General features: G+C 69.0%; 206 protein-coding genes, 6 tRNA genes, 1 other RNA gene and 7 pseudogenes (2 of these 220 running past the window's edge). 90 read left to right on the top strand and 130 right to left on the bottom strand.

The features are described from left to right. Both QE397_RS06275 and QE397_RS06270 read left to right on the top strand, forming a co-directional pair. Nucleotides 1–87, top strand: the 3' end of a protein-coding gene (locus QE397_RS06275; protein WP_027505792.1) for an ABC transporter permease. 726 nt of this gene lie to the left of the window's left edge; the window shows 87 of its 813 coding nt (coding positions 727–813); its start codon lies beyond the left edge, outside the window; it ends in the stop codon at nucleotides 85–87. Beyond that, nucleotides 87–1,061 (top strand): glycine betaine ABC transporter substrate-binding protein, encoded by a 975-nt coding sequence (locus QE397_RS06270; RefSeq protein ID WP_027505791.1) that lies wholly within the window; start codon nucleotides 87–89, stop codon nucleotides 1,059–1,061. The genes QE397_RS06275 and QE397_RS06270 overlap by 1 nt, the downstream gene beginning before the upstream one ends. A gap of 87 nt (nucleotides 1,062–1,148) precedes the next feature. Here QE397_RS06270 and QE397_RS06265 read toward each other — a convergent pair whose 3' ends face one another. From QE397_RS06265 to QE397_RS06255, 4 genes are all read right to left on the bottom strand, one after another. Continuing rightward, the gene (locus QE397_RS06265) at nucleotides 1,149–3,911 is read right to left on the bottom strand and encodes a bifunctional [glutamine synthetase] adenylyltransferase/[glutamine synthetase]-adenylyl-L-tyrosine phosphorylase (RefSeq protein WP_373425213.1); all 2,763 of its coding nucleotides are present in this window, start codon (nucleotides 3,909–3,911) and stop codon (nucleotides 1,149–1,151) included. Beyond that, nucleotides 3,874–4,137: a hypothetical protein gene (locus QE397_RS21780; protein ID WP_373425212.1), complete on the bottom strand. Its 264-nt coding sequence runs from the start codon at nucleotides 4,135–4,137 to the stop codon at nucleotides 3,874–3,876. Before QE397_RS21780 ends, QE397_RS06265 begins: the two co-directional genes overlap by 38 nt. A gap of 194 nt (nucleotides 4,138–4,331) precedes the next feature. Next, nucleotides 4,332–5,672: a type I glutamate--ammonia ligase gene (glnA, locus tag QE397_RS06260; protein ID WP_027505789.1), complete on the bottom strand. Its 1,341-nt coding sequence runs from the start codon at nucleotides 5,670–5,672 to the stop codon at nucleotides 4,332–4,334. A 103-nt stretch (nucleotides 5,673–5,775) separates the two neighbouring features. Continuing rightward, a complete protein-coding gene (locus tag QE397_RS06255; RefSeq protein ID WP_307092378.1) occupies nucleotides 5,776–7,365 on the bottom strand; it encodes an alpha/beta hydrolase in 1,590 nt (529 codons plus the stop codon). 134 nt (nucleotides 7,366–7,499) lie between these two features. Between QE397_RS06255 and panB the strand changes: the two genes are divergently transcribed. The 4 genes and pseudogenes from panB to QE397_RS06235 all read left to right on the top strand — a co-directional run bounded on the left by panB (nucleotide 7,500) and on the right by QE397_RS06235 (nucleotide 11,366). Continuing rightward, nucleotides 7,500–8,336, top strand: coding sequence for a 3-methyl-2-oxobutanoate hydroxymethyltransferase (gene panB / locus QE397_RS06250; RefSeq protein WP_307092377.1), 837 nt, complete (start codon nucleotides 7,500–7,502; stop codon nucleotides 8,334–8,336). 69 nt (nucleotides 8,337–8,405) lie between these two features. Next, a complete protein-coding gene (locus tag QE397_RS06245; protein ID WP_307092374.1) occupies nucleotides 8,406–8,822 on the top strand; it encodes a hypothetical protein in 417 nt (138 codons plus the stop codon). 2 nt (nucleotides 8,823–8,824) lie between these two features. Then, the gene (gene pip, locus QE397_RS06240) at nucleotides 8,825–9,790 is read left to right on the top strand and encodes a prolyl aminopeptidase (protein ID WP_027505785.1); all 966 of its coding nucleotides are present in this window, start codon (nucleotides 8,825–8,827) and stop codon (nucleotides 9,788–9,790) included. A 39-nt stretch (nucleotides 9,791–9,829) separates the two neighbouring features. Further along, nucleotides 9,830–11,366, top strand: a pseudogene (locus tag QE397_RS06235) (CHAD domain-containing protein). A gap of 66 nt (nucleotides 11,367–11,432) precedes the next feature. Here QE397_RS06235 and QE397_RS06230 read toward each other — a convergent pair. From QE397_RS06230 to rnpB, 3 genes are all read right to left on the bottom strand, one after another. Further along, on the bottom strand, nucleotides 11,433–12,848 hold the full coding sequence (locus QE397_RS06230) for an RNB domain-containing ribonuclease (protein ID WP_307092370.1): 1,416 nt from the start codon (nucleotides 12,846–12,848) through the stop codon (nucleotides 11,433–11,435). Nucleotides 12,849–12,864: 16 nt separating this feature from the next. Then, a complete protein-coding gene (locus QE397_RS06225) occupies nucleotides 12,865–13,050 on the bottom strand; it encodes a hypothetical protein (RefSeq protein WP_056445692.1) in 186 nt (61 codons plus the stop codon). Nucleotides 13,051–13,520: 470 nt separating this feature from the next. Further along, an RNA gene (gene rnpB / locus QE397_RS06220) (RNase P RNA component class A) lies at nucleotides 13,521–13,944 on the bottom strand. Nucleotides 13,945–14,118: 174 nt separating this feature from the next. Here rnpB and QE397_RS06215 point away from each other — a divergent pair. Together QE397_RS06215 and QE397_RS06210 are read left to right on the top strand one after the other, a co-directional pair. Beyond that, on the top strand, nucleotides 14,119–14,646 hold the full coding sequence (locus tag QE397_RS06215) for a DUF1697 domain-containing protein (protein ID WP_222638389.1): 528 nt from the start codon (nucleotides 14,119–14,121) through the stop codon (nucleotides 14,644–14,646). Next, nucleotides 14,646–15,911, top strand: a complete 1,266-nt coding sequence (locus tag QE397_RS06210; RefSeq protein ID WP_373425278.1) for an SLC13 family permease — start codon at nucleotides 14,646–14,648, stop codon at nucleotides 15,909–15,911. The genes QE397_RS06215 and QE397_RS06210 overlap by 1 nt, the downstream gene beginning before the upstream one ends. A 37-nt stretch (nucleotides 15,912–15,948) precedes the next feature. On the opposite strand, the gene QE397_RS06205 is transcribed toward QE397_RS06210, so the two are convergent. The 4 genes from QE397_RS06205 to cobC are packed head-to-tail and all read right to left on the bottom strand — an operon-like array spanning nucleotide 15,949 to nucleotide 20,030. Further along, nucleotides 15,949–17,061 carry a bifunctional RNase H/acid phosphatase gene (locus QE397_RS06205; RefSeq protein ID WP_056445698.1) on the bottom strand — a complete coding sequence of 371 codons (1,113 nt, stop codon included), beginning with the start codon at nucleotides 17,059–17,061 and terminating at the stop codon, nucleotides 15,949–15,951. Then, a complete protein-coding gene (locus QE397_RS06200; protein ID WP_027505779.1) occupies nucleotides 17,058–17,795 on the bottom strand; it encodes a zinc ribbon domain-containing protein in 738 nt (245 codons plus the stop codon). The genes QE397_RS06205 and QE397_RS06200 overlap by 4 nt, the downstream gene beginning before the upstream one ends. Nucleotides 17,796–17,808: 13 nt before the next feature. Then, on the bottom strand, nucleotides 17,809–18,969 hold the full coding sequence (locus tag QE397_RS06195) for a Nif3-like dinuclear metal center hexameric protein (RefSeq protein ID WP_307092364.1): 1,161 nt from the start codon (nucleotides 18,967–18,969) through the stop codon (nucleotides 17,809–17,811). Continuing rightward, nucleotides 18,969–20,030, bottom strand: a complete 1,062-nt coding sequence (cobC, locus tag QE397_RS06190) for an Rv2231c family pyridoxal phosphate-dependent protein CobC (RefSeq protein WP_307092362.1) — start codon at nucleotides 20,028–20,030, stop codon at nucleotides 18,969–18,971. The genes QE397_RS06195 and cobC overlap by 1 nt, the downstream gene beginning before the upstream one ends. A 35-nt stretch (nucleotides 20,031–20,065) precedes the next feature. On the opposite strand from cobC, the gene QE397_RS06185 reads away from it, so the two are divergent. Genes QE397_RS06185 through QE397_RS06175 form a run of 3 tightly spaced genes read left to right on the top strand, consistent with a single transcriptional unit; the run spans nucleotide 20,066 to nucleotide 22,162 of the window. Then, the gene (locus QE397_RS06185; RefSeq protein WP_307092360.1) at nucleotides 20,066–20,755 is read left to right on the top strand and encodes an HAD-IA family hydrolase; all 690 of its coding nucleotides are present in this window, start codon (nucleotides 20,066–20,068) and stop codon (nucleotides 20,753–20,755) included. Continuing rightward, nucleotides 20,752–21,210 (top strand): low molecular weight protein-tyrosine-phosphatase, encoded by a 459-nt coding sequence (locus tag QE397_RS06180; protein WP_027505775.1) that lies wholly within the window; start codon nucleotides 20,752–20,754, stop codon nucleotides 21,208–21,210. Before QE397_RS06185 ends, QE397_RS06180 begins: the two co-directional genes overlap by 4 nt. Nucleotides 21,211–21,247: 37 nt before the next feature. Next, nucleotides 21,248–22,162 carry an SURF1 family protein gene (locus tag QE397_RS06175; RefSeq protein ID WP_307092358.1) on the top strand — a complete coding sequence of 305 codons (915 nt, stop codon included), beginning with the start codon at nucleotides 21,248–21,250 and terminating at the stop codon, nucleotides 22,160–22,162. Here QE397_RS06175 and QE397_RS06170 read toward each other — a convergent pair. Next, nucleotides 22,091–23,065, bottom strand: a complete 975-nt coding sequence (locus QE397_RS06170) for a cobalamin biosynthesis protein (RefSeq protein ID WP_222647302.1) — start codon at nucleotides 23,063–23,065, stop codon at nucleotides 22,091–22,093. The two genes, QE397_RS06175 and QE397_RS06170, sit on opposite strands and share 72 nt — an antisense overlap. 70 nt (nucleotides 23,066–23,135) lie before the next feature. Here QE397_RS06170 and QE397_RS06165 point away from each other — a divergent pair, with 70 nt between their 5' ends. Both QE397_RS06165 and QE397_RS06160 read left to right on the top strand, forming a co-directional pair. Next, entirely contained in the window at nucleotides 23,136–23,831 is a 696-nt protein-coding gene (locus QE397_RS06165) for an acetoacetate decarboxylase family protein (RefSeq protein ID WP_307092356.1), read from the top strand. Between the two features lie 43 nt (nucleotides 23,832–23,874). Beyond that, nucleotides 23,875–24,282 (top strand): PaaI family thioesterase, encoded by a 408-nt coding sequence (locus QE397_RS06160; protein WP_056445720.1) that lies wholly within the window; start codon nucleotides 23,875–23,877, stop codon nucleotides 24,280–24,282. A gap of 183 nt (nucleotides 24,283–24,465) precedes the next feature. Here QE397_RS06160 and QE397_RS06155 read toward each other — a convergent pair whose 3' ends face one another. Then, the gene (locus QE397_RS06155; protein ID WP_307092354.1) at nucleotides 24,466–25,845 is read right to left on the bottom strand and encodes an amidase; all 1,380 of its coding nucleotides are present in this window, start codon (nucleotides 25,843–25,845) and stop codon (nucleotides 24,466–24,468) included. Between the two features lie 189 nt (nucleotides 25,846–26,034). Between QE397_RS06155 and QE397_RS06150 the strand changes: the two genes are divergently transcribed. After that, nucleotides 26,035–27,504 carry an MFS transporter gene (locus QE397_RS06150; RefSeq protein ID WP_307092352.1) on the top strand — a complete coding sequence of 490 codons (1,470 nt, stop codon included), beginning with the start codon at nucleotides 26,035–26,037 and terminating at the stop codon, nucleotides 27,502–27,504. On the opposite strand, the gene QE397_RS06145 is transcribed toward QE397_RS06150, so the two are convergent. Beyond that, nucleotides 27,498–28,403: a LysR family transcriptional regulator gene (locus QE397_RS06145; protein WP_027505768.1), complete on the bottom strand. Its 906-nt coding sequence runs from the start codon at nucleotides 28,401–28,403 to the stop codon at nucleotides 27,498–27,500. The genes QE397_RS06150 and QE397_RS06145 overlap by 7 nt on opposite strands. 120 nt (nucleotides 28,404–28,523) lie before the next feature. On the opposite strand from QE397_RS06145, the gene QE397_RS06140 reads away from it, so the two are divergent. After that, nucleotides 28,524–30,014, top strand: a complete 1,491-nt coding sequence (locus QE397_RS06140; RefSeq protein WP_042575241.1) for a CoA-acylating methylmalonate-semialdehyde dehydrogenase — start codon at nucleotides 28,524–28,526, stop codon at nucleotides 30,012–30,014. Between the two features lie 106 nt (nucleotides 30,015–30,120). After that, on the top strand, nucleotides 30,121–31,278 hold the full coding sequence (locus QE397_RS06135) for an iron-containing alcohol dehydrogenase (protein ID WP_307092350.1): 1,158 nt from the start codon (nucleotides 30,121–30,123) through the stop codon (nucleotides 31,276–31,278). A 69-nt stretch (nucleotides 31,279–31,347) separates the two neighbouring features. Here QE397_RS06135 and QE397_RS21775 read toward each other — a convergent pair whose 3' ends face one another. The 4 genes from QE397_RS21775 to QE397_RS06120 all read right to left on the bottom strand — a co-directional run bounded on the left by QE397_RS21775 (nucleotide 31,348) and on the right by QE397_RS06120 (nucleotide 32,644). Then, nucleotides 31,348–31,644 (bottom strand): DUF1272 domain-containing protein, encoded by a 297-nt coding sequence (locus QE397_RS21775; RefSeq protein ID WP_373425277.1) that lies wholly within the window; start codon nucleotides 31,642–31,644, stop codon nucleotides 31,348–31,350. A gap of 10 nt (nucleotides 31,645–31,654) precedes the next feature. Continuing rightward, a tRNA-Val gene (locus QE397_RS06130) sits at nucleotides 31,655–31,726 on the bottom strand. Nucleotides 31,727–31,757: 31 nt separating this feature from the next. Beyond that, entirely contained in the window at nucleotides 31,758–32,222 is a 465-nt protein-coding gene (locus QE397_RS06125; RefSeq protein ID WP_204868236.1) for a peroxiredoxin, read from the bottom strand. Next, the gene (locus QE397_RS06120) at nucleotides 32,222–32,644 is read right to left on the bottom strand and encodes a DUF3052 domain-containing protein (protein ID WP_027505760.1); all 423 of its coding nucleotides are present in this window, start codon (nucleotides 32,642–32,644) and stop codon (nucleotides 32,222–32,224) included. The genes QE397_RS06125 and QE397_RS06120 overlap by 1 nt, the downstream gene beginning before the upstream one ends. 370 nt (nucleotides 32,645–33,014) lie before the next feature. Here QE397_RS06120 and aceE point away from each other — a divergent pair, with 370 nt between their 5' ends. The 6 genes from aceE (at nucleotide 33,015) to QE397_RS06090 (ending at nucleotide 41,573) form a co-directional block, all read left to right on the top strand. Continuing rightward, nucleotides 33,015–35,801, top strand: coding sequence for a pyruvate dehydrogenase (acetyl-transferring), homodimeric type (gene aceE, locus QE397_RS06115; protein WP_307097380.1), 2,787 nt, complete (start codon nucleotides 33,015–33,017; stop codon nucleotides 35,799–35,801). Between the two features lie 35 nt (nucleotides 35,802–35,836). Beyond that, a complete protein-coding gene (locus QE397_RS06110; RefSeq protein ID WP_081821256.1) occupies nucleotides 35,837–37,201 on the top strand; it encodes a CdaR family transcriptional regulator in 1,365 nt (454 codons plus the stop codon). A gap of 128 nt (nucleotides 37,202–37,329) precedes the next feature. Next, the gene (locus tag QE397_RS06105; RefSeq protein ID WP_027505757.1) at nucleotides 37,330–38,247 is read left to right on the top strand and encodes an ACP S-malonyltransferase; all 918 of its coding nucleotides are present in this window, start codon (nucleotides 37,330–37,332) and stop codon (nucleotides 38,245–38,247) included. A 191-nt stretch (nucleotides 38,248–38,438) separates the two neighbouring features. Then, nucleotides 38,439–38,750: a meromycolate extension acyl carrier protein AcpM gene (acpM, locus tag QE397_RS06100; RefSeq protein ID WP_027505756.1), complete on the top strand. Its 312-nt coding sequence runs from the start codon at nucleotides 38,439–38,441 to the stop codon at nucleotides 38,748–38,750. An 8-nt stretch (nucleotides 38,751–38,758) separates the two neighbouring features. Next, nucleotides 38,759–40,009, top strand: coding sequence for a KasA/KasB family beta-ketoacyl-ACP synthase (locus QE397_RS06095; protein WP_027505755.1), 1,251 nt, complete (start codon nucleotides 38,759–38,761; stop codon nucleotides 40,007–40,009). A 130-nt stretch (nucleotides 40,010–40,139) separates the two neighbouring features. Then, on the top strand, nucleotides 40,140–41,573 hold the full coding sequence (locus tag QE397_RS06090) for an acyl-CoA carboxylase subunit beta (protein ID WP_307092346.1): 1,434 nt from the start codon (nucleotides 40,140–40,142) through the stop codon (nucleotides 41,571–41,573). Between the two features lie 69 nt (nucleotides 41,574–41,642). On the opposite strand, the gene QE397_RS06085 is transcribed toward QE397_RS06090, so the two are convergent. After that, nucleotides 41,643–42,146 carry a DUF3145 domain-containing protein gene (locus tag QE397_RS06085; protein WP_307092343.1) on the bottom strand — a complete coding sequence of 168 codons (504 nt, stop codon included), beginning with the start codon at nucleotides 42,144–42,146 and terminating at the stop codon, nucleotides 41,643–41,645. Nucleotides 42,147–42,293: 147 nt separating this feature from the next. Continuing rightward, entirely contained in the window at nucleotides 42,294–43,121 is an 828-nt protein-coding gene (locus QE397_RS06080; RefSeq protein WP_307092341.1) for a serine hydrolase, read from the bottom strand. A gap of 71 nt (nucleotides 43,122–43,192) precedes the next feature. On the opposite strand from QE397_RS06080, the pseudogene QE397_RS06075 reads away from it, so the two are divergent. Both QE397_RS06075 and QE397_RS06070 read left to right on the top strand, forming a co-directional pair. Beyond that, a pseudogene (locus tag QE397_RS06075) lies at nucleotides 43,193–44,575 on the top strand (molybdopterin-dependent oxidoreductase); the annotation flags it as partial. Nucleotides 44,576–45,005: 430 nt separating this feature from the next. Then, nucleotides 45,006–45,434: a molybdopterin dinucleotide binding domain-containing protein gene (locus QE397_RS06070; protein WP_307092340.1), complete on the top strand. Its 429-nt coding sequence runs from the start codon at nucleotides 45,006–45,008 to the stop codon at nucleotides 45,432–45,434. On the opposite strand, the gene QE397_RS06065 is transcribed toward QE397_RS06070, so the two are convergent. Continuing rightward, entirely contained in the window at nucleotides 45,353–47,197 is a 1,845-nt protein-coding gene (locus tag QE397_RS06065) for a bifunctional diguanylate cyclase/phosphodiesterase (protein ID WP_307092338.1), read from the bottom strand. The two genes, QE397_RS06070 and QE397_RS06065, sit on opposite strands and share 82 nt — an antisense overlap. Before the next feature lie 241 nt (nucleotides 47,198–47,438). On the opposite strand from QE397_RS06065, the gene QE397_RS06060 reads away from it, so the two are divergent. The 4 genes from QE397_RS06060 (at nucleotide 47,439) to QE397_RS06045 (ending at nucleotide 52,669) form a co-directional block, all read left to right on the top strand. Then, entirely contained in the window at nucleotides 47,439–47,846 is a 408-nt protein-coding gene (locus QE397_RS06060) for a PAS domain-containing protein (RefSeq protein ID WP_307092336.1), read from the top strand. Nucleotides 47,847–47,915: 69 nt separating this feature from the next. Further along, on the top strand, nucleotides 47,916–48,638 hold the full coding sequence (locus QE397_RS06055) for a hypothetical protein (RefSeq protein WP_051613357.1): 723 nt from the start codon (nucleotides 47,916–47,918) through the stop codon (nucleotides 48,636–48,638). Nucleotides 48,639–48,660: 22 nt separating this feature from the next. Next, on the top strand, nucleotides 48,661–50,766 hold the full coding sequence (locus tag QE397_RS06050) for an Rv1355c family protein (RefSeq protein WP_307092335.1): 2,106 nt from the start codon (nucleotides 48,661–48,663) through the stop codon (nucleotides 50,764–50,766). Between the two features lie 73 nt (nucleotides 50,767–50,839). Beyond that, nucleotides 50,840–52,669 (top strand): bifunctional diguanylate cyclase/phosphodiesterase, encoded by a 1,830-nt coding sequence (locus QE397_RS06045; RefSeq protein WP_027505748.1) that lies wholly within the window; start codon nucleotides 50,840–50,842, stop codon nucleotides 52,667–52,669. 3 nt (nucleotides 52,670–52,672) lie between these two features. Here the strand turns inward: QE397_RS06045 and QE397_RS06040 are convergent, their stop codons facing one another. After that, the gene (locus QE397_RS06040; protein ID WP_197027787.1) at nucleotides 52,673–52,819 is read right to left on the bottom strand and encodes a hypothetical protein; all 147 of its coding nucleotides are present in this window, start codon (nucleotides 52,817–52,819) and stop codon (nucleotides 52,673–52,675) included. Nucleotides 52,820–52,886: 67 nt separating this feature from the next. Between QE397_RS06040 and QE397_RS06035 the strand changes: the two genes are divergently transcribed. Both QE397_RS06035 and QE397_RS06030 read left to right on the top strand, forming a co-directional pair. Beyond that, a tRNA-Ile gene (locus QE397_RS06035) sits at nucleotides 52,887–52,960 on the top strand. 223 nt (nucleotides 52,961–53,183) lie between these two features. Continuing rightward, entirely contained in the window at nucleotides 53,184–55,502 is a 2,319-nt protein-coding gene (locus QE397_RS06030; protein ID WP_222649312.1) for an EAL domain-containing protein, read from the top strand. Nucleotides 55,503–55,505: 3 nt separating this feature from the next. Here QE397_RS06030 and QE397_RS06025 read toward each other — a convergent pair whose 3' ends face one another. Next, nucleotides 55,506–56,246 (bottom strand): GAF and ANTAR domain-containing protein, encoded by a 741-nt coding sequence (locus QE397_RS06025; RefSeq protein WP_056445747.1) that lies wholly within the window; start codon nucleotides 56,244–56,246, stop codon nucleotides 55,506–55,508. A gap of 197 nt (nucleotides 56,247–56,443) precedes the next feature. Here QE397_RS06025 and treS point away from each other — a divergent pair, with 197 nt between their 5' ends. From treS to QE397_RS05985, 8 genes are all read left to right on the top strand, one after another. Continuing rightward, nucleotides 56,444–58,627 (top strand): maltose alpha-D-glucosyltransferase, encoded by a 2,184-nt coding sequence (treS, locus tag QE397_RS06020; protein WP_027505747.1) that lies wholly within the window; start codon nucleotides 56,444–56,446, stop codon nucleotides 58,625–58,627. A gap of 37 nt (nucleotides 58,628–58,664) precedes the next feature. Then, nucleotides 58,665–59,612: a methionyl-tRNA formyltransferase gene (locus QE397_RS06015; RefSeq protein WP_056445750.1), complete on the top strand. Its 948-nt coding sequence runs from the start codon at nucleotides 58,665–58,667 to the stop codon at nucleotides 59,610–59,612. Between the two features lie 103 nt (nucleotides 59,613–59,715). Further along, nucleotides 59,716–60,816, top strand: a complete 1,101-nt coding sequence (locus QE397_RS06010; RefSeq protein ID WP_307092322.1) for a diguanylate cyclase — start codon at nucleotides 59,716–59,718, stop codon at nucleotides 60,814–60,816. 59 nt (nucleotides 60,817–60,875) lie between these two features. After that, complete coding sequence (locus tag QE397_RS06005; protein WP_307092321.1) at nucleotides 60,876–61,910, top strand: NAD-dependent epimerase/dehydratase family protein; 1,035 nt, start codon at nucleotides 60,876–60,878, stop codon at nucleotides 61,908–61,910. Between the two features lie 45 nt (nucleotides 61,911–61,955). After that, nucleotides 61,956–63,020 carry a YihY/virulence factor BrkB family protein gene (locus QE397_RS06000; protein ID WP_307092319.1) on the top strand — a complete coding sequence of 355 codons (1,065 nt, stop codon included), beginning with the start codon at nucleotides 61,956–61,958 and terminating at the stop codon, nucleotides 63,018–63,020. A gap of 51 nt (nucleotides 63,021–63,071) precedes the next feature. Then, nucleotides 63,072–64,178 (top strand): diguanylate cyclase, encoded by a 1,107-nt coding sequence (locus QE397_RS05995; protein ID WP_222649315.1) that lies wholly within the window; start codon nucleotides 63,072–63,074, stop codon nucleotides 64,176–64,178. A gap of 170 nt (nucleotides 64,179–64,348) precedes the next feature. Beyond that, nucleotides 64,349–65,281: an SDR family oxidoreductase gene (locus QE397_RS05990; RefSeq protein ID WP_051613353.1), complete on the top strand. Its 933-nt coding sequence runs from the start codon at nucleotides 64,349–64,351 to the stop codon at nucleotides 65,279–65,281. Nucleotides 65,282–65,285: 4 nt separating this feature from the next. Then, nucleotides 65,286–65,840 carry a hypothetical protein gene (locus QE397_RS05985; RefSeq protein ID WP_307092314.1) on the top strand — a complete coding sequence of 185 codons (555 nt, stop codon included), beginning with the start codon at nucleotides 65,286–65,288 and terminating at the stop codon, nucleotides 65,838–65,840. On the opposite strand, the gene QE397_RS05980 is transcribed toward QE397_RS05985, so the two are convergent. Further along, complete coding sequence (locus QE397_RS05980; protein WP_056445764.1) at nucleotides 65,807–66,700, bottom strand: siderophore-interacting protein; 894 nt, start codon at nucleotides 66,698–66,700, stop codon at nucleotides 65,807–65,809. The two genes, QE397_RS05985 and QE397_RS05980, sit on opposite strands and share 34 nt — an antisense overlap. Before the next feature lie 167 nt (nucleotides 66,701–66,867). On the opposite strand from QE397_RS05980, the gene QE397_RS05975 reads away from it, so the two are divergent. Further along, nucleotides 66,868–66,940: transfer RNA gene (locus tag QE397_RS05975), tRNA-Asn, on the top strand. 129 nt (nucleotides 66,941–67,069) lie between these two features. After that, nucleotides 67,070–67,306, top strand: coding sequence for a hypothetical protein (locus QE397_RS05970; protein WP_027505741.1), 237 nt, complete (start codon nucleotides 67,070–67,072; stop codon nucleotides 67,304–67,306). On the opposite strand, the gene dnaG is transcribed toward QE397_RS05970, so the two are convergent. The 7 genes from dnaG to QE397_RS05935 are packed head-to-tail and all read right to left on the bottom strand — an operon-like array spanning nucleotide 67,303 to nucleotide 74,832. Then, the gene (dnaG, locus tag QE397_RS05965) at nucleotides 67,303–69,228 is read right to left on the bottom strand and encodes a DNA primase (RefSeq protein WP_056445766.1); all 1,926 of its coding nucleotides are present in this window, start codon (nucleotides 69,226–69,228) and stop codon (nucleotides 67,303–67,305) included. The two genes, QE397_RS05970 and dnaG, sit on opposite strands and share 4 nt — an antisense overlap. 57 nt (nucleotides 69,229–69,285) lie before the next feature. Beyond that, nucleotides 69,286–70,557, bottom strand: a complete 1,272-nt coding sequence (locus QE397_RS05960; protein WP_222630427.1) for a deoxyguanosinetriphosphate triphosphohydrolase — start codon at nucleotides 70,555–70,557, stop codon at nucleotides 69,286–69,288. Next, nucleotides 70,554–71,243, bottom strand: a complete 690-nt coding sequence (locus QE397_RS05955; RefSeq protein ID WP_027505738.1) for a YdcF family protein — start codon at nucleotides 71,241–71,243, stop codon at nucleotides 70,554–70,556. Before QE397_RS05955 ends, QE397_RS05960 begins: the two co-directional genes overlap by 4 nt. Nucleotides 71,244–71,289: 46 nt before the next feature. Then, the gene (locus tag QE397_RS05950) at nucleotides 71,290–71,898 is read right to left on the bottom strand and encodes a response regulator transcription factor (protein ID WP_027505737.1); all 609 of its coding nucleotides are present in this window, start codon (nucleotides 71,896–71,898) and stop codon (nucleotides 71,290–71,292) included. Continuing rightward, nucleotides 71,895–73,094 carry a sensor histidine kinase gene (locus QE397_RS05945; RefSeq protein WP_307092309.1) on the bottom strand — a complete coding sequence of 400 codons (1,200 nt, stop codon included), beginning with the start codon at nucleotides 73,092–73,094 and terminating at the stop codon, nucleotides 71,895–71,897. The genes QE397_RS05950 and QE397_RS05945 overlap by 4 nt, the downstream gene beginning before the upstream one ends. A 35-nt stretch (nucleotides 73,095–73,129) precedes the next feature. Beyond that, nucleotides 73,130–73,921, bottom strand: a complete 792-nt coding sequence (locus QE397_RS05940) for an ABC transporter permease (protein ID WP_056445772.1) — start codon at nucleotides 73,919–73,921, stop codon at nucleotides 73,130–73,132. Further along, nucleotides 73,918–74,832: an ABC transporter ATP-binding protein gene (locus QE397_RS05935; RefSeq protein ID WP_056445775.1), complete on the bottom strand. Its 915-nt coding sequence runs from the start codon at nucleotides 74,830–74,832 to the stop codon at nucleotides 73,918–73,920. Before QE397_RS05935 ends, QE397_RS05940 begins: the two co-directional genes overlap by 4 nt. A gap of 127 nt (nucleotides 74,833–74,959) precedes the next feature. Here QE397_RS05935 and QE397_RS05930 point away from each other — a divergent pair, with 127 nt between their 5' ends. From QE397_RS05930 to QE397_RS05920, 3 genes are all read left to right on the top strand, one after another. Then, entirely contained in the window at nucleotides 74,960–76,981 is a 2,022-nt protein-coding gene (locus tag QE397_RS05930; protein WP_307092306.1) for a TPM domain-containing protein, read from the top strand. Nucleotides 76,982–77,069: 88 nt separating this feature from the next. Then, complete coding sequence (locus QE397_RS05925; protein ID WP_307092304.1) at nucleotides 77,070–77,792, top strand: hypothetical protein; 723 nt, start codon at nucleotides 77,070–77,072, stop codon at nucleotides 77,790–77,792. Nucleotides 77,793–77,862: 70 nt separating this feature from the next. Next, nucleotides 77,863–78,294 carry an SRPBCC family protein gene (locus tag QE397_RS05920; protein WP_027505731.1) on the top strand — a complete coding sequence of 144 codons (432 nt, stop codon included), beginning with the start codon at nucleotides 77,863–77,865 and terminating at the stop codon, nucleotides 78,292–78,294. Nucleotides 78,295–78,297: 3 nt separating this feature from the next. Here the strand turns inward: QE397_RS05920 and QE397_RS05915 are convergent, their stop codons facing one another. Then, nucleotides 78,298–79,683: a glycine--tRNA ligase gene (locus QE397_RS05915; protein WP_027505730.1), complete on the bottom strand. Its 1,386-nt coding sequence runs from the start codon at nucleotides 79,681–79,683 to the stop codon at nucleotides 78,298–78,300. Between the two features lie 202 nt (nucleotides 79,684–79,885). Here QE397_RS05915 and QE397_RS05910 point away from each other — a divergent pair, with 202 nt between their 5' ends. Next, nucleotides 79,886–80,233, top strand: a complete 348-nt coding sequence (locus tag QE397_RS05910) for a metalloregulator ArsR/SmtB family transcription factor (protein WP_027505729.1) — start codon at nucleotides 79,886–79,888, stop codon at nucleotides 80,231–80,233. Further along, nucleotides 80,230–80,634 (top strand): Fur family transcriptional regulator, encoded by a 405-nt coding sequence (locus QE397_RS05905; protein ID WP_027505728.1) that lies wholly within the window; start codon nucleotides 80,230–80,232, stop codon nucleotides 80,632–80,634. Before QE397_RS05910 ends, QE397_RS05905 begins: the two co-directional genes overlap by 4 nt. A 1-nt stretch (nucleotide 80,635) precedes the next feature. On the opposite strand, the gene QE397_RS05900 is transcribed toward QE397_RS05905, so the two are convergent. The 4 genes from QE397_RS05900 to QE397_RS05885 are packed head-to-tail and all read right to left on the bottom strand — an operon-like array spanning nucleotide 80,636 to nucleotide 83,186. Beyond that, nucleotides 80,636–81,040, bottom strand: coding sequence for a hypothetical protein (locus QE397_RS05900; protein WP_307092301.1), 405 nt, complete (start codon nucleotides 81,038–81,040; stop codon nucleotides 80,636–80,638). Next, entirely contained in the window at nucleotides 81,037–81,843 is an 807-nt protein-coding gene (locus QE397_RS05895) for an isoprenyl transferase (RefSeq protein ID WP_307092300.1), read from the bottom strand. Before QE397_RS05895 ends, QE397_RS05900 begins: the two co-directional genes overlap by 4 nt. Continuing rightward, nucleotides 81,794–82,627: a DNA repair protein RecO gene (recO, locus tag QE397_RS05890; protein WP_027505725.1), complete on the bottom strand. Its 834-nt coding sequence runs from the start codon at nucleotides 82,625–82,627 to the stop codon at nucleotides 81,794–81,796. Before recO ends, QE397_RS05895 begins: the two co-directional genes overlap by 50 nt. A gap of 58 nt (nucleotides 82,628–82,685) precedes the next feature. Continuing rightward, on the bottom strand, nucleotides 82,686–83,186 hold the full coding sequence (locus tag QE397_RS05885) for an SRPBCC family protein (protein ID WP_222630408.1): 501 nt from the start codon (nucleotides 83,184–83,186) through the stop codon (nucleotides 82,686–82,688). A gap of 139 nt (nucleotides 83,187–83,325) precedes the next feature. Between QE397_RS05885 and QE397_RS05880 the strand changes: the two genes are divergently transcribed. Then, on the top strand, nucleotides 83,326–85,695 hold the full coding sequence (locus tag QE397_RS05880; RefSeq protein ID WP_027505723.1) for an FdhF/YdeP family oxidoreductase: 2,370 nt from the start codon (nucleotides 83,326–83,328) through the stop codon (nucleotides 85,693–85,695). Nucleotides 85,696–85,750: 55 nt separating this feature from the next. On the opposite strand, the pseudogene era reads toward QE397_RS05880, so the two are convergent. The 7 genes and pseudogenes from era to hrcA all read right to left on the bottom strand — a co-directional run bounded on the left by era (nucleotide 85,751) and on the right by hrcA (nucleotide 93,005). After that, a pseudogene (era, locus tag QE397_RS05875) lies at nucleotides 85,751–86,660 on the bottom strand (GTPase Era). Beyond that, on the bottom strand, nucleotides 86,647–87,984 hold the full coding sequence (locus tag QE397_RS05870) for a hemolysin family protein (protein ID WP_307092295.1): 1,338 nt from the start codon (nucleotides 87,982–87,984) through the stop codon (nucleotides 86,647–86,649). The pseudogene era and the gene QE397_RS05870 overlap by 14 nt, the downstream one beginning before the upstream one ends. Further along, nucleotides 87,981–88,544, bottom strand: coding sequence for an rRNA maturation RNase YbeY (gene ybeY / locus QE397_RS05865; RefSeq protein WP_027505720.1), 564 nt, complete (start codon nucleotides 88,542–88,544; stop codon nucleotides 87,981–87,983). Before ybeY ends, QE397_RS05870 begins: the two co-directional genes overlap by 4 nt. Nucleotides 88,545–88,596: 52 nt before the next feature. Further along, nucleotides 88,597–89,616 carry a PhoH family protein gene (locus tag QE397_RS05860; RefSeq protein ID WP_056446329.1) on the bottom strand — a complete coding sequence of 340 codons (1,020 nt, stop codon included), beginning with the start codon at nucleotides 89,614–89,616 and terminating at the stop codon, nucleotides 88,597–88,599. 340 nt (nucleotides 89,617–89,956) lie between these two features. Further along, on the bottom strand, nucleotides 89,957–90,718 hold the full coding sequence (locus QE397_RS05855; protein WP_307092292.1) for a 16S rRNA (uracil(1498)-N(3))-methyltransferase: 762 nt from the start codon (nucleotides 90,716–90,718) through the stop codon (nucleotides 89,957–89,959). Nucleotides 90,719–90,736: 18 nt separating this feature from the next. Beyond that, on the bottom strand, nucleotides 90,737–91,888 hold the full coding sequence (dnaJ, locus tag QE397_RS05850) for a molecular chaperone DnaJ (protein WP_027505717.1): 1,152 nt from the start codon (nucleotides 91,886–91,888) through the stop codon (nucleotides 90,737–90,739). A 73-nt stretch (nucleotides 91,889–91,961) separates the two neighbouring features. After that, on the bottom strand, nucleotides 91,962–93,005 hold the full coding sequence (hrcA, locus tag QE397_RS05845; protein WP_027505716.1) for a heat-inducible transcriptional repressor HrcA: 1,044 nt from the start codon (nucleotides 93,003–93,005) through the stop codon (nucleotides 91,962–91,964). 107 nt (nucleotides 93,006–93,112) lie between these two features. Here hrcA and QE397_RS05840 point away from each other — a divergent pair, with 107 nt between their 5' ends. After that, a complete protein-coding gene (locus QE397_RS05840; protein ID WP_027505715.1) occupies nucleotides 93,113–93,418 on the top strand; it encodes a type II toxin-antitoxin system VapB family antitoxin in 306 nt (101 codons plus the stop codon). A 127-nt stretch (nucleotides 93,419–93,545) separates the two neighbouring features. On the opposite strand, the gene hemW is transcribed toward QE397_RS05840, so the two are convergent. Further along, entirely contained in the window at nucleotides 93,546–94,721 is a 1,176-nt protein-coding gene (hemW, locus tag QE397_RS05835; RefSeq protein ID WP_307097377.1) for a radical SAM family heme chaperone HemW, read from the bottom strand. A 298-nt stretch (nucleotides 94,722–95,019) separates the two neighbouring features. On the opposite strand from hemW, the gene QE397_RS05830 reads away from it, so the two are divergent. The 5 genes from QE397_RS05830 (at nucleotide 95,020) to QE397_RS05810 (ending at nucleotide 100,758) form a co-directional block, all read left to right on the top strand. Beyond that, nucleotides 95,020–96,720: a nitrite/sulfite reductase gene (locus QE397_RS05830; protein ID WP_056445789.1), complete on the top strand. Its 1,701-nt coding sequence runs from the start codon at nucleotides 95,020–95,022 to the stop codon at nucleotides 96,718–96,720. Nucleotides 96,721–96,790: 70 nt separating this feature from the next. Further along, entirely contained in the window at nucleotides 96,791–97,522 is a 732-nt protein-coding gene (locus QE397_RS05825; RefSeq protein WP_307092288.1) for a phosphoadenylyl-sulfate reductase, read from the top strand. Then, nucleotides 97,519–98,445, top strand: a complete 927-nt coding sequence (cysD, locus tag QE397_RS05820; RefSeq protein ID WP_222630395.1) for a sulfate adenylyltransferase subunit CysD — start codon at nucleotides 97,519–97,521, stop codon at nucleotides 98,443–98,445. The genes QE397_RS05825 and cysD overlap by 4 nt, the downstream gene beginning before the upstream one ends. Continuing rightward, complete coding sequence (locus QE397_RS05815; protein ID WP_307092285.1) at nucleotides 98,445–100,202, top strand: GTP-binding protein; 1,758 nt, start codon at nucleotides 98,445–98,447, stop codon at nucleotides 100,200–100,202. Before cysD ends, QE397_RS05815 begins: the two co-directional genes overlap by 1 nt. Nucleotides 100,203–100,275: 73 nt before the next feature. Then, nucleotides 100,276–100,758, top strand: coding sequence for a hypothetical protein (locus QE397_RS05810; protein WP_222630391.1), 483 nt, complete (start codon nucleotides 100,276–100,278; stop codon nucleotides 100,756–100,758). Between the two features lies 1 nt (nucleotide 100,759). Here QE397_RS05810 and QE397_RS05805 read toward each other — a convergent pair whose 3' ends face one another. The 6 genes from QE397_RS05805 to QE397_RS05785 form a co-directional block, all read right to left on the bottom strand. Next, entirely contained in the window at nucleotides 100,760–101,797 is a 1,038-nt protein-coding gene (locus QE397_RS05805) for a sulfate/molybdate ABC transporter ATP-binding protein (RefSeq protein ID WP_235578974.1), read from the bottom strand. Between the two features lie 5 nt (nucleotides 101,798–101,802). Further along, nucleotides 101,803–102,606 carry a sulfate ABC transporter permease subunit CysW gene (cysW, locus tag QE397_RS05800; protein ID WP_027505710.1) on the bottom strand — a complete coding sequence of 268 codons (804 nt, stop codon included), beginning with the start codon at nucleotides 102,604–102,606 and terminating at the stop codon, nucleotides 101,803–101,805. Next, complete coding sequence (gene cysT, locus QE397_RS05795; protein WP_307092281.1) at nucleotides 102,603–103,505, bottom strand: sulfate ABC transporter permease subunit CysT; 903 nt, start codon at nucleotides 103,503–103,505, stop codon at nucleotides 102,603–102,605. Before cysT ends, cysW begins: the two co-directional genes overlap by 4 nt. A gap of 2 nt (nucleotides 103,506–103,507) precedes the next feature. Then, complete coding sequence (locus QE397_RS05790; RefSeq protein WP_307092278.1) at nucleotides 103,508–104,533, bottom strand: sulfate ABC transporter substrate-binding protein; 1,026 nt, start codon at nucleotides 104,531–104,533, stop codon at nucleotides 103,508–103,510. Nucleotides 104,534–104,653: 120 nt separating this feature from the next. Continuing rightward, nucleotides 104,654–104,743 carry an Ms4533A family Cys-rich leader peptide gene (locus QE397_RS21770; protein ID WP_321163718.1) on the bottom strand — a complete coding sequence of 30 codons (90 nt, stop codon included), beginning with the start codon at nucleotides 104,741–104,743 and terminating at the stop codon, nucleotides 104,654–104,656. 117 nt (nucleotides 104,744–104,860) lie between these two features. Further along, nucleotides 104,861–105,100, bottom strand: coding sequence for a hypothetical protein (locus tag QE397_RS05785; RefSeq protein ID WP_037185709.1), 240 nt, complete (start codon nucleotides 105,098–105,100; stop codon nucleotides 104,861–104,863). 67 nt (nucleotides 105,101–105,167) lie between these two features. On the opposite strand from QE397_RS05785, the gene QE397_RS05780 reads away from it, so the two are divergent. Further along, nucleotides 105,168–107,216 (top strand): glycoside hydrolase family 15 protein, encoded by a 2,049-nt coding sequence (locus QE397_RS05780; protein ID WP_027505707.1) that lies wholly within the window; start codon nucleotides 105,168–105,170, stop codon nucleotides 107,214–107,216. A 3-nt stretch (nucleotides 107,217–107,219) separates the two neighbouring features. On the opposite strand, the gene QE397_RS05775 is transcribed toward QE397_RS05780, so the two are convergent. The 4 genes and pseudogenes from QE397_RS05775 to QE397_RS05760 all read right to left on the bottom strand — a co-directional run. Next, the gene (locus tag QE397_RS05775) at nucleotides 107,220–107,912 is read right to left on the bottom strand and encodes a TetR/AcrR family transcriptional regulator (protein ID WP_307092277.1); all 693 of its coding nucleotides are present in this window, start codon (nucleotides 107,910–107,912) and stop codon (nucleotides 107,220–107,222) included. 28 nt (nucleotides 107,913–107,940) lie between these two features. Beyond that, complete coding sequence (lepA, locus tag QE397_RS05770; protein WP_269320095.1) at nucleotides 107,941–109,827, bottom strand: translation elongation factor 4; 1,887 nt, start codon at nucleotides 109,825–109,827, stop codon at nucleotides 107,941–107,943. Between the two features lie 36 nt (nucleotides 109,828–109,863). Continuing rightward, complete coding sequence (locus QE397_RS05765; protein ID WP_307097372.1) at nucleotides 109,864–110,391, bottom strand: ABC transporter substrate-binding protein; 528 nt, start codon at nucleotides 110,389–110,391, stop codon at nucleotides 109,864–109,866. 127 nt (nucleotides 110,392–110,518) lie between these two features. Further along, a pseudogene (locus QE397_RS05760) lies at nucleotides 110,519–110,719 on the bottom strand (ABC transporter substrate-binding protein); the annotation flags it as partial. 280 nt (nucleotides 110,720–110,999) lie between these two features. Here QE397_RS05760 and QE397_RS05755 point away from each other — a divergent pair. Then, nucleotides 111,000–111,581, top strand: coding sequence for a type II toxin-antitoxin system PemK/MazF family toxin (locus QE397_RS05755; RefSeq protein WP_222638425.1), 582 nt, complete (start codon nucleotides 111,000–111,002; stop codon nucleotides 111,579–111,581). A 7-nt stretch (nucleotides 111,582–111,588) separates the two neighbouring features. Here QE397_RS05755 and QE397_RS05750 read toward each other — a convergent pair whose 3' ends face one another. Continuing rightward, a complete protein-coding gene (locus QE397_RS05750) occupies nucleotides 111,589–112,008 on the bottom strand; it encodes a hypothetical protein (protein WP_307092275.1) in 420 nt (139 codons plus the stop codon). Nucleotides 112,009–112,200: 192 nt separating this feature from the next. Between QE397_RS05750 and QE397_RS05745 the strand changes: the two genes are divergently transcribed. Next, nucleotides 112,201–113,634, top strand: coding sequence for an ATP-binding protein (locus tag QE397_RS05745; protein ID WP_307092273.1), 1,434 nt, complete (start codon nucleotides 112,201–112,203; stop codon nucleotides 113,632–113,634). On the opposite strand, the gene QE397_RS05740 is transcribed toward QE397_RS05745, so the two are convergent. From QE397_RS05740 to QE397_RS05730, 3 genes are read right to left on the bottom strand one after another with little or no spacing between them, the layout of a single operon-like run. Continuing rightward, nucleotides 113,618–114,448 (bottom strand): transglutaminase family protein, encoded by an 831-nt coding sequence (locus QE397_RS05740; protein WP_082544533.1) that lies wholly within the window; start codon nucleotides 114,446–114,448, stop codon nucleotides 113,618–113,620. The two genes, QE397_RS05745 and QE397_RS05740, sit on opposite strands and share 17 nt — an antisense overlap. 8 nt (nucleotides 114,449–114,456) lie before the next feature. Then, complete coding sequence (locus QE397_RS05735; RefSeq protein ID WP_027505702.1) at nucleotides 114,457–115,428, bottom strand: alpha-E domain-containing protein; 972 nt, start codon at nucleotides 115,426–115,428, stop codon at nucleotides 114,457–114,459. Beyond that, on the bottom strand, nucleotides 115,428–117,092 hold the full coding sequence (locus QE397_RS05730) for a circularly permuted type 2 ATP-grasp protein (RefSeq protein ID WP_197027785.1): 1,665 nt from the start codon (nucleotides 117,090–117,092) through the stop codon (nucleotides 115,428–115,430). Before QE397_RS05730 ends, QE397_RS05735 begins: the two co-directional genes overlap by 1 nt. A gap of 266 nt (nucleotides 117,093–117,358) precedes the next feature. On the opposite strand from QE397_RS05730, the gene rpsT reads away from it, so the two are divergent. Next, a complete protein-coding gene (rpsT, locus tag QE397_RS05725) occupies nucleotides 117,359–117,619 on the top strand; it encodes a 30S ribosomal protein S20 (protein WP_027505700.1) in 261 nt (86 codons plus the stop codon). 137 nt (nucleotides 117,620–117,756) lie between these two features. Here rpsT and holA read toward each other — a convergent pair whose 3' ends face one another. The 10 genes from holA to QE397_RS05675 all read right to left on the bottom strand — a co-directional run bounded on the left by holA (nucleotide 117,757) and on the right by QE397_RS05675 (nucleotide 127,326). Further along, nucleotides 117,757–118,746, bottom strand: a complete 990-nt coding sequence (gene holA / locus QE397_RS05720; protein WP_307092268.1) for a DNA polymerase III subunit delta — start codon at nucleotides 118,744–118,746, stop codon at nucleotides 117,757–117,759. Then, nucleotides 118,743–120,269, bottom strand: coding sequence for a ComEC/Rec2 family competence protein (locus tag QE397_RS05715; RefSeq protein WP_307092267.1), 1,527 nt, complete (start codon nucleotides 120,267–120,269; stop codon nucleotides 118,743–118,745). The genes holA and QE397_RS05715 overlap by 4 nt, the downstream gene beginning before the upstream one ends. Then, complete coding sequence (locus QE397_RS05710) at nucleotides 120,266–120,985, bottom strand: helix-hairpin-helix domain-containing protein (protein ID WP_307092264.1); 720 nt, start codon at nucleotides 120,983–120,985, stop codon at nucleotides 120,266–120,268. The genes QE397_RS05715 and QE397_RS05710 overlap by 4 nt, the downstream gene beginning before the upstream one ends. Before the next feature lie 77 nt (nucleotides 120,986–121,062). Next, nucleotides 121,063–121,785 carry a diglucosylglycerate octanoyltransferase gene (octT, locus tag QE397_RS05705; protein WP_307092262.1) on the bottom strand — a complete coding sequence of 241 codons (723 nt, stop codon included), beginning with the start codon at nucleotides 121,783–121,785 and terminating at the stop codon, nucleotides 121,063–121,065. Continuing rightward, nucleotides 121,785–122,426, bottom strand: coding sequence for a histidine phosphatase family protein (locus tag QE397_RS05700; protein ID WP_056445828.1), 642 nt, complete (start codon nucleotides 122,424–122,426; stop codon nucleotides 121,785–121,787). The genes octT and QE397_RS05700 overlap by 1 nt, the downstream gene beginning before the upstream one ends. Then, on the bottom strand, nucleotides 122,423–122,878 hold the full coding sequence (gene rsfS, locus QE397_RS05695) for a ribosome silencing factor (RefSeq protein WP_051613344.1): 456 nt from the start codon (nucleotides 122,876–122,878) through the stop codon (nucleotides 122,423–122,425). Before rsfS ends, QE397_RS05700 begins: the two co-directional genes overlap by 4 nt. Then, nucleotides 122,875–123,621: a nicotinate-nucleotide adenylyltransferase gene (gene nadD, locus QE397_RS05690; protein WP_268788579.1), complete on the bottom strand. Its 747-nt coding sequence runs from the start codon at nucleotides 123,619–123,621 to the stop codon at nucleotides 122,875–122,877. The genes rsfS and nadD overlap by 4 nt, the downstream gene beginning before the upstream one ends. Nucleotides 123,622–123,679: 58 nt before the next feature. Beyond that, complete coding sequence (locus QE397_RS05685; RefSeq protein ID WP_307092258.1) at nucleotides 123,680–125,122, bottom strand: VWA domain-containing protein; 1,443 nt, start codon at nucleotides 125,120–125,122, stop codon at nucleotides 123,680–123,682. 3 nt (nucleotides 125,123–125,125) lie between these two features. After that, nucleotides 125,126–126,007 carry a MoxR family ATPase gene (locus QE397_RS05680; protein WP_056445834.1) on the bottom strand — a complete coding sequence of 294 codons (882 nt, stop codon included), beginning with the start codon at nucleotides 126,005–126,007 and terminating at the stop codon, nucleotides 125,126–125,128. Between the two features lie 41 nt (nucleotides 126,008–126,048). Next, a complete protein-coding gene (locus QE397_RS05675; RefSeq protein ID WP_307092256.1) occupies nucleotides 126,049–127,326 on the bottom strand; it encodes a glutamate-5-semialdehyde dehydrogenase in 1,278 nt (425 codons plus the stop codon). Nucleotides 127,327–127,482: 156 nt separating this feature from the next. On the opposite strand from QE397_RS05675, the gene QE397_RS05670 reads away from it, so the two are divergent. Further along, nucleotides 127,483–128,586, top strand: a complete 1,104-nt coding sequence (locus QE397_RS05670) for an NADH:flavin oxidoreductase/NADH oxidase (protein ID WP_307092254.1) — start codon at nucleotides 127,483–127,485, stop codon at nucleotides 128,584–128,586. Nucleotide 128,587: 1 nt separating this feature from the next. Here QE397_RS05670 and QE397_RS05665 read toward each other — a convergent pair whose 3' ends face one another. Continuing rightward, nucleotides 128,588–129,238 carry a TetR/AcrR family transcriptional regulator gene (locus QE397_RS05665; RefSeq protein WP_082544536.1) on the bottom strand — a complete coding sequence of 217 codons (651 nt, stop codon included), beginning with the start codon at nucleotides 129,236–129,238 and terminating at the stop codon, nucleotides 128,588–128,590. A 74-nt stretch (nucleotides 129,239–129,312) separates the two neighbouring features. On the opposite strand from QE397_RS05665, the gene QE397_RS05660 reads away from it, so the two are divergent. Further along, nucleotides 129,313–130,659: a DUF3533 domain-containing protein gene (locus QE397_RS05660; RefSeq protein WP_307092252.1), complete on the top strand. Its 1,347-nt coding sequence runs from the start codon at nucleotides 129,313–129,315 to the stop codon at nucleotides 130,657–130,659. Here the strand turns inward: QE397_RS05660 and QE397_RS21765 are convergent. From QE397_RS21765 to QE397_RS05605, 10 genes and pseudogenes are all read right to left on the bottom strand, one after another. Next, nucleotides 130,594–131,581 (bottom strand): annotated as a pseudogene (locus QE397_RS21765) (D-2-hydroxyacid dehydrogenase). The gene QE397_RS05660 and the pseudogene QE397_RS21765 sit on opposite strands and share 66 nt — an antisense overlap. Beyond that, nucleotides 131,578–132,780: a M20 family metallopeptidase gene (locus QE397_RS05645; RefSeq protein ID WP_307092248.1), complete on the bottom strand. Its 1,203-nt coding sequence runs from the start codon at nucleotides 132,778–132,780 to the stop codon at nucleotides 131,578–131,580. The pseudogene QE397_RS21765 and the gene QE397_RS05645 overlap by 4 nt, the downstream one beginning before the upstream one ends. Beyond that, a complete protein-coding gene (locus QE397_RS05640; RefSeq protein ID WP_307097370.1) occupies nucleotides 132,777–134,003 on the bottom strand; it encodes a PLP-dependent aminotransferase family protein in 1,227 nt (408 codons plus the stop codon). Before QE397_RS05640 ends, QE397_RS05645 begins: the two co-directional genes overlap by 4 nt. A gap of 5 nt (nucleotides 134,004–134,008) precedes the next feature. Further along, on the bottom strand, nucleotides 134,009–135,193 hold the full coding sequence (locus tag QE397_RS05635; protein ID WP_027505686.1) for a Xaa-Pro peptidase family protein: 1,185 nt from the start codon (nucleotides 135,191–135,193) through the stop codon (nucleotides 134,009–134,011). An 82-nt stretch (nucleotides 135,194–135,275) separates the two neighbouring features. Beyond that, on the bottom strand, nucleotides 135,276–135,962 hold the full coding sequence (locus tag QE397_RS05630; protein ID WP_307092245.1) for a GntR family transcriptional regulator: 687 nt from the start codon (nucleotides 135,960–135,962) through the stop codon (nucleotides 135,276–135,278). Further along, on the bottom strand, nucleotides 135,959–137,437 hold the full coding sequence (locus QE397_RS05625; RefSeq protein WP_307092243.1) for an NAD-dependent succinate-semialdehyde dehydrogenase: 1,479 nt from the start codon (nucleotides 137,435–137,437) through the stop codon (nucleotides 135,959–135,961). Before QE397_RS05625 ends, QE397_RS05630 begins: the two co-directional genes overlap by 4 nt. After that, a complete protein-coding gene (locus QE397_RS05620; protein ID WP_307092241.1) occupies nucleotides 137,434–138,750 on the bottom strand; it encodes an aspartate aminotransferase family protein in 1,317 nt (438 codons plus the stop codon). The genes QE397_RS05625 and QE397_RS05620 overlap by 4 nt, the downstream gene beginning before the upstream one ends. A gap of 45 nt (nucleotides 138,751–138,795) precedes the next feature. Next, the gene (gene allB, locus QE397_RS05615; RefSeq protein WP_027505682.1) at nucleotides 138,796–140,145 is read right to left on the bottom strand and encodes an allantoinase AllB; all 1,350 of its coding nucleotides are present in this window, start codon (nucleotides 140,143–140,145) and stop codon (nucleotides 138,796–138,798) included. Continuing rightward, entirely contained in the window at nucleotides 140,142–141,203 is a 1,062-nt protein-coding gene (alc, locus tag QE397_RS05610) for an allantoicase (protein WP_056445855.1), read from the bottom strand. Before alc ends, allB begins: the two co-directional genes overlap by 4 nt. Before the next feature lie 3 nt (nucleotides 141,204–141,206). Then, nucleotides 141,207–141,620, bottom strand: a complete 414-nt coding sequence (locus QE397_RS05605) for a gamma-glutamylcyclotransferase (RefSeq protein ID WP_027505680.1) — start codon at nucleotides 141,618–141,620, stop codon at nucleotides 141,207–141,209. A gap of 139 nt (nucleotides 141,621–141,759) precedes the next feature. Here QE397_RS05605 and QE397_RS05600 point away from each other — a divergent pair, with 139 nt between their 5' ends. The 4 genes from QE397_RS05600 to QE397_RS05585 all read left to right on the top strand — a co-directional run bounded on the left by QE397_RS05600 (nucleotide 141,760) and on the right by QE397_RS05585 (nucleotide 147,369). Next, a complete protein-coding gene (locus QE397_RS05600) occupies nucleotides 141,760–142,512 on the top strand; it encodes an aspartate/glutamate racemase family protein (protein WP_027505679.1) in 753 nt (250 codons plus the stop codon). Between the two features lie 11 nt (nucleotides 142,513–142,523). After that, nucleotides 142,524–143,417 carry a PfkB family carbohydrate kinase gene (locus tag QE397_RS05595; protein WP_222649347.1) on the top strand — a complete coding sequence of 298 codons (894 nt, stop codon included), beginning with the start codon at nucleotides 142,524–142,526 and terminating at the stop codon, nucleotides 143,415–143,417. Then, nucleotides 143,414–145,501 carry a RecQ family ATP-dependent DNA helicase gene (locus QE397_RS05590; protein WP_307092238.1) on the top strand — a complete coding sequence of 696 codons (2,088 nt, stop codon included), beginning with the start codon at nucleotides 143,414–143,416 and terminating at the stop codon, nucleotides 145,499–145,501. Before QE397_RS05595 ends, QE397_RS05590 begins: the two co-directional genes overlap by 4 nt. A 119-nt stretch (nucleotides 145,502–145,620) precedes the next feature. Next, nucleotides 145,621–147,369 (top strand): ABC transporter ATP-binding protein, encoded by a 1,749-nt coding sequence (locus tag QE397_RS05585; protein WP_307092237.1) that lies wholly within the window; start codon nucleotides 145,621–145,623, stop codon nucleotides 147,367–147,369. On the opposite strand, the gene QE397_RS05580 is transcribed toward QE397_RS05585, so the two are convergent. Both QE397_RS05580 and QE397_RS05575 read right to left on the bottom strand, forming a co-directional pair. Next, nucleotides 147,352–147,996: an SDR family oxidoreductase gene (locus QE397_RS05580; RefSeq protein ID WP_051613342.1), complete on the bottom strand. Its 645-nt coding sequence runs from the start codon at nucleotides 147,994–147,996 to the stop codon at nucleotides 147,352–147,354. The genes QE397_RS05585 and QE397_RS05580 overlap by 18 nt on opposite strands. Before the next feature lie 66 nt (nucleotides 147,997–148,062). Next, on the bottom strand, nucleotides 148,063–149,604 hold the full coding sequence (locus tag QE397_RS05575; RefSeq protein WP_307092236.1) for a hypothetical protein: 1,542 nt from the start codon (nucleotides 149,602–149,604) through the stop codon (nucleotides 148,063–148,065). 320 nt (nucleotides 149,605–149,924) lie between these two features. On the opposite strand from QE397_RS05575, the pseudogene ectA reads away from it, so the two are divergent. The 5 genes and pseudogenes from ectA to QE397_RS05550 form a co-directional block, all read left to right on the top strand. Next, a pseudogene (gene ectA, locus QE397_RS05570) lies at nucleotides 149,925–150,428 on the top strand (diaminobutyrate acetyltransferase); the annotation flags it as partial. Nucleotides 150,429–150,488: 60 nt separating this feature from the next. After that, nucleotides 150,489–151,766, top strand: coding sequence for a diaminobutyrate--2-oxoglutarate transaminase (gene ectB / locus QE397_RS05565; RefSeq protein ID WP_307097367.1), 1,278 nt, complete (start codon nucleotides 150,489–150,491; stop codon nucleotides 151,764–151,766). Between the two features lie 43 nt (nucleotides 151,767–151,809). Next, nucleotides 151,810–152,208, top strand: a complete 399-nt coding sequence (locus QE397_RS05560; protein WP_027505674.1) for an ectoine synthase — start codon at nucleotides 151,810–151,812, stop codon at nucleotides 152,206–152,208. Between the two features lie 206 nt (nucleotides 152,209–152,414). Then, nucleotides 152,415–153,194 (top strand): Sir2 family NAD-dependent protein deacetylase, encoded by a 780-nt coding sequence (locus QE397_RS05555; RefSeq protein WP_307097365.1) that lies wholly within the window; start codon nucleotides 152,415–152,417, stop codon nucleotides 153,192–153,194. Beyond that, nucleotides 153,191–154,369, top strand: a complete 1,179-nt coding sequence (locus QE397_RS05550; RefSeq protein ID WP_307092235.1) for an MFS transporter — start codon at nucleotides 153,191–153,193, stop codon at nucleotides 154,367–154,369. The genes QE397_RS05555 and QE397_RS05550 overlap by 4 nt, the downstream gene beginning before the upstream one ends. An 8-nt stretch (nucleotides 154,370–154,377) precedes the next feature. Here the strand turns inward: QE397_RS05550 and proB are convergent, their stop codons facing one another. The 14 genes and pseudogenes from proB to QE397_RS05480 all read right to left on the bottom strand — a co-directional run bounded on the left by proB (nucleotide 154,378) and on the right by QE397_RS05480 (nucleotide 172,198). Beyond that, nucleotides 154,378–155,499: a glutamate 5-kinase gene (proB, locus tag QE397_RS05545; protein WP_307092233.1), complete on the bottom strand. Its 1,122-nt coding sequence runs from the start codon at nucleotides 155,497–155,499 to the stop codon at nucleotides 154,378–154,380. Continuing rightward, nucleotides 155,496–156,947 (bottom strand): GTPase ObgE, encoded by a 1,452-nt coding sequence (gene obgE / locus QE397_RS05540; RefSeq protein WP_027505671.1) that lies wholly within the window; start codon nucleotides 156,945–156,947, stop codon nucleotides 155,496–155,498. Before obgE ends, proB begins: the two co-directional genes overlap by 4 nt. Nucleotides 156,948–157,135: 188 nt before the next feature. After that, the gene (gene rpmA / locus QE397_RS05535; protein WP_027505670.1) at nucleotides 157,136–157,399 is read right to left on the bottom strand and encodes a 50S ribosomal protein L27; all 264 of its coding nucleotides are present in this window, start codon (nucleotides 157,397–157,399) and stop codon (nucleotides 157,136–157,138) included. A gap of 104 nt (nucleotides 157,400–157,503) precedes the next feature. Continuing rightward, nucleotides 157,504–157,815 (bottom strand): 50S ribosomal protein L21, encoded by a 312-nt coding sequence (gene rplU / locus QE397_RS05530; RefSeq protein ID WP_027505669.1) that lies wholly within the window; start codon nucleotides 157,813–157,815, stop codon nucleotides 157,504–157,506. Between the two features lie 247 nt (nucleotides 157,816–158,062). Beyond that, nucleotides 158,063–161,446, bottom strand: coding sequence for a translation initiation factor IF-2 N-terminal domain-containing protein (locus QE397_RS05525; RefSeq protein ID WP_307092229.1), 3,384 nt, complete (start codon nucleotides 161,444–161,446; stop codon nucleotides 158,063–158,065). Between the two features lie 433 nt (nucleotides 161,447–161,879). Then, nucleotides 161,880–162,293: a nucleoside-diphosphate kinase gene (gene ndk, locus QE397_RS05520; protein WP_307092227.1), complete on the bottom strand. Its 414-nt coding sequence runs from the start codon at nucleotides 162,291–162,293 to the stop codon at nucleotides 161,880–161,882. A 46-nt stretch (nucleotides 162,294–162,339) separates the two neighbouring features. Further along, on the bottom strand, nucleotides 162,340–162,738 hold the full coding sequence (locus tag QE397_RS05515; RefSeq protein WP_027505665.1) for a DUF4233 domain-containing protein: 399 nt from the start codon (nucleotides 162,736–162,738) through the stop codon (nucleotides 162,340–162,342). Further along, on the bottom strand, nucleotides 162,735–164,171 hold the full coding sequence (locus tag QE397_RS05510; protein ID WP_051613338.1) for a folylpolyglutamate synthase/dihydrofolate synthase family protein: 1,437 nt from the start codon (nucleotides 164,169–164,171) through the stop codon (nucleotides 162,735–162,737). The genes QE397_RS05515 and QE397_RS05510 overlap by 4 nt, the downstream gene beginning before the upstream one ends. Continuing rightward, nucleotides 164,168–166,819: a valine--tRNA ligase gene (locus tag QE397_RS05505; protein WP_307092223.1), complete on the bottom strand. Its 2,652-nt coding sequence runs from the start codon at nucleotides 166,817–166,819 to the stop codon at nucleotides 164,168–164,170. Before QE397_RS05505 ends, QE397_RS05510 begins: the two co-directional genes overlap by 4 nt. Nucleotides 166,820–166,828: 9 nt before the next feature. Further along, nucleotides 166,829–168,884, bottom strand: a pseudogene (locus tag QE397_RS05500) (alpha/beta fold hydrolase). Between the two features lie 18 nt (nucleotides 168,885–168,902). After that, nucleotides 168,903–169,874 carry a DUF3445 domain-containing protein gene (locus tag QE397_RS05495; protein ID WP_307092221.1) on the bottom strand — a complete coding sequence of 324 codons (972 nt, stop codon included), beginning with the start codon at nucleotides 169,872–169,874 and terminating at the stop codon, nucleotides 168,903–168,905. Continuing rightward, nucleotides 169,871–170,791 (bottom strand): PDR/VanB family oxidoreductase, encoded by a 921-nt coding sequence (locus QE397_RS05490; RefSeq protein WP_307092219.1) that lies wholly within the window; start codon nucleotides 170,789–170,791, stop codon nucleotides 169,871–169,873. The genes QE397_RS05495 and QE397_RS05490 overlap by 4 nt, the downstream gene beginning before the upstream one ends. Then, complete coding sequence (locus tag QE397_RS05485; protein ID WP_285185693.1) at nucleotides 170,788–171,168, bottom strand: dimethylamine monooxygenase subunit DmmA family protein; 381 nt, start codon at nucleotides 171,166–171,168, stop codon at nucleotides 170,788–170,790. Before QE397_RS05485 ends, QE397_RS05490 begins: the two co-directional genes overlap by 4 nt. A 40-nt stretch (nucleotides 171,169–171,208) precedes the next feature. Next, nucleotides 171,209–172,198 carry an iron-siderophore ABC transporter substrate-binding protein gene (locus QE397_RS05480; protein WP_222631375.1) on the bottom strand — a complete coding sequence of 330 codons (990 nt, stop codon included), beginning with the start codon at nucleotides 172,196–172,198 and terminating at the stop codon, nucleotides 171,209–171,211. Between the two features lie 164 nt (nucleotides 172,199–172,362). On the opposite strand from QE397_RS05480, the gene fdhD reads away from it, so the two are divergent. Beyond that, nucleotides 172,363–173,211 (top strand): formate dehydrogenase accessory sulfurtransferase FdhD, encoded by an 849-nt coding sequence (gene fdhD, locus QE397_RS05475; RefSeq protein ID WP_307092215.1) that lies wholly within the window; start codon nucleotides 172,363–172,365, stop codon nucleotides 173,209–173,211. On the opposite strand, the gene QE397_RS05470 is transcribed toward fdhD, so the two are convergent. The 3 genes from QE397_RS05470 to QE397_RS05460 are packed head-to-tail and all read right to left on the bottom strand — an operon-like array spanning nucleotide 173,180 to nucleotide 175,944. Beyond that, nucleotides 173,180–174,538: an amino acid permease gene (locus tag QE397_RS05470; protein ID WP_307092213.1), complete on the bottom strand. Its 1,359-nt coding sequence runs from the start codon at nucleotides 174,536–174,538 to the stop codon at nucleotides 173,180–173,182. The two genes, fdhD and QE397_RS05470, sit on opposite strands and share 32 nt — an antisense overlap. An 18-nt stretch (nucleotides 174,539–174,556) precedes the next feature. Next, a complete protein-coding gene (locus tag QE397_RS05465) occupies nucleotides 174,557–175,201 on the bottom strand; it encodes a CoA transferase subunit B (protein WP_056445900.1) in 645 nt (214 codons plus the stop codon). Then, nucleotides 175,198–175,944 carry a CoA transferase subunit A gene (locus QE397_RS05460; RefSeq protein ID WP_037185784.1) on the bottom strand — a complete coding sequence of 249 codons (747 nt, stop codon included), beginning with the start codon at nucleotides 175,942–175,944 and terminating at the stop codon, nucleotides 175,198–175,200. The genes QE397_RS05465 and QE397_RS05460 overlap by 4 nt, the downstream gene beginning before the upstream one ends. Nucleotides 175,945–176,051: 107 nt before the next feature. Between QE397_RS05460 and QE397_RS05455 the strand changes: the two genes are divergently transcribed. Both QE397_RS05455 and QE397_RS05450 read left to right on the top strand, forming a co-directional pair. After that, nucleotides 176,052–176,873 (top strand): IclR family transcriptional regulator C-terminal domain-containing protein, encoded by an 822-nt coding sequence (locus tag QE397_RS05455; protein ID WP_222638453.1) that lies wholly within the window; start codon nucleotides 176,052–176,054, stop codon nucleotides 176,871–176,873. A gap of 45 nt (nucleotides 176,874–176,918) precedes the next feature. After that, nucleotides 176,919–178,127 (top strand): acetyl-CoA C-acetyltransferase, encoded by a 1,209-nt coding sequence (locus QE397_RS05450; protein WP_307092210.1) that lies wholly within the window; start codon nucleotides 176,919–176,921, stop codon nucleotides 178,125–178,127. On the opposite strand, the gene QE397_RS05445 is transcribed toward QE397_RS05450, so the two are convergent. The 6 genes from QE397_RS05445 to QE397_RS05420 form a co-directional block, all read right to left on the bottom strand. Continuing rightward, nucleotides 178,124–178,393 (bottom strand): SelT/SelW/SelH family protein, encoded by a 270-nt coding sequence (locus tag QE397_RS05445; RefSeq protein ID WP_307092209.1) that lies wholly within the window; start codon nucleotides 178,391–178,393, stop codon nucleotides 178,124–178,126. The two genes, QE397_RS05450 and QE397_RS05445, sit on opposite strands and share 4 nt — an antisense overlap. Nucleotides 178,394–178,501: 108 nt before the next feature. After that, the gene (gene clpX / locus QE397_RS05440; protein ID WP_027505654.1) at nucleotides 178,502–179,782 is read right to left on the bottom strand and encodes an ATP-dependent Clp protease ATP-binding subunit ClpX; all 1,281 of its coding nucleotides are present in this window, start codon (nucleotides 179,780–179,782) and stop codon (nucleotides 178,502–178,504) included. A gap of 225 nt (nucleotides 179,783–180,007) precedes the next feature. After that, nucleotides 180,008–180,673 (bottom strand): ATP-dependent Clp protease proteolytic subunit, encoded by a 666-nt coding sequence (locus tag QE397_RS05435; protein ID WP_027505653.1) that lies wholly within the window; start codon nucleotides 180,671–180,673, stop codon nucleotides 180,008–180,010. Nucleotides 180,674–180,752: 79 nt separating this feature from the next. After that, nucleotides 180,753–181,349 (bottom strand): ATP-dependent Clp protease proteolytic subunit, encoded by a 597-nt coding sequence (locus QE397_RS05430; protein ID WP_051613384.1) that lies wholly within the window; start codon nucleotides 181,347–181,349, stop codon nucleotides 180,753–180,755. Nucleotides 181,350–181,590: 241 nt separating this feature from the next. Next, nucleotides 181,591–183,009 carry a trigger factor gene (gene tig / locus QE397_RS05425; RefSeq protein ID WP_056445908.1) on the bottom strand — a complete coding sequence of 473 codons (1,419 nt, stop codon included), beginning with the start codon at nucleotides 183,007–183,009 and terminating at the stop codon, nucleotides 181,591–181,593. 115 nt (nucleotides 183,010–183,124) lie between these two features. Beyond that, a tRNA-Pro gene (locus QE397_RS05420) sits at nucleotides 183,125–183,198 on the bottom strand. 192 nt (nucleotides 183,199–183,390) lie between these two features. Between QE397_RS05420 and QE397_RS05415 the strand changes: the two genes are divergently transcribed. Continuing rightward, nucleotides 183,391–183,464, top strand: a tRNA-Gly gene (locus QE397_RS05415). Between the two features lie 55 nt (nucleotides 183,465–183,519). Here QE397_RS05415 and QE397_RS05410 read toward each other — a convergent pair. Continuing rightward, nucleotides 183,520–183,936 (bottom strand): STAS domain-containing protein, encoded by a 417-nt coding sequence (locus QE397_RS05410; RefSeq protein ID WP_051613329.1) that lies wholly within the window; start codon nucleotides 183,934–183,936, stop codon nucleotides 183,520–183,522. Nucleotides 183,937–184,165: 229 nt separating this feature from the next. On the opposite strand from QE397_RS05410, the gene QE397_RS05405 reads away from it, so the two are divergent. From QE397_RS05405 to QE397_RS05390, 4 genes are all read left to right on the top strand, one after another. Then, nucleotides 184,166–184,999, top strand: a complete 834-nt coding sequence (locus QE397_RS05405; RefSeq protein ID WP_222649364.1) for a universal stress protein — start codon at nucleotides 184,166–184,168, stop codon at nucleotides 184,997–184,999. Nucleotides 185,000–185,087: 88 nt separating this feature from the next. Further along, a complete protein-coding gene (locus QE397_RS05400) occupies nucleotides 185,088–186,422 on the top strand; it encodes an EAL domain-containing protein (protein WP_222630268.1) in 1,335 nt (444 codons plus the stop codon). Nucleotides 186,423–186,440: 18 nt separating this feature from the next. After that, nucleotides 186,441–187,457, top strand: coding sequence for an iron-containing redox enzyme family protein (locus QE397_RS05395; protein WP_307092204.1), 1,017 nt, complete (start codon nucleotides 186,441–186,443; stop codon nucleotides 187,455–187,457). A gap of 37 nt (nucleotides 187,458–187,494) precedes the next feature. Further along, nucleotides 187,495–188,304 (top strand): DUF1542 domain-containing protein, encoded by an 810-nt coding sequence (locus QE397_RS05390; protein ID WP_307092202.1) that lies wholly within the window; start codon nucleotides 187,495–187,497, stop codon nucleotides 188,302–188,304. Between the two features lie 112 nt (nucleotides 188,305–188,416). On the opposite strand, the gene QE397_RS05385 is transcribed toward QE397_RS05390, so the two are convergent. Continuing rightward, nucleotides 188,417–189,214: an Fpg/Nei family DNA glycosylase gene (locus tag QE397_RS05385; RefSeq protein WP_027505647.1), complete on the bottom strand. Its 798-nt coding sequence runs from the start codon at nucleotides 189,212–189,214 to the stop codon at nucleotides 188,417–188,419. A 39-nt stretch (nucleotides 189,215–189,253) separates the two neighbouring features. Next, nucleotides 189,254–189,751 (bottom strand): ribose-5-phosphate isomerase, encoded by a 498-nt coding sequence (locus QE397_RS05380; RefSeq protein WP_027505646.1) that lies wholly within the window; start codon nucleotides 189,749–189,751, stop codon nucleotides 189,254–189,256. Nucleotides 189,752–189,767: 16 nt separating this feature from the next. On the opposite strand from QE397_RS05380, the gene QE397_RS05375 reads away from it, so the two are divergent. Continuing rightward, nucleotides 189,768–190,478 (top strand): DUF429 domain-containing protein, encoded by a 711-nt coding sequence (locus tag QE397_RS05375; RefSeq protein WP_231476312.1) that lies wholly within the window; start codon nucleotides 189,768–189,770, stop codon nucleotides 190,476–190,478. 39 nt (nucleotides 190,479–190,517) lie between these two features. On the opposite strand, the gene QE397_RS05370 is transcribed toward QE397_RS05375, so the two are convergent. Beyond that, nucleotides 190,518–191,129, bottom strand: coding sequence for a DsbA family protein (locus tag QE397_RS05370; protein ID WP_027505644.1), 612 nt, complete (start codon nucleotides 191,127–191,129; stop codon nucleotides 190,518–190,520). A 188-nt stretch (nucleotides 191,130–191,317) separates the two neighbouring features. On the opposite strand from QE397_RS05370, the gene pepN reads away from it, so the two are divergent. After that, the gene (pepN, locus tag QE397_RS05365) at nucleotides 191,318–193,900 is read left to right on the top strand and encodes an aminopeptidase N (protein ID WP_307092199.1); all 2,583 of its coding nucleotides are present in this window, start codon (nucleotides 191,318–191,320) and stop codon (nucleotides 193,898–193,900) included. 82 nt (nucleotides 193,901–193,982) lie between these two features. Here the strand turns inward: pepN and QE397_RS05360 are convergent, their stop codons facing one another. From QE397_RS05360 to QE397_RS05350, 3 genes are read right to left on the bottom strand one after another with little or no spacing between them, the layout of a single operon-like run. Beyond that, a complete protein-coding gene (locus QE397_RS05360; protein WP_222630258.1) occupies nucleotides 193,983–194,465 on the bottom strand; it encodes a DUF5130 family protein in 483 nt (160 codons plus the stop codon). Continuing rightward, nucleotides 194,452–194,727, bottom strand: coding sequence for a hypothetical protein (locus QE397_RS05355; RefSeq protein ID WP_261769336.1), 276 nt, complete (start codon nucleotides 194,725–194,727; stop codon nucleotides 194,452–194,454). Before QE397_RS05355 ends, QE397_RS05360 begins: the two co-directional genes overlap by 14 nt. Nucleotides 194,728–194,745: 18 nt before the next feature. Continuing rightward, a complete protein-coding gene (locus QE397_RS05350; RefSeq protein ID WP_231476311.1) occupies nucleotides 194,746–195,468 on the bottom strand; it encodes an HNH endonuclease in 723 nt (240 codons plus the stop codon). Between the two features lie 236 nt (nucleotides 195,469–195,704). On the opposite strand from QE397_RS05350, the gene QE397_RS05345 reads away from it, so the two are divergent. Both QE397_RS05345 and QE397_RS05340 read left to right on the top strand, forming a co-directional pair. Beyond that, nucleotides 195,705–196,658, top strand: a complete 954-nt coding sequence (locus tag QE397_RS05345) for a mechanosensitive ion channel family protein (RefSeq protein WP_027505639.1) — start codon at nucleotides 195,705–195,707, stop codon at nucleotides 196,656–196,658. Between the two features lie 20 nt (nucleotides 196,659–196,678). After that, nucleotides 196,679–197,074: a globin gene (locus QE397_RS05340; RefSeq protein WP_307092195.1), complete on the top strand. Its 396-nt coding sequence runs from the start codon at nucleotides 196,679–196,681 to the stop codon at nucleotides 197,072–197,074. A 10-nt stretch (nucleotides 197,075–197,084) separates the two neighbouring features. Here the strand turns inward: QE397_RS05340 and QE397_RS05335 are convergent, their stop codons facing one another. Beyond that, the gene (locus tag QE397_RS05335; RefSeq protein WP_027505637.1) at nucleotides 197,085–197,516 is read right to left on the bottom strand and encodes a cupin domain-containing protein; all 432 of its coding nucleotides are present in this window, start codon (nucleotides 197,514–197,516) and stop codon (nucleotides 197,085–197,087) included. Between the two features lie 247 nt (nucleotides 197,517–197,763). Between QE397_RS05335 and QE397_RS05330 the strand changes: the two genes are divergently transcribed. Continuing rightward, entirely contained in the window at nucleotides 197,764–199,377 is a 1,614-nt protein-coding gene (locus tag QE397_RS05330) for a glycoside hydrolase family 13 protein (protein ID WP_373425211.1), read from the top strand. 21 nt (nucleotides 199,378–199,398) lie between these two features. Here QE397_RS05330 and QE397_RS05325 read toward each other — a convergent pair whose 3' ends face one another. The 6 genes from QE397_RS05325 to QE397_RS05300 form a co-directional block, all read right to left on the bottom strand. Then, complete coding sequence (locus QE397_RS05325; RefSeq protein ID WP_373425210.1) at nucleotides 199,399–200,070, bottom strand: hypothetical protein; 672 nt, start codon at nucleotides 200,068–200,070, stop codon at nucleotides 199,399–199,401. Further along, nucleotides 200,067–200,498, bottom strand: coding sequence for a thioesterase family protein (locus QE397_RS05320; RefSeq protein ID WP_027505634.1), 432 nt, complete (start codon nucleotides 200,496–200,498; stop codon nucleotides 200,067–200,069). Before QE397_RS05320 ends, QE397_RS05325 begins: the two co-directional genes overlap by 4 nt. A gap of 61 nt (nucleotides 200,499–200,559) precedes the next feature. Next, a complete protein-coding gene (locus QE397_RS05315) occupies nucleotides 200,560–205,425 on the bottom strand; it encodes an NAD-glutamate dehydrogenase (RefSeq protein WP_307092191.1) in 4,866 nt (1,621 codons plus the stop codon). Nucleotides 205,426–205,579: 154 nt separating this feature from the next. Further along, nucleotides 205,580–207,259: an energy-dependent translational throttle protein EttA gene (gene ettA, locus QE397_RS05310; protein ID WP_027505632.1), complete on the bottom strand. Its 1,680-nt coding sequence runs from the start codon at nucleotides 207,257–207,259 to the stop codon at nucleotides 205,580–205,582. Between the two features lie 142 nt (nucleotides 207,260–207,401). Continuing rightward, the gene (ssb, locus tag QE397_RS05305) at nucleotides 207,402–207,848 is read right to left on the bottom strand and encodes a single-stranded DNA-binding protein (RefSeq protein WP_051613327.1); all 447 of its coding nucleotides are present in this window, start codon (nucleotides 207,846–207,848) and stop codon (nucleotides 207,402–207,404) included. A gap of 137 nt (nucleotides 207,849–207,985) precedes the next feature. Beyond that, a complete protein-coding gene (locus QE397_RS05300; protein ID WP_307092187.1) occupies nucleotides 207,986–209,800 on the bottom strand; it encodes an ABC transporter ATP-binding protein in 1,815 nt (604 codons plus the stop codon). 73 nt (nucleotides 209,801–209,873) lie between these two features. Between QE397_RS05300 and QE397_RS05295 the strand changes: the two genes are divergently transcribed. Then, entirely contained in the window at nucleotides 209,874–210,314 is a 441-nt protein-coding gene (locus tag QE397_RS05295) for a MarR family winged helix-turn-helix transcriptional regulator (protein WP_027505630.1), read from the top strand. Between the two features lie 36 nt (nucleotides 210,315–210,350). Here QE397_RS05295 and QE397_RS05290 read toward each other — a convergent pair whose 3' ends face one another. Beyond that, entirely contained in the window at nucleotides 210,351–211,889 is a 1,539-nt protein-coding gene (locus tag QE397_RS05290; protein ID WP_056445939.1) for an MFS transporter, read from the bottom strand. 125 nt (nucleotides 211,890–212,014) lie between these two features. On the opposite strand from QE397_RS05290, the gene QE397_RS05285 reads away from it, so the two are divergent. Further along, on the top strand, nucleotides 212,015–212,677 hold the full coding sequence (locus QE397_RS05285) for a TetR/AcrR family transcriptional regulator (protein ID WP_222630196.1): 663 nt from the start codon (nucleotides 212,015–212,017) through the stop codon (nucleotides 212,675–212,677). Between the two features lie 47 nt (nucleotides 212,678–212,724). Then, nucleotides 212,725–213,126, top strand: coding sequence for a GtrA family protein (locus QE397_RS05280; protein WP_155957030.1), 402 nt, complete (start codon nucleotides 212,725–212,727; stop codon nucleotides 213,124–213,126). Here QE397_RS05280 and QE397_RS05275 read toward each other — a convergent pair. Together QE397_RS05275 and QE397_RS05270 are read right to left on the bottom strand one after the other, a co-directional pair. Beyond that, the gene (locus tag QE397_RS05275) at nucleotides 213,123–215,159 is read right to left on the bottom strand and encodes a cytochrome c oxidase assembly protein (protein WP_056445944.1); all 2,037 of its coding nucleotides are present in this window, start codon (nucleotides 215,157–215,159) and stop codon (nucleotides 213,123–213,125) included. The genes QE397_RS05280 and QE397_RS05275 overlap by 4 nt on opposite strands. Before the next feature lie 146 nt (nucleotides 215,160–215,305). Next, nucleotides 215,306–216,397 carry an XdhC family protein gene (locus QE397_RS05270; RefSeq protein ID WP_373425276.1) on the bottom strand — a complete coding sequence of 364 codons (1,092 nt, stop codon included), beginning with the start codon at nucleotides 216,395–216,397 and terminating at the stop codon, nucleotides 215,306–215,308. Nucleotides 216,398–216,511: 114 nt separating this feature from the next. On the opposite strand from QE397_RS05270, the gene QE397_RS05265 reads away from it, so the two are divergent. Beyond that, nucleotides 216,512–216,587 (top strand) — tRNA-Arg (locus QE397_RS05265). A gap of 6 nt (nucleotides 216,588–216,593) precedes the next feature. Here the strand turns inward: QE397_RS05265 and QE397_RS05260 are convergent. Then, a complete protein-coding gene (locus tag QE397_RS05260; RefSeq protein ID WP_027505624.1) occupies nucleotides 216,594–217,232 on the bottom strand; it encodes a YoaK family protein in 639 nt (212 codons plus the stop codon). A 40-nt stretch (nucleotides 217,233–217,272) separates the two neighbouring features. Here QE397_RS05260 and QE397_RS05255 point away from each other — a divergent pair, with 40 nt between their 5' ends. Continuing rightward, nucleotides 217,273–217,692 (top strand): DUF732 domain-containing protein, encoded by a 420-nt coding sequence (locus tag QE397_RS05255; RefSeq protein ID WP_222647485.1) that lies wholly within the window; start codon nucleotides 217,273–217,275, stop codon nucleotides 217,690–217,692. On the opposite strand, the gene QE397_RS05250 is transcribed toward QE397_RS05255, so the two are convergent. Further along, nucleotides 217,656–219,221 (bottom strand): AMP-binding protein, encoded by a 1,566-nt coding sequence (locus QE397_RS05250; RefSeq protein ID WP_307092178.1) that lies wholly within the window; start codon nucleotides 219,219–219,221, stop codon nucleotides 217,656–217,658. The two genes, QE397_RS05255 and QE397_RS05250, sit on opposite strands and share 37 nt — an antisense overlap. 66 nt (nucleotides 219,222–219,287) lie before the next feature. On the opposite strand from QE397_RS05250, the gene QE397_RS05245 reads away from it, so the two are divergent. Further along, a complete protein-coding gene (locus tag QE397_RS05245) occupies nucleotides 219,288–220,064 on the top strand; it encodes a LuxR C-terminal-related transcriptional regulator (RefSeq protein ID WP_027505622.1) in 777 nt (258 codons plus the stop codon). Here the strand turns inward: QE397_RS05245 and QE397_RS05240 are convergent. From QE397_RS05240 to QE397_RS05225, 4 genes are all read right to left on the bottom strand, one after another. Then, the gene (locus tag QE397_RS05240) at nucleotides 220,053–221,231 is read right to left on the bottom strand and encodes a winged helix DNA-binding domain-containing protein (protein ID WP_307092175.1); all 1,179 of its coding nucleotides are present in this window, start codon (nucleotides 221,229–221,231) and stop codon (nucleotides 220,053–220,055) included. The two genes, QE397_RS05245 and QE397_RS05240, sit on opposite strands and share 12 nt — an antisense overlap. Before the next feature lie 212 nt (nucleotides 221,232–221,443). Next, on the bottom strand, nucleotides 221,444–221,692 hold the full coding sequence (locus tag QE397_RS05235; protein ID WP_027505620.1) for a hypothetical protein: 249 nt from the start codon (nucleotides 221,690–221,692) through the stop codon (nucleotides 221,444–221,446). Between the two features lie 11 nt (nucleotides 221,693–221,703). Continuing rightward, nucleotides 221,704–222,915 carry an acyl-CoA desaturase gene (locus tag QE397_RS05230; protein WP_307092173.1) on the bottom strand — a complete coding sequence of 404 codons (1,212 nt, stop codon included), beginning with the start codon at nucleotides 222,913–222,915 and terminating at the stop codon, nucleotides 221,704–221,706. A 30-nt stretch (nucleotides 222,916–222,945) separates the two neighbouring features. Then, entirely contained in the window at nucleotides 222,946–224,067 is a 1,122-nt protein-coding gene (locus QE397_RS05225) for a ferredoxin reductase (protein ID WP_222647481.1), read from the bottom strand. A gap of 202 nt (nucleotides 224,068–224,269) precedes the next feature. Between QE397_RS05225 and QE397_RS05220 the strand changes: the two genes are divergently transcribed. Then, nucleotides 224,270–224,947 carry a TetR family transcriptional regulator gene (locus QE397_RS05220; RefSeq protein WP_307092172.1) on the top strand — a complete coding sequence of 226 codons (678 nt, stop codon included), beginning with the start codon at nucleotides 224,270–224,272 and terminating at the stop codon, nucleotides 224,945–224,947. 20 nt (nucleotides 224,948–224,967) lie between these two features. Further along, complete coding sequence (locus tag QE397_RS05215) at nucleotides 224,968–225,777, top strand: alpha/beta fold hydrolase (RefSeq protein WP_307092170.1); 810 nt, start codon at nucleotides 224,968–224,970, stop codon at nucleotides 225,775–225,777. Here QE397_RS05215 and QE397_RS05210 read toward each other — a convergent pair. Further along, nucleotides 225,774–226,370 carry a GyrI-like domain-containing protein gene (locus QE397_RS05210; protein WP_307092169.1) on the bottom strand — a complete coding sequence of 199 codons (597 nt, stop codon included), beginning with the start codon at nucleotides 226,368–226,370 and terminating at the stop codon, nucleotides 225,774–225,776. The genes QE397_RS05215 and QE397_RS05210 overlap by 4 nt on opposite strands. Further along, on the bottom strand, nucleotides 226,367–227,698 hold the full coding sequence (locus tag QE397_RS05205; protein WP_235578968.1) for an MFS transporter: 1,332 nt from the start codon (nucleotides 227,696–227,698) through the stop codon (nucleotides 226,367–226,369). The genes QE397_RS05210 and QE397_RS05205 overlap by 4 nt, the downstream gene beginning before the upstream one ends. Before the next feature lie 23 nt (nucleotides 227,699–227,721). Here QE397_RS05205 and QE397_RS05200 point away from each other — a divergent pair, with 23 nt between their 5' ends. Together QE397_RS05200 and cmrA are read left to right on the top strand one after the other, a co-directional pair. Further along, entirely contained in the window at nucleotides 227,722–229,734 is a 2,013-nt protein-coding gene (locus QE397_RS05200) for an NADPH-dependent 2,4-dienoyl-CoA reductase (protein ID WP_307092167.1), read from the top strand. Between the two features lie 39 nt (nucleotides 229,735–229,773). Further along, on the top strand, nucleotides 229,774–230,580 hold the full coding sequence (gene cmrA / locus QE397_RS05195) for a mycolate reductase (protein ID WP_056446372.1): 807 nt from the start codon (nucleotides 229,774–229,776) through the stop codon (nucleotides 230,578–230,580). 4 nt (nucleotides 230,581–230,584) lie between these two features. Here the strand turns inward: cmrA and QE397_RS05190 are convergent, their stop codons facing one another. Next, nucleotides 230,585–230,686 carry the 3' end of a helicase HerA-like domain-containing protein gene (locus QE397_RS05190; protein WP_307092165.1) on the bottom strand. 1,473 nt of this gene lie beyond the right edge of the window, so the window shows 102 of its 1,575 coding nt (coding positions 1,474–1,575); the start codon falls outside the window, past its right edge — the gene reads right to left on this strand; the stop codon is at nucleotides 230,585–230,587.

Below are 230,686 nucleotides of genomic sequence, written 5' to 3'. Positions count from 1 at the left end.
GCCGTGCTCGCGGTGGCGCTGGCGTTGCTCGTCGACTGGTTGGGCGCTCTCGCCGAGGCCTTCCTCGGACCGAAAGGACTGCGCTGATGCGCCGTACCCTGATCGCACTGTGCGCGGTCTCCACCCTCGCCCTCACCAGCTGCGGGCTGCAGTCCGGCAGCGCGGTGCCCCTGGCCGTCGAACCCGGAAGCATCACGGCGCAGCCGGGTCTCGAAGGTGCCGAGCTCACCGTCGGTTCCAAGGACTTCACCGAGCAGATCATCCTCGGCTACATCCTGGAGTTCGCGCTCGAGGCGGCGGGGGCGAACGTCCGCGACCTGACCAACATCTCGGGATCCAACAGCACGCGGCAGGCCATGATCAGCGGCCAGGTCGACGTCACCTACGAGTACACCGGCACCGGCTGGATCAACTACCTCGGCAACGAGACTCCCATTCCCGACGCGACAGAGCAGTACGACGCGGTGCGCGACGCGGACAAGGCGAACGGCATCGTCTGGGTCAACCCGGCGCCGATGGACAACACGTACGCACTCGCGATGAACCAGCAGACGGCGCAGGAGACCGGCGTGAAGACGCTGTCCGACTACGCCGCCCTGGTGCAGCGTGATCCCGCCGCCGCGGCGGTGTGCGTGGAGACCGAGTTCAACTCCCGCCAGGACGGTTTCCCCGGCATGGCGGCGGCGTACGGCTTCGACGCGAACGCGGTGAACCGCCAGATCCTGCAGACGGGCATCATCTATCAGGCGACGGCGGACGGCTCGCAGTGCAAGTTCGGCGAGGTGTTCACCACCGACGGCCGCATCAAGGGCCTCGACCTGGTGGTCGTCGAGGACGACAAGCTGTTCTTCCCGCGCTACAACGCGACGGTGAACCTGCGTCAGGAGATCGCCGACCGCTACCCGGAGATCGCGGAGATCACCGCGCCGGTGTCCGCGGCGCTCACCATCGACGCCATCACCGAGCTGAACAAGCAGGTCGACGTCGACGGCCGGGAACCCGCCGAGGTGGCGCGTGACTGGATGGTGCAGCAGGGTTTCGTCACCGCCGGGGCCGACTGACACCGAGGTACACATAGTGCACAGAAGACGACCCCGCCCGGCACAGTCGGCCGAGCGGGGTCGTTCTCTGTGCAGAACCGGTACGGGTCAGGAACCGAACGCGCGTTCCACCACGGCCTTGGCCCGACGGGTGACGCGCAGGTAGTTGTCGAGGAACTCCCCCGCGTCGCCACTGGGCCAGCCGGCCACCTGCGCGACGGCCGACAGCACCTTGCCGGGAGCCGGCAACTGATCGGTCGGCTTGCCGCGCACCAGGACCAGCGCGTTACGGGCCTTCGTGGCCGTGAGCCACGCCTGGCGCAGGAGGTCGACGTCGCCAGGGCTCATGAGCTCCGCGGCGCCGATCGCGTCGAGGCACTCCAGGGTCGACGTGTTGTGCAGCGCCGGAATGCGGTGGGCGTGACGCAGTTGCAGCAACTGCACGGTCCACTCGACGTCGGCCAGTCCCCCGCGCCCCAGCTTGGTGTGCGTCTTCGGGTCGGCTCCCTTGGGCAGTCGCTCCGCGTCGACCCGGGCCTTGATGCGCCGGATCTCGCGGACGGCGTCCTCGGAGACACCGCCCTCGGGGTACCGGATGCGGTCGGCCATGAGCAGGAACCGGATTCCCAGGTCCTGATCGCCGGCGACCTGGTGGGCGCGGAGCAGGGCCTGCACTTCCCACGGCTGCGCCCACTGCGAGTAGTACGCGTCGTAGGCCGAGAGTGTGCGCACGACAGGCCCGTTGCGCCCCTCGGGACGCAGTCCGGTGTCCACCTCCAGCGGCGGGTCCTGGCTCGGCGAACCCAGGAGCTTGCGGACACGATCGGCGATGGCGTTGGCCCACTTGACGGCGTCGCTGTCGTCGGCGCCCTCGGCCGGCTCGCACACGAACAACACGTCGGCGTCGGACCCGTAGCCCAATTCACCACCACCGAGTCGACCCATGCCGATGATGGCGATCGACGCGGGAGCGGTGCCGCCGCGCTCGGCGACGGACGCACGGACCGCCGCGTCCAGGGCGGCGTTGATGACCGCTGCCCACACCGAGGACAGCGCCCGGCACACCTCGGGGACCTCGAGCAGTCCGAGGATGTCCGCCGAGGCGACCCGCGCCAGTTCGTAGCGACGCAGGGACCGCGCCGCCGCGACCGCGCGTACCGGATCGTCGTAGCGCGCAGAGGACTTCAGGATGGCGCCGTACGTCTCGGTGGGATCGACGTCGAGCAGTTTCGGGCCGGTCGATCCGTCGGCGAAGAGCCGGATGACCTCCGGCGCGTTGACCAACACACCGCGCAGGTACTCCGACGACCCGAGCACCTGCATCAGGCGCTGCGCCACCGGGCCCTCGTCGCGGACCAGCCGCAGGAACCAGGACTGCTCGGCGACCTCCTCGGACAGCCGTCGGTAGGCCAGCAGGCCCGCGTCGGGATCCGGTGTGTCGCCCAGCCATTCGAGCAGCGTCGGCAGCAGCAGGGACTGGATGCGACCCTTGCGCGCACCCATGCCGACGAGTGCGCTCAGGTGTCCGAGCGCGTTCTGTGGAGCCGAGTAGCCGAGCGCCGAGAGCTGCCGGATCGCGGAATCCGAACTGAGGCGCAGCGAGTCGCTGTCCAGCCGGGCCACCGATTCGAGCAGAGGGCGATAGAACAGCCGAGCGTGCAACCGCCGGATCCGCTGCGCGTTGCGACGGATCTCCTGGCGCAGAACGCCGGTCGCGTCGTGGTTGCCGTCGGGACGCATGTGGGCGGCGCGGGCGAGCCAGCGCATCGCCTCGTCGTCGTCGTCCGGCGGCAGGAGGTGCGTGCGCTGCAGCTTCTGCAGCTGCAGCCGGTGCTCGATGAGGCGGAGGAACTCGTAGGACGCGGTGAGGTTTGCCGCGTCGTCACGCCCGATGTAGCCGCCGGTGGCGAGAGCGGACAGCGCGGCGACGGTACCGCGTTCGTGGAGGGAGTCGTCGGCTCGTCCGTGCACGAGTTGCAGCAGCTGGACGGCGAACTCGACGTCACGCAGGCTGCCGCGCCCCAGCTTGATCTCGCGCTCGCGCAGCTCGGCCGGCACCATCTCCTCGACGCGGCGGCGCATCGCCTGCACCTCGGGGACGAAGTCCTCGCGCTCACTGGCCACCCACACCATCGGCGTCACCGCGTCGACGTAGGCCTGGCCCAGCTCGGCGTCACCGGTCATGGCGCGCGCCTTGAGCAACGCCTGGAACTCCCAGGTCTTCGCCCACCGCTGGTAGTACGCCAGGTGCGAGTCGAGAGTGCGGACCAGTTCGCCCTGCTTGCCCTCGGGACGCAGTGCGGCGTCGACCTCGAAGAAGGCGGACGAGCCGATGCGCATCATCTCGCCGGCCATGCGGGTGGCGAGGGAGTTGGAGGGTTCGGCGACGAAGACGACGTCTACGTCGCTCACGTAGTTCAGTTCCTGCGCACCGCACTTGCCCATCGCGATGACCGCGAGTCGGACCGAGCAGGGCCCGTCGGGGAACGTGACGGTGACGGCCACCGACAGTGCCGCGGTGAGCGCCGCGTCCGCCAGATCGGACAGCTGACGACCGACCACCTCGTAGGGCACGACGGGCTCGTTCTCCACGGTCGCCGCGAGATCGGCGGCGGCCAGGATCATGAGGTGGTCGCGGTACGCCGTGCGCAGCGCGATGATGGCCTTGGGTCCGGTCAGCTCGGCCCGGAACACCTGACCGAGGGCGTCGTCGCCCGTCTCCGCGACGGCACCGACGCTCGCGAGCATCGAGTCGCGCAGCTCGTCGGCCGTGGGCAACGACTCCGTGCAGGTGGTGAGCAGGCGCCACTTCTCCGGCTCGGACACCAGGTGGTCACCGAGAGCGCTGGACGATCCGGCGAGAGCGAACATGCGGCCGCGCAGACTCTTGTCGGTGCGCAGGCGGGGCGTCGAGGTCGGACCAGTTGTCACCGAGATCCTCGGCGAGGCGCGCGAGGGTGCGCAGCGCGAGATCGGCGTCGGGCGAGCGCGACAGCGACCACAGCAGCTCGGTGCTGTCCTCGTCGGTCCAGCCCAGCAGCGACAGGTTCGCCGGGGCCGACGCCTCGACGAGACCGAGCCGTCCGGGGCTGGGCACGGTGGAACGGGAACTGGGCGGAATCACGGGCGAGCCTCCACCACGGTGTACGAGTCGACCGCCGGGTCGGCGTCAGCGAACGTCGGGTGGACGAACCGCGGGTCGACGAATCTCGGGACGGTGGTGCATTCCGACATGTTCATGGCGTGTCGACGTTACTCGACAGCCCCGTCCAGTCGACAATCGCGCAGTCGCTACAGACCCAGGTAGGTCTTGAGCTCGAATGGCGTCACGTGCGAACGGTACGACTCCCACTCACGACGCTTGTTGCGCAGGAAGTAGTCGAAGACGTGCTCGCCGAGCGCCTCGGCCACCAGCTCGGAGCCCTCCATGGCGGCGAGCGCCTCGTTGAGGCTGCTGGGCAGCTCCCGGTAGCCCATGGCGCGGCGTTCGGCGGAGGTCAACGACCACACGTCCTCCTCGGCCTCGGGCGGCAGCGTGTACCCCTTCTCCACACCGCGCAGTCCGGCCGCGAGCAGCACGGCGAAGGTGAGGTACGGGTTGCACGCCGAGTCGGGGCTGCGGATCTCGACGCGGCGAGACGACGCCTTGTTCGGCGTGTACATCGGAACGCGTACCAGCGCAGAGCGATTCGACGGACCCCAGGACGCCGCCGTGGGGGCCTCGCCGCCGTGGATCAGACGCTTGTAGGAGTTGACCCACTGGTTGGTGACCGCGCTGATCTCGTTGGCGTGCTCGAGGATGCCCGCGATGAAGGCCTTGCCGGTCTCGGACAACTGCATGGGGTCGTCCGGGTTGTGGAAGGCGTTGGTCTCGCCCTCGAACAGACTCATGTGCGTGTGCATGGCCGAGCCGGCCTGATCGCTGAACGGCTTGGGCATGAACGTCGCACGCACGCCCTCGTCGATCGCGACCTCCTTGACGAGGTAGCGGAAGGTCATCACGTTGTCGGCCATGGACAGGGCGTCGGCGTAGCGCAGGTCGATCTCCTGCTGACCGGGCGCGGCCTCGTGGTGGCTGAACTCCACCGAGATGCCCATGGACTCGAGGGCGTCGATGGCGTGACGCCGGAAGTTCGGCGCCTCGTCGTGGACGGCCTGGTCGAAGTAGCCGCCGTTGTCCGCGGGGACGGGGGGCCGACCGTCGTCGGGCAGTTCTTTGCACAGGAAGAACTCGATCTCGGGATGCACGTAGCAGCTGAATCCGAGGTCTGCGGCCTTGGAGAGCTGGCGACGCAGCACGTGCCGGGAATCGGCCCAGGACGGCGACCCGTCGGGCATCGCGATGTCGCAGAACATGCGGGCGGAGTGCTGCTCGCCCTTGCTGGTGGTCCAGGGCAGGATCTGGAACGTCGTGGGGTCGGGCTTGGCCACGGTGTCGGCCTCGGAGACTCGCGAGAAGCCCTCGATCGCCGAGCCGTCGAAGCCGATGCCCTCCTCGAACGCGCCCTCGAGTTCGGCCGGAGCGATGGCCACGGACTTGAGGTAGCCGAGCACGTCCGTGAACCACAGACGGACGAACCGGATGTCGCGCTCCTCCAGAGTGCGAAGCACGAATTCCTTTTGGCGATCCATGACCGTCAGGCTAGGCACGTTGCATTAAATCCGTGTTACATCGTGAAACCGGTCGCACTTTCTGGACCTCACAGCGCGGTGGCGACGACTGTGAGGTCACGGCTCAGCAGCGCAGACCTGCTGGTGGAGGCGTCAGGTCGACGAGGTAGGCGGACACGGCGTCGTCGATGCAGGCGATCCCGGCAAACGAGGCGGTGTGCTGATTCCCCTCGTAGGTGACCAGCGACGAGCCCAGCTGCGCGGCCAGAGCGACGCCGGCCTCGTACGGGGTGGCGGGATCGTCGGTGGTCGAGACCACCACGGTCGGTGCGAGTCCCGGTATCGAGATCGGCCCCGGGTCGGCCGCCGAGGGGACCGGCCAGAAGGCGCACGGCTCGAGCGGCGCGGTGCCGTTGCCCCGGCCGTCGTCCAGGAACGGCGCGGCGGCGCGGAACCGGGCGTCGAGCGCGCCCTCCTCCGCCCGGTCGGTCACCCGCGGATCGTCGACGCACCGCACGGCGGTGAACGCGTCGTTGGTGTTGCTGTACGTGCCGTCGCTCAGGCGCCCGTTGTAGAGATCGGCGAGCGAGAGCAGGATGTCGCCCTGACCGTTCTCCAGCTGAGTCAGTCCGCGCCGCAACGGTCCCCACAGTTCGGTGCTGTAGAGCGCCTGCTGCACTCCGGTCACGGCGTCGTCGTAGCTCAGCGAGCGGGCACCCTCCGGCCCGGTGAGCTCGGTGCTCGCGGGCCGGTCCACCAACGGATCGACCAGGGCCCGGAAGGAACGCACGGCTCCCGCCGAGTCGGTACCGAGTGGACAGTCGGACCGCCCCGCGCAGTCGGCCGCGAAGGCGTCGAACACCGACTGGAAGCCTGCGCCCTGGGCGACCACCTCGTCGGCCGCGTTCGCAGCGGGGTCGAGAGCGCCGTCGAGCACCATCGCGCGAACGTTCTCGGGGAAGAGTTCGGCGTAGGTGTAGCCCAGCCGCGTCCCGTACGAAAATCCGAGATACGTCAGCTGATCGTCGCCGAGCACCGACCGGACGACGTCCATGTCCCGCGCGACGTCGGCCGACGTGAGGTGTTCGAGCAACACCGGATCGTTGCGCTCGGCGCACCGCGCGGCGTAGTCCTGATTCTCCTTCTCGGTCTCGGCGATGCCGGCGGGCGAGGTGTCCACGTCGTTGTCCGCACGCTCGGAGTCGAACTCCCGCGGAGTGTCGCAGCGCACCGCCGGCACCGACGCACCGATGCCCCGAGGGTCGAATCCGATGACGTCGAAGGACGATTCGACGGCGGTACCCCGCGCCACGGTCGCGGTGGAGAGGCCCGATGCGCCGGGTCCGCCCGGATTGACGAGCATCGAGCCCACCTTCTCCCCCGTCGCCGCCGACCGGGACAGCGCCAGCGAGGCGGTGGGCCCGGCGGGATCGTCGTAGTCGATCGGCACGGTCACCCGGCCGCACTGCAGGCTCGGGTCCAGCTCGGACCCGTCGGTCACGAATCCCTCGCACGATCCCCACGTGACACGCTGCGCCCGAAAGGCGTCCAGCGTCGACGGTTGATCGGCACGCGTCTCCGTCGTCGTGACGGGCACGGACCCACCCTCGTCGTCGGTGGGAGTGCCGCCGACATCGGAGCCGCACGCCGCGGCCAGCACTGCGAGAACCGAGAGGGAGACGGCGAGACGGACGGACGCGCGACGTGAGGACACCTCTCGATGGTGGCACGGCGTCGTGTGTGACCAAGCGCACTCGTGCCGCGGAACCCGGCGGTGGCAGACTGAACCCGTCATCACCTCTACCCGGGGACCCGCCGAGCGGGCCTCGAGGACGAAAGGGACGCTCGATGTCTGCTGCTGAGACCCCGCTGTACGGATCCGCACCCACGGGCCGCAAGACCCGCACCCACCACCTGCTGGCGATGAAGGCCTCCGGCGACCGCTGGAGCATGCTCACCGCCTACGACTACTCGAGCGCGCGCATCTTCGAGGAGGCCGGCATCCCCGTCCTGCTCGTGGGCGACTCGGCCGCCAACGTCGTCTACGGCTACGACACCACGGTGCACATCGACATAGCGGAGCTCATCCCCCTGGTCCGCGGCGTGGTCCGCGGCGCCCCCAATGCACTCGTGGTCGCCGACCTGCCGTTCGGCACCTACGAGATCTCTCCGCAGCAGGCCGTCGAGACCGCTGTCCGCTTCATGCGCGAGGGCCAGGCCAACGCGGTCAAGCTCGAGGGCGGCGAGCGTGTCGCCCCGCAGATCGCCGCCATCACCGCCGCCGGTATCCCCGTGATGGCGCACATCGGCTTCACCCCGCAGAGCGTCAACGGCCTCGGTGGTTTTCGCGTGCAGGGCCGCGGCGACGCGTCCGAGCAGCTCGTGGCCGACGCCATCGCCGTCCAGGAGGCCGGCGCCTTCGCCGTCGTCATGGAGATGGTGCCCGCCGATCTCGCCGGCCAGGTGACGCGCAAGCTGACGATCCCCACCGTCGGCATCGGTGCCGGTCCGGAGTGCGACGCCCAGGTTCTCGTCTGGCAGGACATGGCCGGTTTCACCAGCGGTCGCACCGCCAAGTTCGTCAAGCGTTTCGGCGACGTCGGCGACCAGCTGCGCGCCGCGGCGTCGACCTACGCCGCCGAGGTGCGGTCGGGGGCCTTCCCCGCGCAGGAGCACAGCTTCTAGGACTGCGACCCCTGGCGAGCGACGCGGGCGAGCCGGTCGGGGAAGCACCCGGGTGGCACACTCGGGGCCATGATGATGCGACATGGACTCGCCGCGGCGGGTGTTCTGGCAGCAGCGACCGTGACCCTGACGTCGTGCGCAGGCGGGACGGACACCACCACTGCGTCGACGACGACGGCCGCTCCCACGACGACCACATCCGCGGCTCCGGCCACCCCGACGGTGTCCGAGGATCAGGCTCAGTCGCTGTGCACCGACCTCGAGGCGCAGCTGTCGAACTGGCGCGTGCAGGGCCCGACCGTGGGCCGCGGCGGCCTGAACATCCTGGTGCAGACGTGGGCGGCGCGCTACGGACTGAACGCCGCGGTGATCCAGAACCGCGGGATCGTCGACACGGCCGCGACCGACGCGTGCTCCGACGTCCGGAGCCAGGTCGTCGACATCCTCGAGATTCCCGATCTCGCGTCGGGCCTCGTGGGGCTGTGACGATGACGGCGCGCCGGTCCCTCTACCCCGAACTCGACCCGCACGACTCGGGGATGCTCGATGTCGGCGACGGTCAGCACCTCCACTTCGAGGTCAGCGGCAACCCCGACGGCACTCCGGTGGTGTTCGTGCACGGCGGACCGGGCGGCGGCACGGGTCCCGATCAGCGTCGCTATTTCGATCCCGAGGCCTACCGGATCGTGCTGTTCGACCAGCGCGGGTGCGGTCGGTCCACGCCGCACGTCGCCGACGGCGCCGATCTCTCCGTCAACACCACCGGACACTCCATCGCCGACATGGAGGTCCTGCGTGAGCATCTCGGCATCGACACGTGGTCGGTGTTCGGCGGGTCGTGGGGATCGACGTTGTCGCTCGCGTACGCCCAGGCGCACCCGCACCGCGTCACGTCACTGGTGCTGCGCGGCATCTTCCTGCTGCGTGAGTCGGAGATCGACTGGTACTACCGCGGCGGCGCGGGACACCTCTTCCCAGAACTGTGGGAGAAGTTTCTCGCCCCGATCCCGGCGGCGGAGCGCGACGGCGACCCCGTGGAGATCTACCACCGACTCCTTCACTCGTCCGACCCGGAGACCGCGCTGAACGCGGCGGTCGCGTGGTCCACGTGGGAGGGCGCCACCAGCACCCTGCTCCCGAAACCGGAACGCGTGGAGCAGAACTCCGAGGCACGGTTCGCACTCGCGTTCTCGCGCATCGAGAATCACTACTTCGTGCACCAGGGGTTCCTGGAACAGAATCAGTTGCTGGCGAACATGGACTCCATCGCCCACATCCCCGGTGTCATCGTGCAGGGCCGTTACGACGTGGTGTGCCCGGCCACGAGCGCCTGGGATCTGCATCGATCCTGGCCGTCGTCGACACTCCACATCGTCGACGACGCCGGGCACTCCGCCGCGGAACCGGGAATCATCCATCACCTCGTCGAAGCGACGGACTCCTTCCGCCGCTGACGAACCGGCCGTTCACCTGCAGGTGGTAAAGATGTCACCATGAGTTCAGGTGGTGCGGATGCGCACACGGAGATCGAGGCCAAGTTCGACGTCGGCATGGACACGCCGGTTCCCGAGCTCACGGGGGCGAAGTCGATCGTGTCCGCGTCCGCGCCGGAGCTGACACACCCGGTCTCCACGTACTTCGACACCCCGGATCTCGACCTGGCGCGTCGACGCATCACGGTGCGTCGACGGACCGGAAGCTCCGACGCGGGATGGCACATCAAGATGCCCGTCTCGTCCGACGAGCGTCTCGAGCTGCGGAGCCCGCTGTCCGCGGGCGGCAACACCGCTCGCGTGCCTGCCGAGGTCGCCGATCGTGTGACGGCGCACGTGCGAGGCAAACCGCTCGTGCCCGTCGCGAGCATCGAGACCCGCCGCATCGTCACCGTCGTGGCCACGAAGCGGCACCAGACCGCCGCGGAGCTGTGCGACGACACCGTCACCGCCCGGAACCTGTTGGACGACACCACTGTTCGCTGGCGTGAATGGGAGGTGGAGCTGCTCGACGGTGACCGCCGAACCCTGGAGAAGGTGAGCACCTACCTGCTCTCCCACGGCGCCGACCCCGGTTCCTCACCGTCGAAGCTCGCACGGGCGCTCGGATCCCGCCTGGCGGATCTCCGGACCGGCGATGCCACGCCCGACGGCACCGCCGGGTCCGCGCTGCTCGCCGCCCTGGCCACCGACGTGTCCGCTCTCCTCGCGGCGGATCCGCGCGTGCGGGAGAACGACGACGACGCGGTGCACGCCATGCGCGTCGCCACGCGGCGACTGCGCAGCGTGCTGCGGTCCTACCGCGACCTGCTCGACCGACCGTCCGTCGACGCGGTCCGTAGCGAACTGTCCTGGCTCGCCGACATTCTCGGCACCGCTCGCGACGCCGAGGTGCTGGCGGCCCGCTACGACGCGTCGCTCTCGGCGCTGCCGTCCGACGCTGTGCGCGGTCCCGTGGTCGAGACCCTCGTCGGCACCCAGCGACGGTTGTACACGCTCGCGCACGAGGAGATCGTGCGGGAGTTGAGCGGCGAGCGCTACTTCGCCCTGCTCGACGCACTCGATGCACTCCTGGCAGCACCCACCGTCGGTCCGTCGGACGGCCGCGCGGACAAGCGTCTTCCGGAAGGTGCTTCGCGGCCAGTACCGCACGATCGCCCGAGCCGAGGCTCACGCGGCCGCGCTCACCGGCGACGAGCGTGCCGAGGCTCTGCACGACGTGCGCAAGAACGCCAAGAAGCTGCGCTACGCGGCCGAGGCAGCGGCGGGCGCACTCTCGGACGGAGCAGTACGCACGACGGCCGCCGACGTCGCGAAGGCAGCGAAGAAGGTGCAGTCCGTCCTCGGCGACGTCCAGGACAGTGCGGTGTCGCGCGCCACGATCCTGACCGAAGCCGCCTCCGCGGCCGAGCGAGGCGAGGACACCTTCACCTTCGGTGTCCTGTACGCGAACGAGGGACACGACAGCGCGGACGCGCTGGAGCCGCTCCCCCGCGCGTGGACGAAGCTGCGGCGCCGCGCAGCCTCGCTCGGCTGACAACCTGAGCGGCCTACCCGACGACCGGCCTCCGGCCTACCCGACCACCGACGACCGGCCTCCGGCCTACCCGACCGAGAACTCCACTCGCCGGGTCGCGACGTCCACCGGCCCCACCCGCACGGTGACGGTCGTGCCCTCGGCCGGGTCTCCCGAACACGGGCCGACGACGGTGTACTCGGGAACGAAGACCTCGGCGGGCCGCTTGTCGGTTCGTCCGCGCAGCACGACGGCCGAGACGGTGTCGCCGACGCGGTCCGCCAGCACCCTGGCCTCGACGAGGTCGATACACGCACGGTCCACCTTCGACGCCAGCGAATCGCTGCGCCGCATCGCGTCGGGCAGCTCTGCGAACTCGGCGAGCACCCAGTCGGGGACAGCGGTTCCGGCACAGTGAGCGAGACACACCTCGGTGGCGTACCTGTCGACGCGCCGACGTAGCGGTGCGGTGACGTGGGCGTACGGGCCACCGATCCCGGAATGGTCCGGCTCCTCGGGTGTCTCACCGTCGAAGGCGACGTACGCGGCGCCGCGCAACAGCGTGGTCGCCTCGGTCATCACGGCGAGAGTCGTGGGAGCCGCCGGGTCCAGGCCGGCGAGAACCTGGCCGGGCGAGGCACCGGTCGGCCACTGCAGGCCCAGTGCCCGCACCACCGCCCGCAGTGCCTCGACGTCCGACGCGCCCGGCGGCGGGAGAGTGCGCAGGATGCCGACCTTCGCCTCGAGCATGATCGCGGCGGCGCACATTCCGGTGAGCAGGGACATCTCGGCGTTCCACGCGTCGGCCTCGGTGCGCGGCGCGATCTCGAGGCGCCATCCGCCGCTGTCGGAACCGTCGGCGACGACCTCCTGTTCGGGAAGCGCGAGCTCGATGGCGCCGCGCGCGACCGCGAGGGCCCGCCGCGCCCGACCGAGATCCTGCAGCGCCGTCAGCGACGGATGCACGGTGCCGGAGTCGACAGCCGACTGCACCTCGTCGTAGGTGAACCGTTGCCGTGAGCGCACCGTCGCCGGCTCGACGTGCCAGCACGTCGCCGTCCCCGCGGGGTCGGTGTCGATGGTCCACAGCGCGGCCGGCCGTACCCGGTCCGGCAGGAGGGACGACGCGTCCTCGGACATCTGCCGAGGGTGCAGCGGCACGCTGTCGTCCGGGAGGTAGAGCGTCTGTCCACGGCGGCGCACCTCCTCGTCCAGCACGCTTCCCGGCGCGACGACCGCACCGACGTCGGCGATGGCGTAGTACAGGCGGAAACCCGCGTCGGTGCGGTGGACGACGAGAGCCTGGTCCAGATCCATCGACCCGGGCGGGTCGATGGTCACGAACTCGAGGTCGGTCGCGTCGCGCCGCGTCGGACGAGAGTCCGCCACCGGGACAGCGTCGGGCGGGTACCCGGTCGGCAGGTCGAACTCGGCGCGCACAGCCGAGAAGTCGACTCCGTCGACCCGAGGCGCAACGGCCCGCCTCGACACCGACGCGGTCACGAGCGCGCCGATCCGGTCACGAAGACCAGGTGTCGTCGGCGTCGTCCGCGGCCTTGTTGCGCTCCGCGGCGATCTCGAGGGCGCGCTCGGCGGTGGCCTTGTCTGGGTAGGGGCCCATGCGGTCCATCGCACCGGCCTCCTTACCCTGCACGACAGCCTTGTCGCTGATGCGGAAGTACCACTGATCGTCGTCGTCACTCATGATCGACAGTGTGCCCCAGATCTGCCCCGACGGAACAGACTTCGCGTTCTGCGGCCCCGCGATTCACGGTCGGCGACGCGCCGACCGCACACACCGCGGGACCAGCGGCCGCGTTACACTTCTCGCATGTCCGGGTACACACGCCGGACCGGAGCCGGACCACGCACCCGATAGGAGTACGACATGTCGACCCTTCTCTTCGATCAACTGTTGCCGCTGATGGGCCATGACGCCGCGACGTACTGGGCCACCCTGCTGGTGGTCGACCCCATCTGATCCACTCTGCTCACGAACGGCTCCGCCCTCATCGAGGACGGGGCCTTTCGTCGTTCAGGAGGACTCGATACGTGGCGGCGGGCCGACGCTTCCCGTAGTTTCCTACCGCCGGCCCGCCGATACTCACTGTAGAGTACATCGAACGTATGTTCTAGTCCGCCCTCCACCGCAGCGGTCCGTGCTGGTCGTGTGCGCGGACGAGTCGGCGTGTAAGCCGGATCCTGTCCCCGGGACGAATCCCGGGTGGCGACCATCCATCTGGGCACACCGTCGCCGGGTACCTCGAGCGATCAACCCGCAGGCTCGGGCGAGCAGCCCTCGAACACCTGCGCAGACGCACCACCGCGAACGGCGGTGCGACCTTCGATCTTGCTCCGGGCGGGGTTTACCGAGCCACCCCGGTCACCCGGGGTGCTGGTGCGCTCTTACCGCACCGTTTCACCCTGACCGACCGATCCGAGGACCGGTCGGCGGTCTCTTCTCTGTGGCACTGTCCCGCGAGTCGCCTCGGGTTGCTGTTGGCAACCGCCCTGCTCTGTGGAGTCCGGACTTTCCTCGGCTCGAAGCTTGACGACGCCGGTCGTCAGTTCTCCGTGCCGCGGCCGCCCGGCCAACTCGTCCGCCCCGTCATGGTAGCCGCTCCGCCACCCCCGTCCCACCCCCGCTCCGACCCACGCGAGTACGTCCGAACCGTCGCTGGGCGAGCCCCGATCACGACAGTTCGGACGTACTCGCGGGGGGTGGGTGTGCCGAGCGGACGGACGGTCGGACCGGGGATCTAGAGTCACGCGCATGACCTTCGTCGTCCTCCTGCGCGGCATCAACGTCGGCGGCATCCGCATCTCCATGGCGGCCCTGCGGTCGTCGCTGGAGGACGCCGGATACACCGCGGTGCGCACCGTTCTCGCGTCGGGCAACGTGGTGCTCACCGCGACGACGCAGGACCCGGCCGTGGTGCGCTCCGACGTGGAGGGCGTCCTGCGGCAGGCCTTCGGCTACGAGGCGTGGGTGGTGGTCGTGACCGTGGAGCAGCTCGCCGAGATCGTCGCCGCCTTCCCGTGGGAGACCGACGAGGCGGTACGCCACCCGTACGTGATCTTCTCGACGGACGGTGTGTCCACCACCGATCTCGCGGCGATCGGCGAGACGGCCGACCCCGTCGTCGAGAGGTCGACACTCGGGCCGCATCACGTCCTGTTCTGGGAGGTCGTGCGCGGTGACACCCTGTCCAGTGTCGTCGGCAAGGCCAGTGCGCGCGCGTCCTACAAGTCGACGACGACCACGCGAAACCTCCGCACGCTGCGCAAGATCCTCGCGTGATCACCGATTCCACCGCGCGGACCGTCGTGGCCGCGCTGCTGGTGGCTGCCGTCCTGGTCTTCGCCATCGCTCGCCCTCGCGGACTCCCCGAGGCCACCATCGCCGTTCCGGCCGCGGCACTGGCGATCCTGCTCGGAGTCGTGTCGACGAGCGACGCACTCGAGGAGACGGCGGAGCTCGCCCCCACGGTGGCGTTCCTCGCGGCGATCCTGGCTCTCGCTCACCTCGCCGACGCGCACGGTGTGTTCACGTGGATCGCGTCCGTCCTGCACGCCCGGTCGCGATCCTCCCCCACGCGGCTCCTGATGCTCGTATTCGTCACCGCGTCCCTCACCACGGCAGTGCTCAGTCTCGACGCGACGGTCGTCCTGCTCACCCCGGTCGTCATCGCCGCCGCCCGCCGCGCCGGGATGTCGCCACGGCCGGCGTCGTATGCCGTGGCACACCTGTCGAACTCGGCCTCCACGCTGCTGCCGGTCTCGAATCTGACCAACCTGCTGGTGTTCTCGGCCACCGGTCTGTCGTTCCTGCACTTCACCGCGCTGATGGCAGCGCCGTGGGTCGTCGCGATCGCGCTCGAGTACGCGGCGTTCCGTTGGTTGTTCCGCGGCGACCTGCGCGAGGTGGAGAACCCGCCGGACGACGACGGTCCGTCCGTGGCGGCGCCGACGCTCGCCCTCGTCGTGATCGGCTGCGCTCTGGTGGGTTTCGCGATCAGTGGGTCGCTCGGCCTCGAACCGGTGTGGGTGGCCGCTGCGGCCGCGATCGTGCTCGCCGTTCCTGCGCTACGCCGGTCCGAGACGACTCCCGTCGCGATCGTGCGTGCACTCGATCTCTGGTTCTGCGTGTTCGTCTTCGCGCTCGGAGTGGTGGTCGCGGGACTCGCCGGGGGTCCGGTGGGCGAGGCCGTCACCGAGATCCTGCCGACGTCGTCCACGCTGCTCGCGCTCCTGACCGTCGCCGCGGTGGCCGCGGTCGCCTCCAACGTGCTCAACAACCTGCCCGCGACGCTGCTGCTGCTCGCCGCACTGACGTCGACGACAGGCGCTGCACCGGTGGGCGCGCTGCTCGCCATGCTGATCGGCGTCAACCTCGGGCCCAACCTCACCTACGTCGGGTCGCTCGCGATCATGTTGTGGCGCCGCGTGGCTCGCGCCGAGGGCGAGCCGCCGAGCCTGCGCACGTTCACCGTGGTGGGTCTGGTGACCACACCGATCACCGTGGTCGCGGCGACCGTCGCCCTGTGGCTCGCCCTGCAGGTGTAGTGGTCAGGTCCAGAGGAACGACGTGTCGGTTCCTCCATCAGGCCCAGAGGAAGGACGTGTCGTTCACCAGGCGTACGGAGGCCGCGTCGTCGTCGAACCAGTCGACGATGCTGATGGACGCCAGGTCGAGGTGCATCCGGTAGAGGATCGAGGGGCCGACGTCCAGGCCGAGCTGCAGGAGCGTCTTGATGGGCGTCACGTGCGAGACCACGACGACGGTCTTCCCCGCGTACTCGGTCGCGATGTGCTCGCGGACCCGGCGCACCCGTTCGAGAACGGCGTCGAAGCTCTCGCCGCCGGGCGGCGCGACGGACGTGTCGCCCATCCACCGCCGATGCAGCTCGGGATCGCGCTCGGTGGCCTCGAGGAAGGTGAGGCCCTCCCACTCGCCGAAGTCCGTCTCCGTCAGATCCTCGACGACGGTGACGGGGACGTCGATCGCGCGGGAGACGGCCGACGCGGTGTCGAACGCCCGGCCCAGCGGTGAGCTCAGGACGACGTCGACGCCGCCCAGCAGTGCGACACGCTGCGCCGCCGCCGCCGCCTGCGCTCGCCCGAGCTCGGTGAGCTCCGGGTTGCCTCGGCCGGAGTACCGACGATCCACCGACAGGGCGGTCTGGCCGTGCCGCAGCAGGATCGTGCGGGTCGCGGCACCCGAGACGGACTGCCAGGCAGGCCGTTCCGACACCGGCGTCGGCGCGCTCGCGACCTCGGCCGCACCGGTGAGCAGCGCGTCCTCGCCGTCCATCGCCTGGTTGGCCAGCCGGTCGGCGTGCGAGTTCTCGGCACGCGGAATCCACGCGTACTGCACGTCGTCGAACGTGTCCGCGACAGCGGCTGCTCGCGCGCGCAGCGGAATCATGTCCGGGTGCTTGACCTTCCAGCGGCCGGACATCTGCTCGACCACCAGCTTGGAGTCCATCCGCACCGAGACGCGCGAGGCCCCGAGTTCGCGGGCCGCCTCGAGACCGGCGATCAGTCCGCGGTACTCGGCGACGTTGTTCGTCACCACTCCCAGGTGTTCGCGGCGCTCGGCCAACACCGTGGCTCGCGCCGCGTCCCACACGACGGCGCCGTATCCGGCGGGCCCGGGGTTGCCTCGCGATCCCCCGTCGGCCTCCACCAGGACGGAGTCGGGATGGGGACTCACAGACCGGACTCGTTGGTGCGCACCAGGATCGCGTTGCACTCCGAGCACCGCACGACCACGTCGGGCGCGGTGCCGGCGATGCGCGCGATCTCGCCGCGATCCAGCTCGATCCGGCACGCACCGCAGCGCCGACCACGCAGCAGGGCGGCACCGATGCCCGACCTCTCACGCTGCTTCTCGTACATCGCGGACACCTCGGCGGGCAGCTGCGCGGCGAGCTCCTCGCGCTGCGCCGACCGAGTGCGCTCGGCGTTCTCGACGTCGGCGAGCGCGTCGTCGCGTCGACGGGTGGCGTCGACGATCGTGTCCTCGACCTGTGTCAGATTGGCACCGGCGTGCTCGTAGTCGCTCTGCGACGCCTCGCGCTGCTCCATGACCTCGAGCAACTCGTCCTCGAGGATGCCGCGGCGGCGCTCGAGGCTGCCCAGCTCGTGCTGGAGTTCGCTGAGCTGCTTCGCGGGAGCCGCGCCGGAGGCCAGCGCAGCGCGGTCCTTCTCCTCGCGGCGGCGCACGGCGTCGACCTCGCCCTCGAGCTTGCGAATGTCCCGGTCCAGATCGTCGAGCGAGATCTGCACGCCCACGGCTGCGTCCTTGCGGTCGATCCGCTCGCGTTCGAGTGCATCGAGCTCGACCTGCTCGGGAAGAGTGCGTCGACGATGTGCGAGCTGGGCCAGTTCGGTGTCCATGGCGGCCAGGTCGAGGAGGGAGAGCTGGATCTTCGGGTCGACGTTCACGCGTGTCACGGTACTAGTCCTGCGGGGGACGGACGCCGATGCTCCACGGATCCGTTCTGATCGTCAGTGTCCGGGTGGTCCAGCCGTCGCGATCACCGAACGCGCTGTCCAGCAGGTCGCGCGCCTGGGCGCACCACGGGAACTCCCCCGCCCAGTGCGCGACGTCGATCAGCGCGGGTCCGCCGGCCCGCAGGTGTTCGTCCGCCACGTGGTGTCGCAGGTCGGAGGTCACGTAGGCGTCGACACCCGCTGCGGTGACGGCGCCGAGCATCGAGTCCCCGGATCCACCGCACACAGCCACCCGCCGGATCGTCGCGTCCGGATCGCCGGCGGCGCGCACTCCCCAGGCAGTGGACGGGAGCCGGCTGCCGACGCGTTCGGCGAAGGCGCGCAACGACATCGGCTCGGCCAGCGTCCCGATCCGGCCCAGCCCGCAGTCGGTCGGCAACCCGGCCGTCTCGACGACGTCGAACGCCACTTCCTCGTAGGGGTGCGCCGAGCGCAGCGCGGTGAGAACGGCCGGGCGTGCAGAGCGCGGAGCGACCATCTCGACACGCCGTTCCTCGACCGACTCGACGGTGCCGACGGTACCGATCGCCGGCCGCGCGTCGTCGACGGGACGGAACTGGCCGTCGCCCACGACGCTCCAGCTGCACTCGCGGTAGTCGCCGATCGACCCGCCGCCCGCGTCGAACATGGCCTGCCGCACAGCGGGGGCGTCGGCCACCGGGACGTACACACCCCACTTGTCGAGGCCCCCGTCCGACTTCTCGTCGAGGGGGCGCAGATCGGTGAGGCCCAGCAGTGTCGCCAGCGCATCGGACACTCCGGGCTGCGCCGAGTCCGCGTTGGTGTGGGCGGTGAACAGAGCGCACCCCGCCGTGATCAGGCGATGCACCAACGCGCCCTTGGGCGTGTGGGCACCGACCGTGTCCACACCGCGCAGCAGCAGTGGGTGGTGCACCACGAGCAGATCGGCACCGGCGGTGATCGCCTCGTCCACGACGGCGGCCGTGGCGTCGACGGCGAACATCACGGTGGTCACGGAGTTCGCGGGATCGCCGCACACCAGACCGACCGAGTCCCAGCTCTCGGCGAGCCGGGGCGGGTACGCCGCGTCGAGCACATCGATGATCTCGGCCAGGGTGGGCGCTGCGGTTCCCGTCGATGCCATCACTCGACCCTAGGTGTGCCCATCTCGCGCACCACGTCACCCCACGCGTCGGCGAGTCGGTCGACGGAGTCCGCGCCCCGCACCGCGATCCGCAGGTGATCCGGGCCGAGGCCGGGAAAGGTGTCGCCTCGGCGGACCGCGACGCCGCGGTCCCGCAACGCTGCCCGGATCGCTGCGCCGTTCTCCGCGCGGACGAGCACGAACGACGCCGTCGCCGGTGCCGTCACCTCCACCCCGAGTACGCGGAGCCGTTCGACGAGGTACTGCCGCTCGCGGGCGAGCACGAGCGCGTCGGCGTCCACGGACGCGACGGCGTCGGGTTCGCAGCACGCCTCGATCGCGGCCAGCTGCAGGGTGCCCAGCGGCCAGTGGGGTCGGCCCCGGTTCAGTGTGGCGAGGACGTCCGGCGCTCCGAGCGCGTACCCGCACCGCAGCCCCGCGAGGGCGAACGACTTGGTGAGGCTGCGCAGCACCACCACGTCGGGACGAGACTGCGACGCCAGGGACTCGGGCTCGCCGGGCACGGTGTCAGCGAATGCCTCGTCCACGACGAGCACGCGTCCCTCCGCCCGGAGTGCGAGCACGTCCGCGCGGGGATGGCCGACGGACGTCGGGTTGGTGGGATTGCCCAGCACCACCAGGTCGGCGTCGTGCGGAACGGCGGCGTCGACGAGCCGGTACGGCGGGGGCAGGACGACCCGATGCACCGGGACGTCGGCACTGCGCAGGGCGACCTCCGGCTCGGTGAAGGACGGGTGGACGACCGCGGCGAGGCGCGGGCGCAGCCGGGGCAGCATCGCGAATCCTTCGGCCGCTCCGGCGAGCAACAGCACCTCGTCCGGAGATCGACCGTGGCGCAACGCCACTCGGTCACGAACCCGCCGGTCCTCGGCCTTGGACGGATACGCCGCGAGTCGGTCGACGGCCTCGATCAGTCTGCGCCGCAACCACTCGGGGGGCCGGGACCCACGGACGTTCACCGCGAAGTCGAGCATGCCCGCCTCGACCTCCACGTCGCCGTGGTGGCGAAGCAGCGGATCGATACGGGCGTCGCCTGTCACTCGGGTGACTGTAGGCGCTCCATATACTGACCCCCATGTCCACCACAGCCGTCGACCTCGTCCTCTTCGACCTCGACGGCACCCTCACCGATTCCGCACCCGGCATCCTCGCCGGTTTCGATCACGCGCTCGCGACGGTGGGGAGCCCGCCGCCCGGCGACGACGTCCGGGCGCACGTCATCGGTCCGCCGATGATCGACACGTTCCGGTCCCTCGGTCTCGACGAGGACAGGGTCGAGCGCGCCCGCGCCGCCTACACGGAGTACTACGACAGCCGCGGCTGGTCCGAGAACCGGGTGTACGAGGGCATCGTCGACGTGCTGGACACGCTCGTGGCCGCCGGTGTCCCGATGGCGGTCGCGACGTCGAAGAACGAACGATTCGCACGGCGCATTCTCGAACACTTCGGCCTGGCCGACTACTTCCGCTTCATCGCGGGCGCCAGCGACGACGGCAGCCGCCGGTCCAAGGCGGACGTCGTCGCGCGCGCACTCGAGCAGGTGGGGCGCCCGGCTCGGTCCACGGCCGAGGGCGGTACCGCGTCGGTGGTGATGGTCGGCGACCGCGACCACGACGTGTTCGGCGCCGGGCACTGGGGCATCCCCGTCGTCCTGGTCCGGTGGGGATACGGATTCGAGTCCGAGCACGACGCGGCCTCGTGGTCCGTCGGATCGGCGGCGGAACTCACCACGCTGCTCTCCTCGCTCACGACGGACGCGGCATGACGGTGCACGTGACCTTCGTCTGCACGGGCAACATCTGTCGGTCGCCGATGGCCGAGAAGATCGTGACGCAGGCCCTCGCGGATGCCGGGATGGACGACCGGGTGCGCGTCACCAGCGCCGGCACGGGCGACTGGCACGTCGGCGACGCCGCCGACCCGCGCGCCGCTGCCGAGCTGGAGTCGCACGGCTACCCGTCGGCCCATCGCGCCCGCACCGTCGATGCCGAGATCCTGGGTGCGGACCTCGTCGTCGCGCTGGATCGAACTCACGAGCGCGACCTCCGTCGCCTCGGCGTCCCCGCGGACCGGCTGGCACTGCTGCGCTCGTTCGACCCGGACGCCGATTCCGACTCGGTGGCCGATCCGTACTACGGCGACGACGGCGACTTCCGGACGGTGCGCGAGCAGATCGAGGCGGCCGTCCCCGGTCTACTCGAGGCCCTCACGCAGCACTGACACCCCCGTCGCGACGCGACGACTACGCTGTGTAGTCGTGCGCCGACTGTCGTTCCTTCTCCGTCCCGGGTGGTTGGCACTCGCGGCTGTCGTCATCCTCTTCGCGTACCTCTGCTTCTCCGTTCTCGCGCCCTGGCAACTGGGCAAGAACACCACCACGTCGGCGCGGAACGAGCAGATCAGCCGCTCCTTCGACGCGGAACCGGTCGATGCTGCCGACCTGTTGACCGAGCAGGTCGTCGCCCCCGAGGACGACTGGCGACGGGTCGTGGTCACCGGGACGTACGACGCCGACAGCGATGTGGTGGTCCGCCTGCGCAGCGTCGACGACACCCCGGCCTTCGAAGTCCTCACCCCGTTCGTCACCGACGCCGGGCCCACGATCCTGGTGAACCGCGGCTACGTGCTGCCCACCACGGGTATCGACGTCCCGACCTTCGATCCCCCGCCGGCCGGCACCGTCACGCTGGAGGGCCGCCTGCGCGTCTCGGAACCGTCGGTTCCGGACAAGCCCGCCGTCGCCGGTCCCGGGGTCCCGCAGGTCTACACGATCACGCCCGCCCAGGTCGGTGAGTTGACCGGCACCGATCCGGTCGACGGGTACGTGCAGCTCGCCGACGCGCAGCCCGGCGGTCTCGGTGTTCTCGCGCTGCCGCAGCTCGACGCCGGGCCTTACCTGTCCTACGGGTTGCAGTGGCTGGCGTTCGGCATCATGGCTCCGCTGGGTCTGGCGTACTTCGTGCGCGCCGAGATCAAGGAACGGCGGCGTGGCAACGCCGAGTCGAGGGACGATCTCGAACCGAGCGACGGTCTCGAGCCCACCGCCGCTCCCGACGAGTACGACGACGGACTTGACGCGCTGCTGAAGCCGCGGCGAGGCCTACGAAGGAAGTCGGCGCCCGCGGCCGAGTCGACGACGCTGCTGACCGATCGCTACGGCAAGAAGCGCTGACACCGCCGCGGCGCTCGCCTGCACCGCGGCCGACAGGCGCACCGCACGCCGCAGATCGTTCGTCGTGGGGACGCTTCCCCGGCCCAGGACGGGCCGCTGTTCGACACCGTGCGCGTAGGCCGTCTCGCCGCCGAGCCGTACTCCGAGGGCGCCCGCGGCGGTCGACTCGGTCACTCCGGCATTCGGGCTCGGATGGTCGGACGCGCTCGCGCGCCACGCGGCCAGGGCGTCCCGCGGCGTCCCACCCACCGTCGGCGCCGATGCTGCCGTGAGGAGTCCGGTGAGTCGGGCGGGGATCAGGTTGACCACGTCGTCGAGCCGGGCGGCACACCATCCGAACCGTTCGTAGCGCGGCGAGTGGTAGCCGATCATCGCGTCGAGGGTGTTGACGGCGCGGTAGCCGACGGCGCCGGGAGCCCCTGCCACCGCGGCCCAGAAGAGCACGCCCGTCGTCGCGTCCGAGGTGTTCTCGGCCACCGATTCGAGCGCCGCCCGCGCCGCGCCCGCGTCGTCCAGCAGAGCGGGATCACGCCCGCAGAGCGACGGCAGAATCGCCCGCGCGGCCGGAAGATCGTTGGCGTCCAGGGCGTCGGCCAGCGCGAGACCCGTGCGGGCCAGCGTCGTTCCGCCGAGACACGCCCAGACCGCGGCGGCCGTCAGCGCTGCACGCGGAACCGGGTGATCGCGCACGAGTCGATCCGCCGCGGCCGTCGCGCCGATGGCTCCACCGACGAGCAGTGCGGTGTGGACGGTCCCGGCGAGTCGGTCGTCCCGGTACGTCCGCGTCTCGAGGGCGGCGGCGAGAGATCCGAAGGCGGCCACGGGATGACGGCGTCGTGGATCCCCCAGCATCAGGTCGGCGAGGTATCCGGACACGATTCCGACAGCGGGTGCGGTGATCATCGTCTGCGATCCTATCCGCCGCGTCACGGTAAGATAGTCGGACGTCCACGTATTCGGCTACCCTGTGCGCATGACGGGGTCGACGCGGACGCAGGACTGGCACACCGGCGCGGACGGCGAGCTGTATCCGCCGGAGCCCTGGTACCTCGGCGGCACCCTGCTGGTGTCGGTCTACCGCGTTCCCGTCCACGAGCTCCCGCAGGACGTGGTGTCCGCCGTGTCCGACGCCGATGCCCGGCTGGTGACGGTCGGCGGGCACGCTGTCGTCTCCGCGGCCTTCGTGCGCTACACCTCGGGCGGCGTCCTGTCCTACGACGAGTTGATCGGCTCGGTACTCGTCCGGCGCGGCCTCACCGTCATGGCCACCATCCCGCACATCTGGGTCGACAGTCCGCAGTCCCGCACCGGTGGGCGCGAACTGTGGTCCATACCGAAGCATCTGGGCGAATTCCGCCGCGAGACGAGCGGGCCGCGTGTCACCGCGTCGATGACGTTCGACGGTGCCCCCGTCGCGGCGCTCGACGCGCGGGTCGGGCGCCGACTCACACCGGGCACGCCGCGCATTCCGCTCACCACCGCACAGCACCTCGGCGGTCGCACCGTCGTGTCCCGCAACACGATCTACGCGACCACCCGCGCGCTGTCGACGACGTGGACGTTCGCATCGGACGGTCCGTTGGGTCACCTGCACGGACGCACGCCGACCGTGAGCGTGGCACTCGCCGACGCCTCCATCGTGTTCGGTGGACACGTCGACCGACGCTGAGCTCGTTGGGGTTGACTGTGGGTCCGCCTACACAGGAGACCCCATGACCGACCTACAGAACTTCGCCGACACCGTCTTCACCGCCGCAGCCGGGCTGCAGGTCACCACGGCCACCGGCACCGAGGTACGCGGACACATCGATCTGACGAGCGATCATCACACCCCGTGGGGCGTCGTGCACGGCGGCGTCTACGCCTCGGCCGTCGAATCGGCCGCGAGTATCGGTGCGAGCGTGGCGGTCTCGGACCGCGGACAGTTCGCCGTCGGCGTCCACAACGGAACGGACTTCCTCCGGTCGATGACCGAGGGGCGGGTCGACGTGGTCGCCACCCCGCTGCAACAGGGTCGGGTACAGCAGCTCTGGCAGGTGATCATCACCAGCGCCGACTCAGGTAAGGAGATCGCCCGCGGTCAGGTGCGACTGCAGAACGTGGCGAACCCGAACGCCTGACTAGAAGCTCCAGCCGCGGAACAGGTAGCTGATGCGGATCAGGATGTCGACGAGCCCTGCGGACATGTGTTCCTCCGACGTTCGTGCCTGTCAGCGGGCTCGGGTCGCCCCCCTGTCCCAGAACACTAGGCACCCGCCGGCCCGTCGGGGGTCGCAACACGGAGAACGGGCGACGTTCTCGTGTCAGTCGGCGAGGGAACGCCACGGTGCCGCGCCCTCGATCTCGAAGGCCACCTCGAGCAGCGTTCGCTCGTCGCCCTGCACACCGGAGAACATGACCCCCACCGGCAGTCCGGCGCTCGAGCGCCCCAGCGGCAGCGACATCGCCGGCGCTCCCGCCACGTTGTGCAGCGGAGTGAACGCGGCGTAGGACGTGAGCCTCTCGAGGTACTCGTCGAACGGCACGTGCGGCGACAGATGCCCCAGCCGCGGCGTTGTGTGCCCGAGCACCGGGGACAGCACCAGGTCGACGCTCGCGAACATCGAGGCGTAGTCGGCACCGGCCCTGCGCAGTCGACGCACCACCGACGGCAATCGGTACCGCGTACGACGGAAGCTGTCCGCGAGTCCCACGGTGAGCGTGTCGAAGTCGCGTTCCGTGCGTCCCTCGAGACGCGGCGTCGTCTTCTGCAGAACGTAGGCGAGGAACGACCAGTACTCGACGAAGTCCTCGGGAAAGCGTGGGTCGATCGGCACGGTGGTCATCTCGTCCACCGTGTGACCGAGGCGCTCGAGGAGCGCGGCGGCGTCGTCCAGCGCGGCGAGCGTCTCGACGTCGGTGGGGCCGCCCGCGGGCGACTGCCGGATCACACCGACCCGCAGTCGCCGCGCCGACGGGCCCGTCACGGTGCCGATCGGCCGCAGGCGTCGTGCACTCGCGTGACCGGCCGCGGCCCAGAACGCGGCGGTGTCACGGACACTGCGCGTCAGCACGCCCTCGGAGACGATCGCGACGGGCAGCAGCTTCTCCAGCGCCGGCAGCACGAACCTGCCGCGCGACGGCTTGAGGCCCACGAGCCCCGTGCAGGCCGCTGGGATCCGGATCGAGCCGCCGCCGTCGTTGCCGTGTGCGAGAGGAACCGCCCCCGACGCCACCAGCGCCGCGGATCCGCCCGAGGACGCGCCCGTCGAGTACTCGGTGTTCCAGGGGTTCCGGGTGGGCGGCCGGGTCGGGAACTCGGTCGACGCGCTGAGTCCGAACTCCGGCAGCGTCGTCTTGGCCATGACACCGAACCCCATCGAGAGCATCTCGCGGGCCACGGGACCGTGCCGGTCCGCGGGACGAGCACGGATGATCTCGGAGCCCTGGCCCGTCGGCAGCCCTCGGACGTCGCTGTTGTCCTTGATCACCGTCGGCACACCCGCGAACGGCCCCGCCTGGTCGCCGACGACGAGAGTCGCCAGTGGTGGCCCCACCAGCGCGTCCAACTCGGCCATCTTCTCGATGCGCGAGAGTGCCGCCGACGCCAGTTCCGCGGCGGAGACCTCGCGCCGGCGCACTCGCAGCGCGAGCCCCACCGCGTCGTCGCGCCCCAACGCATCGTCCGTGAACGCATGTGTCATCGAAGATCCCCCTCGCTTCCGTCACCGGCGAAGCGGTGATTGCGTGCGCGTCCCGCGGGGAACGCTGCACCCCGTGCGCCGCGCTCCGTGGTGCACGCAACTCTAGAGAGTGCGGCCACGACCGGTCCGAGACTCACGTCTTCACCGAATACGGTCGTCAGTTACTGTCCTGTGCGAAAGGTTTCTCGGGTGTCCACCACTTCCACCTCGGCCGACAACGCGGCCCCCGCGGTCTCCCGACGCGCCTGGCAGTCGTTGATCGTCCTGCTCATGGGCATGTTCATCGCCCTGCTCGACACGACCATCGTCAACGTCGCGCTTCCCACCATCCGCACGAGCCTCGACGCGTCCGAGGCCACCCTGTCCTGGATCATCTCCGGATACGCGCTCGCGTTCGGCCTGGCACTGATCCCGGCGGGTCGGGTGGGCGACCGCATCGGCCACAAGTGGGTGTTCTTCACCGGACTCGCCCTCTTCACGGTGGCCAGCCTCGCGTGTGGACTCGCGCAGAACGATCTGCAGCTCGTCGCGGCGCGCATCGTGCAGGGACTCGCGGGCGGCATCTTCGTCCCCGCCGTCACCGCCTACATCCAGTTGCTGTTCCCGCCGCAGATGCGGGGCAAGGCCTTCGCCATCATGGGCGCCGTCATCGGCGTCTCGTCCGCACTGGGCCCCATCATCGGCGGTCTGATCATCGAGGCCGCCGGCAGCGAGAGCGGATGGCGGTTGGTCTTCTGGGTCAACCTGCCGTTCGGACTCATCGGCTTGATCCTGGCCGCGAAGATCTTGCCGACCCGCTCCGAGATCGACTCCCCCGACGCCCCCGCGCGCGGTATCGACTGGGTTGGTCTCGCACTCGTCACGGCAGGTCTCGTCGCCATACTGGTCCCCCTCATCGAGGGCCAGGACACCGGATGGCCGACCTGGACGTACGTGACACTCGGCGCCGGCATCGTGCTCATCGGGCTGTTCGGCGCGTGGGAGGTGCACTACTCGCGTGCCGGCCGCACCCCCCTGGTCCCGCCGCGACTGTTCACCCGGCCCGCGTTCACCGGCGGGGTCATTCTCGCCCTCGTCTACTTCGCTGCCTTCACGTCGATCTTCTTCACCATCTCGATCCTGTGGCAGACCGGTCTCGGCAACTCGGCGCTCGCCTCGGGCGTGGTGTCGATCCCGTTCGCGATCGGCAGCATCATCTCGTCGTCGCAGTCCAACAGGCTGGCCCAACGTCTCGGCCGTAACGTCCTGGTGCTCGGTACGGCCCTCGTCACCCTGGGACTCGTGTGGGCCTGGTTGGTCCTGCTGTTCACCGATGCGTCGGCCCTGACCAACTGGAAGCTGCTGCTGCCCCTGTTCATCGCAGGCCTGGGCAACGGCGCCTTCATCGCTCCGAATGCGCAGTTCATCGTCGCGACGGTCGATCGGCCCGACGCGGGCGCCGCCAGCGGTGTCATCTCGACAATGCAGCGGGTCGGCAGCGCGATCGGCATCGCCATCATCGGCAGCGTCCTCTTCGGCTCGCTGAACGTCATGGGCCCCGGTGAGGACGCCGTCGCGACGGCGTTCACCGACAGCGCGGCGCACGCCATGGGAGTCAGCGCCGGATTCGCCGTGCTCGCGTTCGTCCTGGTCTTCGCACTACCGCGACGGGCTCACTGATCGTCCGCATCCGGTGCCAGCAGGTGCACGTCGTCGGCGACGATCGATCGCAGTAGTTCGTCGACGGCCTTCACCCGCGCCAGTCGCGTGAGATCGCGAGGCATCGCGGTCCAGTAGTCGCGGCGCACGGCGAACTCGTCGGGCAACACGCAGACCAGCTGGTCGTCCGGCTCGCCGATGTAGTTGGGCAACGGTGCGATCCCGAGCCCGTGGCGGGCCGCGAGCCAGTGCCCGGTGATGTTGTTGGTCTGGAACTGCGGTCGACCGTCGAGATGCATGGCGTCGAGGATGCGCAGCGGCACCACGTCCAACAGCGCGTCGACGTACCAGATCAGGACGTGCCGACGCAGGTCGTCGAGGCTCTCCAGTGTGGGCGCGGCGCGGAGGTACGACGGTGACGCGTACAGCTTGAGCTCGTACGACGCCAGCTTCCGCGATGACATGAATCGCGGCGACGGCCGCTCCAGGCTCACGGCGACGTCGAAGCCGCGGGTGCTCAGCGCGTCGTGCTCCGTGGCGGTGACCAGCTCGACGTCGAGTCGGGGGTGGTCCCGGCGCAGCCGCGTCAGCTGCGGCGTGAGCACGAAGGCACCGAAACCGTCCGGGGCGGCGATCCGCACGGAGCCGGTCAGCGATCCCACGGACGTCGTCTGGTCCTCGAACGCCGCGATCAGCGTCGACTCCACCGTCTCCGCGTAGCCCACGAGGCGTCGCCCCGCCTCCGTCAGCCGCCAGCCCGACGGCGTGCGATCGAAGAGTCGATGGCCCGCCGCCTTCTCCAGACTGGTGATGCGGCGGCCCACCGTCGTGTGGTCGACACCCAGCACTCGCGAGGCGTCGTTGAGGCGCCCGTGGCGCGAGACCTCCAGGAAGAAGCGGAGGTGATCGGCGGAAAACATGCCGTGAGCGTACCCACCACGTGCAGATTTGCACGCGAGAGTGCGCCTTTGGCCTTTGACAGACGCATTTCTGCTAGGGAGACTCAGGTCACAGGCCAGCACTCGACCGAAGGAATCTCCGTGAACACGATCACGCACTGGGTGGACGGCAAGCCGTTCGCCGGCACCTCCGACAAGACCTCCCCCGTCACCAACCCGGCCACCGGTCAGGTCACCGGCGAGCTCGCTCTCGCCACCGTCGAGGATGCCCGCGTCGTCATCGACTCGGCCACCGCCGCCTTCCCCGCCTGGCGCGACACCTCGCTGTCCAAGCGCACCGCGATCCTCTTCAACTTCCGCGAGCTGCTCAACGCGAAGAAGGGCGAACTCGCCGAGATCATCACCGCCGAGCACGGCAAGGTCCTCTCCGACGCGCTCGGCGAAATCAGCCGCGGCCAGGAAGTCGTCGAATTCGCCTGCGGTATACCGCATCTGCTCAAGGGCGGCTTCACCGAGAACGCCTCCACCGGAGTCGACGTCTTCTCCCTGCGCCAGCCGCTCGGACCCGTCGGCATCATCAGCCCGTTCAACTTCCCAGCCATGGTGCCGATGTGGTTCTTCCCCATCGCCATCGCCGCCGGCAACACCGTCGTGCTCAAGCCGTCCGAGAAGGACCCGACGGCGAGCATCTGGATCGCCGAGCTGTGGAAGGAAGCGGGCCTGCCCGACGGCGTGTTCAACGTTCTCCAGGGTGACAAGACGGCCGTCGACGAGCTGCTCGAGAACCGCAACATCAAGTCCATCAGCTTCGTCGGCTCCACCCCCATCGCGCAGTACGTCTACGCCACGGGCACCTCGCACGGCAAGCGCGTCCAGGCCCTCGGCGGCGCCAAGAACCACGCCATCGTGCTCCCCGATGCCGACCTCGACCTCGCCGCCGACGCCATGGTCAACGCCGGCTTCGGCTCCGCCGGTGAGCGCTGCATGGCCATCTCCGCCCTCGTCGCGGTCGGCGACATCGCAGACGAGCTGGTCGCCAAGATCGCCGAGCGCACCACCCCGCTCAAGACCGGCGACGGCACCCGTGGCGCAGACATGGGTCCGCTGGTGACCAAGGCGCACCGCGACAAGGTCGCCTCCTACGTCGACGCGGGCGAGGAGTCCGGCGCCACCATCGTCGTCGACGGCCGCACCGTGAAGGCCGACGGCGGAGACGAGGGCTTCTGGCTCGGACCCACCCTCATCGACCACGTCACCCCCGAGATGAGCATCTACACCGACGAGATCTTCGGACCCGTCCTCTCCGTGGTCCGCGTCGACACGTACGACGAGGCACTGCAGCTCATCAACGACAACCCCTACGGCAACGGCACCGCCATCTTCACCAACGACGGTGGCGCCGCTCGACGCTTCCAGAACGAGGTCGAGGTCGGCATGATCGGCATCAACGTGCCGATCCCGGTTCCCATGGCCTACTACAGCTTCGGTGGCTGGAAGAACAGCCTCTTCGGCGACACCCACGCCCACGGCACCGAGGGCGTGCACTTCTTCACCCGCGCCAAGGCCGTCACCTCCCGCTGGCTCGACCCCAGCCACGGCGGCATCAACCTGGGATTCCCCGAGAACGACTAGTCAGGTCCACGCCGCGCCGCATCGTCTCTCCGCAGTTCGGGAGGCGGTGCGGCATCGGCATTTCCGCATCACGCACCGCCCGACCACGAGAAGGAGCACGACGACGATGTCGACATCCATTTCCTTTCCCCGCTTCCTGCGTATGGGACCCGGCGCCGTCGAGGACCTCGGCCAGGTACTCGACGACCTCGGAGTCGAGCGCCCCCTCCTCGTGACCGACAAGTTCATGGTCAGCACGGGTGCAGCGGACCGCGTCATGGGCATCATCGCGGCCGCCGGAAAGACCGGCGCGCTGTTCGCCGAGACGGTTCCCGACCCCACCACCGACTCCCTCACCGCCGGGGTCGCCGCCGTCGCAGCGCACGACGCGGACGCCGTCATCGGCTTCGGCGGCGGGAGCCCCATGGACACCGCGAAGGCACTGTCGGTGCTGAGCAAGGGCGGCGGCGTCATGCGCGACTACAAGGCACCCGGCCCGTACACCGGACCGGCGCTGCCCATCATCGCCATCCCGACCACGGCCGGAAGCGGTTCGGAAGCAACGCAGTTCACCGTCATCACCGACAGCGAGTCGGACGAGAAGATGCTGTGCCCCGGCCTGTCCTTCCTCCCCATCGCCTCCGTCGTCGACCCCGAACTCACGATGTCCATGCCGCCACGCCTCACCGCGGACACCGGTGTCGACGCGTTGACCCACGCGATCGAGGCGTACGTCAGCAAGAAGGCCAACCCGATTTCCGACGCCCTGGCCCTGAACGCGATGCGCACCATCGGGAAGTTCCTCGTTCGCGCGTACACCGACGGGGACGACGCCGAGGCGCGCGCCGCGATGATGGCCGCATCCACCCAGGCCGGCATGGCGTTCTCCAACGCGAGCGTGTGTCTGGTGCACGGCATGAGCCGCCCCATCGGTGGCCACTTCCATGTCGCACACGGCTTGTCGAACGCGATGCTGCTGCCCGCCGTCACCGCGTTCTCCATCCCCGGCGCCCCGGAGCGGTACGCGGAGTGCGCGCGGCAACTCGGCGCCGCACATGAGGGTGACGGCGACGACGTGGCCTCGGCAGCACTGGTCACCTACATCGAGAACCTCTGCGCGACGGTCGAAGTGCCATCCCCGAGCGCGCACGGTCTCGATGCGGACAAGTGGGAGAAGCTCGTCCCGTTGATGGCGGAGCAGGCACTTGCCTCGGGCTCGCCGAACAACAACCCGGTCGTCCCCACCGCGCAGCAGATCGAGGAGTTGTACCGGCAGGTGTTCTGACGCCACCCGGTTGCTTGTTCCGCCGGGTTGCTTGGTCCGCCGCGCGCTGCGCCCGGCGGTCAGCCCCGTTCACCGCTCAGCCGGCGGCACACCCTTCACCCGGTCCACGAACTCGTCCAACTCGGCCTCGCTGTACGGGGTGTGCACTCGCACCGTAGAACCGGGACGCAGGGCTACCGACAAGCCGGGGCGCCATTCGCGGGCAGGGCGTATGGGGCGAGGGGCGAATCCGCCACCGCAGTTGGGGCACACGTTCGCCAGGCGCGTCACGCAGGCGGTGCAGAAGGTGCACTCGTAGGTGCAGACATGAGCGTCGACGGATGACGGGGGCAGATCCACGTCGCACCGTTCGCAATTGGGCCGCATGTCCATGATGTGGGCGCAGAGGGGTTCGAACCCCCGACCGCTGGTGTGTAAAACCAGAGCTCTACCGCTGAGCTATACGCCCCGTCGTTCCCCGACCGAGCCGGGGAACGCGCTCAAGAATCTAGCGTGGCGAGGGCTTTCTCCCAAGCCCCCTGGTCACGGGCCTCGCCCGGACCCATCATCTCGGCGAACCGCACCACTCCGGACGTGTCGATGAGGAAGGTGCCGCGGTTGGCGAACCCGAGGTCCTCGTTGAACACGCCGTACTGCTGCGCCACGGCGCCGTGCGGCCAGAAGTCCGACAGGAGCGGGAACGTGTATCCCTGCTCGGCGGACCAGATCTTGTGCGTGGGAGGCGGACCGACCGAGACGGCGAGCACTGCGGTGTCGTCGTTCTCGAACTTCGGCAGCTCGTCGCGCACCCGGCAGAGTTCACCCTGGCACGTGCCGGTGAACGCGAGCGGGAAGAAGATCAGCAGCACGTTCTTGGTGCCGCGATAGTCCGACAGCGTGACGGGCTGGTTGTTCTGGTCCTTCAACGTGAAGTCGGGAGCCTCGACTCCCACCTCGAGCGTCATCAGCGCTTCGTGGGCTGAGCCTTGGGCTGCACCAGCCGACTGCCGATCCACGCACCGAGGTTCGTGGTGGAGGTCTGGGTGAGGCCCGCGGTGGGTGCGGACTCGGCGATCTCGCTGGGCTCGACATGGCCGGACTGGCCTGTCTTGGGAGTGAGGACCCACACGAAACCGTCGTCGGAGAGGGGGGTGATGGCGTCCATGAGGGCGTCGACCAGGTCTCCGTCCCCGTCGCGCCACCACAGCAGCACGACGTCGACCACCTCGTCGGAATCCTCGTCGACGGTCTCGCCGCCGATCATCTCCTCGACGTCGGCCCGCAAGTCGTCGTCGGTGTCCTCGTCCCAACCCAACTCTTGCACGACCATGTCGCGGGTGACTCCGAGCTTCTGGGCATAGTTCTGGGCGTCCGCCGCGGCGACCACGGTCGTGTCCTCCTTCGAGTCGTGAACCCGATCGAGACCGACCGGGCGATACAGCAAAGTGTGCAGTAGTCAAAGCGAACAGGGTCGGGCGCCCCGGCGCAAGCCGACGCGGCGATCTGCGCGTTTTTCCGTTGCATTGATTTCACGCTTACCCAATCGGGAACCACCTGCACCAAGCGGGGTCCGATGGGGCAGGATTGACCTCGATCACCCGAGATTGACCCAGATCACCGTGAAGCTGCACAGCGGGCCGGCGTCACAGGACCGGCTCGCACTGGACCGGGAGCACACCATGCTCCCGCCACATCGAGGAGAACACACGTTGTCGGAATCGACGAAGGAAGAGCGCACCGACGCGGCAGACGCCGCGATGGGCGCTGTCGCCAGGAAGGCGAGCACGGACGGCCGTGTTCGCGTCATCCGAGAGGGGGTGGCGTCGTACCTTCCGGACATCGACAGTGACGAGACCGACGAGTGGATGGAATCCTTCGACCAGCTCCTCGAGCGCTCCGGGCCGCAGCGCGCCCGCTACCTGATGCTGCGCATGCTCGAGCGTGCCGGCGAGAAGCGTGTGTCCATTCCCGCGCTGACGTCGACCGACTACGTCAACACCATCCCCACCGAGAACGAGCCGTGGTTCCCCGGCGACGAGTCCATGGAACGCCGCTACCGCGCCTGGATCCGCTGGAACGCCGCGATCATGGTGCACCGAGCGCAGCGCCCCGGCGTCGGCGTCGGTGGCCACATCTCCACGTACGCCTCGTCCGCTGCTCTGTACGAGGTGGGCTTCAACCACTTCTTCCGCGGCAAGGACCACCCGGGCGGCGGTGACCACATCTTCATCCAGGGCCACGCCTCCCCCGGCATCTACGCCCGCGCGTTCCTCGAGGGTCGCATTCCAGCCGAGCGCATGGACGGCTTCCGCCAGGAGTACAGCCACGCGGATCAGGGCGGCGGCCTGCCGTCGTACCCGCACCCGCGTCTGATGCAGGACTTCTGGGAGTTCCCGACGGTGTCGATGGGCCTCGGCCCGATGAACGCCATCTACCAGGCGCGCTTCAACCACTACCTCGCCGACCGCGGCATCAAGGACACCACCGATCAGCACGTGTGGGCGTTCCTCGGCGACGGCGAGATGGACGAGCCGGAGTCGCGAGGCCTCGCTCACGTGGCTGCCACCGAGGGTCTGGACAACCTGACCTTCGTCGTCAACTGCAACCTGCAGCGCCTCGACGGCCCGGTGCGCGGCAACGGCAAGATCATCCAGGAACTGGAGTCGTTCTTCCGCGGCGCCGGCTGGAACGTCATCAAGGTCGTGTGGGGCCGCGAGTGGGACACGCTCTTGCACAAGGACCGCGACGGCGCCCTGGTGAACCTGATGAACACCACGCCCGACGGCGACTTCCAGACGTACAAGGCCAACGACGGCAGTTACGTCCGCGACAACTTCTTCGGTCGCGATCCGCGGACCAAGGAACTGGTCAAGGATCTGAGCGACGCCGAGATCTGGAACCTCAAGCGCGGTGGCCACGACTACCGCAAGGTCCACGCCGCGTACGCCGCCGCGATGGAGCACAAGGGCCAGCCGACGGTGATCCTGGCGCACACCATCAAGGGCTACACGCTGGGCAAGCACTTCGAGGGCCGCAACGCGACCCACCAGATGAAGAAACTGACGCTGGACGACCTGAAGGCGTTCCGCGACATCCAGCACATCCCGATCTCCGACGAGGAGCTCGAGAAGGATCCGTACCTGCCCCCGTACTACCACCCGGGCGAGGACTCCCCCGAGATCCAGTACATGCTCGATCGCCGCAAGGCCCTGGGCGGATACGTCCCGGAACGTCGCACGTCGGCGAAGCCGCTGCCCATGCCGCCCGACTCGACCTACAAGTCGATCATGAAGGGCTCCGGCAAGCAGGAGGTCGCGACGACCATGGCGCTCGTCCGCGTCATGAAGGAACTTCTTCGCGACAAGGAGATCGGCCATCGCGTCGTGCCGATCATCCCCGACGAGGCCCGCACCTTCGGTATGGACTCGTGGTTCCCGTCGCTCAAGATCTACAACCGCAACGGCCAGCTCTACACCTCGGTCGACTCGGAACTGATGCTCGCCTACAAGGAGAACGTCACCGGCCAGATCCTGCACGAGGGCATCAACGAGGCCGGCTCGACGTCGTCCTTCACGGCCGTCGGCACGTCGTATGCCACTCACGGCGAACCGATGATCCCGCTGTACATCTTCTACTCGATGTTCGGTTTCCAGCGGACCGGCGACGGCCTCTGGGCCGCTGCCGACCAGATGGCCCGCGGCTTCGTGCTCGGCGCCACCGCCGGCCGCACCACACTCACCGGTGAGGGCCTACAGCACGCCGACGGACACTCGCTGTTGCTCGCGGCGACCAACCCGGCGGCCGTCGCGTACGACCCGGCGTTCTCGTTCGAGATCGCGCACATCATCAAGGACGGTCTGCGCCGGATGTACGGCGGCACCGAGGGTGTGGAGGGATTCGGTGGAGAGAACATCTTCTACTACATCACTCTGTACAACGAGCCGTACCGCCAGCCGGCGGAGCCCGAGAACCTCGACGTCGAGGGTCTGCTGAAGGGCATCTATCTGTTCCAGAAGGGCAAGGCCGGCGGCCCGAAGGCACAGATCCTGGTCTCCGGTGTGGGCATGCCGTCCGGGCTGCGTGCGCAGGAACTCCTCGCCGAGGACTACGGCGTGTCCGCGGACGTCTGGTCGGTGACCAGCTGGGGCGAACTCCGCCGCGACGGTGTCGACGCCGAGACCGAGGCCCTGCGCAACCCCGGCGACGAGCCGCGAGTCCCGTACGTCACCAGCAAGCTGCAGGAGGCGGAGGGACCCTTCGTCGCCGCGTCGGACTGGATGCGTGCTGTTCCGGATCAGATCCGTCAGTGGGTTCCCGGTCACTACACGACGCTGGGCACCGACGGGTTCGGCTTCTCCGACACCCGCACCGCGGCACGGCGGCACTTCAACGTCGACGCGGAGTCGATCGTCGTCGCCGTGCTGTCCGCGCTCGCCCGCTCGGGTGAGGTGGACAAGGACAAGGCCGTCGAGGCAGCCGAGCGCTACCAGATCGACGACGTCCTGGCCGCTCCGATCTCCACGGCCGATCCGGGCGTCGCCTGACAGTTGCACCAGGCACGCCGCGTAAGTTCGTGGCCATGGCCGACATCGCTCCCGATTCCCCCGACGGTTCGCCGGAGGGGGAATCGGAGCGTGTCCGGGAACGCCGCGAGCTCCGCCGCGCCGCCGCGGAGGCCCACCGACCCGGTGGCGCGATCCGCGCGAGACAACAACGAGTCCCGCTTCCCGATGCACTGCTGCGACGGGTGAAGCAGTTCTCCAGCAGGCTCTCCACCGAGGCGCTGACCCAGATGCAGGATCAGCTGCCGTTCGTGAGCGACCTCGATGCGTCGCAGCGCGCGAGTGTGCAGATGCTCGTGCAGACGGCCGTCGTCAACTTCCTCGAGTGGTTGCAGAACCCCGACAGCGACATCCGCTTCAGCCTCGACGCGTTCCAGGTCATCCCGCAGGATCTGGCGCGGCGCCTGACTCTGCGGCAGACCGTCGACATGGTCCGGGTCGCCATGGAGTTCTTCGAGCAATGGCTCCCGGCCCTGGCGCGCAACGATCAGCAACTCGTCGCGCTCACGGAAGCAGTGCTGCGCTACGGGCGCGAGCTCGGATTCGCCGCCGCGTCGGTGTACGCGAGCGCGGCCGAGTCGCGTGGCGCGTGGGACACCCGGCTCGAGGCCCTCGTGGTGGACGCCGTCGTCCGCGGCGACACCGGCTCGGACATGCTCTCGCGTGCCGCGACCCTCAACTGGGACGCGACCGCGCCGGCCACCGTGCTCGTCGGATCGCCTCCACCGGATCAGGGCGTCTCCGTCGTCGGGACCGTGCACACGGTGGCGCAGCGCCACCATCGCGCCGCGCTCGCCGTCGTGCAGGGCACGCGTCTGGTCATGGTGGTCTCCGGTCATCTCTCCGGCGACCCGACCAGTGCCGCCTTCCTCGACGACCTCATGCGCAACTTCTCCGACACCCCGGTGGTCATCGGCCCGACGACCCGCACCCTCGGCGCCGCGCACTCGAGTGCCGTGGAGGCGTTCGCGGGGATGCAGGCGGTGGTCGGATGGCGGGGAGCACCGCGGCCGGTGCACGCGGGTGAACTATTGCCGGAACGAGCGTTGCTGGGCGATCAGGCGGCGGTCACGTCGCTCAACGAGCTCATCGTCCAGCCGCTCCAGGCTGCCGGATCGGCACTCTCGGACACGCTCGATGCGTACCTCGATTGCGGCGGAGCGGTCGAGACGTGTGCCAGGTCACTGTTTGTTCATCCAAATACTGTGCGATATCGGCTCAAGCGAATCGCGGAGGTGACTGGTCGGGATCCGACCAATGCCCGTGATGCGTACGTCCTGAGAATCGCGGCAACAGTGGGTCGCCTGTCGCAATCCCATAACGAAAGCCCATCACCGATAACAACAGTCACAGCCGGAACATTTGGGAATCTCATACAGTAACGGATCTTGCGCCAGGAGCGATGCGACCCATCCTGCAGGGCGTTTGTAGGGTTCTGACAAATACGACCGACAAGGTTCATCGCGTAGAACATCTCCTGAAACGGCCTTCACAGTGTTTTCTTAGTTCCGTGATTGCAGTGCTTTCGCCCGGACAGGGCTCTCAGACACCCGGCATGCTCGTGCCGTGGCTCGGACTCCCCGGGGCCGCGGATCGTCTCGCCCTCTGGTCGCAGGCGTCGGGCCTCGACCTGACGCGGCTCGGAACCACCGCCACGGCGGAGGAGATCACCGACACCGCCGTGACCCAGCCGCTCGTCGTGGCCGCTGCGCTCCTCGCCTTCGAGGAGATCGAGCGCACGCACGGACTGCCGGAGAACATGGTCGTCGCCGGCCACTCCGTCGGTGAACTCGCCGCAGCCGCCGTCGCGGGCGTCATCTCCGCCGACGACGCGGTCGCTCTCGCCGCGATCCGCGGCGCCGAGATGGCCAAGGCCTGCGCACTGGCTCCGACCGGCATGTCCGCCGTGCTCGGTGGCGACGAAGACGCGGTACTCGAGCGTCTGACCGAGCTCGGCCTCGAGGCCGCCAACCGGAACGCCGCCGGCCAGATCGTGGCCGCCGGTCTCCTCACCGACCTCGCCGAGCTCGCCGCGAACCCGCCCGAGAAGGCACGCATTCGCCCGCTGCCCGTCGCCGGCGCGTTCCACACGCGCTTCATGGCACCCGCGCAGGACGCCGTGGTCGCCGCAGCTGCCTCCATCACGCCGTCCGATCCGACGCGTCGCCTGCTCTCCAACCTCGACGGCCGCGAGGTCACCTCCGGCGCGGACGCACTGGCCAAGCTCGCCGGCCAGGTCACCCGGCCCGTCCGGTGGGATCTGTGCACAGCGACGCTGCGCGCGGCCGAGGTCGCCTCGATCGTCGAGCTCCCGCCGGCCGGCACCCTCGTCGGGATCGCCAAGCGCGAGATGCGCGGCACCCCGACGGTCGCCCTCAAGACTCCGGAGGACGTCTCCGGCCTCACCGCCCCGGTATCGGTCGGTTAGGTTACTGCGCGCAACCCCGCCGGTCCGTCACGGACCGGGCCGGGGATGCGCATCGCTCACCGCACGTCGTGAGGTGAGCGGGGCCGGTACGTAGCCGGCCCGACTCGAGAACGAGCGTTCGTCGAGACAGCATCCGCACCGGCGCACAGTCGCGCCGTGTGCACAGTTCCTTACACGAAGGGAGCCACTCCGTGGCCACGCAGGAAGAACTCATCGCCGGACTCGCCGAGATCATCGAAGAGGTCACCGGCATCGAGCCGTCCGAGGTGACCGTCGAGAAGTCGTTCGTCGACGACCTGGACATCGACTCCCTCTCCATGGTCGAGATCGCAGTGCAGACCGAGGACAAGTACGGCGTCAAGATCCCCGACGAGGATCTCGCCAGCCTCCGCACCGTCGGCGACGCCGTGAACTACATCCAGAAGCTTGAAGCCGAGAACCCCGAGGCCGCCGAGGCCATCAAGGCGAAGCTCGACAACCAGAGCGACTCCGCAGGCGAGTGAGCACGACCGTGACCACGCCCAGCACAGCCAACGGGGGCTTCCGCAACGTCGTCGTGACCAGCCTGGCGGTGACCACCTCCATCGCCGGTGACGTCGACGCGACGTGGAAGGGACTGCTGAACGGGGAGAGCGGCATCGACGTGCTCGAGGACGATTTCGTCACCGAGTTCGACCTTCCGGTTCGCATCGGCGGCCATCTGGCCGTCAATCCATCGACTCTTCTCTCTCGCGTCGAGCAACGACGCATGAGCTACGTCGAGCAAATGGCATACGTCCTGGGCAAGGAGGTGTGGAAGAACGCCGGCAGCCCCGAGGTCGACTCGGAGCGGTTCGGCGTCTCGATCGGCACCGGCCTGGGCGGCGGAGACGCACTGCTCGACGCCGACAAGAAGATGCGCGAGGGCGGGTACCGCAAGGTGTCCCCGCTCGCCGTGCAGATGATCATGCCGAACGGACCGTCGGCTGTCGTGGGGCTCGACCTGGGTGCACGCGCCGGTGTCATCACACCGGTGTCGGCATGCTCGTCGGGATCGGAAGCGATCGCTCACGCATGGCGGATGATCGTCATGGGCGACGCGGACATCATGGTCACGGGTGGGGTCGAGGGACACATCGACGCGGTACCGATCGCGGCCTTCTCGATGATGCGTGCCATGAGCACACGCAACGACGATCCGCAGGCGGCCTCGCGGCCGTTCGACAAGGATCGTGACGGCTTCGTCTTCGGCGAGTCCGGTGCGCTCATGGTGATCGAGAGCGAGGAGCACGCCAAGGCTCGCGGCGCGACGATCCATGCTCGCCTTCTCGGCGCCGGCATCACCTCGGACGGGTACCACCTGGTGGCTCCCGATCCGGCCGGAACCGGTGCGGCGCGTGCGATGCGCCGGGCCATCGAGACGGCGGGACTGACGGCGCAGGACATCTCGCACGTCAACGCCCACGCCACGGCCACTCCCATCGGGGACACGGCCGAGGCCACCGCGATCAACGCTGCGGTGGGCAACCACGCATCGGTGTACGCACCGAAGTCGGCCCTCGGGCACTCCATCGGCGCTGTCGGCGCCCTGGAGTCGATCCTGACAGTGCTCAGCATCCGGGACGGGATCGTTCCGCCCACGCTGAACCTGGACAACCAGGATCCGGAGATCGACCTCGACGTCGTGTCGGGCGAGGCCCGTCGCGGCGAGATCGAATACGCACTGAACAACTCGTTCGGATTCGGTGGGCACAATGTTGCGCTCGCCTTCGGACGCCACTGACGGCTCCGCAGCCGTCACGGCGTGACAGTCGTACGCGCACGAGGGCGGAGGTCCGGCGACCGCGGTCGCCGGATCTTCGCCCGCACCACCACTCCCCTGCCGGGAGCGGCAGTATGAAGGGGAGAACACGATGACCGTCCTCGCTCCGCACACCCGCCACTCCTCGTCGCGTGACCCGCGCGACCCCCTCGCTCGTCTCGAGAAGCTCTTCGACTCCGGTACGACCACCCCGCTGCACGACCGTGACAAGTCCGGTGTGCTGGCCGCCTCGGGTGAGATCGACGGAGTCCACACCATCGCCTACTGCTCCGACGCCACCGTCATGGGCGGCGCCATGGGAGTCGACGGCTGCAAGCACATCGTCTCCGCCATCGACGAGGCCCTCGACTCCGGAGCGCCCATCGTCGGCATCTGGCACTCCGGTGGGGCCCGTCTCGCCGAGGGCGTCGAGGCCCTGCACGCCGTCGGGCTGGTCTTCGAGGCCATGGTCCGTGCGTCGGGCACCGTTCCGCAGATCTCGGTCGTGCTCGGATTCGCCGCCGGCGGCGCCGCGTACGGCCCCGCGCTCACCGACGTCGTGATCATGGCCCCCGAGGGCCGGGTCTTCGTGACCGGTCCCGACGTGGTGCGCAGCGTCACCGGCGAGCAGGTCGACATGGCCTCGCTCGGTGGGCCCGACACCCACTTCCGCAAGTCCGGCGTCTGCCACATCGTCGCCGACGACGAACTCGACGCCCTCGCACGGGGACGTCGGCTCGTGTCGATGTTCAGTGAGCAGGGCGAGTTCGACCTGGCCGCCGCCCAGCACGGCGACACCGATCTCAAGGCACTCCTGCCCGCGTCGAACCGCCGCGCGTACGACGTGCACCCGGTCGTCCACGAGCTACTCGACAACGTCGAGGGCGAGTCGTCCTTCGAGGAGTTCCAGGGTGGTTGGGCGCGCAGCATCGTCACCGGGCTCGGCCGCCTCGGCGGTCGCTCGGTCGGTGTCATCGCCAACAACCCGATCCGCCTCGGTGGGTGCCTCAACTCCGAGTCCGCCGAGAAGGCCGCCCGCTTCGTCCGCCTGTGCGATGCCTTCGGCATCCCGCTCGTCGTCGTCGTGGACGTCCCCGGATACCTCCCGGGCGTCAGCATGGAGTGGGAGGGCGTGGTCCGCCGCGGCGCCAAACTGCTGCACGCGTTCGCCGAGGCCACCGTGCCCCGCGTGACACTGGTGACCCGCAAGATCTACGGCGGCGCGTACATCGCGATGAACTCACGGGCTCTCGGAGCAACGGCCGTCTACGCCTGGCCGGAGTCCGAGGTCGCGGTCATGGGCGCCAAGGCGGCCGTGGGCATCCTGCACAAGAAGGCACTGGCAGCGGCGCCCGATCACGAGCGCGAGGCGCTGCACGACCGTCTGACGGCCGAGCACGAGGCCATCGCCGGTGGTGTCGAGCGGGCCGTGGGCATCGGCGTCGTGGACGCGATCATCGATCCGGCCGCCACCCGCAGCACTCTCACCCGCGCGCTGGCGGACGCCCCGGCGCGCCGTGGTCGCCACAAGAACATCCCGCTCTGAGTGGCGTCGCCCCGTGAGCCTTTCGCGCATCCCTGGATGCGCAAAAGGCTCACGGGGGCCGGAGGCCCACTAACTCGCGAGCCAGGTGACCTCTCCGCCGACTCCACCGAGACGGAACTGTTCGAGCTCCGCGTCCCAGGCGGTACCGAGAACGTGATCCAGCTGCGCGTACACGTCGCCGCGTCCTTCTTCGAGGATCGACCGCAGTCGCTGCTCGCCCACCATGACGTCGCCGTTGGCACTGGTGGCGCCGTGCCACAGGCCGAGGCCGGGCACGTGCGCGAAGCGTTCACCGTCGACACCCTCACTGGGGTCCTCGGTGACCTCGAAACGCAGCATCTGCCATGAGCGCAGCACGCTGGCCAACCGGGCGCCGGTGCCCACGGGGCCGGTCCAGTTGGTGGTGGCCCGCAGTTGACCGTCGAACGCGGGCTGCGCGGTCCACTTGAGATTTGCTCGGCAGTCGAGCGCATCGGACAGCGCCCATTCGACATGCGGGCACAGCGCGGCCGGCGACGAGTGAATGTAGACGACACCCGTGGTCGAGTCCGCGAATTGGTTCAGTGCGTTCACCGTTGCCTCCAGCTTCGACGAGGGACGTCTTCCCCAACGGCCTGACGCGTCTGCTGATGTACGGCTTCTACCAGTGTGCCTCGAGTTACCCCTGTTACACCAGTCGTTCGGTGTGTCGCGTGGGTTTCAGCGGCGTGTCGCGGCGGGTCACACGCCCGCGAGCACCGTGTCACCCAACGCGGTCCACAGCGGCTTGGCCCAGTCCCCGAAGGCGCGGTCGGCGAGCACGACGCACGAGACGCGGGCTTCGGGGTCCACCCAGAGGAACGTTCCCGACTGCCCGAAGTGCCCGAACGTGCGCGCCGAGTTCGTCTCCCCCGTCCAGTGCGGCGACTTGTGATCACGGAGTTCGAAGCCCAGACCCCAGTCGTTGGGTCGCTGCGACCCGTACCCGGGGAGGATGCCTCCGAGTCCCTCGAACTGCACGCTCGTCGCCTCGTCGACGGTCTGGCCGGAGACGAGCGTCGGTGCGAGCAGTTCCGCCGCGAACGCCTCCATGTCGCGAAGATTGGACCGGGCTCCGTGGCCGGCCGACCCGTGCAGCTCGGTCGAGGTCATACCCAAAGGTTCGAGCACGGCGGCGGACAGGTACTCCCCGAACTCGATGCCGGAACGCTCGGTCACGTGCTCCGCCAGGATCTCGAAGCCGGCGCTCGAGTAGATGCGTTTCGTCCCCGGCGCCGTGGTGGGCCATCGGTCGTCGAACGCGACTCCCGAGGTGTGGGCGAGAAGGTGTCGGACGGTGGATCCTTCGGGTCCCGCCGCCTCGTCGAGCTCGACGGCTCCCTCCTCCACCGCGACGAGCGCCGCGTAGGCGACGAGGAGCTTGGTGACCGAGGCCAGTTCCTGCACGCGGTCCCGATCACCGTGCCGCGCGGCCACGTCGGGACCGTCGGTGATCACCGCGGCCGACACCGCCGGGACCGGCCAGTCGGTGAGTGAGGACAGAATCTCGGATGCGTTGCCGGTGACCACGAGCCCGACTGTAATTCACACTCGTCACAGAATCTCGATGCGTCCGGGTACACGCGACTAGCGTGCGTGGAATGACCTCGGCTGGAACCACCCGCACCGCCCACGGCACCTGCACCCTCTGCGAGGCCATGTGCGGACTCGAGTACACGGTGACCGACGAGGGTGTGCAGTCCGTCCGCGGGGACAAGAAGGATCCGTTGTCCCGCGGACACATCTGCCCCAAGGCGACCGCGCTCGTCGACATCCTGAACGACCCCGACCGTGTCCGCCGACCGCTGCAGCGCACCGAGTCGGGGTGGCGCGAGATCGGGTGGGACGAGGCGGTGGACCTCGTGGCACGACGCCTGTCCGCCATCCGTGACGAGCACGGCGCCGACGCCGTGGGTGTCTACGCGGGCAACCCCAACGTGCACAGTCTCGGCGCCATGACCCACGGCATCCCGTTCCTGTCGATGCTGCGCACCCGCAACCGGTACTCCGCCACGTCGCTGGACCAGTTGCCGCACCAGCTGACCAACATGTTGTTCTACGGGCATCAGCTCCGTCAACCGATCGCCGACATCGACAACACCGACTTCTTCCTCGTCCTGGGCGCCAACCCGATGGCGTCGAACGGATCCATGATGACGGTGCCCGATTTCGGGAAGCGGGTGAAGGAACTGCGCGCACGTGGCGGGCGCATGGTGGTGATCGACCCGAGGCGCACCGAGACGGCGGACGTCGCCGACACCCACCACTTCATCCGTCCCGGCACGGATGCTCATCTGCTGCTGGCGCTCGTTCACGTCGTCCTGGCCGACGGCGCCGCTACCCCCGCCCCGTACGTCGACGGCGTCGAGGGTGTGACCGAGGCGGTGGCGGCGTTCACGCCCGAGGCCGTGGCACCTCTCACCGGTATCGACGCCGACGTGATCCGCACGCTGGCACGCGATCTCGCGAGCGCCGGATCGGCCGCGGTCTACGGCCGGATGGGTGTCTCCACCCAGGAGTTCGGCACCGTGTGCCAGTGGGCGGTGCACGTCCTGAACATCCTGACCGGCAATCTCGACCGGGTCGGCGGCGTGCTGTTCACCGATCCGGCCGTCGACCTGATCGCGAACAAGATCACCGGCCGCGGTCATTTCGACAAGTGGCGCAGCCGGGTGCGGGATCTGCCCGAGTTCAGTGGCGAGCTCCCGGCGTCGACCCTCGTGGACGAGATGACCACCGACGGGCCCGGGCGCGTCCGCGCCATGGTGGTGGCGTCGGGCAACCCGGTGCTGTCGATGCCGGGCGGCCCCCGACTCGACGACGCGTTCGCCGGGCTCGATTTCATGGTGTCCTTCGACATCTACGTCAACGAGACCTCACGCCACGCCGACATCATCCTGCCGTCCACGGTGGCCCTCGAGCGGGACCACTACGACCTGATCTTCTCGACGTTCGCGGTGCGGAACACCGCCAAGTTCAATCCGGCCGTCCTGCCGAAAGAGGCCGACGCGCGCCACGACTGGGAGATCTTCCGCGATCTGAGTCTGCGCTACGCCGCCGTCCGCCGCCGCGGAACGCGTGCGCGGACCCTGGGTCGGGTGAACGCCGCGGCCGTGGTTCGTGAGGTGCGCACTCGGCTGTCCCCCGCCCGAACGGTCGAACTCCTGCTGCTGCGCGCTCGCGGGGTCACTCTGCGGACACTTCGGAAGAACCCGCACGGCACCGACCTCGGTCCGCTGCGTCCCGGTCTGCCGGGCAAGCTGCTCACCCGCGATCGGCGTATCGGTCTGATGCACGACGTGATCACCCCGGACATCGACAGACTGCGGAGCGCTCTACTCGCCGCGACGCCCGTCCGCGGACGGCGAACTGCTCCTGATCGGGCGCCGCCACGTTCGCAGCAACAACTCGTGGATGCACAACGCGCCGCGTCTCGTGAAGGGCAAGCCGCGCCACGGTCTGCTGGCACATCCCGCCGATCTCGACCGTCTCGGCATCGCCGACGGGGACACCGTCGAGGTCGTGTCCGCCGCCGGCTCCGTGCGCATCGAGGTGACGGCGAGCGACTCGGTGATGCCCGGCGTCGTGAGCATCCCGCACGGTTTCGGGCATGACCGCGACGGTGTGCGACTGACGGTGGCCCGCGACGTCCGCGGACCGAGCGTCAACGACCTCACCGATCCGGACCGCGTCGAGGGCGTCGCGGGAAATGCCGTCCTCAACGGTGTCCCGGTGACGCTCCGGCTCGTCAGGACCGATGATCAGGACACGTCGAGCAGCCGGGTCCCGTCGACGAGCAGCGAGCGGAGGGTGGGTTCGTCGACGGGCGGACAGATGGCGTGACCCTGCGCGCGGTGGCAGCCCAGCTCGACCAGAGTGCGCGCCGCCGCGGACGTCTCGACTCCGTTGGCGACGACGTCGAGCCGGAGTGACCGAGCAAGTCCGATCATGACCGAGACGAGCGCACGATCGTCGCCGTCCACGCCGAGCCCGTCGGTGAAGTGCCTGTCGATCTTGAGCACGTCGAGCGGCAACCTCTTGAGATGCAGCAGTGACGAGTAGCCGACACCGAAGTGGTCGATGGCCGTCCTGATTCCCCTGTCGCGCAGGGAGGTGAGGGCTGCGCCCGATCGCGCCACCGAATCCACCACCGCGACCTCGGACAGCTCCAGGCAGAAGCAGGCCGGGTCGATCCCGTGGGTCCGCAGGACGTCCGCCACCTCCTGCGCGAAGTCGCGCACGGCGAGGTGGACCGGTGAGATGTTCACGCGCAGAACCAGGTCGGCGCGACCCGTGGCGTCCCGCCAGCTCACATACGCCCGGCACGCCGCATCGATGACCCAGCGCCCGAGTTCCGGGGCGAGGTTCGCCGCGTCGGCGATGGGCACGAACACGTCGGGCCCGAGCATGCCGCGGGTCGGATGCGGCCAGCGGACGAGAGCTTCCACTGCGGTGATCTCACCGGAACGCAGGTCCACCTCGGGTTGGAAGTGCAGCACCAACCGGTCGTGAGAGATGGCATGGCCCAGCGTCAGCTCGACGTCGGTCCGCAGGTCGTTGGTCGCCGCGATCTCGTCCGAGTAGAGGACGACGCCGTTGCCACCCGACGACTTCACGTGCAGCGCCGCCTGATCCGCCCGGCGCAGCATCTCCGACGGATCCGCGGTTCCCACGGCCACGCCGATACTCGCGGTGCGGGTCACTCTGTCGTCCCCCACCACCATCGGCTCGGCAACCACCGACCGGACCATCTCCGCACGATCCGCACCGTCCTCGGCCGTGGGCGCACCACCGAGGACGACGACGAACTCGTCCCCGCCGAGCCTCGCCACCACGTCCCCCTCCGGCAGTCGGCGGCGGATGCGGTCCGCGACGGTGCGCAGGAACTCGTCACCCATGCGATGGCCGAGGAAGTCGTTGAGAGCGGCCAGCCGGTCGATGTCCACGAACAGCACGCCCACCGCGGTGCCGTCGCCGGCGCGCCCGTCGAGCAGCTCGGTGAGCCCGTGACGGTTCATCAGCCCGGTCAGTTCGTCGATCATCGCGGTGTGGCGCAGTTCGTTCTCCGCGGCCACGCGCCTCTGCACCTGGGCGAGCATCGCTCCGACCGCAGTGACTGCCTCGAGCTCCTCCGCGGTCCACTCGCGGTCGGCGAATCGAACGAAACCCAGGACGCCCAGGGTGCGGCCGTCGCCGACCAGGGGTACCGCGACCATCGTGGTCGCCGGAACCCCTGATGCGTCCTTCACCCGGTCGCGGTAGTTCTCGGGCTGATCGCTCGGCCTGTAGATCTCGACCTCGGTCTGGCTGCGCGACCGGGCGAACACGGGATCCGCTCTGTCGAAGTACACGACGCCCAACGGATCCGGGTCGGGAACGACGGGCCGCGGGGGCCACTCCGCGACGAGAATCGACGCGTCGATGCGCTCGTCGTTGTGCCGGAGAAAGCACGTGTCCATCCCGAAATCGGTGGACAGGTCTCGGAGCAGCGCCCGGTACGCCTCGACGACGTTCGCGGAGTCGGCACCGAGCAACCGCGTCGCCAACTCGGACACGAGCGTGTTGAGGGGCCGCCGGACACTCGTCCGACCTTCCATCCGATCCATGACTTCTCCTGAAATCCCCTGATCGGCCCGATGCCCCCGCACGGCCGTCACCACCCCACCCGGTCGATGCAGCGTGTCGTACTCGCAGCTCGAGGCATCTTCCGCGCATTCTGATCAACATCTGATCCGAAAATGCAGTGACCTGCAACTCATGACATCACACATAAAAACCGACTCTTTACCGGTTTTGCCTCAGTTGCACCGTGGCAGAACCGTAAGTCACTGTGCCACTATCGGTCCCATGTCGGACCTGGTATCGATGAATACGTCAGCGAGCTCGGTCACGGCTGCCCCTGACCTCTCGTCCCTGTACTACCGAGTCGTGCGGTCCGACCGGGCGACGACGGTGCACGACGGCTCCGGCGCTCTCGCGTTCTACAACTCCGCGTGCAGCAACCTGCTCGGCTACGACTCGAGTGAGCTCGCGCTGCTCGGATCGTCCGCAGTGCTCCATCCTGCCGACACCGAGGCCCTCGCCGATGCGACCGCGCGGGCGTTTGCCGCCCTCGACGGCTCGGCCGACGCTCGGCTCCGGCTGGTCCGCAAGGACGGTGGGGCCGTCGAGGTGGATCTCGAACTCTCCCGGGTACAGGTCGGGGACCGTCGATACCTGCTCGTCGAGTCGACGCCGGTCGCCCCCGCGGCCTGACTCGCCGGGCCGGAGGCACGACCGCTGAACCCCGGTGGACGACCATCCCGAGTACAGGAGCGCCAGACCATGACGGCCCCGCCACTCTCGACCACGCACACACGCCCCACACACGCCTTCGGGTACTACGACGATCCGGTGTTCGAGTGCACCGTGGTCGCCACCTCCCCCACCTCCCGCCCGGATCTGTGGCGTCGCTACCTCGAAGGTGCACGCATCAGTTACGAGCGGCACGACGTGTCCGTCGCCCTCGAGTACGACACCATCCGCGACGGGCGGAACACGACCATCTTTCTGTGCGCCCTGGATGCGTCCGGGCGCATGCTCGCCGGCATCCGCGTCCAGGGTCCGTACGAGCACGCCCGTCAGACGCACGCCGACCTGGAGTGGCAACGGAACCCGTTGGCGCGGAACGTCTTGCGAGACGCTGTCAACGACCGTCTCCGCGAGGGAGTCATCGAGCTCAAATCGGGCTGGGTGGATCGTGCAGCGCCACGCGACAAACGTCTCGTCGACATGATCGCGCACGCAGGACCGCTGGCGTGCTCGTTGCTCGGGGTGCGTTTCGCACTCTCCACCGCTGCGGACCATGCCGTGTCCATGTGGCAGAAGTCGGGGGCCGTGGTGGCCGATACGATCGACCCCACGCCGTATCCGGACGACCGCTACAGCACGAGGGCCCTCTGGTGGGATCTGAACACGTTCCGAGAGACCGCTCACGCGCATCACGCTCGACGGATCGACGACGCGGCAGCGCAACTGGTCCACACCTGGTCCACGGGAACGACATAGGCCCGACACGAAGGAGCGACTCGTGACCGATGCGCTGACAGGCTCTGCTGCACTCGTTCTCGATCCACACTCGGAGAACGATCGAGCGGTCGTCGAGTCTCTGCTCGGCGACGGTGTGACCGTCGTTCTCGACACACTCGACGCCCAGGCACGGGGACTGTCCGCGCTGGTCCCCCGGCCCGATGACGACGTTCTGGACGAATCCCCTCGCTGGGTGCACTATCCGTGGCGCCGCACGCTCGTCCGCGTTCTCGGGCCTCGCGGGTTCCGGCGGCTCCGGCTCGACCGCAACCGCAACAAGATCACCGCCGAGGAGCAGGACCGGTTCGGCGCGGCGAAGATCGGCGTCGTGGGTCTCAGCGTGGGGCACGCGGTCGCGCACACCCTGGCCCTCGAGGGACTGTGCGGGGAATTGCGGGTCGCCGACTTCGACGAGTTGGAGCTCTCCAACCTCAACCGGATCCCGTCGACCGTTCTCGACCTGGGCGAGAGCAAGACCGACATCGTCTCCCGGCGCATCGCCGAGCTGGACCCTTACCTGTCCGTGCGCGTCGAAGCACGCGGCATCACCGCCGACACGGTCGACGACTTCCTGGACGGCCTCGACATCGTCGTCGAGGAATGCGATTCCCTCGACGTGAAGGTCCTGCTGCGTGAAGCCGCCAAGCGGCATCGCATCCCGGTGATCATGGAGACCAGCGACCGCGGACTTCTCGACGTGGAACGGTTCGATCTCGAGCCCGATCGTCCGATCTTCCACGGCGCCGTCGGCACTCTCTCGTCGGGCGCCCTCAGCGGTCTCAGCACGCGCGACAAGGCACCCCACGTCATGTCGATCCTCGGTGCATCCGACGTGTCCGCGCGGTTCGCCGCGTCCATGGTCGAAGTCGACCGCACGATCTCGACGTGGCCGCAGCTCGGGAGCGACGTCGCTCTGGGAGGGGCGACGGTCGCAGCGGTGGTGCGGCGCATCGTGTTGGGCCTTTCCATACCGTCCGGTCGCACCCGTGTCGACGTCGACGGCGCTCTCGACACCCTCGGAACGACCGAGAGCGCCCGGGACCCCATCGACGAGCCGGCACCGACGACGGCGCCCACGACACCGACCTCGGTCGTGGACTCGATGGTGGAGGCCGCTCGGCGCGCACCGTCCGGCGGCAACGTTCAGCCGTGGATCGTGACCACGTCCGACGACGTCGTCACGATCACGCTCGATCCTCTGCGCACCACCGGTCTCGATGTCGCGCACCGCGGGAGCCGAATCGCCCTGGGCGCCGCGGTGTTCAACGCTCGGGTCGCCGCGGCCCGAGCCGGACTCACGGCGGTGCCGACCGTCGTCGACGAGGGGGACGGTCGCGTACGCGTCGACCTGACACCGGCGCGACGGCCGGACACTGCCCTCGCTCCCCTCCACGAGGCCATGATGCGGCGTTCGACGAACCGTCATCCGGGCACACCGACCGCACTGGCCGACGAGGTCGTGCGCGACCTGCGCGCGGCGGCTGCAGCGGAGGACGGCTCAGCGATCGTGATCACGGATCGGGCGGCGCTGTCCGAGATCGGCGAGATCCTGGCGGAATCGGACCGACTCCGCTACCTCACCACCACGCTGCACGCCGAGATGATGTCCGAACTGCGGTGGCCCGGAGACGACGACCCGGACACCGGTATCGATGTCGCCACTCTGGCCCTCGACGCCACCGACCTGGTCAAGCTCGACGTCGCCCGACGACCCGACGTGATGCGTCTTCTCGCGGACTGGGACACCGGCACGGCGTTGGGCGACGACACGCGCGCTCGGATGGCGACCACGTCCGCGGTACTCGTCGTGTTCGCGCCGGGAACCACCGGCCGCGATCACGTCGTCGCCGGCGGTGCAGTGGAGCGTGCGTGGATCACGGCCGAGTTGCACGGTCTGGCAGTTCATCCCGTGTCTCCCGTGTTCCTCTACGCCTCGGAGGAGCACGAATTCGACGCTCTGTCCCCGCGTTACGCCGAGCGACTACGCGCACTGCGTCACCGCTTCCTCGATACCGCTGGTCAGCCGCGAGACAAACCGGTCGGCCTCGTATTGCGACTGTCTCACTGCGCAATTCCCGCCGTTCGAAGTCGGCGTCGACCTCGCTGACGGCACTCTTCGCGGTACAGTCGGCTGAACGAGTGCAGTCCAGCGCTCCGCAGCCACGCGAGGAGACCCGACGTTGGAGCGCCGTCCGAGCTTCGACGTGCTGGTGACCCGGGTGGCGACCCATCTGATCGGCGTCAACGCCGCCACGGTCGGTGCGGGCTACGAGAAGGTCCTCTCGAATCTCGTCGACTACTTCGACGTGGACGCCGCCTATCTCCGGCATCACGACGCGCAACGCCGTGCCACCGTGATGGTGGCGGAGTGGCCCGCGCGTACCGACGTCCCTGATCCCGACCCACTGGGGACCGTCACCTTTCGTGACGCCGACCCCGTGTTCGCCGCGACGGAGCACCTCAAGGAGCCGCTGCTCTTCCGCCCCGATCCCGCCATGGAGGACTACCGCCGACGCGTCGAGAGTGCCTCGGGTTACCAGAGCATCTCGATGGCATCGGTCCCGCTCGTCACCCGCGACACGACGACCGGAACCCTGGGGTTGGTCGCGTCGGGCGACCGCGAGTGGTCCGACGAGGAGGTCGAGGCGCTGAAAGCGATCGCCACCCTCTTCTCCCAACTGCAGGCTCGGATCGACGCCGAGGAGCACCTGCGGTGGGCCGCCACGCACGACGCGTTGACGGGGTTGCTCAACCGGCGGGGTGTCTCGGAGCTGCTGTCCGCTCGACTCGCCGGGGGCGGTGACGCATTCGCGGTGCTCTACTTCGACCTCGATCGCCTCAAGGCCCTGAACGATTTCCTGGGGCACTCGGCCGGTGACACGTTCCTCCGCACGGTCGGTGCACGGCTGCAGCGGCATTCGGACGCGGACACTCTTCTCGCACGGTGGGGCGGCGACGAGTTCGTGGTCGTTCTTCCCGGTCCGATGACGGAGGACGACGCGTACGCCGAGGCCTGCCGCATTCTCACCGTGGTGACCGCACGGGTCGACATGGCGGGCGAGTACGTCTCACGTACCGCCAGTATCGGTGTCGCACTGGGCATCCCCGGCAGCGGTACGGTCGATTCGGTGATCGCGGACGCCGACCAGGCTGCGCTGGCCGCCAAAACGGCCGGGGGCAATCAGGTCTCGCTGTTCAGTTCCGAGATCCGCGAACGCAACGAGTTGCAGAACGACATCGAGCTGCATCTGCGCGCAGCGATCGAGGGCGAGTCACTGCTCCTGTACTTCCAACCCGAGATCGACCTCACGACCGACCGCATCACCGCGGTCGAGGCCCTGGTGCGGTGGCAGCATCCCACCCGGGGCATGCTGCCGCCCGTCGAGTTCATTGCCATCGCCGAGGCCGTCAACCTGGCCACCGACCTCGGACGGTGGGTGCTCCACACCGCGTGCAGAACGTACGCGTCGTGGCGCTCGACGTTGGGAACACTGGACATCGCACTGCGGGTCAATGTGTCACCCGCACAGTTGGTCTCGCTCGACTTCGTGCACACCGTACGAGAGGCGTTGTCCCGGTACTCCCTCGAGCCGCAGTACCTGTGCATCGAGATCACCGAGGTGGCAGTGGTCCACGACATCGTCCTGGCCGCACGGGCTCTGCGCGACATCCGTGCACTCGGGGTACGCGTGGCCATCGACGACTTCGGCACCGGGTACAGCTCGCTCTCGCATCTCAAGACGCTGCCGGTCGACGCCGTCAAGATCGATCGCGAGTTCGTCACCCACCTCGCGACCAGTAGGGACGACCGCGCGATCGTCGAGGCCGTCACCGCCCTCGCTCGGGCCTACGACCTCGACCTCATCGCGGAGGGGCTCGAGGACGTCGACGCCCGTGCCGTGTTGCTGGAACTGGGGTGCTCGCGCGCGCAGGGGTACCTCTACGCCCGCCCCCAGCCCGCCGACGTCGTCCTCGAGATGCTGAGAGTCGGAACGCTCACACCGAGCTGAACGTCAGCCCTCCGCCTGATCGGGCTGCGTTCCGGCCGCGTCGTCCAGTTCCGACGGGTCCGCGTCGGGGTCGCGCGAGGAGTCGTAGGGCCTCTCCGAGGAGGTCGAGGGTTCGTCGGACACGGGCGAGTCGCCGTTCGGTTCGGTCATGCGGCACGCGTACCCGCGGCCGCCGTCGCTGATCCTGCCCAGGTATCGTGAGCGCGCGTCAGCGCCGGGGGCGGTAGCTCAGTCGGTTAGAGCCGTGGACTCATAATCCATTGGTCGCGGGTTCGAGCCCCGCCCGCCCCACTCGGACCCTTCGCCTTCCCGCACCTCGGTCGTCAGGCCAGGACGTCCCCCTCGCCGGGACACCGTTGTCCCGACACGCACACACCGTCGTTTCGGCTGTTCGTCTGCTATATTTTGAACTCTAGGTTTGTTTCGAAGCGATCGACCCGGCCACCCGTCTGTTCGTCGACTCCGAACGGTGACGAGAGAGGCAGGACCGACGGCAGAGCCGTGAGGAACGACGATGATGCCCGACGAGGATGGATCAGACCCGCGCCCGACGCTGTCGGAGGCCTTCATGTCCTCGCGACTCGGTCTCGCGACGGTGTTCGACCATTCCCCCGACGTGGTGCTCGTGTCCACGTCCGACGGCCGGATCGTCCACGCGAATCCCGAGGCGTCGAGGACTCTCGGACTCGACGGCGGTGAGCACGGGCCGCCGGACGAACCGACCGTGGACGCCGTCGTCGTCCCCACTCCCCCCACGACGCTCACGGACATCCTCTCGGCTGTCCAGCTCCACGGAACTTGGCTCGGCCGAACAGAACTGGTGCATCACCTCACAGGAGAAAGGCTCGCGGTGTCCACCTCAGCATTCGCCGTACGCGGCCACGACGACGACTCGTCCCTGGTCGTCTCGATCCATCGCGACGCCTCTGCACAGAATGCCGACGACCATCTCCTGCAGAAAGCTCTGGACGCGTCGACCTTCCGGGCGTCCGAGCAGCGGGTCGTCGCCGAGCTGAGCAGGCTCGCTCTGCGCGGCCGGCTCGACGACCTTCTGTCGGCGGCCACCGACGCCGTCGTGACGCTGTACGGGGCGCGGTGCGCCGTCATCACCCGCGCGCACGACCTGCCTGCCACTCTCGAGATCGTCGCCGCCACGGGGGACGACGCACCGCACGATCTGTGCGCCACCGGGCCCTCCTCGATCACCGCGTTCGCCAGCCGATCGGCCACCCGGATCGTGTGGTCCGGGGACGCGCACGAGTCCAGGTTCGACGTCGCCGCCCTCGTCGCGGGTGGTGTCGACAACGCGGTCGCCGTGCCGATCGACGGCACCGGCCAGCCGTGGGGTGTGTTGACCGTCCTCGGGGTCGACTCGCGCTATCTCTCGTCCGCCACCGGGTCGTCCGTGCCGATCATCGACATCACGACGGCGGGGCCGCCGATTCTGGTCCCGGACAATCCGATGCTCGACACCGGCGCCCTCGACACGGTGTCCGACGTCGTGTCCGCAGCCGTGCATCGTGTCGGCGTCGAGAGCGAACTGCGCTACCGCAGCCTCCGGGACCCGTTGACGGGGCTCCCCAATCGCGCACTGGCGTACGACCGCATCGAGTCCGCCGTCGAGCGGGGCGTCGCGAAGGCCACCACGACGGCCGTCATGCTCATCGACCTCGACGACTTCAAGTCCATCAACGACGGGCTGGGGCACGAGGCGGGCGACTCGGCTCTGGTGTCCATCGGCAACCGCCTCACCCGGGCATCGCGCCCCGGCGACACCGTGGCTCGCCTGGGCGGCGACGAGTTCGTGGCGGTCTGCGAGAACCTCTCCGGTCCGGAGGAGTCGATCGCCGTGGCGCAGGCCTACGCGGACGCCGTGCGGGCGGCCATCGTCGTCGACGGCAACGAACTGCGCATCACCGCGAGCATCGGCGTCGCGTTGGCGGACGACACCGTGCCCGGCAACGAGCTCATCCGCCGCGCCGACGTGGCGATGTATCGCGCGAAGGACACCGGTCGCGGGAACGTCGCGGTGTTCGACACCGACGATCGAGAGCACCGCCGCAACCAGTTGGCTCTGTCGGCCGATCTCCGGTCGGCTCTCGACAGCCAGATCCTGACGCTCGCGTACCAGCCCATCTTCGACATCGCGACCGGCCGCATCACCGCCGTGGAGGCACTCGCGCGGTGGCAGCACCCCACCCTCGGCTCGGTGAGCCCGGAGACCTTCGTCCGGATCGCCGAGCGCACGGGCCAGATCAACACCCTCGGCCTGTGGGCTCTGCACACCGCGTGCGTGCAGGCGGCGGAGTGGCAGGCCATCTCGGACGTCGGCGTGCGAGTCAACGTCAGTGCCCTGCAGCTTCGCCAGCCCGAGTTCGTGGCCAGCGTCGCCCGCATCCTCGCCAGTTCCGGTCTGCCGGTGGGCCGACTCGGCCTGGAGATCACCGAGACGGTGTGGCTCGCGGACACGGCGCAGGTGCGGGACGCCCTCACCGAACTGCACGAGATGGGCGTGTCCATCCTCCTGGACGATCTGGGCAGCGGCCACAGCTCCGTCACCTACCTCAGCCGGTATCCCGTCATCGAGGCGTTCAAGATCGATCAGACGTACATCCAGGCCATGCCGGGCAAGCAGCCCGAGGCCATCGTGTCCGCCATCGTGTCCCTGGCACACGCGTTCGACGTCGCCGTCGTCGGCGAGGGTGTCGAGTCACAGGCCCAGTTCGACCGTCTGCGGGACAGTGGCTGCGATCTGGCCCAGGGCTTCTGGCTCGCCCACCCGGCCAGCGCGAACGAGGTCACCTCGATGTTGCTGGAGCGACGCGCCGGCTGACCGTCAGCCGGCCGGATCGGTCCTGGTGGCGTCGCGCACGAAGTCGGCGGCCACCTCGCGAACTCGCACGTTCCGGCGCTGCGCCTCACGCGAGAGCACGTCGAACGCCGCGTCCGCGTCGAGACCGCGCATCGCCATCAGAATGCCCTTGGCCTGCTCGATGGGGGCGCGTCGCGCCATGGCATCGCGCAGTCCGCTCACCGTGGTGGTGGCGTCGGTGTAGCGAGCATGCTCGCCAATGGCCCGTCCCACGGTGGTGGTAAGGCTGTCCAGGATGTCGGCGTCCATGTCGTCGAAGGCGTCGGCGGACGAGCCGTACAGGTTGAACGAGCCGATCACGCCGTCGAGAGTCCTGATGGGCGAGGCGAGGAACGAGTGCACACCCTCGGTGCGCGCCGCGGCCGCGAACTCCGGCCACCGCTGCTCGGTGCTGTCGCAGTCGACGACGATCGTGGTGTCGGTACGGGACGCCTCGAGGCACGGACCCTCGCCGGTCTCGTACTGCATCTCGTCCACTGCGAGGGTGGTGCTGTCGGTGTAGACCGCCGTGTAGGTGGTGCCGTCGTAATCGATTGTCACGCCGCAACTGTCGGCGCCCCTGATGACGTCGTGCGCGAGATCCACCGACCGCTGCAGCAACTCGCCGAGCTCGTCCGTGTCCTCGATGCGTCGACCCAGCGAGCCGACGATCTCACCGAGTCGTTCGGGTGTCAGGCCACCTTCGGCCCGCCCTTCCGTGTCCATTGCACCATTCGATCACACGCCCGCCGATCCACCGAGGCGTGTTCGGCACACTCCGTCGGTCCGTGCGTAGTCTGAGGTGCGGTCGGCGTTTCGGTTCGTCGACCCTCGGGTAGTTCCCCGGACGGCATGCAGACCAGGCACGCCTGTGGGAGCTTCCCATCGAAGATGTCCGCGCGTCCCGTCACATCGGAGGAACAGTGGATCCGGAAGTTCAGCACGAACCCAGCGAGATCACGTACGACGAGAGTTTCTACCCGGCCAGGCCTCGCCCACTGAAGCCGTCGGTGCGTCGTGCGTACCGCACCGCGGGCGCGCTGCCCCAGGGTGACGCCGACGCCTCCAATCCCGAGTACGTGTCGTGGCTCGTCGACCGGTCGATGCTGCACGATGCCAAGCTGATCGCGGAACAGTTGTCCGGCAAGGGCAGCATGTGGCAGAACCCCTACGCGTCGCCGGATCCGCGCGGAGCCGTCGAGCGCGCACCCGTGTGGTTCACCGCGTATCCCATCTCGCTCATCGCGGCTCCAGGACAGAGCTTTCTCGGCACGCTCGGCGACGAGGCTCTGTGGCAGGTGTTCTCGGACATCGGCATCACGGCCGTGCACACCGGCCCCGTCAAGGAGGCCGGCGGACTGCACGGGTGGCATGCCACACCGTCGGTCGACGGCCACTTCGACCGCGTCAGCATGCAGATCGACCCGGCGTTCGGCTCCGAGGAGGAGTTCCGGCGGCTGTGCGTCGTCGCGTCCGCCTACGAGGGCATCGTCATCGACGACATCGTCCCCGGACACACCGGCAAGGGCGCCGATTTCCGATTGGCGGAGATGAACGTCTCCGACTACCCCGGCATCTACCACATGGTGGAGATCGAACCGCAGGACTGGCACCTGCTCCCCCGCGTGAAGGCGGGCCAGGACTCGGTGAACATCGATGCCGAGTCCGAGGCCAATCTCGCTCGTGCCGGGTACATCGTCGGCCAGCTCCAGCGCGTCATCTTCTACGAGATGGGCGTCAAGGAGACCAACTGGAGTGCCACGCCGGTCATCCGCGGAGTCGACGGGGTCGAGCGCCGCTGGGTGTACCTGCACTACTTCAAGGCGGGTCAGCCCTCCATCAACTGGCTCGATCCCTCGTTCGCCGGTATGCGCCTCGTCATCGGCGACGCCTGCCACTCCATCGCGGACCTCGGCGCCGGCGCACTGCGTCTCGACGCCAACGGGTTCCTCGGAGTCGAGCGCCGGACCGAGGGTCCGGGATGGTCCGAGGGCCACCCGCTCTCGGAGGCCGCCAATCACCTCATCTCCAGTGTGGTGCGCAAGATGGGTGGCTTCACCTTCCAGGAGCTGAACCTCACCATCGACGACATCAAGGCGATGGGAAGCAGCGGCGCCGATCTGTCCTACGACTTCATCAACCGCCCCGCCTATCACCACGCGCTCGTCATGGGGAACACCGAGTTCCTCAGGCTCACCATGAATCTGGCGCGGGACCACGGTGTGGACACCGCCTCGCTGGTGCACGCGCTGCAGAATCACGACGAGATGACCTTCGAGCTGGTGCACTTCGCGACCCTGCACCGTGAGGACGAGTTCTCGTACGGCGGCGACGTGATCAAGGGCGGCGATCTGGGTGACCAGATCCGCGCCGAACTGTGCGAACGACTCACCGGCCGGTGGGCGCCGTACAACCGCACGTTCACCAACAACGGGATCGCCTGCACCACCGCGTCGGTCATCACGGCGTCGTTGGGCATCCGCGACCTCGACCGGATGGACGACACCGACATCGAGACGGTCAAGCGCGCCCATCTCATGCTGGCCATGTACAACGCGCTGCAACCGGGCGTGTTCGCGCTGTCCGGCTGGGACCTCACCGGCATCCTCCCGGTGCCGGCGGAGGAGGTCGCCGATCTCATCCGTGAGGGCGACACCCGCTGGATCAACCGTGGGGCTCACGACCTCATGAACACCTCGCCCGACGCCACCCGGTCGGAGTCCGGGATCCCCCGTGGCCGCAGTCTCTACGGCTCGTTGCCGGAGCAGATGAAGGACTCGACGTCGTTCGCGCGTCAGCTGTCCCGCATCCTCGATGTGCGGACGAGGTACGGCATCGCGACGGCCACCCAGCTCGACGTCCCGTCCGTGTCGCACAAGGGGCTGCTCGTCCTGGTGCACCAGCTGGGCAACGGATCCATCTCGGCGACGGTGCTGAACTTCACGGGCGACGAGATCCACGCGACGGTGCAGTCGAAGCACCTCACCGGCGGGGCCACGGTGGTGGACCTGTTCACCGACCAGGACATCGCCGTCGTCGACGAGCTGGGCAGTTTCCCGATGACCCTGCAGCCCTACCAGGGCGTCCCGGTGATGCTCAGGGGCTGATGCCGAGAGGTGGCCGGGGAAGGTTAGGCTAACCAGCATGCGAGTGGCGATGTTCGGCTATCAGACCTGGGGACACACGACGCTTCGGACGGTCATCGAGTCCGATCACGAGGTGGTCCTGGCCGTCACCCATCCTCCCAGTGAGCACTCGTACGAGTCGATCTGGTCGGATTCCGTGGAAGATCTGGCACGCGCCCACGACGTGCCGGTCCACCTCGCCCTCACTCCGGACGATGCGCTGCGCGTCGCGTTGGAGGAGGCGAAGCCGGACATCATCGTCGCGAACAACTGGCGCACCAAGCTGCCCCGGTCCATCTACGACATGCCGCCGCACGGCACCCTCAACCTGCACGACTCACTGCTGCCCCGGTTCACGGGTTTCTCCCCCGTGATCTGGTCGCTGATCAGCGGCGCGGCCGAGACCGGCCTGACCGCGCACCGTATGGACGACGAACTCGACACCGGCGACGTCGTCATCCAGCGGTCCGTTCCGATCGGCCCGCGCGACACCGCGACCCAGTTGGTGCAGGCGACCATCGACCTCATTCCCGAGGTACTGCTCGAGGCACTCGGCGCGATCGAGAGCGGCACCGCGGTGTGGACCCCGCAGGACCTCTCGCAGCGGACGTTCTTCCACAAGCGTGCGGACATCGACAGCCGTATCGACTGGACGTGGCCGGCAGAGGACATCGACCGTCTGGTCCGCGCTCAGTCCGACCCCTACCCCAACGCGTGGACCCATCACCGTGGCCGTCGGCTCCGCATCGTCGAAGCGCATGTGTCGCAGGGCATCTACGGCGGTACACCCGGTCGCGTCTTCATCCACGAGGGTGACGGCATGGCGATCGTCTCCGGCCCGAACGCCCACCTCGGCCGTAACCGAGCGCTCGTGATCGACGCGGTGCGCACCGAGGACGACGACCGCACGATCCCTGCTGCGGAGTACTTCCCCCGCGGCGGCGGGTACCTCACCGACGCTCCCTGACGTTCGGTTCCGGCAGGTCGGGCGAACGGGATCACGAACGGGTCGGGTCGGGTACATTTCACCTGGAAGCGGGTGACGGGGGCTGGTCACGAGGACGGTCTACATGGCGAGAATCACCGGTCCCGGTTCGTGGACGGACCGTGCGCAGCACTCACGGACGGTGTGGCGATCCACGGCACGCGCGGGTGATCCGGTGCGCTCCGACCTCGTCATCGTCGAAGGACTCGCCACCATCACGGCACTCTGCACGCTCCTGTTCGGCGCTGTCCTGGTCTGGATGACGACGGCCGACGACTACGCGTTCTTCTGGTGGTCGAAGACCTACACCTTCGGGGTCACGGTGACCGCCGCAATCACCTGGTGTGCGTTGCACACCCCGCGTGCCGCCATCTTCTACCGGCACACGGACGCGGTCACCCTGGTGGCCGCGATTCTCGTCGTCGGCAGTCCGGTCCTCGCCTATGCCAGCGCGGGGTCTGCTTACCCGGCCTTCGGACTCGTTCTGGCCATCGTGGCCTTCGCCGGAATACTCCAACGTCGCGCCCACATCGTCACGTTCACCACGCTGGCGGTGTGCGCGTGGACGGCGTTGGCGGTGGCTCACGGCACGGACGTGAGCGTGCAGACCTTCGCGGTGTCGGTGCTGCGAACCGTTCTCGTCGTCGCGGTCATCCACTACTTCCGCATGAAGACCATCGACCTGCTGTGGGAGAAGTATCGGATGGTCGACGAGCAACGTGCCGCGGCCGACTCCCTCTCTCACGTCGACGACCTCACCGGCCTGGCGAACCGTCGCGGCCTCCAGCGACGTGCGGCGACCGAACTCGATCGGTGCCGACGAGAGTCTCGGCCCGTGAGCGTTCTCTACCTCGACGTGGACGGTCTCAAAGATGTCAACGACACCCTCGGGCACGATGCCGGAGATGCCGTACTGGTACGACTCGCCGAGATGCTGGGGACCGCGTTCCGCGGCAGTGACATCGTCGCCCGCGTCGGCGGTGACGAATTCGTCGTGGTCCTCCCCGACACGGACCGGACCGAGGCGCTGGATCTGGGCGCGTCCATCCGCGATCTCTCGATGACCACCGAGGTGTCCGTCAGTGTCGGACTGGCAGTGTGGAGTCCGGGACCACACGCGCCGGATCTCGACGACCTGACGAGGCGCGCCGACAACGCGATGTATCGGGTCAAGTCACGGCGCTGAACGGCGACGCGGGAGCCGGATACCCGTTTGGCTCCCCGACGCACGGGTATCGCCACGACATGCCGGAACAACGCAGTGGGCTCGTCGTGGCCGTGACCGGAGCGACGGGAAACCTCGGGACCTCGGTCGTCGACGCGCTGGTCGTCGACCCGGCGGTCTCCGCAGTCCGTGCGATCGCGCGGCGCTCGCCCGTGCCGACGAACGGTCGTCCGGCGTGGGCTCCCGCACGGACGACGTTCGTCGAGGCGGACATCGCACGGGACGACCTGGTTCCGCTGTTCGACGGAGTCGACGTCGTCGTACACCTGGCGTGGCAGTTCCAGCCGTCGCGCGATCCGGTGCAGACCTGGGACGTCAACGTCGTCGGCGCGATGCGGGTCTTCGACGCCGCGGCGGCGGCCGGAGTGAGCGCGTTGGTGCACGCGTCGTCGGTCGGTGCCTACTCCCCGGGATCGAAAGACGTTCGGGTGACCGAGGACTGGCCGACGCACGGCTGGCAGGGCGCGGCCTACACGCGCGAGAAGTCGTATCTCGAGCGTGTGCTCGACCGGGTGGAGACGCGGAATCCCGACCTCCGGGTCGTCCGGATGCGCCCGGCCTTCGTCTTCGAGGCGTCGGCGTCCACGGAACAGCGTCGACTGTTCGGCGGACCCTTCGTCCCGGCCCGGCTGGTGCGACCCGCGTTCGTCCCGGTCTTCCCTGACATCGCGGATCTGGTGTTCCAGGGAGTGCACTCCCGCGATGTCGGACGAGCATTCGCCGCGGCGGCGGTGCGCGAGGTGTCGGGCGCGTTCAACCTCGCGGCGGACCCCGTCATCACCCCGGCCACCTTCGCGGAAATTCTCCGCGCGCGGTTGATCCCTCTGCCCGCGTCCGCGGTGCGACTCGCCCTCGATGCTCTGTTCACCGCACGCCTCGTTCCCACCGACCCCGGCCTGTTCGACGCGGTGCTGCGGCTTCCCATCATGGACTCCGGTCGCGCCCGCGACCTGCTGGAGTGGGCGCCTCGACACACCGCGCAGGACGCTCTCGCCGAGTTCGTCCGCGGCGTGCACGAGGTGGAGGACGCCCCGACCCCGCCGCTGTCCGCGTGACCCGGCGGCGGTTTGCGTCGGGTGAGTGCGGGTAGTCCGCAGTCCATGACCCGAGAGCAGACGACGGGTGACGACCCGGCCCACGCGGACCCGGACGATCCTCGGAAGCCCGATTCACCCACCGATCTCACCAAGCCGTCGTTCTTCTACGTCCTGCGCAAGACCGCGCGCGAGTTCTCCAAGGACCAGTGCACCGATCTGGCCGCTGCTCTCACGTATTACGCGGTGCTGTCGCTGTTCCCGGCTCTTCTCGCCGTCGTGTCCCTTCTCGGCGTGTTCGGGCAGGGCGAGCGCACCGTCACCGCGGTGCTCGACATCGTGTCCGACCTGGGGCCCTCGTCCGCCGTCGACACACTGCGCGGACCGGTCGAGCAGCTCGTGCAGGCGCCCACCGCCGGACTCGCCCTGATCATCGGTCTGGCCGGCGCCCTCTGGTCGGCGTCCGGCTACGTGGGCGCGTTCGGCCGCGCCATGAATCGGATGTACGAGGTGGACGAGGGCCGACCGATCTGGAAGCTGCGACCGGTCATGCTGGTCGTCACTCTGGTCGGCCTGATCTGCATCGCCGCAGCGGGACTCATGCTGGCCGTCAGCGGTCCCGTCGCCACGGCCGTGGGTGACGCGATCGGTGCCGGCGACACCGCACTGACGGTGTGGAACATCTCGCGGTGGCCCGTCGTCCTCGCGCTGATCGTCCTGGCCGTCGCGATCCTCTACTACGCCACACCCAACGTGCAGCAGCCGAAGTTCCGATGGATCAGCACGGGGGCCGGCATGGCCATCGTCGTGTGGATCCTCGCGTCCGTGCTCTTCGGTTTCTACGTCGCGAACTTCAGCAGCTACAACAAGACCTACGGCTCGTTGGCCGGCGTGATCATCTTCCTGCTGTGGCTCTGGATCACGAACCTCGCTCTGCTGTTCGGGGCGGAACTCGATTCCGAGCTGGAACGCGGCCGCCAACTCCAGGCCGGCATCGAGGCCGAGGACCATCTGCAGCTTCCACCGCGCGACACGCGCGTCTCGGAGAAGAACGAGGAGACCGATCGCGAACACGTCGAACGTGGTCGCGCCCTGCGCCTCTCCCACGGCGAGGACTCGTCCGCCCGGTAGCGTGGTGGTGACACGGGCCATGGGAGCCCGGAGCGAGGGCGGTCTGCGCGAGTGAGTGACACGGGGGCGGGCGCGCTGGTGGCGTCCGCACGCCGAGCGCGTCGGCAGTGGCGCGACAGCGCCCACGACGGCGATCCGGTGCGATCGGACGTGGTGGTCGTCCAGGGCCTCGCCGCGATCTGCGTGCTGAGCACCGTTCTGTACGGAGCGGTGTTCCTGTGGGTGGTGACGGACCCCCACTACGCGGTCCACTGGTGGGTTCAGTCCTACAACCTGCTGGTCGCCGCGCTCGCGGCCACGACGTTCTGGGCACTGCACACGCCGCGGGCCGTGTGGTTCTACCGTCACACGGACGTCGTGACGTTCGTCGCCGCAGCCCTGATCATCGCCAGTCCCGTTCTGGGCAACGCCGATGCGGACTCCGGTTTCCCCGCCTTCGGACTCGCGCTCTCCATCGTCGCCGCCGCCGCGCTGCTGCAACGACGATGGCACGTTGTCGTCGTCGTCACCGGGGGCGTACTGGCCTGGATCGCCCTTGCCTCGGTCAACGGGATCGGAGACGTCGGGGTGCGCACCTTCGCGGCCGCGATCGTGCGCACCGTTCTGGTGGCGGGGTTGATCCACTACGTGCGGATCCGCACCATCGGTCTGCTGTGGGAGCGCTACAGGTCGGTGGATCGAGCACGCGCTCGAGCCGATTCGCTGTCTCACCGAGACGACCTGACGGGGCTGCTGAACCGGCGCGGTCTCGCGCGGGGCGCCTCGCCCGCGCTCGCCGACTGCGAACGTGATGCCGTGCCCGTCGGTGTCCTCTATCTCGATCTCGACGGTCTCAAGGAGATCAACGACCGAGCCGGCCACGACGCGGGCGACACGGCGCTGGTACGACTGTCCGGCATTCTCCACAGAAGTTTTCGCTCCGACGATCTGATCGCCCGCGTCGGCGGCGACGAGTTCGTGGTCGTCCTCCCAGGGGTCGGCGAACAGGAGGTCCTCGACCTCGGGGCGACCGCCCTCGACGGGCTCGGCGCCGCGCAGCTCTCCGTCAGTGCGGGGGTCGCGGTGTGGAACCCCGCCCCCGGCGGCGTCGGCCCGGACCTCGACGAACTGATGAGGCGGGCGGACAACGCGATGTATCGCGAGAAATATCGGCGTTGATCGGTCTCGTCCTGCTCGTGACTCCGAATTCGGGGTACTGCTCTGGGACGCCGCCGGTCACATCCGCGGCGTCGACGGCGTCGAGAACTGGCGTCACCATCGACGGTCTCGGCCGTCGACTCTCCGGACGCGCGTCGACGTCGGCAGCGCGTCGATACTCGAGGTGATCCATGACCCAGTCCATCTCTCCCACCGATCGTCGATCCGCCGGGACGATCCTGATCACCGGCGCGTCCAGCGGTATCGGTCGCGCCACCGCCCACCTCTACGCCGAGCGCGGCTGGTCCATCGTCGTGTGTGCCCGTGGCCGTGACGGTCTGGCCGCCGTGGCCGACGAATGCCTGCAACGCGGCGCCGCCGCGGTGGCCGTCAAGCCGGTCGACGTGGTGCGCGGCGACGACGTGACCAAGGTCGTCACCGAGGTCGTCGAGCAGTTCGGCCGCCTCGACGTCTGCGTGCACTCCGCCGCGGTGATGTCCTACGGGACGTTCCTCGACACCCCGGCAGAGGTGTTCGATCACGCCGTGTCGGTCGACCTGCTCGGGTCCGCGAACGTCGCACGGTCGACGCTCACGGTGTTCCGCGACCAGGAGCACGGCCACCTCGTGGTCATCGGCTCGTTGCTGGGCCGTATCGCGGTGCCGTGGATGGGCACCTACGTCACGTCCAAATGGGGGCTGCGCGGCCTCACCCGTGTTCTCCAGCAGGAGGTTCGGCAGTATCCCGGCGTCCACGTCAGCGCCGTCGCACCCGGTGCCGTGAACACGCCGATCTACGAGCAGGCCGCCACCGTCGTCGGCAGAGCGGGGTCGCCGCCTCCCCCCGTCGCGGAGCCCGAGGTCATCGCCCGTGCCGTCGCGGCGGTCGTCCGGCGCCCACAGCGTGAGCGGGACGCCGATGCGGTGTTCGGCCTCGTCAACAAGTTCGCGTCGGCGGGCTACTCGCTGGTCCCGGCGGTCTTCGATCGACTCGTCGGGCCGTTGATGTGGCGTTTCGGCATCGCACGCGAGCCCAAAGACGATTCGGAGGGCAATGTATTCCACTCCAGGACCGCACCTCCCCCGCGGAAAGTGACCGCGCGGACCGGAGACCGTCCACACTGAGTCCATGACCACCCGACGCCGGTTGCCCCCACAGAAGCTCGGATCCCTCATCGGCGCCGTGTTCGGACTCGTGTTCGTGGTGGTCAACTCGGCGTCGTCGCCGACACTCCTGCGTCTTGTGTTCTGTGTGGCCGCTGCGGCGGCCGCGATCACCGTTCTCGTGGGAATCGCGCGCAATCCCGTGGCCACGGTGCCCGCGGGTGTCACACCGTTCGGACGCGGTTACGCCGTGATCGTGCTCGCCGAGGTGGTGCTGCTCTTCGTCGGCATCCGCGTCGTGGCGGGGCCTCTCGGACTGCCCGAGGCCGGGGTCGCCTGGGTGGCCGTCGTGGTCGGCGTGCACTTCGTCGTCCTGGCGCGCCTGTGGCACCTGCGACTGTTCGACGTCCTGGGCGCGCTGCTGACCGTTCTCGGGGTGCTCGGCTTCGTCCTGGCCGTCGCCGGGTCGGACCGGATGTGGATCGACATTGTGGCAGGGGTCGCTTCGGGTGCGGTGCTCCTGGAGTTCGCGCGCCGAGGAGTGCGTCAGAGCCCCACCTTCTCCAGCGCTTCGTCGTAGATCAAGGCCGCCTCGGACTCCGAACGGCCCTCCTGCAGCGCGCCCACGTAGACGGCGGACACCTCCTTCTCCACCGCCGTGTACTTCGCGAGCCACTGCTCGGCTCGCACGCGCCAGTAGCCGATGATGTCGAAACGGTCGACGCCCATACCCTGCTCGCGGCGCACGTACTTGCGGACGGCACGCGAGTCCGCGGCCTCCCCCGCGAAGAAGACGTAACCCTCGCCCGGCGGGAACTCCCACGCCTGCACCGCGTCCGGCAGCACTCCGGGACCGTGCCCGTTACCGGACCCGATGCACCACTGCACTGTCACCTCGGCCGCCGACTCGAACGTCTGCACGTCGGCCTCGTCGAGAACCTCGACGATCGCATGGGCCCGAGTGTTCGCGGGCAACTCCTCGAGCACTCGGCCCAGCGCCGGAAGCCCGGCGAGATCCGCCGCGAGGAGGAACCACGCGGTGTCCGCCGGCGGCGCGAACCAGTGCCGCGGCGGAGTGACGACCACGACGTCGCCCGGTCGCGCCGACAGCGCCCAGGACGCGGCCACCCCGCCGTCGTGGGCGACGAAGTCGATCACCAGCTCACCGGCGTCCGTCACCCGTCGCACCGTGTAGTTGCGTCCCTCGGGACGGGTGGCGTCGTCGTGGTACCACCACACCCCGTCGACACACTGCATGGCCGGCGGCCGAGCGTCGCCGGGAGCCGGGAAGTAGAGCGCGACGCACTCGTCGGCTACTCCGGCCGGGCGGTACCGGCGCAGGTCCTCTCCGCCGAAGGTGAGGCGAACGAGGTTGGGGCTCAGTGTCGTCCGGTCCACCACCTCGGCCCAGTAGAAGGTCGGCTCGGTGTCGTCGGTCATCGTCGGTGCTCCCGCAGTCGAGGTCGTCGTTCCGAGTTAGGTTACCCTGACCAGGCCGGGTGTGGTGGTGCCAGGACGAGGCGATTTGGTGGTCGACGGGTGCCATGGGTTAGAGTCTCTTCTCGGCGAGGATGCATCCGATAGGGTGCTGTCGGAGCCACGAACATTCCCCCATAGCTCAATTGGCAGAGCATTCGACTGTTAATCGAAGGGTTTCTGGTTCAAGTCCAGATGGGGGAGCACGCAGAGCCCGTGACCGTTGTCGGTCACGGGCTCTTCTCGTTTCGCCGCACCCGCCCCGGGGAGTTCGCCGTGCCCGGTCACGTCGGGCAGGATGGTCTCAGACGTCTCGAAAGGACTCACGCTCACATGATGGGAATGTTGGCCGGCATCGCTGCCGGATACGTGCTCGGCACCAAGGCGGGGCGGGCGCGCTACGAACAGATCAGCCGCGCGACGAAGGCGGTGGCGTCGAGCCCCGCGACAAAGAAGGTTGTGTCGGCCGGACGCCAGAAGTTGGCCGACACCCTCAGCACGCAGCCGAAGCTCGAGCCGATGAAGCAGGTCGACGACACTCAGCTCTACATCCCGCACGACAAGCTCTAGACGGCGGGGAACTCCGCGTCCGTGGTGCTGCCGACGGCCTGCTCCAACAGGCTGCGGCGGTACTGCTCGAGCGCGATGAGGTCGCCGAACAGCGCGTTGTAGTCGTCCGGCTTCTCGATGGGTGACATGCGCTGCAGCTTCGACTTCAGTTCCGCGACCTGCCGGCCGACCCACACCTCCTGCAGACGCGCGAGCACCCCCGAGATGTAGCGCGGGGTCGCCTCGTCGGAGATGGGCATGGCCTCGACGGCCAGTTCCGTGACCAGGGAGCGCAATCCCTTCGGCTCCGCCTTCTTGCCGACGGCGTCGAGCCACTCCCCGCCCCCGAGCCCCGCGGCCGTTCCACCGGCCTCGCGGACCGCCTCGGACACCGCGGCGTACGCCGGGTGCCCGAACGTCTCGGGCGGCAGCGAATCGAACACGGACCCGGCGATACCGGGGTGCTGCATGACGGCCTTGAGGGCTTCGCGCTGCGGCCACAGCGTGGGGTCGTTGCGCGCCGGATGGGCCGGTCCGACCGGCGCGGCCTTCTCGGTCTCGGTACTGCGCACCGGCCGCCGGAGCGGCGCCGGAGCGCCACCCTTCGCGATCTTGGCCGCTTCCTCGCGCACCCGGTTGACCACCATGCGCTCGTCTATCCAGCCCACCCAGCCGCTGAGCCGAGCCGCGTAGTTGTCGCGGAGCGCACGGTCCTTCATCTGCGCGACCATCGGCACGGTGCGGCGCAGGGCTTCGACCTGTCCCTCGGCGGTGTCGAGATCGCACTCGGACAGAGCGCCGCGAATGGCGAACTCGAAGAGCGGGGTACGACGCGCGACGAGATCACGTACTGCCGCGTCCCCCTTCTCGAGGCGCAGGTCGCACGGATCCATCCCGTCCGGAGCCACCGCGATGAACGTCTGGCCGGCGAGCTTCTGGTCTCCCGAGAAGGCCTTCATCGCGGCGGCCTGACCGGCTGAGTCCCCGTCGAAGGTGTAGATGATCTCGCCGCGCCAGAACTTGTCGTCCATCAGCAGCCGACGCAGGAGCGCGAGGTGCTCGTCACCGAAAGCGGTACCGCACGAGGCGACCGCCGTCTTGACTCCCGCCAGGTGCATGGCCATGACGTCGGTGTAGCCCTCGACGACGACGGCCTGATGCCCCTTGGCGATGTCCTTCTTCGCCAGGTCGAGGCCGAACAGCACCTGAGACTTCTTGTACAGCAACGTCTCCGGAGTGTTGACATACTTTCCCGGCATCGTGTCGTCGTCGAAGATCTTGCGTGCGCCGAAGCCGATGACGTCACCGGACAGGTTGCGGATGGGCCACAGCAATCGACGGTGGAACCGGTCCATCGGACCCCGCTTGCCCTCGCGGGACAGCCCGGCCGCCTCGAGTTCCTTGAACTCGAAGCCCTTGTTCAGCAGATGCTTGGTGAGCGTGTCCCACCCACTCGGGGCGAACCCGCACCCGAACTCCTGTGCAGCGGCGGCATCGAAGTTGCGCTGCGTCAGGTAGTCCCGCGCCGCCTGCGCCTCGGGTGATCCGAGTTGCTCGGCGTAGAACTGCTGCGCTGCCGCATTGGCCGCGACGAGGCGGGACCGGGTCCCACGATCACGCTGGACCGAGGTGCCGCCACCCTCGTACGAGATGGAGTAGCTCAGCCGATCCGCGAGTTGCTCGACGCTCTCGACGAACGTGATGTGCTCGATCTTCTGCAGGAACGTGTACACGTCGCCGCCCTCACCACAGCCGAAGCAGTGGAAGGTGCCGTGATTCGGCCGGACGTGGAACGACGGGTTCTTCTCGTCGTGGAACGGGCAGAGCCCGCTCATGGAATCGCCTCGCGGAGCCTTCAGTGCGACGTACTCGCCGACGATGTCCTCGATGCGAGTGCGTTCGCGAATGGCGGCTACATCGCGTTCAGGTATCCGGCCGGCCACGAGCCCAGTCTAGTGCCGGGTCCGACACGGCTCCCCCGCCGTACCGACCCGGACCCGCTAACCCCAGGACGCCTGCGCTCCGAGGCTGCTCTTGTCCACCCGTTCGAGCCGCGACTCCGTGTAGGACGCGATCTGATCCACCACGACGCGGACGCGTTGGGCGTCGTCCGCGGCGGCGTTCCACACGGGAACGAACATCGGATCGAGCGAGGCCGGCGCCGAGTACAGCAGCCAGGCCGCGACGCGGTGGATGCGATCGCGCTGACGGTCCTGCCGGAGCCGGTGCCCGGCGTCGGACATCACGTAACGCAGCGCCATCGTCTTGAGCAACGCCACCTCCGCTCGGACCAGCGACGGCACGGAGAGATCCGCCTCGTAGCGCCGCACAGGCCTGCCGTCGGCCGCCTCCCGGGTGCTGGAGATGGCGGCGGTGGTGAATCGGCCCACCAGTTCGCTCGTCATCCGCTTGAGCGCCACCGAGCGGACGAGAGTGCCGTCGTAGCCGGACGCATCGGTGACCACCGGCATCTCCGACAACCGCTGAGCGGCCTCGCGCATGTGGTCACGGTCGAAGCCGCGGAACTCGCTCACCGACATCTCGGCGAGGGCCGACTGCTCGCTGGGGTCCGCCAGCGACCGGAGGTCGATGCGCCCGGCGATGATGCCGTCCTCCACGTCGTGCACCGAGTACGCGACGTCGTCGGCCCAGTCCATCGCCTGCGCCTCCAGGCTCTGACGACCCTCGGGTGCGCCCTCGCGGATCCAGGTGAGGGTGTCGGCGTCGTCGTCGTAGGCGCCGAACTTCGCGCCCGGCCGCGGCCGCAGCCACGGGTACTTGATCGCGGCATCGAGCGAGGCACGAGTGAGGTTCAGCCCGGCGCTGGCGCCGTCCTCGGTGAGGACCTTCGGTTCCAGCACCGTGAGGATCCGAAGGTTCTGAGCGTTGCCCTCGAACCCGCCGCAGGACTCGGCCACCTCGTCGAGAGCTCGCTCGCCGTTGTGGCCGTAGGGCGGGTGGCCGATGTCGTGGGCCAGCCCGGCCAGTTCCACCAGATCGGGGTCGCACCCGATGCCGTCGGCGATGCTGCGCCCGATCTGGGCGACCTCCAGAGAGTGCGTCAATCGGGTGCGGGGCGTGTCGCCCTCACGGGGACCGGTGACCTGAGTCTTGTCGGCGAGGCGTCGCAACGCGGCCGAGTGCAGCACCCGGGCGCGATCACGGGCGAAGTGTCCTCGCGAATCGCCGGGTGTCTCGGTGAGCACCAGCGCGGCCGTCTTCGGCCCCTCCGCCACCAGTCGTTCGAGGTCCGCCGCGTCGTACTGCGTCACTGGCTGGCCGTGTACTGGAAGTCCGCGGAGTAGTGCGTCAGCTGGTACCACAGCAGAGCCGCTGTCTCCCTGGCGATCCCGTGGATCTGCGACTCGCGGGTGAACACGGCGGGGCCCTGGCGGGTGGGCGACGTCCACGCGTCCAGACCGGCGTCGCGCGCCATGGTGCGGGTGCGCAGCGAGTGCCACGGATCGCTCACCAGGGTGATGTCGGTCAGTCCTCGCGACTGCAACTCCGCCGCGACGGCCTCGATGCTGAGCAGGGTGTCCGACCCCTCCTCGACGGCGACGATGTCCTCGCCCGGAACACCCTGGTCCATCAGGTAGTTCCGACCCGACGCCGCCTCGGTGTAGTTGTCGCCCACCTGCTTGCCACCGACCGTCACGATCAGCGGAGCGACCCCGCTGGAGAACAGCGCCGACGCCTGTTCGAGTCGCGCCTCGAAGACCGACGAGGGGACGCCGTCGTACTGGGCCGCGCCGAGCACGACGATGGCGTCCGACGGCGTGTGATCGTCGATCCGAGCCACCTGCCACACCCGCACAGCGGTCCCACCGACGAGGAGCACTCCCACGAGGACCACGCCCGCCACGAGCCGACGGAGCCAGCGCGCGACGGTGCCGCCGAAGCCGAGACGATCGGGCTGCGGCACGTACGGGTCGTCGTAGCGGTAGTCGGTACTCACACGTCGATTCTGCCAGCCGCACCCGCGGAGATCGGTCCGGCGCGCCTCACAACCACCCGTTGTCCTCCGCGATGCGCACGGCCTCGGCGCGCGTGGTGGCACCGGTCTTCCCGATGGCGGCGGAGAGATGGTTCCGCACCGTGCCCTCGGAGAGGTGCAGTGCGGCGGCGATGGACCCGGCGGTGGTCCCGGAGCGCGCCGCGGACAGGACGTCCCGCTCCCGCGGTGTCAGGGGCGAGTTCCCGGCCGTCAGTGTCTCCGTCGCCAGTGCCGGGTCGATGACGCGCATCCCGGCGTGGACCCGCCGGACCGCCTCGGCGAGCTGGCGAGCGGGCGTGTCCTTGACCACGAATCCGCCGGCACCGGCGTCGATGGCCCGCCGCACGTACCCGGGCCGTCCGAAGGTGGTGACCACGAGCACGCGACACGTGGGGACTGCCGCCCGCAGCAGGGCGGTGGTCGCGATGCCGTCTCCCCCGGGCATCTCGACGTCGAGAAGCGCCACGTCGGGACGGTGCTCGAGCGCTGCGGGCACCACCTCGTCGCCGCGCCCCACCTCCGCGACGACGTCGAGATCGTGCTCGAGTCCCAACAGGGCGGCCAGAGCGCCGCGGACCAGGGCCTGGTCGTCGGCCAGCAGGAGTCGGATCGTCACGGCGCCGTCACCGTGAGAGTGAACCCGCCGTCACTTCCCCGTGCGACCCGGACGGCGGCGCCGAGGGCGTCCGCGCGGTCGGTGAGTCCCCGCAGGCCGGTGCCCGTGGACTCGCCCTGCGGCCCGATGCCGTTGTCCGCGACGGTGATCCGGCGGGCGTCGAGTCGCACCCGGCATTCGGTTCCGCCGCTGTGACGCACTACGTTCGTCACCGCTTCCCGGAGCGCCCAGGCGAACAGCTCACGCAACTCCTCCGCCACGTCACGCACCGACCCCTCGATGTGCAGTGTCATCCCTGCCGCTTCGACGGCGCTGCGCACTCCCCGTATCTCGGTGTCGAGTCGCAGGTGACGCAGCCCGCCCACCGTCGATCGCACGTCGGCGAGCGCTGCGCGCGAGAGGCTCTCGACGTCGGCGATCTCGACGGCGGCACGCGCCGGATCCACCTCGACGAGTCGCCCGGCCAGCTCGGCCTTCATGGTGATGACGGTCAGCGAGTGGCCGAGGATGTCGTGGACGTCGCGAGCGACTCTCTCGCGCTCCTCGACCACGGCCAGGTCGGACAGGCGGCGGCGCGCCTCGGTCAGCTGGATGTTGCGAGCGACGAGTTGGCTGATTCCCCAGGCGGCGAACGCGGCCACCGCCACGGTGAACCCGGCGGAATCGTCCGGGGTCCAACTCGGGACGACACGGGGAAGCACCTCGACCGCGGCGACGTTCGCAGCGAGCACGAGGAGACCCGACCGGCGAGGAAGGGTCATGACGGCGAGAACCGCCACGAACACGCATCCCGTCAACACGGAGTCACCGGCTGCGGGAGCGACCGGAACCAGCAGCAGCATCAGCGCCACCACCACAGCCCACTGTCGGGGCACCCGCACCTGCGCCTCGGCATGCAGCCGTCCCCGGAAGTCGCGGAAACCACCCAGGAACACCGCGGCGAAGGCGAGCAGACACAGCGCTGCGGCCACCTGCCAGTGGACGGGCCCGTCGTAACTCCACACCGCCCGTACCGGATAGATCAGGTAGGCCAGCCACACCGCACTGAAGACCCAGCCTCGGCGCACGGCGGCGCGCAGTCGCGTCCCCTCGCTGTCGTCGACGTTCACCTCGCGCGGCTCGATGACGAAATGCGACCGAAGTGACTGCACGAGGCCCTGACGACGGCCGAGCGCGGCGGCGGTGGTCCTGCTCACCGCCGCCACGCTAGACCCCCTGGTGTCCGGACGTGTCATACGCGGGCGGTGTCCTTGCGGAACATCGTCATCGCGCCGATCACGAAGATCGTCGTCCACACCGCGACGTTGACGAGCGCCTCCACCAGCGACGTCCACGAGGTGTCCCCGAGCGGCGACCGCGCCAACGTGGCCACCCCGTAGGTGGGGACGAACTTCGCCACGGTCGCGAACCATCCACTCGCCGGGACGAAGAGACCACCGGCGAACGCGAGCACAGCGAGACCGGGTCCGAGAATCTGCATCACGTTCTCCGACGGCAGCAGGTACCCCATGAAGAGGCCGAACGCCGCGAACACGATCGAGGTGATCCAGGCGAGCACGAAGCACTCCACCCATGCCGCGGCGGGAAGAGTCGCGCCTGTCGCCGCACCAACGGCGAAGACGACGGCCACGGACACGAGCCCGAGCGCCATGGCGACGACGACCTTCACCGCGATGTACGCGGTGGGGGTCAGCGGGGTGAGCCGCAGCTGACGGCTCCATCCGAGTCCGCGTTCGATCGAGACCATGGCGCCGCCGCTCGTGGTGGCCAGCATCGCGCCGTAGAGCGCCATGCTCACCATGACGTAGCCGGTGACGTTCGCCGATCCTGCCGACTCGGTCTTCAGATCACCCTGCAGCCCGAAGATGAGGAAGAAGATCGGCGGCACGACGAGTGCGAAGACGACGGTGCGGCGGTTCCGCAACATCCGGCGCATCTCGAGTGCGAGGAAGCCGGCGTTGAATCCGCCCCGAGCCGGCAGCGTCCGGACAGTGGTGGTGGTGGTCGAATCGGTGGCGGTCATGCGAGGCTCCCGGTGGTGTCGGTGGTGAGGGTCAGGAACGCGTCCTCGAGAGTGTGGGGAACGATCTCCACCTCGCGAGCTGCGGTGTGTGCGAACAGGTATCGAGCGACTGCATCCGAGTCCGTCGCGTGGACGGTGAGCCGGTCACCGTGGATCTCGACGTCGTCGACGCCGGGAACGGCCAGCAGATCGGCTGCCCGCGCGCCCGGCAGGATCGCCGAGACCCGCCGGCCGGACGCCACGTTCTTGATCTCGGCCGCGGTGCCGTCCGCCACGATGCGCCCGTCGCGCAGCAGCACGATGCGGTCGGCGTAGGCGTCCGCCTCGTCGAGGTAGTGCGTGGCGAACAGGACCGTGCGTCCGTGCGAGGTGTCCTCGCGCATGGCGGCCCAGAACTCACGTCGGCCCTCCACGTCCATGCCCGTGGTCGGCTCGTCGAGCACGATGAGATCGGGATCCGGGAGCAGGGCGAGCGCGAACCGCAACCGCTGCTGCTGACCGCCGGAGCACTTCCCCACCATCCGGCCCCCGATGTCCGCGATGCCTGCGCGTGCCAGGACTTCCGAGACGGGCCGGGTGGACGAGTACAGGGTGCCGATGAGGCGAACGGTCTCCTCGACGGTGATGTCCTTGAGCAGTCCCCCGCTCTGCATCACCGCCGACACGCGGCCCGTCGCGACGGCGTCCTCGGGCGATCCGCCGAAGAGGGCGACGGAGCCCTCGTCGGGTCGACCGAGGCCCAGCATCATGTCGATCGTGGTGGTCTTGCCGGCGCCGTTGGGCCCGAGGAACGCGACGATCTCGCCCGGGTGGACGACGAGTGACAGGTCGTCGACGGCCTGGACACGGGTGTGGCCCGGCCCGGCGAACGACTTCCGCAGATGGTCGAGGTGAATCGCTGGTGTGGTCATGAGAAGAACACTGCTCCGATGCGAGGGACGAACCCTCGTTCGTGCGTCACGACCGCGGCATGACAGTTGTCACGGGTCTCTCGTCCTCGTTCGCACCGTTCGGCCACGCTCCCGGTAGGTTCCCACCATGACCCGGGTCCGAGTGCTCCTGCGTACCGCCACCACCGCGATCCTGTTCGTCCTCGCCGTGGTCGGTGTGGGCGTGCCCGCCTCCGCCGAGGAACCGTTCCGAGTGCCCGAGCAGGTCACCGATCAGGCCGGCGCACTCGATGCCGGTGAGGTGTCCGAGGTGCAGTCCGCCGTCGACACCCTCTACGACGAGCAGGGCTTCCGGCTCTGGGTGGTCTTCGTCGACGACTTCTCGGGCCAGGCTGCCACCTCGTGGGGTGAGCGCACGGCGTCCACCAGCGACTTCGGGGACCGTGATGTGCTCATGGCGGTCGCGACGCAGGCCCGCTCGTACGTCCTGAACGTTCCCCAGGCGCTGTCGAGCATCTCGGACTCGGAGATCTCCGAACTCGAGCAGGCCTCGATCGAACCGGCGCTGCGCGAGGAGAACTGGGCGGGCGCGGCGACGGCGGCAGCCACCGGCCTGGGCAAGGCGGCGTCGACCACCGGCTCGGGATCGGCAGGTCTCTGGGTCGCCGTCGGCGTGATCCTCGTCCTCGTACTGGGCGCCTTCGCCTTCACTCGGCTGCGCGCACGGCGGCGGCGAGCCGATGCACTGGAGGCCGCCGAGCAGTTGGACGGCAGTGACCCCGCGGCCTTCGCCGCTCTCCCGCTCGACGTCCTGGACGAGCGTTCCCGCGCTCTGCTGGTGGAGACCGACGAGGCGATCCGGGCCAGTGCCGACGAGTTGTCCACTGCCGTCGGCGAACTGGGACAGGCCGCGGCTCGCCCGTTCGTCGAGGCTCTCGACGGCGCCCGCCGCGCGCTCGCGGCCGCGTTCGAGACGAGGCAGCGTCTGGACGACGCGATCCCCGAGTCGCCCGACGAGCGGCGCCAGATGCTCCTGTCGATCATCACCTCGTGCAGTGACGCGGACCGGCACCTCGACGAGAAGGTCGCCGAGTTCGACGAGATCCGGAACCTGTTGATCGACGCGGACTCCCGTCTCGACGCGCTCACGCGCGGGCAGGTGGAGCAGACGGCGCGGCTGGTCGCGGCGGCGACGACCCTGACGAGCCTCGCGGGGCGGTACGACAGCTCCGTCCTCGCGCCGGTGGCGAACAACGTCGACCTGGCGAAGGAACAGCTCGAGCTTGCCGACGCGAGCATCGACGAGGGGCGCGATGCCGCCGCGCAACCGGTGGGTCACCAGGGACCGGTGGTGGCCGCGGTGCGCACCGCGGAGAGTGCGCTGTCGCGCGCCCGATCGCTGCTCGACGCCGTCGAGCACGCCGACGCCGACATCGAGGCCGCGCGCTCCGGGCTCGACGCGGCGATGGCCGACGCGGAAGCCGACATCGCGTCGGCGGACCGCCTCGCCTCGCACGGCGGAGACCGACTCGCCGCGGCACGGGCCGCCGTCGCCGAGGCGTTGGATCAGGCACGGACCCGCGGCACGCAGGATCCGCTGGGCAGTATGAACGCCCTCGTCGCGGCCGACGCGCAACTCGACTCCGCACTCGCCGTCGCCACCCAGAGCAAGGAACAGGACGACCATGCCCGCGCTCGACTGGACCGGGACCTCGCGTCGGCGCAGGCACAGGTACGGGCCGCGAGCGAGTACATCGGCGCCCGCAGCGGCGCGGTGAAGGTCCAGGCACGCACGCGGCTCGCCGAGGCCGAACGGCACGTCCAGGCCGCCCAGCAGCTGGGTGTTACGGACGCGCCACGCGCTCTGCAGCACGCCGCGGCCGCCCTGTCCCTCGCCGCGCAGGCGTCGCACCTCGCTCAGGCGGACGTCGCCGACTGGGAGGCGACACAGCGCCCTCGGCACAGCGGTGGGTACGGCGGCTCGTCCTCGGCGGGCGGCGTCCTCACCGGCGTGCTCATCGACAGCGTGCTGCGCGGCGGCTTCTCCGGGGGCCGCTCGTACGGGAACCGTCGCGGCGGTGGCTACGGCGGATTCGGCGGCGGCCCGCGCTCGTTCGGTGGCTCCGGCAGCTCGGGACGCATCGGACGCTCGTCCGGCGGACGTTTCTGAGCCGGTGACCGCCCGGGTCGCGGCGAGCGCCCTTGCCCTGACTCTCCTCGTCGGCTGCGCACCGCCGCCGCCGGAGGTCCGTGCCCCCGTGAGCGCATCCGCCTACCGGAGCCGCGACGACGACGCGGTGGGCGGACAGCTTCAGGTGACGCTCACCGGCGCGTCGGAGCAGCCGGTCACCGTCCGGTCGGTCGCACTGCGTTCTCCCGGCTTCGAGACGGTCGACGCGACACCTCGCGAGATCACGCTCGACCGCGGCTCCCGCATCGACGTCACCGTGCCGTATGGAACAGCGCTGTGCGATGTCGGAGCGGAACCGGCGACAGCGGTCGTCGAGACGAGTGACGACATCGCTGTCGAGGTCCCGCTCGCGTCGCAGAACGACACCCTGAACCGAATCCACGCCGAAGAATGTGCCGCCGCCGAACTCGCCGACATCGTCGCGGTCACCCTGGTTCCCGGCCCTCCACCGGCGGACCCCGCGGCGCCTCTGTCGGCGGTGCTCACCCTGGATCGCCGAGGCGGTGACGACCCGTTGCGCCTCGACGAGATTCGCGGCAGCCTCCTCTACGCGCTGAGCAGCGAGGAGGTGCCGGTCACGCTGGCGTCGGGAACAGCGAGCATCGACGTCCCGGTCACGCTGTCGACGGCGTCCTGCGAACCGCATGTCATCGCGGACGCCAGGAAGCCCTTCGTGTTCCCCGCGTGGATCGCAGTGGGTGACGGTGTGCCGGTCTACACCCGCATCCCGGTACCCGTGTCGGTGCAGCGCCAGTTGGTGGAGTACCAGCAGCACTCCTGTGTCCGCTGACGTGGTGTTTCAGTACTGCGCGCGAACGGGCACTCTGGAGTCACCCCCCCTAGCATCAGGAGCCCCACCCATGGTCGATGTCACCCGCACCTTCACCGTCACCCGATCACGGGCGGACGTGGCCGCGTACCTGCGCGACTTCGCGAACGCCACCGAATGGGATCCGGGCACCGTGGAGTGCACGCAGTCCACGCCCGGACCGGTCGCCGTCGGCACGGAATGGAACAACACGTCGAAGCTGTACGGCATCTCGACCGAGCTGACCTACCGTCTCGAGGTCGACGAGCCCGGCCACATCGTCCTGAAGGGCACGAACAAGACGGCTACGAGCACCGACGACATCACGCTGAACGAAGCCGGCCCGACCTCCACCGAGATCACCTATCACGCGAACATCGAGTTCAACGGCCTCGCGAAACTGGCCGACCCGCTCGCCGGCATCGCCTTCGAGCGGGTCGGGAAAGAGACCGAGGAGCAGATGACCGCTGCTCTGCAGAAGTAGCGGTCAGCAGCCCAGCAGGCGGGTGGCGAGGTAGCCCTCGACCTGATCGAGGGCGATCCGTTCCTGTGCCATGCTGTCGCGCTCGCGGATGGTGACCGCATGGTCGTCCAGCGTGTCGAAGTCGACCGTGATGCAGAACGGGGTGCCGATCTCGTCCTGGCGACGGTAGCGGCGACCGATGGCGCCGGCGTCGTCGAACTCGACGTTCCAGTTCTGTCGCAGAGTCGCCGCGAGGTCCTTGGCCTTGGGCGTCAGGTCGGCGTTGCGGCTCAGCGGGAGCACGGCGGCCTTGACCGGCGCCAGACGACGATCGAGTCGCAGCACCGTCCGCTTGTCCACGCCGCCCTTCGCATTGGGCGCCTCGTCCTCGTGGTACGCGTCGACGAGGAACGCCATGAGCGAACGCGTCAGTCCCGCAGCAGGTTCGATGACGTACGGGGTGTAGCGCTCGTCGTTGGCCTGGTCGTAGAAGCTCAGGTCGGTGCCGGAGTGCTTCGAGTGCGTCGACAGATCGAAGTCGGTGCGGTTGGCGACGCCCTCGAGCTCGCCCCACGCGCTGCCCTGGAACTCGAAGCGGTACTCGATGTCCACGGTGCGCTTGGAGTAGTGCGACAGCTTCTCCTGCGCGTGCTCGTACAGGCGTAGGTTCTCCGGGTCGATGCCCAGATCGGTGTACCACTTCATGCGGTAGTCGATCCAGTACTGGTGCCACTGCTCGTCCTCGCCGGGCTTGACGAAGAACTCCATCTCCATCTGCTCGAACTCGCGGGTGCGGAAGATGAAGTTGCCGGGCGTGATCTCGTTGCGGAAGCTCTTGCCGATCTGGCCGATGCCGAACGGCGGCTTCTTGCGCGACGTGGTGAGCACGTTGGCGAAGTTGACGAAGATGCCCTGCGCCGTCTCGGGGCGGAGGTAGTGCAGTCCGGCCTCGTCGTCGACAGGTCCGAGGAACGTCTTGAGCAGTCCGGAGAATGCGCGCGGCTCCGTCCAGGAACCGGGCTCCCCGGTCTCGGGATCACGGATGTCGGCTAGTCCGTTCTCCGGCGGGTGGCCGTGCTTCTCCTCGTACGCTTCGAGCAGGTGATCGGCGCGGTAGCGCTTGTGGGTGTGGAGCGACTCGACCAGCGGGTCGGAGAACGTCTCGACGTGGCCGGACGCCTCCCACACCTCGCGCGGCAGGATCACGGACGAGTCGAGACCCACCGTGTCCTCGCGGCTGGTGATCATGTTGCGCCACCACTGCTTCTTGATGTTGTCCTTCAGCTCCACGCCGAGGGGGCCGTAATCCCAGGCCGACTTGGTTCCGCCGTAGATCTCGCCACACTGGTAGACGAGTCCCCGGCGTTTGGCCAGGTTGGCGACGGTATCGATCTTGGACTTCGGTGCCACGGGGCCAGCTCTCCATCTCGGGTGGTCGGTAGTACTGCCGAGCGAGGGGGTGTCCCTCTGCTCGCGACACATCAGACTATCCGGCGACGTCCCGGTCTTCGAGCACCGGTGAGTTGACATGCACGTCCGCGCATATCAGAGTAGATGTCGAAAGTGGTTACTGTTTCCATTAAGCACCACCCCACAGTGCAGGAGGACCTTCATGAGCATCGACGACACGGTGGTCCCTCCCGCGGCTCCGAGCCCCGTTCCGCTGCCGTCCAAGGACGTGCTGGGCGGCGCGGGCGACCTGCTGCGTGCACTCGCCGCTCCGGTGCGCATCGCGATCGTGCTGCAACTGCGCGAGTCGGAGCGGTGTGTGCACGAGCTGGTCGGTGCACTGGGCGTCACGCAGCCCCTCATCAGCCAGCACCTGCGTGTCCTCAAGGCCGCGGGCGTCGTCCGCGGTGAGCGTGCCGGACGCGAGGTCCTGTACCGCCTGGTGGACGACCACCTCGCCCACATAGTCGTCGACGCCGTCGCCCACGCTCAGGAGGAGAACCACTCGTGACCGCTCCCCGCACCATCGGTGTGCGCTCGACCAAGCAGCGCAGCGCCATCTCCGAACTGCTGGAGACCGTCGATGAGTTCCGGTCGGCGCAGGAGCTGCACGACGAACTGCGCAAGCGTGGCGACGGTATCGGCCTCACCACCGTCTACCGCACCCTGCAGGCCCTCGCGGACGCCGGCACCATCGACGTCCTACGGACCGATTCCGGTGAGTCCGTCTACCGCCGGTGCTCCGACGGTCACCACCACCATCTGGTGTGCCGCGACTGCGGCTTCACCGTCGAGGTGGAAGGTGCCGCCGTGGAGCGCTGGACCAAGTCGGTGGCGTCGAAGCACGGTTTCAGCGACGTCAGCCACACCGCCGAGATCTTCGGCACCTGCAGCGAGTGCGCCGCGCGATGAGTCACGGCACCAGGCCGACGCGCGCCTTCTCCACACCCGAGAGCACCAGGACGAGCATCGTCATGAGTGGTTCGTCGTCGAGTCCCGACGCCGGGAACGTGTAGCGCATCACGACGTCGGCCTGCGACCCGTGCGTCGTGAGCGAGATCGAGCCGAACTGGGACTCGCTGTTGCGCACCGCTACTCGCGCCCGCAGCGTTCCCGACGACGGACGGTCCCAGGCCAGCACGGCCGTCAGAGCGAGCACCTCGAGTCCCGGACTCAGAGCGACCGCACGCAGCGAGCAGAGTGCGCCCGCGTAGCTGAACCCGAGCGATCCGTCGTCGCCCACGGACACGTCCGCGAACTGTCCGAGTGCCAGCCGGGCACGGTCCTGCAGGGCCGCCACGACGTCCTGCTCCGTCATTTCACACCACCGAATCTGCGGTCACGCGAGGCGTACTCGACGCACGCGGCCCACAGGTCGCGGCGATCGAAATCGGGAAAGAGCTTCTCCTGGAACACCATCTCCGCGTACGCGGACTGCCAGATCAGGAAATTGGACGTGCGCTGCTCGCCGGACGGCCGCAGGAAGAGGTCCACGTCGGGCATGTCCGGTTCGTCGAGGTACTTCGCGAAGGACGCCTCGGAGATCTTGTCGGGATCGAGCTGTCCGGCTGCTGCGCGACGGGCGATCTCGCGGGCTGCGTCCACGATCTCGGCGCGGCCGCCGTAGTTGACGCACATCGTCAGCGTCATGACGGTGTTGTCCTTCGTGAGCTCCTCGGCCGTCTCGAGTTCGTTGATGACGCTGCGCCACAGACGAGGTCGGCGCCCCGCCCAGCGGACGCGCACCCCCATCTCGTGCATCTCGTCGCGGCGGCGGCGGATGACGTCGCGGTTGAAGCCCATGAGGAACTTCACCTCGTCCGGGCTGCGGCGCCAGTTCTCCGTCGAGAACGCGTAGGCGGACAGCCACTGCACGCCGATGTCGATGCATCCGCAGACCGTGTCCATGAGGACGGCCTCGCCGCGCTCGTGACCGGCGGTGCGGGGCAGTCCGCGATCCTGCGCCCAGCGTCCGTTGCCGTCCATGACGAGCGCCACGTGGCGGGGAATCAGCTCCGGCTGCAGGATCGGCGCGCGGGCACCGGACGGGTGCGGATCGGGCGCGCGGACCTCACGCCGGGTGGGCTGCTCGCGTGGACTTCGACGGATCACGGGTCTCATCCTGCCCGACCGGAGTTTCTCCGGCAGGTGCGGACCCGGCGGTCCCGGACCCGCCACTGCGTTCGACGAACGGGAGCGTCCGCAGTTGCCGTTCGAGATGCCACTGCAGGTGCGCGGCCACCAGACCGCTCGCCTGCACGCGCATCGAGTCGGTCGACGCCTCGGTACCCGCCCAGTCGCCGCTCTGCAGGGCCGACATCAGGTCGAGCACACCCACCGAGGGTGTGCTGGACCCGGCGGGGCGACAGTGGGTGCACACCGCTCCCCCGGCGGAGACGTGGAACGCGCGATGCGGACCGGGCGCAGCGCACGTCGCGCACTCGTCCAGCGACGGAGCCCACCCGGCGAAGTTCATCGCCCGCAGCAGGAACGCGTCCAGCACCAGTTCCGAGTCGCGAGCCCCGGAGGCCAGGGTGCGCAGCGCGCCGACGGTCAGGTGATGCAGACGAGGCGCCGGAGCATGCTCCTCACCCGCCAGTCGCTCGGAGGTCTCGAGGACGGCGCACCCGGTGGTGTAGCGGCCGTAGTCGGCGACGATGTCGGACGCGAACGACTCGACGGTCTGTACCTGGGTCACGATGTCGAGGTTGCGACCGGGATACAGCTGCACGTCGATGTAGGCGAACGGCTCGAGCCGGGCGCCGAACTTCGACGTCGTGCGGCGCACGCCCTTCGCTACTGCGCGCACCAGTCCGTGGCGGCGGGTGAGGAGCGTGACGATGCGGTCGGCCTCACCGAGCTTGTGCTGGCGCAGGACGACGGCATGATCGCGATACGACCTCACACTCCACCTCTGCTCGCCGGCACCGTGTCATTGTCCCACGCAGGACGACCGGGCGAGGTCAGGGAGCGCCGAGCTCGGCCTGCAGATTCGCCAGCGTCCGCGCGATGTTGCGGCGCTGGAAGGACGCGAAGGAACTGCCCCCGGTGGCCACCTTGTCGAACAGCGCGGCAACCGCGTCGGGCCACGGCCGATCGTCCGTCCACGTCTCGGTGACGCGAGTGCCGCCGTCCACTGGCGCGAAGGTGTACTCCCAGCTCGCGTTCCGCGCGCGGACGATCGGCTTGCCGGGTCCGATGACCTCCACCCGGAACGCGAATCGCCGTGCGGGCTCGGCGGCTGTCACCACGCACCGCGTGCTCCACGTCGCCCGGCCGCGCTTGTTGCGGCCGACGAACGTCATGCCCTCGTAGGTACCTCCACGGCGCGGCTCGTCCACCACCGCTCCCGTGTTCTCGGGGCTCCACCGATGCGTCTGCGTCGGATCGCTGACCAGTGCGTAGACCTCGTCGGGCGATGCCGCGACGTCGACGTGATCGGACACGGTGCGAGTTCTCGTCATGGCCTCACGCTAGGCGACGGGTACGGAATCGTCGGCGCGGGTAGACAGGAGTGGAAGCGCGTCGTCCGACCGGTCGTGTCGGCGCCGCGCACTACCCTCGACCAGAGGGGCACGCGCGACATGAAGGAGTGACGGATCGATGACACGCACACACGACTCTCGGGACTACGACGAGGCCGACCTGTCGATCGAGAAGCCGAAGACGCATGCCGCCGGTCCGACCGCCGTCGCCGTCTCGATGAAGCGCTCGCTCGAGCGCATGGGCCCGGTGCGGACCGCACGGACCCTGCTCGACCTGAACCAGGCCGAGGGCTTCGACTGCATGAGCTGCGCGTGGCCCGATCCGGATCCGGGTCACCGTCACGCCGCGGAGTTCTGCGAGAACGGCGCGAAGGCCGTCGCCGAGGAAGCCGACAAGCGCCGCGCCACCCCGGAGTTCTTCGCGCGCCACAGCATCGCCGACCTCGACTCGCACAGTGAGCACTGGCTCGGTCAGCAGGGACGCATCACGCACCCGATGGTCAAGCGGTCGGGCGGCACCCACTACGAGGCGATCGGGTGGGACGAGGCATTCGACCTCATCGGCGAGGAGCTGCGCTCGCTGCACCCGGACGAGGCCACGTTCTACACGTCGGGCCGCGCGTCGAACGAGTCCGCGTTCGTGTACCAGCTCTTCGTTCGCGCGTACGGCACCAACAACCTGCCGGACTGTTCCAACATGTGTCACGAGTCCACGTCGTTCGCTCTGCAGGAGTCGATGGGCATCGGCAAGGCCAGCGTCGTGCTCGACGACGTGTACGGCGCGGACCTCATCATCCTGGCCGGACAGAACCCGGGCACCAACCACCCGCGCATGCTGTCCGCGCTGGAGAAGGCCAAGCAGAACGGCGCCAAGATCCTGGCGATCAACCCGTTGCGCGAGGCCGGCCTCATCAACTTCAAGAATCCGCAGACCCCGCGCGGCATGGTGGGACCCGGCACCGATCTCGAGGACATGCACCTGCCGATCCGCATCAACGGCGACCTGGCGCTCTTCCAGGCCATCGGCAAGCTGCTGGTCGAGTGGGACGCCCTCGATCACGAGTTCATCGAGAAGTACACCAACAACTTCGATCTGTGGAAGCAGCACGTCTCGGCGGTCGACTGGGACGAGGTGGAGACGGTCACCGGTCTCTCCCGAGCCCAGATCACAGACGCAGCGAAGCTCCTGCGCGACTCGAAGGCCACCGTCTTCTGCTGGGCCATGGGCATCACGCAGCACCGCAACGCCGTGAACACCGTCAAGGAGATCACCAACCTCGCGTTCGCCCAGGGCAACATCGGCAAGCCGAACGCGGGTGTGCTGCCCGTGCGCGGTCACTCGAACGTGCAGGGCGACCGCACCATGGGCATCTGGGAGCGGGTGCCGAAGCACTTCCTCGACGCACTCGAGAGCGAGTTCGGCTTCGATCCGCCCCGCGAGAACGGTCTCGACACGATCGACTCGATCCGCGGGATGCGCGACGGCAAGGTGAAGTTCTTCCTCGGTCTCGGCGGCAATTTCGCCCAGGCCACGCCGGACAGCACCGTCACCTTCGATGCCATGCGCAAGACGAACATGACGGTGCACATCTCGACGAAGATCAACCGCTCGCACCTCGTCACCGGGGACGTGGCGCTGATCCTGCCGACCAAGGGCCGCACCGAGAAGGACATCCAGGCCAGCGGGCCGCAGTGGATCAGCGTCGAGGACTCGACGTGCTCGGTGCACTCCTCCCGCGGTCCGCTCGATCCGCCGAGCCCGCACGTCAAGTCCGAGGTCGAGATCATCACGCAGATCGCGGAAGCCACGATCGGCGACCGCTACGGTCTCGACTGGAAGGGCATGCGCGACGACTACCGCACCATCCGTCAGCACATCTCGCGGGTGGTTCCGGGATGCCAGGGCTACGAGGTCAACGCTCGGCGCCCCGGAGGCTTCGTCCTCCCCCACCCGCCGCGGGACTCGCGGACCTTCCAGACGGAGTCCGGCCTCGCCGAGTTCTTCGTCTCGCCCATCGAGGCGCTGCAGGTGCCGCCGAAACATCTTCTGCTGCAGACGTTCCGGAGCCATGATCAGTTCAACACCACGATCTACGGACTCAGCGACCGGTACCGGGGAATCGAGGGCGGCCGCCGCGTCGTGTTCGTCAACCGCGGCGACATCGCGGAACTCGGCATGAAGGACGGCGACTTCGTCGACATCACCACCAAGTGGGACGACGACGACGTGGTGCGCGTCGCCGAGAACTTCCGGATCGTCGAGTACCAGACGCCCAAGGGGTCCGCGGCCGCCTACTACCCGGAGACCAACCCGCTGGTTCCGTTGGACTCGTCGGCGACCGACAGCAACTGCCCCACGTCGAAGTCGATCGTCGTCTCGTTGAGTCCGGCCAGGGCCGGCAGCCCGGGAGTGGGGCACGGCGGCCAGGACGCCATGCGCTCCGACGAGCACCACAAGACCCAGACGGAGCCTGAGCACCTCTCCTGAATCTGGACCGGGCTACCGTGTCGCGACGATTCGATCGCGGCACGATAGCGCGGGGTCAGAAGCCCAGCTTGCCCATCTGCTTGGGATCGCGCTGCCAGTCCTTGGCCACCTTGACGCGGAGGTCGAGGTAGATGCGGGTACCGAGCAGCTTCTCGATCTGACCGCGAGCCGCGGTGCCCACGTCGCGCAGTCGAGCCCCACCCTTGCCGATGACGATCGCCTTCTGCGACTGACGTTCGACGTAGAGAAATGGCGTGCACGTCCAGCATCGTGTCCGACCCCTCGCGGGGCCCGACCTCCTCGATGACCACGGCGAGGGAGTGCGGGAGCTCGTCGTGCACTCCCTCGAGCGCTGCCTCCCGGATCAACTCGGCCATGAGGGTCTCCTCCGGCTCGTCCGTCAGCTCACCGTCGGGGTAGAACGCGGGCCCGGGCGGCAGCACCTTCGCGAAGACGTCGACGACGACCTCCACCTGCTCGCCGGACGCGGCGGACACGGGGACCACCTCGCAGTCGGGACCGAGCAGGTTCGAGACGGCGATCAGTTGCTCCATGACGCGCTGCTTGGAGACCTTGTCGATCTTGGTCACCAGACCGACCAGCGCTGTCCTGCCCGCGTTGTGGCGGACCTGCTCCAGGATCCAGCGATCGCCGGGGCCGATCTTCTCGTCCGCCGGGATGCAGAGACCGATGGCGTCGACCTCCGAGTAGGTGTCGCGCACCAGGTCGTTCAGACGCTGCCCGAGCAGGGTCCTCGGCCGGTGCAGGCCCGGGGTGTCCACGAGGATCAGCTGCGCGTGGTCCCGGTGCACGATGCCCCGAATGGTGTGGCGTGTGGTCTGGGGCCGGGAGGACGTGATGGCGATCTTGGCTCCCACCAGGGCATTCGTCAGAGTGGACTTGCCGGTGTTGGGCCGTCCGACGAAGCACACGAACCCGGAGTGGAAATCGTCAGTCTCGGTCATGGTCGATCTCGTCTCTCTCGTCCGACGACTCGGAGTCCTCGTCGTCGGAGTCCGGTTCGGGAAGCTTCTCGGCGGTCACGGTGCTCACGCGCACTCGTCCGCGCGCATCGGAGCCGCCCTCGGCCACCAGGATCAACCCGTGTGCCTCGACACGGGCGCCCGGCAGCGGGACGCGCCCGATCTCGTAGGACAGCAGGCCGCCGACGGTGTCCACCTCGTCGTTGTCGATCTCGATGTCGAACAGTTCGCCGAGATCCTCGAGAGGAAGCCGGGACGACACCCGGAAGCGGCCGTCCTCGAGTTCCTCGATCGGGGCCACCTCGTCGGTGTCGTACTCGTCCGCGATCTCGCCGACGATCTCCTCGAGCACGTCCTCGATGGTGACGAGGCCGGCGACACCGCCGTACTCGTCCACCAGGACGGCCATGTGCTTGCGGTCCCTCTGCATCTCGGCCAGCAGGCTGTCCAGCGGCTTGGAGTCCGGGACGAACACCGCGGGACGCATGACCTCGTCGACACGCACGCTGCGACCACCATCGGACGACGTGTACGTCTGTTGCACGAGGTCCTTGAGATAGACGACGCCGAGGATGTCGTCGACGTTCTCGCCGATCACCGGGATCCGCGAATGCCCGCTCCGCACGGCGAGGGTGGTCGCCTGTCCGGCGGACTTGTCACGCTCGATCCACACCATCTCGGTGCGCGGCACCATCACCTCGCGTGCGGAGGTGTCGCCGAGCTCGAACACGGACTGGATCATGCGGCGCTCGTCGTCGGCGACCACGCCGCGCTCCTGCGCCATGTCGACCAGTTCCCGCAGTTCGATCTCGGAGGCGAAGGGACCGTTGCGGAAGCCGCGGCCGGGCGTGATCGCATTGCCGACGAGAATGAGCAACCGGCTCACCGGGCCGAGCAGGATGCCGATGGCGCGCAGCGGGTAGGACGACCCCAACGAGATGGAGTACGCGTGCTGGCGGCCGAGTGTGCGGGGCCCCACGCCGATGACGACGTAGTCGACCACCACCATGACGCCGGCGGCGATGGCCAGTGCCTGCGCCGGCGCGAGCAGGTCCAGTAACGCTCCGGCGAGCAGAACCGTGGACCCGATCTCGCACAGGATGCGCAGCAGCACCATCAGATTGACGTACCGCGGACGGTCCTCGAGGATGCGGAGCAGTTCGCTCGCCCCGCCCCGAGATTCCTTCACCATCTCCTCGACGCGTGCTGAGGAGACGGTGTTGACGGCGGAGTCGATGGCGGCGAAGAGGCCACCGAGAGGGACGAGGACAACCGCGAGCACGATCAGTGCCGGAGCGCTGGTCACCGGGTCGACTCACCACCGGCATCGGTCCGGGGATTCGCGAAGCCGGTGCTGCCCAACAATTTCGCGTCTCGCGCAGCCGACAGAGCGTCGCGCTCGGCCTGGCGCAGACTCTCGTACCAGTCCTCGAGGATGCTGTTCTGCAGGCCGAACATCTCCTTCTCCTCGTCCGGCTCCGCGTGGTCGTAGCCGAGGAGGTGCAGCACACCGTGCACTGTGAGGAGTGCGAGTTCGTGCTCGAGCGGGTGCCCGGCCTTCTCGGCCTGGTCCGCCGCGAACGACGGGCACAGCACGATGTCTCCGAGCATCGACGGACCGGGGTCCGGTGAGTCCGGGCGACCGCCCGGCTCGAGCTCGTCCATCGGGAACGACATCACGTCGGTGGGACCTGGCAGGTCCATCCAGCGCATGTGGAGATCGGCCATGGTGGCGGAGTCGACGAGGACCATGGACAGCTCGGCTGCCGGGTGCACGTCCATCTGCGCGATGGCGTAGCGCGCGACCGCGATCAGATCCTCTTCTCCGACGTCCATCCCGGATTCGTTGGAGACCTCGATGCTCATGCGAACACCGTACTAGTGCGCGGCGACGCCCCCGTGCCCGTGCACGCCCACATCAGTGATGCGCGGCGCGGGGACCGCCACTGCGACGCGCAGCGCGGTTGGCGGACTTGGCGTCCGCGGCGTCGAAACGGTCGTAGGCGTCGACGATGTCGGAGACCAGTCGGTGCCGGACCACGTCGCTGCTGTCGAGCTTGGCGAAGTGGATGTCGTCGATGTCCACCAGGATCTCGGTGGCGGCACGCAGTCCCGAACGCGATCCGCCGGGGAGATCCACCTGGGTGATGTCACCGGTGACGACGATCTTCGAGTTGAAGCCGAGGCGGGTCAGGAACATCTTCATCTGCTCGGCCGTGGTGTTCTGCGCCTCGTCGAGGATGATGAACGCGTCGTTCAGCGTGCGGCCACGCATGTAGGCCAGCGGTGCGACCTCGATGATGCCCGCCTGCATGAGCTTCGGGATGGCTTCGACGTCCATCATGTCGTGCAACGCGTCGTGGAGCGGACGCAGGTACGGATCGATCTTGTCGTGCAGTGTGCCGGGGAGGAACCCGAGTCGCTCCCCCGCCTCGACGGCCGGGCGCGTGAGGATGATGCGGCTGACCTGCTTCGCCTGCAGAGCCTGCACCGCCTTGGCCATGGCCAGGTAGGTCTTGCCCGTTCCGGCGGGACCCACGCCGAACACGATGGTGTTGGCGTCGATCGCGTCGACGTAGCGCTTCTGGTTCAGCGTCTTGGGCCGGATGGTCTTGCCGCGTCGGGACAGGATGTCCAGGCTCAGGACCTCGGCGGGAGACTCGCTCACGCCGCGGCTGAGCATCGCGACGGTGCGCCGCACCGCGTCCGGAGTGACCGGTCCGCCGGCGACCACGACGGCGGCGAGCTCGGTGAGCACCCGCTTGCCGACGGCGATGTCGGACGGTGCCCCCTCGAACGTGACGACGTTGCCGCGTACGTGGATCTCGGCGGAGAGCACCTGCTCGAGCGCCCGGAGGTTACCGTCGGCGGACCCGAGCAGAGGGAACATCACGGCGGGGTCGAGTTCGATGGACTCGGTCACACGCGCCTCGGTCAGAACCGGGCGTGAGGACTGCCGCTTCTGCGCGCGGGACGCACGAGTGGTGTCCTGCGCATCGTCACCTCTGGTGCCGACGAAAGGGATGTTGTCACTCACGTGGTGGCTATGGCCTTCTCTCGGGTTTCGATACTCGGTTCGCCGCGACGGGAACCTCTCACCACTTTAACGTCTCCCCCGAGAAGCGCATTCCAGTATGTCGCGCGCAACCCTCGTAGCTGCCCCTTCCCGCACACGGGCCGGGCGGCGCCAGGTGCTCCGGTTGCAACAACCTGCTCCGGTCGCGACAGGAGCGGGTTGCGGAAACCGGAGCACGTGCACCGGCGGCCCGCGCCGCAGATCAAGCAGGGGGCGCGCCGTCCCAGCGATCGGTCAGGACGCCGAGCGCGCCCAACGCCACGGCCGCCGCGGTCGATGTCCGCAGGACGGTCGGCCCCAGGAGCGCGGGCGTCGCGCCGGCACCGACGAGCATGTCGATCTCCGTGTCGTCGAGCCCGCCCTCGGGTCCGACGACGAGCACCACCTCGGGTGCGCCGCGGAACGGGAGGTCCGCGAAGGCCCCGGGGGCAGCCTCGTGCAGCGCGACCACGATGCCCCCACGTGCGACGACGTCCTCGACCAGGCTGCGCACCATCCGGGTGTCGTGCAGGTCGGCGACGTCGGGAACGAAGGCACGCCGCGCCTGCTTGGCGGCCGCGGTGGCAGCGTTCCGCCACTTCGCGACACCTTTGACGGCCTTCGGGCCGTCCCATCGCGACACGCAGCGCAGCGACTGCCACGGCACGATCGCGTCCGCTCCCGCCTCGGTCGCCGTCTCGACGGCCAGTTCCGAGCGCTCCGACTTCGGGAGGGCCTGGATCACGGTCACCGTGGGCCGGGGCGGCTCCGCGGTGGTGACGGAGAGCACCGTGAACGAGAGCCGGGCCTTCTCGACGCCGGTGACCTCGACGGCCGCGAGCGAGCCGCGGCCGTCCGACAGCACCAGCCGCTCACCGACGGTCGTCCGGCGCACCGTGGCCGCGTGCCGACCTTCGGCCCCGTCCAACGCGCCCGACTCCCCCGGAGACGGCAGCGGATCGAGGAAGTAGACGGTCGCCGCCACCAGTGGTCCCCCGCCCGATCAGCGACTGAAGGCGTCGCGCAGACGGGAGAACAGTCCCCCGGTGTGCTGCGATGCAGTGGTGACCACCTCGGCGTTGTCGCGTTCGCGGTGAGTACGCAGTTGCTGCAGCAACTTGGTCTCCGTGGAGTCCAGGCGGGCCGGGACGACCACCTCGAGGTGCGCGTGCAGATCGCCGCGGACACCGCTGCGCAGCTTGGGCATGCCGTGACCGCGCAGGACCTGCACCGAGCCGGGCTGCGTGCCGGGGTCGACGGTGATCGTCGTGGGACCGTCGAGAATCGCGTCGACGCTGACGGACGTGCCCAGGGCGGCGTCCGCCATCGGCACGCGGATGGTGCAGTGCAGATCGTCGCCGTCGCGGACGAACACGTCGTGCGACTTCTCGACCACCTCGGCGTACACGTCACCGGCGGGACCGCCGCCGGGGCCGACCTCGCCCTGCGCCGCGAGGCGGATGCGCATCCCGCTGCCGACACCGGCCGGCACCTTCACGGCCAGCTCGCGGCGGGCACGCACGCGCCCGTCGCCGCCACACTTGCGGCAGGGATCGGGGATCGTCTCGCCCGCGCCGCGGCAGGTGGGGCACGGACGCGCCGTCATGACCTGTCCGAGGAACGACCGCTGGACCGACTGGACCTCGCCGGCACCGTTGCACGTCTCACAGCGGACCGGCGTCGAGTCGCCGTTGGTCCCGGAACCGGTGCACACGTCGCACAGCACGGCCGTCTCGACGGCGATGTGCTTGGTGACGCCGGTGGCGCACTCCTCCAGCGTCAGCGTGGTGCGCAGCAGCGAGTCCGAGCCGGGCTGGACGCGACCGCGGGGTCCGCGGGTGCCGCCGCCGTTGCCGCCGAAGAACGCCTCGAACACGTCGCCCAGTCCGCCGCCGAAGCCGGCACCGCCGAAGCCGCCTGCTCCGCCTCCGCCGCCACTCTCGAGCGGATCGCCACCGAGATCGACGATGCGTCGCTTCTCGGGATCGGACAGCACCTCGTACGCGGAGCTGATGTCCTTGAAGCGGGCCTGGGCCGACTCGTCGGGGTTGACGTCGGGGTGGAACTCACGCGCGAGTTTGCGATACGCGCGCTTGATCTCCTGGTCCGACGCCTTGTTGTCGACGCCCAGAGTTCCGTAATAGTCGCGTGCCACGTGTGTACTCATATCCTCTTGGTGGAAGGTGGGTCGGGAAAAGTTCGGGTGGGGCAGGTGAGTGCACCGGCCGTCATCGTTCGGCCAGCACCTCTCCGATGTATCGAGCAACAGCCGCGACCGACGCGATCGTTCCCGGGTAGTCCATGCGAGTGGGGCCGAGCACACCCATACCGCCCAGCACGTTGCCCGCCGAGCCGTAGCCGGTGGAGACCACCGAGGTGCCCCGCATCTCCGGGGCCATGGTCTCCTCGCCGATCCGGACGGTCACTCGACCGGTGTCCTGGGTCGCCGCGATGAGCTTGAGCACCACGACCTGTTCCTCCAGCGCCTCGAGCACGGAGCGCAACGACCCCGGGAACCCACTGAGCGCGGCGAAGTCGGCGGCGTTGCGCGTCAGGTTGGCGGTCCCCCCGAGCACGAGCCGCTCCTCCGGGTGTTCGACGAGCGTCTCGACCAGCACGGTCGACGAGCGCACCACGGCGTCGCGCAGATCCTCGGGCGCCGTCTCGGCGAGTTCGGCCACCGCGGCCGACGCCAGGGCGAGACGCTTGCCCTCCAGCGCGCCGCCGAGCAGCGACCGCAGACGCGAGAGGTCCTCGTCGTCGATGACGTCGCCGAGCTCGACGATGCGCTGATCGACGCGGCCGGAGTCGGTGATCAGCACCAGCAACAGTCGCGCCGGCGTCAGGGCCACCACCTCGAGATGGCGGACCGACGACGCGGACAGCGTCGGGTACTGCACGACGGCGACCTGACGGGTCAGCTGGGCGAGCAGGCGAACACCGCGCCGCAGCACGTCGTCCAGGTCGACGCCGGTGTCGAGGAACTGCAGGATCGCCCGTCGCTCCGCCGCGGAGAGCGGCTTGACGTCGGCGATGCGGTCGACGAACTGCCGGTAGCCCTTGTCTGTGGGGATACGACCCGAGCTGGTGTGCGGCTGCGTGATGTAGCCCTCGGCCTCCAGCACGGCCATGTCGTTGCGCACGGTAGCGCTGGACACTCCCAGATTGTGTCGATCGACCAGTGCTTTCGATCCGATGGGCTCCTGCGTCGCGACATAGTCGGCGACCAGGGCACGCAGGACCTCGAAACGTCGATCCTCCGTACTCGACATCGCAACCCTCCTACGCTCGGGACCGGTGGCTGTGCGGGACCAGCCGATTCTAGTCGGCGACGCGCGGGTGCCCCATTCCGCTCGCCCGAGTCACTACTGTGACCGGTGTGATCTTCAAGGGAGTGCGCGACGGCAAGCCGTATCCGGAGCACGGTCTGTCGCTCCGCGACTGGTCCAAGATTCCGCCACGTCAGTTGCGCCTCGACGAGATCGTGACCACCACGAAGGTGCTCGAACTCGACCGTCTGCTGTCCGAGGACAGCACGTTCTACGGGGACCTGTTTCCCCATGCCGTGCATTACCACGGCGTCGTGTACCTCGAGGACGGCCTGCACCGGGCGGTGCGGGCTGCGCTGCGAAACCGTGTCGTCCTGCACGCGCGGGTGTTCGATTACGACGCGATCGGGGCCTGAAGTCGGTAGATTGTCTGCATGGACCCGTTCACAGGCTGGCAGACCTTCTTCACAGACCTCTTCGCAGGCAGAGTCGATCTGATCGAACTGGTGACCTCGGCATTCGCCTACTTCTCCTGAGCGGCACTCACTCGAGAATGTCGCGCACGACCCCGTCGGCGAGCAACCGCCCACGGTCGGTGAGAATGTACCGATTGTCGTGACGGACGAGCAGCCCGTCGGAGGCGATCGAGTCCGCACGGGCCACCTCGTCCGCTGACAGGTCACCCGCGGCCATTCCCGCCCGCAGCCGCGCGGTCAACATGACACGTTCCATGTGTTGCTCGTCGCTCGTGAGGGATTCGCTGTCCGCGATCGGCAGCGCCCCGTTCGCCAGCGTCTCCGCGTATCGCGCCGGATGCTTGACGTTCCAGAACCGCGTCCCGTTCACATGGCTGTGTGCGCCGGGACCGATGCCCCACCAGTCACCGCCGTCCCAGTACCCCAAGTTGTGCCGGCACTCCGCACCGTCGCCCCGCGCCCAGTTGGACACCTCGTACCACCCGAAGCCGGCCGCGCCGAGACGCGCGTCGATCCGCTCGTAGCGCGACGCCAGCACATCGTCGTCCGGAGCCGGGAGCTCGCCCCGGCGCACCCGTCTCGCCAGGGCCGTCCCGTCCTCGACGATGAGCGCGTACGCGGACACGTGGTCGACACCGGCGTCGAGCACCGCCGTCAACGACGCGTCGAGGTCGTCGTCACTCTCTCCCGGCGTTCCGTAGATGAGGTCGAGGTTCACGTGGTCGAACCCGGCCGCCGCCGCTTCCCGTGCCGCGTCCCCGGCGCGTCCCGGGGTGTGGGTGCGGTCGAGGATCGCGAGCACGTGCGGTGCCGCCGACTGCATGCCCAACGACACGCGTGTGTAGCCGGCCGCGCGGATTCCGTCGAAGAAGGCCGGCGACGTCGACTCGGGATTCGACTCCGTCGTCACCTCGGCATCGGCCGAGAACGTGAAGGACGAGCGCGCGGCACCGAGAAGATCGGCGAGGCCGTCGGCGCCGAGCAGCGACGGCGTTCCGCCGCCCACGAACACGGTGTCGACGCTGGGCACGCTGCCCGACTCCCGCGCGAACGTCGCCGCGGCGAGATCGAGCTCGCGGCGCACTCCGTCGAGCCAGGACTGCGGTGACGCCGACGTTCCGAGCTCCCCGGCGGTGTAGGTGTTGAAGTCGCAGTAACCGCAGCGCGTCGCGCAGAACGGCACATGGAGGTAGAGGCCGAACGGCGCGGCCGGACGATCGACGAACGACTCGGGTGCGAGCACACCGACAGCGGGAGGAGCGAGTGGAACGGGGATCACCGGACCAGTGTCCTCCTCCCTCCTCGTCGACGCCCTGGTCGGGGGAGGCACCCGCGTCGTGGCAGAATGGGGCTCATGACAGTCGTGGAGATCATGCTCGTGGCTCGGCGCCACGTCGATCTCGCACGCGTCTGCAGCTGTCTGAGGCCGCTCGTCTGACCCTCCCGCCAGCCCGCACACCCCCCGGCCGGTCAGGGACGAGGTGTGCGGACCAGCCCTCCGAGACACCCCTTCCTGTTCGGCGCCCGACCTTGGAGCGCCCATGACGAACACCCCCGACACCGCTGCGCCGCGCGCACGGTCGACCCGTCCCGCCAAGCGGAGGTCCGAGGGCCAGTGGGCACTCGGCTACCGGGAACCGCTCAACGCGAACGAACAGAGCAAGAAGGACGACAACCCACTCAACGTCCGCGCGCGGATCGAGAACATCTACTCCAAGCAGGGTTTCGACAGCATCGACAAGGCCGATCTGCGCGGACGCTTCCGCTGGTGGGGGCTCTACACCCAGCGCGAGCAGGGCTACGACGGCACCTTCACGGGCGACGAGAACATCGACCTGCTCGAAGCGAAGTACTTCATGATGCGCATCCGCTGCGATGCCGGCGCACTCAGCGCGTTGCAGTTGCGCACTCTGGGTGAGATCTCGCAGGAGTTCGGCCGCGACACCGCCGATCTGTCCGACCGGGAGAACGTGCAGTACCACTGGATCGAGGTGGAGAACGTCCCCGAGATCTGGCGGCGCATCGAGTCTGTCGGTCTGAAGACCACCGAGGCGTGCGGCGACTGCCCGCGCGTCGTGCTGGGTTCCCCGCTCGCCGGCGAGTCGCTCGACGAGGTCCTCGATCCCACGCCCGCCATCGACGAGATCGTCGAGCGCTACATCGGCCGGCCGGAGTACTCGAACCTCCCCCGCAAGTTCAAGACCGCGATATCCGGCCAGCAGGACGTGGTCCACGAGGTCAACGACATCGCCTTCATCGGGGTGAACCATCCCGAGCACGGTCCCGGCCTCGACGTCTGGGTCGGCGGCGGTCTGTCCACCAATCCCATGCTCGCGCAGCGGCTCGGGGTCTGGGTGCCGCTGCACGAGGTCGCCGACGTGTGGGAAGGCGTCGTCTCGATCTTCCGTGACTACGGGTACCGGCGTCTGCGCAACAAGGCGCGGCTGAAGTTCCTGGTCAAGGACTGGGGCGTGGAGAAGTTCCGGGAAGTGCTCGAGACCGAGTACCTGAAGCGGCCGCTGCTCGACGGCCCCGCCCCCGAGAAGCCGACCCGGCCCGTCGACCACGTCGGGGTCCAGAAGCTGAAGAACGGCCTCAACGCCGTCGGACTCGCCCCCATCGCTGGCCGTGTCTCCGGCACCATCCTGACGAAGGTCGCCGACGCGGCCGCGCGGGCAGGGTCGGATCGAATCCGCTTCACCCCGTACCAGAAGCTCATCGTCCTGGACATCTCCGACGAGAAGCTCGAGGACTTCATCGCCGAGATGGACGCGCTGGGTCTGCCGGCGCGGCCGTCCATCTGGCGCAAGAACCTGATGGCGTGCAGCGGCATCGAGTTCTGCAAGCTGTCCTTCGCCGAGACCCGCAAGCGTTCGCAGGTGCTCGTCCCCGAACTCGAGCAGCGGCTGGCCGACGTCAACGCGCAGCTCGACGTCCCCATCACCGTGAACATCAACGGCTGCCCCAACTCGTGCGCTCGTTCGCAGGTCGCCGACATCGGGTTCAAGGGCCAGCTGGTGGACGACGGTGACGGCGGACAGGTGGAGGGCTTCCAGGTCCATCTCGGTGGAAGCCTCGGCTTCGACAGTGCCTTCGGCCGGAAGTTGCGCCAGCACAAGGTCACCAGCGCCGAGCTGGGCGACTACATCGACCGGGTCGTCCGCAACTTCGTGAAGCAGCGCGACGAGGGCGAGCGGTTCGCGCAGTGGGCCGTACGCGCCGACGACGCGGATCTGCAGTGAGCGAGCACGGGAATCGCGTGTCCCGCCCTCGCGTTGTCTCCTGGACCGTCCGCCCGCGAAAGGTTGTCTCATGAGCGTCGCCACCCATCGCCACCTGACCGAGTCCGAGCTCCGCGCCATCGCCGAGCGGGGTGCGCGGGAGATGGACGGCGCCTCGGCGGACGAGCTCATGCGCTGGACCGAGGACACCTTCGGCGACGACTACATCGTCGCGTCGAACATGCAGGACAGCGCGCTGGTCCATCTGGCCGCGCAGGTGCATCCGGGTGTCGACGTGCTCTTCCTGGAGACCGGCTACCACTTCGCCGAGACCATCGGTACTCGTGACGCCGTCGAGTCGGTCTACGGGGTCAACGTCATCGACGCGAAGACCACCGTGTCGGTGGCCGAGCAGGACAGGCTCGAGGGCAAGGATCTCTTCGCCCGCGATCCCGCACGCTGCTGCGCACTGCGCAAGGTCGTGCCGCTGAAGCGTGAGCTGGCGAACTACAGCGCCTGGGTCACCGGCATCCGCCGCGTCGAGGCGCCCACACGCGCCAACTCGCCGCTGATCTCCTTCGACGAGGCGTTCGGCCTGGTGAAGATCAACCCGATCGCGGCGTGGTCCGACGACGAGATGCAGTCCTACATCGACGAGCACGGCATCCTCGTGAACCCCCTCGTCGACGAGGGCTACCCGTCGATCGGGTGCGCACCGTGCACGGCCAAGCCCGCTCCCGGAGCGGACCCGCGCAGCGGTCGCTGGGCCGGCAGCACCAAGACCGAGTGCGGACTGCACTCGACCGAGGAAGGAACCCGATGACAGCCGCCACGAGCGTGGACGTCACCCACGTCGACGAGCTCCGGGCACTCGAGGCCGAGTCCGTCCACATCATCCGCGAGGTGGTGGCCGAGCTCGAACGACCCGTACTGCTGTTCTCGGCGGGCAAGGACTCCATCGTCCTGCTGCGCCTGGCGGAGAAGGCGTTCCGCCCCTCCCCCGTTCCCTTCCCGGTGATGCACGTCGACACCGGACACAACTTCCCCGAGGTCATCGAGTTCCGCGACCGACGACTCGAGGAGGGCGGCCATCGCCTCGTCGTCGCGTCCGTCCAGGAGTCGATCGACTCCGGTCGCGTCCGCGAGGTCGGCGGGTCCTCCGGCTCGCGCAACCGTCTCCAGACCCGGACGTTGCTGGACGCGTTGGAGGAGAACAAGTTCGACGCCGCGTTCGGTGGTGCGCGGCGCGACGAGGAGCGTGCGCGCGCCAAGGAGCGTGTGCTGAGCTTCCGCGACGAGTTCGGCCAGTGGGATCCGCGGGCCCAACGCCCCGAGCCGTGGTCGCTGTACAACGGCCGCATCAAGCGCGGTGAGCAGGTCCGCGTGTTCCCGCTGAGCAACTGGACCGAGCTGGACATCTGGCGGTACATCGAGCTCGAGCAGCTCGAACTGCCGTCCATCTACTTCGCCCACGAGCGCGAGGTGTTCGAGCGCGACGGCATCCTGCTCGCCACCTCGGAGTTCACCTCCCCGACCGAGCACGAGACCGCTGCCGTCGAGATGGTGCGCTACCGCACGGTGGGCGACCTCACCATCACCGGCGCCGTGCGCTCGCACGCCACCGACATCGCCGGGGTGATCACGGAGATCTCCGCGGCCACCGTGTCCGAGCGCGGCGAGACCCGCGCCGACGACCGCACGTCCACAGCCGCGATGGAAGATCGCAAGCGCGAGGGGTACTTCTGATGACCATCACCAATCCGCTTCCGGTGTCGGACGTTCCGGTGTCCCCGGCTCCCACCGCCCCGCGTCAGCTGCTGCGCATCGCCACAGCCGGCTCCGTCGACGACGGCAAGTCCACCCTCATCGGGCGGCTGCTGCACGACACGGACAGTCTTCCGCTCGATCACCTCGACGCCGTGACCGACGAGGAGGGCGTGGCCGACCTCGCCGCCCTGTCGGACGGTCTGCGTGCCGAGCGCGAGCAGGGCATCACCATCGATGTCGCCTACCGCTTCTTCTCCACGCCGAGTCGCAGCTACGTCCTCGCAGACACCCCGGGACACGAGCGCTACACGCGCAACATGTTCACGGGAGCCTCCAACGCGAACGTCGCCATCCTGCTCGTGGACGCCCGCGCCGGCGTGTTGCGGCAGACGCGTCGTCACGCCCGGATCGCGACGCTCGTGGGTGTCGACCGCCTGGTGGCGACCGTCAACAAGATGGATCTCATCGACTTCGACGAGTCCCGCTTCCGTGACGTCGAGCGCGAGCTCGCCGACCTCGGTGCCCGCCTCGGCACGGAGATCCTGGTCATCCCGATCGCGGCGAAGCTGGGCGACAACGTCGTTCGGCCGTCCTCGACCATGCCCTGGTACACGGGCCCCACTCTGCTCGATCACCTCGAGAGCATCGACCTGGTCGCTCCCGCACCGGTCGCCACGGAGCTGCGGTTGCCCGTGCAGTGGGTCTCTCGCCCCACCGACGGCGAACGCCGTCGGTACACCGGCCGGCTGTCCGCCGGCACCGTGCAGATCGGCGACTCGATCGTCGCGCTGCCGTCCGGATCGCGCAGTGTGGTCACGGCGCTCGACACGCTGGACGACGCCCGCGACGTCGCCGTGGCTCCGCTCAGCGTCTCCGTCGAACTGGCCGACGACATCGACGTGGCCCGCGGCGACGTCCTGGTCAGTGGCGAGCCCGACGCCCACCTGCCCACGCTCGCACGGGAATTCGATGCCACCGTGTGCTGGCTGGCGGAGGCACCTCTCGGTGTCGGCGACCGACTGGCGATCAAGCACACCACCACCACGGTGCGCGCGACGGTGCAGCGCATCCACTCGCGACTCGATCCGGAGACGCTCGACGAGCATCCCGGCTCGGAGAACCTGTCGCTCAACGACATCGCGCGGGTGACGCTGCGGACCAGTGCGGTGATCGTGACCGACGACTACGCGGACAACCGCGACTCCGGTGCGTTCATCCTGCTGGACGAGCACACGAACGACACCGTGGCCGCGGGCATCATCGAGGGGTCCCGCGCGGTGCTCGACCGCTCGGACACCCCGTCCTGGGTTCCGTCGTCGATCACCCGCGACGAGCGTGTCCGCCGTACCGGTCAGCACGGTGCGACGATCTGGCTCACCGGCCACCCGTCCTCGCACAAGGCCGCGGTCGCCGTCGCGCTCGAGGACGCACTGACCGCCTCCGGTCGCACCGCCTACATCGTCGGCGGTGACAACGTCCGCGGAGTCCTCGACATCGACGCCGCAGCCGGAACCCGCGCCGCGACGGTGCAACTCGCCCGGTTGGCCCGGTTGTTCGCCGATGCCGGAGTGTTCGCGATCGTGCCCATCTCGTCGTCGGACGGCGAGGATCTCGCTGCCGCGCGAGTCGAGATCGCTGCGGCCGGGATCCCGGTCACCGATCATCACGTCGATGCCGACGACACCGCGACGCCGGCCGAGGTCGCGGCAGCCGTGCTGCGCGCATCGAACGCGTAAGGAAGAGACGCCCCCGCGTCGAGACGACGTCAGGAACCGCCGACGACGGCAGTGGAGCATCCAGGGTCGAGTCATGACCTTGCGTGAACTACTGCCGTCGCTGTCGTCTCCGGACGATGCTCGTGCGCTGTGGCCCGGGGAGATTCACACCCACGGGGGCAGGCTGTGTGTCCGAAGCGACGGGCGCGCCGAGACGTTCCTCGACGATCTGTGCGACGAGTACGGCGACGCCGTGGCCGTCCGAGCGGACACCGCGGTGGTGACGGTGACCCGGGTCCGGTCGGTGGACGTGTACCGAGGGCTCCTCCGCGTCGTCACGACCGGTGCCGACTCGGGTGTCGCCCCGGTGTCCGTCCGCGTCGCCTCGCGCCATCCGGTGTGCCGACCGGTTCCGTGTTGCCTCTGCACCCGGTCGGGGCGCTGCGTGTGCCCCGCGCTCGACCTGCCGTCGGACATCCACGCCGGCGACGTGCTGGCGATGGTCACGCGATGCGGTGATCCGGCGTTCCGTGGCCCGACGGTGAGTGTCCGGTCGGGGTGCGTCGACCGCGCGTGAGTCAGCCGGGGATCACCGGCACGCGCGTGGCACGCACGTACACGGTCTCCCCGCTCTGCAGCCCCAGCGCCTCGTTGTCGCCGCGGGTGATCTGCGCGAAGAACAGCTCGTTGGTGGCGCCGTTGCGCAGCTCCACCCGCACCTCGAAGCCCAGGTGCACGACACGCTCGACGGTCGCCCGCAACACCCCCGCGTTCTCGGCCGTGCCGGTCTGCTGCGCGTTCGCGAGATCCGGTGTGCGGCCGACCCGGATGTCGTGCGGACGGACCAGCTGGCCGTTGAGCCGCGACACCTCGCCGAGGAAGGACATGACGAAATCGTTCGCCGGGGTGTCGTAGAGATCGCGAGGGGCGCCCACCTGTTCGATCCGGCCCTTGTTCATGACCGCGATCCGGTCGGCGACGTCCAGCGCCTCCTGCTGATCGTGCGTGACGAGCACCGTGGTGACGTGCACCTCGTCGTGCAGTCGACGGAGCCACGTGCGGAGATCGGCCCGCACCTTGGCGTCCAGGGCACCGAACGGCTCGTCGAGCAGCAGCACCCGCGGATCCACGGCGAGCGCGCGGGCCAGGGCCATGCGCTGACGCTGTCCACCGGACAGTTGCGCCGGGAAGCGCGTCTGGAAACCCGAGAGGCCGACGATGTCGAGCAGCTGATCGACGCGCTCGTCGATCTCGGCCTTGGGCCGCTTGCGGATCTCGAGCCCGAAGGCGACGTTCTTGCGCACGGTGAGGTGCTTGAACGCGGCGTAGTGCTGGAAGACGAATCCGATGTCGCGCTTCTGCGGACTGACGGTGGTGACGTCGTCGCCGGCGATGACCACCACGCCGGAGTCCAGCTCCTCGAGTCCGGCGATCGACCGCAACAGTGTCGACTTGCCCGACCCGCTGGGCCCCAGCAGCGCCGTCAACGATCCGGACGGGATGTCGAGGGACACGTCGTCGAGGGCCGCGAAGTCGCCGTAGTTCTTCCGCGCTCCCCGGACGGAGATCTCGATGCCGCCCGTGCGCTTCTCTGTCGTCGTGGTCGTCGTCGTCACGGTGCTCATTCCTTGGTTCGCTTGCGGTCCAGAACCGTCATCAGCAGCAACACGATGACGGCGACGACCATGAGAAGTGTCGACGCGGCGTACGCGCCCGGTTGGTTGAAGTCCTCGTACCTGGCGTTCACCAGCAGGGTCAGCGTCTGCGAGATGCCCGGCAGGTTGGTGGAGACGATGATGACGGCACCGAACTCGCCGAGCGCGCGGGCGACCGTCAGGACGACGCCGTACGTCAGCCCCCAGCGGATGGCGGGAAGCGTGATGCGCCAGAAGGTCTGCCACGACGTCGCGCCCAGCGTGGCCGCGGCCTCCTCCTGTTCCTGTCCGATCTCGTGCAGCACCGGTTCCACCTCGCGCACCACGAACGGCAGCGTGACGAAGATGGTGGCCAGCACCATGCCGGGCAGCGCGAAGATGATCGTGATGCCCCACTCGGCGAGGAAGCCGAACCAGCCGCCGGCACCCCACAGCAGGATGAGTGCGACACCCACGATGACCGGGGACACGGCGAACGGGAGATCGACGACCGCCTGCACGAGACCCTTGCCACGGAAGTTGCCGCGCGCGAGAGCCAGGGCCGTGACGACGCCGAACACCACGTTCAGCGGCACGACGATCGCGACGATGATCAGCGACAACTGCAACGCCGACTGTGCGGCCGGTGTGGTGATGAGCTGGAAGAACGAGACGATGCCGTTCTCGAACGTGCGGTACAGGATCGCACCCAGCGGGAACACCACCAGCACGGCCAGGTAGAGCAGCGCGACCGTACGGAGGCTCAGTCGAGTTCCGGTGGACAGCTTCACTTCTGCTCCTCCCGCCGGGCGAGGCGGCTACCGGAGATGCGCAGCACGAACAGCACCACGAAGGCGATGAGCAACAGCACCACCGAGATCGCGGCCGCGTCGACGGGCTGATCGGTCTCGATCTGCTCGCGGATGAGCTGCGACGCGATCTGCGTCTCGCCGGGAATGTTGCCACCGATGAGGACGACCGATCCGAACTCGCCGAGTGCCCGCGAGAAGGCCAGTCCGGCACCCGAGAGGATCGACGGCAGCAGCACCGGCAGCACGACCCGCCGGAAGATCACCAGATTGCTCGCACCGAGCGAGGCGGCCGCTTCCTCCACTTCCCGGTCGAGCTCGATGAGGACCGGCTGCACCGCGCGGACGACGAACGGAAGCGTGACGAAGGCGAGGGCGAGCACGACACCGGCCTTGGTGGCGTTCACCGTGATGCCCACCGGACTCATCGGTCCGTACAGCGACAGCAGCACCAGGCTCGCGACGATGGTGGGTAGGGCGAACGGCAGGTCGATCAGTGCGTTGACGACCGACTTGCCCGGAAAGTCGTCGCGCACCAACACCCAGGCGATGACAGTGCCCATCACCACGTTGATCAGCGCCGCCACCACCGAGACCTGCACCGTCACGCGCAGGGTGGCCAGCGCCCGCGGATCGGTGACCGCGTCCCAGAACTCGGCGGGTCCGTCGGACAGGGAGCGACTCAGCACGGCTGCCAGGGGCAGCAGGACGATGATCGAGAGCCACAGGACGACGGTGCCGAGCGTGAGCGATCCCCCGGGAAGATGGGAGGCCGGCCGGCGACGGGCGGGAAGGCCGGAGGCCGGCCGGCGACGGGCGGCAAGGCCGGAGGCCGGTCGGCGACGGAGGAACTTTCGCCGACCGGCGACCTCTGTCGTCATGGTCAGCTCGATGCCTTGTAGATCGCGTTGATGGCACCGTTCTCGCCGAACAGGTCACTGTCCACCGCAGCCCAGCCACCGAGATCGTCGATGGTGTACAGCTTCTGCGGCGTCGGGAACTTGTCGGTGTAGTCGGCGGCGACTGCGGGGTCGACGGGACGGAAACCGCTGTCGGCCCAGATCTTCTGGCCGTCCGCGGTGTAGAGGTAGTCGTTCAACGCGTTGGCCTGCTCGAGATTCGCACTGGAGTTGACGACCGCGACGGGGTTGTCGATGCGGAAGGTCTGGTCCGGAACGATGTGCTCCACCGGCTGCCCCTGCCCCTCGAGCAACAGCGCCTCGTTCTCGTAGCTGAGCAGGACGTCGCCCTGGCCCTGGAGGAACGCCTCGGACGCGGAGCGGCCGGAGTCGGGCTGCACCGGGAAGTGCTTCACCAGTTCGGTGACGTAGTCCAGGCCGGCCTGGCGATCCTGGCCGCCGTTGCTCACGGAGGCGTAGGGCGCCAACAAGTTCCACTTCGCAGAGCCGGAGCTGAGCGGGCTGGGGCTGATGACCTGCACGTCGGGGCGGATCAGGTCCTCCCACGTGCGAATGTTCTTCGGGTTGCCCGGTCGCGTCACGATGGACACCACGGAGCCGAACGGCACGCCACCGTAGGCGTTCTGGTTCCAGGCCTCGTCGACCTTGCCGGCCTTCACCAGTCGGGTGACGTCGGGCTCGACCGAGAAGTTGACGATGTCGGCCGGTGCGCCGTCGGCGACCTTGCGCGACTGGTTGCCCGAGGCGCCGTAGTCGGCGTTGATGGTGACGTTGTCACCGTTCTCGGTGGAGGCGAACGAGGCGCCGATGGCATCCCACCCGTTCTTGGGCACGGCGTACCCGACGAGGGTGAGCGACGGACCGGACGTGGACGCGGCGGTCTCCCCGACGGTGTCGGAGGACCCGGTGGAGCACGCGGTCAGGGTGAGGGCGGCCGCGACGGCGGCGGCGGCGGCGGACAGCAGGCGGACACGACGTGATGGGAACACGGTGGACCTCTCGAGGAGTGCGGCACACGCGAGCGCGCGGCGGCACGGACATGAACAGCGGTGATGGACGGAACTGACGAGCGGAACGCGCCGGAATCGGTGAGGGCGCGCCGTGTGGGGTCAGCGACAGTCGACGTCAGCGACCGCGAGCATGCCGACAGCGATCAGCGCCAGTTCATGGCGGATCGGGTGCGGGGCTGCGTCGGACACAGCCGAGAATTTAGCAGAAAGTCGGAGAGAGCCTGCTACCGAGTCAACAGCCACGCGACGATCACCAGCACGATCAGCGCGATGAGGGCCAGGGTCACACGGGAGCGGGGCACGGTGTCACTTCTCTCGGGGGTCGGAGTTGCCGGTGGTCACGGCTGCGGGATCCCGGTCGGCGGGCGTCCGGCGGAAGTAGCGCCGCCTGGCATCGAAGAGCGCAGACAACACGATGTCGACGACGTACGCGGTGAGTGCCGCTGCCGGCACGACCACCAGCAGGACGACGGCGACCTGGGGCACGAACGGCAACCCGGCGATCCAGAGTTCGACTCCGTCCCACCACGTGGCCACTGCGTTCACACCTCACGACAGTAGTCCCTCGCTCTCCGCGGTGGACTGGGGCGCCGGACGGCTTCATGATGGGCGGATGAGCCCGTTCGACGAACAGTCCGTGGTCCCCCGCGTCGCCAGCGCGGGGGAAGCCGTCTTCGGCCCCGGCGCGGCCGAGCCGGCCGAGGAGGGCGGCGCGCTCGACACCGTTCCCGGCACGGCCCAGACCTGGCTGCCGCATCGCACGACGTTTCCGCCGATCGACGACTACGCCTTCCTGTCGGACTGCGAGACCACGTGTCTGATCGCTCGCAACGGTGCGGTGGAGTGGATGTGCATTCCGCGACCGGACTCCCCCAGCATCTTCGGAGCGGTGCTCGATCGCGGCGCAGGGCAGTTCCGCATCGGCCCCTACGGTCAGAACGTGCCCGCGGCGCGGCGCTATCTCCCGGGCGGTCTGATCGTCGAGACCACGTGGCAGACCGAGACCGGATGGTTGGTGGTCCGCGACGCTCTGGTGATGGGCAAGTGGCACAACACGGACGAGCGCTCCCGCACGCACCGCCGGGCCCCGTCCGACTGGGACGCCGAGCACTGCCTCATCCGCAGCGTGAAGTGTGTCAGTGGAACGGTCGAGCTCGAGATGAGTTGTGAGCCCGCGTTCGACTACCACCGCAAGCCTGCCGTGTGGGAGTACACCGGCAACGTCTACGAGGAGGCGACGGCCACCGCCACTGCGGGCGACGGCACCGAACCCACTCTCAAGTTGACCACCAATCTGCGCATCGGCCTCGAGGGGCGAGAGGCCCGCGCCCGGACTCGGATGACGGAGGGCGACAACGTCTTCGTCGCGCTGTCGTGGTCGACGCTCGATCCTCCCCGCACCTTCGAGGAGTCCGCCGAGAAGATGTGGCAGACGGCGGAGTGCTGGCGCCAGTGGATCACCATCGGCCGCTTTCCCGACCATCCGTGGCGCGGGTTCCTGCAGCGCAGCGCGCTCACCCTCAAGGGTCTCACGTACGCACCGACCGGCGCGTTGCTCGCCGCGAGCACCACGTCGTTGCCGGAGACGCCGGGCGGAGAGCGGAACTGGGACTACCGGTACGCCTGGGTACGCGACTCCACCTTCGCCCTGTGGGGTCTGTACACGCTCGGGCTCGATCGCGAGGCCAACGACTTCTTCGCCTTCATCTCCGACGTGACGTCGGGCCCGGACGGCGAACCCGTTCCGCTGCAGGTGATGTACGGCATCGGCGGCGAACGCACGCTCGAGGAGGAGGAGCTCGGACACCTGTCCGGGTACGACGGAGCCGTCCCTGTGCGCATCGGTAACGGTGCCTACAACCAGGTGCAGCACGACATCTGGGGCACGATGCTCGATTCCGTCTACCTGCACGTGCGCTCGCGGGAGAATGTTCCGGAGTCGCTGTGGCCCTTGCTGAAGCGTCAGGTGGAGGAAGCGATCGAGCACTGGCGCGAGCCCGACCGGGGCATCTGGGAGGTACGTGGGGAACCGCAGCACTTCACGTCGTCCAAGGTGATGTGCTGGGTGGCGCTCGACCGCGGAGCGAAACTTGCTGTGCTGCACGGCGAGAAGGCGTACGCCGAGGAATGGTCGAGCATCGCCGACGAGATCAAGGCCGACGTTCTCGAGCACGGCGTCGACTCGCGCGGAGTCTTCACCCAGCGATACGGCGACGACTCACTCGACGCCTCGTTACTGCTGGTGCCGCTCCTGCGGTTCCTGCCCTCGGACGACGAGCGCGTCCGGGCGACGGTGCTCGCCATCGCCGACGAGCTCACCGAGGACGGCCTGGTACTGCGCTACCGCGTCGACACCACGGACGACGGGCTCTCCGGCGAGGAGGGCACCTTCACCATCTGCTCGTTCTGGTTGGTGTCCGCACTGGTCGAGATCGGCGAACTGCACCGCGCGAAGCGACTGTGCGAACGGCTGCTCGGGTTCGCGAGCCCGCTGAAGCTCTATGCGGAGGAGATCGACGCGAAGACGGGCCGGCACCTGGGCAACTTCCCGCAGGCGTTCACCCACCTCGCGCTGATCAACGCCGTGGTGCACGTCATCCGGGCGGAGGAGGCAGCGCAGGCCGGGCAGTTCCAGCCCGCCCACGGCCACCCGCACTCCTGACGGTCAGTCGAGTCGGAGGGCGTTGACCCACAGGCGCGTCGCCGCGTGCACCAGCTGATCCGACGACCACGTCGGCGGCTCGCCGAGGGACGGCTCCACCACGAAATGGGTGAACGCCAGCCGGGAGATCATGCCCGACAACGCAAGTGATGCGACGACGGGATCCACGCCGCTGTCCGCCAGGCCTCGTCGCTGGAGACCGGCGATGCTGCGCGCGTTGCGACGGACGAACGCGTCGGCACGGTTGCGTCGGAGCCGCCGGAACCGGATGTCGATGGCCGCCACCTGTTCGAGCAGTTCCATCAGCTTCGCGTTGCGTTCGTACGCCTCGAAGTACGCGCGCGTGCTCGCCTCGATGACGGCGACCGGATCACCGTCGTCCGGCACGTGTTCGGTACCGGGATGCATCATGTCGTCCTGCGACACCTCGAGCACCGCCGCGAAGATCTCTTCCTTGCTCGCGAAGTAGGTGTAGAACGTGCCGGACGAGCAGCGAGCCTCGGCGGTGATGTCCACCAGACGGGCGTCGAGGTACCCGGCACGCTCGAACACCACCCGCGCCGCCGCGACGAGCGCAGCGCGCGTGCGCACTCCGCGCGGCGTCGCCGGCGGAGTACGGAGCAGGTCCGCGTCGGCAAGCGACGGCGGATCGTCGTCGGCGGCGGACCCGGTGCCGGCCTGCGGGGTCCTGGTCATGGGTGTCCCCGCGGGAGCGACCGCGGACCTACTTCTTCTTGTCCGCGGACGCGTCGGTGGACAGGGCGGCGACGAACGCCTCCTGTGGCACGTCGACACGACCGATGGTCTTCATCCGCTTCTTGCCGGCCTTCTGCTTCTCGAGCAGTTTGCGCTTACGGCTGATGTCACCGCCGTAGCACTTCGCCAGGACGTCCTTGCGGATCGCACGGATGTTCTCGCGCGCGATGATCTTCGACCCGATCGCCGCCTGGATCGGGATCTCGTACTGCTGGCGCGGGATCAGGTCCTTGAGTCGGGTGGTCATCTTGTTGCCGTAGGCACCGGCCGCGTCGGCGTGCACGATGGCCGAGAACGCGTCGACGGCCTCGCCCTGCAGCAGGATGTCCACCTTCACCAGGTTGGCCGACTCCTCGCCGATCTCCTCGTAGTCGAGGCTCGCGTATCCGCGGGTGCGCGACTTGAGGATGTCGAAGAAGTCGAAGATGATCTCGGCCATCGGGATGGTGTAGCGCAGCTCGACGCGGGTCTCCGACAGGTAGTCCATGCCGCCGAGCTCACCGCGGCGGCTCTGGCACAGCTCCATGATGGACCCGATGAACTCGCTCGGCGAGATGATGGTGCACTTGACCATCGGCTCGAACACCGCGCGCGCCTTGCCTTCCGGCCAGTACGACGGGTTGGTGACGATGTGCTCGGCGCCGTCGTTCATCTCCACCCGGTACACGACGTTGGGCGAGGTCGAGATCAGGTCGAGCCCGAACTCGCGCTCGAGGCGCTCGCGGGTGATCTCCATGTGCAGCAGACCGAGGAATCCGCAGCGGAACCCGAACCCGAGAGCGACGGACGTCTCCGGTTCGTAGGTGAGGGCGGCGTCGTTGAGCTGCAACTTCTCGAGGGCGTCGCGCAGATCGGGGTAATCGGACCCGTCCACCGGGTAGAGACCCGAGTAGACCATCGGCCGTGGCTCGCGGTATCCGGTGAGCGCTTCGGTCGCGCCGTTGCGGGCGCTGGTGACGGTGTCTCCCACCTTCGACTGACGCACGTCCTTGACGCCGGTGATGAGATAGCCCACCTCACCGACGCCGAGGCCCTTCGTCGCCTTGGGGTCCGGCGAGACGATGCCCACCTCGACGAGCTCGTGCGTCGAACCGGTCGACATCATGGTGACCTTCTCGCGCGGCAGGATCTTGCCGTCCACCACACGCACGTACGTCACCACGCCGCGGTACGCGTCGTAGACGGAGTCGAAGATCATGGCGCGTGCGGGGCCGTCGGCGTCGCCGACGGGCGCCGGCACCAGACGGACCACCTCGTCGAGCAATGCCTCGACGCCCATGCCGGTCTTGCCCGAGACGCGCAGCACGTCGTCCGCCTCGCAGCCGACGATGTGGGCGATCTCCGCGGCGTAGCGGTCGGGGTCGGCCGCGGGCAGGTCGATCTTGTTCAGCACCGGAATGATCGTCAGATCCTTCTCGAGTGCCAGGTAGAGGTTCGCGAGCGTCTGCGCCTCGATGCCCTGTGCAGCGTCGACGAGGAGCACAGCACCCTCGCACGCCTCGAGTGCACGCGACACCTCGTAGGTGAAGTCGACGTGCCCGGGGGTGTCGATCAGGTGCAGGACGTGCTCGGTGTCCCCCACCTTCCACGGCAGGCGGACATTCTGCGCCTTGATGGTGATGCCGCGCTCACGCTCGATGTCCATGCGATCGAGGTACTGCGCGCGCATCGACCGGTCGTCGATGACACCGGTGAGCTGCAGCATGCGGTCGGCCAGCGTCGACTTGCCATGGTCGATGTGGGCGATGATGCAGAAGTTACGGATCCTGGTGGGATCCGTGAACGTCGTGTCCGCAAAATTGGTGATGGGGTACTCCTGACGAGACGGCCGTGGTGACGTACAGAATATCTGCACGTCACCACGGCCGGGGTCCCGGGCAGGCCGGAGGGGTCAGGCGGGGGCCGTGGTGGTGGCCGCTCCGGCACCCGCGAGGGTGCTCTCGAATGCCGGTACGAGCGAGTCGAGTAGGTACGGCAGGCTCAGCGGCGAGGTGAAGTAGATGGCGCCGGCCGTGATCGCGTCGGTGAAGACGAGCCTGTTCTCCCGCACCTCCTGCAACGACGAGTACACCGGGTCGGCCTCGAGTGTCGCGCGGTCCTCCGGGGACTCGGTGGCCCAGAGCAGCACGTCGGCGGTGTCGAGCACGGAGAGGTTCTCCAACGGGATGTACGCCTGGGCGTCCTCCTCCTGGACGAAGGCGTCGAGCTCGGACGGGATCTCGAACCCGAGCGAGGTGAGGAAGTCGGTGCTCAGACCGTCCTGATAGGCGATGGCGTTGCCGTCGTAGATCGCGTTCTGCAGGAGGACGGCCTTCTTCCCCGCGAACTCGGGGTGGGCCTCGGCGGCCTCTCGGTACCGGGTGCGGACGTTCTCGACGAGCGCCTCCGCCTCGTCGGGCTTGCCGAGTGCGGCTCCGATGGTGCGGGTCTGCTGATCCCACGGCTCGAAGTAGGGGGAATCGACGTCGCTGGTGGGCGATGGTCGGGGCGATGGCGCTCAACCGGGTGTAGTCGTCCTGCGTCATGCCGGCGTTGGTGCCGATGATGAGGTCGGGTTCGAGGGCGGTGACCTTCTCGAACTGGATGCCGTCGTCCTGGGTGAGCACCTCGGGCCGGGCGTCACCCAGCAGATCGTGAGCCCAGGGCCATGTCGCGTCCGGCTGCTCTCCGTACCACTCCGTGACACCGACGGGAACGACGCCGAGAGCCAGCAGGGTGTCCTGCTCGGTCAGTCCGACCGAGACCACACGCTGCGGATCGGCCGGCACGACGGTCTCGCCGTAGGCGTGAGTCACGGTCACCGACCCCTCGGTCGATCCGCTCTCGGTGTCGGACGAGCACGCCGACACCAGCGCCAGGACACTCAGTCCAACGGCCACCACCGTGCGGCGACCCACACGTCCGACACTTCCACGCCTCACGACAACCCTCTTTCACATCGGGAATCTCCCGAAATCGGACTTAGGGTAGCCGAACCTCACTCGCGGGTGGTGAGCTACGTCCTCGGTTCTCGGTAGCCTGGTCGGCATGGCAACTCTGGCGTCGATCGGCAAGAAACTGGGACGACTCGCAGTAGCGGAAGGCCCACGCCTGTTCCGGCAGCTGCAGCGGTCCGGCGCCCTCGACAAGGTGACGCAGTCGTTGGGTTCACGCATCGGCGCGTCCGGTGCCGGTGACACGTCACCGACCGGAGCACCGTCGGGACGGCCCGTGACGTCGACCTCGGTTCCCACCGCCATGCGCGCACGGCGCATCGAGTACTCCCCCGCGCTGGACGGCGCCGCGGACCCGGGCGAGGTCGTGTGGACGTGGGTGGCCTACGAGGAGGATCCGTCGCAGGGCAAGGATCGACCGGTGCTCGTGGTCGGCCGCGACGGTTCCACTCTGCTCGGCCTCATGCTCTCGAGTCAGAGCAAGCACGACGGCGACCGCGACTGGCTCGGCCTCGGCGGCGGGCCGTGGGACGCGCAGGGACGCCCGAGTTGGGTCCGTCTCGACCGCGTGCTCGACGTTCCCGAGGGCGGGATCCGACGAGAGGGAGCCGTCCTCCCCCGTGATCGTTTCGACCTGGTGGCACAGCGCCTGCGCTCCGACTTCTCCTGGCACTGAACTCGGATCACAGTCGATCGACGGCGTTCTTGGCCTCGAGCAGCGACAACCCGGTCCGCTCGCGGAGTAACTTGATCGCGGCGATCGCCTGTCCCTCGTTCTTCAGTGCCGTGAGGCGCGGAACGAGGTCGTCCCACTGCGCCGGGCCCGGCGTGAGGGACTCACCGCGTTCGAGGGACTCGACCGCCACCTTCGCGTCGCGCAGTCCGGCGCCAGTTCGCTCCCGATAGACCTTGATCGCCTGAATCTTCTTGTCGGCGGCCAGCAGTCGATGAATCTCGGCGCGAGCACCGTCGTCCAGGCCGACCGTTCCGACCTCGCCGGAGGTCGTGGGCCTGCCGGATGCGGCGCGTCCGAGAAGTCGGAACGCGAGAACGGCGGCGACGAGAACGATCAGGGCGACGAGGAACCATCCGGTGGCCGACATGGTCTCCAGTGAATCACCTCCGCCCGGACGCCGCGAGGGTCGTCAGCTCCGGCGGGCTCTGGCGCACATCCATGCCGCGGTGCTACCGTGACCGTGCGGATGTGATTCTCCGCCCCCCTCTTCCCCTTTCTCACGGGCGCCACATCCTGCGTCACATTCCTTCGAACCATCCGCACTGGTAGTGCGTTCACTGTGACCCTCACGCATTTCCCGGACTCCCTCGACATCGTCAGCGGAGCCCTGTCCCATCTCTCCCATCGCGCCCGGGCACTCGACACCGGTCCGCTCGAAGAGCCTGCGCTGCACATCTTCTCGCACCTGGCGGCGCCTCCGGATGCGGTGATCTCGCATCGCCGCTCACTCCCCGCCTATCAGGCCGCGACCCTCGTCCTCGCCGTCGAGGCCTATGCCGATGACCGCCCGGAGGAGTCGACTTCATCTGCGGCACAACGGTGGTCGTCGGTTCGTGGCCACGAGCGGTACCACGACGATCTCGTCGCCATGCTGAGTTCCTGCCGTCGCGGTGGCAGTTGTCGCGGCGCACCGGTCGAGTACCGGTCGGTGGACGTCGGTCCCGCGTCGACGATGTCCGTCCCGGTGTTCGGGTTGCTCGACACCCATTCTCCCGGCGGTATTCCCGTGGCGGTCGCGCTCCACATTCCCGACCCGGCCCACCAGGCCCCACTCCAGATCGAGGTGCTGTCCGGCGATCGAGACGCCGGTGCGAGCACGCTGGACGCCCTCCTCTCGCTCATGACCGACCACGACGTCATGCGCGGGCAGGTCCTGACCCTGGGAGGGAGCGGTGGACGCGGCAACGGCCTCGTGAGGTTCATGGCGAGGCCCACCGTCGCGGGCGAGGACTTGATCCTTCCCGACGGCACCCTCGAGGCGATGACTCGCCATCTCGTCACCGTCGGGTCCTCCGCGGCGCGGCTCCGCGAGGCCGGCCAGCATGTGGGCCGCGGACTACTGCTGTACGGACCGCCCGGAACCGGCAAGACCCACACCGTCCGTCACCTGCTGGGACTGGTGCCGATGAGCACGGTGATCGTACTTACCGGGTCCGCGATGCGGCACATCGCCGAGGCCACCACCCTTGCACGCCGCCTGAGCCCGTCGGTCGTGGTGGTCGAGGACGTCGATCTCATCGCCCGGGAGCGCGAGGAAACGGGTGTGAACTCGCTCCTGTTCGCCTTGCTCGACGCGATGGACGGCATGGACGGCGACGCGGACGTCACGTTCGTCCTGACCACCAACAGACCGGACTCCATCGAGCGAGCGGTCCGGGACAGGCCCGGCCGTATCGACCTCGCGGTCGAGATCCCGTTGCCCGACACCCGCGGTCGCGAACGGTTGGCACGGCTCTACCTGTCGGCCGTGAACGTGGCAGCCGATCTCACACCGCTGGTGGAGGCGGCCGAGGGTGGAACCGCCTCGTACGTCCGAGAACTCGTGCGCCGCACCGTGGTGGCCGCGATCGAACGCGACGACCATGGCGCCGACGGGCACACGACGGTGATCACCGACGACGACGTCGCCGCGGTGCTCACCGCCTGCGTGGACGAGCGTCAGAGACTGACGCGCTCGCTGTTGGGCGGATCCGGCGTCAGGCCAGCCGGGTGATCTCCACGACGACGTCCAGTTCCGTGGACCCGCCACCGGAGAAGATTCCCTTGAGGGGTGGCACGTCGGCGTAGTCGCGTCCGATACCCACCGAGACGTGCTGTTCGTTCACCGGCACACCGTTGGTCGGGTCGTAGCCCCACCACGATCCGGTCCACGCCTCGATCCACGCGTGTGACTGACCCTCGACCGAGTCACCCACCACCGCTTCGGCATTCGGGTGCAGGTAGCCCGAGACGTAGCGGGCAGGAATGCCGATACTGCGGAGCAACACCAGCGTGAGGTGTGCGTAGTCCTGGCAGACGCCCTTCTTCTCGGCCCACGCCTCCACCGCGGACGTGTGCACCCCGGTGGTGCCGGGAACGTAGGACATCTCCTGGTTCACCCAGTCGCAGACGGCCACCACGGCGTCGTACGGCCCCAGATCCTTCGCCAACTTCTTCGCGACGGACGTCAGCTGACGGTTCCGAGGGACGTAGGTGCTGTGGCCGAGCAGCTCGTTGAACCTGTCCACCACGGGGTCTGCGGCCAGGTCCTCCCAGTCGAGGGTCTCGTCCGGCGGGACGAACGCGTCCGTCTCGACGACGGAGGACCCGGCCACCTCGAGGGACGTGTGTGGAGCGTGCAGATCGAACGCCGTGACCGCGGTGCCCCAGTAGTCGGTGTACCGGTACGACCTCGTCGCCGGATCGGTCTCGACGCGGTTCAGAATGACGTTCTGCCGGGTGTCGCTCCGCGGCGTCAGTCGCGCCTCGTTGTACGAGGACGTGACCGGTGCGTCGTAGTTGTACCCCGTGGTGTGCACGACGCGCATCCGCCAGCTCACAGTTCACCCTCCAATTGTGCTTCGTCCGTTCGGCTTCCGGCGTCCGTCCAGGCGACCCAGGGCGCTGCGTGGAAGTACTGCTTGGAGATCGCCTCACCCACCTCGCGGCAGGTCTCCTGCAACGACATCAGACGGTCCTGCAGGTCCTCCAGCAGAACACCCGGCTGCAGGAACTCGAGTTCACTGCGAGCGCGGCCGAGAAGTCGCTGCGCCTCGGCACGGGATCCGACGCGCATGTCGGGGTGATGGTCGAGGCTGTCGAGCGAGTGTTCGGCCTCGCTCAGTGCGTAGAACACCGAGCGCGGGAACAGCCGGTCGAGGAGCATGAACTCCAGGACGCGTTGAGCGTCGAGAGCGCCACGGTAGGTACGCAGATACGTGTCGTGTGCACCGGCCGACCGCAGCACCGTGACCCACGCCGGCGACGACGGTCGGTCGCCGGCACGGGCGAGCAGCAGGCGGACGGTCATGTCGATGCGTTCCACGGAGCGACCGAGCAGCAGGAACCGGTAGCCGTCGTCGCGGCTGAGCGTCGAGTCGGCGAGCCCGGCGAACATCGCGGCGCGCTCCTCGATGAACCCCAGGAACTCGTGGGGGCCCAGACGCTTCGACGCTCGAATGCGTTCACCCAGTGCGTTGTACGTCGTGTTGAGACATTCCCACATCTCGCTCGAGGTGACCTCGCGTGCGCCGCGAGCGTTCTCGCGGGCGCTCGACAACGAGTCGACGATGGAGCCGTTGCCCTCGCGGGAGAACGCGACGAGTTCCGTCAACGACCACACGTCCAGGCGCTCGTCGGGGAGCTCGAACCCCAACACCCGCAGCAACACTCGGGAGGTGTGGTCGGGATCGACGGTCGCGTCCTCGAGCAGCTGGTGCACCGTGACGTCGAGGATGCGCGCGGTGTCGTCGGCGCGTTCGACGTAGCGGCCGATCCAGTACAGCGATTCGGCGTTACGAGCCAACATCAGCGGGCACCGTCCTTCGGGGAGTGGGTCAGCTGTTGCTGCTGCTGTTGAATCTGCTGGCTGTTGAGCTCGGGGCCCTGCTCCGCGGTGGGTGACGACGGGGGTTCGGACACGATCTCCGCCCCGCCGAGCTCACGCTCGTCCTCCTTGGTGGCGCGGCCGGCCAGCACCCACGTGTCCTTGCTGCCGCCGCCCTGGCTCGAGTTGACCACCAGGGAGCCTTCGGGCAGCGCCACTCGGGTCAGTCCGCCGGGCAGCACCCACACGTCGTCACCGTCGTTCACGGCGAACGGCCGCAGGTCGACGTGCCGCGGCGCGAGCTGGTCACCGATCTTGGTGGGCACCGTCGACAGCTGCACCACCGGCTGCGCGATCCATCCGCGCGGATCGGCCCGGATCTTCTTGCTGATCGTGGCCAGTTCCTTGGGCGACGCGTCCGGACCGAACACGATGCCGTATCCGCCGGAGCCCTCGACGGGCTTGATCACCAGTTCGTCGACACGGTCGAGCACCTCCTCGCACTCGTCCGGCAGCCAGCACCGGTACGTGTCGACATTGGCCAGGAGCGGCTTCTCGCCGAGGTAGTACTCGATGATGGTCGGCACGTACGTGTAGGTGAGCTTGTCGTCGCCGACACCGTTGCCGATGGCGCTGGAGATGACGACGTTGCCGGCACGTGCAGCGTTGACCAGCCCGGCCACACCGAGAACGGAGTCGGGTCGGAACTGCATGGGGTCGAGGTAGTCGTCGTCGATGCGGCGGTAGATCACGTCGACCTGGCGCTCGCCCTCGGTGGTGCGCATGTAGACGACGTTGTCGCGGCAGAAGAGGTCGCGGCCCTCGACCAGCTCGACGCCCATCAGCCGGGCGAGGAGGGAGTGCTCGAAGTACGCAGAGTTCGCGACGCCGGGTGTGAGGACGACGACGGTGGGGTCCGCCTCGTTGATCGCGGCAGCGGCACGCAGGGCGCGCAGCAGGTGCGTGGCGTAGTCACCGACCGCACGCACCCGGTGGCTGGCGAACAGGTCGGGGAACACGCGCGCCATGGTGCGGCGGTTCTCCATCACGTACGAGACCCCCGACGGCGAGCGCAGGTTGTCCTCGAGGACACGGAACGTGCCCTCGGCGTCACGGATCAGGTCGATACCGGCGACGTGGATGCGCACACCATTGGGCGGCACGATGCCGAACGCCTCGCGGTGGAAGTGTTCGCACGACGTCACCAGAGACTTCGGGACCACGCCGTCGCGCAGGATCTCCTGCTCCCCGTAGATGTCCGCCAGGAAGAACTCGAGTGCCTTGACCCGCTGCTTGATCCCGCGCTCGAGCTTGTTCCACTCGGACGCCGCGATGACCCGGGGCACCTGGTCGAGAGGGAACGGACGCTCCTGACCCTCGAGTGCGAACGTGATGCCCTGATCGACGAAGGCGCGGCCGAGGGCGTCCGAGCGGGCGTCCAGTTCCGCGGCGTCCGACGGCGCGAGCGCCTTGTGGATTCCCTTGTACGGTCCACGCAGCCCGCCGTCGCCGTCGAACATCTCGTCGAACGCCAGTCCGTACTTCCCGATGTCCCGGTAACCGTCGAAGACGCTCGGCCCGGACGAGGACTGCGACTGCGAACGGCTCTTCTTCGCCTGTGGTGCAGCGCTTGATCGGGGACTCATGGTCGCCATGCTGCCTCACAGGTACCCCTGGAGCACGGTGGACACGTTAATTCCATGCAACCTCACGAGTCACGTGCACACCGACTCCCTGCAGCGAGATCACCGAATTGGGTTACCGGACCGACGCTGGTAGTCTCGTACGTCGGACGTGGGCACGCTCGTGCGCACCCACCGTCACCAGCTTTCACAAGCACTGCACGTACGGCTCGAGAGTGTTCCCCGGAGTCAGCCGTCCCGGACCGAGAAGAGACGAAGGATAACTACGCGTGGCCAACATCAAGTCCCAGGTGAAGCGAATCGCTACCAACGAGCGTCAGCGCCTGCGCAACCAGTCGGTGAAGTCGTCGCTCCGCACCGTGATTCGCTCCTTCCGTGAGGCGACCGAAGCCGGCGACAAGGCCAAGGCCGAGGAGATCCTGCTGACTGCGAGCCGCAAGCTCGACAAGGCAGCCAGCAAGGGCGTCATCCACAAGAACCAGGCTGCCAACAAGAAGTCGGCACTGTCGCTGGCCTTCAACAAGCTCTGATCTCTCCCGAGCCCTCGCGGCTCCTCTCGAGAGTCCCTGTGCAGTTCTTCTCGAGAGTTCCTGTGCAGTAGCTTGTCAGCACTACGCCCCGGGCGAGCACGATGCCCGGGGCGTAGTCGTGTGCCCGGGCGGCGCTGTCAGCGCGAACTCAGCCCCGCCACCACGTTCACGGCGCGTTCCACCGCGTAGTCCGCATCGGCGGCCTGGCCCTTGACGTCCGCGTTGAGCGCGGCCACCACCTGCAGTGCCTCGGCGATGCGCTGCGGATCCCACATGCGGGCCTGCGCCTGCGCCTTCTTGATCTTCCACGGCGGCATCCCCAGTTCGAACGCCATCCGGAACGGATCGCCGCGGCCCGCCGAACCGACCCGCGCCACCGTGTGGACGGCCTCGGCCAGTGCGTCCGCGAGCAGCACGTGCGGTGTGCCGCCCAACATCGCCCACCGCAGTGCCTCGAGGGCGCCGGCACGGTCACCCGACACGGCCTTGTCGGCGATGTCGAAGCCCGTGACCTCCGCACGGCCCGAGTAATAGCGGCGGACCGCCGCGACATCGACCTTCCCCGCCGTGTCCGACACCAGTTGCGAGCACGCGGCGGCCAGTTCGCGGAGATCGGACCCCACCGCGTCGACGAGCGCGGCGATGGCATCGGGAGCGACGCGTGTCTCCGAGTGGGAGCGGAACTCGGCCCGCACGAAGTCGACGCGCTCCGACGCCTTGGACAGCTTCGCGCACTCGTGGACCACGGCACCGGACTTCTGCAGCGCCCCCACCATGGCCTTGGCCCGGCCTCCACCGGAGTGCAGAACGACCAGGACCACACCGTCCACCGGCGTCGCCGCGGCGTCGAGAACCAGCGTCATCGCGTCCTTACCGGCCTCCGCGGCCGCCTCGAAGACGACCACGCGATCCTCGGCGAAGAGGGAGGGGCTGAGCAGTTCCGCGAGCTCGGCGACCGTCGTGTCCCCCGCCCGCAGACGGTCGACCGGCACCTCTGCCCCGGCCCCCACCGTTGCCGCGCGCATCGCGGCCACGATGGACGACACCGCACGCTCGACGAGGAGCTCCTCGTCGCCCAGGACGAGGTGCAGGGGCTCGGGACGGGTGCTGCTCGCTGTCGAACTCACCGGTCGATGGTGCCACGGTGGGCCGACAGCCACCGACGTCGGACCAGCACCGCCGCGCCCGCCGCGACGAGGACACATCCCCCGACGACGGCGGCGCCCCGCGGCCCGGTCGGAGTGAGCACCGTCGCACCGGGAGCGTCCGCCGTGTACGCGGCCACGGTCAGCAACCACCGCAGCGGCACCCACGCCACCCCGGCGACGACAGCCCCGGCCTCCACGCTCACGACGGCCACCACGGCCGCCAGCGCGCCGATCACGGTGACCGGCCCGACGACGGGTGCGGCGAGCACGTTCGCCGCCACCGAGTAGACGGAGAACGTTCCGGCCATGGCGGCGACCAGCGGTGCGGTCACCAGGTGCGCCGCCAGCGCCACGGCCACGGCGTCGAGCACCGGACGTCGTCCACCGGGCGGTGCGTCGCCGCGGCTCACCATCGCCGTCAGCACCGGAGCGAGCAGCACGAGAGCGACCGTCGCGGTCACCGACAGCGCGAACCCCCACGACACCGCCAGTCCCGGATCGACGGCCAGCAGCACCAGCACCGCGGTGCACAGGGCCGGCATCACATGGCGACGGCGGCCGGTCATCACCGCCAGCAGACCCAGCACACCCATGACCGCCGCACGCAGGACGCTGGGTGACGGTCTCGCCACCACGACGAACGCGACGAGGACGATTCCCGCGAGCGCCGCGGTGGTTCGAGGCCCGGCCGAGAGCAGCCGAGAGCCGAGGACGACACACCCGACGACGAAGGTGAAGTTCGCACCCGACACAGCGGTCAAGTGGGACATTCCGGCCGCCGTGAACGAGTCCTGGACGGAGACGTCGAGTCCCGACCTGTCCCCCACCACCATCCCCGGGAGCAGCCCCTCCTCCTCACGTGGCAGAGCGATGGCAGCGGCCTCCGCGAGAGCACGTCGCACCACGCCCGACCACCGGAGCAGGGCCGGCGCGCTCCCCACCTCGGGTGGCCCCGTGGCACGTGCGACGGCATCCACCGCGCCCACACGATCGGGAGCCGCGAGCCGCGCCCGGAACGTCACCGACACACCCGGTTCCAGTGCCCGCCACGGATCCGGGGGCGCGAACACGGTGATCCGGGCCGACCCATCGACGACGGTGCCGCGCAGCGTCACTCGGCTTGCTCGTATCGGCACGAGCACCTGATCCGCGAACGAGCCCGTGATCGGACGTGGATCGTCCGTGACGACGCCCTCGACCGTCGCGTACGCACCGCGCAGCGCGCCCTCGCGGACCGGGCCCGTCGTCACCTCGTGCATCCGCAGGGACGACATCGCCGCGAACGCCGCGGTGACGCAGCAGGCCGCCACGACGACGAGCATCACCAGCGATCCCGAGCCGTGCCGACGCCGGCACCACCAGCCGACGACCGCCACGAGCACGCACACCGCGGCCAGAGCCGCCGCGGGCCGCCACCCCGCGCCGACGGCCACCACGGTCGCAGCCCACGCCCCCACCGCACTCGGGACGAGCCGCAGATCTACGGCAGGTGCGTCGGTCACACCGTGACCAGGGGCGTCAGCTTCTCGAGCCGAGCGGGGCCGACGCCGCTCACCTCGGACAGCTGATCGACGGACGTGAAGCCGCCGTTCTCGGTGCGCCATTGCACGATCGCGCTCGCGGTCACCGGACCGACACCGGGCAGGGCATCGAGCTCCGCCTCCGTCGCCTCGTTCAGCGACACCAGACCCGGGGCCTTCCCGCCGGCATCGGACGACCCCTCACCGGCCACGGACACGGGTGCCGGAGCGAGCGGTACCGACCCCGTCGTCGACCCCACCACCACCTGGTCACCGTCCGACACCTTCGCCGCCCAGTTGAGCCCGAAGAGGTCCGCGTCGTCCCGGCGCCCACCCGCGGCCGCGACGACATCGGCGATGCGGGACTCGGGGGGAACGGTGACGAGTCCAGGGCGCATCACAGCGCCGAGCACGCTGACCACGACTCCCGCGGATTCCGGTGCCGACGTCGTCGGCGTCTCGGACTCGGTGATCAGAGGGGGAAGCGGCGGCACCGCGGTGACCTGCGGAGAATCTCGCATCACCACTGCCCCCACGGCGCCCACGAGAAGGACGGCGGCCACGGCGAGGGCACGGACGCCGCGGGACCCCGGATCGATCCGGAAGCGCGAGCCGACGAGACCCGCGCGGCGATGCACCGCGTCGGACCGGCCGCCGTCGGGGTCGGCCGGCTCGGGAGCAGCGATCTCGGGTGCCATGCCCGCGACGGTAGGCCCGGGCCAGGACGAGACGAGCCGCCGCCGGGCTCATCTGTGGACGGCCACGACCCTGTGGATCAGATGCGGGCGGAGGCGCGCACGGCAGCGACGACGGACTCGGCGACGCGTACGTGTGCGTCCCAACCCCAGTGAATGCCATCGGGATTCGCGTCACCGGACGCGATGTTCTCCTCGACGGCGGCCTTGAGGTCGACGAGCGGGAGATCGTGCTCCGCAGCCCACGCCGTGGTCGCCCGCACGGCCGGTTCGCGACCGGCGTGCACACGTCCGTAGGCGTCGCACCGATGTACCGACGGGAGCGTCGCGATGACGGGGACGTCCGGACGCACGGCCGCGAGGGCGGCCCGGATCTGTTCGAGGTAGTCCACGCTCAGATGCGGCGGCAGGGCCACCGGACGGCCGAGGTGCGAGAGCCGCGGCTGCAGCCAGCCGTAGGCGGCGCGCACACCGCGTCGCAGGACGGGCGGCCGGACGTAGCGGATCTGCTCGCGCAGAGCCGTCGGCAGAGGCGACGGAAGAGAGTCCATCCCGCCGGTCGCGAGAACCACAGCGCGGGCACGCGGTATCGACGCCCACACGCGAGGATCCTGGGTGAGAGCCCACCAGGCGTCGCGGCAGGTCCAGCCGATGCGACCGACGAGCTCGACGTCCCACCCCAGTTCGCGCGCGACGAGGGTGGGCCAGATGCGGGGATGATCGGCCGGCAGACCGCCCTCGGGACCGTAGTACGCGAGCGAATCCGCGAGGACGAGCAGGACCGGGCGATCCGCGGCGGACATCAGAGAACGTCACCTGCCACGGCGGCCGTCGCGTTCCACACGTCCAGGCGCCAGGAGACGTCGTCCGTTCCGTGTCCGGCGACCTGCACCCAGCTGGCATTCCCCAGTCCCCCGAGCACCGGCCACCGGTCGACCGGCAGATCGAGCAGTGCGGCCGTGAGCGCGGCGATGGTTCCACCGTGGGCGACCACGACGACGGGCGCCGTGGTCCACTCCGGGTCCTTCAGCAGCTCCTGGATCAGCGGCATCGAGCGCTCGGCGACGTCCACGCGCGACTCGCCGCCCGGCGGACGGAACTCGGCGTCGGCGCGCCACGATTCGCGGACGCCGGGTGAGACGTCGTCGACGTCGAGGTGCGTCAGCCCCTGCCAGTCACCGAGGTGCGTCTCGCGGAGCCGCTCGTCGAGCTCGACGGGAACACCCGTGGCCGTCGAGAGCGCGGTCGCCGTGTCGTGTGCCCGTCGCAGATCGGACGAGACGATGCGGTGTGGCTGCAGCAATGCCAACGCTCGAGCGGCGACCTCGGCCTGTGTGCGACCCAGTTCGGTCAGGTCGGTGTCGAGATGACCCTGCATGCGCGAGGCCGCGTTGTACTCGGTCTGACCGTGCCGGAGCAGCACCAACCGACGAACGGACGTCACTCGTCCGGTTCGGTGACGCGATCGACACCGTGGTCGAGGGCGTCGTCGACACCGTGATCGTCGGTGCCGTACTGCGTCGAGGTGTCCGTGGCTCCGAGACCCTCGATCTCGAGGACCGGGCAGTCCTTCCACAGACGCTCGAGGGCGTAGAAGTGACGCTCGTCGTTGTGGAGCACGTGGACGACCACGTCGACGTAGTCGAGCAGTGCCCATCGGCCCTCGCGGGTGCCCTCACGACGAACGGGCTGACTGCCCGCCTCGCGGAGCTTCTCCTCGATGTTCTCGACGATGGCGTTGACCTGGCGCTCGTTGGGTGCCGACGCGATGACGAAGCAGTCGGTGATGACCAGCTGGTCGGAGACGTCGAGGGCCATGACGTCGGCGGCGAGCTTCTCGTCCGCCGCGAGTGCGGCGATGCTGGCGACCCTGATGGCCTCGGGTGTAGCGCTCACGTGGTGTTCTCTCCTGGTAGGGCTGATGCGGTGGTGGCGGAAGTGCCGGTGTGCTGGGGTGCGGGCTCGGAGACGGTCGCGATGCCGTCGTGACGCTCCTCCCCGGCAGGGCGGTACAGGTCCCGCTTCGAGATGTACTGGACGACGCCGTCCGGCACGAGGTACCAGACGGGACGGTTCTCGGCGGCACGCCGTCGACATTCCGTGGACGAGATGGCCAGGGCCGGGATCTCCACGAGGGTCAGGACGTCCTTCGGCAACCGATCGAGGTACTCGGCCAGATGGTCGGCACCCAGTTCGTACCCGGGGCGGGACACGCCGACGAAGCGGGCCAGCTCGAACAGTTCCTGCCAGTTCTGCCAGCCGATGATGCTGCTGAGAGCATCGGCCCCGGTGATGAAGAACAACTGGTCACCGGGATGCTGGTCGGCGAGATCGCGAAGCGTGTCGACGGTGTACGTCGGCTTGGCACGGTCGAGGTCGACGCGGCTGACGGAGAAGCGAGGGTTCGACGCGGTGGCGACGACCGTCATGAGGTAGCGGTCCTCCGCCGGGCTCACCGTCCGGTCCTGCTTCTGCCAGGGCTGGCCGGTGGGAACGAAGACGACCTCGTCGAGCTGGAACCGGTCGGCGACCTCACTGGCGGCCACGAGGTGCCCGTGGTGAATGGGGTCGAACGTGCCACCCATGACGCCGAGACGTCGCGGGCGTCGGCCCTCGGGCGGCGTCGTCGGTTCCTGCACGAGTGACGACTCTACGTGGACCTGCCCCGAACAGAGGATTCGGCCGAACCGAGAGACGTCAGGATCCCGTGGGCAGGAGCCGCGACACGACCTCGGCCAGTTGCGCCGCCGACCGGCACTCGTGCATCGAGATCACCCGCCGATAGACGTCGGCGGCCGAGTCGCCGGTCCCCCACTGCGCCTTCGGCTCGGGGTTGAGCCAGTGCGCGTGCCGGGCGACAGTGACCATGCGGGCGAGGGACTCGGTGCGCGGATCGCGGTAGTTGGTGCGGGCATCGCCCAGGATCAACAACGACGCCCGAGGACCGATGGCATCGAGGTGATGCGCGGTGAAGGTCTCGAAGGAGTGGCCGTAGTCGGAATGGCCGTCGTAGGTGATCAGCTCCGACTCCGCGATCATGCGCGACATCGACTCGGCGAGCGACGCGCGTCCGGCCGAGGCGTCGAAGAACCCGGTCACCTCGTCGGCGGTGTCGATGAACGCGAAGACACGCACTCGGGAGAACTGTTCGCGCAACGTGTGCACGAGCAGCAGGGTGAACTGGCTGAAGCCGGCGACCGATCCCGAGACGTCGCAGAAGATCACCAGTTCGGGCCGCGCGGTGCGGGGCTTGCGGTTGACCAGGTCGATGGGGACGCCGCCCGTCGACAAGGACTTGCGCAGGGTGCGCCGCAGGTCGATCGACCCCGCTCGCGACCGCCGTCGACGGGCCGCCAGTCGGCTCGCCAGGAGCCGCGCCAACGGAGCGACGTTCTTGCGGAGGGCCGCCAGTTCCGACTCGGACGCGCGGAGGAAGTCGACGTCCTCGGCCAGGCGCGGGACGCCGTAGGACGCCACCCGTTCCTTGCCCAGCACCTCGGCGGTGCGGCGACGGGTCTCCTTCTCGATCATCGACCGGAACTCCGCGATGCGGACCGCGGCCGTCCGACGGGCCAGTTCGGACTCGAACTCGCCGGTCGTGGGTGCACCGGGACCGCTGGAGCGGCCGATCAGTCCGTCGAGAATCTTCGCCAGCAGCGTCGACGGCTCCACCGTGCGCAGCGTCTGGTACTCCGAGAACGACTCGCCGCGGCTGGAGCTGTACTTGCCGTAGGTCTCGACGATGTCGCCCACCAGGCGCTCGACCTGCGCCATGGCCTCCGCGGAACCGTCCGCGAGCAGCTCCGCCAGCACGTGCTTCAGAGCGTCGAGATCGACGGTGCCGTCCTCGGCGAGAGGCGGGCCGACCGTGTTCTCCTCGTCGGCGGTCCGCGCACCGATCGCGGCCGGGAACCACAGATCGAAGAGCGCGTCGAACGCGGGTCGATGGCCGGGTCGGCGCACCAGCGCGCACGCGAGACCCTCCCGCACCACCTCCCGATCGAGGATGTCGAGAACGGCCAGCACCGCGCCCGCGTCGACCGTCTCCGACGGGCCGACGTCGATACCGCGGCGACGCAGCGCCTCCACGAACCCCACCAGGTGTGCGGGGATGCCGGAGATGTCCACCGTCCCGGTCACGGGTCAGCCGAGTCGGAGTTCGGCGACGGCGCGGTCCTGATCGGAGCGGTGCTTGAGAATGACGCCGAGCGTCGACCGCACGGCCGCGTCGCTCACCTCGTCCATGCCCAGAGCCAACAGGGTGCGGCCCCAGTCGATGGTCTCGGCGACCGACGGCAGCTTCTGCAACTGCATGTCCCGCAGCACCTGCACGATGCGCACCATCTGCTCGGCCATCGCCTCCGGCAGCTCCGGGACCCGGCTGGCCAGGATGCGCCGCTCCAGGTCGGCGTCCGGGAAGTCGAGATGCAGGAACAGGCAGCGACGCTTCAGCGCCTCCGACAACTCGCGTGTCGCGTTGGAGGTCAGCACCGTGAACGGCCGCCTGGTCGCCGAGATGGTGCCGAGCTCCGGCACGGTGATCGCGAAGTCGCTGAGCACCTCGAGGAGCAGGCCCTCGATCTCGATGTCCGCCTTGTCGGTCTCGTCGATCAGCAGCACGGTGGGATCCGATCGACGGATCGCCGTGAGCAGGGGCCGCGACAGCAGGAACTCCTCGGAGAACACGTCGTGGCGTGTCTCGTCCCACCCCGCGCCGGAACTCGACTGGATGCGCAGGATCTGCTTCGCGTGGTTCCACTCGTACAGTGCCCGCGCCTCGTCGACGCCCTCGTAGCACTGCAGGCGGACCAGTTCGGCTCCCGCGGCCTGCGAGACGGCGCGAGCCAGCTCCGTCTTGCCGACACCTGCCGGGCCCTCGATGAGCAGCGGCTTGCCCAGACGATCGGCGAGGAACACCGCCGTGGCGGTCGCCTTGTCGGCGAGGTACCCCGTGGCGGCGAGGCGGGTCGCCACGTCGTCGACGTCGGAGAAGAACGGAACGATGTCGGAGTACGTCTGCGTCACGCCGGGCCTTTCGGTTGTTCCAGAGAGGTGGTGGAGGCGGGTCAGGCCGGCCGAATGTGCCCGTCGCCCTGGACGATCCACTTGGTCGAGGTGAGTTCCCGCAGCCCCATGGGGCCGCGGGCGTGGAGCTTCTGGGTGGAGATGCCGATCTCGGCTCCGAAGCCGAACTGCTCACCGTCGGTGAACGCGGTGGAGGCGTTGACCATGACGGCCGCTGCGTCCACCCGAGCCGAGAACGCACGCGTGGCAGCGAGATCCGATGCCACGATCGCCTCGGTGTGTCCCGTGCCGTACCTGTCGATGTGCGCGACGGCGGCATCCAGGTCGTCGACGACGGCGAGGGCGATGTCGTCGGAGAGGTACTCGTCGGCCCAGTCGTTCTCGGTGGCCGGAACGAGACCGGGAAGATCGCCGTGGACACGTACGCCGTTGTCCGACAACGCCTGCACCAGACGCGGCACCGCCACGTCGGCCACGGCGGCGTCGATCAGCACCGTCTCCGCGGCGTTACACACGCTCACTCGACGTGTCTTCGCGTTGAGCAGGATGCGCTCGGCCATGTCGAGGTCCGCGGACGCGTGCACGTAGACGTGGCAGTTGCCGACACCGGTCTCGATGGTGGGCACCGTCGCGTCGCGCACCACCGCCGAGATGAGGCCGGCCCCACCGCGCGGGATGACGACGTCGACGAGTCCGCGAGCCCGGATGAGGTGCGTGACCGTCGCTCGATCCTCGCTGGACAGGAGTTGGACGGCGTCGGCGGGAAGGTCCAGCGCCGACAGGGCCGCCCGCAGAACACCCACCAGCGCGGCGTTCGATCGCGCGGCGGAGGACGACCCCCGCAGGAGGACGGCGTTGCCCGACTTCAGAGTGAGCCCGAACGCGTCGACCGTGACGTTGGGCCGGGCTTCGTAGATCATGCCGACGACGCCGAGCGGCACCGCGAGCTGCCGGATCTCGAGTCCGTTGGGCAGGGTCCGACCCTCGCGGAGCTCCCCCACGGGATCCTGCAGAGACGCCACCTGGCGCAGTCCGGCGGCGATGCCGTCGATGCGGTCGGGGGTCAACCGCAGTCGGTCGAGCTGCGAGGGCGGGGTGCCGGACGCCTCGGCGAGTGCGAGGTCCTCGCTGTTGGCGGCGAGGATCGCGTCGGCGGAGGCCAGGACGGCGTCCGCCGCGGCGTGCAGCGCGTCGTCCTTGCGCGCGGTCGTCAGCAGAGCGAGCGCGCGCGCGGCGACCCGAGCGCGGGCAGCAGCGGCGTGCACGTCCGCTTCGAGAGCATCGGGGGTGGACACCTCGGCGCTGGTGGTGGCAGTCACGCCGTCCAGGGTAGGTCACGCTCCCACCAGCCCGTACGCCCGAGCGCACCCGGGACGATCCGGCCGACGGGAATGATCGCCCGGCCCGATTGTTCGTTCATCCTGAGCGCTGTCGTCGTGGACGGCGCGCGTGTCGGACGAGACGAGGAGATGACTGTGAGCCTGCTGTTCGAGCCCTTGACCCTGCGTGAGGTCACCTTTCCCAACCGGGTGTGGATGTCGCCGATGTGCCAGTACTCGGCGGACGCGGAGGGACCCTCGACGGGCGCGGTCACACCGTGGCACCGGACTCACCTCGTCTCGCGTGCCGTCGGCGGCGTCGGCCTGGTGATGACCGAGGCGGCGTCGGTGAGCCCGGAGGGCCGCATCACGCCGTGGGACCTCGGCATCTGGAACGACCAGCAGGCGAACGCGTTGGCCGAGGTGGTCACCGAGATCCGGCAGCACGGCAGTGTGCCCGCGATCCAGTTGGCCCACGCAGGTCGCAAGGCGTCCACCGACGCACCGTGGCGTGGCGGAAAGCCGCTGGCGGCGGACGACTCCCTCGCGTGGGAGACGGTCGGACCCAGCGCTGTCGAGTTCGGCCACTACCCGGCTCCGCGCGAGATGACGACCGCGGACATCGACAAGGTCGTCGACGACTTCCGCTCCGCCGCGGTACGCGCGCTGGCCGCCGGTTTCGACGTGGCCGAGGTGCACGCGGCGCACGGTTACCTGCTGCACCAGTTCCTGTCCCCGGCCAGCAACCACCGGACCGACGAGTACGGCGGCAGCTTCGAGGGTCGTGTCCGCCTGACCCTGCGCGTGGTCGACGCGATCCGCGAGGTGTGGCCGGCCGACAAGCCCGTCTTCGTGCGCGTGTCCGCGACCGACTGGACCGGCGATGAGCGCGGCGTCGACTCCGAGGCCTGGACGCCCGACCAGACCGTTCTGCTCACCCAGCAGCTCGAGGATCACGGTGTCGACCTCGTCGACGTCTCCACGGGTGGCAACGTCGCGAAGGCGTCCATCCCCGTCGAACCCGGCTACCAGGTGCCGTTCGCCCGGCGCATCCAGAGCGAGACGCGCATCCCCGCGGCCGCTGTCGGACTGATCACCGAGCCCAAGCAGGCCGAGGACATCATCGGGTCCGGCGAGGCCGTGGCCGTGTTCCTGGCGCGCGAACTGCTGCGCGACCCCTACTGGGCCCGTCGTGCGGCACGCGAGCTCGGCGCGGACATCACCCCGGCCACACCTCCGCAGTACGAGCGGGCGTTCTGAGTCAGCGCTCGCGCGAGAACGACCATATGACCGCGGCCACAAGCTCGAGGGCGAGTCGCGCGGGTACCGGGTTGGCCGGCTCGATCATCGCCTGGGCCATCGCTCCTTCGTAGGCGGCGACGACACCCCGACCGAGGGTGTCGTCGTCCACCGCCACCTCGCGCCCGTGGGTCGCGAGACCGTGAACGATCATGGGACGCAGGGCGTCACGGAGCGCGGCCCGGTGCCCGGTCACCACGGCCGCCAGCCCCGGGTTCCGCGCCGCGTGGGCGCCGAACTCCGCCATGAGTACGTGCCACGACACGTCGCCGACCAGTCCGCTCAGCGCTGCCACGACGATCTCCTCGAAGGACCGCCCGTCGGACGCGTCGTACTCCAGGGCGTCGACCACTCCGCGTACCCGCGTGATCAGTCCCGACGCCTGTCGCGTCCACAGTTCGAGAAAGACCTCGTCCATCGACGAGAAGTTCGAGTAGAACGCTCCGCGAGTGAATCCCGCTCGCTCGCAGATCTGTTCCGGGGTCGATCGCCCGAAACCCCGTTCGACGAACACCTCGAGGGCGCCGTCCAGCACTCGCTCGCGAGTCTGTGCTCTGCTGCGAGTGGCGGTCCTGCCTGTTCTCGCGGTCACGTTGCCTGAAGTCGCCGCCATGATGCACTATCGTATCGAACGAGACGATACAGATGTGTATCGGTCACCGAGAACTTGCCGACGGAAGGCCCGCCATGTCCCCCGAAGCCGCTGCGCCCGCATTCCGGCGCCCCACCACCTGGGTGCTGCCGGTCGTCGCGGTCTCCGTCGTCATGTCGCTGCTCGCGGCGCTGTACCTCGGCGGCATCCTCGACCCCAAGGAGAACCTCCGCCACTTCCCGGTGGCACTGGTGGTCAGCGACGAGGGCGACGTGCTGCCGAACGGTGAGCAGGCGAACCTGGGGCAGCAGATCGGCCAGGGCATCGCGGACGGCATCGACGCGGAGAAGATCGATCTGAAGCAGGTCGGTATCGCGGAGGCGCAGAACCTCCTCGCGAACGGCGACGTCTACGGCGCGATCGTCGTGCCGAGCGACTTCACCAAACGAGTGTCGATCCTGACGCAGGCCTCCGTCGTGGCGGGCGACATCGAGCGACCCATCGTGACGATCATGACCAATCCGCGTGCCGGCACACTCGGTTCCTCCCTCATGACCACCATCGGCGACACGGCGCTCGACTCCGCGAACGGCACTCTGGGAGAACGACTCACGACGCAAGTGACCGAGGCACTGCCCGCGGGCGCCACCCTCTCCGGGGCCGCGGCCCTCACACTGGCTGCGCCGGTCGACATCGTCGTCACTCCCTACGACCCACTTCCGGACGGCACGGGGCTCGGGCTGTCCGCCTTCTACTACGCCCTGCTGCTCGTGCTCGCCGGCTTCACCGGCGCGATGATCGCCAGCGCTCTCGTCGACGGCGCACTCGGCTTCGTGCCGCTCGAGTTCGGCCCCACCTTCCTGCAGCGTCGCCGATCCACCGACAGTCGCCTGCGCGTGCTCGCCGCGAAATGGCTCACGATGGTGGTGATCGGGTTCGTGGTGTCCGGTCTCTACGTCGCGATCGCGACCGCACTGGGCATGCCGATCCCGAATGCGCTGGGCCTGTGGCTCTTCGGAGTGCTGGCGATCTCGGCCGTCGGGATCACCGCGGTGTCGGTGCTGTCGATCTTCGGCACTCCGGGGCTGATCCTCAACCTCGTCGTCTTCGTGATCCTGGGCCTGCCGTCCGCCGGCGCCACCATCCCGATCCAGGCGTCACCTGCGCTCTTCGGGTGGCTCGCGCAATTCGAACCGATGCATCAGGTGTATCTCGCCGTGCGCTCGATCCTCTACTTCGACTCACGCTGGAACTCCGGTCTCGCCCACGGACTCGGCATGACGCTGCTCGGGCTCGTCATCGGCCTGGTCCTCGGCGCGCTGGTGATCGCGATCTACGACCGCAAGGGATACGACCGGACGCCCGCGGTCACCGGGTCACCCGGCGACGAACCCGAGGGACTTGTCGACGACGTTGCGCAGCGGTCGGCCGGCCGCGAATAGTTCGGCATTCTCGGCGAAACCGGAGTAGAGCCGGTCGCGCCACCCCACGGTGTCACCGCTCATGTGTGCGGTCAGCAGCACGTGGTCGAGGGTCCACAGCACGTGCTCGGGTGGCAGCGGCTCGGTGTCGAACACGTCGAGGGCAGCTCCCCCGACGTGGCCGCTGCGCAGAGCGTCGACCAGCGCGTCGGTGTCGAGCAGTTCGCCACGACCCACGTTGATCACGCGCACCCCGGGATCGGCCGCCGCGAGCACGTCGCGGCCGACCATGCCCCGTGTCGACGGGTGTCAGCGGTGCGATGAGAACGAGGTAGTCGGCGCCGGGTACCACCGACGCGAGATCCGAACTGGCGTGGACGGTTCCGAAATCCGCATCACCCGTGCGAGCCGTCCGTCCGACCCCGGCGACGTCCATACCGACGGCACGCAACATGCGCGCCGTAGCCCGGCCGATACTGCCCGTGCCGATCACCAGAGCTCGACGCCCCGCGATGTTCTCGGTCTCCCGGCGCAACCATCGCGCCTGTCGGCCGAGTTCGACGGTGCCGCGCACGTCCTTCGCCAGAGCGAGCACGGACGCGAGCACGAACTCGGCGATCGGCACGTCGAACACCCCGCGCGCGTTGGTCACCACGACGTCGGACGCCGCGAGGTCGTCGAACAACAGCTTGTCCACCCCTGCTGCGGCGACGTGCACCCATTCGAGTGCGGAGCAGCGCGACCACTGGTCCCGGAGCGCCGACGAGAAGAAGTCCCACAGCAGGACCGCCTGCGCGCCGTCGACCGCATCGCCGAACGTGTCGGCGGTGGCATGCCGCACCTCGTACGAGGTGTCGAGTTCCTGCACCCGGTCGGGAAGGAGTCCGTCGTGCAGGACGGTGAGGATCGGCCTCGCTCCGCCGTTCGTGCGGGAGGGGCTCACGGTCGCTGCTCCGTCATCAGTCGAGCGTAGGCCCGAGAGAGGCGAGCGACCTCGAGTAGGTCCACGGACTCGTCGGGCTGATGGGCCTGCGCCTCGAGATCACCGGGACCCAGCACGATGGTGGGCACTCCGAGGTCACGAGCGACGAACCCCCCGTCGCAGGACGCCGTCCACACCGCGGTCGACGGGTCCGGCGCACCCGTGGAGCGCAGCGCCGCCAGCGCCGACTCGACGAGCGGGCTCGACTCGTCGGTGAGGAATCCCGGCATCTCCATCTCGACGTACGCGTCGACGTCCAGATCCGTGACGAGGCCGGCCCGGCGGAGCAGGTCCGCGACGACGGCGTCCACGTCGTCGTCCGGCAGCAGGCGGCGATCGATCTCCAGCCGGCAGCGGCCCGCGACGATCGACGGTCCGGTCCCACCGTCGATCCGGCCGACGTTCCACGACGCGGCGCCGAGCACCGGGTGCGGCACGGTGGCCAGTTCCGCGTGCAGCCCGTCGATCTCGCCCACGAGGCGGGCCGCCGCGACCACGGCACTGCGACCGTTCTCGGGCCGGCCGGCATGCGCGCTCCGACCGGTGACGGTGAGCACGATGTTCGCCGCTCCGCGGCACCCGACGATCACGGTGCCGGCCGTGGGTTCCGCCACGACGCATCCCGTGAAGGCCGGAGGCCGGCCGCCATCGACCGTGAAGGCCGGAGGCCGGCAGGTCTGGTCGGGACGGTCGGACACCCATGCCCGGATGCCCAGGCCCGTGTCCTCCTCGTCCACCACGCAGGCGAGTGTCACGGTGCGCGCCGGGACCACACCGCGCCGGGCCAGTGACCCCATCGCGGCGAGTACAGCGGCGAGACCACCTTTCATGTCGCAGGCGCCGCGTCCCACGATCCGACCGTCGTGCACCCGCGAGCGGAACGGGTCCCCGGTCCAGCCCTCCCCGGCGGGCACCACGTCCGAGTGCCCGAGGAACAGCAGGCCCGGGCCGGGCTCGCCGGGAAGGACCACCACGACGTTCGGCCGCCCCGGCGACGCGTCGGTGACGACGGTCTGCAGACCGAGACTCTCTGCGATGCGGCAGATCTCGGCCACCACGGCGGACTCGTCGGGACCGGCGTCGATCAGCGCTCTCGTGATCCGCTCGACCGTCGCGACGTTGGTCGACGCGCGATCCTGCTGAAGATCGGCCGCCGTCACAGTTCGGCTCGGGCCGCGTCCAGCGCACCCGCCAACCGCTGCACCCCGACGTCGATGCGCTCGGGGGTCGAGGACGCGAAGCACAGTCGCATCGCATCGCCGAAGAGGCCGTTCGCGGACAGCGCCGGACCCGGGATGAAGGCGACACCGTGCGCGAGTGCGATCTCGAACAGCCGCCGCGTGTCCACTGCGGCATCGTCACCCACCAGCGTGACCCACAGGAAGAAGCCGCCCTCGGGATCGGTGGTGCGCACCCTCCCACCGAGGTGCCGCTCCAGGCTCGTCTGCATCGCGATCTTGCGGGGCAGGTAGATGTCCGCGAGGGACGCCAGGTGCTCGGTGAGCAGTCCCTGTCGCAGGAACTCGGCCACGATCCGCTGGTTCGGCACGTTGGTGCACGTGTCCATCGCCTGCTTCGCGTTGATGATCAACCGGCGAGCGGCGGGGTCCGCGTCCACCCACCCGACGCGCAGACCCGGGGCGATGAGCTTCGAGAACGTGCGCACGGAGAACACGAGCGGGTCGTCGGGAGCGAGCGCTCGCAGGCTCGGAACCGGATCTCCCTGGAAGCGGAGGTGGCCGTAGGGGTCGTCGTCGAGCACCACGGCGCCCCACTCGCGGGCGAGTTCCAGGAGCGCCAGTCGGCGCGGCAGCGACATGGTCGTCCCGGACGGATTCTGGAACGTCGGGATGGTGTAGATCATCGTGGGCAGTCGGCCCGCGCGGGCGACCGACTCGGGAAGCGCCTCGACGATCAGCCCGTCGGAATCCATCGGCGCCTCGAGGATGCCGCCACCGTAGCTGAGCACGGTCGCGGTGCCGTTCGTGTAGGTCGGACTCTCGACGATCACCAGATCGCCGGGGTCGACGAACAGCGTGCACGCGAGATCGAGCCCCTGCATGCCACCCGACGTGATGACCAACCGTTCGGGAGACGTCGGTTCACCGAAGGCGTCGCAGAAGGCCACCAGCTGCTCGATCAGAGCCGGATCACCCTCCGTCGCACCGTAGTCGAAGGCATCTGCGGTCAGGACTCGGCCCGCGATCTCCGCCATCGCCGCGTGCGGAACCGCCTCGGCGGCGGGCGATCCCATGGCGAAGCGCACGATGTCGTGTTTCTGCGCGGCGAGCAGCGAGGTCGACGAGTCGATCATCGACCCGACGAGGTGATCGGTGCGCATCGCCCACGGAAGCGTGGTCGTCTCGTACGTCTGTGCGTGCATGTCCGTCACTCCTTGACTGTCAGGCATCGCGGGTAGGCGGTGAAGGTGTCGATACCGGTGTCGGTGACCACCACGGACTCGGACACCTCGTATCCGTAACCGTCGAGCCACATACCGCCGATGACATGGAACGTCATGTTGCGCTGCAGGATCGTGGCGTCGTCGCTGCGCAGGCTGATGGTGCGCTCGCCCCAGTCCGGCGCGTACGCGATGCCGATCGAGTACCCGATGCGGGAAGGCTTGTGAAATCCCGCCCGGCCCAGTTCACGGTTCCACGTCGCCGCGAGGTCACTGGTCTGCACTCCGGGCCTCATCTCCGCGAGCACGGCTCCGAGTGCGTCGTCGGTGGCGGCGGCGAGACCGGCCATGCGCGGGTCCGGTCGCCCGAGCGAGACCGTCCGCGCCATCGGGACGTGGTAGCGGCGGAACACCCCGGTCAGTTCCACCACGGTCGACTCCCCGTCCCGGAACGGCCGGTCGGTCCAGGTGAGATGCGGGGTGTCCGCACCCTCACCGGTGGGCAGCATCGGAACGATGGCCGGGTGGTCGCCGCCGAAGTCGTCCGTGCCGCGTACCTGCGCCGCGGAGATCGCCGCGGCGGCGTCACACTGGCGCACACCGACGGCGATCGCGTCCATCGCGGTCGCCATGGCGCTCTCGCAGATCGCCGCCGCCCCGCGCATCAGCTCGATCTCGGTGTCCGACTTCACCGACCGCACCCAGTTCACCAGTTCCCGCGAATCGACGAACCGGTACTCCGGCAGGCACTTCACGAGCGCTTCGAACGCCTTGGGGCTGAAGTAGTAGGAGTCCATCTCGAGCCCCACCTGGCCGTGCTCGAAGTTCGAGACCAGGCTCAGTCCGCGCAGCGTGTCGGCCACCCAGACGAAGGGATGGGTGTCCGGCCGTTGCACCAGGGTCTCCGGATAGCCGAACACCTGGTCGTCGGGAAGCCACGACGTGCGTGAGGCGCCGTGCGCGTCCATGGCGCGGGCGAAGAACAGCATGTCGCCCTCGGCCGGCACGAAGAGCACCTGCGGGGTGTAGAACGACAGGGCGTTGTAGGCCGTCAGATAGTAGATGTTCGACGGATCGGTGATCATGAGCGCCGCGAGACCCCGCTCGGCCATGACGGCACGCACGGCAGCGAGGCGGGAGCTGTGTTCGGCCGTACTGATCGTGTCGATCATGCTGTACCCCTGACAGTTTCGAGGTTATCCGGGTTCCTGGAGCGAGCGTAGGTGCTCGCACCCACGGGCGCAGCGCGAGTGACTACGCGGTCTCCGCCGACTCACGTAGCGACGCCGTCAGATCGTGCACGGCGGTGTCCATGTGTTCGCGCAGAGCAGGTTCGAGCCGGGCCCAGTCCTGCGCTCGCAGCAGATCGACGAGCAGCGTGTGCTCCTCGATCAACGCGTCGGGCCGGTGGTACGCGGTCTCGAGGTTGGCCATGCAGATGCGGGCCTCGGCGGCGAGCGTCGCGTACATCCGGCCCATCCGGCTGTTGCCCGTCGCCGCGACCAGTGCGGTGTGGAACGCGAGATCCCGCTCCGCCACCGACCGCCAGTCGCCCCGGCCGATGGCCGGCTGCATCTCGACCACGATGCGCGACAACGCGTCCGCGACGCGTCCGGAGTCACCACGCCGCAGAACGGTGAACGCGGCACCGATCTCGATGGCCGCGCGCGCCTGGTAGATCTCGGCGACGTCGGACTCACCCAGCTCGACGACGAAGACGCCGCGATTGCGGAAGGAGACGAGCAGCCCCTCCTGACTCAGCCGCTGCAGCGCCTCGCGAACGGGTCCGCGGGAGACGGCGAGTTCGGTCGCGACCGTCGCCTCGTGGACCTGCTCCCCCGGTGCGAACGATCCGTCGATGATGCGCTCGCGCAACTGGTCCGCGATGACGATCGACGTGGTGCGGGCGTCGAGAGGCGTCAGCCGTCGAGTGGCCGTCACAGCGTCCGCCCCGGCCGACGCGGCACGGCGAAGTACTTCACCTCGAGGAACTCGTCGATGCCGAGACGCCCGCCCTCACGTCCCAGTCCGGACTGCTTGACCCCGCCGAAGGGTGCCGCGGGGTTGGACACCAGCCCGGTGTTGAGACCGACCATGCCCACCTCGAGACGCTCGCCCAGATCGAAGGCCCGGTCGACGTCACGAGTGAACACGTAGCCCACGAGACCCCACTCGGTGTCGTTGGCGATGCGCACCACCTCGTCCTCGTCGTCGAAGGTGATGATCGCGGCGACCGGCCCGAAGATCTCGGTGTGCACGATCTCGGCGTCGGGTGGAACGTCCACCAGCACCGTCGGAGGGTAGAAGTATCCCGGCCCCTCCGGCGTGGCACCGCCGGTCAGGACTCGCGCCCCGCGTCTCACCGCGTCGTCGACGAGGCGCTGCACCTTCGCGCGGCCCTCCTCATCGATCAGCGGGCCGACCCGGACACCCTCGTGCGCACCGTCTCCCACGGTCAGCTCGGCCATCCGCGCGGTCAGCTGCTCCGCGAAGGTGTCGACGACGGACCGATGGACGAACAACCGGTTGGCGACGGTGCAGGCCTCCCCCATGTTGCGCATCTTGGCGATCATGGCTCCGTCGAGCGCCGTCCCCAGATCGGCGTCCGCACAGACGACGAGGGGCGCGTTCCCGCCCAGTTCCATCGACGTCCGCATGACGGTGGACGCCGCCTGGCCGAGCAACAGCCTGCCGACGGCGGTGGAGCCCGTGAAACTCAGCTTCCGAGCCACACCGCTGCGCAACCACGGTTCGACGACGCCACCCGCGTCCGAGGTCGTGACGATGTTGAGGATGCCGTCCGGCAGTCCGGCCTCCTGAAAGATGCGGGCCAGAGCGAGCGAGGTGAGCGGTGTCTGTTCGGCCGGCTTGAACACCATGGTGCATCCGGCGGCCACAGCGGGCCCGATCTTGCGGGCACCCATGGCAAGCGGAAAGTTCCAGGGCGTCACCAGCACACACGGTCCCACCGGTACTCGTGTGACCACCATGCGCGTCGACCCGTCGCCGGTCAGGGTGTGATCGCCGGCGATGCGGACGGCCTCCTCGGAGAACCAGCGAAGGAACTCGGCTGCGTAGGCGACCTCGCCGCGCGCCTCGGCGAGCGGCTTGCCCATCTCGGCGGTCATCACGGCGGCGAGGTCCTCCGTCCGCTCGACCACGAGGTCGAACGCACGGCGCAGCACGACGCTCCGCTCCCGCGGCGACGTCGCCGCCCACGCAGACTGGGCGGCGCTCGCGGCATCGAGCGCCAGAGCGGCGTCGGCGGGCCCCCCGTCGGCGACGCGCGCGATGGTCTCGCCGGTGGCAGGGTTCTCGACGTCGAACGTGCGGCCGTCCACCGCGTCCCGCCATCGACCACCGATCAGAATGCTGCGATCGGCCACCGGCACGGGTCGGTCGACCGTCGTCGTCACGACCGAACTCCCAGCGCCGCGTCGCACGCCTCCGCGATGCGCTCGATTCCCAGCTCGACCTCCTCCCGCGTCACCACGAGGGGCGGGATGATGCGCACCACGTTGCCCAGCGCACCGCACGTCAACAACAGGAGATCGCGGTCCAGAGCTGCCTTCTGCAGAGCGAGCGCGGCGCCCGGATCGGCGTCCCCGGCGTCGTCGACGAACTCGAATGCCGCCATCAGACCGAGCCCGCGGGCATCTCCGATCTCGTCGTGCCGAGCCGCGATCTCACGCAGTCCACCGAGAAGCTGCTCCCCGCGCAGACGGGCGTTCTCCACCAGGCCCTCGTCCTCGACCACGTCGAGCGTGGCGACGGCGGCCGCCGCGGCCACCGCGTTCCCGCCGTAGGTGCCGCCCTGCGATCCCGGCAGGGCGGTACTCATGAGGGCGGTCGAGGCGGCGATCGCGGAGATCGGGAAGCCGCTGGCGAGACCCTTGGCCGTGATGAGAACGTCCGGGGTGGAATCGGAGAACTGGTGACCCCAGAACTTCCCCGTGCGGCCCACTCCCGCCTGGACCTCGTCCACGATGAGCACGATGCCGTGCCGATCGGCTCGCTCTCGGAGTCCGTCCAGGAACGCCGGCGGGGTGGGAAGGTAACCACCGTCGCCCAGGACCGGCTCGATGATGAACGCCGCGGTGTCGGCGACGGCGGACACGGTCTGCAGCAGGTAGTCGAGCTCGCGCAAGGCGAAGGTCACCGCGGTGTCGAGGTCCCAGCCGTACCGGAACGCGTACGGGAACGGCGCGATGTGGACGCCGCCCATCATCGGAGCGAAGCCGGACCGGAACTTGGTCCCGGCTGTGGTGAGTGTCGCCGCGGCGACGGTGCGACCGTGGAAGCCGCCGTGGAACGCGATGATGTTCGGGCGGCCGGTGGCCATGCGCGCCAGACGAATCGACGCCTCGACGGCCTCGGACCCCGAGTTGGCGTAGAACACGCTGTCCAGGCCGACCGGCAGGACGGTGCCGAGCTTCTCGGTCAACTCGAGCAGAGGCGTGTGCATGACGGTCGTGTACTGCGCGTGGATGATCTTGCCGACCTGCTCGCGCGCCGCCGCGACCACGCGCGGATGGCAGTGTCCGGTGCTGGTCACGCCGATACCCGTGGTGAAGTCGAGGTAGCGGCGCCCGTCGGTCCCGGTGATCCAACTTCCCGACGCGTGATCCACGACGATGGGTGTGGCCTGCTTCAGGGCGGGCGACAGCCGAGCGGTGTGAGCACTGGTGGAGGCGTCGGCTGTTCGAGGCACGAATGCTGCTGCAGTCATGCCCTCACTGTCGAGGACGATCGTCCGATTGTCAACAATCTGCAATCAGCCGCGCGTCAGCAGCCTTCCCTGCGGTGGACCGTCGAAATCGATGCGTCGTCCGGCGAGCCAGGTCGAGCGCACACAGCCCGTCACCGTGCGGTCGTCGTACGCACTCACCGGATTCCTGTGCCTCAGTTCCTCCGCGTGCACGACGAACTCTTGGTCCGGTGCGAACACCGCCAGGTCGGCGTCCTTGCCCACCGCGATCGCGCCCTTGCTCTCCAGTCCGACCTGAGCAGCCGTCGCCGCGGACATCCACCCGACGACGTCGGCGAGAGAGTGCCCACGCCGACGGGCCTCGGACCACACGGCGGCCAAGGACACCTGCAGCGAGGCGATGCCGCCCCACGCGACACCGAAGTCGCCGATGTCGAACCGCTTGAGCTCCGTGGTGCACGGCGAGTGATCGGTGACCACCGTGTCGATCACGCCGTCGGACAACGCCTGCCACAACGCGTCCCGGTTGTCGGCCTCCCTGATGGGCGGGCAGCACTTGAACTGGGTCGCCCCGTCCGCGATCTCCTCCGCCGCGAACGACAGGTAGTGCGGGCAGGTCTCGGCAGTGATCCGCACACCGTCCTTCTTCGCCGCCGCCACGAGCGGCACGGCGTCGGCACTCGACAGGTGCAGGATGTGGACGCGGCATCCCGTCCGCCGCGACGCGGCGATCACGTCGGCGATGGCCGTGTTCTCCGCGGCGCGCGGTCGCGACGCCAGGAAACCTGCGTAGTCCCGGCCGCCGGCGTTCTCGGAGTCGGCGATGATCTGCGCGTCCTCGGCGTGCACGATGAGCAGTCCGTCGAACGAGGCGATCTCCCGCATCGCCTCCTCGAGCTCGTCGGGCGAGAGAGGCGGGAACTCGTCGACACCCGAGTGCAGCAGGAAGCACTTGAAGCCGAAGACACCGGCCTCGTGCATCGCGCGCAGGTCCGGGACGTTGCCGGGTACGGCGCCACCCCAGAAGCCGACGTCGATGCGAGCCTCGGGCTCGGCCACCGCTCGTTTGACGTCGAGTGCGTCGGTGGAGACCGTCGACGGAATACTGTTGAGCGGCATGTCGATCAGGGTCGTGATGCCCCCGGCGGCCGCGGCGGCCGTCGCACTCGCGAAACCCTCCCACTCGGTGCGACCGGGCTCGTTCACGTGCACGTGGGTGTCCACCAGGCCCGGGAGCAGTACCTCGTCGTCGGCCAGGTCCACGACGACGTCCGCATCGACCGGATCGTCGTGACCCACGACGGCGACGATGCGGCCGTCCCGCACCCCCACCGTGCACGCCGTCTCGGTACGGGAACCGTCGGCCGCGGTCACGACCGCACGGCGCGCGCGGAACGCGAGATCCCACGCGCTCATGCCGGGGCCTGCTCGGCGAGGAGTGCGCGGTGTTCGGCGGGAAGCCCGTCCCACCAGGCGGCGCGCGCGTCGACGCGGCCACGCTCGTCCGGATCGCCGAACAACCGCAGCCGGGACAGACCCCCGTCCGGGTAGACGTCGAGGCGCAGATGTGTTGCGGCAGGGGCGCCGTCGAGAAGGAACAGGTGCCGCGTGTCGGGCTGGACCGCCGTGCGCGGCAGGACCTCGGCCCACGCGGACGGATCCGCGACGTCGGCGACCCGATCGTCGACGGTGCTCAGTCGCACCCAGCCCGGGGCGTTGCCGACGTAGTACGACGTGTCGACCTCCACGTGCCGCGGCACCCCGGCGACAGCGAGAGCGAACGTCGCGTGGTCGTTTCCGCCGCCTCGCCGACGCGAGTTCTCCCACCCCTCACCCATGTTCCGGGCACGGCCGGGCAGGATGATGTTGGCCGGAGACGCGTAGAACGCGTCCGAGCACTCCACGAGCCGCCCACCGTGTTCCGCCGCCAGCAGATCGACCGTTCCGGTCAGGAACCGCGGGTCGGGCACCACCTCGCCGTGCACCCGCAACCGCGCCACTCCCCCGTCCGGATAGATCGACAACCGGACGTGGGTCCAGCGACGGGTGTCGGTCACGGGATACAGATTCGCCGTGTCGCCGTCGGCCCGCGACTTCTCGACGATGGTGTGCCACTGCACCGTCGACAGTTCCTCGGCCGAGGGGTAGCCCTCGACGGACGCGGCCTCGACCGACACGAACGGCGGATAGTTGCCGCGGAAGAACGCGGTGTCCACGACGACGCCGTGCACGATGCCCGCCGCACCCAGCCGCACGAGAGCCCAGTCGTGCCCGTCGTCGCGTCGGCGGCGGGTCTCCCAGCCGTCGTACACCTTGCCCTTGTGGCCGAACTCCGACGGATCGAAGAACGGCGCCGTCGGCTTGATCAGGTTCTCGCGCTGCGCGAACAACTCGTCGTTGGCGGCGCTCACCGACCCGCCCAGAGCGCGCGAGGCGAGATCGGGAAAGAGGAGGAAGTCAGCAGCGGCGGACACGAATCATGCTCCCGCAGAGACGGTCTCGTCCGGATCGGGAAGCCCGCGGTAGGCACGCCACCCACCGAGATCCGTGATCTCGGTGAGCTCGGCGGACAGCGAGTCGACCAGGCCCGGTCGCAGCACCACGGCCATCACCGACCGTCCGTCGGCGAGCTCGATGACCGAGAGTTCGAGTTCGACGGGCTCCTCCGGCAGGAAGTCGGTGCGGATGTTCTCCATCGGGACGTCGTACAGCTCACCGGCGATGGAGGCGCCACCGGTCTCGGTCAGCAGCAGGCCGGGGAACTCGTCGCGCACCGCGAAGAACCGGTAGTTCGGCGCCGTCCGCACCGAGCCGAGGAAGGTGTGACTGGAGACGTTGTGGTGCAGGTTGCCGCCACGCATGGCGCCTCCGTTGCAGAACAGTTCGGCCATGGTGTGGGTCCGGTCCTCTCGTTCGGTTCACGCTCGTGCGCTGCCAACGTAACCGAGTTCGCGATATATCTTCCGGCCTGCGGAGCGGGTCTACTCTGAGCGACGCCGAACCCCGTTCCCGTCGAACTCCGGAGCTGCCGTGCGCATCCTCGTCGTCAACGTCAACACGACGCGATCCATGACCGAGGCCATCGGTGCGCGCGCCCGCGAGATCGCGTCGCCGGGCACCACCGTGGTCGCGCTGACGCCGGCGTTCGGGGCCGAGTCGGTGGAGGGCAACTACGAGTCGTACCTCGCCGCCGTCGCGGTCATGGAGACCGTCCGCGCGTACGCGGAACCGTTCGACGCCGTCGTGCAGGCCGGCTACGGCGAGCACGGCCGCGAGGGCCTGCAGGAGCTGCTCGACGTTCCCGTCGTCGACATCACCGAGGCCGCGGCGAGCACCGCGATGTTCCTGGGGCGTTCGTACTCGGTGGTGACCACCCTCGATCGCACGGTCCCGCTGATCGAGGACCGACTGCTCGTCGCGGGCCTGCACACCCGCTGCGCGTCGGTCCGCGCCAGCGGCCTCGGGGTGCTCGACCTCGACCGTGATCCCGACGCGGCGGTGCGCGCCGTCGTCGACGAGGCGGAGCGCGCGGTGCGCGACGACCGAGCCGAGGTGATCGTCCTGGGGTGCGGCGGAATGTCCGGTCTCGACGCCGCCGTGCGGGCCAGGGTCGACGTTCCCGTCGTCGACGGGGTGACCGCGGCGATCACCGTCGCCGAGGGGCTGGTCCGGCAGGGTCTCCGCACGTCCAAGGTGCGCACGTTCGCGCCGCCGCGGAGCAAGTCGTTCGTGGACTGGCCGCCCGCTCGTCGAGACGGCTCGGGTGTCCGAACCACCCGTTAGTGTCGTGCACCATGGCCGATCCTGACACCGCACGTCCCCGCATCACCATCGTCGGCAGCATCAACATGGACCTCGTCGCCCGCACCCCCACGCTGCCCGCACCGGGTGAGACGGTCCTCGGCAGCGCGTTCCGCACCTCCCCCGGCGGCAAGGGCGCCAATCAGGCGGTCGCCGCCGCTCGGGCCGGCGCCGAGGTGGTCTTCGTCGGAGCAGTCGGCTCCGACACCTTCGCGCTCGAACTGCGCGAGACCCTCGTCGGGGCCGAGGTCGACGCGTCGCTGCTGCGCGAGGTCGAGGGCGCGAGTGGCGTCGCTGTCATCACGGTCGACGACGCCGCGGAGAACTCCATCGTCGTCGTGGGCGGTGCCAACGAGACCCTGACCGAGCTCACGGCGGAGGAACTGGCTGCCGTCGCCGAAGCCGACGTCCTGCTGTGCCAACTCGAGACGCCCGTCGCGACGGTCGTCGCGGCGGCGCGACACGCGCGGGCCAACGGCACGCTCGTGTTCCTCAATCCGTCACCGGTGCAACCGCTCTCCGACGATCTGCTGGGTCTCGTCGACGTCGCGATCGTCAACCGCGACGAGGAGAAAGCCCTGGGGGTCGACGCACTCGCCCGCATTCCGCACGTGGTCACCACGCTGGGGGCCGACGGTGCCCGCCATCACGGCGCCGACGGCGTCGTCACCGCCCATCCCTCGCCCGCCGTCGAGGCCGTCGACACCACGGGCGCCGGCGACGTCTTCGCCGGCACGCTCGCCGCCGCGTGGCGCGACGGCCCCGCCGCCGCGGTTCGGCGCGCGTGTGCGGCAGGGGCCGTGGCCACCACGCGCGACGGCGCGGGATCCTCGGCTCCCACCGTCACCGAGGTCGACCGGGCCCTCGCCGGGACGCGTGACGCATGAGTACCCGTGAGCGCGCACAGGAGCTGCTGACCGACCTCGCCGGCCCCGATGCCGTTCTCCGTGAGGACCAGTGGACGGCGATCGAGGCGCTCGTCGTCCATCATCGACGCGCACTCGTCGTGCAGCGCACCGGATGGGGAAAGTCGGCCGTGTACTTCATCGCCGCACGCCTGCTGCGCGAGCAGGGGCTCGGACCGACCGTCATCGTGTCGCCTCTGCTCGCGCTCATGCGCAACCAGGTCGCGGCGGCCGAGCGCGCCGGGGTCACCGCCGCCACCATCAACTCGGGCAACGTCACCGAGTGGGACGACGTCCACGCACGCGTCGCGGCCGGTGAACTGGATGTGCTGCTGGTGAGCCCGGAGCGGCTGAACAATCCGGACTTCCGCGATCAGGTGCTGCCCTCGCTCTCCGCGGACGCGGGGCTCGTCGTGGTGGACGAGGCGCACTGCGTCTCCGACTGGGGTCACGACTTCCGGCCGGACTATCGCCGCATCAGGTCGCTCATCGCCGAGTTGCGCGAGGGGGTCCCCGTTCTCGCCACCACGGCCACCGCGAACGATCGGGTGGTCGAGGACGTCGCGGCACAGCTCGGTGTCGGCGGGGCCGACACCACCGTCCTGCGTGGCGGTCTCCAGCGCGAGTCGCTGCACCTGTCCGTGGTCACCATCCCCGATCCGACGGCGCGCATAGCCTGGCTCGCCGACCATCTCGAGACCCTGCCCGGCTCGGGCATCGTCTACTCGCTGACGGTCGCGGGAGCCAACGACCTCGCGGCGCTGCTGCGCGATCGAGGAATGGAGGTGGCCGCCTACACCGGCCAGACCGATCCGACGGAACGCGAAGCGGCGGAACAGGATCTGCTGCAGAACCGTGTGAAGGCGCTCGTCGCGACCTCGGCGTTGGGCATGGGTTTCGACAAACCCGATCTGGGGTTCGTCGTGCACGTGGGTGCACCGTCGTCGCCCATCTCCTACTACCAGCAGGTGGGCCGCGCGGGACGCGCCACGGAGCGCGCCGACGTCGTCCTCCTGCCCGGTCCGGAGGACCGGGAGATCTGGAGCTACTTCGCGTCCGTCGCCTTCCCTCGCGAGCACGTCGTACGTCGGGTGCTCGAGGTGCTGGACACCGAGCGCGCCCAGTCCACCCAGGCTCTCGAACCGCTCGTCGAGCTCGGACGCACTCGGCTCGAGATGGTGCTCAAGGTCCTCGACGTCGACGGTGCCGTCCGGCGGGTCAAGGGGGGTTGGCTCGGCACCGGGGAACACTGGCACTACGACCGGGAGCGCTACGAACGACTCGACGAGGCACGGCTGTCCGAGCAGCGCGCGATGATCGAGTACCAGAGCACCGACGAGTGCCGGATGGCGTTCCTGCGCCGGCAACTCGACGATCCGTCCCTCACCGGGGATGCGGAGGCGGACCGGTGCGGGCGCTGCGACAACTGCACCGGGCAGCACCTCTCCGCGGACGTGTCGGCCGATCACGTGGAGTCGACCCGGCGGCGTCTCGATCGACCCGGGCTGGACCTCGCCGTCCGCAAGCAGTGGCCGACAGGACTGAAGAAGGTCGGCGTCGAGCTGTCGGGGAAGGTCAGCGACGGCCCGGAGACCGGCCGCATCCTCGGCCGCCTCACCGACCCGGTGTGGGGACCACGCCTGCGCGCGCTGACGGACGGCGAGGACGGTCCGGCACCCGACGGGCTGGAGGCCGCGTGCATCAAGGTCCTCGCAGAGTGGACGTGGGACGAGCGGCCCACCGGGCTGATGGTCATGGAGAGCGACTCCCGACCGGCGCTGTTGAACGACCTCGGGGAGCGTCTGGCGAGGGTCGGCAGGCTGGAGCCACTGGGCGTTCTGCACCGTCGGCCCGATGCCCGGCCCGTCTCGGGCGCGAACTCCGCGTTCCGCGTCGCCTCATTGGTGGACGCCTTCGAGGCACCCGATCTGACGGCGCATCGCGGACCCGTCCTGCTGCTCGATCTCTCCACCGACACCGGGTGGACGCTCACCATGGCGGCGCGAGCGCTCCGGCAGGCGGGGGCCGATGCGGTGCTTCCGTTCGCGTTGATCGGTCGCGGGTAGGCCGGAGGCCGGCCGCGGGTGGTCGGGTAGGCCGGGGACGGGCGGGTAGGCCGAGGACGGGCGGGTAGGCCGAGGATGGACAGAGGGGGGGTCTGTCGGCGCGCGACTAGTGTGACGAGGTGACGACAGCTACTCTCGATGCACCAGGTCGGCTCCCCAATCTCCGCCTCCTCTGGACCTTCATCCGCCCGCATCGCCGGTTGTTCCGGTTCGGTCTGCTCCTCGGTCTGCTGGTCACCGCGTCGTCCCTGGCCACTCCGCTGGTCACCAAGCGACTGCTGGACTCCTTCGACGTCCCGGGCGCCACGCGGTCGGCCATCGTCCTGTTGGTCGGGCTCCTCGTCGTGGGGATCATCGTGGGTCTGGCTCAACGCCTGCTCCTGGGAACCATGGCCGAACGCGTCGTGCTCGAGGCGCGATCATCGATGGTGCGGCGGTTCTTCGGCGCCACCATCCCGGCGGTCACCGCTCGTCCCGCGGGCGAGATGCTCACGCGGGTCACGTCCGACACGATGCTGCTCCGCGAGGCGTCGTCCTGGGCGCTGGTCGAGATCGTCAACGGCAGCATCGCGATCGTGGGTGTCATCGTGCTCATGGCGACCCTCGACCTCCCCCTCCTCGGGACGGCTCTGCTCGGCATCGGTCTCATCGGTGTCGCCGCCGGGTTCCTCATGCCGAAGGTGGCTCGCGCTCAACGCAATGCACAGGAGGCGATGGGTCGGCTCGGCGGCATCCTGGAGGGCGCGTTGCGCGCCGTTCGCACGGTCAAGGCCAGTCGGGCGGAGAGTCGTTCGAGCGAGCTGGTCATCGAGGAGGCCCGCGTCTCGGCGTCCTACGGTATCCGGGCAGTGCGTCTCGAGGCCTGGGCGTGGACCATCACCGGTTCCGGGATCCAGCTCACCATCATCGCAGTGCTCGGCGTGGGCGCGTATCGGGTGAGCTCGGGAGCGCTGGCCGTCTCCAGCCTGGTCGCGTTCCTGCTCTACGCGTTCCAGTTGGTGGGCCCGGTCGCCCAGCTCACGCTCTACGTCTCGCAGCTGCAGCGCGGCATCGCCGCCGCGGCCCGCATTCGTGAGGTGCAGGTGATGGACCTCGAGAAGGAGGCGCCCACCGCGGTCGCGGACCTGCCGGCGAGCGCGGAGGTCTCGGCGCTCACCCTCACTCGGGTCACGGCCGGGTACGGCGACGAGGGCGCCGCGGTGAACGCGATCGACATGAGCATTCCGTCGCGCGGCCACACCGCCGTCGTCGGGCCGTCGGGCGCCGGCAAGACGACGCTGTTCTCGTTGATCCTGCGCTTCCTCGAACCGCGGGACGGCGAACTCGCCCTGAACGGTGTCCCGTACTCGGCCTTGTCCCACAGTCAGATCCGCGCGCGCATCGGCTACGTCGAGCAGGCCACACCCACACTGCCGGGCACGATCGCCGACAATCTCCGGCTCACCCACCCGGACGCGACCGACGCCGAGCTGTGGGCGGCACTCGAACGCGTGCGGCTGGCCGAGAAGATCGAGCTGTTGCCGGCCGGTCTCGCCACCGAGTTGCGCGACTCGGCGGTCTCGGGCGGCGAGCGTCAGCGCATCGCGTTGGCCCGTGCCATCGTCCGCCCACCGGACATCCTGCTGTTGGACGAGGCCACCGCGCAGGTGGACGGCATCACCGAGGCCGCCATCCACGACGCCATCCGCGACCTGTCGGTGCACGGTGCCGTGGTGACCATCGCGCACCGCCTGTCGACGGTCATCGACGCGGACACCATCTTCGTGCTCGAGCGCGGACGTGTCCGGTCGAAGGGAACGCACCGCGAGCTGCTCGACACCGACACCCTGTACCGGGATCTCGTCGAGGCGCTACGTATCGCCGTCTGACGCCGCGGCCACCAGCCGTCGGGCCGTCTCGTCGGCCGACGTCGGATCGGTGTCGACGGCGGTGACGCGCACCCCGGTGCCGACCAGGTCGCCGGCGAGTTGCGCGGCGAGCCGATCGATGACGACGGAGGCCAGCGACGACGCGTCCAGCCCCGCGTCGCCTGCGGTCGGCAGGCAGCGCGGAACGAGGATGAGACCGGAGTGCTGGCACACCATGTGCCGTGCGGCCGCCCGCGCGGTGATGAAGTGGGCACGCAGCGCGTCCAGGACCGGACGTTCGAGATCCGCGACCTCGGTGCGATCGAGCCGACGCGCCGACGCTTCGGAGTGGGTCGAACGCGACGCCCGGCCAGGGATGATGACGTCGATCGACACGTCGATGCTCCCGGAACAGGCGGCGACGACGTCCACGTACTCGTCGACGTCGACCTCGTCCAGCACGTCGATGACGGCCGCCTCGGCGTGGCCACCGTCCGCGCGGATGATGTCGACGACGTGCTGCATCTTCGTCCGGGAGCGGCCGGCGAGGTGCACGCGCGCTCCGTCGCGGGCCAGGGCGACGGCCAGCCGGCTCCCGACGACACCGCCGCCCCCGTAGATCAGTGCGTTGGCTCCGTCGAGCAGCACGTCACGCTCCTCCGCCCACCCGGCGCCGACAGGTATTCCTGCCGCGGGATCGTCCGGCCGGTGAACCTAGCGTACGGAGGACGAGACGCTGTCGTCCTCGGTTCGGTCGGCCTCGTCGGCGTCGTTCTCGACAGCCGCATCGGCGCCGTGGTCGTCCGGTTCCGCGTCGTCGATCGTGCGATGCGCGGCGAGGACGGCCACCGATACAGCCACCGTGACCAGTGCGGCGATCACCGACACGAGCGAGGTGACGATGCTTCCGCCCGCGGCGGCGTTCTCCAACGACCGGACCAGTTGGCCGAGGGGGGTGAAGAGTCCGACCGTGTCGGGCAGACCACCGACCCCGCGCACGACCAGCCCGCCGAGCACCACCTGGACGAGCCCGAGGACCCCGAGCACCACTCCGGCACGGACGGCTCCGAGTGCGGTGCGCAGTGCACGCGCCGCAGTGGCCACCGCGGCGACCCAGACTCCGATCAGGACGGTCGAGACCATCGAGCCCGAGAGACTCGCGCCGGTGTCGGCGAACGTCAGGGCCAGCACCATCGTCGACGCGGTGGCCACCGCCCCCAGGACCGCGGCGCGGGCGCGCGGGACGAAGAATCCGACGAGCGCTGCTGCGACCAGGGCGAACGCCGCCGCGAGGTACGGCCACGCGTCCGAGGCGGACCGCACCACGTACGAGGTACCGCCGCCGGCCGGGTCGGGTTCGATCCGCTCGGCTGCCGGCAGTGAGGTGGACGCTTTCTCCACGTTGGTGCGCAGGGTGGAGAACATGGTCTCCATCGGGCCGACTCCCCCGACCAGGCGCGTGGTGCCGTCGACGAGGCGTACCCCGCCGTCGTCGAGCAGGACGAGGCCGTCGCGCAGCTGCGCGGATCCGTCGGTGGCACGCACCATGCCGCCGACGAACTCCGAGGACGGGTCGTCGAGTTGGTACGCCACAGTGCGCGCACCATCGCGCAGCGTCTGCAGGTCGGTCATCACCCCGGCGTTCAGTCCCTGGGTGCGCAGCAGGTCGAGGACCGGCCGCAGCTGATCCGCGGACGCGGCGGCGCCCGGATCGGTGGACGCGGCGAGCGAGTCGAGAGTCTGCTGCACGATCAGTTCGATCTGGCCCTGCGCGGCTCCGACGCCGGTGAGCGCACCCACCACGCGATCGACTCCTCCGCTCACCTGCGACGAGCCGTCACCGAGCTGCCAGAGGCCGGCTCGGAGCTGGGTCATGCCGTCGGCGAGTTCGGCCGAGCCGTCGCGGGCCTGGTGCAGGCCGTCGGACATCTGGTGAGCGCCGTCGTCCAGCTCCACGCTGCCGTCGGACAGCTCGGCCATACCGCCACTCAGGATCTGCAGCGGCAGGACCGTGTTGGTCAGGGCGGCCCGACTCGACGCGAGCGGGTCCGTCGTGGACCCGCCCGCAGTGGCGGCGACGGAAACGGTGCCGGTGGTGGCGGGGCGATCGGTCTGCGAGACCCAGAACACTCCGGCCGCCACGGTGGGGAGCAGAACGGCGAGCACCATCGCGACGGGGGTCGAGCTGGCTGCACCGACACGTGCAGCGGCGCCTCGCAGTCGGGCGGGCCGGGGAAGTCTGACCGTGGGAGTCATAGTGTGCCGGACATTAGCCATCACCGAACGGGAACGGTGGGTGCCTCGCCGGGCTCTGACCTTTTATTTCACCGTCGTCGAGACCATTCAGTCTTGATCACCCTGTTCACACTGGTCACAGCAGCCCCACGCCGCGGTGCCGCTGCAAGGGTTCTCGCGCCTCCCGCGGGCCGCGGCAGGCCCCCGAGTCGCCGGCGAACGCATCGTCGTGTGACCACACTCACAAGGGGCGAACGTACTGGCGATAGGCGTGCCATTCTCGTGCCTGACGACGAGGGCGCCTGACATGTCCGGTCAGCCTTGTTACGTTCGTCTGCAATATGACGCCAGTGTTACAGAGAGCCGCCCCGACCGACGACATCGATTTCTCGTTCCGCCCACCACGCGTGGCCGACGGGACGCGATTGTGGGAGATCGCGAGGGACTCCCGAGTACTGGACGTCAATTCCAGTTACTCGTACGTGCTGTGGTGCCGCGATTTCTCCGACACCTCGATCGTGGCAGTGGACGCCGACGACCGTCCGGTCGGCTTCGTCACCGGATACATCCGTCCCGACGCCGACGACACCCTGTTCGTCTGGCAGGTGGCGGTCGACTCCGACCAGCGCGGGCACGGCCTGGCCGTGCGCATGCTGCAGGGCCTCGTCGACCGCACCACCCCACGCGGAGCACGCCTCCTCGAGACCACCATCAGCCCCGACAACGACGCGTCGATCGCCCTCTTCACATCTTTGGCGCGACGACGCGACACCACCATCACCCGACGAGATCTGTTCGCAGCGAAGGACTTTCCCGACAGCCACGAGCCGGAGGACCTCTACACGGTCGGCCCGTTCGACGGCACGCTCGCCGACACTTCCGACGACCACACCCGGAGGACCTCGATGACCACCAGCATCACCCCGACCGACACCACCACCGACATCTTCGAGGCCCGCGAGTCGCAGGTCCGTAGCTACAGCCGACAGTGGCCCGCAGTGTTCGACACCGCGCAGGGTTCGTGGATCACCGACGAGAACGGCCGTCGCTACCTCGACTTCTTCGCCGGAGCCGGTGCGCTCAATTACGGCCACAACAATCCCGTGCTCAAGCAGGCACTGGTCGACTACTTCATGCGGGACGGCATCACGCACGGTCTCGACATGTCCACCGTCGCGAAGCGTGAATTCCTCGAGTCGTTCACCACGCGCATTCTCGAGCCCCGCGGGTTGGATTACAAGGTGCAATTCCCCGGACCCACCGGAACGAACACCGTGGAAGCAGCGCTCAAATTGGCGCGAAAGGTCACCGGCCGTTCCTCGGTCATCAACTTCACGAACGCGTTCCACGGCATGACGCTCGGCGCCCTGTCCGTCACCGGCAACTCCATGAAGCGCGCCGGCGCCGGCATCCCGCTGGTCCACGCGACCCCGATGCCGTTCGACAACTACTTCGGCGGTGCCACGGACGATTTCCAGTGGATGGAACGAGTGCTGGACGACTCGGGAAGCGGCATCAACCGCCCCGCGGCCGTCATCGTCGAGACGGTCCAGGGTGAGGGCGGCGTCAACGTCGCCCGTGCCGAGTGGCTGCGCGGGCTCGCAGATCTGCTGAAGCGCCGCGACATCCTGCTCATCGTGGACGACGTGCAGATGGGCGTCGGCCGCACCGGGCCGTTCTTCTCCTTCGAGGACGCCGGCATCGTGCCGGACATCGTCACGCTGTCGAAGTCGATCGGCGGCTACGGCATGCCGATGGCACTGACGCTCATGCGCCCGGAACTCGACGTCTGGGGTCCCGGCGAGCACAACGGCACGTTCCGCGGCAACAGCCCGGCCTTCGTCACCAGCAAGGCCGCGCTCGACCACTACTGGGCCGACGGCGCGTTCGAGGCGTCGATCCTGGCCAAGGGCGAGCGGATCCAGGACGCGTTCATCGATCTCTCGGCCCGCTTCGAGGGTCTGAGCACCCGCGGTCGCGGCATGGTCCAGGGTCTCGTGTTCGACGACGCGGAGAAGGCGTCGAAGGTCACCGCGCTCGCCTACGACAAGGGTCTGCTCGCCGAGACGTCCGGACCCTCCGACGAGGTGGTGAAGCTGCTTCCGCCGCTCACCATCACCGAGGAGGATCTCGATCACGGCCTCGGCATCCTGGCCGACGCCACCGCGACCGTCTGCTCCTGACCGAATCGCGTTCCGCACGTCTGCACAGCACGAGGAGGACCACATGATCGTTCGCACCACCGAGGCCATCACCGGAACCGAGCGCGACATCGCGAGCGAGGACGGCCAGTGGCGGTCCAAGCGGATCGTCCTGGGCGGTGACAAGGTCGGGTTCTCGTTCCACGAGACCACCATCGAGCCGAACACCGTCAACAACTTCCATTACGCCAACCACGTCGAGGCCGTCTGGCTCATCGAGGGCGAGGGCACGCTCACCGACCGCGAGACCGGTGAGACGTACGACCTGGGTCCGGGATCGATGTACCTGCTGAACGGGCACGAGCGTCACACGGTGGAGACGCGGACCCGCATGCGGATGCTGTGCGTGTTCAACCCGCCCGTCGTCGGCAACGAGCGTCACGACGAGAACGGCGTCTACCCGTTGATCGAGGTTCCTGCCTGACGCCACGGGCCGACCGAACACACCCTGCCGCGAGCGACGACACCCTTCAGGATGCCGCGGGGTGTGTTCGCTCTGTGGCAGGTGTGCACATCCCACCCCGCCGCCCCACCCCAGCCGACGCGGCGACCTACTCTGGAGACGTGACCTCGGTTTCCCCACGCTCTCTCGATCGGTCGCCGCGCAGCGCCCTCTCTCTGCAGGACGCGATGGCCGACGGCCGCGTCGTCGCGCTGACCGGTGCCGGGATGTCCACGGACTCGGGAATTCCCGACTACCGGGGCCCGGACTCTCCGCCGCGCAACCCGATGACGTTCCAGCAGTTCATCGGCGACGACGATTTCCGACGTCACTACTGGGCTCGCAACCACGTCGGCTGGCGCCACATGGACGCCACCCGCCCCAACGCCGGGCACCGCGCCCTCGCCGAGCTCGAGCGCGGGGGTACCGTCTCCGGCGTCATCACGCAGAACGTCGACATGCTGCACACCAAGGCCGGCTCCCGCTCGGTGATCGACCTGCACGGTGTGTACGGCCGGGTCCGTTGCCTCGACTGTGATCGCCTCGTCTCCCGCGTGGCTCTCGACGAACGTCTGACCGCTGCCAATCCCGGGTTCATCGAGTCCGTCGTCGGTGCCGACGGCGTCGAGATCGCCCCGGACGCCGACGCGATCATCGAGAGCACCGCCCACTTCCGCATGGTCGGCTGCGAGGTGTGCGGCGGCATCCTCAAACCTGACATCGTCTACTTCGGTGAGAGCGTGCCCAAGCCGCGCGTCCGGAGCGCCTACGACATGGTCGACGCCGCGCGCTCGCTCGTGGTGCTGGGGTCCTCGCTCACCGTCATGTCCGGACTGCGCTTCGTCCGGCACGCGTGGAAGAACGACATCCCGGTGTTCATCGTCAACCGAGGACGCACCCGCGGGGACGAGTTCGCCGCCCAGAAGATCGAGGCCGGCTGCTCCGAGGTCCTGGCGTCCTTTCTGTGACGGACGGCAGGACCGTCGGCGGTGCCCCGTGGGCCGTCGCGGCGATCTTCTTTGTCAACGGTGCGGTGCTCGGTAACTGGGCGCCGCGCCTGCCTGCGATCCGCGATGCTCTCGAACTCGACGCGTCGGTGCTCGGTCTGGCGCTCGCGGGAGTCGGCACCGGCGGCCTTCTCGCCACTCCCCTGGCCGCCGTCGGTATCCGGCGGCTCGGCAGTCACCGAGTCGTCCTGCTCTCCGCGACGGTGCTGTGCCTGGCGTTCGTACTCCCGGCACTCGCCGGGACGTGGTGGGCACTGGCACTCGCTCTCGCCGTCCTGGGCGGGGCCGACGCCGTCATGGACGTGGCGATGAACGCGCAGGGGGTGATCGTCGAGAAGAACCGGCGGCGTTCGCTTCTCAACCGATTCCACGCGGCGTGGAGCGCAGGGGCCGTCACCGGCGGCCTCACGGGCGCCGCCGCGGCCGGGATCGGACTCGCCGTGCTCGTCCACTTCGCTCTCGTCGGTGGGGTCCTGCTGGCGCTCGCGCTGGTGGCTCACCGCTCGCTGGTTCCCGACGGACGCGCCGTGCCCGACACCGTCCCTCGACCGTCCGGCCGAGGGCCACGGCGCGTGTTCTCCGGCGCCCTGGCGTTGCTCGGAGGGCTCGTGTTGGTGTGCGCCCTGGTCGAGGACGTGCCGCAGTCCTGGGGTGCGATCTACTCCACCGATCTCGGGGCCGGGCCGGGACTGGCGGGTCTCACCGTCGTGGCCTTCTCGTCCGCGATGTTCGTCGGACGCCTCGTCGGTGACGCCGTGGTGGACCGCGTCGGACGCCACGCCGTGCTGATGGGCGGCGCACTGCTCATCGCGGCCGCGTTCCTGGCGGCACCCGTGGTGAGCTCGCCCGTGATCGCCTCGGTGATGTTCGCCGTCGCGGGATTCGGTGCGGCACCGATCTTTCCGGCTGCGTTCGGGTTGGCCGGACGACTCCCCGGCATCACCGCGGGCACGGCCCTCACAGTGGTGTCGCTGATCGCCCGGATCGGGGTGCTGCTGGCACCCGTCGCGTTCGGCTCTCTCGCGGAGCTGACCGGCTTCGGCTGGGCGTTGTGGTCGATGGTTGCGGCCGGTGTCGCGGTGGCGCTGCTGGCCCTCGCACTCCGGCGCGTGCTCGCCGCCTCGGCTCCGGCCTGACCGGTCGCTCAGCCCGGGACGAGGTCGTCCGCGTGCACCACGGGGCGTCGGGCCTCGGGGGCGAGATCGCCCGTCGAGCGACCGATCATGCCGGCGAGCTCCGCCGCGTCGTACGCGACGACTCCGCGCGCGACCACGGTGCCGTCGACGCCGTGCAGGGTCACCACGTCGCCGGCGTCGAACGAGCCACTGACCGAGACGATTCCTGCCGACAGCAACGAGCGTCGCCGGCCGATCACCGCGGTGACGGCGCCGTCGTCGAGCGTGAGGGCGCCGGCGGTGTCCGCGGCATGACGAACCCAGAATCGGCGGGCCGACAACCTGTTCGGGCGCGCGGTGAACGTGGTCCCCACCGGTCCACCACTGAGGGCGGAGGCCGCCTCGGACGCCGCCGCCAGCAGGACGGGAACACCCGCGTCCGCTGCCAGGCGGGCCGCGGACAACTTGGACGCCATGCCGCCGGTGCCGAGGGAGCCGCCCGACCCGGCGACGACGCCGTCGAGATCCTCGGGACTCGCGACCTCGCGGACGAAGGTCGCGTCGGGGTCCTTGCGGGGGTCGCCGTCGTAGAGGCCGTCGACGTCGGACAGCAGCAGCAACGCGTCCGCGCCGACGAGGTGCGCGACCAGGGCTGCGAGACGGTCGTTGTCACCGAAGCGGATCTCGGCCGTCGCGACGGTGTCGTTCTCGTTGACGACGGCCACGGCGCCGAGTGAGCGCAGTCGGTCGAAGGTGCGCTGAGCGTTGCGGTGATTCGACCGACGGGCGATGTCGTCCGCAGTCAGCAGCACCTGACCGACGGTCCGACCGTAGCGGCCGAAGGAGGTGCCCCACGCGTGCGCCAGCGCCAACTGGCCGACACTGGCCGCGGCCTGCTTCGTCGCCAGGTCACGAGGCCGCTGCTTGAGACCCAACGGCGCCATACCGGCACCGATCGCTCCGGACGACACGACGACGACGTCGGACCCGGCACGCATCCGCGCCTCGATCGCATCCGCCAACGCGTCCAGTCGGGCGAGGTCGAGTCCGGCCTCCATGCTGGTGAGGGCCGACGACCCGATCTTCACGACGATGCTGCGCGCCGACGCGATGACTTCCCGCGTACTCCCGTGCGGCTGCGTCGCGGTCACTGCTCGTCGCTCTCCAGCCCTCGGCGGACACGGCGGGCGTGCTTGCGCTCGGGCGCGCCGATGCGCTCGACCTGGTCGATGCGCGAGTCGGTACCGCGGCCGGTCATGGTGACGTCGACACCGGCGGGGGTCTGCGGCTCCCACTCGAAGCTGACGTCGCCGATGGTCACGGACGCCCCGGGCTGCGCGCCCTGCTTGACCAGTTCCGCCTCGACACCGAGACGAGCGAGTCGGTCGGCGAGGTAACCGACGGCCTCGTCGTTGTCGAAGGCCGTCTGCATGACCCACCGCTCCGGGCGCTCGCCGCGCACGATGAAGCCGCCCGGCTCGTCAGGATCGGAGATGACGCTGAAGCCCGCCTTGTCGGTGGCGACGGGCCGGATGACCTGCCGACGCGCGACGGCCTTGGGATGATCGATGCGGTACTGCGCGACCAGCTCCGCGAGGGCGAAGGTCAAGGGACGCAGACCTTCCCGGCTCACCGCGGAGATGGCGAAGACGGGCCAGCCGCGGGCCTCGAAGTCCTCGCGCACCATGTCGGCCAGTTCCTGCGCCTCGGGAACGTCCACCTTGTTGAGCACGACGATGCGCGGGCGATCTGCCAACTCGCCCAGGCCGGCGTCGCTCGACAGGGCGGGCGTGTACGCGGCCAGTTCGGCCTCGAGAGCGTCGACGTCGGACACGGGATCACGACCCGGATCGAGGGTCGCGCAGTCGACGACGTGGGCGAGCACGGCACAGCGCTCGAGGTGACGCAGGAAGTCCAGGCCCAGCCCCTTGCCCTGGCTGGCGCCGGGGATGAGGCCGGGGACGTCGGCGACGGTGAACGTGGTGTCGCCGCTCGAGACGACGCCGAGGTTCGGGACCAGTGTCGTGAACGGGTAGTCGGCGATCTTCGGCTTGGCGGCCGAGAGCACGGAGACGAGAGACGACTTTCCGGCGCTCGGGAAGCCCACCAGACCGACGTCGGCCACGGACTTGAGTTCCAGGACCAGGTCGCGCTCGACCCCGTCCTCGCCGAGGAGCGCGAAGCCGGGCGCCTTGCGTGCTCGCGATGCGAGGGCGGCGTTGCCCAGGCCGCCGCGACCGCCGGCCGCCGCGTCGAAACGCGTGCCCTCGCCCACCAGGTCGGCAAGGATCCGGCCGTCGCTGTCGAGAACCATGGTGCCGTCCGGGACACCCAGGATCAGGTCCTCGCCGACGGCGCCGTCGCGATTGCTGCCGGCCCCCTGCGTGCCGTTTCCTGCCTTCGCATGGGAGTGGAAGTGGAAGTCGAGAAGGGTGTGCACGCTCGGATCCACCACGAGGACCACGTCGCCGCCGCGGCCGCCGTTGCCGCCGTCCGGACCACCGAGGGGCTTGAACTTCTCCCGGTGGACGGAGGAGCACCCGTTACCGCCCTTTCCCGCACTGACGTGCAGGGTGACACGGTCGACGAAACGCGACATGGGTGGAGGGTCCTTCCGAAAGGCAGATGATGCTGAACTGCTGAGAGATCGGCGGCCGACAGGGCGCCGAGGGGTGAAACGCCGTCAGGGGCGGACGGAGGACGAGCCCTCCGAACCGCCCCTGACGGGAACGTGCACTGACGTCGCGCGAACGGCCGAAGCCGGACCTCGCGGGCGCCGCAGGAGAATCAGGCCTCCGCGGCGGCCGGGACGATGTTGACGGTCTTGCGGCCACGCTTGGTGCCGAAGAGAACTGCACCCGCCGAGAGGGCGAAGAGCGTGTCGTCGCCGCCACGGCCGACGTTCACACCCGGGTGGAAGTGGGTGCCGCGCTGACGGACGAGGATCTCGCCCGCGCTGACCGACTGTCCGCCGAAGCGCTTGACGCCGAGACGCTGAGCGTTGGAATCGCGACCGTTGCGTGAGCTGGACGCGCCCTTCTTGTGTGCCATGAGAAACCCTCCCGGGGTTGGTGGAGCCGGTGCCGTGATGGACGAGCCCTGGTGGAACGAGCCGTGGTGACGCAGAGACGCCGGATGGAGACCGGTATCAGGACTTACTTGATGCCGGTGACCTTCAGGACGGTCAGCTTCTGCCGGTGTCCCTGACGCTTGTGATACCCGGTCTTGTTCTTGAACTTGTGGATGCGGATCTTCGGGCCCTTGGTGTGCTCGACGACCTCACCGGTGACGGTGATGCCGGCCAGCTTGTCGGCCCCGGTGGTCAGCTCGGACCCGTCGACGACGAGAACAGGAGCAAGCGAGACAGCCGTTCCGGGCGCTCCCTCGATCTTCTCGACCTTGACGAGGTCACCTACAGCGACCTTGTACTGCTTTCCGCCGGTCTTGACGATCGCGTACGTTGCCATCGGAGGGCTACCCCTTGCTTCTTTGATGCGTTCTCACGTCCCTGGTCGGGGACGTGACTGGTCTCGTGGCTGCGGTTCCGCAGCCCCTGCTGGTCACACTCTTGCGCCGGCGAACCGAAGTCCGGGTGGCTGCGCCCGCTCACCTCGCGGAGGACAGGACGGAGCCACGTCGCCGGCAGCGACTGTCCAAGATTACGGTAGAGCCCGTGGCCCGGTCAAACCGCCGGGCCCGGTGCTCGGCCGCAGCTCAGGCCTCGTCGTCCACCGGCGGTCCGGCCGGCCGACCCGCTGCCCGACGGCGCGGACGCCGGACCGGTGCGACGGGCTCCACGGAGGCGCCGCCCCCGACGGTCACTGCAACGGGTTCGGCAGCGCCGCCCTCGTCGCCGCTGTCGGAAGTCGGTGCTGCCGTGGACGTCTCGGGTGCCGAGGGCACCACGATGACCGTGCCGGCGGAGTCCCCGGCCGGCGCGGACGCCGCTCGGGACACCCGACGACTGCGGCGCGGACGCGTCGCGGCGGTGGGTTCGGGAGCGACAGGCTCCGGCGCCGCGGGTTCGGGTGTGGCGGAATCGGGTGTCGACGGCGTGTCCGACGTCTCGGTCACCTCGGCGGCCGAGTCCGATCGGCCGTTGCGGCCGGCGGCGTCGCGCACCGCTGCCACGGCGGCCGTCGCGTCCTCGATCGGATCCGACACGGTGTCCGCCACCTCGGCGACATCGTCCGGATGCAGGTGCGCCGCCATGGCCAGAGCGACGGGATGAGCACGACGCACAGCCGTGTCGCTTCCCGACTCGGACTCGGTGGTCTCGGCCGTCGTCGTCTCGTCGACTCGATTCTCCGAACGGTCCCGGCCGCCGCGCTTGCGACGCGAGCCGCCCTCGGAGGCCTGGCTGTCGGAGCGGGAGTTGTCGGAGCGGGAGGTGGTGTCCGAACGGGAGTTGTCGGACCGCGACCGATCGGAGCGGGAGTGGGAGCGCCCACCCTCGTCCTTGGCCGGCTCGACGGGGAACTGATGCATGATCAGCCCACGCCCGTGGCAGTGCTCGCACGTCGTGGAGAACGCCTCGATGAGACCGGTACCCATGCGCTTGCGCGTCATCTGGACCAGTCCGAGCGACGTCACCTCGGACACCTGGTGCCGTGTGCGATCGCGGCCCAGGGCCTCGGTCAGGCGACGGAGCACCAGGTCGCGGTTGGACTCGAGCACCATGTCGATGAAGTCGACGACGATCATGCCGCCGATGTCGCGCAAGCGCATCTGCCGCACGACCTCCTCGGCCGCCTCAAGGTTGTTCCGGGTGACGGTCTCCTCGAGGTTGCCGCCCTCACCGGTGAACTTGCCGGTGTTGACGTCGACCACGGTCATGGCCTCGGTGCGGTCGATCACCAGCGTGCCGCCGGACGGCAACCACACCTTGCGGTCGAGCGCCTTGGCCAGCTGCTCGTCGATGCGGAAGGCACCGAAGACATCGACGTCCTTGGACGCCGAGGTGTACCGCTCGACGCGGGGCAGCATGTCGGGGGCGACGGTCTCGATGTAGTTCTGCACCGTCGACCAGGCACGGTCGCCCTCGATGACCAGCTTGGAGAAATCCTCGTTGAAGAGATCGCGGACCACCTTGACCAGGAGGTCGGGCTCCTCGTACAGCGTGACCGGAGCCGACGACTTGGACGCCTCGGCACCCGTCGAGCGCTCCGAGACGGTGGCCCACTGCGCCTGCAGACGGGTGACGTCGCGCTCGAGCTCCTCGGCGCTGACGCCCTCAGACGCGGTCCGGATGATGACCCCGGCCTCGGACGGGACGATGTCGCGCAGGATGTCCTTGAGACGCTTGCGCTCGTTGTCGGGCAGCTTTCGGCTGATGCCGGTGGACGAGCCACCGGGCACGTAGACCAGGAAGCGGCCGGCGAGCGAGATCTGCGTGGTCAACCGGGCGCCCTTGTGCCCGACGGGATCCTTGCTGACCTGCACGAGCACCTGGTCACCGGGCTTGAGCGCCTGCTCGATCTTGCGGCTGTTGCCGCCCAGACCGGCGGCGTCCCAGTCGACCTCGCCGGCGTACAGCACACCGTTGCGGCCCTTGCCGATGTCGATGAACGCGGCTTCCATGCTGGGCAGCACGTTCTGCACGCGGCCGAGGTAGACGTTGCCCACGATGGAGCCCGAGGCCGTGCTGGTGACGAAGTGTTCGACGAGAACGCCGTCCTCGAGCACCGCGACCTGGGTCAGGTCCGGGTGCCCGGCCAGCGACTTCTCGCGCACGACCATCGTCCGGTCCACCGACTCGCGGCGCGCGAGGAACTCGGACTCGGTCAGGATCGGCGGACGGCGACGGCCGGCGTCACGACCGTCGCGGCGACGCTGACGCTTCGCCTCGAGCCGGGTCGACCCGGTGATGCCCTGGACCTCGTCCTTGGACTTGGCCGCGCGCTGACGTGGCTCGCGTTCGTGCACCACCGTGTTGGGCGGATCGTCGTCGGTCGTGGTCTCGGCGTCCGCGCTCTCGCCACCGCTCTTGCGGCGACGACGGCGGCGCCGGCGACGGCTCGCGCTGTCCCCGGTCGAGTCGTCGTCGTTGCCCCCGGAGGCGCCGTCGTTCTCCCCGGAGGCACCGTCGGTGTCCTCCGCGGACGGTTCCGTCTCGCCGGCAGTGGTGTCGCTCGTGCTCGACGCGTCGGTCGAATCGGTGGTCTCGGGCGCGTCCGAGTCGGCGGACGTGTCCGCCCGCGACCCACGACGGCTGCGCGAGCGGCGGCTCGAGGAGCGCTTCGGCGCGTCGTCGCCCTCCGCGGCGTCGTCCGTGTCCGTGGTCTCCGGTTCCGCCGTCGCGTCCTCGGCGGCAGGCGCATCGGAGCGATCCGCGGCGGACTCGTCCGACTCGTCGTCGTCGCCCTGATCGTCGTTCTGGTTGTCGTCGTTCTGGTTGTCGCCGCGTCCGCGTCCACGGCCACGACGGCCACGGCGGCGGCGGCGAGGACCGGACGATCCGTCCTGCTCGTTCGCGTCGTCGTCGGTGCCCTCGTCGGACGCGGAGGCATCGGACGAGGAGGTGTCGGACTCGGTCGCCGTCTCGACGACAGGGGTGGACACGTCGGCAGTGCCGTCGGCCTCGGGTGCGTCCGCTGTCGTGGTCTCGTCGACCTCCGCCTTCTTCGGCGCGGATCGAGCGCGACGTGCCCGCGTCCGAGGAGCCTTGGGCGCCTCGGTGACCTCGGGCTGCAGGAACAGCGGCGCGGTGGCGGGGTCGGCGGACGACGGGGCCGTCGCCTCGGCCGTCTCGATGTTCGTGAAGAGGTCCGGCTCGGTGGGAGACGCCGGACTCTCGTCGGCCGTGGACGCCAAGCTGGTCTCCTCGGCGGCGGGAGGTGCGCTCTCCGCAGCGGGCAGATCTGCCACGTCGGCGGCGTCGAGCGCCGGAGCACCCAGTGCGGAGGCGACGGTCTGCGCGTCGTCACGAACGACGCTGGACTGGACGCTGCGGACGTCGACGCCCATCTCGGCCAGCTGGGCGACGACCTGCTTGCTGGTCACTCCCAGCAGCTTGGCGAGCGCGTGAACGCGGATGCGCTCGGGGAAGGTGGGGGCGCCCTGATCGAGCGGCTCCTGGGGCGGCACGGTGTCGGCCACGTGTTCTCCTCGGGCTCCCGGGCGCGAACATCCACGGTCGAGGTGCCCGATCGGGCGTCGTCCGTCGAATGGCACGCGGCCACGCGGGAGTCATGGTTCGTTCGCGGGATCGGACGATCCGACGAAAAAGCGGGTTCGCACTGCGTCAGGTCGTCGACCGGAACGGTCGGCGACTGTCACCGCACTGCCTGGGCGGATGGCCGATCCGAGCACCTGATCTTCAGCGGGACGCGTCGGCGGTGCGAGAAGGAGACTCGCATCGATGCCTGCGCGTGTTCGCGATGACGGGCTTCGGTCCGTGATTGTCATCCGGTCACGTTCGCGTGGTGCGCGCCGCGACCTAGGCCAGTATCCCACACTCCCCGACCGCCGCGTGCCACTGCGGGGTTCGCGGTGCGGCCCGGCGGTCGGGGGTGGGACTCGAGGTGGAGCGTCAGCCGAGCTCGGGGAACCAGAGCGCGATCTCACGAGCAGCGGACTCGGGCGAGTCGGAGCCGTGGACCAGATTCTTCTGTCCGTCCAGCGCGAGGTCGGCGCGGATGGTGCCGGGCGTCGCCTTGACCACGGGGTCGGTGCCACCGGCGATCTGACGGAAGGCCTCGATGGAACGAGGACCTTCGAGCACCGCCGCGACGAGCGGTCCCGAGGTGATGAACTCGATGAGGTCGGGGAAGAACGGCCGCTCGGCGTGCTCGGCGTAGTGCTTCTCCGCCACCTCGCGGTCCACCGTCAGGAGCTTCAGGGCGAGGAGGTCGAGCCCCTTGCGCTCGATACGGCCGAGGATGTCGCCGACGTAGCGACGTTCGACGCCGTCCGGCTTGATCAGTACGAGAGTGCGTTCGGTCACGAGCGCTGAGCCTAGAGGACCCTCGATCGGCCCCGGAGCACCGGCGTCATTCTCGCTGGCTCGGCAACCGGCCCTCGGCGATGCGCTTGCGGAGATCGCGGCGCAGATACAGCAGGTACACCCACACGGCGAGGAACAGAACGCCCACGACGGCGATCGACGGGTGCGCGAAGAAGCCGAGGATCACCAGGACCTGCAACGCGAGATCGAAGGACAGAGCCCACGACCGACCCTGCAGTCCTGCACCGAGCAACATGACCACGCCCAGCGCGATGATGTACGTCCCACTGATCCACGTGAGTCCACCGCCGACGGTCGCGACGACCGGGAGCGACAGGAAGACGACGATCGCCTCGAGGACGAGGGTGCCGGCGCAGACGCCGCGGAACCCCTTCCACGGATCGCGTGCGGGCGGCGGGACCTGGCCCGCCTCGGGGACTGTCATACCGGGTCCTTCCCGAAGAGAGTGCGTGCCGCACCGGCGGTCACCACGGATCCCGTGACGACGACGCCGGCACCGGAGACGGCCTCACCCTCGTCCGCGACGTCCTCCGCGATGCCGATCGCGATCTCGAGTGCGTCCGGGAGCGTCTCCGCGACGACGACACGCTCGTCGCCGAACTTGGCCACGGCGGCGTCGGCGAGTGCCTCGACGTCGAGCCCGCGCGGGGAGCCGTTGTGGGTCACGACGATCTCGTCGAGTACGGGTTCGAGTGCCTGCAGGATGCCGTCGACGTCCTTGTCCTTCATCACGGACACGACGCCGACGAGCTTGCGGAAGTCGAACTCGGCCGTCAGCGTCGCGGCGAGTGCGGCGGCGCCGTGCGGGTTGTGCGCGGCGTCGACGAAGACCGTCGGTGCGTTGCGCACCCGCTCGAGTCGGCCCGGGTTCACCACCGAGGCGAAACCCTCGCGCACCGTCTCGACGTCGAGTCCGTGGTCGGCACCCGCGCCGAAGAACGCCTCGACCGCCGCGAGGGCCAGCGAGGCGTTGCGCGCCTGGTGTTCACCGTGGAGCGGAAGGAAGATGTCGTCGTACACGCCGCCGAGGCCGCGGAGCTCGAGCTGCTGACCGCCGACCGCGACGCGACGGGCCAGGACCACGAACTCGGACCCGGCGCGGGCCACCGCCGCGTCCATCTCCACGGCACGCCGCAACAGGACGTCGGTGACCTCGGGTTGCTGCTCGTCGAGAACCGCCACCGTGTCGACCGGATCGAGCCGTTCGGGGGCCTTCTTGATGATGCCGGCCTTCTCCTCGGCGATACCGGCCAGATCGGTACCGAGGTACTCGATGTGGTCGATACCGATCGGGGTGATGACGGAGACCTGCGCGTCCACCACGTTGGTGGCGTCCCACCGCCCGCCGAGACCCACCTCGACGACGGCGACGTCGACCGGGGCCTCCGCGAACGCCGCGAACGCCATCGCGGTCACCACCTCGAACTTGCTCATTCTGGGCCCGCCCGCGGCCTCCGACTGCGCGTCGATCATCTCGACGTACGGCAGGATGTCGCGGTACGTGTCGACGTACTGGCGAGGGGTCAGCGGCACCCCGTCGACCGCGATCCGCTCGGTGGCCAACTGCAGGTGGGGGCTGGTGGTGCGACCGGTGCGCCGGTGGAACGCCCGCAGCAGCGACTCGATCATCCGGGTGACCGACGTCTTGCCGTTGGTGCCCGCGACGTGGATGGACGGGTAGCTCGCCTGCGGGGACCCGAGCAGGTCCATCAGCGCACTGATGCGCGTGAGCGACGGCTCGATGGTCGTCTCGCCCCAGCGCTGGTCCAGTTCGGACTCCACCAGCGTGAACTCGGCGAGATCGACCGGCGAGGGTCCCGTCACCCCCTCCGGCCCGGAGTTTCCCGGATAGCTCACGCCGGCCCCATCTCACGCAGACGTGCGGTGATGCGCTCGACGTCCTCGCGGGCGATCTGCTGCCGTGCGCGGATCTTGTCCACGACCGCCTCGGGGGCCTTGCCGATGAAGGCCTCGTTGCCCAGCTTGGCCGTGGTGGCGGCGAGTTCCTTCTCCGCGGCCGCGAGATCCTTCTCGGCGCGCTTGCGCTCGGCCGCCACGTCGACGGTGCCGGACGTGTCGACGGAGACGACGACGGTACCGAGCGAGAGTCGAACCTCGATGGACGCCGTCTCGGCGAAGTCCTCCTCCGGCTCCGTCAGGAAGGCGAGCGCACGGGTCGCGGGGATCTGTGCCGTGAGGTCCGCCTCCTCGACCCCGAGCAGCCGCGCCGGGACCTTCTGCTTCGGCTTCACGCCCTGGTCGCTGCGGAAGCGGCGCACCTCGGTGATGAGCTTCTGCATGTCGGACACGCGTTGCAACGCGACGGGATCGGCTCCGACCCCGGTCTCCTTCGGCCACGGTGCGACCACGATGCTCTCGCCGCCCGTGAGCGCCTTCCAGAGCGTCTCGGTGACGAACGGGACGACCGGATGCAGCAGGCGGAGAATGGAGTCGAGCACGACACCGAGGACGATACGAGTGGGTTCCGCCGCGCTCTCCGACGAGAACTGCACCTTGGCCAGTTCGAGGTACCAGTCGCAGACCTCGTCCCAGGCGAAGTGGTACAGCGCCTCGCACGCCTTGCCGAACTCGTAGCGGTCCAGCGCGTCGTCCACCTCGGCGCGTACCGTCGCCAGCCGGTCGAGGATCCAGCGGTCGGCGTCCGTGAGCGTCTCGCGGGCCGGGAGATCCTGCACCACAGCGCCGTTCATCAACGCGAACTTGGTGGCGTTGAACAGCTTGGTGGCGAAGTTGCGCGAACTCTGCGCGTTGTCCTCGCCGACGGAGAGGTCACCGCCGGGATGCGCGCCGCGCGCCAGCGTGAAACGCAGTGCATCCGCACCGAATCGGTCGACCCAGTCGAGAGGGTCGATGCCGTTGCCCTTCGACTTCGACATCTTGCGGCCGAACTCGTCACGCACCAGCCCGTGCAGGAACACGTCGCGGAACGGCACCGGACCGGGCAGCTCGTCGCCGACGGTGGTGCCGAACATCATCATGCGGGCGACCCAGAAGAACAGGATGTCGTAACCCGTGACGAGAACGCTGGTGGGATAGAACTTCTCGAGGTCGGGAGTGCGGTCGGGCCAGCCCATCGTCGAGAAGGGCCACAGGCCGGACGAGAACCACGTGTCCAACACGTCCGGGTCCTGCACCCAGCCCTCGGGCGGCGTCTCGTCGGGGCCCGGGCAGACCGTCTCACCGTCGGGTCCGTACCAGATGGGGATGCGGTGCCCCCACCACAGCTGGCGCGAGATGCACCAGTCGTGCATGTCGTCGACCCACGCGAACCACCGCGGTTCCTGACTCTTCGGGTGCACCACGGTGCGCCCGTCGCGCACGGCGTCGCCGGCGGAGGCCGCCAACGTGGAGACGTTCACCCACCACTGGAGGGAGAGTCGCGGCTCGATGGGCTCGCCGCTGCGCTCGGAGTGGCCGACACTGTGGACGTACGGACGCTTCTCGGCGACGACGCGGCCCTGCTCCGCGAGTGCCTCGCGCACGGCGACACGAGCCTCGAAGCGGTCCATACCGTCGAACTGCGTTCCGGTGTCGGCGATCCGGCCCGACGTGTCCATGATCGACGGCATCGGCAAGCTGTGCCGGAGACCCATCTCGAAGTCGTTGGGGTCGTGTGCCGGCGTGATCTTCACGGCGCCGGTGCCGAACTCGGGGTCGACGTAGTCGTCGGCGACGACCGGGATCTCGCGGTCGAGGAACGGGTGCGGAAGCGTCGTTCCCACCAGGTCCCGGTAGCGCTCGTCGTCGGGGTGAACGGCGACAGCGGTGTCGCCGAGCATCGTCTCGACACGAGTGGTGGCGACCACCACGTGCGGTTCGTCGTCGTTCAACGACCCGTAGCGCAGCGAGACCAGTTCGCCCTCGACGTCCTCGTACCTGACCTCGATGTCGGAGATCGCCGTCTTCAGCACCGGCGACCAGTTGACGAGGCGCTCGGCGCGGTAGATCAGGCCACGATCATAAAGCAGCTTGAACATGGTCTGGACGGCACGCGAGAGGCCCTCGTCCATCGTGAACCGCTCGCGGCTCCAGTCGACGCCGTCACCGATCCGGCGCATCTGCTCGCCGATGGTGCCGCCGGACTCACGCTTCCACTCCCACACCTTCTCGATGAAGGCGTCCCGGCCCAGTTCGTCCTTGGACGTTCCCTCGGCGACGAGTTGCTTCTCCACGAGCGACTGCGTGGCGATGCCCGCGTGGTCCATGCCGGGAAGCCACAGCACCTCGTAGCCCTGCATCCGCTTGCGACGGGACAGGACGTCCATCAGTGTGTGATCGAGGGCATGGCCCATGTGCAGGCTGCCGGTGACGTTGGGCGGCGGGAGCACGATCGAGTACCCCGGCTTCGCGCTGTCCGGATCGGCGACGAAGTACCCGGAGTCGACCCATCCCTGGTAGAGGCCTGCTTCCACGTCACCGGGATTCCAGGCCTTGGGCAGGCGGTCGGCAGGGTTCTCGTCGGGCGCTGTCGTCGATCTGGTCACCGGGTGATTCTAGTGCGCGTCGGGATCGACGGTCCGGCCCGGTCGCGCCGCGAGGATCTCGGGCATCGGAGTGGATTGTCCGAGTACGTGCTCGGCCAGGAAGGCGTGCACGGCGCCGTACCAGACAGCGGTGTGCTGCGGCGAGAGGATCCAGTGGTTCTCGTCGGGGAAGTACAGGAACCGGTGCACGGTCTCCCCGTTCTCGTCGGCGGGAGAACCGGACTCGGACAACAGCTCCCACCACAACCGCAGCGCTTCGCCCACGGGCACGCGATAGTCCTTGTCGCCGTGGATCACCAGCATCGGGGTGACGATGTCCGCGACGGCCAGGTGCGGTGAGTTCTCGAACGCCATCTCCGGCGTCATCTCGTGCGCCCAGTACGACGCCTCGTCGGTGGTGGGACCGAACTGGTCCAGCGCCCACAGACCGGCGTGCGAGACGATCGCCCGGAAGCGGTCGGTGTGACCTGCGACCCAGTTGGCCATGTAGCCGCCGAACGAGCCGCCCATCATCGCCGTGCGCGTGGAGTCGATGTCCTCGCGTTGCTCGACGGCGTCGGTGACGGCCATCAGGTCCGTGTAGGGCTCCGTCCCCCATCGGCCCCAGCCGCGCTGCACGAACGCCTTGCCCGTACCCGGTGGACAGTGCCGGATCGGGGAGCAGGACGGCGAATCCCTGGGCCACCAGCATCCACGGATTCCAGCGCCACGACCAGGCGTTCCACGATCCGAGCGGTCCGCCGTGCGCCCACAGCACCAGCGGCGCGGGCCAGTCGGCGGACGTGCCCGTGGGGAGAGCCAACCAGGCGCGCACCCGCACACCGTCCTCGGCGGTGGTCTCGACGTCCTCGAGGGTGCCCGGCAGTGCCGGCGTGGCGGCCGGTGATCGCAGCTCGGTCACCGCACCGTCGACGAGCGTGATCCGGACCGGATGCGGCGGAACGAGATACGACGAGCGCAGCGCGTGGACGACATCACCGTCCGGAGCCGGGCGCAGGTCGGTGTAGGCGTGGTCGTCGTGCGTCAGGCGGCGGGCCGCGTCGGGCGTCACGACGAAGATCGGTGCCCGGCCGTCGTCGTCCGCCGTCACCAGGATGCTGCGCCCGTCGGCGGACCACACCGGCGACGACGGCCACCGGTCCCACCCGGCCGCCCACTGCTCCGGGATTCCGGTCGTCAGGTCGAGGACGTGCAGCGTGGTCCGCGGCGCCGCATCCGGTTCCGGATGCGTCTCGCGCACATAGGCGACGCGCGTTCCGTCCGGCGAGACGGCAGGGGCTCCGACGTCGGCCACCGGGTCGTCGACCAGCACGGCGTCGGCACCGTCCGAGGTGTCGATCCGGACGAGCACGTGCCGTGTGGTGGCATCGGCTCCCGCGACCCTGCGTGTGGCCACCAGCCACGAGCCGTCGGGAGCCACCGCGACGGAGGTGTCGCGGTACGCGCCGCCGCCCGCCGAACCGCCGGGTCGCGGCGTCACCGTCCGCAGTGCGACGTCGGTGTCCTCGGTGTCGCCGAGGTTCCCCACGAAGACGTGCGTGGACGCCGGACCGAGGTCGCTGTCCCAGTGCCGCATCGGATATCCGCTGTGCAGGATCGCGGAGACGGCCTTGTCCTTCCGCAGCGCGCGCAGCGTCTCGTCACGGTCGACGTCGCCCAGAACCTCACCGGAGACAGCGAACACCGGCGCGTCGGACGCGGCCACGACTCCCCCGACCCCTCCACCACGGTGCGCGACTCTGCGGGCCTCTCCGCCCCGCGCGGACAGCGCCCACACCGCGGACGGTGCGTCGTCGTCACCGGACGCCGCTCGCACGAAGAGCAGGTCGCCGTTCGCGGCGAAGGTCGGTGCGGAGTCGCCGGTGGCGGACCGGGTGAGCCGGCGCGGCGCCGACGTGCCGTCCGTCGCGATGGACCACAGACTCGAGACGTACTTCGTCCGTGCGGCATTCAGCTCGGACATCGTGGTGACGAGCGACGCTCCGTCGACGGACAGTGCGAGCCCCGCGATGCGGGGAAGGTCGAGGTAGGCGTCGGGAGTCCGGAAAGCGCTCGCGTCGGTCATGCCCCCGAACCTAGGCGATCACCCGAGCACCGCGCGACGTCTGCTCCGCCACCAGCGGTCGATCGCCGGTCGCAGCGCGGTCAGCCCCTTGTAGTCGGCCATGTCACGCGGCAGCTCCGCGGTGACCGCGACGACGCGCTCCGCCCAGCCGGGCACCGCGGCGAGTTCGTCGAGCGAGGCCTGATGGGTGCGGATGAGGAAGAGGATCGCACCGGACGGAGCGAGGCGCGTCAGGTGCTGCACCTCGACCCGCAGGCAGAGGCGCCGGCCGACCTCGTCGACGGACGCGGTCTCGAGGTGCCGTCGCGCGCGTGCCCACTCCCCGCGCGTCTCCAGAGAGGCGTCGAGCCGATGATCGACCCCGAGCGACCAGTTGGTGCGCCGCACGATCGCTCCCGCACCCAGCCCGAGGAGGAACGCGCGCGCCCGCGCCACGACCCCCTCGTCCCGCACACGCGGGACGGGACCGTGGATGTCCTCGAAGCTCGCACCCAGAGCGAAGTTCACGGACCACCCCGACGCGAACGTCACCACGCCCGCGTCGGCGAACAGCTCGCCCCCGCGGGTGTCCAGCAGGACGAGATCGTCCGGGGTCTCCCCCGCCGCCAGCAGCAGTGGGTCGACGCTCGGGTCACCTCTGGCGACGTCGATGCTGGTGCCGGACAATCTGTTCGAGAAACGGACACGCCCGTCGTCGAGATCGAGCGTCGTCTCGTCGGGCATGCTGCGGTGCAGTTCGGTCAGCACCGTCTCGAGCGCGTCCCACCCGGCCGGCGCCATGTGCGGCAACGAGACCGCTCGCCTGGGGTCCCGTGCGAGGATGCGGGCGCGTTCGGCCAGCGCGTCCCGATAGTCGGTGCCCGGTTCGACGACGTGCTCACCCCAGCCGCCCGCGGCGGTCCGATGAGCCGTGCGCGCCGGTTCGAGATTCGTGCTGTACCGGTACGTGTCACCGTCGAAGGGGAACGGGAAGGCCCGTAGGTCGGTCACAGGTCCACCACCAGACGGTCCCCCGCGGCGCGGGACACGCAGACCATCATCGAATCCGACCGTGTGCGTTCGTCGTCGGACAGGAACAGGTCGCGATGATTGACGGCGCCCGCGAGCACGGGCGTCCGACACCGACCGCAGACACCGTGACGACACTGCCGGTCGACGGACACGGCGGCAGTGTCGAGGACGTCCAGCACCGACTCGTCGGCCGACACCGGCAGGGTGCGACCGCTGCGCGCGAGTTCGAGCACGAACGACCGGCGAGGAGTATCGGGGCGGATGAACGCCTCGGTGTGCAGACGGCTCTCCGGCCAGCCCACCACACGCGCGGCAGTCAGCGTCGCTTCGACGAGAGAGGGTGGCCCGCAGACGAACAGGTGAGTTCCCAGTGGCTGCCGGGTGAGCGCGTCCGCCAGTCCGCTCGTGAAGTCCTCGCGGGTGGTGCTGATCCGCGCATCGCACGACGTGGCCACGTCCTCGGCGAACGCGCCGCGTTCCGGCCGGTGGACGTAGTGCACCTCGGCGGTCGACCCGAGCCACCGCGCCAGGGACAGGATCGGCGTGATGCCGATCCCGCCGGCCACCAGCAGGTGCCTCCGCGCACGGAGAACCGGAGCGAAGGTGCTGCGCGGAGTGTCGACCTCGACGACGTCACCCGGGCGCCGGCTCTGCAGCCATCGCGACCCGGCGCCGACGGCGAGTACCGCGCACGAGTAGAGGGACGGGGCGTGCGGCGGCCCGATCAGGGAATAGGCGTTGTACGGGGCGGACGCGTCGTCGCCGCAGCGCACCACCACGTGGCTTCCGGGCACGAACGACGGCAGCGCGTCCCCCGAGCGCAGCGGCGCGAGGTCGATGCGCCGCACCGCACCGTCCGGAGTGACCGCGGTCGAGTGGACCACCCGCAGTGTCACGACGCGGCGTCCGGAACGCCGAGGCGAGCAGCGAGACGGCTCGAGACATGGTCGGTCACCACGAGATTCGCACCGCAGGACCCACAGGGCGGTGCCGGTCCGACCGTTCCGCACACCGGGCAGTAGACGTCGACACTGCCGTCCTGCGTGACGACGACGGAGATCTCGTCGGGTTCTGCGCCCGCCCGCAGCGCCCGCTCGCGGTAGACCGCGACATCGGCTGCGGAACCGATCAGCACACAGCGCCAGCCGACCACCGCACGGTCCGTCTCGGCGTCGAACCACGCGTCCGACTCCGGACCTCGCACCGCGAATCGGCCCGGGCTCTCACCGGCCGAGTCCAGACGGTCGGCGTCGCCGATGATCAGCACGGTCACGCCGCCGACAGTACCGCCGGCCGATCCGCGACCGGGCGTGTCAGCGCACGAGAGGTGCCAGCCGACCGGGGATCTCCTGCAACGCGAACGGCAGGCTGAGCACGGTGCTCCACGCCATGGCCTCGGCCGCCTCGTCCTCGAGAATGATCACGCGATTCTCCTGGACGGCGGACAGCTGCTGGTAGACGGGAGTGGCCGCCAGCTCGGCACGAAGCTTGTCACCGAAGCCGCCACCGGCGTACCAGACGAGCACGTCGACGTCGGCGAGAGACAACTGCTCGGTGCTCACGGTGGCGAAGTTGCGCTCGCCCACCTGGTCGACGACCGGCGGATTCACGAAGCCCAGTTCGTTGAGGAAGCGCACCTTCGGGTCCTGCGCGCCGTAGACACCGAACTGTCCGGGCCCCTGCAGCGCTCCGAGCAGCACCGTCTTGCCGGCGAACGACGGGTTGGCGGCAGCCGTGTCGGCGAACTCGCGCTCGAGATCGGTGATCAGCGTGCTCGCCTGATCAGCCCGACCGAGCGCCTGGCCGAGCAGTGCGGTCTGGTCGCGCCACGGAATGCCGTAGTCGACGAAACCGGTCGGCTGGGTGACGGTCGGGGCGAGCTGGGACAGCGAGTCGAACTCCGACTGCGTGATACCGGCATAGGTACCGACGATGAGATCGGGGCCTGCCGACGCCACCTTCTCCACGTCGATGCCCTCGGACGCGGTCCCGACGATCGCCGGTGCGGCGCCCCCCAGCGCAGACTGCGCCCAGGGCCAGGTCGCGGACGGGTAGTCGCCGTACCAGTCGAACACTCCGACCGGAACGACACCCAGCGCGAGCAGGGTGTCCTGGTCGTTGTACCCGACGCTGACGACGCGCTGCGGGTCCGACGGCACGCTGACCTCGCCGTACTTCGTGGACACGGTCGCGCCGGAGTCCTGCGATCCGCCGGAGTCCGAACTGCTGCACGCAGCGGCCACCGCGACGATCGCGCCGGTGGCACCGAGGAGGAAAGAACGACGTGAGACGCCGGCCGACATGGCCATGGTGAGGTGGTCCCTTCGATGGACGGCGGGGACCCAGCCCCCCTGGTGTAGGCAAGGCTAACTTATGCACCGCCGCCTCGGACACGGGTCCGTCCGCGCGCCGGGCCGACGCGGGTCCACTATGGAGTGATGAGCACGTCGCACGAGAGCCACCACTGATGGGCCGCGCCACCGTCCGCCGACCGGTCGTCCGCATCCGCGGACCGCACCGCTCGTCACGGCCCGACACCGTGGTCGCCGAGGAACCGTTGGAGTTACGCGTCGGCGGCAAGGCGTTGGCCGTCACCATGCGTACGCCCGGACACGACGTCGAACTCGCGCACGGGTTCCTCGCCACCGAGGGCGTCATCGGCGGCCGCGACGACATTCTGGCCGCACGGTACTGCGACGGTGTCGACGACGAGGGGCTCAACACCTACAACGTGCTCGATCTCGCTCTGGCAGCGCACGTCCCACCACCCGACCCCGGGGTCGAACGGAACTTCTACACGACGTCGTCCTGCGGCGTCTGCGGCAAGGCGTCACTCGATGCGGTGCGGCTCAAGACCCGCCACTCCCCCGGAGCCGACGGCGCGACAGTCACGACGACCGTCCTGACCACGCTCCCGGACACCCTCCGCGAGCACCAGCGCATCTTCGCGTCCACGGGCGGGCTGCACGCGGCCGCGCTCTTCGACACGGACGGCACGCTTCTCGCGGTGCGGGAGGACGTAGGCCGACACAACGCCGTGGACAAGGTGATCGGGTGGGCGGTGCTCGAAGGACGGGTTCCCCTCACGGGAACGGTGCTCATGGTCAGCGGACGCGCATCCTTCGAGCTCGCGCAGAAGGCCGTCATGGCCGGGATCCCGATCCTCGCCGCGGTGTCCGCGCCGTCGTCGCTCGCCGTCGACCTCGCTGACGAGTCCGGCCTGACTGTCGTCGGCTTCCTCCGCGGAGACGGTATGAACGTCTACACCCACGCCCAGCGTGTGATCAGCGAGCCGCCGCCCGACGACGCCCGGTGACCAGACCGACGACGGTCAACAGCACGACCACCGCGAGGGTGGCGAGTACCTGACGACGGGACGACGCGTCCGTCAGCATGAGCACGGTCAGGCCCACGAGGAGCGCGAGCGCCATCCAGCTGAGGTACGGGAACGCCCACATGCGAACGGGCAGTGGACCTGCCGCCTCCAGACGGCGTCGTAGTCGTAGCTGCGATGCCACCGTCATCGCCCAGATCGCCAACAGGGACGCGCCCACGGCGTTGAGCAGGAACGTCAGCAGACCGTCGAGGTCGAGATAGTTCAGCAGCACGGCCACGAAGCCGAAGAACACCGAGACGAGCAGCGCGGCGCGCGGGACCCCCGACGCATCCACCCGCGCCAACGGCCCCCTCCGGCCTTCCCGCAACGCCAGCGAGTACATCATCCGGCTGGTCGCGTAGATCTGCGCGTTGAAGGCACTGAGCAGAGACAGCACGATGACGGCCTCCATGAAGCCGACCACCCCGGAGAGGTTCGCCTGCTGCAGCACCAGCGTGAACGGGCTCTCCGCGGCCGACTGCGCCTCGTCGAGACGGTTCCACGGCAGCAGCAACGTGATCACCAGGATCGACCCGAGGTAGAAGACGCTGATGCGCCACACGACGCTGCGCACCGCGCGCCCCACCGACAGGGCCGGGTCCTTCGACTCGGCCGCCGCGATGGTCACGATCTCGATGCCGCCGAAGGCGAACGCCACGACCAGCAGCCCCGCGGCGATGCCCGAGACGCCATTGGGCGCGAACCCACCGAGACCGGTGAAGTTGGCGGCGCCGACAGGGTCCGAACCGGGGAGCAGGCCGAACACCAGCAACGTCCCGACGACGAGGAACCCGATGATGACGGTGACCTTGATGGCGGCGAACCAGAACTCGAACTCGCCGAAGTTCGACACCTTCGCGAGGTTGATCGCGGCGAAGACGACCATGGCCACGAGGGCGGGGATCCACGGATCCACGTCGAACCATGCACCCATGAAGGCTGCGGCGCCTGTCATCTCGGCGCCCATGACCATCACGAGGGTGAACCAGTACAGCCAGCCGGTGACGAAGCCGGCGGTGCGGCCGAACGCCATCTCGGCGTAGGTCGAGAACGATCCCGACGACGGCGAGGCGGCGGCCATCTCGCCGAGCATGCGCATGACGAGGACCACGAGGAAGCCGGCGATGGCGTAGGACAGGAGGACGGCGGGTCCCGCGGCGGCGATGCCGGCGCCCGTGCCCAGGAACAGCCCGGCGCCGATCGCGGAGCCGAGGCCCATCATCGTCAGGTGGCGGACCTTCAGTCCGTCGGTGAGTGAGTCGACCATGAGAAGGAAACGGTAACGCTACGTCCGGACGCGGACCTCGGCGCCCGTCGCCGCGAGGACGTCGTCGACCCCCACACCGGGTGCGGTCTCGATCAGTTCGAGCCCGTCCGCCGTGACGTCGAGGACCGCCAGATCGGTGATGATGCGGTGCACGCAGCCGCGACCGGTGAGCGGGAGCGTGCACCTCTCGACGATCTTGGGCTCCCCGCTGCGGGAGACGTGTTCCATCATCACGATGACGCGTCGCGCTCCGTGGACAAGGTCCATCGCGCCGCCCATCCCCTTGACCATGTGGCCGGGGATCATCCAGTTGGCGAGATCACCGCGGCTGTCCACCTGCATCGCGCCGAGGACGGCGACGTCCACGGCGCCGCCGCGGATCATGCCGAAGGACTGTGCCGAGTCGAAGAACGAGGCCCCCGGGAGCACGGTGACGGTCTCCTTGCCGGCATTGATCAGCTCGGGATCGAGTTCGTCCTCGGTGGGGTACGGGCCCACGCCCAGAACCCCGTTCTCCGAGTGCAGGATCACGGTCCTGTCGGGGGGAATGTGGGCCGGGATCAACGTGGGCATACCGATGCCCAGGTTCACGTACTGCCCGTCCTCGAGTTCGGCGGCCACCCGTGCCGCCATCTCGTCCCGTGTGCGGGGAGTCGGGGTCATGACCTCACCGTCCTGCGCTCGATCCCGACCGTCACGGGCCCGACGACGACGACGCGCTGAACGTGGATTCCGGGCGTGTGCACGTCCTCGGGCGTCAGCTCCCCCGGCTCGACCAGATGCTCCACCTGGGCGATGGTGATGCGCCCCGACTCCGCTGCCGGTGGGTTGAAGTTGCGGGCGCTGGCCCGGTAGACGAGATTGCCGTACCGATCACCCTTCCAGGCGTGCACCAGTGCGAAGTCGGCGGCGATCCCGCGCTCGAGGACATGGGTGACACCGTCGAACTCGCGCGTCTCCTTCGGGGCCGAGGCGAGAGCGACCCCGCCGGCGCCGTCGTACCGCTGTGGCAGCCCGCCCTCGGCGACCTGGGTCCCCACCCCCGCGGGGGTGAAGAAGGCCGGGACTCCGGCGCCGCCCGCTCGCAGCCGCTCGGCGAGCGTGCCCTGCGGTGTCAGCTCCACTTCGAGCTCGCCGCCGAGGTACTGGCGGGCGAACTCCTTGTTCGACCCGACGTACGAGCTGACGGTCCTGCGGATCCGGCCCTGCTCCAACAGGATTCCCAACCCGAAGCCGTCGGTCCCGCAGTTGTTGCTGATGGTCTCGAGATCGGTCGCACCCTGATCGAGCAGTGCAGCGATCAACAGCTCCGGCACACCGACCAGACCGAATCCGCCCACCGCGATCGACGATCCGCTCGGGATGTCGGCCACCGCCTCGGCGGCCGAGGCCACCACCTTGTTCATCATGACCGTGACCCTAACGCACTGTTCGACAAGTGAACATAAGTCCGCGATGCGAACACTGTGCTTCAATGAGACACGCGCATCCGAGCCGACGAGGAGAGGACCCCATGACCGAGCCCGCACCGCCGCAGACCCGCGCTGCCGCCGCGGATCACGTGCAGTCCCTCGCCCGCGGACTCGCGGTGATCCGGGCCTTCGACGCGGACCATCCCCGTCGCACGCTGTCCGAGGTCGCCCGAGCCACCGATCTCACCCGCGCCACTGCCCGTCGCTTCCTGCTCACCCTGGTCGAACTCGGGTACGTCCGCACCGACGGCACCACCTTCGCGCCGACTCCGAGGGTCCTCGATCTCGGCTACTCGTACCTCTCGTCGCTCTCGCTCCCCGAGATCGCCGGACCGCATCTCGAGGCCTTGACCGCGCGCGTGCACGAGTCCTCGTCGGTGTCCGTCCTGGACGACCTCGACGTCGTCTACGTCGCCCGGGTCCCGGTGAGCCGCATCATGACCGTGTCCATCACCATCGGCACCCGTTTCCCCGCCTACGCCACCTCGATGGGCAGAGTCCTGTGGGCCGGTGTCGACGAGAACGCTCTCGCGAACCTTCTCGCGCGCACCGACCTCCGCGACCTCACGGGACGGACGGTGACGACGGAGTCGAGCCTGCGCGCCGAACTCGATCTCGTTCGGACACAGGGCTTCTGCATCGTCGACCAGGAACTCGAGATCGGACTCCGCTCGATCGCCGCGCCGCTGCACGGGCACGGCGGCGCCGTCACCGCCGCGGTCAACATCAGCACGCCCGCGGCGCGCTACTCGCTCGACGAGTTGAGAACCACCGTCGTGCCGGCGCTGCTGAGCACCGCGGCCGCCATCGACGCCGATCTCGCCCGCGTCGCGTCGCGGTCGGACGCAGCCCGCACCTCCTGACCTCTCCCCCCACCCGACCACCGACACACGAGACGAGACCACGCCATGCTCGACGCCGTCATCTGCGCTCCGCTGCGCACCCCCGTGGGCCGCTTCGGCGGGGCCCTGAAGACCGTTCCCGCAGCGGACCTCGCGTCTGCCGTGATCATCGAGATCCTCTCGCGCACCGGGCTGTCCGGCGCCGAGATCGATGACGTGATCCTCGGGCAGGGCGCACCGAACGGCGAGGCACCGGCGATCGGACGCGTCGCCGCACTCGATGCGGGGCTCGGCATCGGCGTCCCCGGCCGCCAGGTCGACCGCCGCTGCGGGTCCGGGCTGCAGGCCGTTCTCGACGCCTGCATGCAGGTCTCCACGGGCGTGAGCGACGTCGTGCTCGCGGGCGGCGTGGAGTCGATGAGCTCCACCGAGTTCTACACCGACGGTGTGCGGTGGGGCGTCGGCGCCGACTCCGTGCCCCTCCAGGACAGGCTCGCACGGGCCCGGATCACGGCCGGCGGCACACACTTTCCCGTGCCCGGTGGGATGATCGAGACGGCCGAGAACCTCCGCGAGCAGTACGGTGTGCCACGCGCCGACCAGGACGCCTTCGCGGTGCAGTCCCACCAGCGCGCCGTCGCGGCGCAACGGAGCGGCGTCTTCGCCGAGGAGATCGTGCCCGTCACGGTGCCTCGGCGCAGGGGCGATCCCGTCGTCGTCACCGACGACGAGCACCCCCGAGCCGACACCACCCTCGAGTCGCTGTCCCGGCTCCGCCCGATCCGCGGGACGATCGATCCGCAATCGACGGTCACCGCCGGCAACGCCAGCGGTCAGAACGACGGCGCCGCGCTCTGCCTCGTCACCACGGCGAACAGGGCCGCAGCGCTGGGGCTGACACCCCTGGTCCGACTCGCCGGATGGGCGGTGGCCGGTGTCGCGCCGGCGACGATGGGCATCGGCCCGGTCCCGGCGACGGCCGCCGTTCTCGGCCGGCTCGGCCTCACCCTCGACGACATGGACGTCGTCGAACTGAACGAGGCGTTCGCCGCCCAGGTGTTGTCGGTGCTGACCGAATGGTCGATGGACCCCGCCGACCCTCGGCTCAACCCGCACGGCTCGGGCATCTCCCTCGGCCACCCGGTCGGCGCGACCGGCGCACGCATCCTGACCACCCTCGCTCACGAGATGGTGCGACGAGACGTGCGGTACGGCCTCGAGACGATGTGCATCGGCGGCGGCCAGGGACTCGCGGCGGTGTTCGAGCGCGTCTAGGGACGGTCCGCGTGCCCGAGGTCGCGCTCCGGGTCGACCTCGTCTCGAACGAGTTGCTTCAGGACGGTGATGTCGAGAAAACCGCCGCGCTCCTTGCGATCCCACACCACGGACTCCCCCACCACGACGCGGAAGACTCCGCCGGTGCCGGGAATCAGCGCCACCTCGGTGAGGTCGGATCCGAAAGTCTGCAGCAGTTCCTGCGCCATCCATCCGGCTCGCAGGAGCCACTGACACTGGGTGCAGTACGTGATCGCGACGCGCATGGCGGCGACCCTACCCCCGACGTTCCAGAGCCCCGACGCTCCAGAGCCCCGACGCACGAGAACCCCGGCGACCATCGGTCGTCGGGGCTCTCGATCGAGCTGAGGGGGTCAGGCGCTCTTCTCGCGCCGTTCCGGCCGGTCCGGCTTGCGCGGCACGATGGTGGGGAGCACGTTGTCGTTCACGGTCTCCGCCGTCACGACCACCTTCGCCACGTCGTCACGACTGGGGATGTCGAACATGACCGGGTTGAGCACTTCCTCCATGATCGCGCGCAGTCCACGAGCGCCCGTGCCGCGATGGATGGCCTGCTCGGCCATCGCGTCCAGCGCGTCCGGGGTGAACTCCAATTCGACACCGTCCATGTCGAACAGGCGCGTGTACTGCTTCACCAGAGCGTTCTTCGGCTCCGACAGGATGGTCACGAGGGACTCCTTGTCGAGATGCGTGACCGACGCGACGACCGGCAGGCGACCGATGAACTCGGGAATCAGACCGAACTTGATCAGATCCTCGGGCATGACCTCGGCGAAGTGGTCCTGCGTGTCGATCTCGGCCTTGGAGTGGACCTCGGCGCCGAAGCCGAGGCCGCGCTTGCCGATGCGGTCCGACACGATCTTCTCGAGCCCGGCGAAGGCACCGGCGACGATGAAGAGCACGTTGGTCGTGTCGATCTGGATGAACTCCTGGTGCGGGTGCTTGCGTCCACCCTGCGGAGGGACACTGGCCTGTGTGCCCTCGAGGATCTTGAGCAGGGCCTGCTGCACACCCTCGCCGGAGACGTCGCGCGTGATCGACGGGTTCTCGCTCTTGCGAGCGATCTTGTCGACCTCGTCGATGTAGATGATGCCGGTCTCGGCGCGCTTGACGTCGTAGTCCGCGGCCTGGATCAGCTTGAGGAGGATGTTCTCGACGTCCTCACCGACGTACCCCGCCTCGGTCAACGCGGTGGCGTCGGCGATGGCGAACGGGACGTTCAGCATCTTCGCCAGCGTCTGCGCGAGGTAGGTCTTGCCGCAACCGGTGGGGCCGAGCATCAGGATGTTGGACTTGGCCAGTTCCACGGTCTCACCACGGGCGTCACGGGCCTTGTCGCCGGCCTGGATGCGCTTGTAGTGGTTGTAGACCGCAACGGCGAGACGACGCTTCGCCGTGTCCTGACCGATGACGTAGTTCTCCAGGAAGTCGCGGATCTCCGCGGGCTTGGGCAACTCGTCGAGCTTGACCTCGCTCGACTCGGCCAGTTCTTCCTCGATGATCTCGTTGCACAGATCGATGCACTCGTCACAGATGTAGACACCTGGTCCGGCAATGAGCTTCTTGACCTGCTTCTGGCTCTTTCCGCAGAAAGAGCACTTGAGCAGATCACCACCGTCACCGATGCGTGCCATGAGCGTTAGTCCTCACTAGTGAAAGAGAATCTCTGCGTGCGACCGTACCCGCCTTCGCGGTCGGAGGTCGACTTCTGACGCAACCCGAGCAGGCATGTCGGAGAGGCGTCGCACCCCCTCGGACGTGGGTGAATCGATGCAGTCCGGGGGCTCGGAACCGGCCGGAGCCACCCGTCCACGACCCGTCGTCCGGGCGTGTCGGGAGCGGCCTCCGGCCGGCCGGCGTCACTTGCGTGCGGAGAGCTTGCGGTATTCGAAGACGGTGTCGATGATCCCGTAGTCCTTGGCCTCCTCGGCCGTGAGGATCTTGTCGCGATCGGTGTCCTTGCGGATGACGTCGGCGTCCTTGCCGGTGTGGCGACCGAGGGTGGTCTCCATCAGACGACGCATGCGCTCGATCTCTCGAGCCTGGATCTCGAGGTCCGACACCTGGCCCTGCACACCGCCGGTGGACGGCTGGTGGATGAGGACGCGAGCGTTCGGCAGTGCCGCACGCTTGCCGGGGGCACCCGCTGCGAGCAGCACGGCGGCGGCCGACGCGGCCTGACCGAGGCAGACGGTCGCGACATCGGCGCGCACGTACTGCATCGTGTCGTAGATCGCCATCAGCGACGTGAACGAGCCACCGGGCGAGTTGATGTACATCGTGATGTCGCGGTCGGGATCGAGACCCTCGAGCACGAGCAGCTGCGCCATGATGTCGTTCGCCGAGGCGTCGTCGACCTGCACGCCGAGGAAGATGATGCGCTCCTCGAAGAGCTTGTTGTACGGGTTCGACTCCTTGACGCCGTAGCTGGAGTGCTCGACGAAGGACGGGAGGATGTAGCGGGAATCGGGCCCGGCGGGCGAGCTGGAGCCGGGGAGAGAACGGGGATCGAAGAGCTGGGACATCAGTACTCCAAGGGTGTGGGTGAAGAGATCGGACGACCGACAGGAGCGAGCGCGTCGCGCGCTACGCTGTCCGGTCCGATCAGTTGTCGGCTCCGCTGGTGCCGCCGGCCTGCTCGGCGCGTGTGATGACGTGATCGACCATGCCGTACTCGAGGGCCTGCTGCGCCGTGAACCACCGGTCGCGGTCGGAGTCCTCGGTGACCTGCTCGAACGACTGCCCGGTGTGCTGTGCGATCAGTTCGGCCATCTCGCGCTTGGTGAGGGCGAACTGCTCGGCCATGATGGCGATGTCCGCCGCGCTGCCGCCGATTCCGGCGGACGGCTGGTGCATCATGATGCGGGCGTGCGGCAGGGCGTAGCGCTTGCCCTTGGTCCCGGCGGTGAGCAGGAACTGGCCCATCGACGCCGCCAGGCCCATCGCGTAGGTCGCGACGTCGCACTCGGCGAAGTTCATCGTGTCGTAGATCGCCATGCCGGCCGAGACGGAACCGCCGGGCGAGTTGATGTAGAGCGCGATGTCGCGAGTGGGGTCCTCTGCCGAGAGCAGGAGGATCTGGGCGCACAGCTTGTTCGCGATGTCGTCGTCGACCTGCGTGCCGAGGAAGATGATGCGCTCACGGAGCAGACGCTCGTAGACGGAGTCGCTGAGGTTGAGTCCGGCGGTCGCGGACGTCATGGCCGGAGCGGTCACGATCGACCCTGCCTGACGGGACGGCCCTGCCTGGTCGGTGTTGGTCGCCGGGTTCGTGGTGGTCACGGTACCTGCCTTCTCGTGCTCGATGTGGTCTCGCCTGAACGAGTTTCTCGCCGTGAGCGCGAACGTTCCCTGTGGACGGAACGCTCACGTTCTCTGTCACCGACACTAACGAAGGACGGCGGCCCCGGAGTCCCGGAACCGCCGTCGTTCGCTGTGAGCGTTACTTCTGCTGTTCGCCCGCAGACGAATCGTCCGCAGCCGACTCGTCCGTGGACGACTCGATCTCCGCCGACTCGGTCTCGTCGGTGGCCTCGTCCTCGGGATCTCCGAAGAGCTCCTTGGTGTCGACGCTCGCACCCGCGGTGTCGGTCACGGAGACGCGATCGACGATCGCGGCGAGTGCCTTGCTGCGTCGGATGTCGGCGAACAGTGCGGGCAGCTGGTTGGCCTGCTGCACCTGCTGGATGAACTCCTCCGGCGCGATGCCGTAGCGCTGCGCCTGGAAGACGATGTTCTGGGTCAGCTCTTCCTGTCCGACCTGGACCGACTCGGCGTCGGCGATGGTGTCGAGCAACAGCTGGGTGCGCACGGACTTCTCGGCACTCTCACGCGCGTTCGTGTCGAACTCCTCGCGCGAGGAGCCTGCGGCCTCGAGCTGCTGCGCGAGCTTGTCCTCGTCGTGGTCGAGCGGATGGATCGCGTCGTGCAGCGCGGAATCGACCTCGGCCTTGACGAAGGCCTCGGGAACCGGGACCTCGACGGACTCGAGCAGAGCCTCGAGCACCTTGTCGCGGATCTGCCCGGCCTGCTCGACCTTCTTGACGCGGGCCACGCGCTCGCGCAGATCGGCCATCAGCTCGTCGAACGTGTCGAACTGGCTCGCCAGCTGGGCGAACTCGTCGTCGGGCTCGGGCAGCTCGCGCTCCTTCACCGACTTCACCGTGACGGTGACCTGCGCTTCCCGGCCGGCGTGCTCACCGGCGAGCAGCGTCGTCGGGAACTCCTTGGAGTCACCCACGGACAGCCCGACGATCGCGTCGTCGAGACCCTCGATGAGCTGGCCGGAGCCGACCTCGTGGGACAGGCCCTCGGTCGAGGCCTCCGCGACGTCCTCGCCGTCGACCGTGGCCGACAGGTCGATGGAGACGAAGTCGCCGGTCTGCGCAGCGCGCTCGACACCGGTGAGGGTGCCGAAACGCTGACGCAGCGAGAGCAGCTGCTCGTCGACGGCCTCGTCGGTGATCTCGACCGGGTCGACGGTGACGGTGACGCTCGAGAAGTCGGGCAGCGTGATCTCGGGACGCACGTCGACCTCGGCGGTGAAGACAATCTCCTCGCCGTCCTCGAGCTTGGTGATCTCGATGTCCGGCTGGCCGAGGGGCTTCAGCTCGGTCGAGCTGAGCGCGTCGTTGTACTTGGCGGGCAACGCGTCGTTGACCACCTGGTTCAGGACGTTCGCGCGGCCGACGCGTGCCTCGAGAAGCTTCGCGGGCGCCTTGCCGGGCCGGAACCCGGGCAGGCGGATCTGCTGCGCGAGCGTCTTGTAGGCGCGGTCGAAATCAGGCTTCAGCTCCTCGAAGGGCACCTCGACGTTGATACGGACTCGCGTCGGGCTCAGCTGCTCGACAGTGCTCTTCACGAACGTGCTCCTTCATCTGCTCGACTGCAGTGACTCGGTGTCGGACTGTGGTGGTGCGGGGTGGTTCCGGTGGGAAGGTGGATCTGGACCATTCGATCGCGGCGACCGACGTCTGTCGGGATGACAGGATTCGAACCTGCGACCCTCCGCTCCCAAAGCGGATGCGCTACCAAGCTGCGCCACATCCCGTTCCTCGTGCACGCCGTCACCCTCGATCGTGGCGATTCGCACCGGCAAGGCCACAGCGACGTGCGCCGACGATCCTACGGCGGTACCGCGGAGGCGCCGACGGCGGGCCGATTTCTCGATCGCGCGCGACGTTCGGTACAGTTCCTCAACGCAGGCGGCAGGAGCTGGCGATCCCAGCACCGCCGCAGGCATGCGGGCGTAGCTCAATGGTAGAGCCTCAGTCTTCCAAACTGATTACGCGGGTTCGATTCCCGTCGCCCGCTCCACGAACACGAGAGCCCCCCGATTCACCGAATCGGGGGGCTCTCGTGTGTTCGGGGGTCAGCCGGCGTCGGACAGGACTCCGGCGCCGTCGCGCGCCGAGGTGACCAGCGACACTGCCTCGAAGATGCTTCCGCACACGGTGATCGGCGAGCAGACGCCGAGGAGCTCGAGCGGGCGCCGCACTGCGGGGTCGGTGGCCACCAGCACCATCGGACGGACCGACAGCGAGGATGCCGCGCCGAGGAGAAGGACAGCGCCGGCGCTGCCCAGGAAGGTGACGTCCGACAGGTCGAGAACCACGTCCTCGTGGCCGCGAGCAGCCACGCGTGCCAGGACCTCGCGGAGTTCGGGCGTGGTGCTCATGTCGATCTCGCCGCCGACCGACACCACGGCGACGTCGCCGCGTTCGTATTCGAGGACGGTGAGATCGGCAGCGTCGAAAGAGAAGTGGGTGTCGAGTCCGTGTGCGGTCATTGCTGTGTCTCCCGGTTCGTGTGCGTCGATCTCGTTCCTCGGCGTCTGCCTTAGATTCGCCCGCCAGAGTGACGAGGCTGCGTGCAGTGCATCACGATTCGATAACGTTGACAGCACATCGAGATAACGCCGTTGCAGACTCAACTGCCTGTTCCGGGCATGACATCGCCTCGCGTCGGGAACACTGTGGTCATCTCGGCACCGTCCGTTCGAACCGCTGGAGGCCTGCATGCCCGTGTCCCACCCCGTTGTCGTCGGAGTCGACGGATCGTCCGCAGCGCTCGCGGCCGTGCGATGGGCCACGCGGCTCTGCACCGCTCGCGGCCTGCCCCTCGTGCTGGTCACGGCCGTGTCCGCGCCGGCCTTCGCGGACGTCGACGACACTGCAGCGAGTGCGCTCGACCGCATTCTCGCCGACGGAGTGGACGCGGCGCGGGCCGTGGCGGCCGACGTGTCGGTCTCCACCGAGACCCACCACGGCACCCCCGCCGGAGTACTGGTCGAACGATCGACGGACGCCGCGATGATCGTCGTGGGGACGCGGGGGCTCGGCGAGTTCACCGGAGGACTCTCCGCGTCGGTGAGCACGGCGGTGGCGACACACGCCTCGTGCGCCGTCACCGTGGTGCCTCTGGACACGCCGCCGAACGAGGGCACGGGACACGCCGTCGTCGTCGGCGTCGACGGCACGGACAACAGCGTGCCCGCCGTCCGCTGGGCGTTCGAGATCGCCTCGTCACGCGGGGCATCGCTGATCGCCGTGCACGCGTGGAGCGACATCGACGTTCCCGGCGGCCGCGGTCGGTCTGCCGAGGACGAGGAGGCCGTCCTCGCGGAGACGATGGCCGGGTGGTCGCAGGACTACCCCGACGTCGAGGTGGAGCGCGTGGTGGTCCAGGACCGGCCGGTGCGGGAACTCGTGGCCAGATCGGCCGAGGCGGACCTCGTCGTCGTGGGTCGCCGCGGGCGGGGTGGATTCACCTCGCTCCTGCTGGGATCGACCAGCCGAGCCGTGATGCACTCGGTGGACGTCCCTGTCACCGTCGTGCCGTCGCCCGTCTGATCCGTCCTCGCCCTCGCGAGGGGTGACCGGCCTACTGTTTCAGATGCTGCAGGCACGCGGACTCGGTCCGCCGACGAGAGGACCGGGCGTGGAAGAGATCCCCGCAGGCCTGACGGTCCACTCCCTCTACCAACCCGTCGTCGACCTCTCGACGCGCGCGCTGGTCGGCTACGAGGCCCTCGCCCGCGGCCCCGTCGGCACACCCTGGGAGTCACCCGCTGCGCTGTTCGAGTCGGCGCGTGCGCACGGGACCGTCGGTCAGCTGGACTGGATGTGCCGCGTCAGTGCGCTCCGGGGGGCGCTGGAGGCCAATCTGCCGACCGGGTTGCAGTTGTTCGTCAACATGGAACCCAGCGCGATGAACCTCGCGCCTCCCGCGGGGGTGGCCGCTCTGCTCGCCGAGGCGTCGCGACTGTCGGTGGTCGTGGAGATCACCGAACGTGACCTGCTCGCCGACCCCGCATCGCTGCTCGAGGCAGTGGAACGAGTGCGCGACCGACGGTGGCTCGTGGCGGTGGACGACGTGGGAGCCGAGACGGCGAGCCTGGCCCTCCTGCCGTTCCTGCGGCCCGACATCATCAAGCTGGACATGACGTTCACCCAGCAGCGGGCGACGGCGGACACCGCGCGGGTGCTCGCGGCGGTCTCGGCGGAGTCCGACCGCACGGGCGCGGTGGTCCTCGCCGAGGGCATCGAGACCGAGGAACACCTGCATCTCGCGCGTGAGATGGGCGCTGCTCTCGGCCAGGGCTGGCTCTTCGGCACGCCCGCTCCGTTGCCGCGCCGTGAGCCACATGCCGGCCCGACCGCCGCCGACCTGCCGTCGGACTCCCCCTTCGCCGTCGGGCTCACCCACCGCATGCCGTCCGCGCCGACGCCCTTCGCACTCGCCGCGGCCACCGGTGGCATCCGCCGCGGGCGTCTGTCCCTGCTCTCCACGATCATCGACCAGTTCGCGCTCCACGCGGCGGCCACCGGACCGTCGACCATCGTGCTGGCCACGGTTCCGCACTCGTTCGAGGTGTCCGCCGAGCAGATGCATCAGGCCGCGCACCTCGCCGCGTCCGGGACGCTCGTCGCCCTGTTCGGACGAGGCGGCGCCGCGACCACACCGCCGGTGCCCGGCCTGCACACCATGAGGCTGCCCGCCGCGGACCCGCTGTTGCGGGAACTGTCGGTGATCGTCGTGAGCCCGCACTTCACCGCCGCCGTCATCGGAGCCGAAACGGACGGCGACGGATCGACCGAGTCGGACCCGGTGTTCGACTACCGCCTGACGTACGACCGCGAACTGGTGCTCGACGCGGCCACCCTGTTGCTCCGCCGCACCACGCCCGTACCGACCGAACCCGGATCGGGTCCGCTGCCCGTCTTCGGACCCCAGCGACCGCCACGCATGTTCGGACACGGTCGAAACGGGTAGTCGGACGAGGTGACCGCGATGCTGAACGACACCCCGACCACCTCGACCCCGCCGACCGCAGCCGCGCTGCCGACGGCGCGTGGGCCGCTGTCCTCCGCCGTCCTGTCCGCACTCGTGCAGTCCCCGTCGGACGCGGGCAGCGTCGTCGCCCCCGTCACGGACGCCGATCCCTACGGCGACGACCTTCATCTCGCGTTGTACCTCTGCTACGAACTGCACTACCGCGGGCTCCCCGGTGTGGACGACGCCTGGGAGTGGAATCCCGACCTCCTGCGTCTGCGTGCCGAGATGGAGAGCGCCTTCCTCGCCGACGTCCGTGCGCACGTGACGGTGGGCGGCTCGGCGGCCGACGAGATGGACCTGTTGTCGACGGAGCACGTCGACGGGTCCGGCCCGTCCTTCCACCTCCGCGACACCGGCACCGCCGAGCAGATGCGGGAGTACCTCGCGCACCGGTCGCTGTACCACCTCAAGGAGGCCGACCCCCACGCGTGGACGATCCCGCGGCTGCAGGGTCAGGCAAAGGCCTCCTACGTCGCCGTCGAGTTCGACGAGTTCGGCGGCGGGCGCGGAAGCCGGATGCACCAGAACCTCTTTCGCGACCTCCTGGCAGCGGCGGGACTCGACGCGACCTACCTCGGTTACCTCGACCGGGTGGGTGCACCGACCCTCGCACCGGTCAACCTGATGTCGCTTCTCGGTCTGCACCGATCGCTGCGGGGTGCCGCCGTCGGACACCTCGCCGCGACCGAGATCACCTCCTCACCCGGATCGCAGCGGCTGGTGAAAGCGTTGCAGCGGTTGGAGTTCCCGGCCGAGTGCGTCGCGTTCTACGCCGAGCACGTCGAGGCGGACGCGGTGCACGAGCAGGTCATGCGACACGACGTGGTGGGCGACCTCATCGCGCGCGAACCGGAACTCGAGGCGGACGTCGTCTTCGGGATGCGCGCCATCGACCACGTCGAGAACGTCCTGGCGGACCATCTCATGGACGCGTGGAGCAACGGCCGGGAGTCGCTGCGCCCCGCGTCGTGATCCGCGACCGGAACCGGACTCTCCGTACACTGGGACCATGGAACCTCTGCTCCTGATCATCGTCGTCGTGGCTCTGGTCGTCGGCGTCGTCGTCGTGTCCCAGCGCAGGTCCGGCCGACGGAGTCTCGAGTCGCTCGACGACGCCAAGGCCGACGCGCGTCAGGCCATCGAGCGCCTCGGCGGCCAGGTGTACAACCTGGTGGGCTCGGACACTGCCTCCAAGCAGGCTCTGGCCGACGCGTCCGAGCGCTACACGGCCGCGGGCTCACAGATCGATCAGGCGCAGTCCCCCACCCAGGCGCGTCTGGCCAAACAGACTGCGCTGGAAGGGCTCTACTACATCCGCGCTGCCCGGCTGGCTATGGGCATGGACCCCGGCCCCGAGGTCCCCACCATCGACGGACAGAAGTCCGCGGGCGAGGTCACCGAGGAACGCACCGTCGACTACGAGGGTCGGGCCGTGACCGCGAGCCCCGGACCGTCCGAGAAGACGCCGAACTACTACCCCGGCGGACGCGTGGCGGGTCGCCCCGTCCCTGCGGGCTGGTACTCCGAGCCGTGGTGGAAGCCCGCCCTCGTGGCCGGCGCGTGGGGCATGGGATCCATGTTCCTGTTCTCCGCGATGTTCTCCGGGATGGCCGGCGTGGGCTACGGGGCGGACAACTTCGCCAGCGGTGAGGGCGACGGGACCGACATGAGCGACGGGGGCTACGACGGTGGGGGCGACTCCGACGGCGGCGGGTTCGACGACGGCGGCGGGTTCGACGACGGCGGCGGGTTCGATGGCGGTGGCGACTTCGGCGGTGGTGGCGACTTCGGGGGCGGCGGCGACTTCGGAGGTTTCTGACCTCCACGGGCGCCGGTCCGCACACCCCCCGGTGCCGTGCACCCCGTCCAGTCAGCGGAACCGGGTGCGCGCCCCCCGGAACTCGTGCGGACGGATCAGTGCTCGACCGACCTCACGTCGCCTGACACGTCGGGCACCAGAAGAGGTTGCGGCCCTTCATGTCCGCGGTGAGAATCGTCGTGCCGCAGATCAGGCACGGCTGGCCGTTCCTCTTGTAGACGTAGGAACGCGGGCGTCCCGGTCCACGCGACCCTGTGCCCGAGTCGTGTTCCTTGTCCAGCGTGATGATGCGCCCGCGTCGCACGCCCACCTTCATCAACTCGACGAGATCCGTCCACATCTCGTCCCACTCCTCGTGGTCGAGGTGCTTGCCCGTGCGGAACGGGCTCACGCGGTGCCGGAACAGCAGCTCGGCCCGGTAGACGTTGCCGATGCCGGCGATGACGTCCTGCTCCATCAGCAACGCGCCGACCGCCATGGCCGACTTGTGGATCCGGTGGAACGCCTTCTCCGGGTCGGACTCCTTGCGCAGCGGATCGGGACCCAGGCGCGCCACCAGCGCGTCGACCTGAGTGTCGTCGAAGATCTCGCAGCGGGTGGGGCCGCGCAGATCGGTGCCGTACTCCTCCCCCACCATGCGCATCCGCACCTGGCCGACGGGCTCCTTCATGGGAACGGACTGCTCGCCGAACTTTCCGTACAGCCCGAGGTGGACGTGGACGATCGCCCCGTTGTCGTACCGGTGGAGCAGATGCTTGCCCCAGGCGTCGGCACGCTTCAGGACATGCCCGGAGACCCACTCGGCACCGTCGACGAAACGTCCCTGCGGACTGGACACCTCGATGACCTGGCCGCCGAAACGCTTCTGGTGCAGTCGCGCCAGACGATGGAGAGTGTGCCCCTCGGGCATGGGTGGTACCTGACTACTCGGGCTGTGGTGCGGACCCTCTTATTCGGAGCCGCCGTCGGCCGAGGGTGCACCGGGAACGGCCGGCGCGTCGCCGGTGCGCTCGTACTCGGACAGGATGTCGATGCGGCGCTGGTGGCGCTCCTCGCCCGACCACGGGGTCTCGAGGAACGCGTCCACGATCGCGAGCGCCTCGGGCAGCGTGTGCATGCGGCCGCCGATGCCGATCAGCTGCGCCTTGTTGTGCTGACGCGCGAGCTGGGCCGTCTCGACGCTCCAGGCGAGAGCGCACCGCGCGCCGGGGACCTTGTTGGCCGCGATCTGCTCACCGTTGCCGGAGCCACCGAGCACCAGTCCGAGGCTCTCCGGGTCAGCGACCGTGCGGCGAGCCGCCTCGATGCAGAACGCCGGGTAGTCGTCCACCGCGTCGTACGTGAACGCACCGCAGTCGATCGGCTCGTGTCCCGATTCCCGCAGGTGGTCGATGATCTGATTCTTGAACTCGAAGCCGGCGTGATCGGCACCCAGGTATACGCGCATGGCTAGAGTTTGACAGGTGCCCCCCTCCGCCCCGACGCCACCGTGCGGGTGGGGCCCCGTCGCCGGGGTGGACGGCGCCGCGGGCCGGTGGGTGGTGGCTCGCCTCCACGAGGGACGAGTGTCGTTGACCCTGGTCGACACCGTCGCGGCCGTCCTGGACACCACCCGGGACTGCGCGGCCGTCGGGGTCGACATGCCGCTGACCGTTCCCGACGCCGGAGTGCGGGCGAGCGAACTCCAGGTTCGGACGTTCCTGGGCCCGGCGCGATCGTCGCTCTTCCCCACGCCGGTACGCGACGCGGTGTGGGCGGCCTCCTGGGAGGACGCCTGCGTGATCGCCCGCGCCCGCACGGGCAAGGCCATCAGCAAGCAGTCCTGGTACCTCACCGACCACATCCGGGCCTGGGACGCGGCCGACCCCGACATCGCGCGGGTGATCGAGGTGCACCCGGAATCGTCGTTCCGGGCACTCGCCCCCGCCACCCGCTTCACGTCGAAGAAACGAGCCCGCGGCATCGCGCAACGGCTGCAAGCACTCTCGGTGGTGGTGGACGTGCCGGCGCTGCTGGAGGCCACGAGTGCGATCGAGGACGGGCCCGCGATGGACGACGTACTCGACGCGGTGGCGGCCGCCTGGTCCGCGCGCCGCTGGCTCGGCGGCGAGGCACTGGAGTTCGGGGACGGCACTCGCGATCGCCGCGGCCGTCCCGACCTCATCGTGGTCTGACGCACCCCGCCGGCATCACCGACGGGGTGCGCGGTCGACTCAGTCGAACTGCGGGTCCTCGTTGCGAGAACGCTTGAGCTCGAAGAAGTGCGGGTACGACGCGAAGATCACCGACGCGTCCCACAGCTTGCCGGCCTCCTCGCCGCGCGGGATCCTCGACAGCACGGGACCGAAGAAGGCGACACCGTTGACGTGGATGGTCGGCGTGCCGACGTCCTTGCCCACCTTGTCCATTCCCGCGTGGTGGCTCTTGCGCAGCGCGTCGTCGAACTCACTGCTCGCGGCGGCCTCGGCCAACGAGGCCGGGAGGTCCAGTGCAGCGAGCGACTTCTGGATCACGTCCGGGAAGTCCTTGTTGCCCTCGTTGTGGATTCGCGTCCCCATCTCGGTGTAGAGCGGCGCGAGGATCTCGTCGCCCTTCTCCTGCGCGGCCGCGATCGCGACGCGGACGGGACCCCACGCCTTCTTCATCATGTCCTGGTACTCGTCGGGAAGATCGCGTCCCTCGTTGAGGACCGCCAGGCTCATGACGTGGAAGTTCGTCTCGATGTCGCGAACCTTCGCCACCTCGAGAATCCAGCGCGAGGTGATCCAGCACCACGGGCAGAGCGGGTCGAACCAGAAATCTGCCACGTCCTTGCTATCGCTCACGTCGGTCCTTTCGTCGTCGGGTAGTGCTCGGTGTTCGGCTGGTCTGCGGAGCGTCCCGCACAGTGGGCCGGTGACACGAACTCTGCACACCTGTTCTACCCGCCCGCGGCGACCGGCGTCATGATGGGATGGACACAGCCGCGACCGCAGTTCGGCGGTGGCAGAAGAAATCGACAGAAAGGGTGCACGTGGTTGCCCCCAATTTGACCAGGGACCAGGCAGAGGAACGGTCCTCGCTGCTCACGGTCACGCACTACTCCATCACTCTCGACCTGACGGACGGAGCCGGTGGCCCGGGCGAGAAGACCTTCTCCTCGACCACCACCGTCACCTTCGACGCGACCGCCGGAGCCTCCAGTGTCGTCGACATCGTCGCCGCCTCGGTGAGCTCCGCGACGCTCAACGGAACCGACGTCGACGTCTCCTCCTACGACGAGTCGACGGGCATCGCGCTCACCGACCTCGCGGAGCACAACAAGCTCACCGTGGTCGCGGAGTGCGTCTACTCCCATACCGGTGAGGGCCTGCACCGCTTCGTCGATCCGTCGGACGGCTCCGTCTACCTGTACAGCCAGTTCGAGACCGCGGACGCCAAGCGCATGTTCGCGTGCTTCGACCAGCCGGATCTCAAAGCGACCTTCGACGTGACGGTGACGGCACCGAAGGACTGGGCCGTCATCTCCAACGCGGCTGCCGCGGAGACCTCCGAGGCGTCCGGTGCCACGACGCACGTGTTCGAGACGACTCCTGTGATGAGCACCTACCTCGTCGCGCTCATCGCCGGCCCGTACGCGCAGTGGACCGATTCCTACTCGGACGACCACGGCACCATTCCGCTCGGAATCTACTGCCGCGCATCGCTGTCGGAGTACATGGACGCCGATCGCCTCTTCACCGAGACCAAGCAGGGCTTCGAGTTCTACCACCGTAACTTCGGTGTCCCGTACGCCTTCGGCAAGTACGACCAGCTGTTCGTGCCCGAGTTCAACGCGGGCGCCATGGAGAACGCCGGCGCGGTGACCTTCCTGGAGGACTACGTCTTCCGGTCCAAGGTGACGCGCTACTCCTACGAGCGCCGCGCCGAGACCGTGCTGCACGAGATGGCCCACATGTGGTTCGGCGATCTCGTGACCATGCGGTGGTGGGACGACCTGTGGCTCAACGAGTCCTTCGCCACGTTCGCGTCGGTGCTCTGCCAGTCGGAGGCCACCGAGTACACCAGCGCGTGGACCACGTTCGCGAACGTCGAGAAGAGCTGGGCCTACCGCCAGGACCAGTTGCCGTCGACGCACCCCATCGCCGCGGACATTCCCGATCTCGCCGCAGTCGAGGTCAACTTCGACGGCATCACCTATGCCAAGGGCGCCAGCGTCCTCAAGCAGCTCGTCGCCTACGTCGGGCTCGAGGACTTCCTCGCGGGCCTGCGCAGCTACTTCCGCGACCACGCCTTCGGCAACGCGACCTTCTCGGATCTGCTGTCGGCTCTCGAGGCCTCGTCCGGTCGCGACCTGTCGGACTGGGGTGATCAGTGGCTGCGCACCACCGGCCTGAACACCCTGACACCGGAATTCGAGATCGACGACGACGGCAACTACTCGTCCTTCTCCGTCGTGCAGGGGGCCGCGGCACCCGGCAAGGGTGAGCGCCGCGTGCACCGCATCGCCGTCGGCATCTACGACGGTGACGACTCCGGCGCGCTCACTCGCACCCAGCGGGTCGAGCTCGACGTCGAGCCGCAGGAGCGCACCGAGGTTCCCGCGCTGGTGGGCACGCCCGCCGGCCGGTTGGTGCTCGTCAACGACGACGACCTGACGTACTGCTCGCTGCAGCTGGATCCGACCTCGCTCGAGACGCTCATCGCGCGCATCGGCGACATCACCGAGTCGCTTCCCCGCACCCTGGCGTGGTCGGCGGCGTGGGAGATGACCCGGCAGGCCGATCTGAAGGCACGCGACTTCGTCGCACTGGTGCAGCGCGGCATCACCTCCGAGACCGAGGTCGGAGTCGTGCAGCGGCTCCTGCTGCAGGCGCAGACCGCGCTCGGCAGCTATGCCGAGCCGGGGTGGGCGCAGTCCACGGGATGGCCCGAGTTCGCCGACCGCCTCCTCGAGCTGGCGCGCGCGGCCGACGGTGGGTCGGATCATCAGCTGGCCTACGTCAACGCGCTGGCCTCGTCCGTGCTGGCCGAGCGCCACACGACAGTGCTGCAGGCGCTGCTCGACGGAGACGTGGACGGCCAGGATCTGGGCGGCCTCACCGTCGACACCGATCTGCGCTGGCGGTTCGTCACCGCTCTGGCTCGCAGCGGCGCGATCGACACGGGGTCCGACACACCCGTGATCGACGCCGAGGCCGAGAAGGACAACACCGCGGCCGGTGCCCGCAACGCGGCGGCGGCGCGAGCTGCCCGCCCGCAGGCCTCGGTCAAGGAGGAGGCGTGGACCACGGTCATCGACAACGACTCCCTACCCAACATCACCGCACGTGCCATCATCGGCGCGTTCCCCGGTGCGGGCCAGGGAGAGTTGTTGGAGCCGTTCGTCTCCCGCTACTTCGACGCCATCTCCGATGTGTGGGCACGTCGTTCCAGCGAGGTCGCGCAGACCGTCGTCGTCGGTCTGTACCCGACCTGGTCCATCAGTGAGCAGTCGGTGGCGGCGGCGGACGAGTTCCTGGCGGGCGACCACCCGCCGGCCCTCGCGCGCCTCGTCGTCGAGGGTCGCGCGTCCGTGGTGCGGTCGCTCGCCGCTCGAGCGGCGGACGGTGCCTGACCGCACCTGACTCGCGCACGGACAAGGGCCCATCATCCTCGCGGATGATGGGCCCTTGTCTCTGTGCCGGGGTGGCGCCGTGTCAGGCGGACGGGCCGGTGATCGCCGCGCTCATGACGCGCACGGCGGCGACGAGGCCGTCGATCAGATCGCCGTCACGGAAGGATCCCGTGGCCGCGGTGATACCGAGCTGCGCGATGCGGTCGTCGACGAGATGGGCGACGCCTCGACCGGAACGAACCTCGATGGCGCGCTGGTTCGGTGAGACCGCGATGAGCACCGAGTACTCGGCCTCGGGCGTTCCCGCGAGAGCGGCGTCCGCACCCGCGGCGGTGTCGGGGCCGAGGTCACCGACCAGCACGTTGAAGCGGATGCCCGTACGGCGGGTGGCCTCGATGAGCGACTCGTCGAGCTGGATCAGCTCGTCGGTCGCGAACGGGGACAGGTCGGGGTTGACGGTGCCCACCTGGTGCACACCGGAGACTCGACCGCTCGCGGTCACCACATGGCCGACGGGAAGGTTCTCCTCGTCGATCCGACGGGTCGAGAGTTCACCACTTGCCACTTGCCCGGCCTCCTACCAGCGAAGCCGAACCCGCGGTGAGTTCGGCGTGTGTCGAATGCGCAGCGTGCTGCGAGTACGGCGTCACCTCGTCCGTGGCCGACCACAGCACCGGGGCGTGGTCCCACTGCTGCCCGAGTCGGTAGGGGGCGGGACGCGGCGCGGGATCGGTCGACGTGATCTTCGCGAACACGAAGAGCGCGAGGAACAGTGCCAACGGAATCAGTCCGAAGATCAGCGCGGTTTCGAGGATGCTCACGCCCATCACCTTAGTGGACGGGTGTCAGGCCGCGCCCTCACCCAGGTACGGCAGCCAGGTGGGATCGAGTTCCTTGATGCTCGCGAGCAGTCGCCAGTGCGGACCCTTCGGCGGGACCAGCGCGGCGCGCAGGGTCCACCCCAGCTCGCTGAGCATCTTGTCCGCCTTGCGGTGATTGCAGGAAGCGCAGCACGCGACGCAGTTCTCCCAGGAGTGACCGCCGCCGCGACTGCGCGGCACCACGTGGTCGATGGTCTCGGCCTTGGAACCGCAGTACGCGCACCGGAAACGGTCCCGATGCATCAGAGCCGCCCGCGTCATCGGGATGCGCGCCCGGTAGGGCACCCGCACGTACGAGCGGAGGCGGATGACCGACGGCACCTGCAGAGCGATGTCCGCCGAGTGGACGACGGGACCGTCGTCGTCGTCGTGCACCACGACGGCCTTCTCGCAGACCAGCAGGACGACGGCACGCCGCATGGGCAGCGCGGTGAGTGGTTCGAACGTGGCGTTCAGGAGGAGTACGCGCCGCTTCACCCAGGCGGGGACGGCGTCCTCGTGATCGAGGTGCCCGTCGACGTCGGCCGGATCGGAGTGATCGGTGACGGCGTGCAACGACGCGCCGCCGAAGACGACAGGGTGTTCGGACTGGGGTCGCGCCCCCGACGCGCCGCCCTGCACGGCGTCGGTGGGCGACAGTTGTCGATGCCCGGCCCGAACCTTCGCGACAGTCCCGCTCTTCTTCATGCCACCTCCAGTGACCACTGCGCGCGGCGCGACTACCACTGGTTTGCGACAGCCACCGCCCGCACGTGAAGACCAACCACAGTGCATCACGAATCGGTGCCGTTCGCACGCTCATTCGAGGTCCGGCCGACGGCCACGCGGTGAACTCCGGGTGTCCCCCCGCACGGGTGGCGGGGTGGGTGCCGAGACGGGTGGTGACAGGTGGCGTGCGCCGAGGAGATCCGTAGACTTTTCGGGTGTATTCCTTCGACCCGAACGACGTCCTCGCCCTCTCGCTCTCCGACACCGGTCGCGACTGGCTGATCCAACGCCCGCTCCAGGTTCTGGGGTACGCCCTGCTCGCCGTGGTTCTGCGTTACATCCTGCACCGCATGATCGACCGGTTCACCAGCCGCTCACCCGGCGCGGGTCGCAGCGCTGCGGGTAAACCGCCCCTGCTGAGGCCGCTGCGCGAACGTGCCCCCGCCGGCGTCACCACCACCATCCTGAACGAGCGCCGCAACCAGCGCGCCCGCACCATCGGTTCGGTGCTCAAGTCGGCGGTCTCCGTCGGCATCCTGGTCTGGTTCGTGCTCTCCGCGCTCTCCATCGTCGGTGTGAACGTCGCCCCCTTCATCGCGTCCGCAGGCATCGTGGGTGTCGCGCTCGGTTTCGGCGCGCAGAACCTCGTCCGCGACTTCCTCTCCGGCATCTTCATGCTGCTCGAGGACCAGTACGGAGTCGGCGACATCGTCGATCTCGGCGAGGCATCGGGCACGGTCGAGACCGTGGGCCTGCGGGTCACCACGGTCCGCGACATCTCCGGGACGCTCTGGTACGTCCGCAACGGCGAGGTGCTGCGTGTCGGCAACATGAGCCAGGGTCACGCCGTCGCGGTGTTGGACCTCCCCGTCAGTCATTCCGCCGACATCGACGTCGCGTGCGAGGTGGCCGAGCGCACGGCGCGCGAGTCCATCGAGCGTGGCGAGTTCCAGGAGGACATTCTCGAGGCCCCGCAGATGCTCGGCGTCGACGCCGTCACGTCGGACACGGTGACGCTGCGCCTGACCATCAAGGTCCGACCCGGCCGGCAGTGGGCCGTGCAGCGCCAGTTGCATCGTCAGATCCTCGACGCCTTCGACGAGTCCGGCATCGCGGCGCCCTACCCCAACGGGCGGCCCTTCGGACCCGCCCCGAGTATGAGCACGTGATCGTGGAGAACAATGGAGCCATGACCGAGCCGGCACAGACCTTCTACGACGCGGTCGGGGGTGCGGAGACGTTTCGCACCCTGACCGCGCGCTTCTACGCCGAGGTCGAGCGGGACGACATTCTGCGGCGGCTGTACCCGGAGGAGGACCTGGGCCCGGCGGAGCGCCGGATGCGCATGTTCCTCGAGCAGTACTGGGGTGGTCCGCGTACCTACTCGGACGAGCGCGGCCACCCACGTCTGCGGATGCGGCACTCGCCGTTCGTCATCGGGCCGTTCGAGCGCGACGCCTGGCTGCGCGCGATGCACACGGCCCTGGCGTCGATCGACTCGGACACGATGGACGATGTGCATCGACAGCAGTTCGTCGACTACATCGAGATGGCGGCGAACTCGATGGTGAACTCGCCGTTGTAGTGCTGCGCGCTCAGCCGAGGGCGCCGGGGCGGCCCTTGCCCCGCAGCTTGCGGGCGACACGCATCGCGAACCACAGGGGACGCGGGATGTGCGGGCGCAGGATGGCGTGCTTGCGCACGTAGTGCGGCACGTGCCACTCGGCCCAGGTGCCGGCGTAGAACAGAGCGGCATCCCCGGCGCGGAGCACGCGGGGCTCGTTGCCCGCGGACTGGACGACGACCTCGCCCTCGATCACGTGGATGGTCTCGTCCTGCTCGAAGTACCAGTTGAAGGTGCCGGCGGTGCAGTCCCAGACCCACGACGACGTGGTGGTGTCCGGGCTGCAGGACCACTGACCGCTGCGCGCGACGGGAGCACCCTCGAGGATCCACGAAGGATCGATCGGAGCCGGCAGGAGCTCGACGGAGTCGAGACTCACGGCTTCGAAAACAGGAGTCGTCATGGAGGTTCCTTTACCGTCGCTTGAAGTTCCGCCTGAAAATACCCCACCAAACAAACTTTGGGTAGTTTTCACGCCGATCGTCCCGATTTTCTTGACCTTCCCATGGCATGAACAGCGGACGCGTGGTGATTCTCGTGGGAGCCGGGCAGGCCGGAGGCCGGTCGCCACGAGAGGCCGGGCAGGCCGGAGGGGTCGTGGTGACGGGCGCACCGCCCCTCGCGGCTCGGCCTTTGGCACTATTGCGCCTGTGAGCACTCCGATCGACGCGTCCGCCGGCCCGTCCCCCGCCGACGGCCCGTCCGCCCCGGCCCCCTGGTGGTCCGACGCCGTCTTCTACCAGATCTACCCCCGCTCGTTCGCGGACTCCGACGGCGACGGGATCGGTGATCTGGGTGGCATCCGGGACAAGCTCGGATACCTGGAACTGCTCGGCGTCGATGCACTCTGGCTCAGTCCGGTGATGCGGTCGCCGATGGTCGACCACGGATACGACGTGTCCGATCCCCGCGACATCGATCCGCTGTTCGGATCTCTCGAGACGATGGACGCCGTGGTGACGGAGGCGCACGCGCGGGGCATGAAGGTCACGATGGACCTGGTGCCGAACCACACGAGCGATCAGCACGAATGGTTCCAGGCCGCTCTGGCCGCGGCGCCCGGGAGCCCGGAGCGGGCCCGCTACGTGTTCCGGGACGGCAAGGGCGACGGCTCCGAGCCGCCGAACAACTGGCCCAGCATCTTCGGCGGTCCCGCGTGGCACCGCGTCACCGAGGCGGACGGCACACCCGGTCAGTGGTACCTCCACATCTTCGCGCCCGAGCAGCCGGATCTGAACTGGACCGAACCCGAGGTGCTCGCCGACCTGGAGGCGACGATCCGGTTCTGGCTCGACCGCGGTGTCGACGGGTTCCGCATCGACGTGGCCCACGGCATGGCCAAGCCGGCGGATCTCCCGGACATGGATCTGTCCGTGAACGAGCTGATGCGCAACGAGGACGGGGACCCCCGTTTCGACGACGACGGGGTGCACGAGATCCACCGCGCCATCCGCCGGGTCGTGGACGAGTACGACGGCGCGATGACGGTCGGCGAGGTGTGGGTCCAGGACAACGAACGCTTCAGTCGCTACATCCGTCCCGACGAGCTCACCCTGGGCTTCAACTTCCGGCTGGCCGAGTCCGCGTTCGACGCCTCGGCCATCAGGAATGCCGTCGACAACTCGCTCGACGCGGTCGACCGTGTCGGCGGCACGCCGACGTGGACTCTGTCCAACCACGACGTCGACCGTGAGGTCACCCGGTACGGCGGAGGTGAGCAGGGTCTGCAGCGCGCACGCGCGATGGCCCTGGTCCTGCTGGCGCTCCCCGGTGTCGTGTTCGTCTACAACGGCTCCGAGCTCGGGCTGCCCAACGCGGACCTCCCCGACTCCGCTCTGCAGGATCCCGCCTGGTTCCGATCCGGCGGCCAGGAACGCGGACGAGACGCGTGCCGCGTCCCGCTGCCGTGGGAGGGCACCGAGCCGCCGTTCGGATTCTCGACGGCGCGGGAGACCTGGTTGCCGATTCCCGCCGAGTGGGCCCCGCTGACCGTGGAGAGCCAACTCGAGGACGTGGACTCCATGCTGAGCCTCTATCGGACGGCGTTGAGCCTGCGGGCCGCGCGTCCGGAGTTCAGCGAGCCCGGAGTCGAGTGGTACGGGAGCCCTCCCGGGTGTCTGGCGTTCCGGCGCCGCGGCGGCGTCATCTGCGCTCTGAACACCACGTCCGAGCCCATCACCCTGCCGCCGGGAGCGCTGCTGCTCGCCAGCGCACCGCTGCAGGGCGGGCTGCTTCCGGCCGACGCGGCGGCCTGGCTCGTCTGAACGAGTCGCGGAGCGGGTCGGTCAGGACACCATGAGCGGGATCGTGGCGCCCCGGCTGCGGAACACCGATCCGTAGCGGGCGTCGAGCCGGATCCACGACCGAGCGATTCGCACGCGGACGCGCGCGTCGTCCGCACTCCGCGACGAGTCGGACACCGTGGGCACGAACTTCATGGCGTTGAGCGCGAAGATCATGCGCATCGACACGGGCACCGCCTCGCCGTCGGCCTCGACGGTCACCACGTCCTGATCGAGCAGCGACACGGGCGGGCCGTGATCGGTTCCGTGTTCGCGGGCCAGGGCGACACCACGCTCGGCCAGCTCCACGAACACCGGACCGGGGACGTCGTCCACATGGGTCCACCCGGCGTCCGGCGGCACCGGGCCGCGCCAGGCGGAGTCCATGCCGAAGCCGGGATCGAATGGTGCAGGTCCGGCGGATCGCATCGCCGAGAGGAGCCCGTCCGCGGCCACGGTGACGTCCGACGGCAGCACCCGGGCGCGGATCACGCGGGCGGCGAGGACGTCGAATCCGGTCTCGATCCACGCGACCACGTGACTGTCACCGCGGCGCCGGAGGCGCACCACCGCGCCCGGGTCGAGCCGCGCGGCGTGGGTCAGAAAGGTCGACAGATCGTCCCGGTCCCGCGAGTCCGGGACGGTCACCGACCGCTCGGCCAGTGCACCCGTCACGGCCGCTGCCAGCGCTGCAGGTACTCACGCTCGTCGCCGGACAGCCGGCGCAGGCGCTGGGTGTCGATGTCGAAGGCTGCGATCTGCGTGGACGCCACGATGGCCGGCGGAGTACTCATCGGTGCGCCGTGCGGGCGCACCTCGTATCCCGCCGTGAAGTCGACGGCCCGCAACTGCTCCACCCACATGAACACGTCGAGAGGCGTGTCCTCGTGGCGTAACTGGCCGCGGTAGCGCACGTGCAGGTCGGCGATCACCGCACTGTTCCGCAGGGTCGCGGTGGGGACACCGTCGGCCATGAGCCACGGGATGCGGGCCTCCTCCAGCAGCGTCACCATGCGTGCGTGGTTGATGTGCTGGTACACGTCCATGTCCGACCAGCGCACCTCGACGGGGCAGTGGAAGCCGATGAGCTCGTCGTCTGTCACGCCCCCAACCTATCCGGCCCGGCACGGCGCCGGGACGAGTACGTCAGTCCCCCTGGCATGGTCAACGCGAGACGTCGGTCCGCGCACCCGCCCCTCGCACCATGCTGCGGATCTGCCGCGCCGCCACCGAGAGCGTCGCCAGATCCAGCGTTCCGGACTCGCCGATCTCCGTGAGGGCCGCTCGGGCACGAGCGAGCCGGGAGGCATTGGTGGACTCCCAGTCGGCGATCATCTCGTCCGCCGTCTCCCCCGGTTCGCCGCCGCCCGTCACGTCGAGCGTGAGGGCACGCAGCGACGAGTACAGGTCGTCCCGCAACGCCAACCGCGCCAGGGAGTGCCAGCGGTCGCCGCGTTCGAGCGTGGACACCGCAGACAGCAGCCAGTCGATGCCGAGGTGCTCGCTGAGGGCGTAGTAGAGGCTCGCCATCACCTCGTCGTCCTCGTTCGCGATGTCCGCCGTCTCGATGACGTCGAGCAGGCAGAACACGTCGAGGAGCCGGAACACTCTGTGCGCGAGCTCTTCCGGTGCGCCTTTCTTGATGGCGGACGTGGCACGGTCGAGTCCGCTGCGTGCCTGCCGACCCTTCAGCCAGGTCGGGAGCTGCGATTCCAGGATCCGCACCTTGCGCGCGAACCTCGTGATCTCGGCACCGACAGCGATGGGCTGCGGCCGGTTCGACAACAGCCAGCGGGATCCTCGGTCGAGGAGGCGACGAGACTCGAGCACCAGTTCGTCGGACGCGTCCGTGGGCATGTCGGCCGCGGCGATCGCGGCCCAGATGTCGTGCAGACCGAAGATCTCGCTCGTCGCCGCGAACGCTCGCGCCGCGTCCGTGCTCCCGACTCCGGAGTCCTCCGCGAGGCGGAAGGCGTAGGTGATGCCGCCGTGGTCGACCGTCTCGTTCGCCACCCGCGTGGCCACGATCTCCCGGCGCAGCGGATGCGCCTTGATGGCACCGGCGAAACGTTCGCGCAACGGCGTCGGGAAGTAGTCCGTCATGAGCGGGGCGAACACGTCGTTGTCCGGCAGATCCGATGCCAGCAGGTCTTCCTGCAGCGCCAACTTCACGTGAGCCATGAGAGTCGACAGCTCGGGCGAGGTGAGACCCAGCCCGTTCTGCAAGCGCCGCGAGATCTCCGACTTCGTCGGCAGCGCGTCGAGCGACCTGTCCACCCGCCCCGACGCCACCAGGTCGGCGATCAGTCGAGCGTGGACGCCCAGCAGTTCGGGGGCGTGTGCCCGTGAGACACCCAGCAGCTCGTTCTGCGCGACGTTGTCCTCGAGAACGAGGGCGCCCACCTCGTACGTCATGGAGGCCAGCAGGGACTCCCGGTCCTCCGCGGCCAGGTCACCCGACGTCACGGTGGAATCGAGCAGGATCTTGATGTTGACCTCGTGATCGGAGCAGTCGACGCCGGCGGAGTTGTCCACGGCGTCGGTGTTGATCTTGCCGCCCGCGGCGCTGTACTCGATGCGGCCGAGCGCGGTCACCCCGAGGTTGCCGCCCTCTCCGACCACGCGCGCCCGCAGGTCCGCACCGTTCACGCGCACCGGGTCGTTGGCCTTGTCGCCCACGTCGGCATCGCTCTCGGTGCGCGACTTCACGTAGGTGCCGATGCCGCCGTTCCACAGCAGGTCCACCGGCGCCGTGAGGATGGCGCGCATCAGTTCGGGCGGTGACAGGGCGGTGACGTCGTCCGCCAGTCCGAGAGCCGCGCGCACCTCGGCGCTGACCGGTACCGACTTCACGGTGCGTTCGTGTACTCCGCCACCCCTGCTGATCAGGGAGGTGTCGTAATCCGCCCACGACGAGCGCGGCAGTTCGAACAGTCGCCGTCGCTCCGCGAAGGAGGCGGCCGCGTCGGGTGCGGGATCCAGGAAGATGTGCCGGTGGTCGAACGCGGCGACGATGCGGAGATGTTCACTGAGCAGCATGCCGTTGCCGAACACGTCGCCACTCATGTCACCGATACCGACCACGGTGATCTCGTCGGACTGCGTGTCGATGTCGTACTCGCGGAAGTGACGCTTCACGCTCTCCCAGGCACCCTTGGCGGTGATGCCCATCGCCTTGTGGTCGTACCCCACCGACCCGCCCGAGGCGAAGGCGTCGCCGAGCCAGAAGCCGTACTCGGCGGACACCTCGTTCGCGAGATCGGAGAACGTGGCAGTGCCCTTGTCCGCCGCGACCACGAGGTACGAGTCGTCGTCGTCGCGTCGCACCACACGCTGCGGTGGGATCGCGGCGCGAGTGGCACGGTCGAGGTTGTCGGTGACGTCCAGCAGCCCCGCGATGAACATGCGGTAGCAGGCTCGCCCCTCGGCGGTGGTCGCGGAGCGGTCGGTCGCAGCATCGCCGGTCGGAGACGGCGGCTGCTTGACGACGAAGCCGCCCTTCGCCCCCACCGGCACGATGACCGCGTTCTTGACGGCCTGCGCCTTGGCCAGTCCGAGCACCTCGGTGCGGAAGTCCTCGCGCCGGTCGGACCAGCGGAGACCACCGCGCGCGACCGTGCCGAAGCGCAGGTGCACGCCCTCGACGCGCGGCGAGTACACGAAGATCTCGAAACGCGGGCGCGGCTTGGGCAGCACGTCGATGCCGCGAGGGTCGAACTTCAGGGACAGGAAATCGCGCTCGCGACCCTGCTCGTCGACGACGAAGTGGTTGGTGCGCAGCGTCGCTCGCACGAGGGTGAACAGGGCACGCAGCACCCTGTCGGCGTCGAGGCTGACCACCTGATCGATCAGTTCGGCGAGCTCCGACGCGATCTCGTCGGCACGCTCCTCGGACGCCGAGGCGGGATCGAACTGCGCGTCGAACAGGTCGACGATCAGTCGAGCCGTCACTGGGTTGGCGAGGAGAACACGCTCGATGCCGGTCTGGCTGAAAGGGAATGCGGCCTGGCGCAGGTACTTCGCGTACGCCCGCAGCACCACCGCGCGGCGCCACTCGAGACCGGCCCGCAGAACCAGTTCGTTGAAGCGGTCGGCCTCCGCGTGGCCGTTCCACACGGCAGCGAACGCGTCGGTGAATCGTCGGCTGACCACACTCGTCTGGTTCTCGGCGCCCTCGATGACCTCGGGCTCCGCGGACAGGCCGAAATCGTAGATCCAGCAGCGCGTTCCGTCCTTGCGCACCACGGCGTACGGCCGCTCGTCGACCACCTCCACACCGAGGCTCTGCAGGACGGGCAGCACCTGGCTCAGCGAGACCTCGCTGCCGGTCACGTAGAGGGAGAAACGCCAGTGACCCGCCTCGGCGTCGCGCGGGCGGTACAGGCACATGTCGATGTCGTCGCCGACGAGCGCGTCGAGTCGAGCGATGTCGACGAGCGCCCGGTCCGCGTCGAAGTCCTGCTTGTAGGCCTCGGGGAAGGCGACGGCATAGCGCGCCGCGTTGTCGGGCGACACCGACGGGTCGGCCGCGGCCGCCTCACGCAGAGCGTCGTCCCACGTGCGGGTGGCGTCGGCGATCAGGGACCTGATGCGGTCGCGGTTGGCGTCCGAGACGTCGACGGCGTCCGCGCTCTGTCCGTCGAAGCGAACAGTGAAGTGCACCAACGCGAGTGGGCTGTCCGAGACGCGTGCCTCGTACTCGACGTCGGTACCGCCGAGCTCGTGCAGCAGGATCCTGCGGGTCTCGAGACGCAGGCGGGTGGTGTAGGAGTCGCGCGGAAGGTAGACCAGCGCCGACACGAACCGGCCGTACCCGTCGCGGCGCAGGAAGAGCAGCACCTCGCGGCGCAGGGCACTGCGCTCCACGGCCGAGATGGTGTCGAAGAGCGACCTGCTGTCCGCCGAGAAGAGTTCGGTGCGCGGGAAGGACTGGATCGACTCGAGCATGGCCTGGCCGGAGTACGACGACAGGGTGTGCCCGGCGCGCTCGATGACGGTGCGCACGCGATCACCCACGACCGGGATGTCGAGGACGTTGCCGTGCAGTGCGGAGATGGTGAACAGCCCGGTGAACCGGTGCTCTCCCACCGTGTTTCCCTCGTCGTCCAGGTCGTGGACACCGACGAAGTAGGGGTGCACGGCGCGGTGCACCGACGTGGAGCTCGATGCGCGGGTGAGCACGAGGAGGTCCTCGCGAGCGACCACTCGGTCGATCGGCAGGTCGAAGCCCGCGACGGCGCCCGGATCGTCGGATCGCAGGATGCCCAGCGCGGACTCGGCGACGGGTTCGAGACCCGCCTCCGTCGCGGTGTACCGGCGGCTGCCGAGCACGCGGAAGTTGCCCTCGGACAACCACCGCAGCAGGCGGGCGGCGTCGTGCCGCGCCTCGGGGGTGACGGACTCGGTTCCGTCCGCGTCTCCGCGGCGTGGTCGTTCCAGACGATCGGCCAGTTCCAGCTGGCGACGCTGCATGGCCTCGGTGTCGTCGACGACGCGACGGACGTCGGCGAGCACGTCGGCCAGCGAGCTCTCGAGCGAGGCGAAGGCCTCCTCGCTCGCCGCGGGGTGCAGAGCCACGTGGATCCACGATTCGAGGATGCTGCCGTCCGCGAGATCGCCGGTCTCGACGTCGGACGGGGTGGCTCCGCCTCGGATGGAGAGGAGCGTGCCGGACTCGTCGCGCACGACGCGCAGGATCGGGTGCACCACCTCGACGACCGCGATGCCGGCTCCGGTGAGCCAGGCGGTGACCGACTCGACCAGCATCGGCATGTCGTCGGTGACGATCTGCAGGGCCACGCCGACGGTGCAGTCGGGTCCGCGGTGCAGGGCGAGAGAGGCGACGCCGGGATCACGACGCTCGGCGAGCTCCAGATGTTGGTGCACCACCGCGGTCGGGTCGGCTCCCGTGGTGGTCCGCAACACGTCCAGATCGACGTGCCCGAAGTACACCGCGCGGAGGTCGTCCGCCCGATCGAGCACCGAGTTCGGCGCCGTTGCCGCCTCGGAGTGCTCTCCCGCTGAAGTCATCGCTGTCGCCTTTCGATCACCACGAGCGGCGGATCCACCGGTCGGGGCGACGTTGTCCGTGGGGTTCGGCTCCCGACCCTAGCCTCGCGAGGCCGGGAGCCGAACACCGCGGTGACGTGGCGTGCGATGAAAATAGGTTACTTACCAGTACATTTCAGTCGCGCGTGAGCTTCCGGTGCGTCACGCGGTGCGGGCGAGCGGCGTCGGGACCGAGGCGCTCGACCTTGTTGGCCTCGTAGCCCTCGAAGTTGCCCTCGTACCAGTACCAAGCGGCCTCGTTGTCGCCGAAGCCACCTTCCCACGCCAGGATGTGCGTGCACGTCCGGTCGAGGAACCACCGGTCGTGCGAGATCACGACGGCGCAACCGGGGAACTCCTCGAGGGCGTTCTCCAGTGAACCGAGGGTCTCGACGTCCAGGTCGTTGGTGGGCTCGTCGAGCAGGATCAGGTTGCCGCCCTGCTTGAGCGTCATCGCCAGGTTCAGGCGGTTGCGCTCACCACCGGACAGCACGCCGGCAGCCTTCTGCTGGTCGTGGCCCTTGAACCCGAACGAGCTGATATACGCCCGCGACGGGAACTCCTGCGTACCGATGGTGATGAAGTCGAGGCCGTCCGACACCGTCTCCCAGACCGTCTTCGCCGGGTCGATGCCCGAGCGGTTCTGGTCGACGTAGCTCAGCTTGACCGTCTGACCGATCTTGACCTCGCCGCCGTCCGGCTCCTCGAGACCGACGATGGTCTTGAAGAGCGTGGTCTTTCCGACGCCGTTGGGGCCGATGACACCGACGATGCCGTTTCGCGGAAGCGTGAACGACAGGTCCTTGATCAGCACGCGGCCGTCGAAGCCCTTGTCGAGGCTCTTGACCTCGACCACGACGTCGCCGAGGCGCGGCGGGTTGGGGATCTGGATCTCGTCGAAGTCGAGCTTGCGCATCTTGTCGGCCTCGGCAGCCATCTCGTCGTAGCGATCGAGACGTGCCTTGTTCTTGGCCTGGCGAGCCTTGGCGCCGGAGCGGACCCAGGCGAGTTCGTCCTTGAGGCGCTTCTGCAGCTTCTGGTCCTTCTTGCCCTGGACCTCGAGACGCTCGGCCTTCTTCTCCAGGTACGTGGAGTAGTTGCCCTCGTAGGGGTAGAGGCGACCACGGTCGACCTCGCAGATCCACTGCGCGACGTGATCGAGGAAGTACCGGTCGTGGGTCACGGCCAGGATGGCACCCTGGTACGCGGCCAGATGCTGCTCGAGCCAGAGAACCGACTCGGCGTCGAGGTGGTTGGTGGGCTCGTCGAGCAGCAGCAGGTCCGGCTTGCTCAGCAGCAGCTTGCACAACGCCACACGACGCTTCTCACCACCGGACAGGTGGGTCACACCCTCGTCCGGCGGCGGGCAGCGCAGTGCGTCCATGGCCTGCTCGAGCTGCGAGTCGATCTCCCACGCGTCGGCGTGGTCGAGCTTCTCCTGCAGCTCGCCCATCTCCTCCATCAGCTCGTCGGAGTAGTCGGTGGCCATCAGCTCGGCGATCTCGTTGTACCGCTTGAGTTGGACCATCGTCTCGCCGAGACCGTCCTCGACGTTCTCGCGAACCGTCTTGTTCTCGTCGAGCTCGGGCTCCTGCATGAGGATGCCGACGGTGGCGCCCTGCGCGAGGAACGCCTCACCGTTTCCGGGCTGGTCGATCCCGGCCATGATCTTGAGGATCGAAGACTTGCCGGCGCCGTTGGGGCCGACGACGCCGATCTTCGCTCCCGGCAGGAAGCTCATCGTCACGTCGTCCAGAATGACCTTGTCGCCGTGCGCCTTGCGCACCTTCTTCATGGTGTAGATGAATTCCGCCACGAGTTCCTCTCGATGTGCTCACCAGCGTGTGTGCCGGGCGGATCGCGCCGGCTGAGATGCCGACGACGGGGCCGACAACTGGGAGATGTGCTCGACGCGGAAGTCTACCGGGACCGACCGGTGCCCGTGAAACCGTTCGCGGTCAGCCCACCGGCACCGGCTCGGGCTCGGCCGTGTCCACCGCGGCCTCGGCGACGGTCTCGCCGGACTCCTGCCGCTCGGCCGCCTGACGCGGCCGGTCCACCTTGACGTGGCACCGAGCGAGATCGGGTCCCACCGCGGTGGCTCGGATCTCGAGATCGGCTCGGCCCACGCCCTCCTTGGTCGTGTACTCGTTGGTGTGCGCCTGCCCGAAGACGATGACCGAATCGCCCTTCATCAGCGACGCTCCGACCCCCGACACCAGACGTCGCCAGCAGCTGACCGAGGCGTAGAGCGTGTCCCCGTCCTGCCACTCCCCACTCTCGCGGTCCATGCGGCGCGAATTGCTGGCCACGCGGAAGCTGAGCACCTCGTCGCCGGACGGCGTGGTGCGCTTGATCGGATCAGTGATGACGGTGCCCACCACGGTCAGATACGACTCGTACATCGTTCCCCCCTCTCGCGGTCGATCCGGTACCGACCGCGCCCCCGACTCTGCGCCGCTCGCACCGCGGACAGAAGGGCCCGCGAGCACCTGTGGACGGCCGTCCACAGGAGCGCCGCGGGGGTTGACAGGAGGAGTGGTCAGGCAGTGACCAGCGAGTCGCCGGACGCCGCCAGCAGTGCGGCGTAGGCACCGCCGCGGGCGACGAGTTCGTCGTGGGATCCCGATTCGACGACGTGCCCGTGATCGAGCACCACGATGCGATCGGCCGACCGCACGGTGGAGAGTCGGTGGGCCACCACGATGGTGGTGCGGTCCTGCTCGAGCTGGTCGATCGCGTCGGCCAGAGCACGTTCGGTGGTGGTGTCCAGAGCGCTGGTGGCCTCGTCCAGAACGAGGACGGGCGGGTTGCGCAGAACGGTGCGCGCGATGGCGAGGCGCTGCTTCTCGCCACCGGAGAACCGGTAGCCACGCTCCCCCACCATCGTGTCGTAGCCGTCGTCGAGCGAGGCGATGAAATCGTGGATCTGCGCTGTGCGAGCGGCATTCTCTATGTCCGCGTCGGTGGCGTCGGGCCGCGCGAAGCGGAGGTTCTCGCGGATCGTGTCGTGGAAGAGATAGGTCTCCTGCGACACCACCCCGACCGTCGCGGACACGTCAGCGAGCGAGAGATCGCGGAGATCGACACCGTCGACCTCGACCGACCCGGACGTCGGATCGTAGAGCCGCGCCGTCAGATACCCGAGTGTCGTCTTGCCGGCGCCGGTCGCTCCCACGATCGCCAGGGTGCTCCCGGCGGGGACCGTGAGATCGATGTCCGTGAGCGTCGGATGTGCCGCACCCGGATAGTCGAAGCCCACGTGGCGGAAGCGCACCTCACCGCGTCGGGCCGTCGGATCGATCGGCGTCGGTACGGCGGGTTCGTCGATGTCCACCGGGAGATCGAGGTACTCGAAGACTCGGCCGAACAGAGCCAGGGAGCTCTGCACCTCGACGCCGGTGTTGAGCAGCATCATCGTGGGGCGGAACAGCTGAGTCTGAAGGGTGGTGAACGCGACCAGCGTTCCCACCGTCAACGCGCTGCCGTTGCCGATGGTGATGCCGGCGAACCAGTAGACCAGGGCCGGCATCGCGGCGAAGCTGATCGACATGGTCGCCATGCGCCACTTGCCCGCCATCATCGAGCGGAGTTCGACGTCGGCGACCTCGGACGAGCGTTCGGTGAACCGATTCGTGAGGACCGACGACGCGCCGGTCGTCTTGCCCAGCAGGATGCCGCTCACCGAGAGCGACTCCTCCACCTGGACGGACAGATCGCTGAGCAGGCGTTGCCGCACGGTGGAGATACGGCGACGCTCGTCGCCGACCCGCCGAGCGATGCGGACGAACACCGGCAGGATGGCGAGCGAGAAGAGGGCCAGTTTCCAGTCGAGCAGGAAGAGCGCGACGACGGTGGCCATGACGGTGGTCGCGTTCTGAGCGATCGACGTGGCCGTGTTGGTGACGACGGACTGCATGCCGCCGATGTCGTTGGCGATGCGCGACTGCACCTCGCCGGTGCGGGTACGCGCGAAGAAGCCGAGCGACTGACGCTGCAGGTGCGAGTAGACCTGCACGCGGAGCTGATGCATCAGGGCCTGCCCGATGCTGTTGGACATCCAGGTCTGGGCGACGCCGAGACAGCTGGTGACGACGGCGATCGCGATCATGCCGGCCGCGAGGATCGTCACCAGCGTGACGTCGGCGTTCGGGATGGCGTGATCGAGCATGTCGCGCAGGAGCAGCGGCGATCCCAGTGCCACGACGGCGCTGAGGGTGATGACCGCGCTCACCGCGGCGACCCGGCCGCGATAGGGCCGCAAGAGGGCGACGACGCGCCCGAGCGGTGCGGGCTGGTGGTCCGCAGATGTCGCGGGGGACTGCACCGGCCTTGCCGGTGTGGTGGAGGAACGCATATGACCTCCCTGATCGGGTAGAACTGAGGTTACCTCATTATGAGGTCGACCGCTGCAACGCTAGTATCGTCCCGTGCATTCCCACGAGAAGGATCCGGCCGATCTGGTCATGATGGTGGCCAGGTCGATGCGGCGCCGCCACATGGCCGCACTCGAACCTTTCGGACTCTCGCCCTCACACGGACGGGCACTGCGCGTGCTGTCCGGCGCGGCGGGACCACTTCGGCCCGGAGATCTGGCGGAACGGTTGCGCATCGCACCCCGATCGGCAACCGATGTCGTCGACGCGCTGGAGTCGGCGGGCTACGTCGCACGGCACGCCGATGCCACCGATCGTCGCGCGGTTCTCCTCGACCTCACCGACGAGGGGCGGGCACTCGCGGACACCATCGCGCAGGCGCAGCGCAGCGCGTCCGAGGCGATGTTCGCCGGCCTGAGCGCGGACGACCGAGCGACCCTCACCGACCTGCTCACCCGCATCCACGACGAATCCGGTGCAGAGAACCGCGTCTGACACGGTTCTCTGCACCGGATCCGGTGACTGTGTACGTCAGTGAGCGACGACGGTGGCACCCTCGGGTCCGTCGGGCAGCTTGCCCGAGCGGACGAGCAGCGCTGCCATCACCGAGCCGGCGAGGAAGATGCCCGACGCCCACCAGAACGTCGTGGTGTAGCTGGCGATCTCCGCGTTCATCCGGAGCAGCGTCGCGGCGGCCTGCGGATCCGCGGCCTGAGCCACGGCCGCCTGGTTGTCGGTCGCGTAGTTCGTCGCTGCCGTCGCCGCGATGGTGCTGAGCAGCGCCGTACCGATGGATCCGCCGATCTGCTGCATCGTGTTGACGGTCGCGGAGGCGACGCCGGCGTCGTCCGGCGAGACTCCGGACACGGCGCCCTGCATGGCCGGGGCCATCGTGGCGCCCATGCCCACGCCCATGACGAGCAGGCTCGGCAGGATGTGCGCGGCGTAGGAACTGTCGATCGAGATCTGGGTCAGCAGGGCCATGCCGGCCGACGCGATCAGCATGCCGGCGGACATGAGAACGCGAGGCCCGAAGCGCGGCAGGATGACCGACGTCGCGACGGTGGCCGTGACCACGAGGGTCGCGATCATCGGCAGGAACGCGAACCCGGTGGTGATGGGCGTGTAGCCGAGCGTGCTCTGCAGGTAGTACGTGAGGAACAGGAACACCGCGAACATGCCGGCACCGATGACGAACACCGCGAGGTACGCGCCGCCGCGGGTGCGGTCGAGCACGATGCGCAGCGGGAGAAGCGGATGCGTCGCCCGCGTCTGCAGGTAGACGAAGACACCGAGCAGGACCACACCGACCGCGAGGAAACCGATGGTCACCGCGTTGCTCCACCCGTCGGACTCGGCGTGCGCGAATCCGTAGACGATGGAGAACAGCGCCGCGGACACGGTGAGGGTGCCGGGGATGTCGAGTACCGGACGCTCGGTGGCGCGGTGCTTGGCCAGCAGGAGGAAGCCGCCGACGAACGCGATTCCCGCGAAGATCAAGTTGACGTACAGGCTCCAGCGCCAGTTCGCCCACTCCGTGAGCACACCGCCGAGAAGCAGGCCGATGGCGCCGCCGGCACCGGCGACCGCGCCGAAGATGCCGAACGCCTTCGCACGTTCCTTCGGATCCGTGAACGTCGTGGTCAGCAGGGACAGCGCTGCGGGAGCGAGCAGGGCGCCGAAGACACCCTGTCCCGCACGGGCCGCGACCAGCATGCCGAAGTTGACGGCTGCGCCGCCGACGGCGGACATCACCGCGAAGCCGACGAGTCCCACGAGGAACGTGGTGCGGCGACCGAAGAGGTCACTGAGTCGACCACCGAGCAGCAGGAGGCTGCCGAATGCCAGAGCGTAGGAGGTGACCACCCACGAGCGGTCCGCGTTGTCGAAGCCGAGATCGAGCTGTGCGGCGGGAAGCGCGATGTTCACGACGGTCGCGTCGAGCACGACCATCAGCTGGGCCAGGCCGAGTACGCCCAGGATGAGCCAGCGAGTGCGGTCGGGCGCGTCGTGCGCGCTCGACCGAATCGTCGGTTGGACGTTTCCGACGTCGGATGTGGTGGAAGACATTGATCCTCGCTTCGGTACGGCGTGAAATGGAGCTATACGGAGGCGTACGCTCCGGATAGCAAGACGATAGCAGCGATGCGGAGGTATGCCCTCCGGTTAACCGACGAACCAGGACGAAACGGACTGTGAAACCCACCACAGCGGCGAAGCCGCTTCGAGCGGACGCCGAGCGGAACAAGCTCAAGATCATCGACTGTGCGCGAGAGTTGTTGGCACGCAAGGGTCTCGAGATCACGCTCGACGATGTCGCTGCGCGCGCCGGGGTGGGTGTGGGCACCGTGTACCGGCGGTTCGCCAACAAGCAGGAACTCATCGACGGCATCCTCGAGCAGCGTCTGGTCGACGTGCTCAGCCGCGCAGAGGTGGCCGCGGAGGCCGACGATCCCTGGGCTGCGATGGTCGATTTCTTCGAATTCATGTGTCGACACATGGCCGCGGACCGTGGTCTCGGTCACGTCGTCCTCGGGTGCGACGACGGCCTCGACCGCATCGCGGCAGTCCGGTCCAAGCTCGAACCGACCATCAACACTCTCATCCAGCGCGCCCAGAAGGCCGGGAAGCTCCGCCCGGACGTGCAGCCCGGCGACCTCTTCACCCTGGTGCGGATGATCGTGGCCGGCGCCGAGGTTGCAGACGAGGTGGACGAGGACAACTGGCGACGCTATTTCGCCCTGGTGATCGATTCCCTCGCGGCGGTGCCGGATCGGTCGGTGCCCCTGCCGGGTCGAGCGCTGACACCGGACGAGATCGTCAGCGTCAAGAGCAGATTGCACGGGAGGGCGTCGTGATCGACAACGTGGTCTCCCCCGTGCTTCCCTCGCACCCCGGGCATCCGATGCTGGTGGCGCTGCGCAGTGACGGAGCGTTCCCCCAGTTGGTCCGCTTCGCACTGGTCGGCGGGCTCAGCAACGTCCTCTACGTCGCCGTGTTCGTCGCGATGCACAGCGAGGGTTCCATCGTGGCCAATGCCGTCGGAGCAGTGGCGTCGACCGTTCTCGCCAACGAACTGCACCGCCGTCTCACGTTCCACGCCGCCGATCGGGTGGGCTGGTTCACCGCGCAGTGGGAGGGCGGCGGACTGGCACTCATCGGTCTGGGCGCCAGCACCGCAGCGCTGACCGCGCTCGACGTCGCACTGCCGACCGCCGGCGCCGCGTTGTCGGCCCTGATCCTGGTCGGAGTCACCGCCCTCGTCGGCGGACTCCGCTTCCTCGCCCTGCGCGGTCTGGTCTTCTAACTGCGCTCACGCTCGCGGCGCGCCAGCTCCGCGAACATCGCGTTGTGCGCCGCGAGGTCCGCACCGTCGTCGCGATCGGCCGCCCGGTCCGTGCGGACCGCTTCCTTCCGGTCCGTGTTGGACCACTGCACCAGCAACGCCAGCATGACGAGGATCAGCGGGATCTCGCCCGTCGCCCACGCGATGCCGCCGCCGAGTCGCTGATCCGCCAGGAGGTCGGAGTTCCACGGCAGCGACAGGCCGCGGAAGAAGGTCTGGCCCATCACCGTCTCGGTGCTCATCAGCGCGATACCGAAGAAGGCATGGAACGGCAGCGATCCGAACACCATCGCCAGCTTGGTCACGGGCGACAGTCGACGCGGTGCCGGATCGACGCCGATGACGACCCAGTAGAACAGGTAGCCGCTCAGCAGGAAGTGAGCGTTCATCAGCAGGTGGGCGCCGTGCGAGTCGACGGTCGCGCCGTAGATGCCGCCGAGGTAGAGCGCGTAGAAGCCACCCACGAAGATGACGGCCGCGACCAGTGGCTGGGTGAGGAACCGGGACACCGGGCTGTGCAGGGCCTCGAGGATCCACTCGCGCGGTCCCGGCACACCGTCCCGGCCGGCCGCAGGCAGCACCCGTAGGGCCAGGGTCACGCCGCCGCCGAGCGCGAGCAGCACCGGGGTGAGCATCGACAGCACCATGTGCGAGCCCATGTGCACGCTGAACATCGCCATCGAGTAGCGGTAGACACCCGACGACGTCGCGAACAGCAGCGTCGCGCAGCCCAGGACCCAGGCGATCGTGCGACCCACCGGCCACGCGTCGCCACGGGCCCGCAGTCGACGAACGCCGAGGAGGTAGACGACGGCCATGACGACGGCGGCGGTGCCGAAGATCAGGTCGAACCGCCAGTCGAAGAGGAAACGCCCGAGGCTCGGGGGCGCGGTGAGGTCGTATCCCAATTCCGCCTCGGTGAGCGTCAGCTCCCGAGCGCTCCCCAGCGGGGGCGGTGTCCGGGAGAGTCCGACCGCGAGCCCGATCGTGGCCGCGAAGACCAGTACCTCGGCACCGGCGAAACGCACGAGATTCGCGCGCGACGTCGGGTCCGCGGCGAGCGCGGGCAGGGCGCGTCGACGCTGGGTGTAGCCGAACACGCCGAGGACGACCAGGGCGACGACTTTGGCGAGTACGAGTCGGCCGTAGGTGGTGTCGAACAGATCTGCGGGCTCGACGCGGACGAAGGCGTTGACCACTCCACTGACACCCATGACCACGAACGCCACCGTGGCGACCGCGGAGAAGCGGCGCGCCGCGACATCGGTGTGCGCGCCGGCGCGACGGGCATGCGCCAGGACGGCGAACAGTCCGCCCGCCCAGAGCGACGCGGCGAGAAGATGCAGGATGAGGCTGTTGGTGGCGACGTCGTGCGATCCACCGGACGACGAGTGCCCCGACAGTGCGAGAGGCATGAGCGAGCCGAGCGCGACCACCAGCAGGATCGGCGTCCACGACCACCGCAGCACGGCACGTGTCCCGAGTGCGAGCACGATCGCGATGATCGCGGTCCACTGCCACGCGCGGGCCAACTCGATCTGCGACAGGCCCGACCACAGGTTCTCCGGACGCAGCGCCTCGGACACCGGCTGACCGGACGTGTCCGAGAGGGTCAGCGGCACCAGCACGATCGCGCAGGCCGCCCACACGATTGCCGCCGACGACGCGGTGCGCAGCGCGCGATAGCCGTCGATGTCGAGGACGCCCGATCTCTGCGGCGGCACGAGGAAGGCTGCGAGCAGCAGAGAGCCCACGGCGATGACGGCCGCGACCTCCCCGAGCGCGCGCACAGCGGGCAGACCGTACGTCGTCACCGGACCCGGATCCGGGATGCCGAGCAGGACCAACGCCTGCGATGCGGACAGCGCGACGATCAGGCCGGCCACCACCGCGGCGATCAGTCCGGCACTCGCGAACACGCCTGCCGATCCGGCTCGTCGCGCCCCACCGTCCGGTTCCGCGGTCGCGGAACGCGGTGCCTCAGTCGTTGCCATACCTCCAGGGTAGGAGGTGACCGGCATCGCAGCACCTACGGGACGTAGTAGACGCGCAACTCACACGTCACCCCTCCGGCGAGTACGCCGGAAACGTCGTGATCCTCCGTGCTGCAGCAGCAGTTCGGACGTACTCGCGAGGGGCGTCAGTGGTGAATGCGTCCCTCGCGCTCCCCCAGCGGCCGCCCGTTCCCGCCCCACCGCCTCGCGACGATCTCCGCCGCGATCGACACCGCCGTCTCCTCCGGTGTCCGGGCGCCGAGGTCGAGCCCGATCGGGGACGACAGTCGCGCGAGCTCGTCGTCGCCGATTCCCACCTCGCGCAGTCTCGCGACCCGATCGTCGTGGGTTCGCCGCGACCCCATCGCACCCACGTAGCCGACGCGGGGCAGCCGCAACGCCACCTCGAGCAGCGGCACGTCGAACTTGGGGTCGTGGGTCAGTACGCAGATCACGGTGCGCTCGTCGATCTCACCCTCGGCCTGCAGTCGCTCGAGGTAGCGGTGCGGCCACTCGACGACCACCTCGTCGGCCGTCGGGAATCGCGCGGGTGTCGTGAACACCGGACGCGCATCGCAGACGGTCACGCGATACCCGAGCAGCGCACCCTGACGCGCCACCGCCGAGGCGAAGTCGATCGCACCGAACACGATCATGCGAGCACGGGGCGCGAAGGAGTTCACGAACACTGTCATTCCCTCGCCGCGCCGCTGACCGTCGGGGCCGTAGTGCAGGACACCGGTGCGGCCCGCTTCGAGAAGACCACGGGCGTCGTCGATCACCGCGGCATTCGCGCGGGGCGACCCGATCGTGCCGGACGCCGCCACCGGGTCGACGACCAGGCGAGAACCGACCCGCGCAGCATCGGGGTGCTCGAGGACAGTGGCCACCGCGACCGGCCGGTGCTCCGCGATCGCCGACGCCACCGCACCGAGCTCCGGAAAGGAGGATCGGGACACGGTCTCGACGAAGACGTCGAGGATGCCTCCGCAGGTCAGACCCACCGCGAACGCATCGTCGTCGCTGACTCCGTAGCGATGCAGACCCGCCTCACCGTTCTGCGCGGCCTCGTACACCGCGCCTTCGACGCAGCCACCGGACACCGACCCGACGACTCTGCCGTCCGCGAGCACAGCCATCGACGCACCCGGCGGACGCGGTGCCGATCGGAACGTGCGCACCACGGTGCCCACGCCCACGGACTCCCCCGCGCGCCATGCCGCGAGCACCTGGTCCATCACGTCCTGCACGCCTGCTGCCTTCCCTCGGAGCGAGAAGTCTAAGCCGCACCTCCGGCCCGGGCAGGGCGCAGCGCCTCGCTACACTCGACGGCGCATCGGACACCGTTGCACGCCTCCGTAGCTCAGGGGATAGAGCAAGGGCCTTCTAATCCCTTGGTCGCAGGTTCGAATCCTGCCGGGGGCACCACGGCGCTCATTCGCCCATCGAGAAGACGACGACGGCAGCCACGAGCACCGCGATCAGCGCCACCACGGGTGCGCCGAGTCCGACGATCGCGAAGGCCGCGGCGCCGAGAATCGCTCCGCCCGCGAGCGCCGCCCACATCAACAGCGGGCGGACCCAGGATTCCGAGCTGCGCCCCTGGATCCGAGCGGCGATCGTGCGTGCCATGGTCACGAGCGTCCCGGTCATGTACGTGAGGCTGATGCCGCCGTCCCGCTCGAACACCGCGTTCTCGGCGCCCATCGCTGCCGCCACGATCAGAGCGGACACCAGGGTCGCGCCGCCGCCGAGGTGCACGACGCCGGCCGCCGCCAGCAGTACCGCGACGAGCAGGAGGACGACGGTCTTACGACGCCGGCCGGCGAGGTCGCCGACGAGCGACCCGGTGACGACCCCGCCCACGAACGACACGATCACCACGAGCCCGACGGACGCCGCACCGAGATGTCCCGCAGTGAGTTCGACGGCCGCCCGAGTGGTGTTGCCCGTCATGAAGGAGACGAAGAAGCCGCCGAGAGCGAGGAAGCCGACGGCGTCGACGAAGCCCGCCACAGCGGCGAGACCCAGCGCCACGTGGGCATCGCGGCGGCGGTCGTGGGTGCGCTTCACGCGGTCATTGGATCACCACGAGAGCGGTAACGTCGCACCGGTGACCCGCCGCACCGCTACCCTTCTCCTCCTCGCGACTCTGAGCGTGGCGGGGTGCGGCGGTGACCCGGCGACACCCCCGGCCGACGACCCGGCTCCGGCGACCTCGACGTCCGAGGCGCCCAGCACGCCGTCGGTGGCCGGTCCCTCCGTGCCGACGGGGCCCGACGCCGTCGCCGCGGACGACCTCTTCATCGCAGGGTTGGACAGTGGCGCCATCGAGTACACCGACCCGGAGACGATGAAGATTCTCGGACGCGGCATCTGCGCCGAACTGCAGCAGGGGCAGCCGGTGATCGCCGAGGTGGACGCCGTCACGACGGGCAGCCGCGGCAAATGGGACGAGAGCGCCGCGGGCGCCATCGTCGGTACCGCGATCGGCGCCTACTGCCCCGAGTTCCGAGCGCTGCTGCCCGGCTGACGGCTCCGGCGCAGCAGGAAGCGCTGCACCTTGCCGCTGGGCGTCTTGGGCAGTGCGTCGACGAAGTGCACCGTGCGCGGGTAGGCGTGCGCGGCGAAGTTGGACTTCACCAGCTGCTGCAGCTCGGACTCCAACTCGGCGGTACCCGAGACGCCCTCCGCCAGAACGACGTACGCCTCGATCACCTCTCCGCGGATGTCGTCGGGTTGGCCCACCACCGCCACGTCCATGACCGACGGGTGTTCCACGAGAACGCTTTCGACGTCGAAGGGCCCGATCCGGTAGCCGGCCATGATGATGACGTCGTCGTTACGCGCGGAGAAGAAGTAGGAGCCGTTCTCGATGCGTCCGGCATCGCCCGTCAGGTACCAGGACCCGTCCTCCGTGAACCGTTCGGCTGTCTTGTCGGGAGCGTCGACGTACCCGGTGAACCACATCAGCGGGCTGCCCGCCACCTCGAAGCCGATCTGATCCTCGACGACTCCGGCGGTGAAGCCCGGCAACGGCTTTCCCATCGAACCAGGGATCAGCGGCTCACGCACCGCGTCGTGCCAGGCGTTGACGATGACCATTCCGTGCTCGGTCTGGCCATAGTGATCCCGCACCGGCACGCCGAGCGCCGTCTCCGACCACACCAGAACGTCCGGCGTCAGCGGCTCCCCCGCCGACGACGCCCGTCGCAACGTGATGCCACCGACCGACGGGTCCTTGCTCAGGCTCCGGTACACCGTCGGTGCCGCCGCGAAGTTGGTGACCTCGAACTTCTGCATCACCGCGACCGTGAGCGCGGGGGTGAAGCCGGCATGCAGCATCAGACTGCGACGGCCCATCGCCATCGGGCCGAGAATGGCGTAGTAGAGCCCGTAGGCCCAGCCGGGGTCGGCGGCGTTCCAGAAGACGTCGTCCTCGGACACGTCGAGGCCGTAGGTCATGTAGGCGACGAACGACGCCAGCGCCGACACAGGCACCGGCACGCCCTTCGGCTTTCCCGTCGTGCCGCTGGTGAAGAGCTGGATCATCACACCGTCGCCGCCCACGGCCACCGAGGCCGCCATCGGCTCGTGCTCACGAACCAGAGCGTCGAAGCCCTCCCCCGTCTCGATCACCGTGATGCCCTCGATCGAGTCGAGCTTCTCGCGCTGGTCGGTCTCGGTGATGACGACGCGCGCCTGCGCGGCCTCGACGCGCATCGCGATCGCCGGAGTAGCGAAGGCGGTGAACAGCGGGACGTGCACCGCGCCGAGTCGCCAGAGCCCGAGCAGGGCGACGACCAGTTCGAGCCGCTTGCTCATCAACACTCCCACGCGGTCACCCCGGCCGACGCCCATCTCGGCGAGGCCCGTCGCGAATCGCGCCGACAGCTCATGCAGCTCGCCGTAGGTGAGGTCGCGCGCCGTGAGATCGCCTTCGATGAAGGTGAACGCGATCGCCGCCGGGTCGTGGTCGTCGCACAGCAGGGCGGCGAGGTCGGCGTCGGCGGATCCGTAGGTCGCCAGCAGGCGTGCGACATCGTCGGTCAAGGTCGTCATGGTGAGAGTGTGGCGCGGAACACTCGCGGCCCGATACCCTCCGAAGAGGGTAGGAAGACGGAGACCATGATCGACACACATTTCGACGCCGCCGTGGACCGGTTGCGCGCCGGTTCGGGCGTCACGCTCGCTTTCGGCGGAGTCATGACCGCGGGACGGCGATTGACGCTGCGCCATTTCGCCGGGCAGTCCGTCGGGGCGCTCGACGGTGTCGAACTCGAGGCAGGTCACGGTCTCGGCGGCAAGGTGTTGCAGGTCAATCGCACCGTCGCGCTCGACGACTACATGCGGACTCCGAAGATCAGCCACCGATACGACGCCATCATCTCCGCCGAGGGCCTGCGCGCCATGATCGCCGCCCCCGTCGTCGTCGGGCGGACAGCCGTCGGCGTGCTCTACGGCGCGATGCACACGGCCGGCCACATCGGGGATCGCGTGCTCGACGTGCTGACCCTCGAAGCGGGGGTTCTGGGCCAGGACCTCGCCGTCGACGAGGCGCGGCGCGATGCCGACCGGCTGCGCGAGGACGTCCGTCAGACGTACACGCGGCTGCGGGCGGTCGCGGCGCGGTCGGACGCACCCGAGCTCACGTCCGTGCTCGACTCGATGCGCGCCTTCCTGGAACCCGCCGCACCGATACCGTCCGCTCCGCACGTGACGGCCCGCGAACGGGACGTGTTGTCGCTGGTGGCACTGGGCCGGTCGAACATCGCCATCGCCGAGGAGCTCGGCCTCACCGTGTCCACAGTCAAGAGCTACATGAAGTCGATCATGGCCAAGCTCGACGCGTCGACCAGACACGAAGCCGCGCACGCCGCCCGGCGTGCAGGCCTAGTTCCCTGATCCTGTCCGCAGAGCCTTCTCGAGCGGAGTCGGAAACGTTGGGGTGATGGACGCGCCGTCGAGATGGGCCTCGAGACGTGCAGCTTCCGCCGCGACCTGCTCCTCGTCGGCCTTCTCGAACAACCGGAACACCACCTCACCGGCGCCGCGTACGGCCCAACCGCCGACCACCTGGCCGTTCGACCACACCGTGGGGCCGACGTTTCCGAACGTGTCGAACAGATCCGGTCGGTAGTCGTCCGGCAGGAACCATCGCCGATCCTTCCACCCCATCGGCGTCGGATCCAGCGCGGGCAGCAGCGCCACACCCCCGTCGGCACCGCTGATGTCGCCGCTGCGCAGCATGATTCCCCCACCCGACGACAGCTCGACCTCCTCGACGTCGAGAGCGGCGAGGGCTTTGACGGTGTGACCCTTGTTCCATCCGGTCCACCACTGGAGGTCCTCGGGAGTCGCCGGACCGAACGCCTCCAGCCAGGTGCGCGCCAGGCGAACTCGCGCATCCGCCTCCTCGATCGGCGGCACACCGTCGGGCCACCACGCGCTCACCGGTGCCCACGTGTGGTGGCGCGAGGTCCAGTTCCCCCGCGGTTCCACGCGCACGATGCGCCCCTCCGCCGACAGCAACGTCAGCAGCGACGACGTCACGTAGCGACGGACGTCGTACTTCTTGTCCGTGGTCGGGAGGAACGCGGTGCGCAGTTCCGGTACGGCGGTGGACAACTCGGCTCCCGTCGCGGTGCCCGACGCAGCCAGTGCCGCATCGACACCCGACTCGAGATGGTCGAGGAACGCCGGCACATCATCGATCACCGGGTCGGTGGGCAGGGTCGAGAGTTGCTTCGCCAGACGCGTTCTCAGGGTTCTGGCCACCCCGGCGCTCGAACCGGACTGCACGACGGGCATGAACTGCTTGTCGATGACGAAAAGGGTGCGGCGCATCGCCATGACCCGCACCAGCGAGCGGCGGGTGTACAGAGCGTCGCGCACGTCGTCCAGGGTCGCGGTGGTCGATCGCGCCAGAACCTGCAACGACACGCTCGCCGCATCCGTGGCGTGGAGCGCGACGATGCGCTGGACCACGTCCTCGGGCGTCAGCGACGACCCCAGACCCACGGCATGCCGGTGCACCAGGATCTTGCGCCGCTCCTTGTCCGTCACCTTCATCGGGACAGTGTGACCGACCCCGCCGCCGTGCGCACCCATGCCGGGCGCACATACCCCGCGGCGCAGTTCGCGTGGTGCTCCCCCGATGGGGAGTGCACGGGACGAACCGCGGTGCGCGAAACCCAGCCCAACGGCAACGACCGAGCCGGCACCCCCACACGACAACGGCGCCGCACCCGTCATGGGTGCGGCGCCGTTTGTCAGGCTCCGGGTCAGCGACCGTTCGACCGCCTGGACGATTCCTCGAAGTCCCCCTCGATCACCTCGAAGGTGCGCGTGTCGGACTGTGCCCGGCGCGACGCTTCCCTCATCTCGATGCCGTCGGTGACGAGGTCACCGATCTCGCGGGTGACGTCGCGGACTGCCGTGGCGATGATGACCGCGATGCGTCCGACGTGGGTCGCCGCGGACTCGGTCAGTTCCTGCACGGTGTCCTTGTTGCGTTCGAACTTGCCGACCATGGCACTACCTCTCAGGCTGCAGCTTTTTCGCGCTCGATGATCACACCGGTCACCTTGTCCACACCGGTGAACCGGTCGGGAAGGGCGAGTCGGAAGATCTTGCCCCACACAGTACCGATCTGATGGAAGAAGCCACCAGTGTTGTACGGAAGGCCGTACTCCTCACAGAGAGCCTTGACCTCGGGCGCGATCTGCGGGTAGCGGTGCGCAGGCAGGTCGGGGAAGAGGTGGTGCTCGATCTGGTGCGAGAGGTTGCCGGACATGATGTGGAACAGGTCGCCACCCTCGATGTTCGCGGAGCCGAGCATCTGACGCACGTACCACTGGCCGCGGGTCTCCTGCGCGGTCTCCTCGACGGTGAACGTCTGCACGCCCGTCGGGAAGTGGCCGCAGAAGATGATCGAGTAGGCCCACACGTTGCGGACGATGTTGGCGGTGAAGTTGCCCACCAGCGTCGGGACGAACATCGGCCCGGTCAGCGCGGGGAAGACGATGTAGTCCTTGAGGACCTGTCGTCCGGCCTTCTTCCACCAGCCCTCGAGCAGGGGCTTGACGTCGTGCCACTTGCGCTTGCCCTGGATGACGTTCTCGGCCTCCAGGTCGTGCATCATGACGCCCCACTCGAAGAAGGTCATGAGCAGGAACGCGTAGATCGGGTTGCCCAGGTAGTACGGGTTCCACTTCTGCGCGCTGTCCATCCGCAGGATGCCGTAACCGATGTCGCGGTCCATGTCGAGGATGTTGGTGTACGTGTGGTGCATGTAGTTGTGCGAGTGGCGCCACTGGTCACCGGGGCAGGTGTTGTCCCACTCGAAGACCTTGGAGTTCAGGCCCGGCTCACGCATCCAGTCGTACTGGCCGTGCATGACGTTGTGACCGATCTCCATGTTGTCGAGGATCTTCGACAGGCTCAGGGCGCTGACGGCGGCGATCCAGGCCGGCGGGAAGAAGCCGAAGTACATCAGTCCGCGACCGGCGACCTCGAGTCCGCGCTGCGCCTTGATGATCTTGAAGATGTAGTCGCGGTCCTCCTGACCCAGGTCCGCGACGGTGCGGGCGCGCAGGTCGTCGAGCTTGCGCCCGAGTTCCTCCACTGCTTCGTAGCTCAGGACGACGGGTCCGTCGGTGCCCGGCTCGTCCAGCACGTCGACGCCGGACGTCGTGGTGTCGGGCGCCGAGCTGGAACCGATGAACGGGAGAAAGGACAGTGAGAGTCCGAACATGGTGACCTCCTCTTCGAGTATGTGGATGGGTCAGACGTCGATGTCGACGTCGCCCACGGGGACGGAGATGCAGAGCTGGATTTCGTTGTCCGGATCGGAGTCGAGCTCACCGGTCTTGACGTTGCGGGTGCATCCCGACTTCTTGATTGCCGTGCAGGTGAAGCAGATTCCCATCCTGCAGCCGAATTCCGGTGTCAGCCCGGCATTCTCGGCCTGCTCCAGGAGGGTGGCGCCGTCGTTCTCCGCCTCGACGGACGAACCCGAGAACGACACGGTTCCCGAGGCATCCCCGTCGACGACCGGAACTGCGGTGACGAACTCCTCCGAGAACAACGACTCGGAGAGTCCGAGTTCGTCGAACACCGACCTGACACCCTTCATCAACCCGGGCGGCCCGCACAGGAACGTCTGCGCCGAGGCGTGCCAGGGTGCTGCGACGTTCAGATGCTCGGTGTCGAAGAATCCGTGCAGATGACCACCGTTCTGCTGATCGGTGTACGCGTACAGAACGTCCACGTTGTCGTTCTCGGCCGCGATGCGGTCGAGTTCGGCGCGGTAGCAGACGTCGTTCTCCGTGTAGGCGTAGTGCAGGAACGCCACGCGTCCGGTGTACCCCTCGTGCACCAGCGTGCGCAGCATCGACATCACCGGGGTGATGCCGCTTCCACCACTGATCAGCAGAACGTGGTCCGGCCGCGGGCTCGGGAGCTCGAAGGTGCCCGTGGCCGGCGCGAGATTGACCACGAGACCAGGCTTCGCCGAGGCGACCAGGTAATTGGACACGATGCCGTCGGGCTGAGCCTTGACGGTGAGCTCGATCGTGTCGTCGTCGGTTCCGGCGGTACCTGCCGGGGAGTAGCAACGCGTGTGCCGGACGCCGTCGACCACGACACCGATCTGCACGAAGTGGCCGGCGGAGAACCCCTTCCACTGCCACGTGGGGCGCAGCGTCAGCGTGACGGTGTCGGCAGTCTGGTGACGGACGGCCACCACCTCGGCGCGCATGTCGTCGACAGTCATCATGGGGTCGACGAGTTCGAGGTACCGATCGACCGCGTGCGGCGTCGTCAGCGTCTCGAGCAACCGGGGCCGCAACCTGGACAGCAGCGAACTGCGACGGCCGCGCGATGTGGGGGTGGTGGCGATGCTCAAGGCGTCCTCCTCGAATGACGGGCCGGTGACCGGATCACTTCTCCAGTGCACACTCGTTCACTGGAATCGAGTGTGACAGCCCGTACCGGCAACTTTCAAGGCCAATGTGACGACGGACACGTACCGTGAGCAGCAGTGACCCGCCAGGCTCTCGCGCGGCGGAAGTGCACACCCATACACCGATGTCGGTTAATGTCGAGGAATGTCCGAGAATTCCGTAGGTTCCACGACGGCCAGCAGGGCCGAACGCAAGGAACGCACCCGGCGGGCACTCGTGGACGGAACGCTGGACGCCATCGCGGACCGCAGTTTCTCCAGCGTGAGCCTGCGGGAGGTCACGCGCGCGGCAGGAATCGTGCCGACGGCGTTCTACCGCCACTTCGCGTCGATGGAGGACCTCGGAGTCGCGGTCGTCGAGGACAGCATGCGCGTCCTTCGCAAGATCCTGCGCGACGTCCGTCGCCACCCGTCCGCGGACAACGCGCGCGAGTCGCTCGAACTGCTGGTGGGCGAGATCCGCGAACACGACGTCCAGTTCCGCTTCCTGATCCGCGAGCGGTCCGGCGGGGTGGTGAAGGTCCGGCGCGCGATCGAGACCGAGCTGCGAATGATCGTGCACGAGCTCACCCAGGACCTGTCCCGGATCCCCGCCCTGTCGTCGTGGCCCGGCGATGATCTCGAGATGGTCGCCGACCTCATCGTCAACACGATGCTGGCGACAGTGGTGGACCTGGTCGAGGTGACGCCCGCCGGCGCGGCCGAACGCGACATCGTCGAACGCGCGCTGTCCCAGCTGCGCGTGATCATGCTGGGAATGGGCCAGTGGCAGCCTCGGAACGTCCGCGGCGCACGGACGTCGGCAGCCGCCCTCGGAGCGTGAGGACCCGATAGCCTTTCCCCATGCAGATCTCAGTCGGTGACCTGACCTTCGACGCGGACCGCTACGGAACCCCCGGCGACCGCCCGGCCCTTCTCCTGCACGGTTTTCCCGAGACGTCCGCGAGTTGGCGCGACGTGGCGATCCGCATGGCGGACGCGGGCCGCGACGTCGTCGTGCCGAACCAGCGCGGGTACTCCCCCGGTGCCCGTCCGACCGGTACCGACGCTTACCGCATCGACCTGCTGGTCGCCGACGTCATCGGAATGCTCGACGAACTGGGCTTCGCGGCAGTCGATCTCGTGGGGCACGACTGGGGGTCGATCGTCGCCTGGTACGTCGCGGCGCTGCATCCGGATCGCGTGCGCACCCTCACCGCAGTGTCCGTCCCGCACCCGGCCGCCTTCGGGTGGGCGATCCGCGAAGACGAGGACCAGAAGAAGCGCAGCGAGTACATGACGCTCTTCCGTCAGCCCGGCAGGGCGGAGGATCTGCTGCTCGAGGACGACGCCCGCCGGTTGATCGCCATGTTCTCCGGTGCCGCCGATCCGACGATCGTCTCGCAGCATCTTCCGGTGGTCGGCCGGCGTGAGACGCTCACCGCCGCGCTGGAGTGGTACCGCGCCATGACGCGCGACTTCGCGGATCTCCCGTCCGTCGAGGTGCCGACCACCTACGTGTGGGGTAACCAGGACACGGCGGTCGGCCGCGCCGCCGCCGAGCGTTGCGCCCAGCACGTCACCGGCCCCTACGAGTTCGTCGAGTTGAGTGTCAGCCACTGGGTGCCCGAGGACGATCCGGACCGACTGGCGGACGAGATCCTCGCGCGTTAGCGCGTGACCGGTTGTCGCAGAATCGTTCTCAGCTTGTCGGCCACCACACGCCGTGGGTCGCCGAGATAGATCTCGTGATGACGTCCCGTCATCCGGAGCGAGTGCGCCGGGACGACGACGTCGTGCATGTGCGCGAGCACCGGCGCCTCGTCGTCGTAGGACCCGACGTGCAGCGTCTGCACGCACAGCCCCTCGTCGAGACGTATCAGGCGCACGTCGCCTGTCCGCGGGCCCGCCTTCTGTTCGCGGACGGTCTCCAGATGCTCGGCCGTGATCCAGTCGGGGGTCATGATCATCGCGGTCCATCGCCATCGCGACGGGTCCCGCTCGCGGGTGAACGACGCCCAGTCGTCCGCCCACCACAGCGCTTCGAGCGGCATCACCACGTGGTCTCTGCCGAGTTCGCGCTTGCCGAGGAACTTCAGGCCGTACGCGAGCGGATACAGAGACGACACCGCGTCGGTCCAGGCGGTCGTGTTCGGATCACCGTCCCCGTCGATCGTGAGGTACTGCAGGGGCGGCACCTCGACCACGTCGAACACCCCGAGTCGAGCGCTGTACGTCGCGATCTCCTTCTTGTGGTCGACCTTCACGCCGCCGCGTCCCTCCCCCGATCACCCTCGGGTGCCGCGACGCGGAGCAGGGCCAGTAGCCCGGCCGCCAGCACCAGCACGATGCCGATGATGCCGGCCCGATCCGCGTCGAAGAGGAAGACGAAGAGTCCGAAGAGGCTCGGAGCGAGGAACGAGACCGCGCGTCCCGTCGTGGCGTAGAGGCCGAACATCTGGCCTTCCCGGCCGGGCGGGACTATGCGGGTCAGGAAGGTGCGCGACGCCGACTGTGCGGGTCCGACGAACAGGCACAGGATCAGTCCGAAGATCCAGAACATCAGGGGACCCGAGACGGCGAGCAGGACCAGCCCGGCGACGATCATCGACACGAGCGAGACGACGATGACGAGCTTGGGCCCCAGCACGTCGTCGACACGCCCCGCGACGACGGCGCCGAGTGCGGCGACGACGTTGGCGGCGACCCCGAAGAGCAGCACGTCGGCACTGGAGATGCCGTACACGGTGACGGCCAACACCGCTCCGAAGGTGAAGACCCCGGCCAGACCGTCACGGAACAGAGCGCTCGCGACGAGGAACCACACGGTGCGGCGGTCGGTGCGCCACAGCTCGGACACGTCGCGCCACAGCACGCGGTACGACTCGAGGTAGCCGGCTCGCGCGGCCGCCGCCTCGGGGTCGGTGACGGGGAGTTCGGGAACCGCGAAGAGCACGGGAAGCGAGAACACGAGGAACCACACCGCCGCGAGCAGCGCCACGAGCCGGATGTTGAGGCCGTCCTCGGTGGTGATGCCCAGCAGACCCCGCTCGTCGCCGTCGCCGGCGATGAACCCGAAGTAGCACATAAGCAGCAGGACGATGCCGCCGAAATAGCCCATCGCCCAGCCGAATCCGGACACCCGACCCAGATTGTCGGGCGTCGAGACCTGACGCAGCATCGCGGTGTAGGGCACCTGCGCCACCTCGAAGAGCACCGAGGCGACGGACAGCAGGATCAGGCCCAGCCACAGGTAGTGGTAGTCGTCCTTCACGAAGAACAGTGCCGCCATGCACACGACGGTCGCGGTCGACAGTACGAAGAGGAGCCGTTTGCGGCGACCTCTGGCATCGCTGCGCTGACCGGAGACGGGAGCCAGGACCGCGACCAGAACTCCGGCGATGCCGAGCGACCACCCCAACCACGACGTGGCGGACACTCCGCCGGGCAGATCGGCACCCACCGAGTCGGTCAGGTACACCGAGAACACGAACGTGAGGATCACGGCCTGGAAGGCGGCACCGCCCCAGTCCCAGAAACCCCACGCCAGCACCTGCTTCTTCGTCACGACACCGGGCGCGCCCACGACCACCATGTCTCGCAGCATAGGGTGCCGAGATGACCGACTTCCCTGTTCTGCTGTCGCCGATCACAGTCGGTCGTACGACGTTGCCCAACCGGGTGATGATGGGCTCGATCCACACTGGACTCGAGGATCGGGCGAAGGACGTAGAGAAGCTCGCCGCGTACTTCGCCGAGCGCGCCCGAGGTGGTGTGGGACTCGTCGTCACCGGGGGCTACTCCCCCAATCGCACCGGCTGGCTGCTTCCGTTCGCGGCCAAGTTGACCAACCGTCTCGAGGCCCGTCGCCACCGACGCGTGACCGATGCCGTGCACCGCGAGGGTGGTCGGATCGTGCTGCAGATCCTGCACGCGGGCCGCTACTCCTACCATCCGCTCTCCGTGAGTGCGTCGGGTGGGAAGTCGCCGATCACCCCGTTCCGCGCCCGCGGCCTCACCGATCGGGGCGTGGAACGGCAGATCAGCCACTACGTCCGGTGCGCGCGCCTGGCGCAGCGCGCAGGCTACGACGGCGTCGAGATCATGGGCGGCGAGGGCTACTTCCTCAACCAGTTCCTCGCACCGAGGACGAACCGTCGCACCGATCGGTGGGGCGGGTCCGCCGAGAACCGGCGCCGCCTTCCGGTGGAGATCGTGCGTCGCATCAGAGCAGCGGTCGGACCGGACTTCCTGCTCTCGTTCCGGATCTCGCTGGCCGATCTGGTCGAGAACGGTCAGACGTGGGACGAGATCGTGGCACTCGCCATCGAACTCGAAGGAGCCGGGATCGATCTGTTCGACTCCGACTTCGGCTGGCACGAGTCGCGCGTGCCCACCATCGTGACGTCCGTACCGAGGGCCGCGTTCATCGACTTCACCCGCCGCCTCACCGAGGTGGTGACGGTGCCGGTGGCGGCGGCGAACCGGATCAACATGCCGGAGGTCGCCGAACGCCTGCTCGCCGACGGCAGCGCGCACCTGGTGTCGCTGGCCCGCCCGATGCTGGCGGATCCCGACTGGCTGCTCAAGGCGAGGAACGGCCGACGGGACGAGATCAACACGTGCATCGCCTGCAACCAGGCCTGTCTCGACCACGTCTTCGTCCACCGCAATGCGTCCTGCCTGCTCAATCCGCGGGCCGGGCGGGAGACCGAACTCGTGCTGTCCCCGACTCGCTCCGCGAGAACGGTCGCCGTCGTCGGCGCCGGCCCGGCGGGACTCGCCACCGCGGTCGCACTGGGGCAGCGTGGTCATCGCGTCACCCTCTTCGAGGCGCGCGACGAGATCGGCGGCCAGTTCGCGATCGCGCAGCGCATCCCCGGCAAGGAGGAGTTCGCCGAGACGGTCCGCTACTTCACCCACGCACTCGCCGCAGCGACGGTCGACGTTCGGCTCGGCACGACGGCCGGCGCCGCGGACCTCGTGCACTTCGATCGCGTCGTCCTGGCCACGGGTGTGGTGCCGCGCATCCCGTCCATTCCCGGCATCGATCACCCCAGCGTCGTCACGTACGCCGAGGCGGTGCTCGGCCACCGCGACGTCGGCAGGCGCGTGGCCGTCATCGGGGCCGGCGGCATCGGTGTCGACGTCTGCGAGTTCCTCACCACGGAACACTCCTCGACTCTGGACACCGCGGAGTGGCGTCGGGAATGGGGAGTCACCGACGATCCGGCGGCCGCGGGTGCCGTGGCCACCGCCGTCGCTCCCCCCGCGGCTCGCGAGGTGTACCTGCTGCAGCGGACGGCGGGACGGATCGGGACGCGACTCGGCAAGACCAGCGGCTGGGTGCATCGCGCTGCCCTGCGAAGCAGGAACGTGACGCAGTTGTCGGGGGTGCGGTACGACCGGATCGACGACGACGGACTTCACATCACCGTCGACGGACGGACACGCGCACTGGAGGTCGACACGATCGTCGTGTGCGCCGGTCAGGAGTCGGTGCGCGATCTTCTGGACGATCTCACAGCTGCGGGAACAGTAGTCGACGTCATCGGCGGCGCCGACGTGGCGGCGGAGGTGGACGCGAAGCGGGCGATCGAACAAGGGACCCGCCTCGCGGCCGCCCTCTGACGTCGCGTGCTCCGCAGCGTCACGCTAGCCTCGGTGACCGTGAGCCTCCCCGCACCCACCGCAGAGTCCCGTGCCGTCGTCACCGGAGCGTCGTCCGGCATCGGAGAAGCACTCGCCACCGAACTCGCCGCCCGTGGTCATTCGCTGATCGTCGTCGCCCGTCGAGGCGAGTTGCTCGAGGCGCTGGCGGCGAAGCTGACCGCCGAGCACGGCGTCACCGTCGAGGTCCGCGTGAACGATCTGTCCGATCCCGTTCAACGCCAGACCCTGGCGGACGAACTGGCCGGCCGCGACATCTCGGTGCTCTGCAACAACGCCGGCATTGCCACCTTCGGTCCGGTGTCGGCGCTGGATCCCGCCTACGAGCGCGCCCAGGTGCAGCTCAATGCTGTTGCGGTGCACGATCTCACGCTGGCGGTCCTGCCCGGCATGATCGAGCGCGGCGCCGGCGGCATCCTCGTCACCGGCTCGGCCGCGGGCAACATGGCCATCCCCAACAATGCGACCTACGCCGCCACCAAGGCGTTCGTGAACACGTTCTCCGAGTCGTTGCGATCGGAGCTCGCCGGCACCGGCGTGCACTGCACGCTCCTCGCACCCGGCCCGGTCCGCACCGAGACGCCCGATCCCGCGGACGCCTCCATCGTCGACAAGCTGGTGCCGGACTTCCTGTGGATCGACAGCGCGTACACGGCACGGCTGTCTCTCGACGGGCTCGAGAAGAACAAGATGCGCATCGTTCCCGGAATCCTCAGCAAGGGCATGTCCGTTGCGGGCCAGTACAGTCCGCGCTCGATCAGCGCTCCGATCATCGGCAGCTTCTACAAGAAGCTCGGCGGTTCCTGACCTTCTACCTCCGACGGCGGCGTCCGGTCCCGAAGATGCTCCGTGAGATCTCGCGACCGGCCGCACTGGCTGCCGACCGCAGGAAGCTCTTCACGGCGGGGTTGGC

Origin of the sequence: Rhodococcus sp. SORGH_AS_0301, assembly GCF_030818285.1 — a bacterium.
Classification (GTDB): Bacteria; Actinomycetota; Actinomycetes; order Mycobacteriales; family Mycobacteriaceae; genus Rhodococcoides.
This window is presented reverse-complemented; position numbering and strand designations above follow the sequence as displayed.

Excerpts from the sequence above, each read along its gene's own strand:
- QE397_RS06270 (WP_027505791.1), top strand. The coding sequence starts at position 87 with ATGCGCCGTACCCTGATCGCACTGTGCGCGGTCTCCACCCTCGCCCTC.
- QE397_RS06265 (WP_373425213.1), bottom strand. The coding sequence starts at position 3,911 with ATGTTCGCTCTCGCCGGATCGTCCAGCGCTCTCGGTGACCACCTGGTG.
- glnA (WP_027505789.1), bottom strand. The coding sequence starts at position 5,672 with ATGGATCGCCAAAAGGAATTCGTGCTTCGCACTCTGGAGGAGCGCGAC.
- panB (WP_307092377.1), top strand. The coding sequence starts at position 7,500 with ATGTCTGCTGCTGAGACCCCGCTGTACGGATCCGCACCCACGGGCCGC.
- QE397_RS06245 (WP_307092374.1), top strand. The coding sequence starts at position 8,406 with ATGATGATGCGACATGGACTCGCCGCGGCGGGTGTTCTGGCAGCAGCG.
- pip (WP_027505785.1), top strand. The coding sequence starts at position 8,825 with ATGACGGCGCGCCGGTCCCTCTACCCCGAACTCGACCCGCACGACTCG.
- QE397_RS06225 (WP_056445692.1), bottom strand. The coding sequence starts at position 13,050 with ATGAGTGACGACGACGATCAGTGGTACTTCCGCATCAGCGACAAGGCT.
- QE397_RS06215 (WP_222638389.1), top strand. The coding sequence starts at position 14,119 with ATGACCTTCGTCGTCCTCCTGCGCGGCATCAACGTCGGCGGCATCCGC.
- QE397_RS06195 (WP_307092364.1), bottom strand. The coding sequence starts at position 18,969 with ATGGCATCGACGGGAACCGCAGCGCCCACCCTGGCCGAGATCATCGAT.
- QE397_RS06185 (WP_307092360.1), top strand. The coding sequence starts at position 20,066 with ATGTCCACCACAGCCGTCGACCTCGTCCTCTTCGACCTCGACGGCACC.
- QE397_RS06180 (WP_027505775.1), top strand. The coding sequence starts at position 20,752 with ATGACGGTGCACGTGACCTTCGTCTGCACGGGCAACATCTGTCGGTCG.
- QE397_RS06170 (WP_222647302.1), bottom strand. The coding sequence starts at position 23,065 with ATGATCACCGCACCCGCTGTCGGAATCGTGTCCGGATACCTCGCCGAC.
- QE397_RS06165 (WP_307092356.1), top strand. The coding sequence starts at position 23,136 with ATGACGGGGTCGACGCGGACGCAGGACTGGCACACCGGCGCGGACGGC.
- QE397_RS06160 (WP_056445720.1), top strand. The coding sequence starts at position 23,875 with ATGACCGACCTACAGAACTTCGCCGACACCGTCTTCACCGCCGCAGCC.
- QE397_RS06155 (WP_307092354.1), bottom strand. The coding sequence starts at position 25,845 with ATGACACATGCGTTCACGGACGATGCGTTGGGGCGCGACGACGCGGTG.
- QE397_RS06145 (WP_027505768.1), bottom strand. The coding sequence starts at position 28,403 with ATGTTTTCCGCCGATCACCTCCGCTTCTTCCTGGAGGTCTCGCGCCAC.
- QE397_RS06135 (WP_307092350.1), top strand. The coding sequence starts at position 30,121 with ATGTCGACATCCATTTCCTTTCCCCGCTTCCTGCGTATGGGACCCGGC.
- QE397_RS21775 (WP_373425277.1), bottom strand. The coding sequence starts at position 31,644 with ATGCGGCCCAATTGCGAACGGTGCGACGTGGATCTGCCCCCGTCATCC.
- QE397_RS06125 (WP_204868236.1), bottom strand. The coding sequence starts at position 32,222 with ATGACGCTCGAGGTGGGAGTCGAGGCTCCCGACTTCACGTTGAAGGAC.
- aceE (WP_307097380.1), top strand. The coding sequence starts at position 33,015 with ATGGGCGCTGTCGCCAGGAAGGCGAGCACGGACGGCCGTGTTCGCGTC.
- QE397_RS06110 (WP_081821256.1), top strand. The coding sequence starts at position 35,837 with ATGGCCGACATCGCTCCCGATTCCCCCGACGGTTCGCCGGAGGGGGAA.
- QE397_RS06090 (WP_307092346.1), top strand. The coding sequence starts at position 40,140 with ATGACCGTCCTCGCTCCGCACACCCGCCACTCCTCGTCGCGTGACCCG.
- QE397_RS06070 (WP_307092340.1), top strand. The coding sequence starts at position 45,006 with ATGCACAACGCGCCGCGTCTCGTGAAGGGCAAGCCGCGCCACGGTCTG.
- QE397_RS06065 (WP_307092338.1), bottom strand. The coding sequence starts at position 47,197 with ATGGATCGGATGGAAGGTCGGACGAGTGTCCGGCGGCCCCTCAACACG.
- QE397_RS06060 (WP_307092336.1), top strand. The coding sequence starts at position 47,439 with ATGTCGGACCTGGTATCGATGAATACGTCAGCGAGCTCGGTCACGGCT.
- QE397_RS06055 (WP_051613357.1), top strand. The coding sequence starts at position 47,916 with ATGACGGCCCCGCCACTCTCGACCACGCACACACGCCCCACACACGCC.
- QE397_RS06040 (WP_197027787.1), bottom strand. The coding sequence starts at position 52,819 with ATGACCGAACCGAACGGCGACTCGCCCGTGTCCGACGAACCCTCGACC.
- QE397_RS06030 (WP_222649312.1), top strand. The coding sequence starts at position 53,184 with ATGATGCCCGACGAGGATGGATCAGACCCGCGCCCGACGCTGTCGGAG.
- QE397_RS06025 (WP_056445747.1), bottom strand. The coding sequence starts at position 56,246 with ATGGACACGGAAGGGCGGGCCGAAGGTGGCCTGACACCCGAACGACTC.
- QE397_RS06015 (WP_056445750.1), top strand. The coding sequence starts at position 58,665 with ATGCGAGTGGCGATGTTCGGCTATCAGACCTGGGGACACACGACGCTT.
- QE397_RS06010 (WP_307092322.1), top strand. The coding sequence starts at position 59,716 with ATGGCGAGAATCACCGGTCCCGGTTCGTGGACGGACCGTGCGCAGCAC.
- QE397_RS06005 (WP_307092321.1), top strand. The coding sequence starts at position 60,876 with ATGCCGGAACAACGCAGTGGGCTCGTCGTGGCCGTGACCGGAGCGACG.
- QE397_RS06000 (WP_307092319.1), top strand. The coding sequence starts at position 61,956 with ATGACCCGAGAGCAGACGACGGGTGACGACCCGGCCCACGCGGACCCG.
- QE397_RS05990 (WP_051613353.1), top strand. The coding sequence starts at position 64,349 with ATGACCCAGTCCATCTCTCCCACCGATCGTCGATCCGCCGGGACGATC.
- QE397_RS05985 (WP_307092314.1), top strand. The coding sequence starts at position 65,286 with ATGACCACCCGACGCCGGTTGCCCCCACAGAAGCTCGGATCCCTCATC.
- QE397_RS05980 (WP_056445764.1), bottom strand. The coding sequence starts at position 66,700 with ATGACCGACGACACCGAGCCGACCTTCTACTGGGCCGAGGTGGTGGAC.
- QE397_RS05970 (WP_027505741.1), top strand. The coding sequence starts at position 67,070 with ATGATGGGAATGTTGGCCGGCATCGCTGCCGGATACGTGCTCGGCACC.
- QE397_RS05940 (WP_056445772.1), bottom strand. The coding sequence starts at position 73,921 with ATGACCGCCACCGATTCGACCACCACCACCACTGTCCGGACGCTGCCG.
- QE397_RS05935 (WP_056445775.1), bottom strand. The coding sequence starts at position 74,832 with ATGACCACACCAGCGATTCACCTCGACCATCTGCGGAAGTCGTTCGCC.
- QE397_RS05930 (WP_307092306.1), top strand. The coding sequence starts at position 74,960 with ATGACCCGGGTCCGAGTGCTCCTGCGTACCGCCACCACCGCGATCCTG.
- QE397_RS05920 (WP_027505731.1), top strand. The coding sequence starts at position 77,863 with ATGGTCGATGTCACCCGCACCTTCACCGTCACCCGATCACGGGCGGAC.
- QE397_RS05910 (WP_027505729.1), top strand. The coding sequence starts at position 79,886 with ATGAGCATCGACGACACGGTGGTCCCTCCCGCGGCTCCGAGCCCCGTT.
- QE397_RS05900 (WP_307092301.1), bottom strand. The coding sequence starts at position 81,040 with ATGACGGAGCAGGACGTCGTGGCGGCCCTGCAGGACCGTGCCCGGCTG.
- QE397_RS05895 (WP_307092300.1), bottom strand. The coding sequence starts at position 81,843 with ATGAGACCCGTGATCCGTCGAAGTCCACGCGAGCAGCCCACCCGGCGT.
- QE397_RS05885 (WP_222630408.1), bottom strand. The coding sequence starts at position 83,186 with ATGACGAGAACTCGCACCGTGTCCGATCACGTCGACGTCGCGGCATCG.
- QE397_RS05880 (WP_027505723.1), top strand. The coding sequence starts at position 83,326 with ATGACACGCACACACGACTCTCGGGACTACGACGAGGCCGACCTGTCG.
- ybeY (WP_027505720.1), bottom strand. The coding sequence starts at position 88,544 with ATGAGCATCGAGGTCTCCAACGAATCCGGGATGGACGTCGGAGAAGAG.
- hrcA (WP_027505716.1), bottom strand. The coding sequence starts at position 93,005 with ATGTCGAGTACGGAGGATCGACGTTTCGAGGTCCTGCGTGCCCTGGTC.
- QE397_RS05830 (WP_056445789.1), top strand. The coding sequence starts at position 95,020 with ATGACGAACACCCCCGACACCGCTGCGCCGCGCGCACGGTCGACCCGT.
- QE397_RS05825 (WP_307092288.1), top strand. The coding sequence starts at position 96,791 with ATGAGCGTCGCCACCCATCGCCACCTGACCGAGTCCGAGCTCCGCGCC.
- cysD (WP_222630395.1), top strand. The coding sequence starts at position 97,519 with ATGACAGCCGCCACGAGCGTGGACGTCACCCACGTCGACGAGCTCCGG.
- QE397_RS05815 (WP_307092285.1), top strand. The coding sequence starts at position 98,445 with ATGACCATCACCAATCCGCTTCCGGTGTCGGACGTTCCGGTGTCCCCG.
- QE397_RS05810 (WP_222630391.1), top strand. The coding sequence starts at position 100,276 with ATGACCTTGCGTGAACTACTGCCGTCGCTGTCGTCTCCGGACGATGCT.
- cysT (WP_307092281.1), bottom strand. The coding sequence starts at position 103,505 with ATGACGACAGAGGTCGCCGGTCGGCGAAAGTTCCTCCGTCGCCGACCG.
- QE397_RS05780 (WP_027505707.1), top strand. The coding sequence starts at position 105,168 with ATGAGCCCGTTCGACGAACAGTCCGTGGTCCCCCGCGTCGCCAGCGCG.
- QE397_RS05775 (WP_307092277.1), bottom strand. The coding sequence starts at position 107,912 with ATGACCAGGACCCCGCAGGCCGGCACCGGGTCCGCCGCCGACGACGAT.
- QE397_RS05755 (WP_222638425.1), top strand. The coding sequence starts at position 111,000 with ATGGCAACTCTGGCGTCGATCGGCAAGAAACTGGGACGACTCGCAGTA.
- QE397_RS05750 (WP_307092275.1), bottom strand. The coding sequence starts at position 112,008 with ATGTCGGCCACCGGATGGTTCCTCGTCGCCCTGATCGTTCTCGTCGCC.
- QE397_RS05740 (WP_082544533.1), bottom strand. The coding sequence starts at position 114,448 with ATGCGCGTCGTGCACACCACGGGGTACAACTACGACGCACCGGTCACG.
- QE397_RS05735 (WP_027505702.1), bottom strand. The coding sequence starts at position 115,428 with ATGTTGGCTCGTAACGCCGAATCGCTGTACTGGATCGGCCGCTACGTC.
- QE397_RS05730 (WP_197027785.1), bottom strand. The coding sequence starts at position 117,092 with ATGAGTCCCCGATCAAGCGCTGCACCACAGGCGAAGAAGAGCCGTTCG.
- QE397_RS05710 (WP_307092264.1), bottom strand. The coding sequence starts at position 120,985 with ATGGCACCCGAGATCGCTGCTCCCGAGCCGGCCGACCCCGACGGCGGC.
- octT (WP_307092262.1), bottom strand. The coding sequence starts at position 121,785 with ATGTCCGCCGCGGATCGCCCGGTCCTGCTCGTCCTCGCGGATTCGCTC.
- QE397_RS05665 (WP_082544536.1), bottom strand. The coding sequence starts at position 129,238 with ATGGCGGCGACTTCAGGCAACGTGACCGCGAGAACAGGCAGGACCGCC.
- QE397_RS05660 (WP_307092252.1), top strand. The coding sequence starts at position 129,313 with ATGTCCCCCGAAGCCGCTGCGCCCGCATTCCGGCGCCCCACCACCTGG.
- QE397_RS05640 (WP_307097370.1), bottom strand. The coding sequence starts at position 134,003 with ATGCACGCACAGACGTACGAGACGACCACGCTTCCGTGGGCGATGCGC.
- QE397_RS05635 (WP_027505686.1), bottom strand. The coding sequence starts at position 135,193 with ATGATCGACACGATCAGTACGGCCGAACACAGCTCCCGCCTCGCTGCC.
- QE397_RS05620 (WP_307092241.1), bottom strand. The coding sequence starts at position 138,750 with ATGACTGCAGCAGCATTCGTGCCTCGAACAGCCGACGCCTCCACCAGT.
- allB (WP_027505682.1), bottom strand. The coding sequence starts at position 140,145 with ATGAGCGCGTGGGATCTCGCGTTCCGCGCGCGCCGTGCGGTCGTGACC.
- QE397_RS05605 (WP_027505680.1), bottom strand. The coding sequence starts at position 141,620 with ATGGCCGAACTGTTCTGCAACGGAGGCGCCATGCGTGGCGGCAACCTG.
- QE397_RS05595 (WP_222649347.1), top strand. The coding sequence starts at position 142,524 with ATGGCCGATCCTGACACCGCACGTCCCCGCATCACCATCGTCGGCAGC.
- QE397_RS05590 (WP_307092238.1), top strand. The coding sequence starts at position 143,414 with ATGAGTACCCGTGAGCGCGCACAGGAGCTGCTGACCGACCTCGCCGGC.
- QE397_RS05575 (WP_307092236.1), bottom strand. The coding sequence starts at position 149,604 with ATGACTCCCACGGTCAGACTTCCCCGGCCCGCCCGACTGCGAGGCGCC.
- ectB (WP_307097367.1), top strand. The coding sequence starts at position 150,489 with ATGACCACCAGCATCACCCCGACCGACACCACCACCGACATCTTCGAG.
- QE397_RS05560 (WP_027505674.1), top strand. The coding sequence starts at position 151,810 with ATGATCGTTCGCACCACCGAGGCCATCACCGGAACCGAGCGCGACATC.
- QE397_RS05555 (WP_307097365.1), top strand. The coding sequence starts at position 152,415 with ATGGCCGACGGCCGCGTCGTCGCGCTGACCGGTGCCGGGATGTCCACG.
- obgE (WP_027505671.1), bottom strand. The coding sequence starts at position 156,947 with ATGTCGCGTTTCGTCGACCGTGTCACCCTGCACGTCAGTGCGGGAAAG.
- rpmA (WP_027505670.1), bottom strand. The coding sequence starts at position 157,399 with ATGGCACACAAGAAGGGCGCGTCCAGCTCACGCAACGGTCGCGATTCC.
- rplU (WP_027505669.1), bottom strand. The coding sequence starts at position 157,815 with ATGGCAACGTACGCGATCGTCAAGACCGGCGGAAAGCAGTACAAGGTC.
- QE397_RS05515 (WP_027505665.1), bottom strand. The coding sequence starts at position 162,738 with ATGACAGTCCCCGAGGCGGGCCAGGTCCCGCCGCCCGCACGCGATCCG.
- QE397_RS05480 (WP_222631375.1), bottom strand. The coding sequence starts at position 172,198 with ATGTCGGCCGGCGTCTCACGTCGTTCTTTCCTCCTCGGTGCCACCGGC.
- fdhD (WP_307092215.1), top strand. The coding sequence starts at position 172,363 with ATGGGCCGCGCCACCGTCCGCCGACCGGTCGTCCGCATCCGCGGACCG.
- QE397_RS05470 (WP_307092213.1), bottom strand. The coding sequence starts at position 174,538 with ATGGTCGACTCACTCACCGACGGACTGAAGGTCCGCCACCTGACGATG.
- QE397_RS05465 (WP_056445900.1), bottom strand. The coding sequence starts at position 175,201 with ATGACCCCGACTCCCCGCACACGGGACGAGATGGCGGCACGGGTGGCC.
- QE397_RS05460 (WP_037185784.1), bottom strand. The coding sequence starts at position 175,944 with ATGAACAAGGTGGTGGCCTCGGCCGCCGAGGCGGTGGCCGACATCCCG.
- QE397_RS05455 (WP_222638453.1), top strand. The coding sequence starts at position 176,052 with ATGACCGAGCCCGCACCGCCGCAGACCCGCGCTGCCGCCGCGGATCAC.
- QE397_RS05450 (WP_307092210.1), top strand. The coding sequence starts at position 176,919 with ATGCTCGACGCCGTCATCTGCGCTCCGCTGCGCACCCCCGTGGGCCGC.
- QE397_RS05445 (WP_307092209.1), bottom strand. The coding sequence starts at position 178,393 with ATGCGCGTCGCGATCACGTACTGCACCCAGTGTCAGTGGCTCCTGCGA.
- clpX (WP_027505654.1), bottom strand. The coding sequence starts at position 179,782 with ATGGCACGCATCGGTGACGGTGGTGATCTGCTCAAGTGCTCTTTCTGC.
- QE397_RS05435 (WP_027505653.1), bottom strand. The coding sequence starts at position 180,673 with ATGTCCCAGCTCTTCGATCCCCGTTCTCTCCCCGGCTCCAGCTCGCCC.
- QE397_RS05430 (WP_051613384.1), bottom strand. The coding sequence starts at position 181,349 with ATGACGTCCGCGACCGCCGGACTCAACCTCAGCGACTCCGTCTACGAG.
- QE397_RS05410 (WP_051613329.1), bottom strand. The coding sequence starts at position 183,936 with ATGACCGCACACGGACTCGACACCCACTTCTCTTTCGACGCTGCCGAT.
- QE397_RS05405 (WP_222649364.1), top strand. The coding sequence starts at position 184,166 with ATGCCCGTGTCCCACCCCGTTGTCGTCGGAGTCGACGGATCGTCCGCA.
- QE397_RS05395 (WP_307092204.1), top strand. The coding sequence starts at position 186,441 with ATGCTGAACGACACCCCGACCACCTCGACCCCGCCGACCGCAGCCGCG.
- QE397_RS05390 (WP_307092202.1), top strand. The coding sequence starts at position 187,495 with ATGGAACCTCTGCTCCTGATCATCGTCGTCGTGGCTCTGGTCGTCGGC.
- QE397_RS05385 (WP_027505647.1), bottom strand. The coding sequence starts at position 189,214 with ATGCCCGAGGGGCACACTCTCCATCGTCTGGCGCGACTGCACCAGAAG.
- QE397_RS05380 (WP_027505646.1), bottom strand. The coding sequence starts at position 189,751 with ATGCGCGTATACCTGGGTGCCGATCACGCCGGCTTCGAGTTCAAGAAT.
- QE397_RS05355 (WP_261769336.1), bottom strand. The coding sequence starts at position 194,727 with ATGGGCGTGAGCATCCTCGAAACCGCGCTGATCTTCGGACTGATTCCG.
- QE397_RS05350 (WP_231476311.1), bottom strand. The coding sequence starts at position 195,468 with ATGAAGAAGAGCGGGACTGTCGCGAAGGTTCGGGCCGGGCATCGACAA.
- QE397_RS05340 (WP_307092195.1), top strand. The coding sequence starts at position 196,679 with ATGACCGAGCCGGCACAGACCTTCTACGACGCGGTCGGGGGTGCGGAG.
- QE397_RS05335 (WP_027505637.1), bottom strand. The coding sequence starts at position 197,516 with ATGACGACTCCTGTTTTCGAAGCCGTGAGTCTCGACTCCGTCGAGCTC.
- QE397_RS05315 (WP_307092191.1), bottom strand. The coding sequence starts at position 205,425 with ATGACTTCAGCGGGAGAGCACTCCGAGGCGGCAACGGCGCCGAACTCG.
- ssb (WP_051613327.1), bottom strand. The coding sequence starts at position 207,848 with ATGTACGAGTCGTATCTGACCGTGGTGGGCACCGTCATCACTGATCCG.
- QE397_RS05300 (WP_307092187.1), bottom strand. The coding sequence starts at position 209,800 with ATGCGTTCCTCCACCACACCGGCAAGGCCGGTGCAGTCCCCCGCGACA.
- QE397_RS05290 (WP_056445939.1), bottom strand. The coding sequence starts at position 211,889 with ATGTCTTCCACCACATCCGACGTCGGAAACGTCCAACCGACGATTCGG.
- QE397_RS05280 (WP_155957030.1), top strand. The coding sequence starts at position 212,725 with ATGCTGGTGGCGCTGCGCAGTGACGGAGCGTTCCCCCAGTTGGTCCGC.
- QE397_RS05275 (WP_056445944.1), bottom strand. The coding sequence starts at position 215,159 with ATGGCAACGACTGAGGCACCGCGTTCCGCGACCGCGGAACCGGACGGT.
- QE397_RS05270 (WP_373425276.1), bottom strand. The coding sequence starts at position 216,397 with ATGGACCAGGTGCTCGCGGCATGGCGCGCGGGGGAGTCCGTGGGCGTG.
- QE397_RS05250 (WP_307092178.1), bottom strand. The coding sequence starts at position 219,221 with ATGACGACCTTGACCGACGATGTCGCACGCCTGCTGGCGACCTACGGA.
- QE397_RS05245 (WP_027505622.1), top strand. The coding sequence starts at position 219,288 with ATGATCGACACACATTTCGACGCCGCCGTGGACCGGTTGCGCGCCGGT.
- QE397_RS05240 (WP_307092175.1), bottom strand. The coding sequence starts at position 221,231 with ATGAAGGTGACGGACAAGGAGCGGCGCAAGATCCTGGTGCACCGGCAT.
- QE397_RS05235 (WP_027505620.1), bottom strand. The coding sequence starts at position 221,692 with ATGGTCGGCAAGTTCGAACGCAACAAGGACACCGTGCAGGAACTGACC.
- QE397_RS05230 (WP_307092173.1), bottom strand. The coding sequence starts at position 222,915 with ATGTTCGGACTCTCACTGTCCTTTCTCCCGTTCATCGGTTCCAGCTCG.
- QE397_RS05220 (WP_307092172.1), top strand. The coding sequence starts at position 224,270 with ATGTCCGAGAATTCCGTAGGTTCCACGACGGCCAGCAGGGCCGAACGC.
- QE397_RS05215 (WP_307092170.1), top strand. The coding sequence starts at position 224,968 with ATGCAGATCTCAGTCGGTGACCTGACCTTCGACGCGGACCGCTACGGA.
- QE397_RS05205 (WP_235578968.1), bottom strand. The coding sequence starts at position 227,698 with ATGGTGGTCGTGGGCGCGCCCGGTGTCGTGACGAAGAAGCAGGTGCTG.
- QE397_RS05200 (WP_307092167.1), top strand. The coding sequence starts at position 227,722 with ATGACCGACTTCCCTGTTCTGCTGTCGCCGATCACAGTCGGTCGTACG.